207 protein-coding genes and 2 riboswitches (2 of these 209 only partly in view) are annotated in these 230686 nt (G+C 39.8%); of the genes, 94 read left to right on the top strand and 113 right to left on the bottom strand.

From position 1 onward, the window contains the following. Nucleotides 1–1392 carry the 5' portion of a TonB-dependent receptor gene (locus tag B4A24_RS11965; RefSeq protein WP_293945207.1) on the bottom strand. The gene continues 1059 nt to the left of window position 1, outside the view, so the window shows 1392 of its 2451 coding nt (coding positions 1–1392); its start codon is at nucleotides 1390–1392; its stop codon lies off the left edge, out of view. 356 nt (nucleotides 1393–1748) lie between these two features. Between B4A24_RS11965 and B4A24_RS11960 the strand changes: the two genes are divergently transcribed. From B4A24_RS11960 to B4A24_RS11940, 5 genes are all read left to right on the top strand, one after another. Further along, on the top strand, nucleotides 1749–3773 hold the full coding sequence (locus B4A24_RS11960; protein ID WP_293945206.1) for an FUSC family protein: 2025 nt from the start codon (nucleotides 1749–1751) through the stop codon (nucleotides 3771–3773). A 203-nt stretch (nucleotides 3774–3976) separates the two neighbouring features. Beyond that, a riboswitch (SAM riboswitch) is annotated at nucleotides 3977–4089 on the top strand. A gap of 10 nt (nucleotides 4090–4099) precedes the next feature. Next, nucleotides 4100–4234, top strand: coding sequence for a hypothetical protein (locus tag B4A24_RS11955; RefSeq protein ID WP_293945205.1), 135 nt, complete (start codon nucleotides 4100–4102; stop codon nucleotides 4232–4234). Nucleotides 4235–4347: 113 nt separating this feature from the next. Further along, the gene (locus B4A24_RS11950; protein WP_293945204.1) at nucleotides 4348–5658 is read left to right on the top strand and encodes an O-acetylhomoserine aminocarboxypropyltransferase/cysteine synthase family protein; all 1311 of its coding nucleotides are present in this window, start codon (nucleotides 4348–4350) and stop codon (nucleotides 5656–5658) included. 27 nt (nucleotides 5659–5685) lie between these two features. Further along, entirely contained in the window at nucleotides 5686–6729 is a 1044-nt protein-coding gene (locus B4A24_RS11945) for a homoserine O-acetyltransferase family protein (protein WP_293945203.1), read from the top strand. A 39-nt stretch (nucleotides 6730–6768) separates the two neighbouring features. After that, nucleotides 6769–7950: a homoserine dehydrogenase gene (locus B4A24_RS11940; protein ID WP_172394419.1), complete on the top strand. Its 1182-nt coding sequence runs from the start codon at nucleotides 6769–6771 to the stop codon at nucleotides 7948–7950. A 145-nt stretch (nucleotides 7951–8095) separates the two neighbouring features. Here the strand turns inward: B4A24_RS11940 and B4A24_RS11935 are convergent, their stop codons facing one another. Then, entirely contained in the window at nucleotides 8096–10438 is a 2343-nt protein-coding gene (locus B4A24_RS11935; protein ID WP_293945202.1) for a GH92 family glycosyl hydrolase, read from the bottom strand. A 481-nt stretch (nucleotides 10439–10919) separates the two neighbouring features. Next, nucleotides 10920–11654: a GntR family transcriptional regulator gene (locus tag B4A24_RS11930; protein ID WP_293945201.1), complete on the bottom strand. Its 735-nt coding sequence runs from the start codon at nucleotides 11652–11654 to the stop codon at nucleotides 10920–10922. Nucleotides 11655–11751: 97 nt separating this feature from the next. On the opposite strand from B4A24_RS11930, the gene B4A24_RS11925 reads away from it, so the two are divergent. The 3 genes from B4A24_RS11925 (at nucleotide 11752) to B4A24_RS11915 (ending at nucleotide 16218) form a co-directional block, all read left to right on the top strand. Further along, nucleotides 11752–13089: a sugar porter family MFS transporter gene (locus tag B4A24_RS11925; protein ID WP_293945200.1), complete on the top strand. Its 1338-nt coding sequence runs from the start codon at nucleotides 11752–11754 to the stop codon at nucleotides 13087–13089. A gap of 62 nt (nucleotides 13090–13151) precedes the next feature. Beyond that, nucleotides 13152–14900: a class I mannose-6-phosphate isomerase gene (locus B4A24_RS11920; protein ID WP_293945199.1), complete on the top strand. Its 1749-nt coding sequence runs from the start codon at nucleotides 13152–13154 to the stop codon at nucleotides 14898–14900. 22 nt (nucleotides 14901–14922) lie between these two features. After that, nucleotides 14923–16218, top strand: coding sequence for an amylo-alpha-1,6-glucosidase (locus tag B4A24_RS11915; protein ID WP_293945198.1), 1296 nt, complete (start codon nucleotides 14923–14925; stop codon nucleotides 16216–16218). A 169-nt stretch (nucleotides 16219–16387) separates the two neighbouring features. Here the strand turns inward: B4A24_RS11915 and B4A24_RS11910 are convergent, their stop codons facing one another. Both B4A24_RS11910 and B4A24_RS11905 read right to left on the bottom strand, forming a co-directional pair. Further along, on the bottom strand, nucleotides 16388–17020 hold the full coding sequence (locus tag B4A24_RS11910; RefSeq protein ID WP_293945197.1) for a nitroreductase family protein: 633 nt from the start codon (nucleotides 17018–17020) through the stop codon (nucleotides 16388–16390). A 244-nt stretch (nucleotides 17021–17264) separates the two neighbouring features. Next, entirely contained in the window at nucleotides 17265–18242 is a 978-nt protein-coding gene (locus tag B4A24_RS11905; RefSeq protein WP_293945196.1) for a DUF6268 family outer membrane beta-barrel protein, read from the bottom strand. 307 nt (nucleotides 18243–18549) lie between these two features. On the opposite strand from B4A24_RS11905, the gene B4A24_RS11900 reads away from it, so the two are divergent. Next, the gene (locus B4A24_RS11900; protein WP_293945195.1) at nucleotides 18550–19611 is read left to right on the top strand and encodes a sensor histidine kinase; all 1062 of its coding nucleotides are present in this window, start codon (nucleotides 18550–18552) and stop codon (nucleotides 19609–19611) included. Further along, complete coding sequence (locus B4A24_RS11895; protein WP_293945194.1) at nucleotides 19608–20321, top strand: LytR/AlgR family response regulator transcription factor; 714 nt, start codon at nucleotides 19608–19610, stop codon at nucleotides 20319–20321. The genes B4A24_RS11900 and B4A24_RS11895 overlap by 4 nt, the downstream gene beginning before the upstream one ends. Before the next feature lie 28 nt (nucleotides 20322–20349). On the opposite strand, the gene B4A24_RS11890 is transcribed toward B4A24_RS11895, so the two are convergent. Next, complete coding sequence (locus B4A24_RS11890; protein ID WP_104382394.1) at nucleotides 20350–20589, bottom strand: hypothetical protein; 240 nt, start codon at nucleotides 20587–20589, stop codon at nucleotides 20350–20352. Nucleotides 20590–20839: 250 nt separating this feature from the next. On the opposite strand from B4A24_RS11890, the gene map reads away from it, so the two are divergent. Together map and B4A24_RS11880 are read left to right on the top strand one after the other, a co-directional pair. Continuing rightward, nucleotides 20840–21604 (top strand): type I methionyl aminopeptidase, encoded by a 765-nt coding sequence (gene map / locus B4A24_RS11885; protein ID WP_293945193.1) that lies wholly within the window; start codon nucleotides 20840–20842, stop codon nucleotides 21602–21604. A 488-nt stretch (nucleotides 21605–22092) separates the two neighbouring features. Continuing rightward, on the top strand, nucleotides 22093–22944 hold the full coding sequence (locus B4A24_RS11880) for a helix-turn-helix domain-containing protein (protein ID WP_293945192.1): 852 nt from the start codon (nucleotides 22093–22095) through the stop codon (nucleotides 22942–22944). Nucleotides 22945–23018: 74 nt separating this feature from the next. Here the strand turns inward: B4A24_RS11880 and B4A24_RS11875 are convergent, their stop codons facing one another. After that, nucleotides 23019–23573 carry a cysteine hydrolase family protein gene (locus B4A24_RS11875; protein ID WP_293945191.1) on the bottom strand — a complete coding sequence of 185 codons (555 nt, stop codon included), beginning with the start codon at nucleotides 23571–23573 and terminating at the stop codon, nucleotides 23019–23021. Between the two features lie 174 nt (nucleotides 23574–23747). Here B4A24_RS11875 and B4A24_RS11870 point away from each other — a divergent pair, with 174 nt between their 5' ends. Next, nucleotides 23748–24527 carry an alpha/beta fold hydrolase gene (locus B4A24_RS11870; RefSeq protein ID WP_293945190.1) on the top strand — a complete coding sequence of 260 codons (780 nt, stop codon included), beginning with the start codon at nucleotides 23748–23750 and terminating at the stop codon, nucleotides 24525–24527. 74 nt (nucleotides 24528–24601) lie between these two features. On the opposite strand, the gene B4A24_RS11865 is transcribed toward B4A24_RS11870, so the two are convergent. From B4A24_RS11865 to B4A24_RS11845, 5 genes are all read right to left on the bottom strand, one after another. Next, nucleotides 24602–25900 (bottom strand): cryptochrome/photolyase family protein, encoded by a 1299-nt coding sequence (locus B4A24_RS11865; protein WP_293945189.1) that lies wholly within the window; start codon nucleotides 25898–25900, stop codon nucleotides 24602–24604. Between the two features lie 153 nt (nucleotides 25901–26053). Then, nucleotides 26054–27109 (bottom strand): NAD(P)-dependent alcohol dehydrogenase, encoded by a 1056-nt coding sequence (locus B4A24_RS11860; RefSeq protein WP_293945188.1) that lies wholly within the window; start codon nucleotides 27107–27109, stop codon nucleotides 26054–26056. Nucleotides 27110–27376: 267 nt separating this feature from the next. Then, the gene (locus tag B4A24_RS11855) at nucleotides 27377–27886 is read right to left on the bottom strand and encodes a hypothetical protein (RefSeq protein ID WP_293945186.1); all 510 of its coding nucleotides are present in this window, start codon (nucleotides 27884–27886) and stop codon (nucleotides 27377–27379) included. A 124-nt stretch (nucleotides 27887–28010) separates the two neighbouring features. Continuing rightward, nucleotides 28011–28304 carry a hypothetical protein gene (locus tag B4A24_RS11850; protein ID WP_293945184.1) on the bottom strand — a complete coding sequence of 98 codons (294 nt, stop codon included), beginning with the start codon at nucleotides 28302–28304 and terminating at the stop codon, nucleotides 28011–28013. 144 nt (nucleotides 28305–28448) lie between these two features. Then, nucleotides 28449–29120 (bottom strand): TetR/AcrR family transcriptional regulator, encoded by a 672-nt coding sequence (locus B4A24_RS11845; protein WP_293945182.1) that lies wholly within the window; start codon nucleotides 29118–29120, stop codon nucleotides 28449–28451. Here B4A24_RS11845 and B4A24_RS11840 point away from each other — a divergent pair. Next, nucleotides 29119–29697, top strand: a complete 579-nt coding sequence (locus B4A24_RS11840; protein WP_293945180.1) for a GNAT family N-acetyltransferase — start codon at nucleotides 29119–29121, stop codon at nucleotides 29695–29697. The two genes, B4A24_RS11845 and B4A24_RS11840, sit on opposite strands and share 2 nt — an antisense overlap. On the opposite strand, the gene B4A24_RS11835 is transcribed toward B4A24_RS11840, so the two are convergent. The 5 genes from B4A24_RS11835 to B4A24_RS11815 all read right to left on the bottom strand — a co-directional run bounded on the left by B4A24_RS11835 (nucleotide 29661) and on the right by B4A24_RS11815 (nucleotide 33608). Further along, nucleotides 29661–30224, bottom strand: a complete 564-nt coding sequence (locus B4A24_RS11835) for a DUF6624 domain-containing protein (RefSeq protein WP_293945177.1) — start codon at nucleotides 30222–30224, stop codon at nucleotides 29661–29663. The genes B4A24_RS11840 and B4A24_RS11835 overlap by 37 nt on opposite strands. An 87-nt stretch (nucleotides 30225–30311) precedes the next feature. Next, complete coding sequence (locus tag B4A24_RS11830) at nucleotides 30312–31154, bottom strand: GNAT family N-acetyltransferase (RefSeq protein ID WP_293945175.1); 843 nt, start codon at nucleotides 31152–31154, stop codon at nucleotides 30312–30314. Nucleotides 31155–31243: 89 nt separating this feature from the next. Further along, entirely contained in the window at nucleotides 31244–31915 is a 672-nt protein-coding gene (catA, locus tag B4A24_RS11825; protein WP_293945174.1) for a type A chloramphenicol O-acetyltransferase, read from the bottom strand. Between the two features lie 105 nt (nucleotides 31916–32020). After that, a complete protein-coding gene (locus tag B4A24_RS11820; protein ID WP_293945172.1) occupies nucleotides 32021–32638 on the bottom strand; it encodes a GrpB family protein in 618 nt (205 codons plus the stop codon). A gap of 175 nt (nucleotides 32639–32813) precedes the next feature. Further along, nucleotides 32814–33608, bottom strand: coding sequence for an AraC family transcriptional regulator (locus tag B4A24_RS11815; RefSeq protein ID WP_293945170.1), 795 nt, complete (start codon nucleotides 33606–33608; stop codon nucleotides 32814–32816). An 81-nt stretch (nucleotides 33609–33689) separates the two neighbouring features. On the opposite strand from B4A24_RS11815, the gene B4A24_RS11810 reads away from it, so the two are divergent. Further along, nucleotides 33690–34745 (top strand): SDR family oxidoreductase, encoded by a 1056-nt coding sequence (locus B4A24_RS11810; protein ID WP_293945168.1) that lies wholly within the window; start codon nucleotides 33690–33692, stop codon nucleotides 34743–34745. Between the two features lie 59 nt (nucleotides 34746–34804). Here B4A24_RS11810 and B4A24_RS11805 read toward each other — a convergent pair whose 3' ends face one another. The 3 genes from B4A24_RS11805 to B4A24_RS11795 form a co-directional block, all read right to left on the bottom strand. Continuing rightward, nucleotides 34805–35194, bottom strand: a complete 390-nt coding sequence (locus B4A24_RS11805; RefSeq protein WP_293945166.1) for a RidA family protein — start codon at nucleotides 35192–35194, stop codon at nucleotides 34805–34807. 93 nt (nucleotides 35195–35287) lie between these two features. Next, nucleotides 35288–36004, bottom strand: a complete 717-nt coding sequence (locus tag B4A24_RS11800; protein WP_293945164.1) for a Crp/Fnr family transcriptional regulator — start codon at nucleotides 36002–36004, stop codon at nucleotides 35288–35290. A gap of 165 nt (nucleotides 36005–36169) precedes the next feature. Then, nucleotides 36170–37192 (bottom strand): methyltransferase, encoded by a 1023-nt coding sequence (locus B4A24_RS11795; RefSeq protein ID WP_293945163.1) that lies wholly within the window; start codon nucleotides 37190–37192, stop codon nucleotides 36170–36172. 107 nt (nucleotides 37193–37299) lie between these two features. Here B4A24_RS11795 and B4A24_RS11790 point away from each other — a divergent pair, with 107 nt between their 5' ends. Together B4A24_RS11790 and B4A24_RS11785 are read left to right on the top strand one after the other, a co-directional pair. After that, a complete protein-coding gene (locus tag B4A24_RS11790; protein WP_293945161.1) occupies nucleotides 37300–43362 on the top strand; it encodes a non-ribosomal peptide synthetase in 6063 nt (2020 codons plus the stop codon). 1 nt (nucleotide 43363) lies between these two features. Further along, nucleotides 43364–44005, top strand: a complete 642-nt coding sequence (locus B4A24_RS11785) for a 4'-phosphopantetheinyl transferase family protein (RefSeq protein ID WP_409456476.1) — start codon at nucleotides 43364–43366, stop codon at nucleotides 44003–44005. Between the two features lie 113 nt (nucleotides 44006–44118). On the opposite strand, the gene B4A24_RS11780 is transcribed toward B4A24_RS11785, so the two are convergent. From B4A24_RS11780 to B4A24_RS11770, 3 genes are all read right to left on the bottom strand, one after another. Continuing rightward, a complete protein-coding gene (locus B4A24_RS11780) occupies nucleotides 44119–45249 on the bottom strand; it encodes an acyltransferase family protein (protein WP_293945158.1) in 1131 nt (376 codons plus the stop codon). A 99-nt stretch (nucleotides 45250–45348) separates the two neighbouring features. Beyond that, a complete protein-coding gene (locus tag B4A24_RS11775) occupies nucleotides 45349–46131 on the bottom strand; it encodes a hypothetical protein (protein WP_293945156.1) in 783 nt (260 codons plus the stop codon). A 253-nt stretch (nucleotides 46132–46384) separates the two neighbouring features. After that, nucleotides 46385–46591, bottom strand: a complete 207-nt coding sequence (locus B4A24_RS11770; protein ID WP_293945155.1) for a hypothetical protein — start codon at nucleotides 46589–46591, stop codon at nucleotides 46385–46387. 309 nt (nucleotides 46592–46900) lie between these two features. Here B4A24_RS11770 and B4A24_RS11765 point away from each other — a divergent pair, with 309 nt between their 5' ends. Further along, complete coding sequence (locus tag B4A24_RS11765; RefSeq protein ID WP_349681732.1) at nucleotides 46901–47125, top strand: YqaE/Pmp3 family membrane protein; 225 nt, start codon at nucleotides 46901–46903, stop codon at nucleotides 47123–47125. A gap of 65 nt (nucleotides 47126–47190) precedes the next feature. On the opposite strand, the gene B4A24_RS11760 is transcribed toward B4A24_RS11765, so the two are convergent. Both B4A24_RS11760 and B4A24_RS11755 read right to left on the bottom strand, forming a co-directional pair. Continuing rightward, nucleotides 47191–47976 (bottom strand): alpha/beta fold hydrolase, encoded by a 786-nt coding sequence (locus tag B4A24_RS11760; protein WP_293945151.1) that lies wholly within the window; start codon nucleotides 47974–47976, stop codon nucleotides 47191–47193. Between the two features lie 37 nt (nucleotides 47977–48013). Then, nucleotides 48014–48442, bottom strand: a complete 429-nt coding sequence (locus B4A24_RS11755; RefSeq protein ID WP_293945149.1) for an SRPBCC domain-containing protein — start codon at nucleotides 48440–48442, stop codon at nucleotides 48014–48016. A gap of 244 nt (nucleotides 48443–48686) precedes the next feature. Between B4A24_RS11755 and B4A24_RS11750 the strand changes: the two genes are divergently transcribed. Continuing rightward, entirely contained in the window at nucleotides 48687–49133 is a 447-nt protein-coding gene (locus B4A24_RS11750; protein WP_293945147.1) for a hypothetical protein, read from the top strand. 127 nt (nucleotides 49134–49260) lie between these two features. Here B4A24_RS11750 and B4A24_RS11745 read toward each other — a convergent pair whose 3' ends face one another. Continuing rightward, on the bottom strand, nucleotides 49261–50421 hold the full coding sequence (locus B4A24_RS11745; protein ID WP_293945145.1) for an Atu1372/SO_1960 family protein: 1161 nt from the start codon (nucleotides 50419–50421) through the stop codon (nucleotides 49261–49263). 156 nt (nucleotides 50422–50577) lie between these two features. Between B4A24_RS11745 and B4A24_RS11740 the strand changes: the two genes are divergently transcribed. Then, nucleotides 50578–56304 carry a DUF3320 domain-containing protein gene (locus tag B4A24_RS11740; protein WP_293945143.1) on the top strand — a complete coding sequence of 1909 codons (5727 nt, stop codon included), beginning with the start codon at nucleotides 50578–50580 and terminating at the stop codon, nucleotides 56302–56304. A gap of 58 nt (nucleotides 56305–56362) precedes the next feature. Here B4A24_RS11740 and B4A24_RS11735 read toward each other — a convergent pair whose 3' ends face one another. The 7 genes from B4A24_RS11735 to B4A24_RS11705 all read right to left on the bottom strand — a co-directional run bounded on the left by B4A24_RS11735 (nucleotide 56363) and on the right by B4A24_RS11705 (nucleotide 61099). Further along, nucleotides 56363–56722 (bottom strand): DUF7674 family protein, encoded by a 360-nt coding sequence (locus B4A24_RS11735; RefSeq protein WP_293945141.1) that lies wholly within the window; start codon nucleotides 56720–56722, stop codon nucleotides 56363–56365. Further along, a complete protein-coding gene (locus tag B4A24_RS11730) occupies nucleotides 56719–57282 on the bottom strand; it encodes a GNAT family N-acetyltransferase (RefSeq protein ID WP_293945139.1) in 564 nt (187 codons plus the stop codon). The genes B4A24_RS11735 and B4A24_RS11730 overlap by 4 nt, the downstream gene beginning before the upstream one ends. Continuing rightward, on the bottom strand, nucleotides 57269–57685 hold the full coding sequence (locus tag B4A24_RS11725; protein ID WP_293945138.1) for a hypothetical protein: 417 nt from the start codon (nucleotides 57683–57685) through the stop codon (nucleotides 57269–57271). Before B4A24_RS11725 ends, B4A24_RS11730 begins: the two co-directional genes overlap by 14 nt. A 162-nt stretch (nucleotides 57686–57847) precedes the next feature. Next, complete coding sequence (locus tag B4A24_RS11720; protein WP_293945136.1) at nucleotides 57848–58279, bottom strand: hypothetical protein; 432 nt, start codon at nucleotides 58277–58279, stop codon at nucleotides 57848–57850. A 59-nt stretch (nucleotides 58280–58338) separates the two neighbouring features. Further along, complete coding sequence (locus tag B4A24_RS11715; protein WP_293945134.1) at nucleotides 58339–58830, bottom strand: hypothetical protein; 492 nt, start codon at nucleotides 58828–58830, stop codon at nucleotides 58339–58341. A 272-nt stretch (nucleotides 58831–59102) separates the two neighbouring features. Then, on the bottom strand, nucleotides 59103–60314 hold the full coding sequence (locus tag B4A24_RS11710; RefSeq protein ID WP_293945132.1) for a DUF1266 domain-containing protein: 1212 nt from the start codon (nucleotides 60312–60314) through the stop codon (nucleotides 59103–59105). Between the two features lie 428 nt (nucleotides 60315–60742). Further along, a complete protein-coding gene (locus B4A24_RS11705) occupies nucleotides 60743–61099 on the bottom strand; it encodes an ArsC/Spx/MgsR family protein (RefSeq protein WP_293945130.1) in 357 nt (118 codons plus the stop codon). 228 nt (nucleotides 61100–61327) lie between these two features. Between B4A24_RS11705 and B4A24_RS11700 the strand changes: the two genes are divergently transcribed. Continuing rightward, the gene (locus tag B4A24_RS11700; protein ID WP_293945128.1) at nucleotides 61328–62236 is read left to right on the top strand and encodes a helix-turn-helix domain-containing protein; all 909 of its coding nucleotides are present in this window, start codon (nucleotides 61328–61330) and stop codon (nucleotides 62234–62236) included. An 82-nt stretch (nucleotides 62237–62318) separates the two neighbouring features. Then, the gene (locus B4A24_RS11695; protein WP_293945126.1) at nucleotides 62319–63320 is read left to right on the top strand and encodes an aldo/keto reductase; all 1002 of its coding nucleotides are present in this window, start codon (nucleotides 62319–62321) and stop codon (nucleotides 63318–63320) included. Nucleotides 63321–63447: 127 nt separating this feature from the next. Here B4A24_RS11695 and B4A24_RS11690 read toward each other — a convergent pair whose 3' ends face one another. The 10 genes from B4A24_RS11690 to B4A24_RS11645 form a co-directional block, all read right to left on the bottom strand. Then, on the bottom strand, nucleotides 63448–65172 hold the full coding sequence (locus B4A24_RS11690; protein ID WP_293945125.1) for a HAMP domain-containing sensor histidine kinase: 1725 nt from the start codon (nucleotides 65170–65172) through the stop codon (nucleotides 63448–63450). Nucleotides 65173–65224: 52 nt separating this feature from the next. Beyond that, complete coding sequence (locus tag B4A24_RS11685; protein WP_293945123.1) at nucleotides 65225–66346, bottom strand: sensor protein KdpD; 1122 nt, start codon at nucleotides 66344–66346, stop codon at nucleotides 65225–65227. Nucleotides 66347–66409: 63 nt separating this feature from the next. Beyond that, entirely contained in the window at nucleotides 66410–67498 is a 1089-nt protein-coding gene (locus B4A24_RS11680; protein ID WP_293945121.1) for a porin, read from the bottom strand. A gap of 55 nt (nucleotides 67499–67553) precedes the next feature. Next, nucleotides 67554–68120: a K(+)-transporting ATPase subunit C gene (locus B4A24_RS11675; protein ID WP_293945119.1), complete on the bottom strand. Its 567-nt coding sequence runs from the start codon at nucleotides 68118–68120 to the stop codon at nucleotides 67554–67556. A gap of 21 nt (nucleotides 68121–68141) precedes the next feature. Continuing rightward, a complete protein-coding gene (gene kdpB, locus B4A24_RS11670) occupies nucleotides 68142–70151 on the bottom strand; it encodes a potassium-transporting ATPase subunit KdpB (protein ID WP_293945117.1) in 2010 nt (669 codons plus the stop codon). A gap of 22 nt (nucleotides 70152–70173) precedes the next feature. Then, nucleotides 70174–71862: a potassium-transporting ATPase subunit KdpA gene (gene kdpA / locus B4A24_RS11665; RefSeq protein WP_293945115.1), complete on the bottom strand. Its 1689-nt coding sequence runs from the start codon at nucleotides 71860–71862 to the stop codon at nucleotides 70174–70176. A 132-nt stretch (nucleotides 71863–71994) separates the two neighbouring features. After that, nucleotides 71995–72072 (bottom strand): potassium-transporting ATPase subunit F, encoded by a 78-nt coding sequence (locus B4A24_RS23890; protein WP_172394954.1) that lies wholly within the window; start codon nucleotides 72070–72072, stop codon nucleotides 71995–71997. Between the two features lie 11 nt (nucleotides 72073–72083). Then, nucleotides 72084–72449 carry a DUF7674 family protein gene (locus B4A24_RS11655; protein ID WP_293945113.1) on the bottom strand — a complete coding sequence of 122 codons (366 nt, stop codon included), beginning with the start codon at nucleotides 72447–72449 and terminating at the stop codon, nucleotides 72084–72086. Nucleotides 72450–73118: 669 nt separating this feature from the next. Further along, nucleotides 73119–73307: a hypothetical protein gene (locus B4A24_RS11650; protein ID WP_293945111.1), complete on the bottom strand. Its 189-nt coding sequence runs from the start codon at nucleotides 73305–73307 to the stop codon at nucleotides 73119–73121. A gap of 59 nt (nucleotides 73308–73366) precedes the next feature. After that, nucleotides 73367–73597: a hypothetical protein gene (locus B4A24_RS11645; protein WP_293945110.1), complete on the bottom strand. Its 231-nt coding sequence runs from the start codon at nucleotides 73595–73597 to the stop codon at nucleotides 73367–73369. Between the two features lie 320 nt (nucleotides 73598–73917). Here B4A24_RS11645 and B4A24_RS11640 point away from each other — a divergent pair, with 320 nt between their 5' ends. Both B4A24_RS11640 and B4A24_RS11635 read left to right on the top strand, forming a co-directional pair. Beyond that, entirely contained in the window at nucleotides 73918–74649 is a 732-nt protein-coding gene (locus B4A24_RS11640; protein ID WP_293945108.1) for a 3-keto-disaccharide hydrolase, read from the top strand. 743 nt (nucleotides 74650–75392) lie between these two features. Next, nucleotides 75393–75851 carry a hypothetical protein gene (locus B4A24_RS11635; RefSeq protein ID WP_293945106.1) on the top strand — a complete coding sequence of 153 codons (459 nt, stop codon included), beginning with the start codon at nucleotides 75393–75395 and terminating at the stop codon, nucleotides 75849–75851. Between the two features lie 90 nt (nucleotides 75852–75941). On the opposite strand, the gene B4A24_RS11630 is transcribed toward B4A24_RS11635, so the two are convergent. The 3 genes from B4A24_RS11630 to B4A24_RS11620 form a co-directional block, all read right to left on the bottom strand. Next, nucleotides 75942–76412: a hypothetical protein gene (locus B4A24_RS11630; RefSeq protein ID WP_293945104.1), complete on the bottom strand. Its 471-nt coding sequence runs from the start codon at nucleotides 76410–76412 to the stop codon at nucleotides 75942–75944. Nucleotides 76413–76614: 202 nt separating this feature from the next. Further along, a complete protein-coding gene (locus tag B4A24_RS11625) occupies nucleotides 76615–76935 on the bottom strand; it encodes a DMT family transporter (RefSeq protein ID WP_293945102.1) in 321 nt (106 codons plus the stop codon). Between the two features lie 266 nt (nucleotides 76936–77201). Then, nucleotides 77202–77720 carry a DUF4269 domain-containing protein gene (locus B4A24_RS11620; RefSeq protein ID WP_293945100.1) on the bottom strand — a complete coding sequence of 173 codons (519 nt, stop codon included), beginning with the start codon at nucleotides 77718–77720 and terminating at the stop codon, nucleotides 77202–77204. Nucleotides 77721–77883: 163 nt separating this feature from the next. Here B4A24_RS11620 and B4A24_RS11615 point away from each other — a divergent pair, with 163 nt between their 5' ends. From B4A24_RS11615 to B4A24_RS11605, 3 genes are all read left to right on the top strand, one after another. After that, nucleotides 77884–78015: a hypothetical protein gene (locus tag B4A24_RS11615; RefSeq protein WP_293945099.1), complete on the top strand. Its 132-nt coding sequence runs from the start codon at nucleotides 77884–77886 to the stop codon at nucleotides 78013–78015. Between the two features lie 109 nt (nucleotides 78016–78124). After that, nucleotides 78125–81391: a TonB-dependent receptor gene (locus B4A24_RS11610; protein ID WP_293945098.1), complete on the top strand. Its 3267-nt coding sequence runs from the start codon at nucleotides 78125–78127 to the stop codon at nucleotides 81389–81391. A gap of 61 nt (nucleotides 81392–81452) precedes the next feature. Continuing rightward, nucleotides 81453–82397 (top strand): MBL fold metallo-hydrolase, encoded by a 945-nt coding sequence (locus tag B4A24_RS11605; protein ID WP_293945096.1) that lies wholly within the window; start codon nucleotides 81453–81455, stop codon nucleotides 82395–82397. A gap of 162 nt (nucleotides 82398–82559) precedes the next feature. Here B4A24_RS11605 and B4A24_RS11600 read toward each other — a convergent pair whose 3' ends face one another. Then, a complete protein-coding gene (locus B4A24_RS11600; protein WP_293945095.1) occupies nucleotides 82560–83159 on the bottom strand; it encodes a nitroreductase family protein in 600 nt (199 codons plus the stop codon). A 142-nt stretch (nucleotides 83160–83301) separates the two neighbouring features. Between B4A24_RS11600 and B4A24_RS11595 the strand changes: the two genes are divergently transcribed. Continuing rightward, nucleotides 83302–83601 (top strand): winged helix-turn-helix transcriptional regulator, encoded by a 300-nt coding sequence (locus B4A24_RS11595; protein WP_199768582.1) that lies wholly within the window; start codon nucleotides 83302–83304, stop codon nucleotides 83599–83601. A 126-nt stretch (nucleotides 83602–83727) separates the two neighbouring features. Here B4A24_RS11595 and B4A24_RS11590 read toward each other — a convergent pair whose 3' ends face one another. Next, entirely contained in the window at nucleotides 83728–84636 is a 909-nt protein-coding gene (locus B4A24_RS11590) for an NAD(P)/FAD-dependent oxidoreductase (RefSeq protein WP_293945092.1), read from the bottom strand. A 129-nt stretch (nucleotides 84637–84765) separates the two neighbouring features. Further along, nucleotides 84766–85392 carry a class I SAM-dependent methyltransferase gene (locus B4A24_RS11585; protein WP_293945090.1) on the bottom strand — a complete coding sequence of 209 codons (627 nt, stop codon included), beginning with the start codon at nucleotides 85390–85392 and terminating at the stop codon, nucleotides 84766–84768. 254 nt (nucleotides 85393–85646) lie between these two features. Between B4A24_RS11585 and B4A24_RS11580 the strand changes: the two genes are divergently transcribed. Continuing rightward, the gene (locus B4A24_RS11580; RefSeq protein WP_293945089.1) at nucleotides 85647–86309 is read left to right on the top strand and encodes a DUF1349 domain-containing protein; all 663 of its coding nucleotides are present in this window, start codon (nucleotides 85647–85649) and stop codon (nucleotides 86307–86309) included. Nucleotides 86310–86357: 48 nt separating this feature from the next. On the opposite strand, the gene B4A24_RS11575 is transcribed toward B4A24_RS11580, so the two are convergent. The 4 genes from B4A24_RS11575 to B4A24_RS11560 form a co-directional block, all read right to left on the bottom strand. After that, complete coding sequence (locus B4A24_RS11575) at nucleotides 86358–87143, bottom strand: response regulator transcription factor (protein ID WP_293945087.1); 786 nt, start codon at nucleotides 87141–87143, stop codon at nucleotides 86358–86360. A 104-nt stretch (nucleotides 87144–87247) separates the two neighbouring features. Continuing rightward, on the bottom strand, nucleotides 87248–89803 hold the full coding sequence (locus tag B4A24_RS11570) for a BamA/TamA family outer membrane protein (RefSeq protein ID WP_293945085.1): 2556 nt from the start codon (nucleotides 89801–89803) through the stop codon (nucleotides 87248–87250). Between the two features lie 45 nt (nucleotides 89804–89848). Continuing rightward, nucleotides 89849–90106: a GNAT family N-acetyltransferase gene (locus B4A24_RS11565; protein ID WP_293945083.1), complete on the bottom strand. Its 258-nt coding sequence runs from the start codon at nucleotides 90104–90106 to the stop codon at nucleotides 89849–89851. 239 nt (nucleotides 90107–90345) lie between these two features. Continuing rightward, the gene (locus B4A24_RS11560; protein ID WP_293945081.1) at nucleotides 90346–90792 is read right to left on the bottom strand and encodes a DUF1572 family protein; all 447 of its coding nucleotides are present in this window, start codon (nucleotides 90790–90792) and stop codon (nucleotides 90346–90348) included. Nucleotides 90793–91375: 583 nt separating this feature from the next. Between B4A24_RS11560 and B4A24_RS11555 the strand changes: the two genes are divergently transcribed. The 6 genes from B4A24_RS11555 to B4A24_RS11530 all read left to right on the top strand — a co-directional run bounded on the left by B4A24_RS11555 (nucleotide 91376) and on the right by B4A24_RS11530 (nucleotide 100131). After that, complete coding sequence (locus tag B4A24_RS11555) at nucleotides 91376–92677, top strand: ATP-binding protein (RefSeq protein ID WP_293945079.1); 1302 nt, start codon at nucleotides 91376–91378, stop codon at nucleotides 92675–92677. A gap of 104 nt (nucleotides 92678–92781) precedes the next feature. Next, a complete protein-coding gene (locus tag B4A24_RS11550; protein ID WP_293945077.1) occupies nucleotides 92782–93381 on the top strand; it encodes a TetR/AcrR family transcriptional regulator in 600 nt (199 codons plus the stop codon). Between the two features lie 77 nt (nucleotides 93382–93458). Then, on the top strand, nucleotides 93459–94655 hold the full coding sequence (locus B4A24_RS11545; RefSeq protein ID WP_293945075.1) for an efflux RND transporter periplasmic adaptor subunit: 1197 nt from the start codon (nucleotides 93459–93461) through the stop codon (nucleotides 94653–94655). A gap of 18 nt (nucleotides 94656–94673) precedes the next feature. Continuing rightward, nucleotides 94674–97862: an efflux RND transporter permease subunit gene (locus B4A24_RS11540; RefSeq protein ID WP_293945073.1), complete on the top strand. Its 3189-nt coding sequence runs from the start codon at nucleotides 94674–94676 to the stop codon at nucleotides 97860–97862. Between the two features lie 24 nt (nucleotides 97863–97886). Then, on the top strand, nucleotides 97887–99314 hold the full coding sequence (locus B4A24_RS11535) for an efflux transporter outer membrane subunit (RefSeq protein ID WP_293945072.1): 1428 nt from the start codon (nucleotides 97887–97889) through the stop codon (nucleotides 99312–99314). Between the two features lie 334 nt (nucleotides 99315–99648). Next, on the top strand, nucleotides 99649–100131 hold the full coding sequence (locus tag B4A24_RS11530; protein WP_293945070.1) for a DUF4822 domain-containing protein: 483 nt from the start codon (nucleotides 99649–99651) through the stop codon (nucleotides 100129–100131). A gap of 114 nt (nucleotides 100132–100245) precedes the next feature. On the opposite strand, the gene B4A24_RS11525 is transcribed toward B4A24_RS11530, so the two are convergent. Beyond that, nucleotides 100246–100374 (bottom strand): hypothetical protein, encoded by a 129-nt coding sequence (locus B4A24_RS11525; protein ID WP_293945068.1) that lies wholly within the window; start codon nucleotides 100372–100374, stop codon nucleotides 100246–100248. A gap of 396 nt (nucleotides 100375–100770) precedes the next feature. On the opposite strand from B4A24_RS11525, the gene B4A24_RS11520 reads away from it, so the two are divergent. The 7 genes from B4A24_RS11520 (at nucleotide 100771) to B4A24_RS11490 (ending at nucleotide 110368) form a co-directional block, all read left to right on the top strand. After that, on the top strand, nucleotides 100771–101877 hold the full coding sequence (locus tag B4A24_RS11520; protein ID WP_293945067.1) for a sensor histidine kinase: 1107 nt from the start codon (nucleotides 100771–100773) through the stop codon (nucleotides 101875–101877). Next, nucleotides 101874–102635 carry a LytR/AlgR family response regulator transcription factor gene (locus B4A24_RS11515; RefSeq protein WP_293945064.1) on the top strand — a complete coding sequence of 254 codons (762 nt, stop codon included), beginning with the start codon at nucleotides 101874–101876 and terminating at the stop codon, nucleotides 102633–102635. The genes B4A24_RS11520 and B4A24_RS11515 overlap by 4 nt, the downstream gene beginning before the upstream one ends. 226 nt (nucleotides 102636–102861) lie before the next feature. Continuing rightward, nucleotides 102862–103971, top strand: coding sequence for an efflux RND transporter periplasmic adaptor subunit (locus tag B4A24_RS11510; protein ID WP_293945062.1), 1110 nt, complete (start codon nucleotides 102862–102864; stop codon nucleotides 103969–103971). A gap of 37 nt (nucleotides 103972–104008) precedes the next feature. Further along, nucleotides 104009–107158 (top strand): efflux RND transporter permease subunit, encoded by a 3150-nt coding sequence (locus tag B4A24_RS11505; RefSeq protein ID WP_293945060.1) that lies wholly within the window; start codon nucleotides 104009–104011, stop codon nucleotides 107156–107158. Between the two features lies 1 nt (nucleotide 107159). Then, a complete protein-coding gene (locus tag B4A24_RS11500; protein ID WP_293945058.1) occupies nucleotides 107160–108587 on the top strand; it encodes an efflux transporter outer membrane subunit in 1428 nt (475 codons plus the stop codon). Nucleotides 108588–108961: 374 nt separating this feature from the next. Continuing rightward, on the top strand, nucleotides 108962–109828 hold the full coding sequence (locus B4A24_RS11495) for a DMT family transporter (RefSeq protein ID WP_293945056.1): 867 nt from the start codon (nucleotides 108962–108964) through the stop codon (nucleotides 109826–109828). A 174-nt stretch (nucleotides 109829–110002) separates the two neighbouring features. Further along, nucleotides 110003–110368 (top strand): VOC family protein, encoded by a 366-nt coding sequence (locus tag B4A24_RS11490; protein WP_293945055.1) that lies wholly within the window; start codon nucleotides 110003–110005, stop codon nucleotides 110366–110368. Between the two features lie 42 nt (nucleotides 110369–110410). On the opposite strand, the gene B4A24_RS11485 is transcribed toward B4A24_RS11490, so the two are convergent. The 3 genes from B4A24_RS11485 to B4A24_RS11475 all read right to left on the bottom strand — a co-directional run bounded on the left by B4A24_RS11485 (nucleotide 110411) and on the right by B4A24_RS11475 (nucleotide 114526). Beyond that, nucleotides 110411–111640, bottom strand: coding sequence for a DEAD/DEAH box helicase (locus B4A24_RS11485; RefSeq protein ID WP_293945053.1), 1230 nt, complete (start codon nucleotides 111638–111640; stop codon nucleotides 110411–110413). Nucleotides 111641–111757: 117 nt separating this feature from the next. Next, on the bottom strand, nucleotides 111758–112948 hold the full coding sequence (gene nhaA, locus B4A24_RS11480; RefSeq protein ID WP_293945051.1) for a Na+/H+ antiporter NhaA: 1191 nt from the start codon (nucleotides 112946–112948) through the stop codon (nucleotides 111758–111760). A 597-nt stretch (nucleotides 112949–113545) separates the two neighbouring features. Beyond that, the gene (locus tag B4A24_RS11475; RefSeq protein WP_293945049.1) at nucleotides 113546–114526 is read right to left on the bottom strand and encodes a hypothetical protein; all 981 of its coding nucleotides are present in this window, start codon (nucleotides 114524–114526) and stop codon (nucleotides 113546–113548) included. A gap of 254 nt (nucleotides 114527–114780) precedes the next feature. Between B4A24_RS11475 and B4A24_RS11470 the strand changes: the two genes are divergently transcribed. Continuing rightward, a complete protein-coding gene (locus B4A24_RS11470) occupies nucleotides 114781–116406 on the top strand; it encodes an ABC-F family ATP-binding cassette domain-containing protein (RefSeq protein WP_172394494.1) in 1626 nt (541 codons plus the stop codon). Between the two features lie 156 nt (nucleotides 116407–116562). Here B4A24_RS11470 and B4A24_RS11465 read toward each other — a convergent pair whose 3' ends face one another. Next, nucleotides 116563–117546 (bottom strand): endonuclease/exonuclease/phosphatase family protein, encoded by a 984-nt coding sequence (locus B4A24_RS11465; protein ID WP_293945046.1) that lies wholly within the window; start codon nucleotides 117544–117546, stop codon nucleotides 116563–116565. A 203-nt stretch (nucleotides 117547–117749) separates the two neighbouring features. On the opposite strand from B4A24_RS11465, the gene B4A24_RS11460 reads away from it, so the two are divergent. Genes B4A24_RS11460 through B4A24_RS11450 form a run of 3 tightly spaced genes read left to right on the top strand, consistent with a single transcriptional unit; the run spans nucleotide 117750 to nucleotide 121088 of the window. Further along, nucleotides 117750–118925, top strand: a complete 1176-nt coding sequence (locus tag B4A24_RS11460; RefSeq protein WP_293945044.1) for a glycosyltransferase family 4 protein — start codon at nucleotides 117750–117752, stop codon at nucleotides 118923–118925. Continuing rightward, nucleotides 118913–119914, top strand: a complete 1002-nt coding sequence (locus B4A24_RS11455; protein ID WP_293945042.1) for a lysylphosphatidylglycerol synthase transmembrane domain-containing protein — start codon at nucleotides 118913–118915, stop codon at nucleotides 119912–119914. The genes B4A24_RS11460 and B4A24_RS11455 overlap by 13 nt, the downstream gene beginning before the upstream one ends. Beyond that, on the top strand, nucleotides 119901–121088 hold the full coding sequence (locus B4A24_RS11450) for a glycosyltransferase family 4 protein (protein WP_293945040.1): 1188 nt from the start codon (nucleotides 119901–119903) through the stop codon (nucleotides 121086–121088). The genes B4A24_RS11455 and B4A24_RS11450 overlap by 14 nt, the downstream gene beginning before the upstream one ends. 22 nt (nucleotides 121089–121110) lie before the next feature. Here the strand turns inward: B4A24_RS11450 and B4A24_RS11445 are convergent, their stop codons facing one another. From B4A24_RS11445 to B4A24_RS11420, 6 genes are all read right to left on the bottom strand, one after another. Continuing rightward, nucleotides 121111–122331, bottom strand: coding sequence for a sterol desaturase family protein (locus B4A24_RS11445; RefSeq protein ID WP_293945038.1), 1221 nt, complete (start codon nucleotides 122329–122331; stop codon nucleotides 121111–121113). Between the two features lie 213 nt (nucleotides 122332–122544). Continuing rightward, nucleotides 122545–124128 carry an MDR family MFS transporter gene (locus B4A24_RS11440; protein WP_293945036.1) on the bottom strand — a complete coding sequence of 528 codons (1584 nt, stop codon included), beginning with the start codon at nucleotides 124126–124128 and terminating at the stop codon, nucleotides 122545–122547. A gap of 2 nt (nucleotides 124129–124130) precedes the next feature. Further along, nucleotides 124131–125234 (bottom strand): HlyD family secretion protein, encoded by a 1104-nt coding sequence (locus B4A24_RS11435; protein WP_293945035.1) that lies wholly within the window; start codon nucleotides 125232–125234, stop codon nucleotides 124131–124133. Nucleotides 125235–125248: 14 nt separating this feature from the next. Next, on the bottom strand, nucleotides 125249–126559 hold the full coding sequence (locus B4A24_RS11430) for a TolC family protein (protein WP_293945033.1): 1311 nt from the start codon (nucleotides 126557–126559) through the stop codon (nucleotides 125249–125251). Beyond that, nucleotides 126549–127166 carry a TetR/AcrR family transcriptional regulator gene (locus tag B4A24_RS11425; RefSeq protein ID WP_293945032.1) on the bottom strand — a complete coding sequence of 206 codons (618 nt, stop codon included), beginning with the start codon at nucleotides 127164–127166 and terminating at the stop codon, nucleotides 126549–126551. Before B4A24_RS11425 ends, B4A24_RS11430 begins: the two co-directional genes overlap by 11 nt. 251 nt (nucleotides 127167–127417) lie before the next feature. Further along, nucleotides 127418–127540: a hypothetical protein gene (locus B4A24_RS11420; protein WP_293945030.1), complete on the bottom strand. Its 123-nt coding sequence runs from the start codon at nucleotides 127538–127540 to the stop codon at nucleotides 127418–127420. 244 nt (nucleotides 127541–127784) lie between these two features. Between B4A24_RS11420 and B4A24_RS11415 the strand changes: the two genes are divergently transcribed. Continuing rightward, a complete protein-coding gene (locus tag B4A24_RS11415; RefSeq protein ID WP_293945028.1) occupies nucleotides 127785–128891 on the top strand; it encodes a hypothetical protein in 1107 nt (368 codons plus the stop codon). Nucleotides 128892–128912: 21 nt separating this feature from the next. Here the strand turns inward: B4A24_RS11415 and holA are convergent, their stop codons facing one another. Next, the gene (gene holA / locus B4A24_RS11410; protein WP_293945026.1) at nucleotides 128913–129920 is read right to left on the bottom strand and encodes a DNA polymerase III subunit delta; all 1008 of its coding nucleotides are present in this window, start codon (nucleotides 129918–129920) and stop codon (nucleotides 128913–128915) included. Nucleotides 129921–130110: 190 nt separating this feature from the next. Between holA and B4A24_RS11405 the strand changes: the two genes are divergently transcribed. From B4A24_RS11405 to B4A24_RS11365, 9 genes are all read left to right on the top strand, one after another. After that, entirely contained in the window at nucleotides 130111–130572 is a 462-nt protein-coding gene (locus B4A24_RS11405) for a type I restriction enzyme HsdR N-terminal domain-containing protein (protein WP_293945024.1), read from the top strand. Between the two features lie 167 nt (nucleotides 130573–130739). After that, the gene (gene clpP, locus B4A24_RS11400; protein WP_077435190.1) at nucleotides 130740–131441 is read left to right on the top strand and encodes an ATP-dependent Clp endopeptidase proteolytic subunit ClpP; all 702 of its coding nucleotides are present in this window, start codon (nucleotides 130740–130742) and stop codon (nucleotides 131439–131441) included. Between the two features lie 2 nt (nucleotides 131442–131443). Beyond that, nucleotides 131444–132694, top strand: a complete 1251-nt coding sequence (clpX, locus tag B4A24_RS11395) for an ATP-dependent Clp protease ATP-binding subunit ClpX (RefSeq protein ID WP_172394508.1) — start codon at nucleotides 131444–131446, stop codon at nucleotides 132692–132694. A 218-nt stretch (nucleotides 132695–132912) separates the two neighbouring features. Continuing rightward, a complete protein-coding gene (locus B4A24_RS11390; protein WP_293945020.1) occupies nucleotides 132913–133737 on the top strand; it encodes an AMP nucleosidase in 825 nt (274 codons plus the stop codon). Between the two features lie 368 nt (nucleotides 133738–134105). Then, nucleotides 134106–135002, top strand: a complete 897-nt coding sequence (locus B4A24_RS11385) for an efflux RND transporter periplasmic adaptor subunit (protein ID WP_293945019.1) — start codon at nucleotides 134106–134108, stop codon at nucleotides 135000–135002. Nucleotides 135003–135103: 101 nt separating this feature from the next. Then, the gene (locus B4A24_RS11380) at nucleotides 135104–135295 is read left to right on the top strand and encodes a hypothetical protein (RefSeq protein ID WP_293945017.1); all 192 of its coding nucleotides are present in this window, start codon (nucleotides 135104–135106) and stop codon (nucleotides 135293–135295) included. 72 nt (nucleotides 135296–135367) lie between these two features. Next, the gene (locus B4A24_RS11375; RefSeq protein WP_293945016.1) at nucleotides 135368–138520 is read left to right on the top strand and encodes an efflux RND transporter permease subunit; all 3153 of its coding nucleotides are present in this window, start codon (nucleotides 135368–135370) and stop codon (nucleotides 138518–138520) included. Then, nucleotides 138517–139983: an efflux transporter outer membrane subunit gene (locus B4A24_RS11370; RefSeq protein WP_293945015.1), complete on the top strand. Its 1467-nt coding sequence runs from the start codon at nucleotides 138517–138519 to the stop codon at nucleotides 139981–139983. The genes B4A24_RS11375 and B4A24_RS11370 overlap by 4 nt, the downstream gene beginning before the upstream one ends. 25 nt (nucleotides 139984–140008) lie before the next feature. Then, nucleotides 140009–140221, top strand: a complete 213-nt coding sequence (locus B4A24_RS11365) for a DUF6965 family protein (protein WP_172394512.1) — start codon at nucleotides 140009–140011, stop codon at nucleotides 140219–140221. A gap of 17 nt (nucleotides 140222–140238) precedes the next feature. On the opposite strand, the gene B4A24_RS11360 is transcribed toward B4A24_RS11365, so the two are convergent. From B4A24_RS11360 to dinB, 7 genes are all read right to left on the bottom strand, one after another. Beyond that, complete coding sequence (locus tag B4A24_RS11360; RefSeq protein ID WP_293945014.1) at nucleotides 140239–140610, bottom strand: response regulator; 372 nt, start codon at nucleotides 140608–140610, stop codon at nucleotides 140239–140241. 251 nt (nucleotides 140611–140861) lie between these two features. After that, nucleotides 140862–141065, bottom strand: coding sequence for a YwbE family protein (locus tag B4A24_RS11355; protein ID WP_104382499.1), 204 nt, complete (start codon nucleotides 141063–141065; stop codon nucleotides 140862–140864). Between the two features lie 243 nt (nucleotides 141066–141308). Next, nucleotides 141309–142634 carry an RIP metalloprotease RseP gene (gene rseP, locus B4A24_RS11350; protein ID WP_293945011.1) on the bottom strand — a complete coding sequence of 442 codons (1326 nt, stop codon included), beginning with the start codon at nucleotides 142632–142634 and terminating at the stop codon, nucleotides 141309–141311. A 15-nt stretch (nucleotides 142635–142649) separates the two neighbouring features. Beyond that, nucleotides 142650–143807 carry a 1-deoxy-D-xylulose-5-phosphate reductoisomerase gene (locus tag B4A24_RS11345; protein WP_293945009.1) on the bottom strand — a complete coding sequence of 386 codons (1158 nt, stop codon included), beginning with the start codon at nucleotides 143805–143807 and terminating at the stop codon, nucleotides 142650–142652. 15 nt (nucleotides 143808–143822) lie between these two features. After that, nucleotides 143823–144629 carry a beta-carotene 15,15'-monooxygenase gene (locus B4A24_RS11340; protein ID WP_293945007.1) on the bottom strand — a complete coding sequence of 269 codons (807 nt, stop codon included), beginning with the start codon at nucleotides 144627–144629 and terminating at the stop codon, nucleotides 143823–143825. A 154-nt stretch (nucleotides 144630–144783) separates the two neighbouring features. Further along, nucleotides 144784–146910 (bottom strand): S9 family peptidase, encoded by a 2127-nt coding sequence (locus tag B4A24_RS11335; RefSeq protein ID WP_293945005.1) that lies wholly within the window; start codon nucleotides 146908–146910, stop codon nucleotides 144784–144786. A 130-nt stretch (nucleotides 146911–147040) separates the two neighbouring features. Continuing rightward, nucleotides 147041–148141: a DNA polymerase IV gene (gene dinB, locus B4A24_RS11330; RefSeq protein ID WP_293945004.1), complete on the bottom strand. Its 1101-nt coding sequence runs from the start codon at nucleotides 148139–148141 to the stop codon at nucleotides 147041–147043. Between the two features lie 338 nt (nucleotides 148142–148479). Here dinB and B4A24_RS11325 point away from each other — a divergent pair, with 338 nt between their 5' ends. Further along, nucleotides 148480–148884: a hypothetical protein gene (locus B4A24_RS11325; protein ID WP_293945002.1), complete on the top strand. Its 405-nt coding sequence runs from the start codon at nucleotides 148480–148482 to the stop codon at nucleotides 148882–148884. Nucleotides 148885–148910: 26 nt separating this feature from the next. Here B4A24_RS11325 and B4A24_RS11320 read toward each other — a convergent pair whose 3' ends face one another. The 5 genes from B4A24_RS11320 to B4A24_RS11300 all read right to left on the bottom strand — a co-directional run bounded on the left by B4A24_RS11320 (nucleotide 148911) and on the right by B4A24_RS11300 (nucleotide 152133). Beyond that, a complete protein-coding gene (locus tag B4A24_RS11320; protein ID WP_293945000.1) occupies nucleotides 148911–149864 on the bottom strand; it encodes an exonuclease in 954 nt (317 codons plus the stop codon). A 4-nt stretch (nucleotides 149865–149868) separates the two neighbouring features. Further along, nucleotides 149869–150450 carry a dephospho-CoA kinase gene (gene coaE / locus B4A24_RS11315; RefSeq protein ID WP_293944998.1) on the bottom strand — a complete coding sequence of 194 codons (582 nt, stop codon included), beginning with the start codon at nucleotides 150448–150450 and terminating at the stop codon, nucleotides 149869–149871. Nucleotides 150451–150458: 8 nt separating this feature from the next. Then, nucleotides 150459–151409 carry a CdaR family protein gene (locus B4A24_RS11310; RefSeq protein ID WP_293944997.1) on the bottom strand — a complete coding sequence of 317 codons (951 nt, stop codon included), beginning with the start codon at nucleotides 151407–151409 and terminating at the stop codon, nucleotides 150459–150461. A 181-nt stretch (nucleotides 151410–151590) separates the two neighbouring features. Then, the gene (locus B4A24_RS11305; RefSeq protein WP_293944995.1) at nucleotides 151591–151890 is read right to left on the bottom strand and encodes a hypothetical protein; all 300 of its coding nucleotides are present in this window, start codon (nucleotides 151888–151890) and stop codon (nucleotides 151591–151593) included. A 117-nt stretch (nucleotides 151891–152007) separates the two neighbouring features. Next, nucleotides 152008–152133 (bottom strand): hypothetical protein, encoded by a 126-nt coding sequence (locus tag B4A24_RS11300; RefSeq protein WP_293944993.1) that lies wholly within the window; start codon nucleotides 152131–152133, stop codon nucleotides 152008–152010. Between the two features lie 427 nt (nucleotides 152134–152560). Between B4A24_RS11300 and B4A24_RS11295 the strand changes: the two genes are divergently transcribed. Continuing rightward, nucleotides 152561–153196, top strand: coding sequence for a hypothetical protein (locus B4A24_RS11295; protein WP_293944991.1), 636 nt, complete (start codon nucleotides 152561–152563; stop codon nucleotides 153194–153196). 139 nt (nucleotides 153197–153335) lie between these two features. Here B4A24_RS11295 and yajC read toward each other — a convergent pair whose 3' ends face one another. The 4 genes from yajC to B4A24_RS11275 form a co-directional block, all read right to left on the bottom strand. Continuing rightward, a complete protein-coding gene (gene yajC / locus B4A24_RS11290) occupies nucleotides 153336–153656 on the bottom strand; it encodes a preprotein translocase subunit YajC (RefSeq protein WP_120258318.1) in 321 nt (106 codons plus the stop codon). 25 nt (nucleotides 153657–153681) lie between these two features. Further along, nucleotides 153682–154143: a DUF1573 domain-containing protein gene (locus B4A24_RS11285; RefSeq protein WP_293944987.1), complete on the bottom strand. Its 462-nt coding sequence runs from the start codon at nucleotides 154141–154143 to the stop codon at nucleotides 153682–153684. 14 nt (nucleotides 154144–154157) lie between these two features. Then, nucleotides 154158–155105 carry a transcription antitermination factor NusB gene (gene nusB / locus B4A24_RS11280; RefSeq protein ID WP_172394524.1) on the bottom strand — a complete coding sequence of 316 codons (948 nt, stop codon included), beginning with the start codon at nucleotides 155103–155105 and terminating at the stop codon, nucleotides 154158–154160. Between the two features lie 61 nt (nucleotides 155106–155166). Continuing rightward, complete coding sequence (locus B4A24_RS11275; RefSeq protein WP_293944984.1) at nucleotides 155167–156246, bottom strand: Glu/Leu/Phe/Val family dehydrogenase; 1080 nt, start codon at nucleotides 156244–156246, stop codon at nucleotides 155167–155169. A 181-nt stretch (nucleotides 156247–156427) separates the two neighbouring features. Between B4A24_RS11275 and B4A24_RS11270 the strand changes: the two genes are divergently transcribed. Continuing rightward, nucleotides 156428–158209 (top strand): ABC transporter ATP-binding protein, encoded by a 1782-nt coding sequence (locus tag B4A24_RS11270; RefSeq protein ID WP_293944982.1) that lies wholly within the window; start codon nucleotides 156428–156430, stop codon nucleotides 158207–158209. 116 nt (nucleotides 158210–158325) lie between these two features. Beyond that, entirely contained in the window at nucleotides 158326–158670 is a 345-nt protein-coding gene (locus tag B4A24_RS11265) for a hypothetical protein (protein WP_293944980.1), read from the top strand. Between the two features lie 206 nt (nucleotides 158671–158876). Here the strand turns inward: B4A24_RS11265 and B4A24_RS11260 are convergent, their stop codons facing one another. The 6 genes from B4A24_RS11260 to B4A24_RS11235 all read right to left on the bottom strand — a co-directional run bounded on the left by B4A24_RS11260 (nucleotide 158877) and on the right by B4A24_RS11235 (nucleotide 166337). After that, nucleotides 158877–160112, bottom strand: a complete 1236-nt coding sequence (locus B4A24_RS11260; protein ID WP_293944979.1) for an MFS transporter — start codon at nucleotides 160110–160112, stop codon at nucleotides 158877–158879. A gap of 267 nt (nucleotides 160113–160379) precedes the next feature. Continuing rightward, a complete protein-coding gene (locus B4A24_RS11255; RefSeq protein ID WP_293944977.1) occupies nucleotides 160380–161471 on the bottom strand; it encodes a dipeptidase in 1092 nt (363 codons plus the stop codon). Between the two features lies 1 nt (nucleotide 161472). Then, on the bottom strand, nucleotides 161473–162579 hold the full coding sequence (locus B4A24_RS11250; RefSeq protein WP_293944975.1) for a D-TA family PLP-dependent enzyme: 1107 nt from the start codon (nucleotides 162577–162579) through the stop codon (nucleotides 161473–161475). 10 nt (nucleotides 162580–162589) lie between these two features. Continuing rightward, a complete protein-coding gene (locus tag B4A24_RS11245) occupies nucleotides 162590–163057 on the bottom strand; it encodes a RidA family protein (RefSeq protein WP_293944974.1) in 468 nt (155 codons plus the stop codon). Nucleotides 163058–163087: 30 nt separating this feature from the next. Then, nucleotides 163088–164416, bottom strand: coding sequence for a gluconate:H+ symporter (locus tag B4A24_RS11240; protein WP_293944972.1), 1329 nt, complete (start codon nucleotides 164414–164416; stop codon nucleotides 163088–163090). A 454-nt stretch (nucleotides 164417–164870) separates the two neighbouring features. Beyond that, nucleotides 164871–166337 (bottom strand): aminoacyl-histidine dipeptidase, encoded by a 1467-nt coding sequence (locus tag B4A24_RS11235; RefSeq protein WP_293944970.1) that lies wholly within the window; start codon nucleotides 166335–166337, stop codon nucleotides 164871–164873. 113 nt (nucleotides 166338–166450) lie between these two features. On the opposite strand from B4A24_RS11235, the gene B4A24_RS11230 reads away from it, so the two are divergent. Continuing rightward, nucleotides 166451–167950 (top strand): glycoside hydrolase family 130 protein, encoded by a 1500-nt coding sequence (locus B4A24_RS11230; RefSeq protein WP_246250643.1) that lies wholly within the window; start codon nucleotides 166451–166453, stop codon nucleotides 167948–167950. Here B4A24_RS11230 and B4A24_RS11225 read toward each other — a convergent pair. Further along, nucleotides 167922–170135 carry a glycosyltransferase family 4 protein gene (locus tag B4A24_RS11225; protein WP_293944968.1) on the bottom strand — a complete coding sequence of 738 codons (2214 nt, stop codon included), beginning with the start codon at nucleotides 170133–170135 and terminating at the stop codon, nucleotides 167922–167924. The genes B4A24_RS11230 and B4A24_RS11225 overlap by 29 nt on opposite strands. A 218-nt stretch (nucleotides 170136–170353) precedes the next feature. Between B4A24_RS11225 and B4A24_RS11220 the strand changes: the two genes are divergently transcribed. Both B4A24_RS11220 and B4A24_RS11215 read left to right on the top strand, forming a co-directional pair. Further along, complete coding sequence (locus tag B4A24_RS11220; protein ID WP_293944967.1) at nucleotides 170354–170950, top strand: sugar O-acetyltransferase; 597 nt, start codon at nucleotides 170354–170356, stop codon at nucleotides 170948–170950. Nucleotides 170951–171135: 185 nt separating this feature from the next. After that, entirely contained in the window at nucleotides 171136–172611 is a 1476-nt protein-coding gene (locus B4A24_RS11215) for a DUF3943 domain-containing protein (RefSeq protein ID WP_293944965.1), read from the top strand. Here B4A24_RS11215 and B4A24_RS11210 read toward each other — a convergent pair. The 3 genes from B4A24_RS11210 to B4A24_RS11200 all read right to left on the bottom strand — a co-directional run bounded on the left by B4A24_RS11210 (nucleotide 172585) and on the right by B4A24_RS11200 (nucleotide 178033). Beyond that, entirely contained in the window at nucleotides 172585–173004 is a 420-nt protein-coding gene (locus B4A24_RS11210) for a GNAT family N-acetyltransferase (RefSeq protein ID WP_293944963.1), read from the bottom strand. The two genes, B4A24_RS11215 and B4A24_RS11210, sit on opposite strands and share 27 nt — an antisense overlap. Further along, a complete protein-coding gene (locus B4A24_RS11205; protein WP_293944961.1) occupies nucleotides 173004–174509 on the bottom strand; it encodes an NAD(P)H-hydrate dehydratase in 1506 nt (501 codons plus the stop codon). Before B4A24_RS11205 ends, B4A24_RS11210 begins: the two co-directional genes overlap by 1 nt. A gap of 101 nt (nucleotides 174510–174610) precedes the next feature. After that, nucleotides 174611–178033 (bottom strand): glycosyltransferase, encoded by a 3423-nt coding sequence (locus tag B4A24_RS11200; RefSeq protein ID WP_293944959.1) that lies wholly within the window; start codon nucleotides 178031–178033, stop codon nucleotides 174611–174613. A 161-nt stretch (nucleotides 178034–178194) separates the two neighbouring features. Between B4A24_RS11200 and B4A24_RS11195 the strand changes: the two genes are divergently transcribed. The 4 genes from B4A24_RS11195 (at nucleotide 178195) to B4A24_RS11180 (ending at nucleotide 183144) form a co-directional block, all read left to right on the top strand. Then, entirely contained in the window at nucleotides 178195–179028 is an 834-nt protein-coding gene (locus tag B4A24_RS11195) for a DUF4846 domain-containing protein (protein ID WP_293944957.1), read from the top strand. Nucleotides 179029–179281: 253 nt separating this feature from the next. Next, nucleotides 179282–180484 carry an NO-inducible flavohemoprotein gene (gene hmpA, locus B4A24_RS11190; protein ID WP_293944956.1) on the top strand — a complete coding sequence of 401 codons (1203 nt, stop codon included), beginning with the start codon at nucleotides 179282–179284 and terminating at the stop codon, nucleotides 180482–180484. 88 nt (nucleotides 180485–180572) lie between these two features. Next, nucleotides 180573–181037, top strand: a complete 465-nt coding sequence (locus B4A24_RS11185) for an RrF2 family transcriptional regulator (RefSeq protein ID WP_293944954.1) — start codon at nucleotides 180573–180575, stop codon at nucleotides 181035–181037. 1486 nt (nucleotides 181038–182523) lie between these two features. Beyond that, nucleotides 182524–183144, top strand: coding sequence for a hypothetical protein (locus B4A24_RS11180; protein WP_293944953.1), 621 nt, complete (start codon nucleotides 182524–182526; stop codon nucleotides 183142–183144). A gap of 52 nt (nucleotides 183145–183196) precedes the next feature. Here B4A24_RS11180 and B4A24_RS11175 read toward each other — a convergent pair whose 3' ends face one another. After that, nucleotides 183197–183670, bottom strand: coding sequence for an SRPBCC family protein (locus B4A24_RS11175; RefSeq protein ID WP_293944952.1), 474 nt, complete (start codon nucleotides 183668–183670; stop codon nucleotides 183197–183199). Between the two features lie 120 nt (nucleotides 183671–183790). Here B4A24_RS11175 and B4A24_RS11170 point away from each other — a divergent pair, with 120 nt between their 5' ends. Next, nucleotides 183791–184300, top strand: a complete 510-nt coding sequence (locus B4A24_RS11170; RefSeq protein ID WP_293944951.1) for a GNAT family N-acetyltransferase — start codon at nucleotides 183791–183793, stop codon at nucleotides 184298–184300. 391 nt (nucleotides 184301–184691) lie between these two features. Here B4A24_RS11170 and B4A24_RS11165 read toward each other — a convergent pair whose 3' ends face one another. Then, nucleotides 184692–185117 (bottom strand): cold-shock protein, encoded by a 426-nt coding sequence (locus B4A24_RS11165; RefSeq protein WP_172394543.1) that lies wholly within the window; start codon nucleotides 185115–185117, stop codon nucleotides 184692–184694. A gap of 393 nt (nucleotides 185118–185510) precedes the next feature. Between B4A24_RS11165 and B4A24_RS11160 the strand changes: the two genes are divergently transcribed. Then, entirely contained in the window at nucleotides 185511–185792 is a 282-nt protein-coding gene (locus tag B4A24_RS11160) for a GNAT family N-acetyltransferase (RefSeq protein WP_172394544.1), read from the top strand. 53 nt (nucleotides 185793–185845) lie between these two features. Here B4A24_RS11160 and leuS read toward each other — a convergent pair whose 3' ends face one another. Continuing rightward, entirely contained in the window at nucleotides 185846–188629 is a 2784-nt protein-coding gene (gene leuS, locus B4A24_RS11155) for a leucine--tRNA ligase (RefSeq protein ID WP_293944949.1), read from the bottom strand. Between the two features lie 218 nt (nucleotides 188630–188847). On the opposite strand from leuS, the gene B4A24_RS11150 reads away from it, so the two are divergent. The 5 genes from B4A24_RS11150 to B4A24_RS11130 are packed head-to-tail and all read left to right on the top strand — an operon-like array spanning nucleotide 188848 to nucleotide 192545. Beyond that, on the top strand, nucleotides 188848–189726 hold the full coding sequence (locus B4A24_RS11150; RefSeq protein WP_293944948.1) for a cell division protein FtsX: 879 nt from the start codon (nucleotides 188848–188850) through the stop codon (nucleotides 189724–189726). 2 nt (nucleotides 189727–189728) lie between these two features. Further along, complete coding sequence (locus B4A24_RS11145) at nucleotides 189729–189974, top strand: DUF3098 domain-containing protein (RefSeq protein WP_172394546.1); 246 nt, start codon at nucleotides 189729–189731, stop codon at nucleotides 189972–189974. A gap of 15 nt (nucleotides 189975–189989) precedes the next feature. Further along, nucleotides 189990–190784 carry an undecaprenyl-diphosphate phosphatase gene (locus B4A24_RS11140; protein WP_293944947.1) on the top strand — a complete coding sequence of 265 codons (795 nt, stop codon included), beginning with the start codon at nucleotides 189990–189992 and terminating at the stop codon, nucleotides 190782–190784. 8 nt (nucleotides 190785–190792) lie between these two features. Further along, a complete protein-coding gene (gene truB, locus B4A24_RS11135) occupies nucleotides 190793–191515 on the top strand; it encodes a tRNA pseudouridine(55) synthase TruB (protein ID WP_172394548.1) in 723 nt (240 codons plus the stop codon). A 55-nt stretch (nucleotides 191516–191570) separates the two neighbouring features. Then, a complete protein-coding gene (locus B4A24_RS11130; protein ID WP_293944946.1) occupies nucleotides 191571–192545 on the top strand; it encodes a bifunctional riboflavin kinase/FAD synthetase in 975 nt (324 codons plus the stop codon). Between the two features lie 188 nt (nucleotides 192546–192733). On the opposite strand, the gene aroQ is transcribed toward B4A24_RS11130, so the two are convergent. Together aroQ and B4A24_RS11120 are read right to left on the bottom strand one after the other, a co-directional pair. Next, nucleotides 192734–193153 carry a type II 3-dehydroquinate dehydratase gene (gene aroQ / locus B4A24_RS11125; RefSeq protein WP_288812237.1) on the bottom strand — a complete coding sequence of 140 codons (420 nt, stop codon included), beginning with the start codon at nucleotides 193151–193153 and terminating at the stop codon, nucleotides 192734–192736. A 142-nt stretch (nucleotides 193154–193295) separates the two neighbouring features. Next, nucleotides 193296–194969 (bottom strand): gliding motility protein RemB, encoded by a 1674-nt coding sequence (locus B4A24_RS11120; RefSeq protein ID WP_293944945.1) that lies wholly within the window; start codon nucleotides 194967–194969, stop codon nucleotides 193296–193298. A gap of 194 nt (nucleotides 194970–195163) precedes the next feature. Here B4A24_RS11120 and B4A24_RS11115 point away from each other — a divergent pair, with 194 nt between their 5' ends. The 4 genes from B4A24_RS11115 to B4A24_RS11100 all read left to right on the top strand — a co-directional run bounded on the left by B4A24_RS11115 (nucleotide 195164) and on the right by B4A24_RS11100 (nucleotide 199191). After that, nucleotides 195164–196579: a glycoside hydrolase family 125 protein gene (locus B4A24_RS11115; RefSeq protein WP_293944942.1), complete on the top strand. Its 1416-nt coding sequence runs from the start codon at nucleotides 195164–195166 to the stop codon at nucleotides 196577–196579. Nucleotides 196580–196633: 54 nt separating this feature from the next. Further along, nucleotides 196634–197458, top strand: coding sequence for a glutamate racemase (gene murI, locus B4A24_RS11110; RefSeq protein ID WP_293944941.1), 825 nt, complete (start codon nucleotides 196634–196636; stop codon nucleotides 197456–197458). A gap of 69 nt (nucleotides 197459–197527) precedes the next feature. Beyond that, entirely contained in the window at nucleotides 197528–197773 is a 246-nt protein-coding gene (locus B4A24_RS11105) for a hypothetical protein (RefSeq protein ID WP_293944940.1), read from the top strand. A 164-nt stretch (nucleotides 197774–197937) separates the two neighbouring features. Beyond that, nucleotides 197938–199191: a PQQ-dependent sugar dehydrogenase gene (locus B4A24_RS11100; RefSeq protein ID WP_293944939.1), complete on the top strand. Its 1254-nt coding sequence runs from the start codon at nucleotides 197938–197940 to the stop codon at nucleotides 199189–199191. Nucleotides 199192–199822: 631 nt separating this feature from the next. On the opposite strand, the gene rlmH is transcribed toward B4A24_RS11100, so the two are convergent. Next, a complete protein-coding gene (rlmH, locus tag B4A24_RS11095) occupies nucleotides 199823–200296 on the bottom strand; it encodes a 23S rRNA (pseudouridine(1915)-N(3))-methyltransferase RlmH (RefSeq protein ID WP_293944937.1) in 474 nt (157 codons plus the stop codon). Nucleotides 200297–200435: 139 nt separating this feature from the next. Between rlmH and B4A24_RS11090 the strand changes: the two genes are divergently transcribed. Next, nucleotides 200436–201329 carry a DUF3078 domain-containing protein gene (locus tag B4A24_RS11090; RefSeq protein WP_293944935.1) on the top strand — a complete coding sequence of 298 codons (894 nt, stop codon included), beginning with the start codon at nucleotides 200436–200438 and terminating at the stop codon, nucleotides 201327–201329. Between the two features lie 119 nt (nucleotides 201330–201448). Here the strand turns inward: B4A24_RS11090 and dnaB are convergent, their stop codons facing one another. Then, a complete protein-coding gene (gene dnaB, locus B4A24_RS11085; protein WP_104382556.1) occupies nucleotides 201449–203062 on the bottom strand; it encodes a replicative DNA helicase in 1614 nt (537 codons plus the stop codon). Between the two features lie 412 nt (nucleotides 203063–203474). On the opposite strand from dnaB, the gene ubiE reads away from it, so the two are divergent. From ubiE to B4A24_RS11055, 6 genes are all read left to right on the top strand, one after another. Further along, a complete protein-coding gene (gene ubiE / locus B4A24_RS11080) occupies nucleotides 203475–204215 on the top strand; it encodes a bifunctional demethylmenaquinone methyltransferase/2-methoxy-6-polyprenyl-1,4-benzoquinol methylase UbiE (RefSeq protein ID WP_293944933.1) in 741 nt (246 codons plus the stop codon). Nucleotides 204216–204296: 81 nt separating this feature from the next. Further along, the gene (locus B4A24_RS11075) at nucleotides 204297–205058 is read left to right on the top strand and encodes an SDR family oxidoreductase (protein ID WP_293944931.1); all 762 of its coding nucleotides are present in this window, start codon (nucleotides 204297–204299) and stop codon (nucleotides 205056–205058) included. 10 nt (nucleotides 205059–205068) lie between these two features. Continuing rightward, nucleotides 205069–205518, top strand: coding sequence for a GatB/YqeY domain-containing protein (locus B4A24_RS11070; protein WP_108632252.1), 450 nt, complete (start codon nucleotides 205069–205071; stop codon nucleotides 205516–205518). Between the two features lie 91 nt (nucleotides 205519–205609). Further along, on the top strand, nucleotides 205610–206065 hold the full coding sequence (locus B4A24_RS11065; protein WP_293944927.1) for a GNAT family N-acetyltransferase: 456 nt from the start codon (nucleotides 205610–205612) through the stop codon (nucleotides 206063–206065). Between the two features lie 10 nt (nucleotides 206066–206075). Beyond that, nucleotides 206076–206450 (top strand): DUF423 domain-containing protein, encoded by a 375-nt coding sequence (locus tag B4A24_RS11060; RefSeq protein ID WP_293944925.1) that lies wholly within the window; start codon nucleotides 206076–206078, stop codon nucleotides 206448–206450. A 7-nt stretch (nucleotides 206451–206457) separates the two neighbouring features. Continuing rightward, a riboswitch (Fluoride riboswitch) is annotated at nucleotides 206458–206520 on the top strand. Between the two features lie 21 nt (nucleotides 206521–206541). Continuing rightward, a complete protein-coding gene (locus B4A24_RS11055) occupies nucleotides 206542–207801 on the top strand; it encodes a chloride channel protein (protein ID WP_293944923.1) in 1260 nt (419 codons plus the stop codon). A gap of 73 nt (nucleotides 207802–207874) precedes the next feature. Here the strand turns inward: B4A24_RS11055 and mgtE are convergent, their stop codons facing one another. From mgtE to B4A24_RS11035, 4 genes are all read right to left on the bottom strand, one after another. Then, a complete protein-coding gene (mgtE, locus tag B4A24_RS11050; protein ID WP_293944921.1) occupies nucleotides 207875–209191 on the bottom strand; it encodes a magnesium transporter in 1317 nt (438 codons plus the stop codon). 170 nt (nucleotides 209192–209361) lie between these two features. After that, nucleotides 209362–210072 carry a dipeptidase PepE gene (pepE, locus tag B4A24_RS11045; protein ID WP_293944919.1) on the bottom strand — a complete coding sequence of 237 codons (711 nt, stop codon included), beginning with the start codon at nucleotides 210070–210072 and terminating at the stop codon, nucleotides 209362–209364. Between the two features lie 89 nt (nucleotides 210073–210161). Beyond that, a complete protein-coding gene (locus tag B4A24_RS11040) occupies nucleotides 210162–210338 on the bottom strand; it encodes a ribbon-helix-helix domain-containing protein (protein WP_077435354.1) in 177 nt (58 codons plus the stop codon). 10 nt (nucleotides 210339–210348) lie between these two features. Then, entirely contained in the window at nucleotides 210349–211212 is an 864-nt protein-coding gene (locus tag B4A24_RS11035; protein WP_165306330.1) for an SPFH domain-containing protein, read from the bottom strand. 97 nt (nucleotides 211213–211309) lie between these two features. Here B4A24_RS11035 and B4A24_RS11030 point away from each other — a divergent pair, with 97 nt between their 5' ends. The 6 genes from B4A24_RS11030 (at nucleotide 211310) to B4A24_RS11005 (ending at nucleotide 217418) form a co-directional block, all read left to right on the top strand. Then, complete coding sequence (locus B4A24_RS11030; RefSeq protein WP_293944915.1) at nucleotides 211310–211792, top strand: DNA-deoxyinosine glycosylase; 483 nt, start codon at nucleotides 211310–211312, stop codon at nucleotides 211790–211792. 53 nt (nucleotides 211793–211845) lie between these two features. Beyond that, nucleotides 211846–213024, top strand: a complete 1179-nt coding sequence (locus tag B4A24_RS11025; protein WP_293944914.1) for an AIR synthase related protein — start codon at nucleotides 211846–211848, stop codon at nucleotides 213022–213024. Between the two features lie 58 nt (nucleotides 213025–213082). Beyond that, nucleotides 213083–213520, top strand: coding sequence for an ATP-dependent zinc protease (locus tag B4A24_RS11020; protein WP_293944912.1), 438 nt, complete (start codon nucleotides 213083–213085; stop codon nucleotides 213518–213520). A 59-nt stretch (nucleotides 213521–213579) separates the two neighbouring features. Next, the gene (rimK, locus tag B4A24_RS11015; RefSeq protein ID WP_293944910.1) at nucleotides 213580–214515 is read left to right on the top strand and encodes a 30S ribosomal protein S6--L-glutamate ligase; all 936 of its coding nucleotides are present in this window, start codon (nucleotides 213580–213582) and stop codon (nucleotides 214513–214515) included. Nucleotides 214516–214673: 158 nt separating this feature from the next. Then, the gene (locus tag B4A24_RS11010; protein WP_293944909.1) at nucleotides 214674–215489 is read left to right on the top strand and encodes a DUF3857 domain-containing protein; all 816 of its coding nucleotides are present in this window, start codon (nucleotides 214674–214676) and stop codon (nucleotides 215487–215489) included. A gap of 39 nt (nucleotides 215490–215528) precedes the next feature. After that, on the top strand, nucleotides 215529–217418 hold the full coding sequence (locus B4A24_RS11005) for a DUF2569 family protein (protein WP_293945654.1): 1890 nt from the start codon (nucleotides 215529–215531) through the stop codon (nucleotides 217416–217418). Nucleotides 217419–217487: 69 nt separating this feature from the next. Here B4A24_RS11005 and B4A24_RS11000 read toward each other — a convergent pair whose 3' ends face one another. The 5 genes from B4A24_RS11000 to thrS all read right to left on the bottom strand — a co-directional run bounded on the left by B4A24_RS11000 (nucleotide 217488) and on the right by thrS (nucleotide 221381). Then, nucleotides 217488–217934 carry a DUF3060 domain-containing protein gene (locus B4A24_RS11000; RefSeq protein WP_293944907.1) on the bottom strand — a complete coding sequence of 149 codons (447 nt, stop codon included), beginning with the start codon at nucleotides 217932–217934 and terminating at the stop codon, nucleotides 217488–217490. Between the two features lie 265 nt (nucleotides 217935–218199). After that, nucleotides 218200–218544, bottom strand: a complete 345-nt coding sequence (gene rplT, locus B4A24_RS10995) for a 50S ribosomal protein L20 (protein ID WP_046674462.1) — start codon at nucleotides 218542–218544, stop codon at nucleotides 218200–218202. A gap of 99 nt (nucleotides 218545–218643) precedes the next feature. Further along, complete coding sequence (rpmI, locus tag B4A24_RS10990; protein ID WP_002993964.1) at nucleotides 218644–218844, bottom strand: 50S ribosomal protein L35; 201 nt, start codon at nucleotides 218842–218844, stop codon at nucleotides 218644–218646. A 39-nt stretch (nucleotides 218845–218883) separates the two neighbouring features. Then, entirely contained in the window at nucleotides 218884–219444 is a 561-nt protein-coding gene (infC, locus tag B4A24_RS10985; RefSeq protein ID WP_077435368.1) for a translation initiation factor IF-3, read from the bottom strand. Between the two features lie 11 nt (nucleotides 219445–219455). Continuing rightward, the gene (gene thrS / locus B4A24_RS10980) at nucleotides 219456–221381 is read right to left on the bottom strand and encodes a threonine--tRNA ligase (protein ID WP_288812275.1); all 1926 of its coding nucleotides are present in this window, start codon (nucleotides 221379–221381) and stop codon (nucleotides 219456–219458) included. 344 nt (nucleotides 221382–221725) lie between these two features. Here thrS and B4A24_RS10975 point away from each other — a divergent pair, with 344 nt between their 5' ends. Further along, the gene (locus tag B4A24_RS10975; RefSeq protein WP_104382573.1) at nucleotides 221726–222349 is read left to right on the top strand and encodes a 7-carboxy-7-deazaguanine synthase QueE; all 624 of its coding nucleotides are present in this window, start codon (nucleotides 221726–221728) and stop codon (nucleotides 222347–222349) included. 99 nt (nucleotides 222350–222448) lie between these two features. Here B4A24_RS10975 and B4A24_RS10970 read toward each other — a convergent pair whose 3' ends face one another. From B4A24_RS10970 to B4A24_RS10960, 3 genes are all read right to left on the bottom strand, one after another. After that, entirely contained in the window at nucleotides 222449–223696 is a 1248-nt protein-coding gene (locus B4A24_RS10970; protein WP_293944900.1) for a hypothetical protein, read from the bottom strand. Between the two features lie 143 nt (nucleotides 223697–223839). After that, complete coding sequence (locus B4A24_RS10965; protein WP_293944898.1) at nucleotides 223840–224910, bottom strand: Gfo/Idh/MocA family protein; 1071 nt, start codon at nucleotides 224908–224910, stop codon at nucleotides 223840–223842. Between the two features lie 28 nt (nucleotides 224911–224938). Continuing rightward, entirely contained in the window at nucleotides 224939–225529 is a 591-nt protein-coding gene (locus B4A24_RS10960) for a phosphatase PAP2 family protein (RefSeq protein WP_293944896.1), read from the bottom strand. Nucleotides 225530–226004: 475 nt separating this feature from the next. Between B4A24_RS10960 and hisG the strand changes: the two genes are divergently transcribed. Further along, entirely contained in the window at nucleotides 226005–226856 is an 852-nt protein-coding gene (gene hisG / locus B4A24_RS10955; protein ID WP_172394576.1) for an ATP phosphoribosyltransferase, read from the top strand. Between the two features lie 21 nt (nucleotides 226857–226877). Then, nucleotides 226878–228170: a histidinol dehydrogenase gene (gene hisD / locus B4A24_RS10950; RefSeq protein WP_293944893.1), complete on the top strand. Its 1293-nt coding sequence runs from the start codon at nucleotides 226878–226880 to the stop codon at nucleotides 228168–228170. Nucleotides 228171–228263: 93 nt separating this feature from the next. On the opposite strand, the gene B4A24_RS10945 is transcribed toward hisD, so the two are convergent. The 3 genes in view from B4A24_RS10945 to B4A24_RS10935 are tightly spaced (at most 42 nt apart) and all read right to left on the bottom strand, a layout consistent with a single transcriptional unit that may run on beyond the window. After that, the gene (locus tag B4A24_RS10945) at nucleotides 228264–229178 is read right to left on the bottom strand and encodes a YARHG domain-containing protein (RefSeq protein ID WP_293944892.1); all 915 of its coding nucleotides are present in this window, start codon (nucleotides 229176–229178) and stop codon (nucleotides 228264–228266) included. 42 nt (nucleotides 229179–229220) lie between these two features. Continuing rightward, the gene (locus tag B4A24_RS10940) at nucleotides 229221–229889 is read right to left on the bottom strand and encodes a DUF2306 domain-containing protein (RefSeq protein ID WP_293944890.1); all 669 of its coding nucleotides are present in this window, start codon (nucleotides 229887–229889) and stop codon (nucleotides 229221–229223) included. Between the two features lie 7 nt (nucleotides 229890–229896). Further along, nucleotides 229897–230686, bottom strand: partial view of an ABC transporter permease gene (locus B4A24_RS10935; RefSeq protein WP_293944889.1) — the 3' portion only. It continues 455 nt past the right edge of the window; the window shows 790 of its 1245 coding nt (coding positions 456–1245); the start codon falls outside the window, past its right edge; its stop codon occupies nucleotides 229897–229899.

Genomic DNA, 230686 nt, shown 5'->3' with positions numbered 1-230686 from the left:
GCGGCTGTATTTTAAACCCGCTTCGAGTTTTGTCGTTTTATCAAAAGGATGGACAAAATCGGTTTTGAAAACTAAAATTTTGGTATTGGATAACATATCGTTTCGGAATACCTTTGGCGTCTTAAATTCCACCCAATTTGGATCCAGGAAACGATTTTTCACCGTGCTGTTATCGTGATTTTTGGAATACGAATAATCTGCATTGGCTGTTAGCTCAGTCCCCAAGGTATCGAATGTCTGTTTGTAATTGAGGTTATAAGCCAGGTAGTGATAGCCGAAATCCGAAAAGTTGCTCCCCTGTACCACGGAGTCCAATTTTCCTTTTTGTGAAGCAATCAGATTATCCCCTTGTCGTGTTGAATTGCCGCTGCTGACATTACCATTGACAACAAAACCCAATACCTGCTGTTCGCCGAGGTTAAAATCAGCAGCGAATTTAAAATTATGCGCACGGTAACGAAATTTGGAGTAAGAATCTGAATTGAAATAAGTGGTCCCCGTTGAATCATTGACAGAGCGATCGATCGTTAAATCATTAAATCCTAAACTGTTATTATAATTATAGGACGCGAAAATATTCGCCCAATTATTTCGATGATTGACTAAGAAACCGCCGTCACCTTTCGTATATTTCCCCTGTCCCAGATTCAGATTTAGGCTAACATTGCTACCAAATTGCGTATTTTTTTTTGTTTTGATATTGATAATACCTGCATTACCGGCGGCATCGTATTTCGCCGGTGGATTGGTCAGTACCTCAATCGAAGCAATTGAATTTGAAGCCGTATTTTCCAGCAATCGGCTAACTTCATCTGCCGAAAGATAAGTAGGCTTACCATCAATCATAATAATTACGTTACTTTTTCCGCGGAGATTGATTTTTTTATTATCCAAAGTAACCCCTGGAACTTTTTGCAGGAGTTCCAATGCATTATTCCCCGTCGCCAAGATACTGTTCTCCACATTCAGCACAATTTTATCAATTTGACTTTCAATTAAAGGTTTCTTACCAACAACCTGAGCCTCGCTCAGCACTTTCGATACGGCCTCTAAACGAATGGTATCCAAAGACAATATATCACCCTTCTTTAGGGTTATTTCACTGGAACTGTAAGTCGTATACCCCACCGCCGAAACCTGCATCGTATATTTACCTTCGGGCACCCCAAAAAATTCAACTCCTCCATTCTCCTTAGACACGGCTCCTTTCAGCGGGATACCACCGGGATTACGGAGCAGTGAAATACTCGCCGCAGCAAGCGGTCCACCATCTCGGCCAACCACAACCGCATTTAACTTCCCGCCATTCGATTGTGCAGAAACAGTTCCCAAAAAGGAAAATAGCATGATAATAATAGCGAATAGCAGCAGTTTATTTTTATTTAGCTTCATAACATAATTTCTTTATTCCATCAACTGGATAGTCATTGTTTATTTAGATGACAACAAACATCGTGTATTCATTACACCTTGACCAGTGGAAATAGACGGATACCCTAAAACCGTCGGCGGATGGCTAAATAAGCTCGGTAAATTGCTTTTTAGGTTTTCTCGACCACATCATACTATTCATCCCAAAAAAGTATCGGTACATTTCTTTCAGACGCGCCGGAAAACAATACTGCACATGTCAACTGTTTCGAAATAAAAATTCAAAAAATCAACAATATTCAAAATAAATAAAATGAATACACAAAATATTAAGCATAATATTTGTATTTTTGCATCGAAAATTAGTAAACTGATTGATGGGCATTGTATCATTAAAGAAAAGATTTTACCGTATTTATAGCCAAGTTACGCGATTTATCCAAGGTGAACACTTTGGTGATGCATTACGTAATGTCTCCATCAGTATTCTTCCAAGCCTGACCATTTATTTATTGGGCACTCCCGCAGGCACCGCTATTGGTATTGGTGTCGGCTCCTTGTTGACTACACTGACTGATCCTCCAGGCAACCGAAAGGATAAACTATCCTCCGCCCTGGTCTGCATTCCCACTTTCTTTTTTGCGTCATTTCTTACAGCATACTTCTTCCCTTACCATTGGCCTTTGGTTATTCTGCTGAGTGTAGCGGGATTTACCTTTACTTTATATGGTTTGTTCGGACCACGTTATGCTGCTATCGGCAACATGGCATTGATCTTAATGAGTTTTGTCATCGGCTTGGCACCAAAACATCCGCTGGAAGTGAGCTTGCAAATTACGACCGGCGCGGCGATCTATTATGCATTTAGCCTACTACAGGCCTATATAAGGCCGTATCGCTCCCTAAAACATGCGATGGCCAATGGCTTTCAGGGCTTATCTCAATTTTTACTGATCCGCGCGCAATCCTATGATCCCGCTATTCCACTGGATGTTACCTATAGTCGTGTGGGAAAAATCCACGGCCAGATCAGTGAGCAGCAAGAGCAGATACGTTCCTTGCTATTCCGTGAGAAAAAAATCATCGGCCATCAATGGCCTAAGAGTAATTATTGGCTGAGTCAGGTTTATGGTCTAATTGATCTACACGAGCTTATTATTGCGCTTGATCATGACTATGATGCCATTCGGAAGAATCTTGCCGATACTGGAAGCCTTCCTCTGATCCGCCGTGCAATAAAATTACTGGCACTGGAAATCGACAGCTTTTCACAACCGCATAAAAGGTTCCGCTATGCACAACAATTGTATTATAATACGATTAAACTGAATGAGTTATTGAACGAGCTCAAAAATATTCAGCAGCAGCAAGTCGGATCAGCCGGCCCGATCCTATCGGCTATCATCAACAACATGGAATCTATTCTTGAAGCACTCCGCCGAATCCAGGTTGCATTTTATCAGAATCAGGAAATTCAGGACAAAATCGGTACCGAGGAATATCAACAATTTATCAATCGTCCCCTGGGCAGTCTAGGGGAGATCAAAGATAAGCTTCACCTAAAAAATCCATTGTTTCGTTTTGCACTCCGCATGGCTATACTTTTTGGTATTGGTGCGTTGATCGGGATTCTGTTTCTGGATTTCAAATATACCTATTGGATCTTATTGACGATTGCCATCGTGGCAAGGCCAGCATTTTCGATGACCAAGACCCGCAATATCGAACGTATTGCCGGGACATTTTCAGGTATTTTGATTGGCATCTCCTGTTTGGCTTGCTTCGAAAGTCTCCCCTTATTACTTACTTTATCGGCAACGGGTCTCTTCGGATTCTTTTTATTCAACCGATCCAACTATATGATCAGTGTAGTTTTTATCACACTGGGTGTTGTCATTGCACTAAATTTATTCGAAGGTAATATTAATCTTATTCTCGGTAGCCGTATGGCTTTTACCCTCGTTGGCGCACTGCTCACCATCGCAGGATATTTCCTGATTCCCGTGCGCCAAAGCTCAAGCATGGTCCACCTGGCCAAGGAGGTTGCACGCTACAACCAGCATTATTTTCAGATGATCAACAAGCGCCTATCCGACAACCTGCAGAGCTCCTTTGATATCAGGTTAGCACGAAAAAAAGCACAAACGGCAATGGCTCTATTTTCTGATTCCATTAACCAAATGAAGAAGGAACCTGAGCATAAGTGGATTGATTGGTCCCATATTCACCACTTTCAGGCACTCTCCTACCGCATCAACTCGCACCTGGTCGGGCTTTCGATTTCCATCAGCAAAAATCCTAAAGTCCTGCACAACGACATTTATAACCGAATAGATGAGCTAAAACCGCTTTTGACAGATTTGGATCAAATCGCGGAACATATTGCGCTCGCTAAAAGGTAGTAGAAAATCCTGCTTTAAAACAGCAAATAAACCTATGATTTCAGCTCAGCATCTATTTTCGTAGGCTGTGGCGAACATGTATTTACAAAATAGTTTTAATTAAAAAAAATGATTTTCTTTTGCATTAATAGAAAAGAAGTTTATATTTGCAATGTCTTCAAATGAAGATTTCTAATCAACACCTTCCTTAATCAGCAGGTCTTGATTTATAAAGAAGTGGCGAGAGACTGGCTCTATGACCCACTGGCAACCTTCAATTTGGTTGAAAAGGTGCCAAATCCTGTCCAAAGCAATATCGTTTTGGAGCATATAAATGAAATAAGACAATGATTATTACATTACAGAAAACCATCAACAATTTAGGTTTGTTTCAGACAAACCAGCCAACAGGTAAAGATGCGACACATAGCAATGCCATGTCTATGCGAATGCGCATGCATACGCACCTTCCAACTTGTTAAGAATCATTTTCCTTTTTCCCGGATCACGATATTAACAGACCTTTTCAACAGGTGTGTATGCTTTCTTTTTTTCTTGTGAATACTTTTTTTGAACCCTTAAAATCTGATATATTATGTCTTCCAACAAAAATTTAAAATTCGAAACCTTACAAGTTCACGCCGGCCAAGTGGCAGATCCTACTACTGGATCCAGGGCTGTACCTATATATCAAACTTCTTCATTTGTCTTTGAAAATGCCGAGCATGGAGCCAACTTATTTGCGCTGAAACAATTTGGCAATATCTATACGCGGATCATGAATCCCACGACGGATGTTTTCGAACAACGTATCGCTGCATTAGAAGGCGGGGTTGCGGCATTAGCTGTTGCATCCGGACAGGCAGCACAATTTATTGCTTTAAACAATATCCTTGAAAACGGCGATAACTTTGTGGCAGGCTCTAATCTATATGGCGGTACCTTCAATCAGTTTAAAGTTGCTTTTAAACGATTGGGTATCGAAGCCCGTTTTGCCACAGATGCCGAAGCCGATAAAATTGAAGCACTTATTGACGACAAAACCAAAGCAATTTATGTGGAGACGATCGGCAATCCGAGTTTTAATATTCCTGATTTTGAAAAAATAGCGGCTGTTGCTAAGAAATACGATTTACCGTTAATTGTCGACAATACTTTTGGTGCCGGTGGTTACCTGTTCAAACCCCTGGAATATGGTGCCCATGTGGTCGTTGAATCCGCAACAAAATGGATTGGCGGTCATGGAACAAGTATCGGCGGTGTGATCGTTGATGGTGGAAACTATAACTGGGGTAATGGAAAATATCCACAATTTTCCGAACCATCCGAAAGTTATCACGGACTGGTCTTCTCCGAAGTATTTGGTGAAAAGGGACCTTTTGGCAATATCCAATTTGCTATCCGCGCCCGTGTTGAAGGTCTACGTGATTTTGGTCCGGCCCTGTCGCCATTCAACTCCTTTTTACTACTACAAGGACTTGAAACATTGTCCTTGCGTGTGCAACGTCATGTGGATAATACCTTAGAGGTCGCCAAATGGCTCGAGGCTCACCCACAGGTAGAAAAGGTAAATTATCCGGGATTAAAAAGTTCACCAAGTTTTGCAAATGCGCAAAAATATCTTAAAAATGGTTATGGTGCAGTCCTCTCCTTCCAATTAAAGGGGGATGCTGCTCAAAAAGCAAATGCTTTTATTGACAGCCTGGAGCTCATCAGCCATTTGGCCAACGTAGGTGATACCAAATCATTGATCATCCATCCATCAGCGACTACGCATCAACAGTTAAGTGATGCGGATCAGGCAAATGCGGGTGTATTTCCGGGATTGTTGCGCCTTTCAGTGGGGATAGAACATATTGATGACATTAAAGCTGACCTGCAACAAGCATTCGAAAAGATCAAATAATCAGATACAGTCCTAAATTTAAACGTAATGAGCAGGCATATATATCAGCACCACGAGCCCTTTGTATTTGAAAACGGCAGGGAGCTTGTCAATTTACAGATCAGCTATGAAGTATTTGGAAAACTGAACGCAGACCGTAGCAATGTGGTCTGGGTCTGTCATGCCTTGACGGCGAATGCGAATGTGTTGGACTGGTGGCCGGGTCTTTTTGGAACAGATGAGCTGTTTAATCCCAATGACTACTATATCGTATGTGCAAATGTAATTGGATCAGCCTATGGGAGTAGCAATCCCTTATCTATCAATCCGGCAACGGGCCAGCCTTATTATCTTTCTTTTCCCGAATTTACGGTAAAAGATCTTGTCAATGCCCATCAGTTGCTCGCAGCGCATCTGGATATCAACCAAATTGAAGTTTTAATCGGCGGATCACTGGGTGGCCAACAAGCATTGGAATGGGCCGCTTCCAAAACGATCGCCATCAACCAACTCATTGTTGTGGGAACAAATGCAGTACATTCTCCCTGGGGTATTGCTTTTAATGAAAGTCAACGTTTGGCCATCACAGCAGACCGGACTTTCTATGCTAATCATCCTGATGGCGGCGCGAAAGGGCTAAAAGTCGCGCGTTCGATTGCATTGTTGTCCTATCGCAATTACACCACTTATGATCATACGCAACGGGATAATGATGGAAATAAAGTAAATGATTATAAAGCTGCTTCTTATCAAAATTATCAAGGCGAAAAACTGGTTAAACGGTACAATGCATACAGCTACTTCTACTTGACAAAGGCGATGGATAGCCACAATTTAGCACGGGGAAGGGCTTCCTTAGAGGCAGCATTGGCAGGTATTAACTGCTCAACCTTGGTACTAGGGATCAATACGGATATGTTATTCCCTGCAGATGAACAGAAATTTATTGCCCAACATATTCCAAATGCTAGTTACCAGGAGATCGAATCCACCTATGGTCACGATGGATTTTTGATCGAGACAAAAAAACTAACAGCAATTATCCATAATTTTTTAGAAAATAAGAAGGAGTATATCAACGAATTAGTATAAGAGAAATAAACAATAATATAAGAGCATACAAGAAGAGATATGAGTAATAAATTAACGATAGGGATGTTCGGTTTTGGCGTTGTAGGTCAAGGTCTCTACGACATTATAAAAACTAAAAATCTAAATCTGGAAATCAAAAAATTTGTCATTAAAAATGCGGATAAAAAACGTTCACTACCAGCCGATCTATTTTCGACTGATCCAGAGGCAATCTTGAGCGATCCGGAAATCAATACTGTTGTTGAATTGATTGATGACGCCGAAGCAGCTTACAAGCTGACTGTACGCGCATTGAGATCAGGCAAAAATGTAGTATCTGCGAATAAAAAAATGATTGCTAACCACCTTGAGGAGCTGGTGGATATTCAACATGAATATGGCAGTAGCCTGCTTTATGAGGGAGCGGTCTGTGGAAGCATACCTATTATCCGAAATTTAGAAGAATATTACGACAATGAGCTTCTACATTCGGTCAGCGGTATTTTTAACGGCTCTTCCAACTATATTCTTTCCAAAGTTTTCAATGAAAATCAACTTTATACAGACGCGTTAAAAAAAGCACAGGAACTCGGCTTCGCAGAAACAGATCCTACACTTGACGTCGGCGGATACGATCCTAAATTTAAAGTCTGTATCGTCGCTTCACATGCCTATGGCATCTATGTTAAACCAGATGATGTATTCAACATCGGTATCGACAAATTAGGCCAACAGGATATTCGTTTTGCAAAAGAAAAGAACTTTAAAATCAAATTGATCCCTACGGCCAAAGAGATCGATGGCAATAAAGTCGTGCTTTATGTATTACCTCGTTTGGTAGGCAAAGAAAGTATGCTGTATAACGTAGAAAATGAAAATAACGGTGTGCTGGTTAAAGCTGCATTTGCAGACGAACAATTCTTTTACGGTAAAGGTGCCGGCGGTCATCCGACGGGTTCTGCGGTCCTGTCCGATATTGCAGCGCTACGTTATGGCTACCGCTATGAATATAAAAAGCATTTAGAATCCAGCGCCTTAAATTATAGTCAGGATTACCTGATCAAGGTTTATTTGAGATACACCGATGATCAACTGATCGAAAAGCTGAATTTCAACGAGATTACTGAAAGATATTACGCAGCAGATTTCAAATATGTAATCGGCCACATTAATCTTCAACAAATTGCTGCCCATAAGGCCGATTTGGACCAAGAGGGCAATTTCATTGCAGAGATCGCGTAGGCAATCAACAAACCAACCTACCTACGGGGTGTCCGATTATTTTGGACACCCCTATTTTTTATTTTATATACGTTCCAAAGGCTTTTTGAAATGTGCTATCCGATGCAGGATTTCCATTTACCCATCAGCACTCTTCTTTTACCACTTAGTTTCCACGCGCACTACTTTTTAAGTTCAGCGTCATGACACCACCTTTAACCAGTTGTTCAAAGGGAAGCTGCCATCCGGTCCAGGCTTTATTATTCAGGCGGACCTGATCAACATAGTAACTATCCGGGGCCTCTTTTTCAACCTGAATCGTGAATTTATTTTTTCGTAATGCCTTGGGAAGCTGTATGGTAATTTTATCAAATAAAGGCGCCCCAATCTGAAATGCCGGATTTTCTGTCGTTAAACTTCTTACGTCGAATAATCCAATCCCCGATAAAACATACCAAGCCCCCAATTGTCCCTGATCTTCATCCTGTCCGTAGCCGTAACCGTGAACAGGCTCCGTGCCATAAAATTCATTTGAAATCGCCCGCACCCATTTTTGGCTTAGGTCAGGTCTCCCTGAAAAATAAAACAACCAGGAGATATGCAAGTTGGGCTGATTTCCGTGATTATAGAGACTCTCAATACCGGCAAAGGCATCAATTTGGGTTCCACCTCCAAAGACATTCCGCTGGGATACCGTAAATATGCTGTCCAAACGTTGGTTGAATAAGTCTTTTCCGACCAGTTTGACCAGATCTTGGGGAACGTGCGGTACATAAAAAGTATATTGCCAAGCATTTCCCTCCTGAAATCCACGCCAGGGTTGATAGGGATTAAAGTTCGGAATAAAGTCTCCCTTACTGTCCTTTGGCCGTATAAATTTAGTTGAAGGATCATATAATCCTTTCCATGCGTCTGAAAGCTTTAGAAACTTCTTATAATCTGCATCACGACCAAGTGACTTGGCGTATTGCGCAGCAGCAGCTGCCGAAAAGGCATATTCCAAGGTATGAGAAGCGCCAAAAGGTGATCCTTGGGTTAATAATTCAGGACTACCGGTATTGTCCTCGATATAAGGTGAATAACCTTTTTCAACAAACACCCCCACATCAAGCTTCCCTGCTCCCGGAATCCGTCCACGTGATTCAAGTTCATTTTTCCGAACAGCTTCATAGGCAAAATTTGTATCGTAATTCCGTATTCCGACATTATATGCTGCAGCAATTGCCAAGCCCGTAAAATTGGTACCCACACCGGAAACATACTTACTATTGGCGATACCGTCACCGAGCCAGCCCGCATCGCGGTACACCAGCAGCTGACTTTGTATCCAATCGTTGTAATAATCAGGATAGGCGATGGACCAGAGTTGTGTCAGGTTCCAAAATGCTCCCCAGATCGCATCTGTATTATAGTGCTGATGAACCGGCTTCCCTTGCGCATTTAATGCAATCTGGCCTACAGAGCCATCATTTTTTGGATAAGCCCCATTAATATCACTGGCAAGTCCCCGTCCAAGTAAAGCATGATATAATCCGGTATAAAATTTAACCCGGTCCTCTTCTTTACCACCTTCCACCAATATCCTTCCCATTTCATTGTTCCAGGTATTCAGTGCTTCGGATTTCGCCTTATCAAATGTCAGCCCCTTTGCCTCCTGCTCCAAATTTAACCGTGCGTTATCTACCGAAGTATAGGACAAACCGGTTTTGATGGTGATAGATTCATCCGATCCTGTATCGAATCGCAAAAACAGTCCCGCTCCTTGCCCCCGTATGTTTTTCTTCTCCTCAAAAATCGCGTTGTCCTTAAATGTTCCATAAGATTTTGGCCGCTTGCTGACTTCAGCAAAGAAATACATCTTCACAGTAGCGCCTTGTTGATATTTTTGGACATATACCGGGTTTGTCACCACGTATCCCCATACACATTGATTATCGTAATTTACTTCGGCATCGACCACTGGTCCGCTCTCGCCCATCACATGTCCAATATCAAATATAATATTGGCCGCATCGGTTTTTGGAAAGGTATAACGATGGAAACCTACCCTTTTTGTCGCCGTTAGCTCGGCGAGGATTCCGTAATCTTTCAGTTTCACCCGATAGTAACCTGATGTGGCAAATTCATCTTTTTTGTCAAATGATGAGCGATAACCACCTTGCGGCTGATCCAACTTGCCAGGAATAGTCCTGATCTCACCAACAGATGGAGCAAAGACAATTCCACCAATTTGGAACTCGTGAAAATTGGTAAAGCCTTCGATACTACTGTGTCTATCATCATAGCCTACCGCCTCCCAACCAGACTTATTACCATAACTTCCATTCGTGCTTGGAGCTAACTTGGCCATGCCAAAGGGTACTGCTGCTGGTGTATAAAAAAAATATCGGCTATGGACGGATCCAATATTAGGTTTTACCAATGTAGTTAAATCAAACTTCTGCTGCCCAAGCGCAGACATCACAGTGGATAGCATGCAAAGGAAATAAAATATAAGACGCTTTATCATCGTAGTCAATTAGGTTTAAAAACAAATTTACAAAAATAAAACTATGTATAAACATTAAAACAAAAAGATAAATAAAAAAACAAGCAACAGAATAGGTCATAGTACTCCATGGGTAGTAAAAATTTAAATATGGATTTAATTACACCACATTATAAGTCAGATAGGATAGGTATTTTTTTATTTAATCTTGTATATACATAATAAATAACATTCATAGTAGATGGTCAAGCTTCATCACAATCAAAATGGCGATAACTTGACCTGGTTTGGTTGTCGAATAACCGAGCCCCCCTAGATGATTTAGAACAAAATTGTACGAATGGTACGAGAAGAACGATATACCGAGTGGATCCAGAAAATTCAAAGTTACAGTACGAGTGGAGAGATCACATTATTCAATAAATAGAGTCGGAAGATACGACAACAATCAACTATTTATTAGGTCATCAAGTAAACAGGCTATACTTGATGACTCGACATTTTAATAATCTCTTCGGCTTTCCACGGTATAGGTAAAGCTTTCAGCACGATAAAATCCTAAATTATATTCGATTGGTTTTCCAGACTGGTCGAAAACAAATCTTTTACGTGATAATATGGGATCCCCAGTATTAATTTCTAGTTTGTCTGCGATAAATTTATTAGCTGCAACGGCGTCTATCTCTTCTTGGGAAAGATCGGCCACTACATGATAATCAGCCTCCAGTATCTCATACAACGGGCGTTTAAAATCTTCATCTCCTGTCAAGCCAATGCGAGGATGAAAATAAGATATAAAATAGACGAAGGGATCATCTTTCTTGCCCCGTAATCGTTCCAACTTTAATAGCTTTTGATCCTCATCGACAGCGAAAAATTTGGTAATTGCTTTATCTGGCACGACCCAGCTCACATGAAGCTCAAAATTCTTGACTTCGATACCACGGTTTTTCATCTCTTGTGAAAAACTTAGCCAATTTTTGGATTTCGAACTGAATTTGGCGCTTGCAACCTTTGTGCCGATGCCTTTCTTCCGGATCAATAGCTCCTCATAAACCAGCTTGTTAATTGCCAGACGCAAAGTAGAACGGGAAATAGCCAGACGTTTGGCAAGCTCTATTTCATTGGGCAACATTTTCCCCTCAATATATTCCGGTTGTTTTATCAATTCTCGCAATAGATTTTCTGCCTGTATATGCAAGGGAATCGGACTTTTGTGATCTATTTTTAAATTCATTACATGAAATTACTTAGGCTAAAATAAGATTTTTTGCATAATTAAAAAAATAGATATATGTTTGTATGTATATACATAATAAAGAAATAAACCCATTATGTCCAAGAATTTTATCCTCATTTTATGCATCGTTTCTCTGGGAGGGCTGCTTTTTGGCTTCGATATGGCAGTTATTGCTGGAGCTTTGCCGCTGGTGAAACAATTTTTCGGATTGTCGCCCTTTCAGGAAGGTGCTTTTGTTAGTTCAGCACTGATCGGATGCATTATAGGTGTATTCTTCACAGGATCTTTTACGGATAAATATGGTCGTAAACCAGCCTTTATCGTGGCTTCTTTGCTTTTTTTATTGTCTGCAATCGGATGCGGATTCAGTCCCAACTATACACTTTTAATTCTGAGCAGAGGCATTGGTGGATTAGGTGTTGGGATAGCTTCTATTGTTGTACCACTTTATCTTGCCGAAATATCTCCCAGTAAATTCAGAGGTAGATCGGTCACCTGTTATCAATTAGCCATTACCTTTGGTATCCTTATCGCTTATATTAGTAATTATTTTATTCTTCAACGGCATTCATTACCGCAAGCGGAACTATGGCGCGGTATGTTTTTAGTCGGCGCGATCCCTGCCATCTTACTCAGTTTAGGTGTTTATATTATACCTGAGAGTCCACGCTGGCTTGCCAAAAACGGGCGAAACGAAGAGGTAGCAATAATTCGTATCAAGCTTGGTTTAACTGATCTATACGATTCGCCAAGTCCATCCAAGAGAAATATCAGCGAGCTGTTTTCTCCAATCTACTGTAGAGCCTTTCTGTTAGGCCTATTCTTACCCCTTTTTTCTCAACTGAGCGGAATCAACGCCATCGTCTATTACGGTCCGAGCATACTGCTGGAATCAGGTATTTCCTTAACGAATTCGTACCATGCACAATTATTTTTTGGTGCGGCAAATGTATTATTTACCTGCTTTGCCATCTGGAAAGTAGATAATTGGGGAAGAAGACCCTTATATATTTTAGGAACATTGGGGGCCACCATTAGTCTGATTGTAACGGGATATCTCTTCAGTCAGGAACAACCAAACAATGTTGCTTTGATTGTTTCCATCCTGCTCTTCCTTTTTTTCTTTGCTTTTTCTATCGGTCCGTTAAAATTTGTGGTCGCGGCGGAAATATTCCCAAATGCCATACGGGCAAGAGCAATGGGAATAAGTATAATGGTGATGTGGATTTCCGATGCGATCGTCGGTCAGCTGACTCCTATTTTGCTCGCATCTTGGGGAGCAAGTTATACCTTTTGGTTATTTGCTTTTTTCTGTGCGATAGCTTTTATCGTTGTGCTGGGATATTTACCGGAGACCAAGGGCAAACCTTTGGAAGAAATCGAAAAATATTGGATTGAAAAATCAAAGAAAAAGCAGAATAACAACGCATAACTTCGTTCAATATCCTCTATTATTTTAGTCATCTTTTTTACATACGCAATAAATAAAATCTTATGTATTCCAATACTCAAACAACATCTTTTCAATACGACATCTTACCTACATTTCCAGTTCAGGGCAAATTGTCAAACTCTTATGATGAGTTGGCCGATCACCTGATCCAAAATCATATACACTGCATAGATGGGTTTGTTGGCATAAATTGGGAGACACCAATAAAGCATATCCAGCAGGAATTTGCAAAGCGGGGATTAACGGTACGATTTGTTTCCATGGAAACAGCATTGCTCCCTGAAGCAGTGATCGAGGAGAAAGCGGCTCCTTATCTTGGAGGAGATGATCCATTATTCGGAAAAAAAACGCCACTCGAACTCATCGCATACTACGATACCGGCAAGTTGGCTGCACTTCAGAAAATGCTAAGCCAAACAACCGACAATGAATACCTTATTTTTTATGGCCCGGGTGCAGCCCTTCTGGAAGCTACTAGCCAAGTGATGTACATTGATCTGCCCAAAAATATACTTACCCAACGGATGCGTGCGGGACTGGCCGGGAATCTGGCCTGTGGAAAACAAACAAACCAAAAAGAGCTTTATAAACGATACTACTTTGTCGATTGGGAGCTTCTAAACCGACATAAGCGGATGATATCATCACGCGTGGAGATTCTCGCCGATCAACAATCCGCTGAAAATCTCCCTTGGATCTTAGGAAATGATTTAAAAGCGACCTTGCATGTGATGTCCAAAAATTACTTTCGGGTGAGGCCAACATTCGAACCTGGAGTCTGGGGGGGGCAATGGATGAAAGAACATTTAACCGGTATTGATCAACAGGCTAAAAATTATGCTTGGTCTTTTGAGATGATTGTTCCCGAAAACGGCATTTTACTTGAGAGTAACGGGCTAGTGCTAGAAATTTCATTTGATCAACTGATGTTTCAGGAAAGTTCAAATGTCCTGGGCGCTGCGCGGCCACGTTTTGATGTTGAGTTTCCAATCCGGTTTAACTTTCTAGACACTTTTGATGGCGGCAATCTTTCCATTCAGTGCCACCCTAGTCCAAGTTATGCCAAAGCCGAATTTGGAGAAAATTTCACACAGGACGAATCCTATTACATTGTTGACAGAAAGGGAGATGCGCAGGTTTACCTGGGATTTCAAGAGGATATCGATGCGGACAACTTTCGTACCGTTCTTGAACAGAGCTTCCATACGGGCGAACCGATCGCCATTGACAGGTACGTGCAAAAATTTGAATCGCAAAAACATCAGTTATATTTAATTCCGCATGGTACCGTGCACTCTTCGGGCACAAATAATCTAGTATTGGAAATCAGTGCCACCCCTTACAATTATACGTTCAAAATGTACGACTGGGTGCGTCCTGATCTGGACGGTAAGCCGCGTCCATTAAATATTGACAGAGCTTTCGCCAATCTTAATTTTAACCGAAAAGGCGACGTCGTCAAAGACACACTTCTATCCCAGCCTCAGGTTTATTCACTCGATGACCAGGCATCAAAAGTTCATCTACCAACACATGAAGATCATTTCTATGATGTTTACAGGTATGAATTCGGAGATGAGGTACATATTGAAACAAAAGGTCAATGCCATATTATGATGCTTGTTGAGGGGGAAGCGGTAGAACTGACAACTGCCAATGGGATGAAAAAAATCTTTCATTACGCCGAAACGTTCGCTGTTCCTGCCGCGGCACAATCCTATTCGCTCCGCAACTTAGGAATTGGCCAGGCCAAAGTAATACAATCTTTTGTCAAAGACCATAAATGTTAATTTAGTATAAAAAAACAGCATCATGAGAAATTTATATTTCGCGTTATCTACTTCATTGCTGCTATTATCCTGCAATGGAGGTAGCAATAAATCCACAGCAAGCAACACACAGCAAGACGTAGCACAGGATAGTAGCTTCCAGCTCGTCAAAGATATGGCCGGCAAGGTTATCAAAGCTGGATTTAATGCTGGCGACGGGTATAATGAGGTATGGATCAGAGATTATAATACCTTTATTACTTTAGCAACCAAAGAGCATCCCCACGAACAGATTAAAGATCAATTGGCGCTATTTTTTCAATTACAGGAAGCCGATGGCAATATAGCAGACGGTTTTGTCAAAAAATCAAGTTTAAAGAATGGTGTGTCCGACTATTATACGATCACTAATCCGCTTGCCCCGGACTATGCTGCACATAAAAACACAGTTGAAACCGATCAGGAAACGTCCTTGATCCAGGCGGTCCATAAATATGTTGTAGCGACCAAGGATACCGCCTTCCTCGCACAAAAAATAGGCGAAACGACTGTGAAAGACCGGATGGAACAGGCCATGCAGTTTTTAATGGACAAACGTTATAATAGCACTTATGGTCTATTGTGGGGGGCCACAACCGTCGATTGGGGTGATGTGCAGCCCGAGCATGACTGGGGGGTCCATTTGGATAAAAACTCTCATATTGCCCTAGATATTTATGATAACGCTATGTTTTTAATTGCTTTGGATAATTATATGGATCTTTTCCCTGACAAAAAGGAAAAATGGAGTAAAGTGAGAACGATGATTGCCAGCAATACGATGAAACATCTTTGGGACGATAAAAATCAAAAATTTATTCCGCACATCTACATCAACGGTTCGCCATTTCCAAAAGATTTTGATGAAAACCAGATCTATTATCACGGTGGAACAGCCATTGCCATTGAGGCAAACCTACTTAGCAAAGAGCAGATCAAAACTTCCTTAGATAAGATGATCAAAAATGTAAAGAATGCGGGTGCGGCCACCATTGGATTAACCGTATATCCAACTTATCCTGCGGGTTTCTTCAAAAACAAAGGAATGTATCCTTATGGTTACCAAAATGGTGGCGATTGGACCTGGTTTGGGGGAAGAATGATTCAACAATTGGCTAAAAATGGTTTCCAGCAGGAAGCACATGAACAGATCAAACCCATGTTGGCACGCGTTATTAAAAATAAAGGGTTCTACGAATGGTATACCAAGGACAATAAACCCGAAGGCTCTGGAACTTTCAGAGGTGAGGCGGGTGTACTTTATGATGCGATCACTTTATTGGAAAATGCAGCTAAATAAATCAGCGCAAACCTTCTGAAGGGTATAAAAAAATGAATTTGTTGTCAGGGAAGTAAGCCGCCCAAATAAGACATTATACAAAAGAAAAGGGGGAATATATTGTTCCTTTTCTTTTGTACTTATGGTTACAGTTCCAGCTACCTTTGTGTCTAATACCTAAAAGCTATTCCTATCGTTCAATCAAAAACTCGGCTTTCGGCAATCTAAATTTTTTCAATTTTAACAACCAATCCTCTTCACCCAAGCGGTAGCCTAATGGTAGCAGAACGACACTTTTTAACCCCAATTTATCTAATCCCAATAACTTATCCAGCTCCTCGTTAGAAAATCCTTCCATTGGTGTGGCATCCACTTTCAATTCCGCAGCTTGAGCGATTGCCATCCCAAAAGAAATGTAAGCCTGTTTAGCAGCATGTGCCGCTTGTTGTTCATCAGTAAGCGCAGCAAACATACTTTTTAATTTATTTTTGTAATCGTCAGTTGTATGCAATGGTAAACCTCTATGGTTATTCATCTGGTCAAACGTTGCATCAATACGTTCATCCGTGTATTTATCCCATGCCGCAAAAACCAAAAGATGCGAACTTTCTGCAATAATTTGTTGTCCCCAAGCTACAGGTACAATTTGCTCTTTCAATTGTTGATCTGTAATCGACACGACACGAAAAGGTTGCAAACCCGAAGAACTCGGCGCCATACGTGCTGCTTCGATAATTTTTTCTACATCTTTCTGATCAACCTTCTTTGTTGAATCATATTTTTTGGTCGCATAACGCCATTCGAGTGTTTCTAATAATGCCATTTTCTTTTCTTTATTGTTAGTTGTTCAAATACTCTATTACAATTACAGGTACAGTATGACCATAAATTTGATAAAAAAAAATTAAACCTGGAAAATAGTATACGCACTATTAACCTATTTTAGGTTCTATTTATAAGATAAATATAGCAAAATATAAATGTTTAAACACAAAAAAAACCATAGCAAATGAATAAACTCTTTATGCGATCCCTACCAAACACGCTTGCCGATGATGAGCCTTGTACTAATGTCTTTTTTTCGCAAAGGGATTAAAAGAAAGTCCGGCATTGACATAAAACGATGGGTCCGCAGAAGCTTCCCATACATAATTATTTTGCCTTTCACTTTTTTCAAATATCCGTGACCTCGGAATGGTCTTCATACCAGATTTGAGCGTTGCAATAAACGATCTTCCCAAATTATGTTCGTAGGTCAATCCCGAGTTGATCTCCATCTGGCTAAAGGTATAGACCTTGTCTGATCCCCAAAAATCATTGAGGTAGAATGTCGTCGTGCTGAGATCTGCCCCCAGAGAAAGGCGACCATTTCGCAACATTGCTTTTCGGACGTAGGCGCCCTTGGGTAATAGCACATCTATCATCCACCCATCGCGATATTGCTGCTTATAGGTGAAGGTCGGAACAACAGGAATAATTGCCGCAGGATCAATAAACCCGAGTAAGCCGATTGCCATTTGTACATCTCGAGTTGCTTTTAATACCCATGTTCCTGTCAATATCCCACGCATCCGTTCAATCCCCTTATCGCTTCCATCCGTCATGAAACTAGCGGAATAAATAACCATTTTTCCAAATAATTTTGAGAAGTAAGAAAAATTAAGTGATTCATAATGGTAATGGAAATCCTGTGTACGCATTTTTTGCGGCTGCGTGCTTAAATCTGATTCTTGTACATTGAATGAAGTATACTGATAACCAAGGCTAGTACCTAACGTCCAGCTACGCCGGTTTAAAAAATTGACATTCAAGCTCCCGCCAGCCTGATGGAGTGACTCTACCTTACCTCGCGTAATGACGCCCCCTTTAACATTGGATGAATATTTGTAACCGCCATTATATTCATAACTTAGATTTAGCACCCGCGCTGCAGGAAATTTGTCGGCTACAATGGCCTGTACTTTTTGCGGAATACTATCTTTGGTCTGTGCGGAACTGCTGCATACAAGAGCAAAGCTCCCAAGCAACACCAGGTTCTTTTTCATGTGGATATTCGTTTTTTTTTATCTATTCTTTTTCAATTAAAGGAAACCCGAAAAACTGCTCTTTCGGAAATTAGAACGGAGCAGCCGACGTGTTACAAGAATAGATCAATCGGAAACGCTCATTTTATTTTTTATACAAAAAGGTCAATATTTTATACGAAAGGTAGGCAGCTTTAAAAGAGCTTTTATCCATTCTACCTACCGATTTCACTTTGGTATAAAAAAAAGCAGTGTTCATATAAAACAAAATCATTTTGAAACAAAAAAAGTTACATTTGCGAAATCAGGGTCAATAAACCAGATCAATATGCTAGACTGCAACAACCGTATTGTTTTACGCTACCTAACGGAAAAGAAATTCAGATTTTTACGACATGGTCTGTTCTTAATTGGTTTGCTTATTCTTTTTGCCAATGCCAATACAAATGCACAATTTTTAGGAAATTATAAGACCTACTTCTCCCTGGCGCTTTGGACGGTTTTCGTCGCAATGTTCTATATCAATATGTACGTATTGATACCGCAGTTTTTTTTCAGGGGAAAATATGAAATCTACACGATATTGCTCATTTTGCTGGTGACAGCGAGCCTGCTTGTTGTCATGCAGATCGCAATCTATATCTTTAGCATCCATATTCCGGCAATTGAAAGGCAACGAACCAATACCATGAGTTTTGTGAGCGGTCTTTTTATCTGTGTTCCCATCATTTTGACCACCACTACGTTTAAACTTTTTAAACGTTGGATCGAAGACAATAAACGCATTTCAGATTTAAAAAACTTGGCGCTTACAACGGAGTTAAATGCATTAAAGAACCAGATTCAGCCACATTTCTTGTTTAACATGCTCAATAATGTGAAGGCTCTGATTCGGAAAAACCCGAGTATGGCCACCGAGGTTATTATCAAACTATCCGATTTTCTGCGGTACCAACTGTATGAAAATGATGCAGATAAAACACTCTTAAAATCCGAAATAAACTTTATTTTCAATTTTCTAAAACTTGAGGAAATACGCCGGGATAATTTGAAAACCTCACTTTCCTGTGCCACGGAACTCGAAAAACAAAGTATTTTTCTGCCGCCACATCTTTTTACCGCTTTTATCGAGAATGCGATTAAACATAGTGTCAATATACACAATGAAAATACCTTTATTGCCATTCACTTTACACAGACCGATGGGCAACTTTGTTTTGAATGTGAAAATTCGAGCGATCCAAATTTTTCGACTACTAATCCTAAATACGGTGGATTGGGATTAGTCAATGCCAAAAGACGACTTGATTTGCTATATGGCAATAATTACGAACTTAACATATCAAAAAAAGACCTGTTGTATCAGGTAAAATTAAAAATTCCATTATGAATTGTATCATTGTAGATGATGAACCCTTAGCAAGGGAAGAAATGCGAAATCTGGTCGAAGAAATTTCATCCATAGAAATCCTCGGCGAGTTTTCCAATGCCTTAGCTGCCAAGGAATATCTCGCAACTAGATCTGTTGACCTTGTTTTTCTGGACATCGAGATGCCCACTGTCAACGGACTGGATTTTGCACAGGCCTTACCGAAAGATGTCCTGGTGATACTGACGACGGCCTATGCCCAATATGCGTTGCGGGGGTTTGAGCTGGATGCACTTGATTACCTACTTAAACCAATTAAAAAAGATCGCCTGGTCAAGGCTATTGATAAAGCGTTTAGCTATAAAAAGCTGCTCAATTTAAAAGAAAATCAAAACACCTTTGAAGATGCGAATGAAGATGCTGTATTTATCAAATCGGATCGAAAATACTATAAAATCTTATTTGGCGATATTCGATTTATTGAAGCACTCAAAGATTATGTGGTCATCTATACCCGTACCAACAAACTGATTACAGCAATGAATCTAAAAACCATTCACCAAAAACTACCGGCCCATATATTCGTTCGGGTCAGCAAATCTTATTTGATCAATTTGTCCTTTATTGATTCTTTTGACAACCATACGATATACATCGACAAGTTCGAAATCCCGATTGGCGACATCTATCGTGAGCTATTTTTTAAGCAGTATACAGGCGGGCTATTGTAAGATCATCTGTACGGCGATCTGAATAGTGCTAAGCAAGGACAAAGCGGTCCAAAAAATCAACTTTTATACCATGTCTATGCAACAAAGCTGTCAATAGATCTACGGAACAGTCCTCTGTTTCTACCCGAAAGATGGCGTCTTCATCATCCAGATCCAAGGTAGCCGACTGTATCTGCGGTAGATGGAGCTTTAGCAGCTGCATCAGGAAGGTCTTCTTCTCCTTTGTTCTCACCGAGCTTTTAAAAATCAATATCTGCTTCGCTTTCATGTTATAAATTTAAAATTGCACCCAAAATTCGATCGCTTCTCAGTTTATATTCATCCGAGATTTATCACAAATCTATCATTTAAAACTATCGCCAGTTGAGATTTTATACGAAAGCAGGCCTTTCTTATACCAAAACTCCCGTAATTCGTCTTGCAATCATTAGCCCTGCTTTTCTTTATGGGATTATCTAATTTTTTTTAAGACCTTTGTCTATCTTTAATTCAATAAGCAAAAACACAAAAAAAGCGCAATGTCTATTACCAACGAGAACGAATTGACCGGAATGCAAAAAGCGAGTGCGGCAGTCGCCAAAACGCTTAAAGCGATGTGCGATTATGCCAAGGTAGGCATGTCAACCAAAGAATTAGATGAATATGGCGCAAAGATATTAACTTCATATGGTGCCAAATCAGCGCCAGCGTTGACCTATAATTTCCCGGGCTGGACTTGTATCAGTGTAGACAACGAATTCTGTCATGGTGTTCCTGCTGCGGACCGTTTATTACAGGAAGGAGATCTTATTAATATTGATGTATCGGCTGAGCTGGATGGTTTTTGGGCTGATAACGGGGCTTCTTTTGTAATCGGTCAGGATATTCATAACCACCAAAAATTGGTGGACGCTTCGAAGGAAATACTTCAAAAAACCATAAAAAATATACGTGGTGGTGTCAAAATTGCGGACATCGGTCAGCTGATGGAAACCGAAGCAAAAAAGAGGGGGTATAAAGTGATCAAAAATCTAGGAGGGCATGGCATCGGACGAAGCTTACACGAAGATCCCGACGAGTTGCTCAATTATAAAAATAGATTTGACCAAAGGCGGTTTAAGAAAAATTCAATTGTTGCTATCGAAACCTTTATTTCCACCTCTTCCACTTATGCTACTGAATTAAATGATGGCTGGACGATGGTTGGTGACAAAGGCGGTTACATGGCACAACATGAACACACCATTATGATTACAGATGGCGCTCCAGTGATTTTAACGGCGGAGAATGGTATTTTCAATTAGGGCTATTAACTATCATCGGCATTCCGTTTTATCTAATTTTGCATGTAAGGTATTGCCTACGCTTACTTAAATAGAACAATTGATAGATATAAATGTATCATTGTCACATTTAGAATATATAAAAATATAAGGGGCCTCTCTTACGAGAAAACCCCCAAATAATATATTTTATGGACAACTAGATTATTCCGATAGGTATTAAATAATTCCTTCCTTCTATAAAAAGGATACGATATGGACGTTCAAAGTAATCAAGCGGGATGAACATCTGTATTTAAGTTTCTCAATTGGACTGTAAACAAAGGTAAATGTATTCTCCCACTTAAAAAGTGACAAAAATCACATTTCGCCAAAATTCCTTCCGATTTTAAAATGTTTTTATCCGAACTAATAAACTATGTCTGTCGGTCGGTATGCAATATGCTTTGTGAAAACGTTCTATTTTTGGTTTTAAGATGTTTACTTTTGATTTATAAAGTGTAAGGCTATTGAAAACAATAAAGTTCCATAAAGGCGAATGTGGCGTCGAGTTTCTAATAAATGTACTCACCCAAAAAGAGACAGACTATACGCACGGCGAGACGTATCACAAAGACTTTTTTGAAATTCTATTTTTTAAAAAAGCGAAAGGGCGTTTGCGATTGAGTCAGGAAATAATCGACTTAACGGACAACAATATTATCTTTATTTCAGCCTTTCAGAAACATACTTGGGAGCTGGATCCTCTACATCTGGAATTCACGACATTGATCTTTCAGGAAGATTTTCTCAATGAATTTTTTGCTGATAAACTTTTTACCTATAGACTGTTGTATTTTTATCAATTAAACCATACGGCTAAAATAGAGGCTGACGATGTGCATATGGCTAAATTTTGTGAGCTGCTCACGGAGATCAAATCGGAACTTATTCAGACACAAGCAGACAGCGCACATATTATTCGCTCTTTACTTTATTATCTGTTACAGACCTTGAATCGAAAGTACGCCAGGTTAAACGGGCTTTCTTCCCAAAAAGCAGAGAATAATTTTGCGTATCAATTTAAGAAGCTACTTGAACAACATATTCAACAGAAACAACGCATTCATGAGTATACAGCCCTGATGGGTATCAGTCGCATAACACTGAATCATGCGGTTAAAGCACAATTTAACACAACGGCAGCGCACCTGCTCAAACAACGCTTGCTAGTTGAAGTGCAGGAACTATTAATACATTCAAACAAATCTATTAACGAAATTGCCTTTGAACTCAATTTTTCGGAACCTAACCACCTGATGCGCTTTTTTAAGGCCCAGACGGGCAAGACGATCAGTACATTTATAGAGGAACTGAGATAAATTCTCAGTTCCCGTTGGCCTGAATTACTGTTTACAGCTGGCTGAATTGCTATATACTATCAGTCCTAAATTTCCTAGTTTTGCGCTAAATAAGTTTCTGTCGTCTGAATCTCAGCGTAGAAGAATGCCAATGCAGCAAGAAAGGCCAGTTGTACGTCATCAGCTTTTACGGTAGCACCATTCATTTCAAGATCACGCGTTGCACAGGCATCGCCTATTACGGTACATTGAAAACCAAAATCAGCTGCAGCCCGAGTCGTTGCATCGATACACATATGCGTCATCATACCGACAACGACAAGTTCTGTAATGTGATTTGCTTTCAGGTAATCAAAAAGTTCGGTTTCCCGAAAACTGTTTGGAAAATGTTTCTGAATTACTTTTTCTTGTGATTGCGGTCGGACATTTGGGTGGATCTCGGAAGCGGCTGTCCCAGCAATAAAAAATGGTATTTTCGCGGGGTCTGGAGAGATATGCTGGATATAGATAACCGGTGCTTTTTTGTCCCGAAAATGACTGATTATTTTTCGTGCATTTAAACTTGCGGCAATGGGGTTTACAAGTTCCATTCCGCCATTTTCAAAATATTCATTTTGAATGTCTATGACAATTAATGCTGTAGTATTCATGCGTTATATATGATTATGTTTTCGTTACTACAAAATTAGCTTGTCAAGAATGGAAACTGCTACCAAATAAATCGTCGACACTACCATTTTGATAAGGCGAGATGTTTTAGCTATCTTAGCCGTAGGAATCACCTTTTGAGGGTGACATTGATTCGATTAAAAGAAAGAGATATCGTGAAACAGATACTACACAGCAAAATATACGGAGCAGAAAACGGCGGAACACCACTTGTGGTTATGCATGGCCTTTTTGGTATGGCGGACAACTGGGGATCGTTTGGCAGGAGTTTTGGAGAAAAAAGACAGATACATTTACTTGACCTACGTAATCACGGTCGAAGTTTTCACAGTAATGGGATGTCGATTGAGGATATGGTCGAGGATTTAAGCGTCTATATTGCTTCAATTGACTCGAAGAAAGTCCTCTTATTAGGCCACTCTCTTGGTGGCAAGATTGCCATGCAATTTGCTATTAATCATCCCGAACAGGTTGAAAAGCTGATTATTGCCGATATTGCTCCTAAAGCATACCCGCCACATCACGAAGATATCTTCAACGCACTTTGTGCAGTTGATATGAATCATATGGACAATAGGAAAGATGTACAGACAAAACTCGAAACTTATCTTGATGATCCGGGGGTCATTCAATTTTTACTAAAAAACGTGTATATTAAAGAAGACCGTAAATTAGGTTGGCGCTTCAACCTGGATGTTCTACAGCAAAAATATGCGGATTTTATCACAATAAGTGTAAAAGCTGGCATTTATGCTGGACCTACGCTATTTCTAGCGGGCGAAAAATCGCGCTACATTCTTCCGGAAGATAAAGTTAAAATCAAGGAGCAATTTCCAGATGTCAGTTTTGAAACGGTACCAAATGCCGGACACTGGGTACAAGCAGAAAACCCACAGGTATTCGACAAATTTGTTGCCGATTTTTTGGAGCAATAAAAATCTAATCCTAAGTAGCTCAATCCTAGTTAACCAATCAGCGGTCACTGGGGTTGGGTTATCACGAGGATCGCTTATCCCAATGCTGCCGCATAGGTCTTTAGTGCACGTTCTCTAGCAAAAGAATGCGCTACCATCTGCTCTGGATATGCTGCACTCTCCAGTTCGGGAATCCATTGTCTACTATATTCTTGCTTTTTATCGAATTTTTCGGCTTGAATAATTGGGTTGAATACCCTAAAATACGGCGCCGCATCACAACCGCAACCCGCTGCCCATTGCCAATTACCGTTATTCGCAGACAAATCATAATCATTAAGTTTTTGTGCAAAATAAGCTTCCCCCCATCGCCAATCAATCAACAAATGTTTACATAAAAAACTAGCCGCTACCATGCGTACACGATTATGCATATAACCAGTACTATTTAATTGCCGCATTCCCGCATCGACCAAAGGATAGCCCGTTTCGCCCTTACACCAACGTTCAAATTCCGCTTCATTATTGCGCCACTGAATACCATCATATTTCTTTTTAAATGATTCGCTGACAACATTTGGAAAATGATATAAGATTTGCATAAAAAATTCACGCCAGATGAGCTCCGACAGCCATACCTCATTATGCTGTCTCGCAAAGGCGACACACTGACGAATACTAATCGTACCAAAGCGTAGGGCAATACCAAGATTCGTAGTACCAGCTATGGCAGGATAATCACGATATTTATCGTAGTTATTAATAATATCTGCCCTTAATTGTGGCTGATGGAAAGTCAAATCTGTCTTTTTAAACCCAATTTTTTCAAGCGAAATTATTGGCGTATAAGCCTGCTGGACAAAAAGCCCCCCTTTATAATCTATGGGCTGAGAATCTTTGGTCGTTAATTTTTCCCGCCACTTTTTCGCATAAGGTGTATAAACGGTATAAGGTGTACCATCATTTTTCAACAGCTCATTTTTATCAAAAATAACCTGATCTTTCACTGCTTTAAACGGAATCCCTGCTAGTTTAAAAAATTCAAAGATCTCTCGGTCTCTTTGGATTGCTTTAGGTTCGTAATCTCTATTACAATAGATTTCATGAATCCTGTATTTCTCACGTAGCTCCTTATAGATTGTCAAAGGGCTTCCATAGAACGTGTTCAATGCCGCTCCAAAACCCTTTAATTTGTTGTTTATCGCCAGCAGTGCCTGATGGATATAATCTACACGTCGATCTGATTCATCTTCAAATTGCTGTAAAATATCTTCATCAAATATAAAAACCGGCAGCACAGGGAGTCCTGTTGCCAAAGCCCGAGTTAATCCTGCATTGTCTTCCAAACGAAGATCCCTACGGAACCAAAACACAACCACTTTACTTTCTTCCATAAAAATAGCGGTAACTCCATCAGATACCTACGTGTCTAATCAATTTAATTAAATAACACAAAAAAACAATTTTAAAAATTAAATTAATCGGACAAAGCCAAACCTACAGTAGCTAGCAGCGTTTTCCTTCGGTTCAGCTTTGCCTTAATTTTATTAGTTTTTTAAGCTTTCCATATCGATCACAAAACGATATTTTACATCACTCTTTAGCAACCTATCATACGCTTGGTTAATATCCTGCATACGTATAAGTTCTATATCTGAAGTGATGTTATGCTTTCCACAGAAATCCAACATTGCTTGGGTTTCGGCAATCCCACCGATCATTGATCCTGCGAAACTCTTGCGGGCAGGGATTAAGCTAAATGGGGCTACTGGAAGGGGATGTTCCGGAGCTCCCACAAGCGTAAGTGACCCATCGCGTTTCAATAAGCTCAAGTAGGCGTTGATATCGTGTTGCGCAGAGACACAATCCAAAATAAAATGCAAAGTGCCGGCATTGTTTTTCATCTGTTCCTGATCTGTTGACAAAATGACTTCGTCAGCACCCAAACGTTTGGCGTCTTCCACTTTACTCTCAGAAGTTGTTATCACAACGACATGTGCCCCCATCGCTTTCGCAATTTTCACCCCCATGTGTCCCAAACCACCAATGCCCACAATACCTACCTTCTGTCCGGGACCAACGTTCCAATGCCTTAATGGTGAATAAGTTGTAATGCCGGCACAAAGCAAAGGTGCAGTTGCCGCCAGGTCCAAATTTTCAGGAATACGTAAAACAAAGTCCTGATCCACTACAACCCGTTCTGAGTATCCGCCAAAAGTCTGTTTGTTCAGATGTTTATCATGACCATTGTATGTTTGGATATTTCCATTCTCACAATATTGTTCCAGTCCTTCTTTGCAGCTCTCACATTCACGGCAACTGTCCACCATACAACCCACACCGGCAAGATCTCCTACTTTAAATTTAGTTACACTAGATCCCACTTTAGTAATTCGTCCTACGATCTCATGACCAGGAACATTTGGATAAACTGTCCCGCCCCACTCGTTACGTGCAGTATGCAAATCGGAGTGACAAACGCCACAATAGAGAATATCAATCTCCACATCTGTCGCTGTTACTTCACGGCGTTGAACTTCCAGCTGTTTTAAATCGGCTGTCGGCGCTTCAGTTCCGAAAGCTTTTATTGAAAATGTACTCATATTAAAATAAATGATCGATGTTAATTGTTATCTATTTCTAAACTATCTACGTTAGCCACAACTTGGAAAACTAATAACGTACTTCACAAGTTAAGAATAACCCTTAATAAAAAGAAAAGTTTGGTTTGAAACATCATCATTGAAAAAATAATTTATGGGCAATATCTATCTAAAAGTAATACCCATTTGAATACCAGCTTTCGTCCTTTGCATGAGAGATCTTTCGATACACTGAAGCATACAATTATTTATAGGTACCATGCAAAATTATTCCCGCTTCCATATCATCATATAGGATCTCTTTCCGAAAGGTTCCAAATAAGATTGCTTGTCAATTCTAAAACCGCAATTCTCAAAAAAAGTAACCAGAGGATCACTTTGAAGCAATTCTATCCAGCATGCGTTGTAAAAGGTCGTTACAGATAAACATTTTTTCCACAGGCATTCCCGTATTACTTGGTTATCATATTGATCCCGTATGTAAAAGTTGGCATAATTGATTGCTTTCAACCCCTTTAATACTTGGGGACTGGGAGATTGCTTGATCATCGCATACCCCACCGGTTCAGCATCCGCAAAAACGGTGATCAGTTGTGTACTCAGATTATTTAATTCGTCCGCAGCACGTTGATTATTCAATTGTGTGTCGACATAATTTCTAAGTTCCTTTGAGTCTACCTGATTACTATACATCCGTTGGATATGTTCTTGTCTCAATAAGAATAATATTTTCAATCCTTCTTCTGATGCAATGGTAAATTTAGTTTGTAAATTCATATTATATTATTTAAATACAAATTTATAGACTCCTGGGTAGGTTTACCGATTCAGATCATGAACGATAGATCAGTACAGTTAGTTTTTGAGCACATCTCTACGTTTTTCGATGGATGCGAGAAATCTATTTTAGTATCTTAACGGTGATTTGATTTAACTCATCAATCAAAATCCCCTTATCTTTCAGTTCATTAAAATTGCGCGCCAATCGAACTTCTTTATTTATATTTTCCAATGCAAGCGCCAATTCATCCAAACGTTCAATTTCCTGGTGTACCAGTAAATAACAATCAAAGTCTGAATCCAATAAAGCGGTAGACTCAGGTCGAATATTCTCATCCGTTTCTACCAATACAAGCACGTATTTTTGGGTAGTTAATTTATTGCTTACCTTCCCTATTTTTGCATTTAATATCATGTTATAGCGTATTTTTCATTAGTCACTCCTATTGTTGTATCAAAAACCAATTCAACCTACATAGACATATTTTGTATTTTTGTCGAAATAAATTGTTAAAAAAAGAGCAAATGTGCTCTATTCTTAAGATAGATTCAAAACCAGCTATCTCAACCCTTTTACGCAAATGTTAGTTAACCAAGCAAGCCTTGCTTCGAAGTCGGGAAAGCGATCAAAGAGCAATACCTCCTGTTCAAAACAACGAGAGGTCGTCACTAACATTTCTGCGAGAAAGAGAATATCTTTTTCTTCTAAAAACTTAATTTCCCCTTTGGCAATAGCTATTTCGATCATTTCGCGAATTAATTTGATTTCATCATCCAACATATGGCGTGTTTTGGACACCATTAATGCAGGATCTGATTTCATATCATCAAAAGCCAAATGAAAACGTTTGGTAATCAAATTGATCTGGCGTAATTTCGCTCTTAAAAAACTAACTAAATTTTCCTCTAGGGAAGCTGTCGGACTATAGCTTTTCTTAGCGACGTTAAACACTTGCAAACATAAACATTCGGCTATCGCGTCAAAAACATCCATTTTGTTCGTAAAATAGTAATATAACGTACTGCGGCCCTTACCGCAAGCTTTAGATATATCCTGCATTGAAACTCGTGTAAAACCATATGTCTCAAAAACCTTCATTGACGAAAGGATAATTTCTTCCCTAATATTTTCTTGTTGCATTGTCATCACTCGACAAACGTACAAAAAATGTCGAAAAATTCCATCATCATTCAACAATTGAACATATTTTTTTACTATTTTTACTTCCATGATATCGGACATATTCCCCATTTTATCAACTGAACGTCTTTCTTTACGTCAGATTCAACATTCGGATGCTCCAGCATTGTTCTCCTATTTCTCAAAAGATGAGGTAACACTATATTTTGATTTACCAACTTTTCAGCACGTAGATGAGGCCTATAAGCTCGTAAAAACCTGGCAGGAAAACTTTCAGCAAAAAAAGGCAATTCGTTGGGCGATCTGTTTAAAAGACAATCCGAATCAGCTGATTGGCTCTTGTGGTTTTCATAACTTTTCCTCTGAGCACTTTCGTGCAGAGATCGGTTATGAACTTCATCCTGCCTTCTGGCAGCAGGGCATAATGACAGAGGCCGTTTCCGCGATGATTTCATTCGGATTTGAAGGCTATAAACTCAACCGGATAGAGGCATTTATTGACCCTGATAACTTGGCCTCTCGTAAGTTGCTTGAAAAAATGAATCTTGTTTCCGAAGGAATTCTTCGGGACTACTTCTTTGAAAAGGGGCGTTTTGTGGATGGCGAAATTTTTGCATTACTTAAAAAAAATTATATCCAGCCTACTTTCTTTCGCCAGATTGTATAGTCGGGATCTTGTTGATCTAAAATCACAAGTTGATCTAGATTATAGAGCGTATCGAGTTGCTTTTTGCTGAGTTTGGGAAGATCCATCAGCAATCGCAAGTTATTAAGGTTATCTTTGTCCTCGACCGGATAGATTCCCCCGTCCGAAGTTAACTGTGTTCCAAAACGCTGTGGCTTGCTCTTAAAACACTCTATTCTATCGTATAAATAGGCTATATGAGCCAAATTAATATCCTCTTTGTTCATGTTCATCAATTGGTAACAGTTTTGCATGAACATCGGTTCCGATACCGCATGCTGTACAATCAACCAAGCAGCTTCACTGGCTTCTTCGCCGACTTTTGAAATACTAGGATACCCTATCTCATCCATTATTTCCCTTAATCGCTTCGCATTAGCGCGGTGGACGGCTTCCATTTTCGGATGATAGCCCTTCCCAGGTACATGGCTCTTGGCTAATTCTTCCCTTAATAGCCTATCGTCATTCGTTAATTGAATCAATTCCTTTGCAAGCTTTTCGTGTACCATAAATACATGTTATCTCTTATTTGCGTAATCGTCATACATTTTTGGTTAGGTCCAAGAAACTTCGACCATATCGTATAAGTATTGGGTTTATAACACCTTGGTCATTTCAAGTTGATTGATTCCATTTGCCAGGCCTTGCTTCTCCAAGAATAACTTCAGATCATTCCCTTCTGCGTCGACGTTATTGAACTGTATTATTTCTGTAGTCATCTCTTTTTTAAGAGCCTGAAAAAGCAACGTTCCCACGCCTTGTCTTCGAAATTCAGGAGCCACGGCGATATGATATATTCTTTTGTTCACAAGATTAAAAAGGACATAACCAACGAGCTTACTATCAATATACGCGCCCAAGGCTTTCGGCTGCAAAGTATCCATACTTTGCAAAGCACTTTGCCAGCTTGGTAAAATATCCCAAAATCTTTGTAATACTGTCCAGGGAACATCAGACAAAGAGCGGATTGACACAACATTTTCCACTTTCTCAGATTGAATGACGCCAGTGAAACACAACAATTTTCTATTGATCGAAAAGCCGCTCTTTTCGTAAGCACGAATAGCAGATTGGTTACTTTCTATAGCCTCCAAAACAATCCGTTTTACCTGATGTTGGTTCAGGAAAGGGACTACATAGTCATACATTTTCCCTACCAGCCCAAGTCCACGAAATCCAGGTAACACACCTGTTCCACCGTTATAAACAACACGCTGATGATCTAATTCACGCACACCGTGCAACATAAAGGCAACGAGTTTACCTGCTATGAATGTACCAACGGACCATGCTAGGTCGATATCTTCCGCTCTGATCTTCTGCCTTAATTGTTCCATATCAAGCTGAAATGGAACACTATAATCGACAAAAGCTCGATTAATTGTCTGCAAAAGCTCCGGGAGATCCGATTGAGTTAATTGTCGAATTCTTGTTGACATATTATTTAATATTAGTAGAGACGAAGTAGTCCTGAACGTATCAAAAATCGCTTTACAGGAAGGTTTTATCGATTACCCCGCCCCCCTGTTCATACTTGATATTTAATGATGGTTTCAATGTTTTTACAGTACTCTTCCAATGTAGCGATCAATTGTGCCACATGAATTCCATCACAGACGGCATGATGTACTTGGATAGCGATAGGCATCAAGATTTCATCGGCCTGTTTTTGATATTTCCCGATGGTAAAAGAAGGAGCAAAATAATCTGTAAAGTCAGCAATATGGAGGTTAAAACTATCAAAATTTATCCACGGAAGTGCTGAAATATTAAAATGATTCTCCGGCGGTTGTTCCGGAAAAAAATGCAAATTGTCAGCATACCTTTCCTCAACACCGTTATAGTTAGCCATAAATTTCTTAAAATCCTCTTCATATAAAGCCGTTAGCGCAGAAAAAGTTTCTGTTTCCGAATGCAATACGGTATATATGGGGTTTACACAATCCCAAACAATGAGTTCGCCCTCCTTCATTGCCATTTTAAACGCTTCATGCTTGTTTACCGCACGTGTGATGAGATAAATCATGACAGGATAAAATTTATAGCCATTTTCCTTTATGAAAGGAAGCACTTTGGCGATATTAATTTTTGTTGTCAGGCTAAAGCTGCATTTCATCTGACTACGATACACAGAAAAGTGTTCCTTTCGCTTCCAATCCGCTAAATTAATCTTCCTATATGCTGCTGTTATTTTCTCCATTGCGTTTACTGATCTTTTTGTCTGAATTTATTAACTGTACCGCAAAATCACCAATTTTTATTCAGATTTTCTTTCCAATCAAAAGGTAACAATTCTTTTTAAGATTTAAACATCCAATTTTTCACTTCTATCCCTCCCCTTATACCATTTCAATGCGGTTTTTTCATGTACTTTCAAAAATCGATCTTTCGCTTCGTTGTAATCATTTCCATCAACCCATTCGCGTTCGATTAACTTTTGTTTAAGTGTCTGATAGCTTTCTTTGACCGTTGGATGCGCTATTAGATAATCACGAAACGCAATATGTCTTATCCAATCGGGCGTTCCTTTTACAAAAACATGTAAATGAGCGACTCGGAGATTGTGATCATGCAAAATCGCCGGCACCTCTTCCCCTATCTTTACAATATCCGGAACTGCAATTTTATATGTGGGTTTATTAAGCAATATAAAAAAACGACGTTCCGGCCAATCTTGATTATATTTTTCATAATAAACAACATTTGGCAATTTTAAGAGGCTGGGTAAGCGATCTAAATCGGCCTCGTTCGCCACCCCTAGCTGAATATCAATGATCGGCTTTGCCGAAAGTCCTTCCACAGAAGTACTACCAATATGGTCAATTTGTGGATCAAGTGGCTTAAGCGCGGATTGTAACGCTAGTTTAATTGACTTGAATTGTGTTTTCCATTTTGGATCATAGGGTTGAAAAGGTAATTTCATTTCAATAATTGTTTAAAATCCGATAAATATTTTTGAGATGTAGACCTAACCAATCCAGTCTCCCAAGCCGAAAATTCATTGTCGATACTGTACATTTATCTCCTACATGCTAATTAACGTCAACCTTCGGCCAAAATAAAACATAATTTTTAGCATTTTAGTTCCTTGCCCTTCACTATCCAGTACCTTTCTGTAAAATCTTGCTGAGATGACTAACATCTGTCAATCCAAACTCATCGGCTATTTCTTTTAAAATCATTCGTCCAGCGGAAATACGCTGCCGAATAAGCGTGTCGCGATAACGTTGGATATAGCTTCTTATGGTTATACCGGCTTTACGTTTGAAGTAGGTGCCTAAATAATCAGGAGTAATATTGAAATGAGGAGCCATTACCTGAGACCGCAATAAATCTGGGGTGTATATATTTTTGTGAATATAACAAAATATAGCTTGCAGATCGCGGCTTCTACCAGCATTTGCTTGTAATTCGGGCATATTTCTCATCAGAACCGTAGAAATGCTAAGCAACTGATACCATATTAGATCTTGGTTCGCAAAAGTATCGTATTTTAGTGACGCAATTACCTGAAACAGCAGACGAACCGTTAGTAGATCAGCAGATAGTAAGGAAAATCCATGCTGGTGGGTTTCTCTGCTTTTTCTTAAATACTCTAAATGACGGGTTAATTCACCTGAATCCGTTGCATTACGGTAAATATATGCATCTGTAAATTTTAAATAAATAAAATGCGTCTCCTGCTCGATTTCAAAATAATGATACTCTTCTGGCCCGATAAAAAAAACAGCACCACTTTGATAAGGAACAGGATGGCCATTGATGACATGCATTCCCATTCCATTCGCAATAAAAATAAATTCGTAGTGATTATGATTATGCTCTGGATGTGTCCAATCGGAGGACTTAAACTCCGACACAAGGATAGGCTCAAATTGTCTATAGCGTTTCATTCAAGAAATTTACAAAATTATAGCCGATTTTTACATCTCTTCAGTCTTTATTAGCGCTAAGTTTGTTAAAAAGAAATTTATATGGAAACAACACAAAATACTGCATTGATCGTAGGTGCAAATGGTGTCATTAGCACAAACCTTATTGAATATCTTAGCAATCTCGGGAACTGGGATATTATTGGTCTATCTCGTCGTGGTGGGACCGATCACGACCGTGTTCGTTATATTGCTGTAGATTTACTTGACTTAACAGACTGTATCAACAAATTAAGCGCACTAACAACCGTCACTCATATCTTTTACGCGGCTTATCAAGACCGGGAAAGTTGGGCTGCATTGGTCGAACCCAATCTAAAGATGTTAGTCAATGTGTTAACGGCAGTTGAGCCAGTGGCTGAATCTCTGCAGCACGTTAGTCTAATGCAAGGTTATAAAGTTTATGGTGCCCATCTCGGCCCTTTTAAAACCCCGGCTAAGGAATCCGATGCCGGCCATATGCCGCCTGAATTCAATAGTAGCCAACTTCAGTATCTTCAACAGCGGCAAATCGGGAAACAATGGACCTGGTCAGCCATCCGTCCGTCAGTTGTGGGCGGGACAGCTCCGGGCAACCCGATGAACCTTGCATTGTTGATTGCCGTATATGCTACAATCTCCAAAGCGTTAAATATTCCGCTCCGTTTCCCGGGTAAACCAGGTGCATATGGGAAGCTATTGGAAATGACCGACGCTACCTTATTAGCAAAGGCTACTGTATGGGCCGCTACGGAACCACTAGCAGCCAATCAAGCCTTCAATATTAATAATGGGGACTTATTCCGTTGGGAAGACCTCTGGCCCAAAATTGCTAAATATTTCGATATGGAAGTCGACTCCCCCATTCCCTTACCACTTCAAACAATGATGTCCGATAAAGCAGAGCTATGGGAAAACATAAGAACTCAGAAGAGCTTAAAATATAATTATAATGAAGTATCGGCCTGGGCGTTCGGCGACTTTGTTTTTTCCTGGGATTATGACTTTTTCGCAGACGGTACTAAAGCTCGAAGATTAGGATTCCATGAGTACGTTGATACCGAGCAGATGTTTTTTCGTTTATTTGACGAGATGAGGAATAACCAAATCATCCCTTAAGCACAATTTTTCTTCATGGTGGCGATAATAACCACCATGAAGAAAAAAAAATCTGCGTGCTATTTGACCACAGTAGCTTCCAATTCGACCTTCAAGGTCTCAAACAACCCCACGACTTCCAATGCCGTTAATGCTTGTTCGATTTGGTGTTTAGAAACCCATTCCTGTAATATTGGAAAATGCGGCCACAGCTGTTGCATAGAAGTAGTATACAAGTTTAGACGCACGATTCCATTACATTGATAGCCCGCAGTCCCGATGACCGTTTCCAGATTGGCGATAGCCTGCCTCAATTGCGATTCCATCCCTTTGTCACTGGAGGTTCCATCTGCATCTATTGCCGCCTGTCCTGAACAATACAACGTTCCTTCCACATGTTTTACTTCGACAGCCTGAACGTAACTACGTTGTTGTTGCCATACCCATGGATTAATTGATCTTTTATTCATTTTTACAAAATTTTTGATAGACAACAAAATTGTGAAATGGCGGTTGCAAATACCCTTGATAAAACGCACTATTATCGAGTGACAAAAGTCACATCACTGCGGTAACCGACTTAGTGCCTCCCGAGATACCCCCAAATAAGCTGCAAGTAATGATTTTGGGACACGTTGTACTAATGCGGGGTATTTTTTCAGGAGCTGTTCGTAGCGTTCTTTAATTCCCACTGTCATTGTTGAAATGATGCGTTGCTGTGCAGAAATAAAACCCTGGTAAGCTTTCTCTAGGAAAAAATGTTCCAATTTTGGAACCGCAGCACACATTTTTTTATAATCAATCAAGCGAAGACACAACACTTCAGTATCTTCGATACACTCGAGTGACATCGTAGCTTTAGATTCTGTATAATATGCTGCAAAGTCAGTCTCCCACCAATCTTCCTGTGCAAAACCGACAATATGCTCCTTGCCGGCGTCATTGGTATATACGAGTTTTAACAGCCCTTTGAGCACAAAAAAGTTGCATGGTACCGGCTCCCCTTCCTGGATCAGAAATTGATGTTTTTTATATCTTTTTAAGCTAAAAAAAGAAGAAATCATTTCAAACTCAGTATCGCTGAGGGGTACAACACGTTCAATATGATCTCTTAATTGTTTTGTCATGGTATAAAATTTATTTGCTAAAAATACAATTTTCCACTGAAGCTGCCGTTGGTTTCGCTCAAAAGCTGCTTTTAATGAAAATTGTGTATGATTCGGAGTCCCATCTGATTTATTTCCATGACCGGAGAAAGCCTGGTGTCCTTTCCAATCCATGGCAAAAAATCTTTATAACCTTGGCCAAGTTCCCCAGAGATCTGATTTCCCAAATGCTATGAATGTAATACACAAGAAATACATTTTCTATAGCCAAAATCAATTTTAAAGAATAAGCGGCATTTCTGCCGCTTTAATATATCGATGACTGTGCGAAAGCAGTTTCTATTTCCTGCATTCAATTATGCTTGAAATTTCTGTTTCTGTTTTAATTAACCTGATAAATTTGAGCCCCGCTCTTTCGATAATTGTCCTAAATTCACTCAGCGTCCGTTCTTGTCCGGTAGTCATCGCTAGAATATTAATATCCAAAAGTTTTCCTGCATGAGGACGATTTCTAGAATCATCTGGAATAACAGAGTCTATGATTAATAATTTTGCACCCAGGGGCATCGCCTTTTGGATATTTTTTAGGATAATAACAGCTTCGTCGTCATTCCAGTCATGGATGACCCATTTTGTCATATATAAATCTGCTCCGGGTGGAACCTCATCAAAAAAGCTACCTCCTATGACCGCACATCTGTTCTTTAATTGCTCTGGGATCATTTTTCCCGTTTGATCAATTACATACTGCTCATCGAAAATAATTCCTGTACTTTTGGGTGTTGCGTCTAATACAGCAAACATAAGGGCTCCATTCCCACCACCGATATCAACCAATTTTTTGTATGGATTAAAATCGTAGACATCAATAATAGTTTTAAGGACAGCACCTGACATTCCCGCCATTGCTTTTGCAAGATTGGCTCCACGTGCTGGATTATCTTTATAGTATTCCCAGACTGGTTTTCCATGCGCATGTTCGAATGGCACCTTTCCTGTTTTCACACCATATGTTAACGCGCCGAAAGCAGGATAATGTTCACCCATATTTGCCAATGCCCAAGGTTTTACCGAACCGGGAACATCAGTAAGTAAAGTTGCTCCAAAATCATTCAGCTCAAAGGTGCCGTCTTCCCTCTCTGTGAAAATTCCAACACTAGTAACGGCTCTTAATAGGCGACTTAATGATTTTTCATCTGACTGTGTTTCCGCAGTGAGTTCAGCTAGTGTTTTGGGGCCCTTTAGTAGTATATCCGCTATACTTAGTTGTGCTACGGCGTGTATACAACAGGCTACCCAGTACCCACTGATCAATTCATACATTTTAAAGGTCAGTTGTGGTTGTTCAAGTAATCTTTCCATAAAAAAATAATATAATTAAATTCAACAATATATGAATTTAATTATTTTTTTATTATAATTTTATGTTATAACAAAAATAAACGCCATAATAAATAAAAGTAAACAAAATGTTAACACAGAAATCTTCAGTTTTATCTTTATTTGAAACTTCAGCAAGTCTCAACCCAAAAAAGACTGCTCTTATTTCCGAAGGAAACAAAATTTCGTTCTCAGAGCTAGAAGCCCAATCGAACCAGATAGCAAACTATTTAAAGCTCCGGCGGATATCCACAAATGTCCCCATCTGCTTTTGCCTCAACCAATCCATTGAAAAGGTGACTGTTATGCTTTCGATATGGAAATCAGGTGGCGCTTATGTTTCGCTCGACCCGTTATATCCCGAAACAAGGCTTACGCATATTTTAGAAGAAACAAATAGTCCGGTGCTCTTTACAACAAAAGAATTTTCTGAAAAATTTAAATTTTATAAAGGAGAAATTATTTTTATTGACCAACAGAGAAGTGAATTCGAAAAAATAGAGCCAGAAAAAATCGATCGTTCCATTGAAAAAGGGATTGCCTACCTAGCCTATACGTCCGGAAGTACGGGTCAACCAAAAGCTGTCATGGCGGAACATATCGGCCTGGAAAATTTTATTAGATCATTCGGTGATTTTCTAAAGGTCGAGGAAGAAGATGTCGCCCTCAATATTTCCTCTTCAAATTTTGACGGGATTGTTTTGGATTTATGGGTCCCCCTTTCATTGGGAATTACAGTATATCTTTATCCCGATAACAGAATTGTTGGTGAACCACTTTTAGAATTCATCTGCAAGAATAAAATAACTATCCTACCTTATTTGCCAGTTTCCATATTGGCAACTCTGCCGCAAGATAGACCTATAGGAAACCTAAGAAAAATCTGTACGGGCGGCGAAGCTCCGATTGTAAACGTCATCGCATATTGGAAACAGAAAGTTGAACTAATTAACATTTATGGCCCTACAGAAACAACTGTTGTTGTCTGCGGATTTAAATTTGATGATGAACATCCTATAAATACCATCGGGAAACCTCTTCCTAATGTTGATTTTTATATTTTAAATGAACAGATGGAAACCGTTCAGCCCAATGAAATTGGAGAACTATACATTGGTGGTATACAGGTTTCCAGGGGATACTATAATCAACCCAAGCTAACATCAGAAAGATTTTTACATTATGTTACCTCAAAAGGAGAATCTGTAAAGATCTATAAAACGGGAGATCTCGTCCGCGGATCAGCGGACGGTACGATTGAATTTATTGGAAGGGCTGACCAGCAGGTCAAAATAAGGGGCTTTAGAGTCGAACCTACAGAGATCGAGGAGAATATCCGTCAATCCGGACTTTCAGAAAACAGTGTAGTGATTATTAGAGAAGAACTAGGGGAAAAACAGTTGATATGTTATTATAAAAATTCCCCGAACAAGAATACGTTGGCTCACGATCTAAGGAGCTATCTCTTCGAGAGGTTACCTTCTTACATGATTCCATCCAAATTTTTGGAGGTAGATGCATTTCCGCTCACCGCAAATGGAAAAATTGACAAATCTCTTTTAAAAGAACTGGAACTGACTGAAGAAAAGAGAAATTCTTTCGTTGCTCCCATCAGCGAATTTCAGCAGCAAATCGCTTCAGCCTGGAGCGAAATTTTAAAAACGAAATCCGTTGGCATTCATGACAATTTTTTCCAATTCGGTGGTAACTCCATTTTTGCATATAGATTGACAACAAAAGTTCGTCAAAAATATGGTATCCACCTTGATGCCGCGGACCTCTTTTTACATCCAACCATTTACGGGCTAGAAGAATATATTAGCAACAAAAAAGATAATAAAAAAGAGCTAGTCTTGTACAACGATGTCTTTGATAGGTTATCCATTCAGCAGCAGAGTCTCCATTTCTTGGACAAGTTGCACGGAAGTGTTGCTTATCATGTAGGAGCAGTTTATCCTTTAAATGAAAAGGTCTCGTTCCAGGTTTTAGAAAAAGCCTTTAGACAATTGATCAGAAAACATAGCATTTTAAGAACGGTTATGAACGAAAAAGATTCAACGCACCTGCTGTCTCTAATGACCGAAAAGAATTGGCTACTTGAGAGGTTACATCATCCTGATGATGTAAAAAAGATCGTTAGAATACCCTTCGATTTAGAAAGGGATTACATGATTCGTGCCTCTGTAATTTATAAAGATAATAGGCCTGTATCATTATTTTTGATGATTCACCATATCGTTACTGACGGATGGTCAATGCCTCTTATTCTCGAGGAACTGAATGACCTCTATCAGAAAATCATCGATGATCAAGATTTTGAGGCGATAACAAATTATGAATATAGAAATTACGTACACTGGCAATCCAGACAAAATTTTGCGGAGGGAATCGAATTTTGGAAAAATTACCTAGATGGAGTCCCCGTCCTTCAGCTTGCGCATGATTTTAAAAAGCGATCAGTTGATACAGATGAAGGAAAGCAATACCACTTTGAACTGGGCGAAAATCTAATTGATAAGTTACAAAACTTGTCGCGGGAAAATAATACGACCTTATACACTACACTATTGTCCGCTTTTGGTCTCCTGATGCAATATTACAGTGGCCAATCAGATATTTGTATCGGGAGCCCAACTGCAAACCGTTTCTATCCTTTTGACAGAACAATAGGATATTTTGCCAACATGCTTCCCATACGCATGAAAATTGAGAATAACCCCAAATTTTCAGAACTGTTAAAACTCAATCAGACAATGATTTCCGAAATCTTCAAGCATCAGTCGGTTCCGCTGGAAACCATTGTCAATCATGTCATCAAGGACCGTTTCGCCGGACATAATCCCTTATTCCAACATGTTTTTGTACTTCAGACCCTACCTGAAGAAACAGAAAATATCACACCTGTCAATCCCAAAGGCATTCAGTGGGTTTTTAACGGAAAGTCTAAGTTTGATCTACAGTTTGAAGCTATCCCCACAGAAAAAGGGATAATTGTTAATATCGACTATAATAACGCTCTATTCAAAGAAAAGACAATCGAGGAAATGGCGACGGCATTTATATTTATCCTCGAATCAATCGCCATAGACCCAAATCAGAAAATTGGAGAAATCAAGCTGGGATCATTATTATCTGATTTGGAAATAAGATCAACACAGCTCACCGAAAAGCCAAAAAAATTAATAGCACTCTTTGAGGAACAGGTAAAAAAAACACCTACAAAAAATGCACTTATTATTTCTGGTCAAGCCATTTCTTATCATGATCTCGACCAAAAGTCGAGTCATGTTGCCAATCAACTTATTGCTTTCGGTGTTCGACCGAATGACTTTGTCGCATGTTTCCAGGAACAGTCTATCGAAAGAATCATTTCCTTGTTAGCCATCATCAAAGCCGGCGGAGCATATGTCCCATTGGATACGAGCTATCCCCTAGAAAGGCTCGGATTAATTCTTGCGGATGTAAAACCAAAGGCGGTCATTGCCTCAGAAAACTATTCGAAAAATATTACTGAATTACAATACGATGTTTTCAGCATTGAGCAGTTGTTAGCTACCCCTTTCGAATTGATAAACCGAAGCTATTGCAATACCCATAATGACGAGGATCTCGTCTATGTAATACACACATCCGGAACCACTGGTATTCCTAAAGGAGTCATGATAGCGCATCAGTCCTTAGGAAATTTTATTACAGAATATGGCAACCTTCTGGCGCTGGAAAAAGAAGACAGCACATTGCAGTTTTCAGCATATAATTTCGACGGCTCTATGATTGATCTTTGGATCCCCTTAACAAAGGGTGCAACGGTCTATTTATATCCAAACAATAAACTTCTTGGTACACATCTTGCCGAGTTTATTTCACTACATTCGATTACTGCGCTCCCTTTCATTTCACCATCTGTACTCTCTACCATACCACAGGACTTCAAGCTACCGTTATTAAAGACTATTGGTACCGGTGCGGAGACCTGTCCACCGAATGTCAGTCAATATTGGAAACAGCAGGTGAAATTATTCAATATGTATGGGCCGACGGAAGCTACCGTAGCTGTAAATCAGTTTAGGTTTGATGATATTCATCCACAGAATACCATCGGTCGACCGATCAAAAATATGCATTTCTATGTCTTGGATCAATATTTAAGGCCTGTTCCCGCAAACGTTGTCGGTGAGCTTTACATTTCTGGAATTCAATTATCACGCGGATACCTGAATAATCCTGAACTGACCACCGAGAAATTTATCCAAAACTCAATTGTTGAAGAAAAGTCCGGCCTTTACATGAAAATGTATAAAACAGGGGATTTAGTTAAATTATTAGAAGACGGGATGATCGAATTTGTAGGTAGATCTGATCATCAGGTTAAGATCAGAGGTTACCGGATTGAATTGTCAGAAATAGAGAAAGTGCTCTGTCAGACGAAAGGGGTAATAAACGCGGCCGTCCATGTTCATCAGTCTTCAGAAGATGTGAAATTGTTACGTGCTTTTGTGACAGGATCAACCCAAACTGCTGATCTTAGAAATGAACTAAGCAAAAAACTTCCAGCGTATATGATACCAAATGAGATTTACCACATTGAAAACTTACCCTTGAAAACAAATGGTAAAATTGACTGGCAGGTGCTTTCCTCAATAGCTAAAGATAGGATTAAAGAAACAAAAGATCTGGATGAAGATAGCCTAAATCAGTATGAGAAAACAATAAAGAAAATCTGGAACGAGGTTCTTGAATCCAAAATAACAAGTCTGGAGGATGACTTTTTCCATCTTGGGGGCCATTCGCTCTTACTTACCAAACTTTATAATAAATTGTATGCGGAATATCCAAATAAGCTCACTTTAGGTGAACTCTATTTAAACAGTACGATCAGAAAGCTAGCGGATTTAATAGAAGAAAGGGACGCAAATCCACACATTCATGAATACGGTTTAGGAGAAGATCCGTTGAGCAGTGAGATAAAAAAAGATGCAACAGTACCTTCTGATTTCTTTGTGTTTAATACCGTAGAGAAAGGAGATTTTGAAAACCCTGATGCTATTCTGCTGACCGGTGTAACGGGTTTCGTTGGAATCAATATTTTAGTTGAGCTGCTCAAGTCAACCACTGCCGACATATATTTATTAATTCGTGCTGAAGATAAAAAACAGGCCAAAATTCGTCTGTTAAAAACCATGACTGACCAGCATATTTCACTAGATAGTTACAACGAAGCGCGCATCAATTATTTATGTGGAGATCTCGCAAAACCGTTTTTAGGACTGGATGCCGACAGTTATGACCACTTAACCAAAATCATTGATGTAGTATACCACGCTGGTAGTTCCGTAAATTTTATACAACCATATTCTTATATGCGGGCAGCAAATGTTGACGCATTACATAAATTAATCAGATTTGTGACAACCTACAAATTAAAACAGTTGTCCTTGCTATCGACCGTAGGCGCTTTTAGCTGGGAACATTATTTTACCAAACCACCTCTTCTGAAGGAAGATACCGACATAAAAAGTGCTTTTAAATATCTGAGCCGCGACATGGGCTACATCCAGAGTAAATGGGTCATGGAGCAGGTTGCACAAGAAGCAATCAAACAAGGTGTTCCTATCATTATTTTCCGGCTTGGCTATGTTTTTTGCCATAGTAAGACAGGTGCAACAGCGAGTTATCAATGGTGGTCCCTCTTGGTCAAAACATGTATTCAGTTAAAAACATATCCAACGCTGGTCAATCAAAAGGAAGAGCTGATTATGGTCGATTTTGTGAGTAAGGCAATTGCACATATTTCCAAAAATCCAGCATCAATCGGTGAGGTTTTTCATTTAAGTCCGGAACCGAAAGACAACATGACAGTAACGGAATTTTTTGAAATGCTTAGGCATGAATTTAAATTTGATTTACAGCCAGCCCCTTATCAGGATTGGTTGGCGCTCTGGGAATCTGATGAAAACAGTCCCCTGTACCCGCTCCTCAATTTATTCAAATTCAAGGCTTATGATAATAAGTCGCTTATTGAGATCCACCAGAATACACCTGATTTTGATATAAGCAACACCAAGCGCTTTATAAAAAATAGCGCTATAGAGATCACCAAAATTAATCGCAACAGCGTAGAGGCATTCTGTAACTATTTAGGTGTGCTATAAAATGAGCATAAAAATATTTTACACCCAATTCAACTCAGAAAACAAGACAGCCATTCTAACGCAATGGCTGTCATTTCTACCCATTAAATTTCGAGATATCATATCACGGTATAAGATGGAAGAAGATAAAACAAGAAAATTACTAGGTAAATTATTGTTGATCGAGGGTATGCGACATTTCGGAATACCAAATATATCTCTTGATGAGGTGAAATATAACCCTTTTGGAAAACCTTATTTATATGACCGCATCGACTTTAACATAAGTCACTCAGGCAATTATGTTTTCTGCGCTATAGCAGAAAGATTGAAGGTTGGTATCGATATTGAAGAGTTAAAGCCAATTAATTTCTCAGAAGTGCATCAAATCATGAATACAACGGAATGGCTACAAATTAGGACTGCAGCTGATCCATTGCGAGAATTTTATCGGATGTGGACATTAAAAGAAGCGGCTTTAAAAGCTGAAGGAACAGGTTTCCTCACTGATCCGGACAAAGTTTGCGTAAAAAAAAATATGATCTTCATTGGAAATAACAACTGGTTTTGTCATGAACTATTTTTTGACACGGATTACTCAGGCCACCTAGTAACTTCAGAAATGCAGCATGATTATAAAATGATTAAACTTGATTTCACATGATTTATTCAGTCGTTTTGATCCGTTTAATCTAATAATAACTCTCTCGTATGCAGAAAATGCCTTGTATGAATTTAACTTATCCAATACGGAAATCTGGTTTTTATGTATTTTAATTACTTCGATTTTAAAAATCGTTGGGTCAAATATTTTCGTACAGGGATGTCGTATAGTTTCAAACAGCTATAAGCAAGTGCAATACTGCCGACAAATACCGCTGCAGCACCGGGTAAAGATTCTTCAAAGCTGAGATTTCCGTTTTTGACCCAGGCGTAGTACAAATAGATAAAGGGATAGTGCACCATATATAGAGGATATGAGATGTCTCCCAAGAATTTACACAGTCCTTTTGTGAAATCTCCTCCTTTTCCGGATGCCCCCAAAACAACGAGCAGAGGAAAGATCAGTACACAACATAGGGTATCATAGAGTCCATTCATCCAAAGGTTCTCAGCACCACCCATACGCGGAATGGACAAAAGCGAAACAAGAACAAATCCACAGATCCAAAATGCCCACTTAATCCGAAAAGGCTTAAATACGCGTGACAAAAATAGCCCCGCCGTGAAGGAAAATAAGAGCCGCAGAAACCCCGCCGTAAATTCCGTTGTGGTCAGTGAAAACCCCGCACAGATATCTCCCAAAGGTCCCCAGATCGCAAATACCGCCAATCCGCATCCTGCAGTTGCAACAAGTCCTCCAAGCACTGTTGTCGAAAATTTACGGATGATTAAAACATAAAGGATATTACCGATATATTCAAAAAATAAAGACCAGCTCGGACCGTTCAACGGAAACATCTCGCCTAAGCCTCTTACTTCATGCCCAGGAAGAGCAGGAATTAACAACGCATTTAATACTGTTGCAATAAATAGGGCTGAAACAGTCACTTTTGACACATCCCAAACCGAACAACCCTGAAAATAGAACATAACTGCACCAACGATTGCACCAATAATAACCATGGGATGAAGTCGTATCATCCGACGCTTGATAAACTCCATTGTCGTCATTGTTTCCCAACGGTCATCATAAGCATAACCGACAACAAATCCAGAAAGCATAAAGAAAAAATCAACCGCTAAATATCCGTGATTAATACGTTGATCCAAGTGACTGGTTGCAAAAGCTTCGAAGATATGAAAACATACGACTGTAATGGCTGCAACTCCACGTAAGCCATCCAAAACAGTATAATGCGGTTTGGTATCAGCATACGCAGAGATAGAAACGGTTTTATCGAGCATAAAAATAAAATGAGTTTGCTTGATTTTCTAAAACAAGGAAGTAAATATAAATAAATTTCAAAAACAGTTTTAACTTACGCCGTTCAAACCAATCTTTTCTTATTTAACAACAGGGATATATTCTCGCAAGTAAACCCGCTCTTTTCTCATTTCCTGAATATATTCTTTACTAAAGATTTCCAAAAGAATATCGGAAACATCTGTTGTAGCTGGACGCTCAACTTCAGGTTCACCAAAAGAGAAAATCAATTCCTCTTTTCTATCCTTTTTTGTTAAGAAATAGTAAAAATACGAGCTTTCCCAGGCTTTTACTCCAAAACCAACTTCCTCCGAAATTTTTAGTTGAGTATAGGTTTTTTGTAGAAAATCCTGAAGATTTTGAAAGTCAGCTTTATTTTTCGACGTTTTGCTCGCATATAAATAAGCGAATTTGCCATCGTTATTTTCAACCATAGTTACCGCTGGGAAAACAACGCCATTCAACATGGCCAGCGTATCCTTTTCTTCATTATAGGATACCGTTGTATATCGATAACCATAATATTTCTTCGGTTTTACATTCCTTGTCCCCCAACCTGAGGTAGATTCCAGGTAAAATGCTGTCGGCAAACTTCCTTCGCTATCAAAGATCGCTATGGTGTCTTTCTTAAATATAGCGGTCTCGAAAACTTTTTTTAATTCCTGCTTATCCATGTTTTTCACATCGGACGTCAACATAGATTCCGTCTTTTTTATTTTCGGAGCATAGAACTTCGATACTTCAAACGATTTGTCCAATTTGTCCAAGAATAAAACATCCGAATCTTGAAATTGACAAGAATATAACAGTGTCGATAAAAATAATAAGGAAAGAATCCATTTATGTGAATTAAATAGCTTCATTAGTAAATTGCTCAAAAATTATTCCGTTTTTTATCTTAAACAACCAGTAAAAGACGCTCAAATATACTGAGTATGAAGCTATGTTAACGCTATTATTTACAATTCCGTAGAATCTATCTCACACTTCGTAGTCGAGGTGGTAGTACATTCTTAATAAATTATGAATAACAGTAGTAATTAAAGGTAAAATTTAATTCAGTTATAAAAATTTCATTAGGGAAATAGAAACACGTCGCGGTTAGCTCCCTCTTGACTATAAGTTACCCGATAAAAGTTGATCTACATAATCCCTAATCTCTTCTGGTAACATAAGATAAACAGGCGTTTTTAGATTCTCTCTATTTGCTTCTCCCTCAGTAAAAATATTTCTAAATCCTTCATTGAGCCATTTTCCATCATCCTCTAAATAAGCCTTGTATCTATTGTCCAAAATCCCAATAATGTCGTTGCTCTGTTTCATGTGTTCCATCATTTATTCTATTGTAAACTGCATATAAATATTCGACAGGGAAACATCAACATTGGTGCCACTCCTCGTTTAGATTTCTAAAAGAAGATTGGAAATGGAAAATTTTAAGATTTCTTAACATTTGCGTTTATTTTACAAGATTTAAGTAAAAAAAACGGCTGCGTTATTTTTATATTCATGCGCATAAAAAACAAATACCAGTAATTTTTGCCACTGATATTTGCATTCTTTCATAATATTGACGATTTTTGCTTATAGGCAACCAAATCATGTTAAGCAAATTAACAAGCTTATATTAACATGAATGTGGCTCTTTACAAACCAATTGATATGATACTTATCGCTGTACTCCTTCCTTGGTTATCCTTTTTTTTAAGAGGTAAAATATTCAGTGGAATTATTTGTTTAATTCTCCAACTTACAATTCTAGGTTGGTTGCCTGCAGCGATTTGGGCCGTTGCTTCGCGCGTTGACGGAAAAAATAAACAACGCATACGAAGTTTAGAACGTAATATTCGCCATTAAGCATAACAATACGCCTTAACGAAATCACATTGATCCGGTGATTTTATCCTTAAAGCAATAAGATGTTATTTGGCTTCCAGGAATTTTCTAACCTGAAAAATGGTAAAATCAATTAATCCTTCATCAATTTCTCCGTCAAAATCCTTCATCATGTAGTTCCCATGATTAGCTGGTAAAATCATGAGACGCGCATTCGGGATTTGTTTTTGCATTTCGGCTAAATGCACTCCGTTAACGACATCTTGATCTCCTCCCATAAGAAATACGGGGCAACGTATATCTTCTAAAATTCCAGCTTCAAAATCTTGGAAATTTATCATTCGTTGGCTATCTTTTTCATACATATTTTTAAAATCTTCGGGATCAGGATTTAATTTTAGAAAGTTTTCTTTTAAGTAAGGCGGCATCACCTCGATCGTTGAAGTAGCCATGCTGTCGAAAAAGCCATCTAACAATCCCGCCCTTTTTGTATTACCGGAAGCCGCAATCAATTTGTCTACCCGACCCGGAAAAAGGGAGGCGAGCTTCAAAATTGTGGTTGCGCCATTACTGAAGCCAAAAAAAGAGGCTTTGTCGATTGCAAGGTGATCCAGGACCTTTACAATGTCCTTTGCGTCTTGCTCAAATGTTGCTGGTACTTTTCTATGTTCCGATCTACCGTGATTTTGCATATCCAGTACAATTAATTGATACTGTTCCTGCAATCTTTTCACAGTTTCTTCAAAATCACAAAAGCCAGAAGATCCACCACCATGGATAAGCACCAGAGGCTTTCCGGATCCATATATTTCATAATATAACTTAATTCCATTAGCTGGAGAATAGCCAAATTTACTGTTCGATATGCTCATTGTTCGATGTCATTAGTTTGTTTATTATGGTGCTAAACTATCTGCTTTCCATAAATTTTTTAAAATTACCCAAAACGGAATCGGTGAAATTTTGCTGAAGATCCAATGCTGTTATCGTGTCAGGTTCAAATATTTCCCTTATAATTGTATTGTTATCGATAGCCTGAAATTCGACAATGCAGCTTCTGCCATCACTTGTGCTTTCGATATATTCCAATGGAATAATACGATTATATACACCACGATAATCAAAACCTTCGTGATCATCCCGACGTTCCATCCGAAAATTAAATTGCCCTCCTTCCCTAAAATCGTTCATAACAATCGGACAATGCCAATCATCAAATGGAATGTTCCATTGTTTGATGAACGCTGCCCCGATCCAATGTTCCCAGACGTCCTTGATCGGTCTTTCTACTAAAACGACTGAAACAAGGGTGTTCCTAATTGAGTTTGCGCCTTCCATATTTTAAATTAATAATTTTCGTCTATTTATCCCTAACTATTTATATTTCAAGTTCCCGCTGGGTCTAATTTATAATGATCATCACATAGCAACTACAAGACAATATTAATAAACGGTATACTAAATCAACTTGCCCTATGACAATAATTGTGAGCGGCTTTCTTTTTTTGATAAAGAGTTTAATTTGACAAGTATGGTATATTTATTGTACAGCAGAATCAGAATATATAACACACCGATTCAAATGAAAAAAATAGCGATGCTAGCACTAAGTGTGATCCTATTTGCAGGATGTAACAATGCACAACAATCAAAGTCTACTGGTAAAACAGAAGATCAGGCCAAAGAAGAAACACCATCAATTGGCGGAGATAAAGATGAACATGGCTGTCTTGTAGGTGCTGGTCAAACCTGGAGCGAGCTTAAACAGGGGTGTATCCAGGTCTTCAATATTGGAACGCGCTTGAATCCTGTTGATACCAAAGAAGGTGACGCAGTCATCAGCGCATTTGCTGTTGCAAATGATGATAGATCAAAAATGGAACTGTTTTTGCCAGATGACAATAAAACAACCATTATTTTGGATAAAACCAAAGACAACCTGTACGAAAAAGATATTTATAAATATGATGCAAAAAAATCAGATTTATATGTCAATGGTACGGTCAAATATAAAGGTGACGTTGAATAACGTCCCTGAAACTTTATAGGACGTAAAGGTAATGCCAATGTTTATCACATTGGCATTTTTTATTTATCTTCTAAAGAGCAATTGCTCCCATTAATTAATGATAAAAATGCGTACATATAGCGTCTGCTTAATCAATCTCAAAGACTGCCTGTATCTCAACAGACGAATTTAAGGGTAATGACGCCGCGCCAAAAGTTGCACGGGCGTGTTTTCCATTATCACCAAAGATAGTGACCGCAAGATTCGATGCTACATTCATTAGATCGGCATGTTTACTATAGTGGTCTTCTGTATTAAAAATTCCTGTTAACTGCACACAGCGTTTCACTCGATTCATATCTCCGTCTACTGCATCATTAAGGACAGAAAGTACATTCAGCATCGTAATTTCAGTTGCCTTTTTAACTTCTTGTTCATTTACTTCTACACCTAATTTTCCAGGTTTAAATATTTTACCGTCCTTAAGTGCAACCTGATTGATAAATACCAAATTTCCAGAACGGACATAGGGTTGATAATTACCCGCAGGCTGGGGAACTTTTGGTAATACAATATGTTTCTCTTCCAGGCGCTGATTGACAGACTGTTTGTCGTCCAAATCTGTTATTTTATCGTTTTCGCTGCGCTCCCCATTGTCTCGTATCCCTACCAAGCTTGCGGCAACTTTCGCAAAGCTGATTCCCTGCAGCTCGGCCAGATAGCGTTCACTCTTGCTAGGTCTTTCGGTATTTGTTAATGAAGCAAGACTTGTTGTTCCCAGGACCGTATTTCCCTGTGGAATAGATTGATCTATTTTGTCGCTTCCCTGAATACCCATAGGCACCAGAATCATCCCATGTACAGCCAGCGTATTCCAGAATGATTGCAGCGCCAGCTCCTTCCCTGCACCACTACCCGCAGACATAAACACTGTTGCAGGCATTCCTTGCAAAGCATGTTTGGACCATAGATCCACTGTTTTTGCCAGGAATTCGCTCATAGCCGTACTGATATTACCAAAATAAACAGGCGATCCAAAAGCGATACCATCATAATTAGGCAGTTCTTCCACTGTTGCGACAGCAAGGCCACTAAGCTTTGGATTGGACGATTTCTTAACAAGTTTAACGACAGCGCGCGACTTACCACTGCGCTCAACACCTTTTGCAACTTCTTTTGCCAGTTCATACGTTCCACCATGATCCGAATGGATAAGTATTAAGACCTGTGTTTTGTGGTCCTGAGCCATTGTAAAATTCGTCATTAACATTAAAATCACTCCCATAAAGGAGGTATATATTTTTCTCATTTTGAATCACATATTAAATCCAGCACAAAACTAAAAATCTGACTTTTATATATTCTGCCATAAATTACACTCAAAACGACATGTAGAAATAGCGCATAAAGCAATTGGGAGTATATAAATTTTCAATATCTTTAAACTAATATATATTTTTTTAAAATGATCGAAACTAATGCTTGCTTTCAAGTTGCGATAGAGAAGGCTCCCCATTTTAATTATAGCTTCTGTTTCCATAATTTGTCCCTTGTCGAAAGAGTTGACATCACTGCAATTCAAAAGGACCTTGAACAGATTAAAATTGAATTTACTTCTGAAATCGGATTGTTTTCCCCATATACAATCCATATAGATAGGTTTTTGGAAGGAAAATCGGTGACACTGAAAAATTTAGATTTCGACTACAATATTCTGTTTATCAAAAATTTAACAGAGAATGACATGGATTCCATTGCCTGTACAATCTCTTCCAATAATGAAATCCTCCATGAACAAAAATTCACGGTAAAGATATTACCGATGGACTATTTTGGTGGATTAAGTAAATACCCTGAGTTATTGGCTTCCTATGTTTTGCCCAATCATGCCATAATCTATGAAATTAAAGCGGAGGCAGTCAAAATTCTTGAGAAAAATAGATTAAGACCAGCGTTTGAGGGCTACCAATCCAATAACAAAGAGCGGATCTTACAGGAAGTAATGGCTATATATCAGGCGATTTTAAATATCAATATTACCTACAGTGCCATGCCGCAAAGCTTTGAAGCTGAAGGTCAGCGGATTCGTCTGGTCGATCAGATCTGGGAAACCAGATTTGGAAACTGTATTGATATCTCACTATTATTTGCAGCCTGTCTGGAAGCAATCGATCTGAATCCGATTCTTATTGTTACACGTGGTCATGCATTTATTGGAGTATGGCTCAGCGACCAGCGGTTAGAGGCGATAGTCAACTATGATCAGGCAGCTATCTCAAAACGAATCGCTCCTGGAATTGACGATATCGCTTTAATTGAGTCTACTCATCTTTGCAGGGGAAACGCCTATACTATGCGGGAAGCAATGAACATTGCAGAAACACAGCTATTGCATGCAAAAAATTTCATCCTATCCCTTGATATCAAGCATGCTCGTTCACATGGCATTCTACCCCTACCTTTTACAGGGAGAGAAGAGCTGAACAAAGCAGGTATTAAGAGCTCATCGAACCTATCTAACCAACAGGCTATCGATCATTTTAATCTAGATGACAACAATCTGGATCTAGCACTTAGTGACACCAAAGACCTAACTAAACAAAAAATCTGGGAAAGAAAGCTACTTGACCTCTCACTCAGAAATAATCTATTAAATCTTCGTTTCACGAAAAGCATGCTGCAAATCGTAGATCTGAAAATAGACCATTTGGAAGATCATCTATCAAACGGAAAATCACTGTCCATTCATCCAAATAACAATCAACAACTCTCGCGCCGTTATAATCTATATTCAGAGCCTATGCATTTCTCCGAGCCATTGTTTAAGCTCGCAGAAGATGAATTTCGGTACAATCGCCTACTAACACATTACCATCAGGATGATCTGGATATCATTTTAACACACTTGTTTCGTAACGCGAAACTGGCCGAAGAAGAAAATGGGAAAAGCACATTATACCTGGGGGTTGGTCTATTGAAATGGTTTGAGCCCAAAAGCAAGCTGCAGGCTAGACTTGCTCCCATTCTATTGATTCCGGTTGAGTTATCCCGTCGATCCGTTAACACCAAGTTTACGCTCCGAAGTCGCGAAGAAGATGCTATGATCAATATTACACTATTGGAATATCTCAAGCAGGAATTCAAGCTTAATCTCAGTGCTTTGGAGACACTACCAATGGATGAGTCTGGAGTAGATGTCCAAAAAGTACTTTCCATTTTAAGAAAGTCCATATTAAATCTGGAAGGGTGGGACATCCTGGAGCAGGTTGTTTTAGGAAACTTTTCTTTTAACAAACTGATTCTATGGCAAGATCTGTCCAAATATGCCGAAGAAATTGAAAAAAGTACGATTGTAAAGAGTTTGATTGATGGAAAGCTTTCAGAAATGCTGGATATCACAGACGATTCGGAAAACCTCGAGCTGATGCCATCTGCACAGTTAACGTTACCGATACCAACCGACAATTCACAATTGGATGCTGTTCGTCACTCGAATGCAAATAAAAGCTTTGTCTTACACGGCCCTCCCGGTACGGGTAAATCCCAGACCATTACCAATATTATTGCAAACGCCTTGGCAAATGACAAAAAAGTGCTTTTTGTAGCTGCTAAAAAGGCGGCGCTGGACGTGGTGCATCGCCGTTTGGAAAAAATTGGCTTGGGTTCTTTTTGTTTGGAGTTGCATTCAAATAAATCCAAAAAATCAGATGTGCTTCGTCAACTGGAACAGAGCCTGGAGACACCAAAATATCAAAGTCATATTGATTTTCAGGAAGAAGCTCAACGTATTGATCAGCGCAAAGCGGTATTAAGTCGCTACGTAGACGCCCTACATCAGTCCTTCCCGATCGGCTGGAGTCTATATGATTCTGTCTCCTACTTAGACAGCAATCATATTGCTATCAACACAACATGGTTGCTGTCTTTACAACTGGAGCTTATTGATAAAAAGACTTGGAATGATTGGCAGGATTGGGCAATTCCTTTCGGCGAATTAACACGCAAATTACCTACGATTGAGAAACATCCGTTACGTTTGATCTTGCTGAAAGATCAAAACTTTGCCCATAAAAATCAAATTGAAAAATCTATCGAAGATTATAATCTGGCATCAATTAATGCGACAAAAGCCCAAACGGATTTACATTTGACGCTTTCGGACAATTGGATCGCAAACAAAGCTTCGCTATACGCACTCCTCGAAAAAACAGCTCATTTTCAAGCACATCAGACCATAGTGAATGTATGCTTTGATCCACGTCAAAAGAATTTACTTGATCACTGGATTGAACTGCAGACCCAAAAGCAGGCGCTAGAGCAGCTCCTTATTACAGATTTTGGCAACCGAATACTCACAATAGACTGTAACGCTATTGAATCCAGCTGGAATCAGTCAAAGCATTCCTGGTTTCTGCCTAGATGGCTGAAACAACGCAAAGTAAAGAATTTCTTAAATGGTTTTGCTACAAGCAAAATCGGTTCTGAACAACAAGTCGATCAATTCTTTAAACAGAAGAATTCCTTTGATCTCCTTTCAAAGAATTTACGCGAGCCGCAATTTAATCCCATAAACGAAGCAACGAGCTATTATCTTGTTGGTAATGCGTTTAACCTAGACTCCCTATCAAAGAACCGACATGAGCTGGGAGAATTAAATAATTTGGCACAAGATCTCAAGTTTGAAAACTTTCAATCCTGGCTCAACTACATCCTCACAAATATAGATGCAAAGCTGCGAATTCCAGCTACTATCCTAACACTACAGCAGTATGCGGATAAACACCAGGCAATTTCGACATTTTTAGTATATGTTCCGGAAGTTGAAGAATTAAACCAAATAAAACAGCATTTAGATCATCTTGATGACTGGATCCGATACAATTATTATAAAGATCAGGGAATAAAACTTGGATTATCCTGGTTGATTGACCTGCTTGAATCAAACAAGATCGATAAAAATGAGTTAAGCAAAGAAATGGAAAGTGTGCTACATCTCAATTACTTCATCAATGCGCTGGATCAGTCTACTGTTCTAAATGGTTTTGATGCAACTCTATATGAGGCACAGATCTCACAATACAAGGCACTACATCAAGAATTTACACGACTGATGCGGGATCAATTAGTTTTGGATTTAAGCAATAAAATTCCGAATCTATCTCAGGAAGCAGTTCATAGTTCGGAAATAGGCATTTTACAGCGAGCCATCCGCAGTAGGGGGCGTGGCGTCAGTATCCGCCGTTTATTTGATCAGATTTCGACATTACTTCCACGGTTAAAACCCTGCATGCTGATGAGCCCGATTTCGGTTGCCCAATATTTCGATGTCAATACCGATCATTTTGATCTGGTTATTTTTGATGAGGCTTCACAATTGCCAACATCCGAGGCCATAAGTGCTCTTGCACGAGCAAAGCAGGCCATCATTGTCGGGGATCCCAAACAAATGCCACCAACCAGCTTCTTTGCCAGCAACAAAGTGGATGAAGATAATCTGGAATTAGAAGATCTAGAAAGTATCCTTGATGATACCCTTGCCTTGTCCATTCCATCTAAATACCTGTTACGGCATTACCGCAGTAAACATGAAAGTCTAATTTCTTTTAGTAACACTAACTTTTATGAAAACAAATTGCTGACCTTTCCTTCTCATGACGATCAGGATAGGAAGGTCAGTTTTCAATTGATCAACGGTCATTACGACAAAGGGAAAACACGAACAAATCCGAAAGAAGCGGAGGCTGTTATCCAATACATAAAACACCATTTGGAACATCATCCCCATCGTTCATTGGGTGTCGTTACATTTAGTCAGACGCAACAGAATCTAATAGAAGATTTGTTACAGATTTTATTTTCCGAGCAACCTGCTTTGGAGGAAACCGCACTACAGGGCGAGGAACCAATTTTCATTAAAAACCTGGAAAATGTTCAAGGCGACGAACGTGATTTTATTCTTTTTTCAGTTGGTTATGGTCCAGATGAAGAAGGAAAAGTTTCCATGAATTTCGGTCCATTGAATCGTGATGGTGGCTGGCGTAGGCTAAATGTCGCAGTAACCCGCGCCCGATATGAAATGCGCGTTTTCTCTTCATTGAAGGGAGAACAAATCGATTTAAGTCGTACCAATTCTGCTGGTGTGCAAGGGTTGAAAGCCTTTTTGAACTTTGCAGAAAGGGGTCTATTGCAAACAACGGAAACTGTTGCTCTAGACCAAGAAAAAAATACACTTATCCAATCTATTGCCAGGCATTTAGATAGAAATGGTATAAAAGTAAAAACGAATATCGGAACTTCGGACTACCGTGTTGATATTGGTATTATTGACCCGATGCATACGCAACAGTATATTTTGGGAATTTTGGTCGATGGAAAAAACTATTTCAACACAAAAACGACAAATGACAGAGAGCTGCTTATTCCCGATGTCCTGCAATCTTTGGGATGGCATATCTACCGCATCTGGACTTTGGACTGGCTAAAGAACAAAGAAAAAATACTGACTGATATAAAGGCTGAAATTCAACGCTCCATAAACGATGCTACAATGAAAGAGCCTGTCATCATTGACGCTTCGCAACCGCAGTCTAAGGCCAATATTTCAGTGATATCTGACGATGCGATTGTTTCAAGTAAAATGAAACCCTATATAAGTGCTCATGTCAATGCAATGGCAACAGCTAGTGCAGAATCAATTTATGATGAGGCACATCGAGCAGTATTAAGCAATCAGATCCTAGAAATCGTCCGTACAGAATCTCCAATTGGTCAAAATCATCTGTTTCGCAAAGTAATACGTTTATGGAATACACCAAGATCCTCAACAAAACTTACCCAGTACCTCAGTGAGCTTATAAAAAAGCTGCCAGATGTAAGGGAGGAGGTTGCACATCAAAGCTTTTATTGGGATCAGAAACAATCGACCGAAGAGCTGACTTACTATCGGAACAACAGCATAGAGAAACGTGCCATAGAAGATATAGCTCCGCAAGAAATAGAAGTTGCCCTGATCGAGGTCATGGACAACAACCTGAGTTTGTTGAGAGAAGATCTTGTCCGCGCCACAGCCCGAATCTTTGCGTTTTCCAAAACTGGAACTCAGATTGATATTATGATCAATAATTCAATCGACAAACTTCTGCAACAAGGCTATTGGAAATCAATAAGTGGTCGAATCGTTTTGACGGATTAGTTCCACCGGAGTCAAAGGGAATCTCCATCTTATTTGAGTCGGACTATATAGATCAGGCCTAGTTACCTGATCTATATAGCTGATTGATGTAAGCAGTATAGATTCCGATGGGAATCTTCCCAGCCACCATTCCCCGTCGTGATAAAGGACAAGCTGCCAATATACTGTCCAATGAAAAAACAAATATATTCTCCACTGCATTCTTGAGCCTCCACTCTCCTTTTTCATGTATGTATTCCATGAGGTGCAAGGCCTTTCCCAATTCCTTTTCCTGTCCCTCTTCGATCATTTTTTTGATATATACTGTAAAAATCCGGATTATTGTGATAGGATTTCCAGTATTTTCAGGGCGTAAAATTTCTCTTTGCGCCAATGGTATTACTGAAATAATTATTTCTTGAGCTTGTTTTATATTCATAATTTATTCACTTTAGGTGCCGAATCCGGCTCAAACATCATTGCCGTACAATAGCAGTTTTTAAAGCATGTATTTTTTAAATTCTGATAATTGACACATTGCTCACATTTTTTCCAAAATGATGGGTCCTGTGTTATTTCAGAAAAAGTCACTGGTTGTAGTCCTAGTTTTGAGTTAATCCGCATTGTCGCCAATGTCGTTGTAATGCCAAATATCTTGGCCAGCGGATACTTCGCCCGTGTCAACCAAAATATATTATCCTTCATCTGCGTCGCCACCCCAAGTCTTCGCCAGCCTGGAGCTACAATCAAACCGCAATGAGAGACAAAGTTACCATTCGCATAAACCTCCAGATAGATGTAACCGACCCATTGCCCTTCTTTAGTCAAGGCGATGATAGCATTTCCTTCGGCTATTTTTTGACAGATAGAGTCAGAACTTCGTCTCCCTATCCCAGTTCCCCTTGCCCGTGCGGAGGCATCCATTTCCTCCGAAATCTGAGCTGCATATGTGCAGTCGGCCATACTAGCCTGCCGTATTATTACATCAGTTATTTTCATAGGGACGATATTCAGCATGCTTGTTTTTTTCTTTATCGTAAATACCTTCGGGCAAAACAAGCCGTTGTAGTGAAAGTGGCAAGCGGGCTTCAAGGTAATTCCATTCAATCGAGTTGCATGCTTTTTTTAATTTGGAGAAGGTGTTTGGAAGTAATCCGTTTATCACAAACTGGAGTTCGGAGGTTCCCCGATCATGCACATAAGCCATGACTTGCATAATCCATTCAAAACGATGCCAATCCTTGGCATAAATGACATCTTCTGCAAACTGTGAGATCAATTTTACAATATTTTTGTAGTCTCCTTTAAGTTCGGATTTTCTTAATCTTAGATTCAACTCAGGAATTACAGCAGCAATAAAATCCACTGTCTGTCCTTCATCCATTTTTTTTCTTACTTCCATTGCATCGTTTTTTATGTATAATGTTATCCATTGTTAAACGGGATGAATCAAACAATATTCCATAACAATAAAAAAATAAGTAAGAATCTGATATACAGAAAGATAATTTTATTCTAAAAAATATAAAAAAGAAATGGCCTTATCATTTTGATAGGGCCGTTCTCAATTTGGAATAATCTCTACTTCATAGGAGCCCGTATAATGATTCCCAACCATCTTATTTTCATTAATCGTAATAAAGTATTTCCCACTATCAATAAAACGGTAAGTTAGTTCTTTTCCAAATGGGCCATCTGCTGTTCCATTTGGAGAAAACAACTGGCTAATTCGAATATTGGCTGTATCCGATGGAGTTTTGATTTTTATCCGAACAGAATCTGCTCGATGAACGAAAATAAAAATAGTATCTGTCTGTCCGGACTTTATTTCCATATGCTTTACCAAACGGCCATCGTTAAAAGAAACTGCTTTTTCTGCTGATTTCGGATCAGTTGAGTTATTTCGCATATTTCTATCCTGGTCTGACGGGGACTGACACGCTGCCTGTACGATGAGTGCTGCCGAGATCAAAATCGTTGATGATATTTTATTCATGACTTTTTACCCGATATAACAATTCTCAACACATGCTTGTTTTCATGATCTGATCCTTCTTACATTGTCCAGAGACTCCATTTCGATTTTACCGCAGCAGGGTTTACTTGCTCTATTTTCTTATAAAATTTATAGAAATCTTTATTCCATAGGGTATAGTTATAGGCAAACTTAAATACTATCTTGTGATTCCCAGCTTTCTGAATAATGACTTGCCAGACCCTGTCATTGGTGATTGTTATCGCAGTCTTGCTCAGTTCGATTATATCCGTCAGCGGGAAAACCGCCTTTCTCTGCTGTTTATTATCGATAGCATAAAAGTTTATGTCATCAAAATAGAAATCTTCATCGCTGACAAGATTATCTTCCAAGCCAAACAGGAAAGGGCGGGACGAAATCTTTCTGATCTTTTCGCCCACTAAATCAGCTGAAGCTTCATAACTGATCTGATTATTTTCAGGTTTAAATCCAGCAGTATACTTCCTGAAAATTAGGCTAAATAGTACAATAAATAGTACTAAACCTGCCAACAATATAAGGTATAAATACATTCTTCTCTTTGTTAAACGATATTTGTGTTTCTCTCCAGACATCAAAAAAACGTCTAAATATATAATACGGTAATTAATTAGCAGCGCAAAATTATCAAATTTAATTCAATATGCAGATTTCCATGGCCAACGGGTAAATAAAAGGGATCAAAGTTTCAGATTGGGGGTGATATCGAGATGGAGTCATAAAAAATCACTCGATGACAAGCATTGAGCGATTTTTTATAATAAACAACAGTATGATAAGCCATCCGTTTCTCGATATAAAAAGACTAGCTTCCAAAGCTGATATAATACAGCGGTACATCACCCGTATAATTTCCTACACGATCAAGCCCTTCAAAGAATATGTGATCCCCCAGTTCCTTCCCTATCAATTGTTTCTCCATTTGATACAATAGATCCAGTGCGGTAAAATTCTTCCCATTGGATGTGCGAAGGCGGGCACAGATTTCCACTTGGTAGTATCCACTGTCTTCATTGTCCCCATCAAAAGCCTCGTCTTCGTCATCCAATAATGTTTCGTTCGAATTCAAGTCTTCCATTCCCTTAATCCAACACATATAGCATAACTCCATTTCTGGAACATCAACCACAACTTCAGTGGCGTCCCACTGCGCCCGTTCAGCTAAAATATCATGCTGATATTTTACGACACTAGCATCAAACTCGTCGATACTATGGTAGGATTTGGCTTGAAATGTCCAAACAATAGTTGACATTACACGTTCCGGCAGGATTTGGCTGTTCCAAACAACATTCTTCCATGGGCTGCCGACTTTCCCCCGCAAATAGCCAATGTATCTTTTCAAATAAGACTTTCCTATGTTGTTGTTCAGTCCAATTTGTTGTTCTCCTTCTAGAAATTTATCGGAGAATGAACTCCAATCTTCAAAATGCAACCGTGCGTAAAAGGACAGACTTTTCAACATCTCCATGGCTGCTGGTTTGGACAGGTAGCCCACATCCGTAGCCGCAGTCACTATATGACTAACGACTGCAACGGCAAGTGCATCCACCCCAGGTTTGCCGATGTCCCAACTTACACTGTCGATTTGATCTTCCCGTCCCTCCAGAACTGTACCCTTAGTCTTTATTCCAAGCAAATTAAAATATGCTGCTAGAATTTGAAAACAACTTTCCCTGTCTTCGATCGCAAAATCCCTTTTCAGTAACTTTACGAATTCATTTCTGTACTCCGCCTGTCTGGGATAATTTCCAAACTGATAGAGATGGACTGGATAGCTGCCGTCATCACTGGCGCTACCGAATACCGTAAACCAGTCACCAAAGACGATAACCCGGAATGCTGCCCCTAACGCCGTACCAAATTGCTCATCGTATGAAATATCATTCAGCAACTCTTTACTATTAACTTCCTCCGTCGAGGTTTTATCCATTTCTCTCTCCTGCGCAAGTTCCTCTTGTGCTTCTCTTACTCCCTCCTTTGCTGCACTCAATAATTCTCTAAAAAATTTAAACATGATCTTAAATTTGTTTTTGGCTAATGATGCCAGTTTACATTTATTAGCTCATCCAAAATACACTGGTGCTGAAATCATTTTCATCCAGTCAGCAGTTTACTTAACATTTCATTTTGCCGTCGTAAAGCTGAAAATAAATATTTACATATTATTTTGAAATCCATATTAGCTCGAAAGCCTACGATATTTGTAGCTGGAGATTCTATATTTGAGGCAAGATAATGGGAATAAATATATTATAAGATAAGCTTCATTTGGTTAAAAGCATATCAATGCTGCAGTCTTTATAAAATGACTATGATTACAATGAAACGGAATCTACAGATATAGGCTGATGCCTTCAGGCTATCTTAAAAAAGATCAGCTTTAAGATAAAAATATATGCTACAATAGGCCTTTAAGGCCAACTAACATGACAACTATCGCCATTAGGAGGAACGCAATGTAAAGAGCTCTATTACCCGCTCAAGCGGCCGTCCGATAACAGCTTTGCCATCCTTAATAATGATTGGCCGTTCAATCAATATGGGATTTTGCAGCATCACATCAATCCACTGCTCGTCTGTCAAATGAAGATGTTGAAATTTTTCAAGGAATAAGGCCTCATTCTTTCGAATAAGTGCTAATGGTCGAAGTTCAAGCTTTGACAGGATTTCAATCAGTTCTGCTTTACTCGGTACCTCGTCAAGATACTCCTGCACGTGCAGATCTAGCGCATGCTGTTTCAAAAAATCCAGGGCTGCACAGCTCTTGCTACATTGTTTATAATGGTATATTTTAATCATAATTGCTCGTTAATATCTTTTTAGATTCAAAAAAAGGCCTTCATAGTTGATCCAAAAATAGGAATAAGTTGGTGAAATTCGAAAAATTTCGCCAACTCAGCATCGACATTATTGTACAAATACACGATCCAGATATCGAACAGATAGACTTCAACATAAGCATAACATAGTAAAAAATTGAACTGTAAATGACCATGAATTATAAAACGAATTTTATAATTTAGTACTATGAACTCAGCAGAAAGCGTAACAGACTTTTATAAAAGACAACCGGGCTTTGCTAAGCTAGACTTACCGCTCAATAATACGGGTTTTGGTCACTTCAACGTATTTAGCAGAGAATCCTGTACAGTAGTCTCCCCTTATAACCGTCGTGATTTTTATAAAACCTCGCTGATTATAGGTCGGGGCAAATTATATTATGCTGATAAATGGATACAGATCGACCGCCCGGCCATGTTATTTGCTAATCCGGTCGTACCCTATGCCTGGGAACCGGAGTCTTCCGCCCAAGCAGGATGGTATTGTGTCTTTACGGAAGAGTTTATTCAACATAGTGAACGCATAGAGAGTTTAAAGGATTCTCCTCTTTTCAAAATCGGGAGCAATCCTATTTACTTTCCGAATGCAGAACAACTGGATGAAATTTCAACAATTTTCAAAAAAATGATGTTGGAGATGCGATCAGACTATGCGCATAAAGACGATATCTTGCGCAGCTATCTGCATTTATTGATCCATGAGACAATGAAATCGAGTCCTGCTCAAGAATTTGGCTCATATACAAACGCTTCCACGCGGGTATCCAGTCTTTTTTTGGAACTTCTGGAACGTCAATTTCCGGTAAATATAAGTAATACTGGTCTACAGTTGAAAAGTCCGGGGGACTATGCCCACGCACTTTCGGTACATATTAATCATCTAAATCGATCTGTTAAAGAAACAACCGGCAAAACGACAAGTGCACATATCGCTAGCCGTATTGCTCAGGAAGCCCGTGCACTGCTTTTACACACAAATTGGAATATCGCGGATATCGCCTATAGTCTAGGCTTTGAATACCCCTCTTACTTTACAAATTTTTTCAAAAAGCATACTGGAATGTCGCCAAACCAACTGCGGACAGCCACTGTTTGAATACTATAATTATCTGTTTGATTGTTTTAAGCAAGGCACGAGATACCTTCACTACTTTTGTATTAAACAAAATATAATCGTCATGAAATATAGAAATCTTGGAACAACGAACGAACAGTTATCTGCTATTGGATTAGGCTGTATGGGAATGAGTTTTGCCTATGGACCTACAGACGAAAAAGAGAGTATTGCTACACTTGAAAGAGCTTTGGATCTCGGCATAAATTTCTGGGACACCGCAGATATGTATGGTAATGGTGCTAATGAAGAATTAATTTCAAAAGTGCTTGTACCCAATCGTGATAAAGTATTTATTGCGACCAAATTTGGTTTTCGCTTCAAGGATGACAAAGCAGGACCAAGTGGCACAGCAAACACTTATTTTGACGGGTCACCGGCATGGATAAAAATAGCCGTAGAGAACAGCCTCCGACGCCTTCGTATCGATACTATAGACTTATATTATGCGCATCGGGTAGACCCTAATGTCCCTATCGAAGATACAGTTGGCGCGATGGCGGAATTGGTCAAAGAAGGTAAAGTAAGATATTTGGGACTCAGTGAGGCATCCCCAGCTTCAATCATTAAAGCTAATGCTATACATCCCATTGCTGCTTTGCAAAGTGAGTATTCACTGCTTACACGTGATGTAGAAAAAGAAATACTGCAAACTGTCCGTAATTTGGGTATCAGCTTAATTCCTTATTCGCCACTGGCCAGAGGTTTATTTTCTAATACCTTAAATTTAGATAGTCTGTCGGCAGATGACTTTAGAAGAACACTCCCCCGCAATCAGGGCGAACATGCGGAAAACAATGCGCGATTAGTCGCTGAGTTTGCCCGCTTGGCCCAGGACAAACAATGTTCACCGGTACAACTGGCATTGGCTTGGGTACTAGCTCAGGGAAATGATATCATTCCTATTCCGGGCACAAAAAAAAGAAAGTATCTGGAAGAAAATGCAGGAGCCATAGACGTGCAATTGTCCGATTCGGATTTAAATGCCATCGAAGAGATACTGCACAAATACCCAAATGTAGGCGCCCGTTATAGTGATGGTGCAATGGCACTCGTCAACAACTAATATCGAATCGTTACCAAATACGGAGTACCGCAGGCAGTTTTCACGAATTCCTGTGGTACTCAGTATTTGCTTTGTCGAAATATCCCTGCCCACTGTTTTTAAAACTGTCTTATTCCGTCATTTTCATTTAGCTCGCGTTTAGTGAAAAATAAAACGAACTTCCGGCACCGTATTCACTGTTTACCCCTATTATACCGCCCTGAGCTTCAATAAATTCTTTACTAATACTCAATCCCAGTCCAGTACCCCCTTTTTTGGACCCCGGGACACGGAAATAACGTTCGAAGATCTTGTCAAGGTACTTCGGTTCAATACCTTGTCCATGATCCGTGACCGAAAATTGGATCGCCGATTCCTTTTTTTCAACCCGGATCTGAATACTGGCGTCTTCGTAGGAATAGCGTACCGCATTGGAAAGAAAATTTGTCAATACCCAAGCGGTTTTTTCACTGTCCGCTAAAACCGTATTTATGGATGGATCCATTTCCAATACAAACTTTATCCGCTTTTGATCCGCCGCAAACTGATTTGCCATCACCGCGTAATCGATGATCGGTTGTACATCAGTCTCATGTAAGCTGATCTGAATAGCACCACTCTCTACCTGAGTCATATTCAGCAGTTCTCCGGTGATCTTAAGCAAGCGATCCGAATCATCTTTTATCCCATTTAACAATCCAATTTGCTCGGGATTGAGGTGACCAATCTGTTCATTTCCCAATAGTTGGATGCCCATTTGAATCGCTGCGATAGGTGTTTTAAATTCGTGTGAAACCGTGCCAATAAAGTTTGTTTTTGCCAGATCAAGCTCTTTGAATGTGGTTATATTTTTCAAGATCACAACCTGTCCGATAAACGTCGGATTAGACTCCCCAGTAGGCAATATATTGATATCAATAATATCTTTTTCAAAATAGCTTTCCCTTTCATTTGCATAAATCTTAATAGGGCGCTTTTCCCGTTGATCCGGTGCAAGAGCAAGATCTTTAAAAATATCCTTTATCAGATCATTTTCATTGGAAACTATCCCTGCAGATCGTCCAATCAGCTGCTCCTTTTTCAGGGTTGTAATGTGAATCGCTTCTTCGTTGGCGAAAATAATCTGTCCATATTCGTCAAGTCCAATGACAGGATCATGCATATTATCAACCAGGGCCTCAATACGCTTTTTCTCTTTTAAGATTTTATCCAGCTTACTTTCTGAATACTCTTCAAGTTTCTCTGCCATCGTATTGAAAGACTTAGCCAATTCCGAAAACTCTCCTGTATTTTGCAAATGCAAACGTTCTTTATAATTCTGACCAGCAATCTGTCGAATACTTCCGGTTAGTTTGGCAATTGGATCCGCAATATTCGATGGCAAATTGACGAGTAATATAAAAGCAATAATAAAACAAAGTGCCCCAGCAAAGGAAATGACCAAGATAGCCTGTTCGGCGGTACGATCAGCTACTAGGCTTTTATCTGCAATTGCTGTCATATTTTGCTGCATTAGCAGCGTGATTTCCCTCCTTATCGCCGAAATGCCCCCCCCATCCTGGGGATTACTTTTTAGCAATTTAAAATGCTTGGCAATGACGTCAGTGGTCTGTTGTTCTCCAGGTTCGGTTACATTCTTCCGTTGTTGGTTAAGATTGTTTTCAAAACTAGAAAAAGCAGCGTGTTTTGTGGGCATATCCTCAAGTGCCAGCAACATATTCTTCGCGTAACGCAGTGTATTATAATTTGCGGTCAATATATTTCCGGTATCTTTCTTTAGCCTATACACATACCAACCGCTTAATGCGGCAAGCAGGAAGATCATAAGAAACAGGGAGCCTACCCCAAAAGTAAGTTTCGTTTTTATTTTCATTTGTTTTTGTCAGTTAACTTATCCCCTAACATACGTGCAATATATCACTGTTTTACGACAATATAATAAGGTCAATATCTTTCTTTGACAATTGCGCCAATAACCTACGGAAAGTATCAGTTGACAATAAAATTCTGAACAGAGACAACCTTGGTTTGCCGATACATACGGTAGTAATATGACGCTGCTCACATAAGGCTAATATTTCATTCGCGACATTGCGTGCTTCGATCTTAACTATTTCTCCGCCCAGTTCTGTCGCCAATTTAAAATTATTGATCAAATGTCGCTGCTTGTTCAGGGCAATCCTATCCCCACGTTCTGCGGGCATCTGAACGTATAATACCAACCAGCTACTGTTATAATAACCAGCCAGACGGGCAGTCTTTCGGATGACATTTTTGGCCTTCACCTCATTAGAGCTGATACACGCAAGAAAACGTTCTTTGCGTGTCCAACGCTGCGGTTGAACTTCAATTTCTACTTTGCGCTGTACCTGTGAAGCCACTTCCTTTAAAGCCATTTCCCGTAACTGGAGAATATGCTCACTTTTAAAGAAATTCTGTAACGCCGCCTGAATTTTTGATGACTCGTAGATCTTACCATCTTTTAAACGGGTGATAAGCTCTTCCGCAGTAAGGTCTATATTGACAACTTCATCAGCCGAATCCACCACGCTATCAGGTACGCGTTCTTTCACTTCCACCCCTGTAATTGCCTTTACTTCCTCATTGAGGCTTTCAATATGTTGAATATTGAGCGCACTAATCACATTTACACCCGCATCAAGAATCTCCAGAACATCCTGCCAACGTTTCGTATTTTTACTTCCTTCAATATTTGTATGTGCCAGTTCGTCAATGATTACTACTTCGGGGTGAATGTTCAGCACGGCGTTTACATCCAATTCCTCCAATTGTTTTCCCTTGTAGAAAAGGTTACGCCTTGCAATGAAAGGAATCCCTTCAAGCAGCTCGTGTGTCTCTTTGCGATTATGTGTTTCGATGTAACCAATCCTTACATCAACTCCGCTATGCAGTAGGTTATGTGCATCTTGCAACATACGATAGGTTTTCCCGACACCGGCACTCATACCAATATAGAGCTTGAATCTACCCCTTCTTGATTTCTTGATCAGATCCAGAAAATGTTCCGCGCTTTTTCTTTCTTCCATTTTACCTATCATTTCGCTCACCTTGCTGTTGAATCAACGTACAACAGCAAGGTTTGTTTTTAATTAGAAACTAACAGTTAGCGCCATCACGGCAGTTGTGCTATTTTTTACCAGATTATTTTTTCGGTCGAGGAAAATAGCTTCCTTATTCGATAGATTGCGTAATTCCGTCCGCCAAAGTACATTCGGGAGGATTGCATAATCAGCATTGATTGAATAGCCAAATGTCTGGAAACCATTTTTGGCTTCGGTTGAAATAATGACTCCCTTCTTGTCCTGATAATATTCGCCTCTAACGGTAAGACTAAATTTATCAGAGCTTGTATAACGTGCAATCAACACCGGCGTATACCACACATTATAGCTACTGCTTCCTTTTTCTTTTTGTTCGGCGCCTATGTCAAAACCAGCTGCAACGCCAAACTCTCTATTTAACTGGTAAATGACATATAGATTATGGAAATAGCGCATCTGTCTGACGCTATCGGCTTTATCACTGCCGATAAAAGACCCGCTGTTGATCGTTAAGTTATCGGTTGGCTTATAGACAAGCTGATGTCCAAAGGCAGGCAAACTATTGCCATCAACCCGCTGTATACGTTGCCAACCATTGAGTACAAGCCCACCAAGGAATAATTTTCCCGACGCGGATGTGTATGATACTTTTGCACCAGTTTCAAAATATGGCGAGTTATCAGCGAAAAGGCTCCTGGTCAATGTCCAATTGTCTTTTCCGATGGCACTTTCGAACCCCAAATGAGAGGAAAAAATACCAGCATCGATCCATAAATTGTGTCTCTTTGAAATACGTACACCGGCATTAGCCTCATAGATGTTTTTCAATACTCCTGGCTCAGCAGCGTAGTTGGCATTCATGTAAGTACCTGTCGCCAAAGCAACAGTCGCACGTGTATTTTCAGTGCCGTAAGTTGCTTTTAGCAATGCCATATTAATATTCACTTCATTATTTCTGTTGTGACTGTAAACAAAAGCAGGACGTGTGTTGGCAATGGGATTGTTGAAATCCCGCATATAATAGGCTTCAACATATCCACTAATGGAAACTGTCTTATTCTGAATTGTATCTTCCTGTGCAAATATGGTTATCGTTGACCCTAGCATGAAGCAGGCCAACAAGGCTAATTTTTTCATCTATTTTAATTATTTGATCGTCATTTATTGTGTTCGTATCGTCAGGCCTCGACATTTATTTTTCAGTCATCTGATCCAAGGCAATATTCAGTTCAAGTACATTTATTTTTTCAGGTCCAAACATACCCGCAATTGGTTTTTGCACATGTGCATCCACTAGTGACTGTAAACTATTTGCATCTATCGCTCTTGCTTTGGCAATACGTGCAACTTGTATTTTGGCTGCTGCCACGGATATATCGGGATCCAGTCCACTACCGCTTGCTGTGACAAGATCTACAGGCACCTGCCCTCTTGACACTCCTGGATTATTCCTTAAAAATGTATCAATACGGGCTTTTACTTCTATCAGATATTCCGGATTGGAAGAACCTTTGTTGCTCCCTCCCGATCCGGCAGCATTGTACGCTACAGCTGATGGCCGCGACCAGAAATAGGCTTCATCAGTAAAAGACTGACCGATATTTTTATAATATTTCTGATCATGATAGCTTATAACCGCTCCCTTTCCGTGATTGGGTGCCAGTTGTGCGATCGCCCAGACAACAGCTGGATAGATGACTGCAAGCAGCACCAAAAGCACCACTGTGATCTTGATAGCGGGATAGATATGTGTTTTCATGTTAATTTTATAAATGATATTTTAGATAAATAGGGCGATCAATAGATCGATCGCTTTAATTCCGATAAAAGGTACGAGAATGCCCCCCACACCAAATACAAGTAAATTTCTGCGCAACAGCGCACTTGCACCAATAGGTTTATAGGCGACGCCTTTCAATGCCAATGGAATCAATAATGGGATAATGATCGCATTGAAAATCACTGCCGAGAGAATAGCGCTCTGAGGGCTATTCAAATGCATAATATTTAATCCTTGTAGTGCGGGAATTGCCGTGATAAACAACGCTGGGATAATGGCAAAGTACTTGGCGACATCGTTGGCAATACTGAAAGTGGTCAGCGTACCACGGGTCATCAATAATTGTTTTCCGATTTCCACTACTTCAATCAATTTCGTAGGGTCATTGTCCAGGTCTACCATGTTCCCCGCTTCTTTGGCGGCCTGGGTACCACTATTCATTGCTACACCTACATCTGCCTGTGCAAGAGCTGGCGCATCATTGGTACCATCCCCCATCATGGCAACCAATCGTCCATCTGCCTGCTCCTTCTTGATATAATTCATTTTATCTTCAGGTTTGGCTTCGGCAATAAAGTCATCCACACCTGCTTTGTCAGCGATATATTTTGCAGTCAGCGGGTTATCGCCAGTTACCATCACGGTCTTAATCCCCATTTTGCGCAGTCTTTCAAAACGCTCCTGAATACCGGGTTTAATCACATCCTGTAATTCGATCACACCAAGCACATCTTCATTCTCGGCCACGACCAATGGTGTCCCCCCATTTTGCGAGATGGTCTTCACCCGTTCGTCTGTCTCAATGGGAAACGAATTCCCCGCTTTGGTCACGATATTACGTATCGCATCTGTCGCTCCCTTGCGGATACGTGTACCGTCAAAGTCTATCCCAGAGCTGCGTGTTTCGGCAGTGAACTTGATAAATACAGGTTCCTGAATGCCGTAACTTGCAGGTTTTACTGCCGCCAATTCGACAATGGATTTTCCTTCTGGAGTTTCGTCAGACATGGAACTTAAAACGGCGGCACGCACCAAACTGTTCATTTCAACCGTATCTGCAGGATAAAAATTGGTCGCCTTCCGGTTTCCTATCGTAATCGTTCCCGTTTTGTCAAGGAGCAATACATCAATATCGCCTGCCGTTTCGACGGCCTTACCGCTTTTTGTGATGACATTCGCACGCAATGCCCTATCCATTCCAGCGATACCAATAGCAGACAATAGGCCTCCTATAGTCGTTGGTATCAAACACACAAAAAGTGATATAAAAGAAGCGATCGTGATACCTACATTGGCATAGTCAGCAAAGGGCTTTAGGGTAACAGTCACGATAATAAAAACAAGTGTGAACCCTGCTAAAAGTATCGTCAACGCAATTTCATTCGGCGTTTTCTGGCGACTGGCACCTTCAACCAAAGCGATCATCTTATCCAGGAAGCTTTCGCCCGGTTCAGTCGTAACCTGCACGACAATTCTGTCGGATAATACCTTCGTACCTCCGGTAACAGAACTTTTGTCGCCACCGGCTTCACGGATGACAGGGGCAGATTCCCCGGTGATGGCACTTTCGTCTATCGTCGCCAATCCTTCTATAATTTCGCCATCAAGTGGTATGATATCTCCTGCCCGACACACAAAGACATCATTCTTTTTTAACGCTGCAGAGGAAACTATCCGACCATCCTGTAGTTTAGCTGGTGTTTCCTCACGGGTTTTGCGAAGACTATCCGCCTGTGCTTTTCCGCGGGCTTCGGCTATCGCTTCCGCAAAATTCCCAAAAAGCAAGGTGAGGAATAGAATGACAAAGACAGTGAAATTGTACCCAAGGGAGCCCTGCGAGGTTTCCCCGGTCATTATCCAAACACAAACTGCGGCCATAATCAGCGTTCCGATTTCAACCGTGAACATCACTGGATTGCGGAACATTACCTTCGGATTTAGTTTCACAAAAGATTGTTTTAACGCTTGTTGTACAAGTTCTTTCTGAAACAATGTTTGTTGATTGCTCATTTCTAAAATTTTATTATTTTAATTATTGCATGGAGAAATATTCAGCGATTGGCCCTAACGCCAATGCTGGGAAGAAGGATAGTGCTGCTATGATGACAATCACCGCAAATACCATCATTCCGAATGTACTCGTGTCCGTCTTCAGTGTACCTTCGCCCTCTGGAATAAATTTCTTCTCAGCCAAAAGTCCTGCGATCGCCACGGGGCCGATAATGGGTATAAATCGTCCGAGCAACAACACGATACCTGTGGAAATATTCCACCATAGGGTATTATCTCCCAACCCTTCGAAGCCACTTCCATTATTTGCCGCCGAAGAGGTATATTCATACAATATTTCGCTAAAACCGTGGAATCCAGGATTGTTTAATGTAGACGCTCCCTGTGTCGGAAACGCGGTCGCCAGTGCTGTACCAACGAGGATAAGGAAAGGGTGCGCCAGTGCCACAATCATAGCTATTTTCATCTCCCGGGCTTCGACCTTTTTACCCATAAATTCTGGGGTACGGCCGACCATTAATCCGCTAATGAATACCGCCAATATGATGAAAATAAAGAAATTGAGTATTCCCGCCCCAACACCACCATAAAATGCATTGACCATCATCGCAATAAGTTCGTTCATACCGGACAATGGCATGTAACTGTCATGCATGGAATTCACTGAGCCTGTCGAAATCATAGTCGTTACTATGCTCCAGAAGCCAGATGCTACAGCGCCGATGCGGACTTCTTTACCCTCCATCGCACCGAGGGAAGTATCTATCCCCATCTGTGTTAAAGCCGGATTTCCCGCTGCTTCCATCCTGATATTTGGAATTGTCAGGATCAAGAAACCTATTGTCATTACCGCGAACATCATCCATGCGAACTTGCGTTTGCGGATAAAGAAACCAAATGCAAAAATCATGGCCATAGGAATAAGAAACTGAGCGACCATTTCTACCATGTTGGTCAAATAATTTGGGTTTTCCAATGGATGTGCGCTATTTGCGCCAAAAAATCCACCACCGTTTGTGCCAAGGTGTTTAATAGGAACAAATGCCGCGACAGGCCCCCTGCTCACCTGCACGGTGTCACCCTGCATATTGATCATGGTATCCTTCCCCTCCATCGTCATTGGCATCCCCTGAAAGACAAAGATTGCTGCGATCAGCAGACAAATGGGAAGTAGTATCCGCGTGCATGACTTGAGGAAAAACTCATAGAAGTTACCCAATTTCGTTGCGGTTTTATCGCTAAATGCCTTAAAAATGACTACCGCTGCTGCCATTCCAATACCGGCCGTAACAAACTGAAGAAACATCAACCAAATCTGACCGAAGTAACTCACTCCGGTTTCACCCGAATAATGCTGGAGATTACAGTTGACCAGAAAAGATATTGACGTATTGAAAGCAAGGTCAGCTGACATGCTTGGATTACCATCGGGATTCAAGGGTAAATGCCCCATATTCATCAATACGACCATACTCAATAGAAACCAAACAAAATTTATAGTCAAAAGAGCGACCAAATGTTGCTTCCAGGTCATCTGTACAGTCGGATCTATACCACTAATTCTATAAAACAAACGTTCCAAGGGTTGAAAAACAGGATCAAGTCCTGTTTTCTCGCCCGCATATACTTTGGCGATGTACCTGCCAAGTGGAATTCCCAACAGCAATGTGATCATAAACATTGCAACGATTCCAAAAATTTCTGTATTCATTTCAGTTGTGTAATTGTTGTTTGAAAGATTTTACTGTCTACCTTATTCACTATTTTCTTTTACCCACCAGGATCTGTCGCGCTGCGAGAAGAACTATGGATAAAACTGAATTTTGAGGTATTTTTAGTACTGCTAAAATTTTTCGGGTTTGAGGAGTACATAACAGATATATCCAAAAACCATGAGTGCTACTATAAATAAAGCTGTCATTTGTCTTACTATTAATAAATTGCCTGTTGTTGCCTTTTTTGGATTTCCAAAAAAGAAAGTGGAAGACGGTTTTCAATCGTTATCCATTCTTCTACCGTATAGATCCGTTTTATTCCCGTCAAAGAGCGTACAAATAAATTTTCCATCATGTATTGGACGTAACGGTTACCCCGGCTATATAGTGCTCCCAAAAAGTGGATATGCCGGCACAACGTATCAATATCACGAGCGGCACTTAACGTACGAAGGTGGTTGACCACGGCCTGTAGCGCTCCAGCAAAATTGTGTTTCCGAATCAGAAGATTAATTTCCGAACGGATCTCCCTGTAGTGGAGTATCATATACAAACCGATCCGGTATTGATTTAATTTTTTCATCTTATGCTTTTTCAAAATTTAACTGATATACAGTTGATAGATCATCGTTAGGATCAAAATGATCATCACAAACTTTGCGATGCGATCCATAGATAATTTTCTTGGAGCTATATGCTTTTTATTTTCATTTAAATCTTTCATGGCTGACGTTGACTTAAGTGCTGTTCTATTCTGCGTTTTCCTAAATTTTCTCGAAGAAATCCACCATTTTAAAGAATAACCAAAAACAAAGCAGGCCAGTTAGTATCAGTACGAGTGTTATCATTATTGTGGGGATTATTAGTAAAGATTCGTAAACTATATCCTATCGTTTTTGGGGATATTATATCTATCCCCGGCTTGTATTTGAACTTCACGTTCGGCGGACTTTTTGACGATTCTATTATTTTTCTGATCATTTCCATTTATGATTTGTCCCTATAGGCCAAACAGCATTCCACAGTTGTAACAAAGAACATAAACAACTATAAAACAGTAAATTAAAAATAAAATACTAAAAATTCAACTGATGAAACCTTATCAAAATGATAGGGTTATTTTATCAAAATGAGAACTGATTTATGATAGGAACTATCGAAAATATCGGATTCATATAATGCTAACAGCAGATTAATTGGTGAACAATAACGCGTTTTTCTCAGGCGAGAATTGGCTGCAACCTACAGTAAATTAAATTACTGTACTATCTTCTAAGTTGTCAACGGAAATTGGTTTATCTAAAGAAAAATTTATATTGATTCCATAAGGATCACAAATGTTGAATAGGCCTACAGCAAACCGTAATACCCATTCCTCCTCCTCGTCGTAAAGAATAATTTCGGGAAGATCCACCGGAAATTCTTCAATCTCTTTATCCAAATATTCCTTTTCCTAGTCGGTTATTTTGAAATCATAAGGTTATTCGGTCAATGTTTTTTTCAAAAAGGATATCCGGTTTCAAGATAGTTTTCCATATTATCAAGGATAACTTCCGCACGCCCTGTTATGTTAACACTTAGATCTTCCGTTTTTGTCAATATATAAAGTGGCATTTCTCCTTCAAAAAAACGGTTGTTCACAGCAATCCGGACAGACCAAACAAATGTTTCTTCAGGACCTTCAGTACATTCTAATGTCCCAAAATTCACTTTCAAAGTTTTATTAACCATGCTCTTAAATTTAAAAACAAATAGTATTCGTGAACAAAAAAAATAAAAAACATGAATAATATGTAAATTGGACTATAAAGATAGATCTTGGAATTAAACTTACATAAAAAAGAATACAGGAGAATAAATACGACGAGCCCAAATTCTTTGAAGAATATGGCAAAATGTATCGGTTGCAGAAGAGCTTATCAGGAGCTGGTGACTGGATTTGTGTAACAAATTCGCATAAATGTCTTTATTTATAAAAGAAAGTAAACATTAAAAATTATTTTAGTGCATCAAATTCCTAAGAACACTTCATATACGACAAACTTTAAACAATGATAAACTTAAACCTATTCAAAAAAATCGTTATAGCTGTCTTTATCGGCAGCCTATTCTATTCATGTAAAAATGATATGAGTGCCCCAAACACACTAAGTGAGAAGGAGCAAGAAGAGGGCTGGCAGCTACTATTTGATGGCACAACATTGAACAATTGGCATACGTACAACAATGAAAAAAAAGTGCCGACCGCTTGGGTGGTAAGAAATGGGACAATCTACTGTGACCCAAACAACCAAAGTCAAAAATATGACCTTGTATCCAATAGTGATTATAAAAATTACGAATTCAAATTCGAATGGAAACTTGAAAAGGAAGGCAATAGCGGTATTTTTGTCAATGTACAGGAGCGGCCTGACATCAATGCAACTTATCATTCAGGGCCAGAATATCAGCTACTTGCTGACTCGCACCCCGACTTTGACAAACCGTTGAAACGCGCAGGTTGTCTATACACGTTTTTACCTCAACAAAATTTTGTCAATACCAAAGCAAAGGATGATTGGAACCAATCGAGCATCGTACAGAAAGATGGTAAAATCACGTTCTATCTAAATGGTACAGCTACAGCAGAAATGGATTTCAATTCACAAAAATGGCAGGATCTGGTAAAACACAGCACCTTTAAAGATTTTCCTGAATTCGGTAAACATACAAGTGGTAAGCTTGCCCTTCAGGACTGGTCGAGGGGTGTATCCTTTAGGAACCTCAAAATAAAACAGCTATAACAGCTACATATATAGCTTCAAAAGCCCTTCGTTTTTGTATATATAAATGAAGGACTTTTTTATGGCTAGTATTCGTATTATCGTCTTTGACCATTGGTTGTAGAATCATGTAGATTATGTATTTAGCGTCACTCTGTAAAAAATATAGATTAGGCCATATGCTCATCAAAAGCTACCGCATCCCGATATAGCATAGACAATAAAGGGATATAACCGGATTATTATATTGAACAAACTGTACAAAATTCAGAATGGGTTGACTACATAATGAAGCTACTGGAAAATTCAAAATAATTGTTAGTTTTTCAAAAAAGATCCAAACAATTCGACTCTTTTTTTATTATTTAATATATATAAAACACAAATCAGCGATATCAACCTCATTTGCACTCATTTATAACAACACTCACCATCCATAAGATATTTCAGAATTAAAGTTCAAAACAATACACAAAAACGGAATAAAATACTTTTATCTGGATAAGGGCAAATTGAATCTATATGGCAAGGGTGCCGTAGGATACGAACAATATCATAATCGTCAAAAAGAGAGCTCTGACAATTTTGGTGCACTGTCCTACCAAGCCTCACCAATCGGTATTCGTTATGGTAATAAAATTGGCCTATACGGTGAATTTGGATTCGGATATTTGGGGATAGCCAATGTTGGTATATCTTTCAAATTATAATATTTCATACCTATAAATTGGTATAGTTTTTCAAACATTTAAATAAAAATTACTATGATCAAATCTATTATAACATTGCTATCTGTTGCATTTATAAGCAGCAGTTGTTCAACAATCCAACAAAAAGAAAAAATAGATTCAACTAAAAACAGGATATCGGTAAAACTTCAAAACTCGAATGCTCTTGCAATTAAAAATCCATGCGGTAAAATTAAGTTATATGCAGTCGCGGCGAACATTGCCGATGTTCCAGCAACAGTAATCGCCGAAAAAAGATTTAAGCAGAATGAATTACCATTTGAAATCAAACTATATCTTCCAAAAAATCATTACAAATTAATCAAACCGACCATTAACGAAACGGATCCTATAAAATATTACGTTGCTTTAGAATGGGATTCAAATGCTGACGGTACAGTTGGCAAAGGGGATGTAGCGATTGACTTTAACAAGAAATTTCCGACCGTATCCGTTGGAGATAATAATGAAGTATTTGTCATACAGACAGATTAATCCTGTTGACAGCTTCCCTGTGACACTAGTCACAATTCTATTATGGGAGGTTTAATGCGGAATAAATACCGCTATTACAAATCAGCGCAGTTAACGCAAATCAATACGTGCATCAATCCAAAAATAAGCCTGGTTTTTGCGGAATAGATCATCAGGTATTTGATGGTTATAAATTAGCTCTTCTAATGAGTTAAAATTGTAACGCAGCATGTCATCGTTCTTGAATTGTATAGGACGTAAAATTGCATCCTCATCATCAATAAAAATATCTGATTCGAATAGATTAATTTGATTTGAAGCAACCCAGGCCATAGCGGTAAATCTATCCATTTTTATTAAGGCCTTCGCTGCTTCTTGATAATGTTTCATTTCCCAGGGGAGATCTTCGGGATAGTGAGAGGCAACATAATCTTGATACACTTTTATATCTCCTATACGCAAACATTCGTTGCGAAGTAATAACCTTGTTGTATCACGTGCAAAGCTAATATAGTCTGGATGCATAAACAATCCGTATCGTTTACTATACATTGCTATCTTATCTACCAATTCCTGCCTCATAATTTACCTACGCAACAAAAATCATCCCAACATCCTCTTTAGCAACACGTTTTGATCCATATTATTGATTTTTTTGCAAAAAAATGTGATTTATCTAAAGTCAATGAGGACAAACAAGGTCTAATATTTCATATCAATAGAAAGGATTTCTAATAGCATTCCTTTTTAAAAACAAAGCGGTATCAGAATCCGCTGACAGCTATTAAAATATTTTTAAACCGAGAATACCCGCCACAATTAGCGTCGCAGACAAGAGCATGAAGACATTTGCCGAGTCGCCAAAGAAGAATACTCTCACTACCAAATTATCAACAGCACCTAATCCGGTCCACCACACCGCATAGGCGGTACCAATCGGAATTGCCTTCTGTGCATAAAACAGTAATCCCCTACTGATTGTCATGGAGACGACAGCCAATATAATCCAGCCAAATTTATTCCCTTCTGGCTGTTGCGCCGTCTTCAATCCCAAAGGCCAGCCAATTTCAAAAATACCAGCAATAATTAATGAAATCCAATTCATTTTCAATTATTTAAATGATCTACCACAAAAGTAATCACTTGATTGACTGCATTTTTGATGTATATCAAAATCGTTGTTTAGCGCCGTATGTGACTCAGAGTTTCTTGGGTGATTCCAAATAGGATGCAATATGACCGAGATTGACTCGATTTAGCAAATTCGGTTGTAACTTGATGAGTGAATGATAACGCCCTATGGCAGATTCAGTATGTAAAGAAAGAAGGATTCCTGACTAATTTTTAAACGATGGCTAATTCTTTTCGATACTATGTATTCCTTATCTGGTATTTTAAAAGCTCCACATAGGGGGCCCCCTCAAGCTTCAATAACGGGCAAAATGCAGGCTCTGTCTTTACTCCTTTTGTTTTTAACATCCGTACTTTAGCAGCAAAATCTTCCCCTTTGACCTCGATAATTTCATACTCTTTGATCATGTGTAAATAGCCGTTTTGCTCCTCTGTTTCTTTATCCGTAGCATATGGTTCAAAAACTTGCCCTTCAATGGAAAAACCGCATACAGCGATATTTTTAGCTATTCTCTCCAGCAGAAAGTTTTGAAACTGTGAAAAATCATGCCGCAGTTTCATCTCCAATTGATCAAAATTTTGGGTATATAAAATAATATCCACATCACTCGTTTCAATATTTATATTAATCGGTATCGTGCCAACGACTATAGGGTTATATACCTTGAGTATATTGTACTTGTGATTTAGTCTATGGATATTCCTCTGTTTAATATTTCCGGTTTCCAAATATGTAATATTTCTGAAGTCTATATCCATGAGCGAAATGTTCGGGTTGTCAAATGTGCGATTTAATCTCTTCTTCTGCTTAAATAGATCTGAATATACAAAACTCTCAAAAAAAGCGAAGAATATGATAAAAAAGCCGAGCTTGATGTAGCTTTGCCTAAACCATATAATAGGCCTTAAAAAGTAGTCTATTTTGAAAAAGGAAAACAAAAGTCTCGGAATATGCAGGAATCTCAATCCCGATGAGAATCTACCACTGGAAACCATTACAACTATTCTAAATGCAGCCCTTAACCTCTATCGGGACGGAAAGATTTCCTGTTAGCATTGCTCAGCGCATTTAAATAATATTTACTTAACCTAAAATCAACAATCCACTACTACCTTTACCGCGGTTTGAAAATCACCTAGTCATTTAAACAGCTACTAAACAAATGAGAAAACATTTGATTACCAGTATTTTGCTAAGCACAATTGGTACATCGATTACCTACGCGCAAAATGAAACTACCTCTGCTCTCAATGGAACCGTCAGAGAAGGGAACACGCCTATTAATGGTGCAACAATCGAAGCTATCCATTTACCATCTGGGACAAAATACACGACTTCATCACGAAACGATGGCCGCTATAACCTTCCTAATATGCGTATTGGTGGCCCTTATCAAATCACTGTAACTTATTTAGGTCATACACCAAATGTCAAGCAAGTAGAAAAACTGGCATTGGGACAAAGTTCAACACTTGATATTCAGATGATCTCCAATGATCGGCTTTTGGAAGAAGTCGTTGTCGTCGGTACACGACAGGGAAAAGTCTTCAATTCAGGACGAACAGGGGCTTCACAGAATATCTCACGCATGGCAATACAGAATCTGCCTACGCTAAACCGTAGTTTTACGGATTTTGTCAAGTTGACTCCTCAATTTTCAATGCAGTACGGTAATCCATCATTTGCAGGGAGAAGTAACCTGGCAAACAACTTCACGATTGATGGTGCATTATTTAACAATGCTTTTGGATTACAGGGAACTATCGGAAGCCAGACAAACTCCCAACCGATCAACATGGATGCCTTTGAAGAAATCTCCGTCAATATTGCACCCTATGATGTAAGACAAAACGGTTTCACAGGAGCTGCAATCAATGCTGTCACGCGAAGCGGTACAAACGAGATACAAGGTTCATTAAATTACTATTTCAGAAATCAGGCCCTGGTTAATAAATACAATTCAGCAGGTCTGAAAGCTCCCGTCAATAATTTTAACCTCAAAGGATATGGCTTTACGGTCGGCGGTCCAATTATTAAAAATAAGCTATTCTTTTTTGCAAGTGGGGAAATTGAGCGAAGGGTCGATCCGGGCACAAACTTTATCGCTTCACGCGGAGGCAATACCGGGCCGAACGTTTCAACAGTCTCAGCCGAAAAACTAGATGATCTAGCGAAATACCTCAAATCCATCGGATATAATCCCGGTTCCTATCAAGATTATCCATTAGATACACGAAGTGATAAATTTTCGGTCAAATTAGATTATAACATCGATGCTAAAAATACACTGAGTGCCAAGTATTTTTACTTTCGTTCCTACCGCGATATTTTACCATCAAATAGCGGGGCTCCGAAAAATAATAGGCAACCCTCGAATATAAGTTTACCGTTCAGTTCGGCAGGCTACGGGATCAACAATAATATGGACAATGTGAATCTGGAATTGCGAACACGTATTAACAGCAAATATTCCAACTCCTTGACCGTCGGATATAATATGATGGATGATTATAGAGAATCCAAAGGTGGACAACCTTTTCCCTTGGTCGACATTATGAATCCTGACGGTAGTAGTATGACCGCTTTTGGCTATGAACCTTTTACAGCATTTAATAGCTTGAAAACGAAAGTTTTCCAGGCTACCAATAACTTTAATATTTACGCTGGTAAACATGAAATCACTTTAGGGGCGAATTTTGAAAATTACAAAACAACAAATGGTTTTGCGCCAAATTATTATGGTGCTTATACTTTTGCCAGTCTTGATGATTTCTATAATTCTGCTGAAAACCATGTCTCAAATGCCACCAAATACCAGGTACAGTATTCCGTATTGGCAGATGGATCTTTCCCTTATGCTCAGATTTCAGCCAATATGTTTGGTTTATATACCCAGGATGCTTTTGCTGTAAACGATCATTTTAAACTCACTGCTGGGTTAAGAGCTGATTTCACACACATATCATCTCCTAGTAATCTGAAGAATGAAAATGTCAGCAAATTGATCTTTGATCAAGGAGAAAAAATTGATGTCTCAAAATACCCTAAAGGTACAATTCTATGGTCGCCGCGAATTGGATTTAACTGGAATGTCAATGGAACCAATCAGACTCAAGTGCGCGGTGGTTCAGGAATTTTTACTGGTCGCCCACCATTGGTATGGATCTCCAACCAGGCGGGCAACAATGGCGTTATGTTCGGATCTGAAACAATAGACAAGCCGACCAATCGTCCTTTCACACCGGATGTGGATGCCTACCGCAATGTGAACCATCAGGCAGCAGCCAATAATTCAAGTTATAACCTTGCCGTAACAGCTAATAATTTCAAATTTATGCAGCTATGGCGTACAAATCTTGCGGTAGACCAAAAATTGCCGGGAGGAGTCATAGGTACATTTGAGGCGATGTATTCCAAGGATATTAATTCTGTTTATTTCCGGAATGTCAATCTAAAAACAACAGATGGTACCGCTTTGACTGGTGCAGATAACCGCATGCGTTATACTACACCACGGATATATGGTGCTGCGAAGCCCACTCCCGAAAATCCGAATATTTCGGATGCGATCGTAATGTCCAATACTTCAAAAGGATACAGTTATACCCTGACAGGAACATTATCCAAAGAATTTAAAGGTGGTTTTTTTGCTAATATCGGCTATACCTATACCGATTCGAGATCTGTTAACGACGGTGGTTCAATCGCACAATCGATGTGGAGGGATCGATATGTATCCGGAAACCCGAACAATGCAGACCTCTCCTATTCAACTTACTTAGTAAAAAACAGGTTTATTGCCAATTTCTCTTATCGTAAAGAGTACATTGACCATTTGGGAACAACGTTTTCATTGTTCTATCAATTGCAGGACGGCCCCCGGTATTCTTATACTTACGGTGGTGATCTAAACAACGATGGCCTGTCAGGTAACGATCTGATTTATATCCCAACCAGTAAGGCTGAAATTGCATTAGTAGGCGACAGTGAAAAGGATCTACGTACACCTGATCAACTTTGGTCGCAATTGAATGGCTACATCAACCAGGACAACTACCTAAATTCACACCGGGGTCAATACGCAAAGCGTAACGCACTTGTAGGAAAAATGATCGGAACTTTAGATATTCGCATTGCTCAGGATGTATTCTTAAATGCTGGTGGAAAGAAACATCAATTGCAAATTACATTCGACGTTTTCAATTTTGGAAATATGATCAATAAAAGTTGGGGGGTAGCGCAATTCGCTAATAAAGCAAATGGTATCTTGAATTACAAAGGGCTTAATGCTCAAGGTCAGCCAACTTTCTCTTTCCCTTATTTGGATGCGACGAACCAGATTCCTTTGACCAGTACATTCTCAAATAGTGTCGATGAAACATCGCGATGGAGAATTCAACTTGGCGTCCGTTATCGCTTCAATCAATAAGTAAAAAAATAATGTAAATTTGACCCATCCTTGTTCAGGATGGGTTTTTACTTTAATTAACATGAAAAAAATAATAGTTTCTATACTTGCGTTCTTTGTTTATACATCCTCCCAAGCACAGCATTTCGATCTGATTCCATTGGGTATATACGGTGGTGAACAAGAAGACAATCTGTCTGCTTATCTGGTTGGGGCTCCAAAAGACAGTGCATTTCTTTGCCTTGATGCCGGTACTATAAATACAGGTATCCGAAAAGCGATTCAGTTAAAAAGCCTCTACGGAACAGAAGAAACAATTCTGCACAATCAAATCAAAGGATATTTTATTTCACATGGTCATTTAGATCATTTATCTGGCTTGATCATCAATTCTCCGGCTGACAGCAAAAAGAATATTTTTGCTATAGCTCCAGTTCTTCAAATTTTACAAAATCATTATTTTATCAATGATACCTGGATTAATTTTGCTGATCAGGGCCAAAAGCCCATTCTTGGAAAGTATCATTACAGTGAAATGCAGGAAGGAATAGAACTTCCTGCCCACAACACACCGTTCTTCCTTACTGCATACGAATTAAGCCATGTAAATCCTTATAAAAGCAGTGCCGTACTCGTTCGCCATAATGATCATTATCTGCTGTATCTCGGGGATACTGGTGCTGACCGCGTTGAAAAAACTAACCAGCTTGAAAAACTTTGGAAAAATATAGCTCCATTGATTAAAAAAGGTCAATTGAATACCATATTGATCGAGGTCTCTTTTCCGAATAATCAAGCCGAAAATTTGCTATTTGGTCACCTAACACCAAATCTCTTACTCGAGGAATTAAACAAGCTGAAAGAAAAAACGGGACGGAATGATCTCAAAGGATTAAACATTGTGGTCACCCATCGAAAACCAACACGGGATAATCCTGAAATTATAAAAACTGAGCTCCTAAACAATAACCTCCTAAAAGTAAATTATATTTTCCCTGAGCAAGGCAAAAGGATTAGTTTACCCTAAACCTTCAGATGCACTAGTACAACAACATAGAATTAGGCCAGCGGGAAAGAGCCCGGTAGAATACCGAGCTCTTCTGCAAAAATCTATTTCCATTAATCCGCTTTAATCCATTCAACTTTTGGGACTACTGTACTATTTAGACATCCCTATTACGATCACAAGTTATATTGCCTGGATAATATCCGCCATATTCAAACGCGACTTGGCTGTTATGCTAGGTTGATTTAAGTCCTCCGCATTTCGATAACCAATAGCGACAGCAAATAAAGTATGATACTGTTCAAGCCCTAAAACATGATCATAACGGTCATTTTCAATACCTTCCATCGGAGTAGCATCAATATGATTCGCAGCACATGCAGCGAGAAAAAATCCCAGAGAAAGATATACTTGTTGTTTCATCCAAGATTGCACATGCTGCTCTCCCTGTGATTTCAAAAAACGATGGTAATAATTTATCGAACCTTCAGGTAGTGTGCCGTTGATCTGCTCTTCAAATCGTTCCACATCATTAAGTGCACTAAAGACCACAAGATGACTGGCCTCGTTAATTTTTTCCGCATTCCAATAAGATGCTTTAGCTAGTTTCGTTTTAGTCTCCCCATCTGAAATAAAGAAAAACTTCCATGGCTGGCTATTGATGGAAGAAGGACTCAATCGAAGTATTTCTTTTAGTTCAGCGATCTTTTCCGCTGAGATTCTTTCCGTCGAATTATACTTCTTTGTTGTATAACGCTCTTTTGCTGTTTCTAAAAATGCCATAACATACAATTTTAAATTAACTATATTTTTTATAGTTGCAAACTTAAATATAGTATGATATATTTGCAATAACGGTCAAATTTGATAGTAACAGATGTATTTGATAGACAACAAACAATACCCATGCAGTACAAGCCTGACAATGAAATACATAGGCGGCAAGTGGAAGGCAGTCATCCTTATCCATTTAATTGAGAAAAAACGTTACAATGAACTGAGAAAAGAATGTGCATTGATTACAGAGCGTACGTTGAGCCTACAGCTGAAGGAATTAGAAGCTGACGGTTTGGTTAAGCGCACGGTGCATACCGATAAAGCCCCCTTAAAGGTAGATTATGAACTTACAGAATTTGGAAAGACACTCATCCCTCTATTGGAATCTATTGCACTTTGGGGCAGAGAGACTGCAACTAGAACAGCAGGGATTCAACAGGTAAAATAATAGGCCGATTTTAACTAAGTAACATAGGCTGACAAAAGCGTTTTTAATCAGGAAGCTTCCATCTCGGTTTGCTTCCCGATTAAACCTGAAATACATTGGTTCTAGCTGCCATCTGCCGAAATCAGATCAGAAGCTCTCTTCGACCAATTCTTTATTGACCATCGCTCCGGCGAGATTACCTGCGGCAACTGCATTGGAAACAGACCGCATCATGCTGGCATTATCGCCACAAGCAAAAACTCCCTTAACTGAAGTTTTTTGAAAATTGTCGACGACAATATGCCCCTGTTCTGTTAGGTCACAGCCTAATTCAACCGGAATATCTGAATGCTGCTTAAAAGGAAGTGCTGCATACAATGCAGCAAATGTCCTTGTGCTATTATCCTCAAAAACTACTTTTTCCAGCCATCCATTCTTATGTTGTACTTTGATAATCTTTTCTTCAATAACAGCTATACCATGCTCTTCCAATTTCTTTACCTGCTCAGATTCAAAATTAGCCTTCCCCGAGGTCAATATTGTCAGATTTGATGTGAGATTATTAACCAGTGAGGCCAAATGCAAAGCTCTATCTCCATTGGCCATAATTGCTGTTTTCTTTCCGCTAATTTCATAACCGTGGCAGTAGGGACAATGAATAACAGAAATCCCCCAGCAAGCTGAAAAACCTTGAATGCTGGGCATGACATCCTCTATTCCTGTAGCAAAAATTATTTTTTTCGCGCTAAAAGCTTCGCCATCTGCTGTGTTTATTTCAAAACCATCATTGGTTTTCTTTCCACTTGCAGCGAGTCCTTGCTGAAAACGTACTGTTGGATAATTTAATACTTGCTCCTTAGCTTTCTGAGCAATTACCAATGGTTTTTCTCCATCATGGGTAATGAAATTATGTGAATGCGGTGTTTGCCTATTACAGGGCAAACCACTATCAATAATCAATACCCGTCGTAATGAACGCCCCAATGCCATTGCTGCAGAAAGACCGGCATAACTTCCACCAACAATAATTACATCAAAAGTTTTATCTTCTTTCATTTTTATATAGTTTATTTTAAACGCTGTTATTTATTTTTGGATTCGATTTTTTTTTTTCATCAGCGTATATTCTGAATTCCCCCAGGATGCTTTAAGCCCTTCGTCCCGATAAGTGAATCGAAGAAACCATCAGCGTCTCTTGTTGTTATTTTGTTTTTTCTCCTTTTTACAGATAATCAAATAAAAGGGATAATTCTCCTCCACTTCCTGGATCTCAATCAATCCATATTTTTCAAATGCTGTGCGAATAGATTGCAAATCATAAAAGAATATTTTAACGCCTCCAAACAATTCAAAACGATCTGGACCTATAGCTGTCCCCTGTCCATAAATAACTGCCTGTTTTGACACTGTTGTAAAGATCATGTAACCATTATCGCACAACTGTGCATAACAATCATGTATAAATTTAGCCCGTTCGTCAGCCCCCAGCAGGTGGATTAACGCATAACAAAAGATTCCTCCATATGTTTCGCTATCGAAAGGCATATCAACGACCGAACCATGATAAATAATTGTTTGGGCTCCGAAATGTTTTCGGGCCAGTTCGATTGCCGTATTGGATAGCTCAATGCCTGTAATACCGATTCCATTGTCTAGAAATACATGTCCATTCCGGCCATAACCGAAACCCGGAATTAGGATTTCTTTTATGCTCTTCGCTAAAAAGAAATCTTTTGCTATTTGCGCTGAACGGGCAGGGCTTCCGCCCCACATCTCTCCTTTTTCCTTAAAACTACGTTCCCAAAACTCCATATTTATAGCGTTTTATAGTGATATACTGTATTGAATTCCGCTTACGATGATCCTGCAATTACAGTAAAGATAAACGAAGATAAGTTTTTTTATTATTGCAACTATGTAGCAATAATATTAATGCAATTAAATTGCAAATAAATTACATTTAAAGAGTCTTCTGCCAATAATGGTTATTTATCAGTATTGAAAAATGCAGTATTGCAAGGATATCTTTGTCTCTCGATTAGAATACATCCTTTGCTAAAGAAAATATGAAAAAAATAAAGACATTTTTTGCGGCGTCATTGCTTCCCTTTTTTACCATGCAGGTGACAGCACAGAAATTAGACAAGATGACCTGGTTTAACGAACCTTCGGAGTGGACAGTCAGTAACAACGCGCTGTCCATGTTTGTTACTCCCAAAAGCGACTATTGGCGCGTATCACATTATGGATTTACAGTGGATGACGCGCCTTTTTTCTACACCGAACGCGGCGGTGAATTTGAAGTAAAAGTCAAGATTTCGGCTAAATATAAAACTCGCTTTGATCAAGCGGGTCTTATGCTACGGATAGATCATGAAAATTATATAAAAGCAGGAATAGAATTTGTCGATGGAAAGTATAACCTGAGTACGGTAGTCACCCATCGGACCAGTGACTGGAGTATTATACCAGTAGACAAAGAAATTCCTTTTATATGGATAAAAGCTATTCGGAGACTAGATGCTGTTGAATTCTTTTATTCTTTTGATGATAAGGAATATGTGATGATGAGAAATGCTTGGCTACAAGATAACAAGCCCGTATTGGTTGGTGTGATGGGGGCATCACCAGATGGGGAAGGCTTCCAGGCTAATTTTGAACACTTTAGCATCAAACATCTTCCCGACCAGCGTCGAACAAAATGGCTAAAAGAAAATAGTGCTAATTGAGCAGTATGGTCAAGTCTGTCGAAAGAGTTGCTTTTGACAGACTTGTTATCATGATGAAGTATCTTCTTGCTTATACATTTTATCGTATATACTGATCGCTTCGTGCAAATTGCGAACCCGTAGTTTTTGTAGAATGTTTTGTCGATGCCGGTTAACAGTATTGACACTCAGACCTAACTTTTCAGCAATGTCCTTACTGATCATCCCTCCTCTTACGCAATGCAAAATCTCCCGCTCCCTAGCACTCATGACATCCTTTACATCTTGTTTATTCAGTAAATAGACGTCACCACTTACCTGATTAAAGATATAATTCTTATTCCCTTGTTGATCTTCCGTTTCGGGCAATAGCGTATAACAGCACAATGCCAACTGGGGAAATTCTTTAGCGGAAGTATCCAGATAGATGATCTGATGCGACATCAGCATATTCTTCTCATCTTTTCCTTTCACACGGAGTACACTATTTGCCTGGTATTGAAAACGTTCCTTCAGATCTACCTTCTTGACCATATCAAGAAATTGCAGTTCAAGCCTATGTTTTACAGCCAGATCTTCTGGATGTATGCGCGCCAAGAGAAAGTCCTCCCATATACTATTTATTTCCAATTTTCTATTGGGCGAAGACAGGTATAAACGTTCGGCAATCGCACCCATAAAGGTAAAACTCCAATTTGCCGTCAGATCGCTCAGTACCACAATGCCATTGTGAATGTCAGCATAGGTTTTCGCATACTGTTTATAGTATTTTAAAACCGATAAGTCTACGCTCGTATTTCGTAAACCTTGACCAACAAGGTTTTTATTTAATGTCTTTTTTAAATCCGATTCCATCATTCAATATTTTGCAAGTTTATGGACAGCTTTGGAGAACCATTTTTAATGTATGCGCCATGTGACCGAACTTTTCGCGACTTTATAACATAAACATTTACGCTTTAAAAAGAAAGACCGATCCGGATATAAGGCAAAGTTGCTTCCTTACTAAAGCCAAGTACTCCTTGAATAGTAAGAAGCTCTCCAGGCATAAAATAAATTCCACCACCATAGCCCATATGCCATGTATTTGAACTTTCGGCTGGCATCCAAACGCGTCCAATATCGTAAAATCCAATTGCACCAACAGTCCCGGGAACAAGATAAGATGAATAACTAAATAGTTTTAAGCGCATCTCAAAATTATTATATACCGCTGTTTTTCCTGTAAATCGCCGTGAATTAAATCCACGCAAGCTCATCTCACCACCAATCTGTGTGTGTTGATAAAAATAAGGATCTCCCCACACAGCATCTACCCCTGTTCTATTTGCAAATGTGATGTAATCGTTAGCGACAGTTTTATAAAAGCTCATCACGTGCTGTAGCTTTGTATATTTCCGGGTTTCGCCGCCAATTTCGGCATTCCAGCCCAATCTTGTATGGATATGTAAACCTGATTTTGGATTTGCGGCATTATCACGCGTATCGTAATCTATCCCCCCTGTAATACCCGCAAAAAAATTACTTCCATAGATAGGTTCAGCGGGAAATTCATCTTTAAATTCCTCAAAGTATTTTCCTACATTATTAGCCTCTTTACTGTTGTAATATTCAGACGATGAACCATAAAATAATTTCAGTTTAGGATTTAGATATTTTTCTAGAAAAATATCACCACTTACGATATCAAATCTATTTCGATAGTAAGAAATACTTCTTGAATCTGATTTTTCAAACAAGGTATTGTTCCCATAACCAAAAAAATTACTCAGATTTCTGGGGCCAAGTGAAGAAAGATGAATAGAAAGATCCTGATCTGCAATTAATTTCTTAAAGTGACCTTTATAATCAAACATAAATGATTCACGCCCTGTTAAATAATTGGCCATAAATTGCTGTCGATAAGCATAAGGCTTCTTCCGAAACCCCTGATTTTCGATCAGATATCCCAATCCGAAAATCAGTCCACGATCAATACCATAATCCAGATTGACTACGACTCCTTTACGATCGTATACAAAATTATCGTACTCAAATTGGTGAACAACAGTATCTGCACTTAATTTTAATCGTACATTTTTTTCAACCTGAATACCAGAACCCGGTTGATCTTTTGAGTCATAAATATATACTTTATGACCATTGCTAAATTTATCAGAGGTACGATATATGTCATCACCATTTCCCCCTATCAAACGAACTTTGACAGAAGATCGGCCAGCTCCATGTAGTTTAAATTCATCGGATCCGGCTATCCCGAAGACCCGGACTTCTTCCGTCTGTCCGGGTAAAAAAGTACGTTTCAGAAGTCTTCGCCCTTCCGATCCATCTTTTTTCTTGTTGTGTATATCAACGGTGACAGAACCGTCTTTATTATAATCAACATCAACAAACTCAGATTTGGCAGATAAAGGCAAATCGACCACACGGGCAAGAAATCGATAATACGTTAGCCCACTCTGCATAAGTTCATCCCTTCTTGACCGAATATTTGTTTCCAGCTCCTTCGCACTTAATTTTAAGATGGTATCCGGCATGGCCAACATAGCCTGATGGATCAGCGAATCCGTAAGCGTATTCTGAACAAATTTTATTTCGTCTATCCACTCATCCTCTGTCAGGTGGGTAAGAAAAAAGTGATCAAAATGGCGGGCATTAAAATTCCAATGTGCCACATTACGTATATGGGGACTATAGGCCTGCAAATGGGCTTTTAACCATTGATAGGAAAGTAAAGTAGGAAACAAACCTGATGTTTTATAATACACCTTATCCCGATCTCGTGGCACAGGTGTATAAATCTTCTTACCCTTTTCTTTTTCAGGATCCCAGCGCCAATTATCCTCATGACGATCCCAGTCCCCCAATGCAAAATCAAGTAATCTTGAACGTAAAGTTAGTTTTTGATCAATTTGCGTATCATTATCTTCTAGCACTTTCCGAATGACTTTTGCACTATTGTCAGTTTTTTCGTCTTCAAAGGGCGTACGAGCCTCAAACATATAAGGCCTATTTTTAAAGACCTCCTGGTATTCACCGAATCCGGGATCATCACCAACGAAAACAAGTTCGGGAGATGAATGTGGAATACCCAAAGCCGTATTAAACGGAGGAACAGTTAATGCACCGAATGGGTGATGTATTGAAATCTGATCCTGAACGATATCTTTGGCAAATGTTTTTCGAAGGCTTTCAGGAAGACTACGTTCTGGATATTTCTGAATGGATCTTAATACCCATTCCCGCCCTGAGGGATCGGCCATCCGAAGCGATTGGGTTTGCATGCCCCCGCCCAGTTTGACTATATGAAGCCCTCCCTTCTCCGTTTTAAGATCCATCATACGCATTTTTACAGGCGTATTATATAATTTACGATAGCTGTCTCCCAACCAGAACCGATGAACCGCACCTACTCGGTCATACTCAGGAGCAATGATAGTTGTTATGCTGTCAACTTGTTGAGCATATGAGCTCAAGGCACAGCAGCACGTAATCAATGTTAGGATTCTTCTCATATTGCTTAAGTCGGTCGTCAGGAAAATATGGCTAAAGTTCACATTTTAAAGCATGGAATCAAAAACTTTCTGTTCCTTTTTTAGTTTAAACCCCATATGCTCATAAAATTTATGACTTTCTGTCCGAAGGACGCTACATCTTACAAGCAAACGAAAATACCCTATATTTTTTGCCCATTGAGCAGCTTCCTGTATCAATAACTTACCCATGCCTTTGCCCTGTACAGCATGATTAACGACCAGCCCTGTTATTTCTACAAGCCCCCAGTCACGATACTCATCGTCCGTTGTAGTTGCATCCACCCAACAACCTCGTCGTCAATCGTACCAACAAGTATATGATATTCACTGTGACATAATAATATTTTCAACAGATTCTTCACCTTTTCGGCCTCAATGGAATACCCCAACTGTTGGGTTAAATTCGCGATTTCTTTATAGTCAGCTATTCTAGCTCGCCTTGTCTCCTTTCCAATATTTTTTTAAAAGTTAAATGTATTCACGAGAGAAACCCAATCATCATACAAATAACAGCATCGTAATTATTCATCCAATAAACGACGATGATAATTGATCTGCCCCAAATGGTAGGTTAAATGTGTCGTTAAATGCACCAACAAATATTCCGTTGTTGTCTTCTTCTCAAACACTAATATGGGATACATCGCCGCAAGGTCAAGCTGATTAAGCTTATCCAAAGCGAGATCAACGACACTGATGGTATCATCTATCTTATTCAGAAGAAGCCCTCTTGGTATATCTTTCAATGAAAACTCAGCCTCCCTATTTCGAATATAGCCTGTTTTTCCAATCTCCGCTCCAATATACGTCTGTAGATTTCCAATTAAATGCAAGCATAAATTTCCGGCTGAATTTGCGATACCACGATCAATAATCCAGATATTCTCTTCCCGACTGTAGGATGCAATTTCAATTTTTAGTCTATTTAGATCTCGATAAAAAAGATCTTTCAATGTTTCTACAAGCATAATCTACTTTTTAATATACTGCCACTATCATTTTCATAATCAAAACTAATGTTTTCGGAATAATAATTGTTTCCTTATGTAAAGAAGCAAATAAAAAAACAGCTTATCCGGCCCTAATTTGGAGAAAATGGATCGAACCCCGTTAAAAGTTACATCCATTAAATATTCATAAGATATCGTATTTTTACTTGTACCAATAAAGTAATCAATGCGTATGTTTCCAAAATTTCCAAGAACGACTTGGATCATCTTCTTGATACTAACAGTAACGATCACCCTGCTATTTTCGAAATGTGAAAGCCCTTCGGATGGCAATGATGCCCTTGGTTTCCCCTTCCCCTTTTATACCTATTTAGGCGGAAAACGTGATCCAGAGCCACCCAGCAGAACGTACTTCAATAGCATATATCTTCTGCTTAACCTAAGCATCTATTTCGGAATCGCTTATCTGTTAACGTATTCAATAAAAAAACAGAAAATAATAGATGAAAGAAAATAATGCGATTATTACGAATTAAACATCATATAATTGGGCAACGAAGTTCTTGCCTCTTAAATTTACAATGTTAGGATTGCTCTCATTATGAAAAAAAACACGAAGATTACCAACCTGAGTATTGAATCTGCGGGGCTACCCAAAGACCCGAAACTCGTCATTGCCGAATATATATGGAACGGCTTTGACGCTAAAGCTACTGAAATCGATATTGCAATTGACAGCAACGGACTCGGTTATATAAATAGTATTAGCATCAGCGACAACGGTGAAGGAATAGTTTTTAACACACTGCCTTATTCATTTGGTAATTTTCTCGATTCGGTAAAGAAAAATAGCATTAAGCGAAGCTCTTATACCAGAGGAAAAAAAGGAAAAGGTCGGTTTTCTTTTTCATTATTTGCGACCAGAGCCATCTGGAATACGATTGTAAAGGAAGAAGAAAATTTAAAAGCATACCGCATACAGATTGATAGAGATAGTAAAGAGCAATATGATGTTAGCGAAAGTATCCCGGTGGAAAATCAGCCCCCAGGAACCCGTGTGCGCTTAGAGGGAGTTTTCGCATTAAATTCATCTTATTTTGAATCAAACGAATTTATGGATTTCATGGCACAGGAATTTGGCTGGTTTCTATACCTTAATCGAGATCTAGGCTATACCGTACGAATCAATGGTACGATGTTACTCTATGATCATCTGATCCAAGAAGCAGATCTGTTGTCATGGACTTTATATAGTCCTGATGGAAATTTATCCTATAGCTTTCACATCAATTACATTCGCTGGAGTCAACAGATTGGAGACCGCTATTACTATTATTTGCGCAATAGCGAAAAAAGGGAAATTGCCAAAGTACTCAGTAGCTTTAACAATAATGCCATAGATTTCCATCACTCGGTTTATGTAACATCCGACTTTTTTGACGCCTTCGAACAAGAAGATATCAGCATTTCAACAGACATCAATCTCTTCACTGGAAAAGAAAAACAAGTTATTTATCGGAATTTGCTGGCTGAATTACGCGATTTTCTTGACCGCAAACAGAAAAAATATGTTCGTGAAAATGCTGTAGCGACCAAACTAAGTGAATTGGAGAAAAAAGGATTTCTACCCACATATGACCAAAATGACAAAGACAAAAGAAGAAAAGAGGTATTGCTTGCGTTGGTTCAGGAAATCTATATCATAGATCCACGAATTTTCTTCGGTGTTAAAACAGATCTGATCCGTACCTATTTAGGTTTCCTAGATCTCCTGCTGCAAACCGAGAAAAGCGCTGATGTTCTCCATATAGTAGAGAAAGCAATTTCATTGACCGATAAAGAAAGAAGCCGAATCAAGCAGCTCCTAGCGATGGTTAATAATACCGGTAATAATGCGGTCTAACCTATTTTAATGCTGATTTTTTATTTAATGACTTTTAAATGTCATTAAATAAAATAAAAAGTTAGAATTTTGTTTAACACTGTTAAATCATTTATGCATTAAGCATGGGTAGTAAAGAACGTATACAACGCCTCAAAGATGAGAATAGAACAAATATTCTCGATGCCGCTCTTCAAATTGTCAAAGAAGAAGGATGGCAGGCGTTGAGTATGCGCAAAATTGCGGATATCATCGAATATACTGCCCCCATGATTTATGAGTATTTTGCAAACAAAGATGCAATTTTAAACGAACTTGCCAACCAAGGTTATCTCTTACTTGCCAAAAAAGTCAGAAAAGCCAAATCAACTCAAACCGACTTAGAGAAACAATTGGAAGCTATGTGGTTCAGTTATTGGGATTTTGCGTTTGAAGAGCGCGAATTATACCAACTTATGTTTGGTGTTGGTACAGCTTGCTGTGGGTTTGAAAAAACCTATAAGTGTGCTGAATCTCATGGCAGATTCATCAGTGACGTAATTCGTGAGATCATGAAGGATAAAAATCCGTCAGAAGACTTGATCTGTAGAAAATATTTCACGTATTGGTCTATTATACATGGACTCATATCCATCAATTTAGTTAATCAAGGCAACGGAGATAATACCAACCAGGAGGTACTAAAAGATGCGATCTACGGAATCACCCGTTCGCTTACTGACTAATTTTTTTGCACCAAAAAATACAACGTTAAAAAATCTAACACCGTTAAATATACCAAAACTTCAATTTTTAATATCACATGAAAACAAATGTATCACCAAGTCTTAAGAAGATTTACATTCCTGCACTTAACAGTGTTAAACGAATTAATATCGTAAAGACTGCATATGTGCTTAGTGCAATCTTGTTATACAGCTGTTCGACAGGAACAAGCAAACCTAATGATCCACCACCAGTTAGCCTCCCTGTCGTCAGCATTGAAAATGGCAACGAGATCGTCTATCAGGAATATCCGGCAACAATCGAAGCTTCTGCCAATATTGAAATCAGACCCCAGGTTGAGGGAATTTTGGAACAGATCTATGTCGATGAGGGTGCGAAGGTCAGTAAAGGTCAGGCGCTTTTTAAAATTAATGACCGCCCATACCAAGAGCAATTGAATCAAGCTAAGGCCAACTTATTAGCGGCGAAAGCTGCATTGGAAAATGCAGAACTGGAAGTTGAAAAGAAAACAAAGTTGGTAAACACCAAAGTCCTGACTGATTTTCAGTTAAAAACAGCGATCAGTGCACGCAATGCTGCTAAGGCGAATGTGCAATTGGCAATATCTGCAGTAGAAACCGCAAAAATCAATGTGGGCTATACCTTGATCCGCGCTTCGGCCGATGGATATATAGGAAGGCTGCAACGTAAACAAGGAAGTTTAGTGGGCCCAACTGATACACAACCTTTGACAGCACTTTCAAATGTCAGAGATCTCCACGTCTATTTTTCATTGGGAGAAAATGATTTTATTGCCTTCAAAAACAACACGGAAGGTAATAATCTGCAGCAAAAATTAAACAACCTTCCCCCGATCAGTTTGGTGCTTTCTGATCAGACCATTTATGATCAAAAAGGAAAAATAGATATGGTGGATGGTCAGTTTGACAAAAACACAGGAGCTATTACATTACGTGCAACTTTCAGTAATCCCGAGGGCGTTTTACGCAATGGCAATACAGGCCGCGTCAGGTTACAAAAGAAATACGATCACACTTTATTGGTGCCACAGCTTGCAACACTTGAAATGCAAGACAAAATCTTTGTTTATACTGTCGGTAAAGAAAATAAAGTTGTACAGCAGCCTATTACTGTCATCGGAAAAAGTGGTTCAAACTATCTTGTAAGTAAAGGAATCAACGCCGGAGACCGCATTGTTTATAAGGGTATTGATTTACTGCAAGACGGCCAAAAAATCACACCACAACCTTTATCAAAAGACAGCATCAATTAATATTATAACGACAAACTTATGCTTAAGAAATTTATAGAAAGGCCTGTACTTGCCACCGTAATTTCCATATTACTTGTGATATTGGGAGTAATCGGCATCCTAAAGCTGCCCTTACAGCAGTTTCCAGATATCGCCCCGCCTGCAGTACAGGTCACCGCATTATATCCAGGCGCAAATGCCGAAACAGTACTTCGTGCTGTTGCTCCTTCGCTGGAAGAATCTATCAATGGGGTCGAAAACATGAGCTATATGAGCTCTACCGCCAGTAATGACGGGTCATTGATGATTACTGTATATTTTAAACTTGGTACGGATCCTGATCAGGCTGCTGTCAATGTACAGAACCGGGTGGCACAAGCCACGAGCCAGCTCCCGGCTGAAGTTGTTCAGGCCGGGATTACAACCGCCAAACAGCAAAATAGCTTGATTATGGTATTAGATCTATATACCGAGGACGAGGGTAAATATGATCAAACCTTTATTACCAACTATGCACAGATCAACATTATTCCAGAGCTTAAACGTATCCCCGGAGTGGGCCAAGCACTGGCTTTTGGGGGTAGTAAAGATTATTCAATGCGCGTATGGCTTAATCCAAACCAAATGGCCGCATACAAATTAACTCCGGAGGAAGTGATGGCCGCTATTCAAGATAAAAACGTCGAAGCCGCTCCTGGAAAATTTGGTGAAAGCAGCCGCGAAGCCTTTGAATTTGTTATCAAATATAAAGGCAAGCTTAACCAAGCCAGCGATTACGAGAATATCATTATCCGATCAAATACGGATGGTTCGGTCTTAAAACTTAAAGATGTAGCCCGGGTTGAATTAGGGTCATACACTTATGCGAGTCATACGCGTATCAATGGTAAAGCCGGACTCAATATTGGTGTCATGCAATTAGCTGGGTCCAATGCGAATGAAATTCAGATTGCCATCCAGGAATTTATGGAGAAAGCTTCTTTAAGCTTTCCAAAGGGTGTAAAGTATCTCGTTTTATATAATACCAAAGATGCGCTCGATCAATCTATTGATCAAGTGAAACATACCTTGATCGAAGCATTTATACTGGTCTTTTTGGTTGTTTTTCTATTCCTTCAGGATTTTAGGTCAACCCTGATACCCGCTATTGCCGTACCTGTGGCGATCGTTGGAACATTTTTCTTTATGCAGCTTTTTGGTTTCTCCATCAATCTGCTGACATTATTTGCACTCGTACTGGCGATTGGTATTGTCGTGGATGACGCAATCGTGGTGGTTGAGGCGGTGCACGCCAAAATGGAGCATAATAATCTCCCGCCCAAATTAGCGACCACTTCTGCCATGAGTGAGATTACTGGAGCTATCATCTCCATTACCCTGGTCATGTCCGCGGTGTTTCTTCCTATTGGGTTTATGGAAGGTTCGACGGGCGTGTTCTATCGGCAATTTGCCTTTACACTGGCTATAGCCATTGTAATTTCGGCCATCAATGCCTTGACTTTAAGTCCGGCTCTCTGTGCTCTATTTTTAAAGCCTACGCACCATGGCCACGACGGGGCTAAGAAACTTAATTTCAAAGAACGTTTCTTTACAGGATTCAACGTTGGTTTTGACCGTCTCACAAAGAATTATTTGGGCAGTTTACGTTTTCTGATCCGTTACAAATGGGTAGCTTTCGCAGGATTGGGCATCACCTTGTTGTTGACAATTTTTATGATTCGTCGCACCCCGACCGGATTTATCCCTTCCGAAGATCAGGGTTTTATCGCCGTATCATTATCCATGCCTGCAGGTGCCTCTTTGGACCGTACTTCGGGTGCATTGGCTGAAGCTGAAAAACAGCTTCAACATGCTGACTTTACCAAGACACTAAACATTTTGGCTGGTTTTAATATCTTAACACAATCAACCAGTCCATCAGCCGGTGTTGCTTTTATTTTGTTGAAACCTCATGAAGAACGCGGCAGCATCAAAGATATCAACGCGATCATGGCCGATGTTAACCAACGTCTAGCAAATATCAAAGGTGCAAACTTCTTCGTATTTACCTTTCCAACAGTTCCAGGATTTAGTAACGTAGATGGGCTTGATATGGTTCTGCAGGATAGAACAGGAGGACAACTGAATAAATTCAGTACAATAGGGCAAGGTTTCATTGGTGAACTTATGAAACGTCCCGAAATTATGATGGCCTTTACAACATTCAAGGCCGATTATCCACAGTATGAATTGCAGGTTGACGATATCAAAGCCGAGCAACTCGGTGTAAGTACCAAAAGTATCTTGCAAACCATGCAGGCCTATTTCGGTAGTGCACAGGCATCAGATTTTAACCGGTTCGGAAAGTACTACCGTGTTATGGTCCAAGCAGATGCGAAAGACCGCAGCGAACCTACTTCCATGGACGGAATCTTTGTAAAAAACAGATTAGGTGACATGGTACCGATCAACACATTGGTTAAATTGCAACGTGTATATGGTCCAGAAACCGCTTCGCGTTACAACCTATTTAATTCGATCGGAATCAATGCGATCCCAAAACCTGGCTATAGTTCAGGGGATGCGATCCGTGCGGTGGAAGAAGTTGCTAAACAACATTTACCTACCGGTTTTACCTATGAATTTTCGGGGATGACCAAAGAAGAAATTGTTTCGGGAGGTCAGTCGACCCTTATTTTTATCCTCTGTTTGATCTTTGTTTACTTCCTGCTCGCAGCACAATATGAAAGTTATATTATCCCATTGGCCGTTATACTTTCTATTCCAACAGGTATCTTTGGTGTATTTGCAGCAATTAGTCTTACCGGTACGGCCAATAATATTTACGTTCAGGTAGCTCTGGTCATGTTGATTGGTTTGTTGGCAAAGAATGCTATTTTAATTGTCGAGTTTGCTATTCAGGGTCGGAAACAGGGGCTCTCGATACCTAGCGCGGCGCTTAAAGCAGCACGCTTACGTCTGCGTCCTATTATCATGACTTCCCTAGCCTTTATTGTAGGTATGATTCCTATGATGACCGCAGTAGGCCCCTCTGCACAGGGTAACCACTCAATCAGTATTGCAGCAGCAGGTGGAATGCTCAGTGGGGTTGTATTAGGACTATTTATTATTCCTATCCTCTTTATTGTTTTCCAATTTATACAGGAGAAAGTAAGCGGCACGCCAAGCGAAAAACAGCGGGAGAATGAATCCATTTCTTTGGAAATTCCTGTACACACAAATAATTAGTGAACAATGACAACATCGAAATATATGAATAGAAAAGCAAAGCTACTGACTATTTTCATCTTATCTTTTGCAGCGTGGTCTTGTAAAACAGATAAATTGGTCAGCAATAAAAACCTTGCGCCAAATCTGCCCGAGCAATATCGTGATCAGGGAGAAGCGTCACAAGAAAACAATATTGGTTCTATTCCCTGGCGCGACTTTTTTAAAGATCGGGTTTTACAAAGCTTGATCGACAGTGCGATCCAACATAACCTGGATATGCAATTGGCTCTTAAAAATATCGAGGCATCTCAATTGAGCTTAAGGCAGGCAAAGGCAAATTATCTTCCTTCGGCACAGTTGCAGATCAGAGGAAACAGCACCAACCCCTCCAATAACAGTATGAACGGATTGAGTTTGGGCCAATTTCTAAAACAGCACCATGTTGAAGACTATACGGCTTCAGTGGGTGTGTCCTGGGAGGCTGACCTATGGGGAAAAATCAAAAACCAGAACGCCGCTGCTTTAGCATCGTACTTACAGACGGAGGAAGCAAAAAAAGTCATACAAACACAATTGATTGCCCAGGTAGCACAAGGCTATTATCAACTTTTGATGCTCTACCAATTGCGGGATATCGCACAGCAAAATTTACAGTTGAGCGACACGACACTCCGCATCGTTAAGCAACAATACGAAGTTGGCGATATTACATTGCTCGCCTTAGAACAAGTTGATGCGCAGCGTTTATCTGCGGCCGCACTTATCCCTGATTTCGAGCAGCAGATCCGCCTTCAGGAGAATGCGATCCAAATCCTCAGTGGTAAACTCCCTGCGGAAATCAAAACACAGGAGCAATTGGTCAATGTTCGTTTTCCCGAAGATTTGGCGACAGGAGTACCGGCAGACTTATTAAGCCACCGTCCGGATGTGAAACAGGCTGAACTTGCTGTCACAGCTTCTCAGGCCTATCAAAAATCCGCCAAAGCGAGAATGTATCCTTCCTTGGTCATCAGTGCTGAGGCTGGAGTCAATGCATTCAAAGCCAGTAACTGGTTTAATTTGCCAGGCTCGCTATTTGGTGCTATTACAGGAAGTATTACACAGCCTATTTTTCAGCGCAGAGAATTGAAAACACAATATGAACTTGCTCGTATAGAACAAGAAAAAAATGTTATGATTTTCAAACAAAAGGTGATTGCCGCGGTTGGAGAAGTTTCCGATGCTTTGGTCTCGATCCAAAAACTAAAAGAAAAACAACAGATTACTTTGGATCGAACCAATCGTTTAAAAGAGGCTACAAAACATGCCAACCTACTGTTTGAGACGGGTATGGCGACTTACCTGGAAGTAATCACCGCGCAAAGCAATATATTGCAGAGTGAACTAGAGCTTGCGCAAGTCAAAAAAGCCGAACTTTCAGCTGTAGTAGATCTCTATCGTTCCTTAGGTGGCGGTTGGAGCAATAACTAACTTTCTGAAGTGCAATTTTTCTAATTTTATATCACATATCTGGGAGACAGGGGACCGCGAGGGTCTCCTGTCTTATTTTATAGCACCATCTTTGACCTATTACCTTTTCCGCTAAGTTTAGACTTTCCTACTCCTACTCCTACTCCTACTCCTACTCCTACTTGATCTCTCCCTATTGAGGTCTTGCTATTGAGGTCTTGCTATCTTCGCCTATTCTTTTACAACTTCATGGATAACGATTACCACAGTTATAAATCCTTCAAACCTTGGAATAAAAGGGACAAATGCAACCGCAGTCATGCAATTATTTTTGTGGGACAATAAATTTAATAACATGAGAAACTTAAAAATGATTGCAATGCTATGTTATATAGCTATTTGCACTTTATTACTTGGAAGCTGCAGTAAGGATGATGAGGTGACACCAGAGCCTCAGCTGACACCCAGTGAGTTATTGGCAAGTACAGCCTGGGAAACTACCAATGCCAAAAATAACGAAGGTGAAAATGTGGTCCTGACAGATGCCAACGTTTCAAATTTTGTAGGTTTTGCCTATTTTAAATCTGATGGCACCTTTACCATGTTCAATCTTGATGACTCTCCCAAAATGCATGGCGACTGGTCGGTTTCAGCGGATGGAAAGACACGGACCATCGTTGCTAAAAACGCTGCTGGAGAAACGCTTTTCACACGTGTGGTTGATATTACTGTATTGACAAAAGAGGAATTTACGTACCGGATTTATCCAAACAATGACAATAAGGCCGTTTATTTCGATATTATACACACACCAACGACACACACAGAACCAAAATAACCGGTCGTATTATTGACTTAGAGACAATATTACCTCTTAATCAAAAGGATTGGCAACGTTTCAATATTGTCAATCCTTTTTTATCATGTCCGTTTATCAACTTTTTGGACTATTTCAATCCATAAACTCATTAAATTCTTCAATATTATGGTAACCAAATACCTTCATTTCGGAATGATCAGCTACAAATGCACGAATTTTATCCATCGAAGCCAGTCGTTGACGGTTATCTTCCACTCTCATTTCGGCTAAGCTATTTACAGGATGTGTTTCGTTCTCTTTGATTAAAAGGCAGTGTCCACATACAATGTGATTCACGGATGAAACAATCCGAACGCAATTTAAATGATAAAATTCAACCATACTAAAAATTAATTTATAAGAGTCAAATTAAGAAAATAATGGCCTAAATCCATTATTTTGATTGTAAAGTGAAATTGAATTCCCTATATTATCAACTGCAGACATGGATCAAATAAAACTGAAGAGTAAATCCAAAGGTTTGTATCTATACGATTGAGTTGTGGTAAATTGGTATTTCAGCTTGCTCTTTGTACACTTCAGAATAAATTTGTAATCCAATTCTTAAACGAATTGCGAAATTTGTGGTGATTTAATGGTAATATATACGTAAAACGAATGCAGGAGAAGACGATCTATAAAAATGAGAAAAATTTAATCAGTACAAACAAAAAAAGACTGCTCTTCACCTTACTGTCTTTTTTCCTCATCTATCTTGTTGCTTATATTATAGATCCGTTTTCCAGCAGCTGGAATGGCTATTTTCAACGAAATATTTTTGAAATACTGGGCGAATGGACATTTACAATTATTTATAGTTTCCTAATTTCAGAATTTAGCATTATTGTACACAATCGATTGGACAGTGTATTAACTTGGAAGGACAATCCAACTGAAAGACTCCTTATTGAAACCGTCATCAATCTCATCGCCGTTCTCCTCATCAATTTATTACTGGTTTACATTATCTCCCGTTATTATTTTGAACTACAGAACGTTACTATAGCAACATCCTTGGAGGAAAAAAGAGGTGCGATACAAAATATCTCCATCAGTGTGATGATCGCATTAATGATTATGGGGATAAATATTGGAATTCATCTGATCAACAACTGGAAAAACGAATCTATACGGGCAGCCAAACTTGGCCAAGTTATTTTAGAGGCCGAGCTTCAATCCCTAAAATTGCAAATTGATCCTCATTTTGTCTTCAATAATCTGAGTGTATTGTCGGAAATAATTTTGGAAGATCAACAGCTAGGGTATGAATATGCTGAAAATTTCTCCAAGATCTACCGCTACCTATTGGTGAATTCAAAAAAAGATGTTATTTCGCTCGAAGAAGAACTCAATTTCCTTGATTCCTATATTTTCTTGATAAAGAATAGATTTGGGGATGGTGTCCATTTTGAAATTAACGTAGATCCTGCCAAGTCCAATTATCAATTACCACCACTCACCCTACAACTCTTGGTTGAGAATGCATTAAAACATAATCAGACCAACAAAAAACGTTCGTTAAAAATCAAGGTATACACCAATGCACAGAATCAACTCGTTGTCGAGAATATTCTGATACCCATAGAAAATGTATCGGAATCATCTGGAATAGGTATTTCCAACATCATTAAAAGATATGATCTATTGTCAAATCTACAACCGGAGATATTGAACAACGGAAAAACATTTAAAGTTAATTTACCACTTATAGAACAAAACTCATGAGCATAACCAACGTCTTAATTATCGAAGATGAAAAATTGAATGCTGATCGTCTCAAACGACTGTTGCGAGAAATAAAACCATCAATACAGATACTCGAGGTCTTGGATAATATTGCAGATAGTGTAAGCTGGTTTCAATGTAATGGGTCTCCGGATCTCGTCATGATGGATATCCGCCTTTCCGATGGTTTGAGTTTCGAAATCCTGGAGAGCATAAAAATTGACTGTCCCCTTATCTTTACGACTGCATTTGATGAATATGCCGTTAGAGCGTTTAAGTTCAACAGCATAGATTATCTCCTAAAACCTGTAGAAAAAAAAGAACTTGAAAATGCACTCATCAAATTGGACAATCTTAAATTTCAGCAAGTAAGTCAAGCACCAATTCAGGGATTATTGGATTTTATCTATCCCAAAGATTTCAGAACCCGTTTTCTTCTACCCTACAAGGACGGTTACAAATCTATCCTTGTTGAAGAAGTCCAATATTTTTACTCAGAATTTAAGTTAACTCATGCCAAGTTGAAATGTGGAACAGTGGAAATTGTACCACAAACCCTAGAAGAGCTGGAGCAACAACTAAATTCCAAAGTCTTTTTCCGTGCAAATCGACAGTTCATCGTGCATATCGATGCAATAAAGAGGTTACATAATCATTTTAATGGTAAACTTAAAGTGGAAATAAAACATAGCGAAGATGTGGAAATCCTCGTCAGTAGGGAGAAAGCACAGCTTCTAAAAAACTGGCTGGACTTTTAATACATGTCTTATTTCATTTAAATTTATAATGACGATCGGCGAGCTCAAACCTCGTATCTGGAATTCTGTTCCTAAGAAAAACAACAAAAAAAACCGTTTTGATTAAATAACATCAAAATTCAGTGCATTACATCTACGTTTCAGTAAGCAATTGTTACGTCTCGGTAGATTTCCTTGCAACATCCCTTAAAAGAATTCTTTCTTTTGCTGTATATAAAATGATAAAATGGCACTAAGAACGATGACTTTAAAACCTATCCTTACATTTATTACAGCAGCTACGCTATTATCGTCCTGTGGAGGCAACCAAGAACAACCGCAAGAACAGGCAGTTACTGTTGACTTTATCGAATTATCACCCGCGCATGCGGAAACAGAAAAAAAATATCCTGGTACATTGGATGGCACCGTCAATGTCGACGTAAAAGCCCAGGTAACTGGTTATCTGGAGCAGATTTACGTAAAAGAGGGCGATTATGTCACAAAAGGCCAAGCTCTTTTCAAAATTAAAGGAGATGTGTACAATGAACAAGTAAACAATAGCAGAGCAGCCTATCAGGCAGCATTGTCTGCAGAACAAAATGCGAAACTAGAAATTGAAAAAATCAAACCGTTGGTAGAAGGCAAGGTGTATACCGAACTTCAGCTTAAAACAGCCGAAGCGAATTACGCTGCTGCAAAAGCTCAGGTTGCACAAGCACAAGCGGCCTTAGGTTCCTCGCAAATCAATGCGCGATTTACCCTGATCAATGCTCCAGTTAGCGGCTATATTGGTAGAATTCCAAATCGAATTGGAAATTTAATTACTCCTGCAGATGCGACACCATTGACAACATTATCAGAAATTAATACGGTAAATGTTTATTTTTCATTGAGTGAGGCGGATTTTATAACCTTTATGAAAGATCAACAGAGCAAATCCAGTAATCAGGAGGCAACATTGATCCTCGCTGATGGAACCGTATATAATCATCGTGGGAAAGTAGAAATGGCCAGTGGTAACATTGATCGAACAACGGGCAGTATAACACTCAAGGCAGGCTTTGCCAACCCTGATAAAATTCTTCGTTCTGGAGGTTCTGCCAAAGTCATCTTAAAAAAAGCGCATGACAATGTATTATTAGTTCCTATGGCCGCTGTTAAAGACATCCAGGACCGCTATTTTGTGTATGTCATCGGAGACAAAAACAAAATTGCCATGAAGCAGATCGAAATTGCGGGCAATACAGCCGATGCGTATCTGCTCAAATCAGGTCTGACAGCAGGTGAAAAAATCGTAATGAATAGAATTGATATGCTTAATGACGGAATGCAAGTACAACCAACAAAAAAGTAAAAACTTGCAGTACACGATATCTAAAATTTAAAATAAAATGCTGAAGAAATTTATTGACAGACCAGTTTTGGCAACTGTTATATCTATCATATTTGTTATTCTGGGAATCATCGGCCTATTAAGGCTACCACAGACGCGGTTCCCTGATATCGCTCCACCAACCGTCCAAGTCACAGGAAGTTATCCGGGGGGAAATAGCGAGACCGTATTGCGTTCCGTTGTTACGCCGCTGGAGGAACAGATCAATGGTGTCGAGGACATGGAATATATTACCTCAACAGCGAGTAACGATGGTACATTTTCTGTACGTATTGTTTTTAAGGCTGGCGTAAATCCAGATCAGGCAGCTGTAAACGTACAGAATAGGGTCCAACAAGCTACACCAATCTTGCCACAGGAAGTGGTACGTATGGGATTGACAACTTCCAAACAGCAGAATAGCATGATCATGATTTTCAACATCTATACCGTAGATAACAAAAAATATGATGAACTATTCCTACAGAACTATGTCAACATCAACTTGATCCCACAGATCAAGCGTGTTCCAGGGGTGGGCCAAGCCATGGTATTTGGTTCCAAAGATTACTCCATGCGCGTTTGGTTGAACCCTCAAAAAATGGCCAGTTATGGTCTTATACCCCAGGAAGTCATTGCTGCTATCTCCAAACAAAGCCTGGAATCTGCACCTGGAAAATTAGGTGAAGAATCCAAAGCACCTCTGGAATATGTCATTCGATATAAAGGGAAAAAGAACCTTCCTGAGCAGTATGAAAACATTATTGTTAAAAATAATGACGTTCAGATCGTCCGTCTGAAAGATGTAGCCAGAATAGAATTTGGTTCGATCAGCTATAGCGGTAATTCGCAAAACAATGGTTTGAACACGGTTACAATTGGTATTTTCCAGACTTCTGGCTCCAATGCCAATGAAATCGAAATAGGGATCGATAAACAGATTGAAATAGCACAACGCTCTTTTCCTCCTGGAATCAAGATATTTAAACTGATTAGTACCAAGGAACGTTTGGACGAAAGTACCGCTCAAGTGCGTTCTACACTAATTGAAGCATTTATTCTGGTCTTTCTAGTAGTTTTCTTATTCTTGCAGGACATACGATCGACGATCATTCCCGCAATCGCGGTACCAGTAGCCATTGTAGGAACATTCTTTTTCTTACTGGTTTTTGGGTTTACCATCAATATATTGACCCTTTTCGCCTTGGTATTGGCCATCGGTATTGTGGTCGATGACGCTATTGTCGTTGTCGAAGCTGTCCATGGTAAGATGGAAACTTCGGCCATGACCGGCAATGAGGCCACGCATAGTGCCATGAGCGAAATAACAGGTGCCGTAATCTCAATCACCTTGGTCATGTGTGCCGTATTTATTCCGATTGGTTTTATGACCGGTTCGTCGGGAATGTTTTACAAACAATTTGCCTATACCCTCGTTATTGCTATCGTCATTTCAGCAATCAATGCGCTAACATTGACACCTGCGCTTTGTGCCTTGTTATTGAAAAATACACATGCCGAAAATCACGCGGGGCAAACGCAGAAAACAGGATTCTCACAACGTTTTTTCAAAGCATTTAACGCTGGTTTTGAAAACATGACAAATAGATATGTTGGTTCACTGCGATTCCTTGTCAAAAGAAAATGGGTAGCGGCTTTATTAATTATCACCACGATAGCTGCTGCAGGATACCTAATGACAAGTACTTCAAAGAGCTTCGTACCCATGGAAGATGACAACTTTGTCGTGTACAGTTTGGAGATGCCTCCAGGCACCGGTCTCGACCGGACGACAAAAGCCGTGGAAAAAATAGAGAAGTTACTAGCTGATATCCCTTCTATTGAAAGCCATACCAGTATCACTGGTTTCAATATGATTGGAAACAACTCCAGCGCGGCCTATGCAACTGGTTTCATCCGTCTAAAGGATAAGAAGAAACGTGGTGAAATGAATGATATTGATCAGATTCATCAGGTAATTTCTGAAAAGCTAACCACCGTTAAAGAAGGAAATGCAATGGCCTTCCGCTCCCCTCCCGTTGACGGTTACGGGATGATGAATGGAGCCGAACTCGTACTGCAGGATAGGGCCGGAAAATCTCCAGTAGAGCTAAAAGCAATGTCCGATTCTGTCATTTCCAAGATCATGCAACAGCCAGGCGTACAATTTGCTTATACCATGTTTAGAGCAGATTATCCACAAATGGAACTGGAAGTTGATGAAGATAAAGCAGCTCAACTAGGAGTAGATGTCAGTGAAATGCTTTCGTCCGTTCAGACTTATTTTGCCGGTGATCAGTCCTTGAATTTCAATCGTTTTGGTAAATTCTATCGGATCGCTGTAAAAGCAGACGGAATTTTTAGAACAGATAAGGACGCTTTCAATGAAATATTTGTCAAGAATAATAAAGGGGAAATGCTTCCGGTAAATACCTTGGTGACACTACGCAAAGTCTATGGACCAGAATCCGTAACACGTTACAACTTGTACAACTCACTCACCATAAATGTGGTCAGCAATCCAGGCATCAGTAATGGTGCAATTATGGAAACACTGGAGAAAAACGTATTGAACAAATTACCTGGAGACTATAGTTACGAATGGACTGGACTTAGCCTAGAAGAAAAATCTTCTGGTAACCAAACCATGATTATTCTGACGTTGAGCTTGTTGTTCGTTTACTTTTTACTTTCAGCACAATACGAAAGTTATCTGTTACCGTTGGCCGTTCTATTATCAATTCCAACGGGGATCATAGGTTCGTTCTTAGGTACACGTGCTATCGGTCTTGACAACAATATTTACGTGCAAGTGGGACTAATTATGTTGATCGGTCTTCTGGCCAAAAACGCTATTTTAATTGTTGAATTTGCATTGCAGCGTAGACGGGCGGGTTCTTCGCTCATTGACTCAGCGCTAGAAGGTGCCAAAGCACGTCTTCGACCGATCTTGATGACTTCACTAGCCTTTATAGCGGGTATGATCCCATTGATGTTTGCTACAGGTGGGACAGCAACAGGTAATCACTCCATTAGCACCGGAGCAGCGATGGGTATGCTAAGTGGCGTCGTCCTTGGTGTAATCGTTATACCGTTATTGTACCTGGCGTTTCAATATTTACAAGAAAAGGTTTCAAGTAAAAAACTGGCGGATAAAACAAAGGATTAAAATGAAAAAATTTCATCACTATATTATTACTTTAGCAGGTACTTCCCTACTATTTGCTTCATGCAGTGTAGGCAAAAAATATACACGCCCGGATATGGATCTTCCGGAGAATTTCAGAAATAACGAAGTTGTCCTGACTTCAGATACCTTGGCTTTATCCTGGCGGGAGTTCGTAAAAGATCCTAATCTGACCGCACTTATAGCGAAAGCACTGGTTAAAAACACAGATGTAAATGTAGCACTGCTTGGTATGCAACAATTGGAGCTCGCTTATAAACAAACAAAAAAGGGATTATTACCAACACTCGATCTAAATTTGGGCGCGAATAGAACTTGGTTGTCCACCAATTCCCTCAATGGTTCTCTCAGCGATCAATTTATTGGAACACCCTATATGGATGATTACAGCGCTACGCTCAGATTATCTTGGGAAGCCGATATCTGGGGAAAGGCTAAAATGCAGAAAGAAGAAGCTTTAGCAAATTTCTTTGGGCAAAAGGAGAATTTATCCGCGTTAAAGACCCGTATTATTGTTCAGGTTATACAATCATATTACAATTTGATCGCATTGGATGAACAGCTCAAGATTGCACAAAAAAACGTTCAACTTAGCGACAGCACGTTGAATATGATACGCTTGCAATATAATTCTTCCCTTGTGAGTTCGTTAGCTGTCGAGCAAGCAGCAGCTCAAAAGAAAACTGCAGAATTGCTAATTCCCTTAGCAGAGCAGAATATTGCTATAGAAGAAAATGCCTTGAGCATTCTCTGTGGCGGTTTTCCAGATAAGGTGCAACGTTCTGAGGGTCTTGATGCATCGTTCGTCAACGAAACGGTAGCGACAGGTGTTCCTGCCGAACTGCTTAGCCGGAGGCCGGATGTAAAAGCTGCTGAATATGCAATCGTTGCTGCCAACAGTAAAATGGGATTAGCGAAAGCTGCAATGTATCCTTCAATAAGTTTGACCCCTTCGATCGGAACAAACTCCTTTCAGTTCAATCGCTGGTTTGATCTACCGGGTTCCATTGTGAAAACAATAGCAGGAAATATTACCCAGCCGATCTTTCAAAAAGGTGCTTTAAAGACCAATTATGAGATTGCGATAATCGAGCGGGAGAAATTAGCCGTTCAGTTTAAACAATCTGTTATGGGCGCGGTTTCCGAAGTATCAGATGCACTGGCAAAAATTAAGCACAGCGAAAAAAGATTACAACTTATTGAGGCTAAATCCAAATCATTGGCCAAAGCTACCTCAGACGCAGCGCTCTTATATAAAAGTGGCATGGCAAATTATCTGGAAGTCATTACTGCGCAAAACAATGCATTACAAAATGACCTCGAGCATATTACTATTAAACGGGAAAAACTAAATGCAGTGGTGGATCTTTACCGCGCATTGGGTGGGGTAAACGACGCCGAACAACAGTAACTCACCGCAACAAAAAGTTCGTTCACTCAGTTTCTAAGCATACCGCGTGTTCATCATAGTTGAATCAAAGGGCTAATTTTTATTAGCCCTTTTCTTATCGTTTGTACCGTTTTATTAAATACAATCACCTGAATGGCATGTAAATATTTTTCGCTCCGTTGAATTTAATTCTTAAAATTTATTACCTTCGGATAAGCAATAGATGTTATGAACAGAACAAGCTGTCTTCCTCCTCCAATCATTTAATATTTGGTAAAATATTAATAAAGCATGGCACCGAATAATCGGGTGATTCCCCATGTTTTAAATTCTCAATCAAATTTTATAACAATAGGATCTCTCCTTTTGATGATAGATCTGGAAGATAACATTTTATGAAACATTCATATTTCATACTTCACCTTGCTGTCGTATGTTTAGGTATATCGGGTGTATTGGGGAAAATCATCAGCCTCAACGAAGGTATGCTTACCTGGTATCGCGTATTTCTCTCGGCCATTTTTCTGTTTTTAATTTCAAAATGGCTTAAAATTCCACATAAAATCAACATAGGTAAAAAACTAGCTATTGCAAAAAATGGACTATTGATTACCGCTTCCTGGCTACTTTTTTATGCGAGTATTAAATATTCCAATATTTCCATTGGTGTCGTTTGTTACTGCATGGCCAGTTTCTTTACCGCAATCTTTGCCCCCATCATTAATAAAACAAGGTTTAAACGCTCAGAATTCTTCCTAAGTGGCCTCACACTGTGTGGCATTGCCTTGATATTCCATTTCGATACAGCGCATCAACTAGGTATTATTTTGGGAATTATTTCGCCCGCTTTTGCTTCGCTATATGCGATTTATAACGAGCGTTTGGTCAAGCGGTACAATAGTATTGTAATTAATTATTACCAGATGATTGGTGGAACAGTTGGTCTTGGCCTATTACTTCCCTGTTATCTTTATTATTATCCGATGTCCTCTTTTATCCCCAGTACACAGGATTTGATTTACCTCGTTATATTATCTCTTTGTTGTACCGTTGCAGTATACGTTGCTTTCACTGAAATCTTAAAGAGAATTTCTGCATTTACGCTCAATTTAAGTCTCAACCTAGAGCCTGTATACGCAATCCTAATTGCGTTTTTATTCCTCAATGAAACGAAAGAACTCAGTCGATCATTCTACCTAGGGCTTGCATTGGTTATGCTCTCGGTGCTCATTCAGGCAAGCATCAGTAGCAAGAAGGAATAATTGGAATATCAACAATAGGCAAGATAATGTGATGATTTAGTTTGGTAATATCAAATTCAAAAGATAAGTCTTAAATTTTGTTGGGACAAAGTCTTATATTTACATCAGGTGTTCATTAGCGTTCAGACATTCAAACCCATCCTTCAAGAAAATTAACATCAATTAGACAATATCATGAGTAATTCTTCTTCAGACAACAAACTCATCCATGAGCAAATTCAATACCTTGAATTTCTATCAAGCGATCTTGAAAGAGCGAAAAGATTCTATTCAGCAAGTTTTGACTGGACCTTTACAGATTACGGCCCTGCGTATACAGCCTTTAATGGCAAATATGTAGATGGCGGTTTTACGGTTGGAACACCAATAAACGGTAGTATTTTGGTCGTCCTCTACTCGGCTGATTTGGTCTCCACACGTACTAAAGTCATTCAGGCAGGAGGCAGTATTGTTAAAGATATTTTCAGCTTCCCTGGTGGAAAAAGATTTCAATTCAAAGACCCTGACGGCTATGAGCTAGCTGTGTGGGGGGCAGAATAGGGTGACTTAAACAAGGAAAAACAGAAAAGGGCTTAATTTTCATTAGGCCCTTTTTTGCTTTTGGTAATTTTTATTTTTGTTCTTATTGAAGCGTCTTCGATTTTGCGGATTACCGCTTTTCTTTGCTGGATTATATTCAGGCCCCGCGTCAAAGCCTTCTGGTAATGCTATTTGTTCGACCGGATAACCAATTAGATTTTCAATCTGGGAAAAACGTTGCTGATCTTTGTCATTCACAAAAGTAATCGCCGTACCTGTTGTTGCCGCTCTTGCCGTACGACCGATACGGTGCACATAATCCTCGGGGTCCGGCGGAACATCATAATTGACGACCAAACTGATACCTACGATGTCGATACCACGTGAAATTACATCTGTTCCCACGAGTACCCGCACCTGACGTGATCTAAACCGGCTCATGATATCCTCACGTTTGGCCTGCTCAAGGTCAGAATGAAAACCCTCTGCATCTATACCCTGCTTTTGCAGTTCCTGCGCCAATAATTTGACCGTAGTTTTTTGTGAGGCAAAAATGATAACTGATACATAATTCGCGTCCTGTAAGATAATTTTCAATAGATCCATCTTTTGCTTATCGTACAGCAGATATGCACGCTGGTCTATACCCTCTGAGGGTTTTGAAATAGCGATATTGACCTCAACTGGCTTATAAAGAATCTTCCGCGCAAAATTTCGGATTTTGAGGGGCATCGTTGCAGAAAAAAGCAGCATCTGCTTTTTCTTTGGTAAATAACTGACAATGCGCAATATATCATCCTGAAACCCCATGTCCAGCATACTGTCTGCTTCATCCAATACAAAATGTGTCAGATGAGTCAAATCGACTTTCATCGAGGTAAGATGACTAATCAATCGACCAGGGGTGGCAACAATGATATTAACCCCTTCCCGAATAGCTCGCTTCTGTTGTTCGTACCCCATCCCATCACCACCTCCATAGATCGAGATGGAAGTTGCCCCAGTATAGTAGGACATTCCCATAATCTGTTGATCGATTTGAAGCGCTAACTCCCTCGTCGGGACAAGGATAATCGCGCGTATGGATTCTTTAGCATCTCGAGCGACAGCATCTAAAATTGGCAACATATAGGCCGCCGTTTTACCTGTACCTGTCTGTGCACAGGCAATCATATCGCTTCCTTCCTTAATGATGGGAATTGTCTGTTCTTGAATAGGCGTAGCCTCCTCAAACATCATGCTTTCTAAGCCCTCTTCCAGTTCCGGAACAAAACCAAATTCAGTAAATCTCAAATTTTATTATTTTATTAAATATGTGCTAAGTTACTAAAACTAATCTATATATCAGGTCAGCATTTCCTTCGCCCGAGCCTACACACAAAATAAAGATCCTGATGACGTCTTAAAACCTCAACTTTTACTTATATTCCTTTTGGAATTATCAGCCAATCGCAACATCGTATATCCCAATATACCGGCGCATAGCGAGGCAATGAGAACCGCAAATTTTGCTTCCCCGATCAAGGCTGCGTTATCAAATGATAAGATAGAAATGAAAATAGACATCGTGAAACCGATCCCGCCCAATAAGCCAACGCCGAAAATTTGCATCCAACTCGCACCCTCAGGAAGCTGCGCGATTTTCAGTTTTTTCGCGATAAAACAAATTAAAAATATTCCAATGGATTTCCCAGCAATCAGTCCTGCGATAATACCAAGTCCCAATTTTGATGTTAGACCACCCACCATTTCTGCATGAATAGGAATTAATGTATTTGCAAACGCAAACAAAGGGATAATAATAAAATTCACGGGTTTAGTCAGCAAATGCTCTAGCTTTTCCAGTGGAGATTCCTTTTCATCAGGAGTAGTCGGTAAAGTCATCGCAACCAATACACCAGCAATAGTCGCGTGTATACCGGAATGATGGATAAAATACCAAATAAATACACCTGGTATAAGATAAGCCCACAGTGCTTTTACACCAAGTTTATTGAGGACAATCAGAAAGACGAATATGCCCAAGGCAATAAATAGATAAGTTGCGTGAATTCCACCGCTGTAAAACAAAGCAATCACCAAGATCGCAAGCAAGTCATCTACGATAGCTAAAGCAGCCAAAAAGATCTTGAGGCTAGCCGGAACCTTATTGCCCAAAAGTGTGATTACCGCAAGTGCAAAAGCAATATCTGTTGCCATGGGAATTCCCCATCCGTGTGCAGTATCCGCAGCATTTTGATTAATCGCAGCATAGATTAACGCGGGCAATAATGCTCCACCCACTGCGGCCAAAATCGGAAGAACAGCTTTACTTACTGAAGATAATTCGCCCTCGACTATTTCTCTTTTAATCTCCAATCCTACTAATAAGAAGAAAATAGCCATCAATCCGTCATTGAGCCACAAAAGCCAAGAATATTTTAGCTGGATAGTTTCGGTTTCAAATCCTACTTCTTGAAGAAGAAAATCCATGACAGCCCCGTAAAGAGACGTATTTGCTACGATCAGTGCCAAGATGACGCAGGAAAAAAGAATAATCCCACCAGCAAAGCTAGATTTTAAAAATTCTCTAAAGACAGTTAAATTAATAAGTTTTGACATGACATTAATATCTTTAAGCGCTCAAAAGGTTCACAATATACAACTTTACGACCATTAATCCGACAACCGAACGTCATTACATAAATCTTATTCTATTATCATACAAAAAAAACTCATTTTTCACAGCAGAACCCCAAAAGACTAGTTTGAACAATGATCTTTCCTATTTATCTGAACAATTTAATTTCATATACTGCGTCAAAACCATCCATCTTAATAAAAATCAACTCATTATATCACAACCGCTATAAAACACCTGTTAAAATTGTCATTTTTGTAAAATTAATTTGTCTTTGTAGCAAAAAATAGTTAGCTTGCTACTATAGTTAATAAACCGTTTATTATGTGCAAGAAGTGGATTTTCATGGTGCTTCTTTTCGTAGCAAATTTTACATATGCGCAGACGACAGAGGATACAACCCAACATCAACAACAATCAGGTTCCCATTATATTATTTTAGGGATCATCGCAATTATTGTCATCGTTTATATATTGTACAAGAGGCAAAAGAGGAAATTTAATGAATAAGGGAGATCACTTGATCTCCCTTATTGTTTCTCCTCAACTAAACAAATTTCTTTTTGCCCACATCATCCTTAGTCTTTAATTGGCTCATTTGTCTGTGCCAAACGTTGCGATCCCGTATTAGCTGGACAGGCGATATCATCTGTTGCATCATAAACCAGCTTTTTACCTTTCAATTTCACGATAAGTCCCTCCGGCACATACACCTGTACTTTGGTCATGGAGTAACTGCTGGGGAAATATCTGACGTAATAACCATCAGGATGAAGTGTCCAGATACCACTTGGCACATCCGTACGCGGTTCGGCCATACCCGCCATAATTGCATACTTTTCGAATTCAGCATAAGAATAATTGCCTGAAGAAACCAGCTGTCTGATATTATTCTCCGCTTCAAATACGATTTGCATAGCTGGAGGCATCTGATCTTTCGCTTTTTGTACAACATCGAAAGGTAATATACCAAGTGCTCCCCCTTCCAACTTCAATAGCTGCTCTGCTGTTAATAACTTCAATGCGGTTTCTTTGACCTCGCCGGAATAATCGATAAATTTAGTCTTGGCTATAATTGTCCACAATAACATCTGTACAGATGATTGTTCCACTTCGGGATGCTTTTCTGCACTTTTCAAGATGGCGATAACAACCTCTCGCTTTTTGCCTAGGGTGGGCGCATACATATAGCCATCTCCTTTGGATGGTGCATAAGTCCCTGCTTTTAAACAATAACTTTTGTTTGTTATTTCAAAATGACCGGCCTCGAGCAGATAACCATCGTGACCATTTTTCGGCAATTCTGCCAACGGCTTATATACAGCAGTATTTTGAAAATCGGGCATCTCCTCTCCTGTCCGATCCACATCTTCAAAGCTTGTGCTTATTGCTTCAGGTTCTTTCAATAGCTTGTCTAATCCTAACATTTTGCTTCCTTTGGAAGCTACAGCCTTGCTCGCCTTGTCAAGCAGTCCACCAAATTGAGCGTGAGCACTTTGCAAATTGAGCAAAAGGGCAAAAATTGGCAATAAGGCATACGTAATGTGATTTCTTTTCATAATTGATTTTATTTCAACAGCAAAGCAACAAAAAAGAAGCCAATTATTGCGATATTTCGCGTTTCATAATTTGTTAATCTGCGGCAAATCTAGGAAGTGTATGACAACCTCCATTGTAATCATATCCATCTCCCTTTAGGTCAATAGCCGGAACCCTTATCCATTTTTTTGAAAATCAAAAATTTCAGTGATTTTATTGGGAACGATCTTTGGAAATAGTTAAAAAATACAAGTTTAAAACGTATCTTTGCAGCATGATTAATGTGTCAAATCTATCCCTTCGTTATGGTAAACGTGTACTATTCGAAGATGTCAATCTAAAATTCACACCCGGCAACTGTTATGGTATTATTGGTGCCAACGGAGCTGGTAAATCTACTTTCTTAAAAATTATTTCTGGCGAAGTTGATCCCTCTACAGGTTCGGTTGCATTTACTCCAGGCGAACGCATGTCGGTATTGAGTCAAGATCACTATGCTTTCGATGAATATACCGTACTAGAAACTGTCATGATGGGCAATCAGGAGCTTTACAAAATCATGAAAGAAAAAGACGCCATTTACATGAAAGAGGATTTCTCTGATGCAGATGGCGAACGTGCCGGTGAACTTGAAAGCCTTTTTGCAGAAATGGATGGCTGGAATGCCGAGTCCAATGCAGCCACACTATTGAGTAGCTTGGGCATTAAAGAAGAATTGCATTACAAGTTGGTATCAGAAATTGACGGTAACCAAAAGGTACGGGTCTTATTGGCGCAAGCTTTATTTGGTAATCCGGATATCTTGATTCTTGATGAGCCTACCAATGATTTAGATATCAATACAATTGCATGGCTAGAAGACTTTTTAGCCACCTACGAGGCTATCGTGTTAGTTGTTTCCCACGACCGTCACTTCTTGGACGCTGTATGTACGCATACCGTAGATATCGACTTTGGTAAAATGACCATCTATACGGGTAACTACTCATTCTGGTACGAATCTTCCCAATTGGCTTTAAAACAACGGTCTGATCAAAATAAAAAGATGGAAGACAAGGTGAAGGAACTACAGGAATTTATCCGTCGTTTCTCCGCCAACGCATCCAAATCAAAACAAGCTACTTCCCGTAAGAAAGCCCTGGATAAGATCAATATCGATGAGATCAAACCATCCAACCGTAAATATCCTGCAATCATGTTCAATACGATGAACCGTGAGCCTGGGGATCAAACATTACAGGTAGAAGGTTTGAGTAAAACTGTCAATGGTGAAGTATTCTTTAAGGATATCACATTTATGATTAATAAAGGTGATAAGATTGCGGTATTGGGACCAAATTCATTGATCACAACGGCGTTTTATGATATCATCACAGGTAGGGACAAGGATTTCGGTGGTGAATTCAAATGGGGCGTTACCATCACTCCTGCCGATATGCCAATTGAAAACGCAGCCTTTTTTGAAGGCAAAAACGAAAATTTAGTTGATTGGTTAAGAGACTATACAACCAACCCTGAAGCAGACGAACAATTCATACGGGGATTTTTGGGCAAGATGTTGTTTTCCGGCGAGGAAGTAATGAAAAAGGTTTCTGTCCTCTCAGGAGGCGAAAAAATGCGTTGTATGTTTTCAAGAATGATGCTACAGGGAGCCAACTTTTTGATTTTTGATGAACCAACCAACCACTTGGACCTGGAATCAATTACTGCATTGAATAACGGGATGTCAGACTTTAAAGGGTCTATGCTGTTCACCTCACGTGACCACGAGCTAACTGAAACTGTTGCAAACAGAATCATTGAATTAACACCGAAAGGGATCATCGATAAATTAATGACATATGATGAATATATCAACAGCGATGTTGTAAAAGCGCAGCGCGAAGAGATGTATAAATAAGATAATTTATCCCAATTTTATAAAGGCTCCATAATTTATTTTATGGGGCTTTTTTATTAACAGGCTTTCCGCTAAATTGACAGGCTCTCCACTACAAAAAAAGCACTGAAAGGGGTTCAGTGCTAATCGCGATTGATATGAAAGAATGGAGAAAGTCTAATGGTCAGAAGGAGTTGTCAATCGCCATCCCAGCTGCAGCGACACCGCACAGTGGTCAGAAAGATCTAGCCCTTCCCTATTTTGAAAAAGCTTCTTTTGAACCTGATAGTTCTTAGCTTCAAATATAATACGGTCATTGTTACGGTAATAAATCTTATCAATTCCCTCACAGTCATCCGTTAAGTCCAACGCTGCCCGGGCAGCAAAGTCTTCTTCACATAACGGGATTTTCCCTTTATTTTTCAGACTCACCCATGCATCCACCAGGGCTAACTCATCCTGAAAAGAAACAATATTATCCAATACATACGTATAATGGGCATTAAAATCGCCCATTACGAGCAAAGGCTGTCCCGCGGAGTGCTTTTGAATATAATCTTTCAATTGATTCAAATTCTTCTGACGAGCTATCGCTGCATTAGGATCATCTTGTGCCGTTGCATGGACATTGTACACATCAATAAAGACTTCTTTTGCCAATTGGATCCGGGCGTATGAAAAACCTTTCGGAGTCAGACAGTCCGATCCATTGCAATCTTCCCAGCTCACTCGCTCAAAGTCCTGAATAGGATATTTTGACAGTGTGCTCAATCCGTCACCGAATGGTACACCACCCATATTTTCGGTCCGGTAGGCATGCCTATTCTTACTGTACAAAAACTTATTGTAGTTAAAATCCTCCTGCACATTGACAATATCGAAGGCATTGATCCGCTCGCCGATCGATGCTATGCTCGAAGCTCTTTCGGTTACAGCACTGGAAATGAGTTCCGGAAGCCCCGCAATATTATAAGTTAATAAATTGAGCTGCCCCGCCTGCGCATTTGGCATATCGACATAAACGAAATTCATTGGCCTCACTTCCTTAGGCTTCAATTTAAAGCCCAACATGATGCCCGCCGAAGCGCAAATAGCTAAAATCAGAACCTTTCGGAGACCTTTAAGTCTAACTTTTCTTTCGAACAATAAATCTAATAACATGGACTGAATACTTTGTTCATTCCAAAAATACCATTGCAAGATTAGGTCAACTATATTCTAAAATTAATTTTACTTATAAAAATCATTGACAAATTATTAATAATTAACAATTTACAAATACTTTAATGATAAAAAATTAATATCTAAATAGCTTTTGAGTTACGCTTTTCAAATATTTTTATGAAACCCCTAATAAGAATAAAATGAGAAAGGTAGCCTTTTTTACAGAAATACTTGTGGAAGATTTCGATGGTGCATCGCGCACGATGTTTCAGTTGATAAACCGTATTGACAAACAAAATTTCAAGTACTTCTTTATTTATGGCGGCGGTCCCACACAATTCCGGGACTTTCGTTCTTACAAAGTACCCACATTTAAAATACCCGTCAATGATGACTATTGCCTAGCCATTCCGCAACTCATCAAAAAAAAGCTTGAACTGGCTTTGGACGAATTTGCTCCGGACATCATTCATATCGCGACTCCCTCTCTCCTCGGATTTTTTGCCTTGAACTATGCCAAACGTAGAAATATCCCTGTATTAACAATATACCACACCCATTTCATCTCTTACATTGCCTATTATTTTAAGAATATCCTACCGCTGGTCAAACCCACAGAACAATGGATGAAAAAAGCAATGAATAATTTTTACAACAAATGTGACATTGTCTACGTCCCCACCAAATCCATCTTAACTGAACTGCAACAGATTGGACTTCAACAGGGCGGCTTAAAGCTCTGGCAAAGAGGCATTGACACACAGCTATTTAATCCAAAAAAAAAGAATGCAAATTATATCCACCAACTGACTAAAAATGAAAAACCAACGGTACTATTCGTAAGTCGAATTGTCTGGGAAAAAAACATCAAAACCTTAATTGAAATCTACCAGCACATATACGCGCAAAAACTGGGCTACAATTTCATTGTCGTCGGTGAAGGAACAGCAAAGGCGACGGCAATGCAGGAAATGCCCAATGCTATTTTTCTAGGAAAAAAGACGCATCAGGAACTTGCAATATTGTATGCATCTGCAGATGTATTTGTTTTCCCTTCAGTTTCAGAAACCTATGGTAACGTTGTTGTCGAAGCTTTGGCTTCGGGCCTTCCTTGTGTAATCGCCGATGGTGGCGGTTCGGCCTCCCTCATTGAGCAGGGTGTAAATGGATTTAAATGTCAGCCCGAAAATGCTGCTGGATACGTATATTATTTGAAGAAGATTCTGTCGGACACAACACTAAAAAGAAAACTGGTTGCCGCCGGACTTTCTTATGTAGGCCAATTGGATTGGACAGGCTTATCTCAACAATACTTTTATGACATTCAATTACTTGCCGATAAAACGCAAGATGCAGATCTCGCATGGGCAAATTAACAACACCTCACCGGATCATTAAAGCTGTATTTTTGCTTGTGATCGTGCTATCCCTGGCAATTTTCTTATTCCACAGTGATCTGTCCGCTTTGAAACGAGAGCTTTCAACGATTGGTTACCGCTTTACCCTCCTATTATTGATCACTTTAGTCGCCTATCTTTTCGGGACTTTCGCCTGGTGGATTTGCCTGGGATCTTCGAAAAAAAACATCAATCTTGCAGAGCTTTTTGCGGTACGTCAAATTGGTGAAACTGTCGGACTCTTTAATCCTACAAGCGTTATCGGCGGGGATCTACTGAAAGCCGAATTACTGACACGCTATGATATTCCATTACAGCAGGGACTCAGCTCCGTGGCCATCTCCCGTATTACAGCCATACTTTCGCAATTAAGCTTATTCTTGCTGACAATGATCTGGCTGATATGCTCGCCACTAAAAAATGAAGTTATGCGGTATACGGGGTATACCATCTATGTCGTCTGTGCGACTTTATTATTGGTTGTCCTTTTGATATTCTATTGGTTAATCTCTACCAAAACAGCGCCTAAACATATACCTGCCGACACTTCATTTTTAGGGAAAGCAAAGAATCAGATCCAGAAATTGTGTTGGAATACGAAAGACTTTTACCAACAGCAAAATAACGTGTTTTGGTATTCCTATCTTCTGTTTGCGCTACATTGGTTTGTAGGGAGTCTCGAATTCTACCTGATTCTAAAATTTTTGGCCGTCGAGGTCAACGTAATTCATGGATTAATCCTTGACATGAGCGTCATCCTATTGAAGAGCGCTGGTGCATTTGTTCCTGGTCAACTAGGAGTTGAAGAAATCTCAAATAAGTTATTACTTAGCATGATCGGAATTTCAGGCGGGAGCATCTGGCTGACTGTTTCCCTCTTAAGGCGTGGCCGTCAGGTATTTTGGACAGCCATTGGCGCGATATTTTATTTATGTATTAAACGCAAAAAACTACATGTTACCATCTGAAATGGAAATCTTATTTGTTAGCCACAAATATCCACCTGCAGTTGGCGGAATGGAAAAACAGAGCTTTGAGCTCATCAATAATGCAGCACTTTATCTAAAAGTACATACATTGATTTATGATAATAAGGAATCTATCTTGCGGTTTTTCATTCATCTAAACAAACGCATCTTATCCAAAATCAAGAATAACCCCGGCATTAAACTTATTCATTTTAATGACGGATTAATTGCTGCTTTGGCCTCTTTTCACAAAGGTTACGATCACCTGAAAAAAGTTGTCACCCTTCATGGGCTTGATGTGGTATTTCCACTTCCTTATTTCCAACGAAGGATAATCCCCCGCTTCAATACATTTGACCAGGTGATAGCGGTCAGTCAGGCGACTGCCGAAGCCGGACAGTCTCGGGGTATCGACGCCTCAAAAATCACAGTCATCCCGAATGGCGTAGATCCAGCAACGCCGGAGTCTGCCTTCATCGCTGATAAAGGTATTACCGGAACCGAAAATCATCAACCAAATGGGAATACACTCTCCCTGCCCTATTTTATCACCTTAGGAAGGCCTGTGAAACGCAAAGGGTTCTCGTGGTTGATGCAGCATGTCATTCCCGCTATCCAGGGTAATTTCAAACTCATTATGGTAGGGCCATTTGACCAGGGCCCAACCTGGAAGGAGCGTTTACTAAACATGCTGCCAACAAACCTCTACCACCTATCAACCTTATTCCTCGGGCATCCGACGGATCAACACCATATGCGCACATTATTGAAAGCACATCCCGAAAAAATCCAGCACTTAGGGAAAATTCCGAGCCACCAATTAAACCAACTTCTTGCACAAGCGCATGCATTTCTGATGCCCAATATCCCGGTACCAGGAGATATGGAGGGGTTTGGACTCGTCTGCCTTGAAGCATCTTCGGCCGGCACCCTTGTTGTAGCCGCCGAATTGGAGGGCATTACAAGCGCCATTACACATAATCACAATGGACTTTTGCTCAGGAGTCAGGATACTAATGCTTGGGTCAGACAACTACAATCCATTTTGGATAATCCAGATCATTATATGAAGCTCGGACAGCAATTTAGAAGCAATACAGACATAAATTTCAGCTGGGATATCATGGCCAGGAGTTATTGTCAAAACTTTATAGCGCTATGCCAAAAACCTTGACCATATAGCACCTCTACCCAATTCACAAATGAAGAATTCGCTGATAATGATGTTTTATCCCCTGATAAAAAATTAGCAGAATCATGGTCATGGTGAAGAAAATCAGTAGTGCTGTGAGGGAAAAAAAAGTACATGTTATAAACAGCAGCAGTAAAAATAGCCGCAGCAGCTCAAGCGGAAAAACCCACTTTTCGTGCTCCAGTAGCCCACCGATACAGATTACACTGCACAGAATGAAAAGGCCTCCTACCAGCAATTGTACACTATGTTGGTAATTCCCGTAAAGCAAAAAGAAAAACAGCAGCACCATTGTTAGCATAGACTGGAAAAAGATATATCGGCTTAGGTTTCTTCCGTGGACCCGGGACTTTGTGCCGGCAAATATTTTTTGCTCCAATTCTTCCCTAATTTCAGGCTGTATATCATCGGGACGGCCAAATATCGTCCGCATTTTGTTTTTTATTCCTACCGCACGCTTGAAGGATACCCCTATCTCAAATAGATAGTGAAAATGTTGCCAAAGGAATGTATACCGATGAATAGGTTTGGTGAGCCCATAAACACAGGGTTCATCGCGTTTTTCGGCAATAAAAGTTCCAAACATCTTATCCCAAATAATTAAAATATCACCATAATTCTTATCTAAATAAATTTCGTTGCTACTATGATGGACACGGTGATGCGATGGCGTAACAAGAATTTTTTCAAGCATTCCCAGATTACCCACGGTCTGTGTATGCGAGAAAAATGGATACACCCCATGTACCAATAAGATTGCGGTCATCATAAAAGGTGGAAAGCCCAAGAGCGGTATAAAAGCCCAGAACACAGAACGGAAGACGGCTTGAAATATCGTGATCCTTGCAGCAACGGTAAAATTATAGTCTTCACTCTGATGATGTACCACATGCGCCGCCCATAATAAGTTAATCTCATGGCTATAACGATGATACCAATACCACAAAAAATCCGTAAACAGAAAAAGTAAGATCCATGTCCACAAATTAGCTTCGATATGGAAAATCGCAAAATTCTGATAGATCCATACGAAAAAAAAGTAGAATAGACTAACTGAAAACATATCGCACATACGTTCAACAATGCCGACGTTAAGATTAGAAATTGATTCATCAAATGTATAATACCGCTTTTGTTTCTTCAGGCTATACCAATACTCCAACAGCATCAACACTAAAAACAAAGGGATGATAAAAGCTAAAAAATTAAGTCTTTCCGTATACATGTAGCACATATTTTGAGTTAACAACTTCTTCTTACCGACTACCTTATAGGTATAAATTTCAAAAAATCTTTTATTATTTAACAATCAATTTTGAATCAGGTTTTCATTTATGCCTTTCGGGATACGAAAAAGCCCCCAAAAAATAAAAATCTTTTGAGGGCCAATAAAACGATAAAAATTCTGAATTAACTATTCCCAATTAAGGTGTCACTTCTAATGCACACTTGACATATCCACCTGCGTTTTCCCTTGCTTGATCATCAATACAAAAGGTACACAAAGTAAAAATATAATCCCCAAATAAAGGAATACATCCATATAAGACAATACGGTTGCTTGCTTCATGACGTTCACATCCAATATCTGATGCGCTTTGGCCAGCGCCTCATTTGGAGCAAAACCTTTCGCCTGAAAACTCATTTGCAACTGTTGCACACGTTGTTGCACCTCAAACTTACTCGGATCCAGATTTGCAACTAGGTCCACACGATGTTTTTGGGAATCACGGGAGATAAATGTCGTGATCAACGCAATACCGAATGAGCCACCCAACTGACGCATCATACCCGTGAATGCAGCACCCTCACCAATGGATCTACCATGAAGAGTAGAGAGCGACAACGTCATGACAGGAACAAATAGTAAACCCAAGCCTACACCACGAAGGATAAGTGGCCAAAACATGTGTTCAGATCCCGTATCATTGGTCATTAGACCATACATCCAAAAACAAAAGCCAAAAAAGATACTTAAACCGACTGCGACCATATATTTCTGCGGCACACCATTCTGAATCATTTTACCGATAAAAGGCATCATAATCCCAGTCATGATCGAACTTGGCAACAATAACAAACCTGCATCCGTTGCTGTCCATCCCAATATGGATTGTGTATAGATAGGAATAATAAAGGTAGATCCAAATAAACCAAAACCGAGGATAAAACTCATCACCACCCCTACTTGCAAGTTTTTATCTCGCAACACCCTCAAATTAACAATCGGTTTGTCATAGACCAACTCTCGCCAGATAAAGAACAACAATCCGAATACAGATAAAATCGACAGGCCTAAAATTAATGGATCATCAAACCAGTCATCCTGCTGACCATGTTCCAGTACAAACTGAAGTGAACCAATAAACATAATCAAAAATAACATACCGAACCAATCCACTTCACTTGCCGACTGTTTTTGACTATATTTAGGACTTCGTACAAAGGACAATGTCAATAAAGTAGCAATAATTCCCAAAGGCACATTGATGTAAAAAATATATGGCCAAGAGAAATTGTCTATGATATAGCCACCCAACGGTGGGCCCAAAGTAGGTCCAATGATAACTCCCATACCGTAAATAGCCTGTGCCATACTACGTTTCTCTTTTGGATAGCTTTCTGTGATAATGGTCTGAGCGGTCACCAATAGCGCTCCCCCGCCCATCCCTTGAAGAAAGCGAAATGCAACAAGCTCCCAGATATTGGTCGCGTTACCACATAAAAATGAAGATACTGTAAATATGATAATTGACACGGCAAAGTAATTTCGCCTTCCAAACTGTTGGGATAGCCAACTTGTCATTGGAATAACAATTACGTTAGCAATGGCATAAGCTGTGATCACCCAAGCCACATCTGTCAATGTTGCTCCCAACGAACCTTTCATATCGTTAAGAGCCACATTCACAATTGTCGTATCCACGATTTCCAGCAAAGCACAGAGCACCGCTGTAATCGTGATGACTACACGTCGAAAACCATATTCAACCAGACTATCTTGTTGATTTAAATTTTCCATAGTTATTGAACATGCACATCTACATCAGCATTCATGCCGGGTCTGAGCAAAGCGACATTTTCAGCTTTATTATCTTTTGTCAATTTGATTTTTACCGGAAGGCGTTGTACCGTTTTCACAAAGTTACCCGTTGCATTATCTGGAGGCAATAAAGAGAAACGTGAACCAGTCGCCGGAGAAAATGAATTGACTTCACCTTCAAATTCGATATTTGGATAAGCATCCACTTTAATACCTACTTTTTGACCTGGTTTCATTTTTTGCAATTGTGTCTCTTTAAAATTAGCGACCACCCAAGTTTCAATGTTATCGACAATGTAAAATAAAGACTGCCCTGCGTTGATCATCTGACCTGGCTGCACTTTAATATTAGATACCTGACCATCTACTGAAGCCAGCACAGCAGTATATGAAAGATTCAATTTGGCTGCTTCCAATTGTGCTTTTGCTCTTTTGATATTTGCTTCCGCCACAGATGTTTGCTTTGAAGCAACTGTCGTTTTACTCACGATTGCATTCCGTTGTGAAGCACTTGCATTGCGTTGTTGTTGTAAAATTTCAACTTGTTTGTCCGCTTCCAACTTAGCTGTCAAAGCCTGCTCATATTGCTGCTTTGTGATAGACTGATTGTTATATAAATTTTGGTAACGGATATAATCGTTATTCGCTTGTTTTGCGCGGATACGTGCTGCCTCAATGCTTCCTAAATTTGATTGAATCGTTGCATCCGAGATCGCTACATTAGCAGAAGATGCCGAAACATCCGCCTTTGATACATCAAAGCTACTTTCCGCAGCAGCCAATGCCGCTTCTGCTTCGTCCACACGGACCTGATAATCTTGGCTCTCTATCATAAACAAAGTATCCCCTTTTTTCACCAAATCATTGTCCTTGACATAAACCTTTGAAATGAATCCCCCTACGCGCGGGATGATCGGGCTCATGTTCTTCTCCACCTGTGCATCGTCAGTCGTTTCATGCGCCTGACCATGTAAATATTTATAACCTCCGTAAGCCCCACCGAAGATAACCAGAGCGGCCAGAATAATGGTGAATTTTTTATTTGTACCTTTTTTTTCAGGTGCCTTTTCTACTGTATTTTCCATGTCTAGATTAATTGCTATTTAATGTTTAACGACCCATTTGCCAACAGCAGGTCATAGTATTTTTCAATTGTATTTGCTTTGCTGATTGCCAGGTTGATCTTGCTCTGAAGTTGTTGTACATCAGCAGTCAACAAATCATCTGTATCGGCAATCCCATTATCATACTTGTCTTTGGTAATACGATAATTTTCAACAGCCTGATCTACCGCCTGGTGGTACACCACATCCTGCTTCTGGGCCAGCATATAATTCTCATTGGCCTGTTGCACCTGAACTTTTACACGGTCATTGAGCAACTCTAGGTTTTCATCGATTTCCTTGATCCGGTTCTTAACCACGTTGACCTCCCGTTTATTTTTATATAAAGAACCGATATCATATGATATCCCGACACCTACTGATGCCGCGTTGGTCACTGTGACTACCTTTTGTAGGCCAAAAGCATTATATCCTGCCGAAGCAAAAACACTTGGCAATGTGGATGACTTGGTCACTTTCAATTCGTCCTCAGCAACCTTACGTTGGGAGGCCAATGATTTTAGATCCGATCGCTCCGTTTTTGCCGCTTCATAGGAAGCCTTCAGTCCTAGATCTATTCCGGTGACCTCAGCCAGATTAATCTGATCCAATTGTGTATCTTCTGCAATCTTGAGCAAATTCGCCAATTGATAATTCAGCACTTTGATGTTTTTTTGCGCTTCCTGAAGAGATACTTGATAATTAGACAATTGCAATTCCGCCTTAAGCAGATCGTTTCTTGCAATCAGCCCATTGTCCAACATGGCTTTAAAATCTGAAACACGTTGTTCCGACTGCTTAATATTTTCAGCAATCAACAAATTGGTCTGCTGTGCTTTATACAGATTCAAATAAAGTGCTATAGCACGTAGCGCCAATTGCTCTTTGCTCGCCACAGCATTCCATTCTTCTGCTTGCAAAGCATCTTTTGCTATGGCAATTCCCCCTTTAATTTTGCCACCTGTATAAATCGGCATGCTGACAGATGCCTGTCCCAGCCACAGCTGGTTTGCAGCGATATCCGGAGCCGAGCCACCTTCACCCAGTGCCAACTTTAGATTCACATTTGGTGTAGTCATTGCCATGTATTGCCCGCTCAATTTTGCATCGGGAAGCTGTTTCGATTTGGCACTTTCGACCTCGAGCTGTCTTCCCAGTATTTTGGTATCGGCGGTTTTCGCTTCCACACTTTGGTTTGCAGCCATGTGAATTATTTCTTCCAAAGTCAGGTGTTTGTTGTCTTGCGCCAGCAAACCCAAAGGACTCAAAAGCAATAAAGCACTTAAATTGGCCAACTTATTTTTCATATGTCAATAAAGCTTTAATTGTTTTCTGTATAAATTGTGTTAATGTTGTTTCGATATACCTTGCATATTCCGTATCACTTGCAATACGCAACTGTTCCTGTAAAAAACTGTAGTTCATCTGAAAATTCATAAAAGTTCCCATCATCATCGAGTGAATCAGAATCGGGTCGTTCCCCCCCTTAAATACACCCTGTGCCACCCCCTCATTAATAACTGACGAGATGACTTCCAGATTGTGCAACTTGAGCTTTCTAAAAGCCGCTGATATCAGCATACGCTGCTTTAAGGAACTTTCAATTGTTATAATATGATATAATTTTCGATGCGAATTCATCGATTTAATAGATCTATCCACCATGGCATCAATCTTGTCCAAAGCGTTTTCTATAAGAGCGAGTTCATCCACATTGATCATAAAATCTGGAACACGCCATTCAAAAAAGGTATCCAGTAGCTTGTCTTTTGACCCAAAATAATAGTTGATCATGGCGACATTGACATTCGCTTCGTATGCGATGTCGCGCACGGAAGTTCCATCAAATCCTTTTGTTGCAAAAAGTCGCTCAGCTGCAAGGAGGATATCTATTTGTTTCTCGTTAAAATCCATTAAAAACCCCTAACTTTTTTACCGATAATTATGCCTGCTATCCACCGGAAAAAATTATCTTCTGTTAAATGCGGGACAAAGTTAAACAAACGTTTAATTTAAACAAATGTTTAATTATTAAATTTATGTAAAAAATACCGCAGGAAATGCTACACAAAAACAGCTAAATGATCACAATAAAATGATTTACAACAAGATATCCCTTTATCACAAAAATCATTTAAAGGATCTTTAAATGGTTTTGCACCGTTTTAGCGCAAAAAATCTGATGGCCTGGCCACATAGCGTTCTACGTTCAATAATTTTGCGAATAATGCTTTCGATTGTGCCATATCTTGTACCGGATAGAGCACTGTTTTAATTCCCTTATTCATTGATTATATATTTTTGCCTACTCTTCTGGATTTCAGTAACTCCCGTTTTATGGTTGCTGCCCACTAGCTACTTGCTACGCAGTCCATCACGAAATTATAACCTAGACCGGCGATCCATAAATAGCAAGACTACATTACATGTAGCTATTTAACTACAAAACATTTTTTTGTTTTTTTTTCAGATTAATGTAAATTCGAGTAATTTCTATTCTCAAGAGTTTTCATAAGCATATAGCAGATTGAAATGCCAATTACATATAGCAACGCCAGTATTAAAAAAAACAGCATTCGATTGAAAATTTATCTTTTTATGCTATTCATGGGCCTATCGCTGCTTTTAGTAGCCCAGCCTCGGCATATACGGCTAATAGGCGCTGTTTCACCCGACAATTTCGCCAAGTACTTTAATACAGACACAGTACAGTTAAGCCAGCTAAACACGAGCAAAACACCTGCAGGAGTTTTTGTTGCTTACGAAAAAGCAGATACGCTTAATTTCAAGCATGAATTTTATAAGAGCTTTGACGGCCCAGGTTACACCAAAGTCGGATTGGCATTTTATGCTAGAAAAGGAAATGATTATCAGTTGTCCTTCAAGAATGATAACGCTTTCTTTTGTGCGTCGTGCAATAATATGAGTTATTATAACGTAAATGCCAGCCGCGATACCGTAACCATCTCGATTTCGTGGGGGCCGAACGCTTTTGGTCAAAGTGAGGGTTATTATTTTGTTTATCGGCCGGCGACAAAACGCTGGCAATTAGCTGAACGAGATAATTCCGGATCGGATGATGAAGGTAAAAGCAGCAGCGAATATATGTCCTATTCAAAAAACGTCAAGGTGTATCTAGACGACTATAATGCGGAGTCCCTATCCTATGATTCCACCGTGATCAGCAATCAGAGGATTAGCCTTAACTACAAACCGGGCGATTACAGTGCACTACTTCGTTCGTTAAAAGAAATACCTAAAAACAGCCTTTTTTTGCTACCTAGAGTTTTTAACGAGCATAGAGCAAAGTATTTTATGGAAAACAGCCTGGACGAGGAGCAGCCTGACAATGCAAATCCTATTCATGGTAAAAATGTACAGGCGGTCAATGACATCGGTTATTTTTTGGAACAAATCGGTCAGCTGGATGTGGCACAGGTCTTCTTGGACAAGGTGATAGTCTATTTTCCTGAACGTGAAGTAGCTTACCTAAACCGTGGTGACGTGTTTTTCAAAAGAGGACAAGGCTATGTTAAAAAAGCGGCTAACGATTATCGCACCTACATTAGACTGATGAATAAACGCGGTTTACAGGCAAAAATTCCACAAAGAATCCTGGAATTTTTGGACACGCATTAGCGTTTCGGAACTTCCAGGTATCTAATTTAAAATTCGATAGACCATTTCTTTGAGGATCTCTTCACTATCGAAATTGCTGGGCACATTAACCCCCTTTGACTTCAGATCAGTCTCTTTGAGTACATTCAGCACATCAAAAGTTTTCCGGCGATTGTAATTTCGGGCTGCCAGCTCATATTCCTTTAAGAAAAAAGGATGCACCCCCAGTTCTTTTGCGGCCGCAGATTTATCAATGAGGTAATGGTATTTCAGGATTTTAGTAAAGTAGGTAGCCACCTGCCCTACCACCATCACCAAGGGATTGTTCTTTGGGTTTGCCACAAAATAATCCACGATCTGATAAGCTTTCAACGCATTACGTTTTGCCAATGCTGTATTGAGTTCAAACACATTGAAATCTTTCGAAATTCCAATATTGCGTTCGACATCATCCACAGTGATCTCCTGATTCTTAGGAACATTCAGCATCAGTTTGTCCAATTCATTGGATACTTTGGCTAGGTCATTGCCGAGGTAATCCGCAATCAGTGCTGCTGCCTGCGGATGTATGCGCCAGCCAGCATCTTTAAGGTATCCACCAATCCATGGGGCTACTTTATCATCATATAATTTAGCCGCATCAACAACTAATCCGGCTTTTTCAAACACCTTGTATATTTTCTTCCGTTTGTCAAATTTGCCATGCTTATAGCAAAAAACCAGAATGGTTGTCGGTGTCAGGTGTTCCAGGTACTTCATCAACAGTTCCTCCGTATCTGATTTCCATTTTAGTTCCTGAGCTTCCTTTACAATAATCACCTGATGATCGCTCAACATCGGATAGCGTTTGGCGGCATTGACTACGGTAGAAATATCGATATCCTTTCCGTAAAAAACAGATTGATCAAAGCCTTTTTGTGCATCATTTAACACCGTCGACTCCAGCGCATCTGCGATGGTATCGATAAAATAACTTTCCTCTCCCTGTAGCAGATAGACCGGTTTAAAAGATCTATTCTTTATATCGGATAAGATCGGATTTATATTCATAGAGGCGAAATTACGATTTTACTATCAATTCTACAGCAGCATAGCAATGAGAATTCGTCCCGCTATCCGATCTATATTAGTTAAAAGACCTAACCAATTGATTGAAAGAAGTAACGATAAGAGCGAAAAAAACCATTGCGGAGAATCCTATGAATTCCCTTTTTTTGCTGAAATTTTAGTATATTTGTGTATGTTTTCACCGACACCGCTCAATTTGCCACCGTTCAAAGCTAAAATATCCAGAAAGAACAACGCGGTCTATATTTTTGATGAACTGCGAAAAAAAGAACTGGTATTGACGCCAGAGGAATGGGTACGGCAGCATTGGATAAATTATTTGGCTTTGATCAAAAATTATCCAAAGTCACTGATGAATATCGAGGGTGGGTTAAAGCTAAACAATCTTCAGCGACGGAGTGATTTATTAATTTATAATAGTAAAGGGCATAAAGTTGTGTTGGCCGAATTCAAAGCACCGCACATTAACATCACACAGAAAGTATTCGAACAGATTGCTAATTATAATTCCGTGCATCGTATTCCATACTTACTGGTGAGCAACGGTATAAATCACTATTATTGCAAAGTTGACTTTGACAACGAATCATATCAATTTATAGAAGAGCTTCCGGATTATAGTGAAATCGGCTAAGAACTTCTAAGTGAATGGATAAAGCATAAGCCCTATTATAAGTCACTTTCTTTGCTGAAAGCGGCTGTACCGAAAAAATGTAAAGTAGATGTAAAACATCTTTTCAATTTATTTGATTTTTAAAATATAGTTTTATATTAGTCCTACAGATAGAAAAAAATAAAAAGATGAATATAGATAAAAACGAATTCAGAAAATATGCCGTAAAGCATCACCGCATTGGAAGTCAACATGTTGACAGTTTTATTGCCCGCACAGAGACCAGCATCCCGACAAACCTTACACCATACATCGTTGAAGAGCGTCAATTGAACGTTGCGCAGATGGATGTGTTTTCACGTTTGATGATGGATCGTATTATATTTTTGGGAAGCGGTATCGATGACCAGGTTGCAAATATTATTCAGGCACAATTGTTGTTTTTACAGTCCACTGACGCACAACGTGACATCCAAATCTACATCAATTCACCAGGTGGAAGTGTTTATGCAGGTTTAGGTATCTACGATACGATGCAGTATATAACACCAGATGTAGCTACAATCTGTACAGGAATTGCGGCATCTATGGGCGCTGTCCTCTTAGTAGCAGGAGCAAAAGGCAAACGTGCTGCTTTACGTCACTCACGCGTGATGATCCATCAACCATCCGGCGGCGCTCAAGGGGTTGCAGCAGATATGGAGATCAACTTGCGTGAAATGATGAAATTAAAAGAAGAATTATATACCATTATTTCAGAACACTCCGGACAAACCTACGAGTGGGTAGAAAAATCTTCTGATCGTGATTACTGGATGCGAGCCAACGAGGCCAAAGAATTTGGTATGATTGATGAGATTTTACTTCCTAAGAAGGAGATTATTAAATAACGATGGCGAAGAATAACGATAGAGACATTCATTGTTCGTTTTGTGGAATAAGCAAAAATGAAGCTCAGATGCTCATTGCTGGAAATGGAGCACACATCTGTGATAGATGTATCCAACAAGCAGGAGAAATCTTGGCAGAAGAATTAAAACAACGGAAAAGCAAGACTTTACAGACTGCATTAAAATTAATACGTCCCCAAGAGATCAAAACGCACTTGGATCAGTATGTAATCGGTCAAGATGATGCAAAGAAAGTAATTTCGGTGGCCGTTTATAATCACTATAAACGTCTAAATCAAAAAGTGGATAAAGACGAAATTGAAATCGAAAAATCCAATCTGATTATCGTTGGTGAGACGGGTACCGGTAAAACATTGTTGGCGAAGACTGTTGCCAAAATATTGAACGTTCCTTTCTGTATTGTTGATGCCACAGTACTAACCGAGGCAGGATATGTAGGGGAAGATGTGGAAAGTATTTTGACACGCTTGCTTCAGGCGGCCGATTACGATGTTGCTTCAGCAGAACGTGGTATCATCTATATCGATGAGATTGATAAAATTGCGCGTAAAAGCGATAACCCTTCCATCACACGTGATGTGTCGGGTGAAGGTGTGCAACAGGCGCTATTAAAGATCTTGGAAGGCACGGTTGTGAATGTTCCACCTCAGGGCGGCCGTAAGCATCCGGACCAAAAAATGATTGCGGTCAATACCAGCAATATCCTATTTATCTGTGGCGGTGCATTCGATGGTATCCAAAAGAAAATTGCAAACCGTTTGCGCACTCAGACTGTAGGTTATAAGATGAATGAAGATGAAGAGGAAATTGACTTGAACAATCTATACAAGTATATTACACCTCAAGATCTTAAAAACTTTGGATTAATTCCAGAATTAATTGGGCGCCTTCCGGTGTTGACTTATTTAAATCCATTGGATAAGGAAACCTTGTTGAGTATTTTAACAGAGCCAAGGAATGCGTTGGTAAAACAATACAAAAAATTATTTGAGTATGAAGGTGTCGAACTGAAATTTGATGCCGACGTATATACTTTTATTGTAGATAAAGCTGATGAATTTAAACTTGGAGCCAGAGGGCTACGCAGTATCTGCGAAGCAATCATGCTGGACGCCATGTTTGAAATGCCATCAACCAAAGAGCAAACGGGACAGAAAAGCTTGGAAATCACCTTGGATTATGCGAAGAAAAAATTCGAAAAATCCGATCTGAAAAAGCTTAAAGTCGCTTAAAAAAAATCCCGTTCGCTGAACGGGATTTTTTTTTACCTATTGAACCTTCTCACTGAGCTGTTATCACACTTACACAGCAATATTCGATCATCAAAAACGCTTAAATAAGGTAAAATAGGATAAAAAAGAATTTAAAATCTTATATTACATTAATAACATAGCCATAACGGAATGTTGATAGACAGGTAAGAAATTCGTGAAATTAAAATGAAATGACTATGACAAAGAAAAGCACAAAAAATACAGTAAATAGCCCGATAACGCCAGGTTTAAAAACAAAAGAAGAGATCGTAAACAATTGGCTTCCGCGTTATACCGGAAGACCCCTAGAAGAATTTGGGGAGTACATCCTCCTGACAAACTTTTCAAAATATATCCAACTATTTTCGGAAATGCATGACAATGCCCCTATCTACGGTGAGGACAAGCCCATGCAATCCGTTACTGCTGGAGGCATTACCATCATCAATTTTGGAATGGGTAGCCCGATGGCCGCAACCATTATGGATCTGCTATCCGCCATTGCACCTAAGGCGGTTCTATTTTTGGGCAAGACAGGTGGTATTAAAAAGAAAATTCCTGTAGGCGAACTGATCCTGCCTATCGCGGCGATCCGTGGCGAAGGGACATCGAATGATTACTTTCCACCAGAGGTACCCTCACTACCAGCCTTTGCCATGCAGAAAGCGATCTCCACAACAATTCGTGACCACCAACGGGATTATTGGACCGGGACGGTATATACGACCAACAGGAGAGTATGGGAACATGACAAAGCTTTTAAAAAGTACCTGAAGTCTATCCGTGCCATGTGTGTCGATATGGAAACAGCGACAATATTCAGTGTCGGTTTTGCCAACAAGATTCCAACAGGCGCTTTGCTGTTGGTTTCTGACCAACCTATGGTTCCGGAAGGAGTAAAAACATCCGTTAGTGATGTTACGGTTACAGCCAAGTATGTTGAGGAACATATCAGCATAGGGATTGACGCTTTGAAACAGCTTATCAATAACGGGCTGACGGTAAAACACCTTAAATTCTAGAGGTTTAGACAAAGCCTGGTACTGAAAAAGCCCCTTAAAAAGCTTGAAGTTGTTGTAATAAGTTGATGAGCTCGTTTATTTTATCGAGCTCATTCTATTTGATCTGTGTTTTACTTCCCCATCTTTATTCCACTCAATAACGGTTTGATATCCCCCCAGATCCTGCCTGCCCTGACTCATTGATACCTCCTGAAAAACAACGACTTAAAGCTAAAATAATATATACTTGATTATTAATTGAACTGTTATTAACTATAAATTGAAACGTTAACAAATGTTAATTTGCACAATAATTAAACTATTTGGCGTTATATGTTGTAATAGTATTATTACAAATAGCACATATATCATAAATTTAATCAAGCATTGTGAAGAAAAAAACATTATCTATTTTCAGCGTCTCCTTATTGATTTGTTCAGTCTTAGCCACCCAGGTAAGTTGTTCTTCAAGTTCCTCCAAAGAAAATAATGTCAATGAAAAACCCGTAGCCTTACCAGTGTATACTGTTGTAAAATCAGATGCGACCACGATCAAAGATTATTTGGGTACCATCGAAGGAAAAGTCAATGTAGAAGTCAGGCCGCAGGTTGAGGGCTTATTGCAAGAAATCTATGTCGATGAAGGATCTTTTGTACAAAAAGGACAAAAGCTATTTAAAGTAGATCCTTCTACTTATCAAGAAAACCTTAACAATATGGTTGCTACGGAACAGGTTGCGCGGGCCAAACTAAAAAATGCGCAGTTGGAGGTAGACCGTTTGAAGCCATTGGTTCAAAATGACGTCATTTCAGATGTAAAACTGGCCTCGGCCAAATCTGACTATCAAGTCGCCAAAGCAACCTTAGATCAGGCCATAGCTGCTGTACGATCCGCACAGATCAGCAAAGACTTTACCATCATTACCGCTCCTGTAAGTGGGTATATCGGAAGGATACCAAAACGTGTGGGCAATTTAGTATCCAAAGGTGATAAGGAGCCCCTCACCTACCTTTCCGATATCCAAGAGGTCTATGTATATTTTTCGATGAACGAATCTGATTTCCTATATTTTTCAAAAGCACAGGCAAAAAAAGACAGTGTTGAGGGCAAGAAGTACAACCACAACCAAAAACTGGTTTTCCCCCAAGTCACATTAGTTCTCGCAGATGGCGAAGAATATGCAAAGAAAGGAACTGTCGATGCCGTCAATGGACAAATCAACCGAACCACCGGCGCGATTTCTTTACGTGCAACTTTTCAGAACCAAGACAANNTACATTTTTAAAAAAAAAAAAAAATTTTTTCGTTAAAGGAAGAGGGGTAACAAAAAAAATTGCCGAAGTAAAAAAGAATGTTCTCCAGATCCCACAGATTGCCATCAACGAATTGCAGGATAAAACGTTTGTCTACATATTAGACAAAAACAATAAAACGCAACGGCGGAATATCCAACTTTCGGGCAAAAGTAAGGGCAATTACATTGTGGCATCAGGTCTAAAGGAAAACGACCGTATCATTACCAGCGGATTTGACAAACTAACCGATGGTTCGATGGTAGCCCCTATTCCACAAAAATAATTAACGCACTCTTCACGTATTTATGGCAGCCTATTTTCAGGTTTGCCCTTGGTATGTCTAAAATTCTTATGTATGTTAAAAACCTTTATAAATAGACCTGTTTTAGCGACGGTCATTTCTATCATTTTAGTCATATTGGGTTTGGTGGGGTTGAAATTACTTCCTGTATCCCGCTTTCCTGAAATCGCACCGCCGAGTGTCCTGGTATCACTGAGTTATCCGGGTGCCAACGCGGAGACGGTAGCAAAAAGTGTTTTACTGCCCATTGAAGAGGCCATCAACGGTGTTGAAGACATGACGTACATTAAATCTTCTGCCTCCAATTCTGGTTCGGGAAGTGTATCCGTCTATTTCAAAACTGGAACAAATCCAGACATTGCCTCAGTGAATGTGCAAACCCGCATTTCAAAAGCCATTAGCGCTATTCCTGCCGAAGTAAATGAGGCCGGGATTACCGTTATGCCACGTCAGACGGGGGTTATCATGACCATTAATCTCTATTCAGATCATCAAGATAAGGCCTACGACGAGACTTTCTTGCAGGCCTACGCACAGATCAATCTCATGCGGCCCTTATTGCGTGTCGACGGGGTAGCGCAAGTATCCCGTCTCGGTGCAAGGGATTATGCGATGCGGCTTTGGCTAAATCCTGAAAAATTAGCACTCTATAATTTGGTTCCCCAAGATATTATGAACTCCATCAAAGATCAAAACTTTGAAATCGCTCCGGGTAAATTTGGGGAAACTTCTGACGAAGCATTTGAAACCGTGATTCGACACAAAGGGCGCTTTACAACCCCCGAAGAATTCCAGCATATTGTCATCAAGACAAACAATGATGGGTCGGTCCTCTACCTAAAGGACGTTGCGCGGGTAGAATTTGGCGCAACAAATCTCAGTAGCGACAATAAAGTTAATGGTCATCCCGGGCTGACCCTCAATCTGACACAAACCAGTGGTTCTAACGCCCACGATATAGATATTGCCGTCCGAAAGGTACTCGAAGAGCAAGCTAAGACATTCCCTAAGGGATTACATTATGAAGTGACTTACTCCGTGCGTGACCAGATTGATGAATCCATCAATCAGGTTGAACACACCCTTTTCGAAGCATTTATTCTGGTATTTATCATTGTTTTCATCTTCCTACAAGATTTTCGGTCTACCTTGATTCCAGCGATTGCAATACCCGTTTCTTTGGTAGGTACTTTCTTTTTCCTACAGCTGTTTGGCTTCTCGCTCAATGTATTGACGATGTTTGCCTTGGTGCTTGCCATTGGTATTGTTGTGGATGATGCTATTGTTGTTGTGGAGGCGATACATGAGAAAATGCACAGCACAGGATTAAAACCTAAAGCAGCAACATTATCGACAATGTCAGAAATTACCGGTGCGATACTGTCCATTACCATGGTCATGGCAGCCGTATTTTTGCCTGTTGGCTTTATGGAGGGACCTGCTGGTATCTTTTACCGACAATTTGCTTATACACTGGCAACTGCGATTTTAATATCGGCATTAAATGCATTGACATTGAGTCCTGCCTTATGTGCACTCCTACTCAAAGCCCCAAAACATCAGAACGAAGAAAAACATAAATCCAAAATTAATCAATTCAAAGATCGTTTCTTTAAAGCATTCAACACTTCTTTTGATCATCTGACTGCCCGGTATGTATCCATCGTGCAGTGGTTGATTAATCACAAAAAAGTAGCCTGGATAGGTTTGATATTGATTACCGCAATCGGAGTCGTTTTGATGGTCAAAACGCCAAAGAGTTTTATCCCAACAGAAGATGATGGATTTATCACTTACAACATCGCGCTGCCTCCAGGAGCCTCGCTAAGCCGGACGACAGAAGTCCTCCATCGTGCCGACAGCATACTGAAAAAAAGAAAAGATATTGAAGGAATGACAACGGTATCTGGATTCAACGCCTTGGATGGTAGTTCAAGCCCTGCATTTGCTGCAGGTTACATTACACTTAAGCCGCATGCTAAGCGCGAGCATATTAAAAATATCAATGCTTTTATGGACACCATCAGGAATGATTTGGCTCAAATTAATGAGGCTACGTTCACAGTCTTCCCAAGACCGACCGTACAGGGATTTGGTGATTTTGCGGGCATTGAGATGGTTTTACAAGATCGCATGGGCGGTGACGTAAGGGACTTTAATACCATTGCGGATACTTTCATTAGCCAGTTGAATACCCGTCCGGAAATCCGGAGCGCTTACACCAGCTTTAAATCCAATTTCCCACAATACGAGGTGAACATTGACGCTGTAAAAGCGAAATCACTTGGCGTTGAGATCAAAGATCTCATGTCCACGATCCGCTCCTATTTTGCACGGGTACAAGCCAGTGACTTTAATCGTTTCGGTCGTCAATATCGTGTCTACGTGCAGTCGGATTTTGACTTCCGTAAAGACCCCGAGTCTTTCAATTCAATTTTCGTACGGAACAACAAAGGTGAGATGGTACCCATCAACACCATATTGACATTAGAAAAAACGGTTGGGCCCGAAACCATCACCCGGTATAATCTATACAATGCTATTTCAGTCAATATAACACCGGCTGAAGGATACAGCACCGATGACGCCATGCAAGCGATCCAAAAGCTAGCTGACCAGGAGCTCCCCGGCAACTATGGCTTTGAATGGACGGGAATGAGTTATGAGGAGAGTCAATCAGGCTCACAGACCATCCTGATCTTTGCACTAAGTATCTTGTTTGTTTACTTTCTGCTCGCTGCACAGTATGAAAGCTATATTTTGCCTTGGGCGGTTTTGTTGTCAATACCTGTGGGTTTGATCGGTGTTTTTTCAGTGATCAATCTTGTCGGCTTGCAGAATAACATCTATGTACAGGTGGGCTTGATCATGCTGATCGGCCTATTGGCTAAAAATGCAATCCTCATTGTCGAGTTTGCCATCCAAGAGCGCAAAAATGGGAAAACCATTGTCGAAGCGGCAGTCAGCGGCTCAAAATTAAGGTTAAGACCGATTTTAATGACCAGTCTCGCATTTGTTGCAGGTCTCGTTCCATTGATGTGGACAGTTGGCCCCTCGGCTATCGGTAATCACTCGATTAGCTTTAGCGCCGCGGGCGGCATGCTGCTAGGCGTTGCGTTTGGCATTTTTATTATTCCGGTACTCTTTGTTGTCTTCAAAGGTTTGGATGAGAAATTACAGGATAAATTAGCTAAAGAAGAAGAATGAAGAACATAAGAAAATACATTTCAGCACTATGTGTAGCTGCGGGCCTATTGATATTAATGAATGCCTGTAAAGTTGGCAAAGACTATGTTCAGCCCAAGCTAAAACTTCCCAACACCTTCCGTGGTGATACACTGGATTATTTTGGTGATACGTCAAGCATGGGTCTTATTCATTGGAAATCGTTTTTCCATGATCCCACCCTCAAACTGCTAATCGACTCTGCTTTAGCCAATAACTTCGAGATGAAAACTGCATTGCTCAATCTTCAAATCTCCACGAGGGTCTTGGCACAGAATAAATCGAACTATTTACCAAGTGTCAATGCAACCATTGCCAATGGCAGCCGTACTTGGCGATCCAAAGATTTTGGAAGCGGGCCATTGACAAAATACTATGAGCGTAAGGGCGAAAAAGCAAGGGAAAATATGTTTGTTTACCAATCTCAATTTGGATCAGATATCAGTTTTAGCTGGGAGATAGACATCTGGAAAAAGATCAGCAGCAAACAAGAACAACTCCTTGCTGAATATTTGGATACACAGGAAGCGAAAAATGCAATTCAAACCAATATCATCACTGCTGTTGCCAAAGGTTACTTCAATCTTTTGATGTTAGATGCCAAGATTGAAGTGGCCAAACGCAATGTCCAATTGAATGACAGTACATTACGCATGATCAAACTTCAATACAATGCCGGTGAGATTACAGCGCTGGCCATACAACAAACCGAATCGCAACGCTTGCTTGCCGCCTCGCTCGTACCAGAATTGGAAAAGCAGATTGTAATTCAAGAGAATGCACTTCAGACGTTAACTGGAAGACTTCCGGATAGCATCAGGCGCGGGACTTCATATGAACACCTTTTTGCTGAAAGCAAAGACATCTCACTCGGTTCACCCATCGAAATTGTAAGAAATCGTCCAGATATACGTTCGGCCGAGTTTCAATTGATGGCCGCTAATGCGAACGCCAATATTCAGCAGGCTATGCGTTATCCTTCGCTCAACATCGGTGGAGTATTGGGGGTAAACGCTATGCTTCCCAGAAATTGGTTCAATATCCCCGGCGCTTTATTAGGTGGCATCACTGGCAATCTGACCACACCCATTTTCAAAAACAAAACACTAAAAACAGAATATGAAGTTGCTAGACTGGAACGAGATAAGGCCGAAATCCTGCTTCAACAGAAAGTGGTTGAAGCCGTTGCTGAAGTCTCCAATGCTGTAGTAACCGTCGACAAACAGCGTGAACAGCTGGAACTGGCAAGGCAAAGAGTGGATAATGCGCACCTCGCGGTGAAGAATGCAAATCTACTCTTCAAAAGTGGTTATGCAACTTACCTCGAGGTGATCACCGCTCAGAGCAATGCCCTGGATAGCGATTTAGACCTTGTCGAATTACGCCAGCAGCATTTGGATGGCTTCGTGGACCTCTACCGTTCTCTAGGTGGCGGTTGGAGATAATGATTTAAAAAGCTATTTTTGTCTTATGACACCAGAAGAATTACAAGAATATTTTCGCTCTCGGGAGCTACCCAAATCGCTGGAAATACAACAAGATATGCAAGTTTTTGATGTAGAACGATTTATCAGCACGAGTTTTATTCATGTTGGACTATGGAAAAAAGATCTGAGCAAATGCCCCGCATGGGTCAGGCTCCTAAAGTTTAAAGAAGCTTTGGAAAATAACGAAAAAGCCTAACAAATTGTTAGGCTTTTTTATGCATTTAACTGTTGCAGCAATTCAGCCATCTCCTCCTTCGAAAAGATCTGCTCGGCGCCTCCCGCCAACATTTCAATACGTTCGATTTCATCACTACTCGAGGTCAGGCCAAATATACGAATGGAAGGAAATTTATCCCTGACTATTTTTGCGGTTTCGATACCGTTTAAGATCGGCATGTGCAAATCCAGTATACACACCTCTGGTAGTGCTTTTTTATGTTCAATCAGATAGTCGATGAGATCTCTGCCGTTGGAAGCGCAATACACTAATTCCAAAGAATGGGATTGGGCCATAGCCTTCATCATCACATGATGGATCATCGCATCATCTGCGTAGACAATCTTACATTTACTTTTGGTATCCATTCGAAAAAGATGTCATGCTACTAATTAATACAATAAAATTCTATAAATACGTAATAAAATAAAAAAACTGGAAATAAGTTAGCAAGAATTATGTTAATATGCAAACCTTATTTAAAAAAATACATTGTAATTCGCTTATAACAGAGTTCAGATCGAATAAAAAAGAATATCAATAGGTAGAAATTGTCTTTGGGACATTATATTCAGATCCTTGCACTTGTTGACAGATTTGATTTAACGATATAATATCGTTAAAAGTCATCCTCAATAATTTCGGCCACTCGCCCCACCTGGCCATCAGTCAGTCTTACTTTAATACCTCTGGAATGATAAGATGAAGATGTCAATAAATCTTTTACAATACCTTCTGTAAGATTTCCACTACGTTGGTCTTTTTTTAAAATAATATTGACCAACATTCCGGGCTTTACGTCTGCTCTATTTCTTCCGTCCATGTTCAAATGTAAGAAATAAAAAAGGAGTTTTCCAAAAGAAAACTCCCCTATTTTTTGTTGAATTATTGATTCTCCTCTCTACTCTATGAGCGTTGAGGCCATCGAGACGATGGATTTGATCCATGTTTTTTGTTTTCAACAATTCGCCTACACGATTCGATATCAAGTTGTCGCGCGTACAATGATCGTATCAATATTCATCTTGTACTAGCGAATATGCAAGACAATATTGTACCACTTAGGTTATTTGAACAACTTAAAAATATCATTTCCAAATATAAATACCATGAGCCCCAAAAGGATAAAGAATCCCACCATTTGTGCCTTTTCAAGAAATTTTTCGCTCAAAGGTTTGCCTTGGATCATCTCAATCAATAAGAACAAGACGTGACCGCCATCCAGTGCCGGAATAGGCAATAAATTCATAAATGCAAGTGCCATTGAAAGCATCCCGACCAAAGACCAAAAACGAATCCAATCCACTTCGGTACCAAACAAGGTAGCAATACCAATAGGACCAGATAGTGCTTTATCCGCCCGTACCTCACCTTTGAAAATTTTCCCGAAACCCTTGGCATTATCCGTAATTACCGTAAATGCTTTCTTAGCACCGATCGGAAAAGCCTCCATGAGGGTATAATGTGTTGTAAACGATTTAATTGAATAATCATGATTGATACCAATACCTAACATAGCATCCGCTGGTACAGTACCTTGCAAAGGAACCTCAGCTCCAGCACGATTTACTTTAATGACAACAGCTTTATTGACATTTGCTTTAATTAATCCCCTAAACTGATCAAAGAAAGGTACCTGAATATCGTTTACGGCAACAATGCTATCCCCTTTTGCAAAGCCCATTTTGTTGGCCACTGATCCAGGGGCCACTTGCGCCACGCTTGTTGTTTTCACACGTGGTTCAATAAACTTTTCTCCTTTTTTATCTGACAAAGTATTCAGTAAGTCTGCTGGTACCTTAATTTCTTTTGTTGCACCATCACGTTCTATCGTAAGGGCTACACCGCCCATTATCACTTTCGAACTGATTAACTCGGAGTAGTTTTCCACGCGATGTCCGTCGATAGCAATAACTTTATCACCTGCCTTAAGACCAATGGATTCACCAATAGATCCCGGGACAATACCGTTCACGAGCTGATCCATCCTGATATCTGTATTGCCCATTTTAAAGGTCAACATCCAAAAAACCAGGATACCCACGATAATATTAACAATAATACCGCCCAGCATCACGATCAAGCGTTGCCATGCGGGTTTCGAACGAAACTCCCAAGGTTGAGGTTCGCCTTTCAACTGTTCCGTATCCATTGACTCGTCGATCATGCCGGCAATCTTCACATAGCCACCCAAAGGTAACCAGCCAATACCGTACTCACAGCCTTTATAATTGAACTTAAACAATTTCACTCCCCAGGCATCAAAGAATAAATAGAATTTCTCCACTTTAATTCCAAATGCACGTGCTGCTAAAAAATGTCCTAACTCATGTAGAACAATTAAAATTGACAAGCCTAAAATCACTTGTCCGACCATAATTAAAACGCCCATGTATGCTTTCTATATTTAATCTTTGATTATTTCTTTTGTTATCGACCGTGCTAAGCGATCAGTCTCCAAGTAGTCTTCTAATGTCGGATTGGCTATAAATCCTACCTTCTCCAGTGTACGCTCGATGACATCGCTCATTTCCAGGAATCCGATCTTATCGGCTAAAAAAGCGCCTACAACTACCTCATTTGCAGCGTTCAATATACAAGACTTATTTCCGCCAGCACGAAGCGTTTCATAAGCCAGCGCCAAGTTCCGAAATGTTTCCCGATCCGCTTTTTCAAAATGTAGCGTTGGATAGTCCATAAAATTGAACCGCTCAAAATTATTTTCGAATCGGGCAGGATAAGTCAAGGCATATTGAATAGGCAATTTCATATCCGGAACCCCCATTTGTGCTTTCATGGAGCCATCCTTAAATTGGACCAGGGAATGTACAATCGACTCTGGATGTACAATGACATCAACCTGATCGATCGAAAGATCAAAAAGCCATTTCGCCTCGATCACCTCAAGACCTTTGTTCATCAAAGAAGCGGAATCTATAGTGATTTTGGCCCCCATAGACCAATTGGGATGTTTTAACGCTTGCACTTTCGTTACATGCAGCAACTCTTCTCTTTTTTTTCCGCGGAAAGGCCCCCCAGATGCTGTCACATAAATTTTCTCAATGGGGTTTTGGTCTTCACCGACCAAACATTGGAAGATGGCCGAATGTTCAGAATCTACAGGTAACATGCTTACACCGTATTCTTTGACCAGAGTCATAATCAACTCGCCGGCCACCACAAGGGTTTCTTTATTGGCCAAAGCAATATCTTTTCTGGATCGGATGGCTACGACTGTAGGTTTTAAACCTGCAGACCCCACAATAGCATTTAACACAATGCTGATCTCGGTATATTGCACCACTTCAATCAATCCCTCCTCACCGTATAAGACAGTCGTCTCCTGAGATGCCAAGGCCTCTTTAACCTTTTTATATTCGATCGGATCGGTCACGACGACCGATTTTGGTTTAAACTCTAACGCCTGTTTGATCAACAGCTCGCCGTTGCTGCCGCAAGTCAAAACAACTGCTTCAAACTTATCCGGAAAGGCTCTAATAACATCCAAGGCTTGTGTGCCGACACTACCCGTTGCCCCTAAAATGGCAATTCCTTTTTTACTCAAAACCTTCTCTCTTTATTAAAATATATTATTCAAAATCTTTGGATCCTCCCCACCGTGGTAGTCCGACATCATCTCCCGGTAAGCAACCGAAACAACAATACAGGCCAAAGGTACCACCAAGAATGAACTCACAAGGTTCAAAATAATAAAAATTATGTAATATTCTAAAAAATTAAAATACATCTGCAATAATTGAAAAAAAGCAAATACCGCCAAGATCAATAATAATTTGAATACATTCCCCTTGGTCAGCGCAAAACTAAACCGTAGTGACTTAAATGTTCCCGCATGTTTATCAATGATAAAGAAGGGATAAAATGCCACACGAATAATCAATATAAAAGTCAATACTGCTGCGATGAAAACCACAAAAACAGTAAACTTACCCATGAGTTCAGCACGATTTTCTCCATTTTCAAATATATACAGAAACGGAAGCGATACGGCTCCCAATAGTAATAATAGTGCAATAGAAAGTACCATAATACTTAACATCGCACCAAAAAAATAGATAAGCTCCTTGCTGCTAGGGATACAATGGATCAATTTTTTATCCTGATTGCCATCGATTAGATTGAGAATGTATTTGAATAAGGTGAGATTCAGCCCAAAATACATCACCATGAAAAAGAAGGCCATAAAACCACTCAATACCACATTGAAATCACTGATCGTGGTGGCCAAAAAATTGGATAAACCAGAGGTTATAAACAGTAAAAAACAAAGGCCGGCAACAGAAAAATAATGCTTTTTAAGTAGCTCCAACGATTTATTAAAAACTTCATTTACGGCAAAAGTACTTTCCTTTAGGAATTGAATCATTTTTTCTTTAAATAAACTTTTACAAAGATGCCATTATTTTTAATTTTCAACAATTTAGCCTGCTATAAAATTGATATTTTTTATATTTTTTTCAATAAAAAAATCCCTTATCCTAGCAAAAGATAAGGGATTTTGAAGAGAACCGTAGCATTTACTACTTAAACTCTTTTGGAAGAGGTTTCTCTAATAGATATTGATAGTAGAAACGTGCACGCTCATTAAAGTCATATTTACTTTTTGAACGGTCAAATCCGTGGCGGCTGCCCGGATAGATCATCAATTCAAATGGCACGCTTCGATTCGTTAATTTATCCACCAGCTGCGTGGTATTCTGCAAATGCACATTGTCATCCATATCACCATGCATGATACGTAATACACCTTTGTAATTGTTGGTATAGGTCAATACTGACCCGGCTTTATACCCTTCAGGATTATCCTGCGGCGTATCCATCCAACGTTCGGTATAATGCGTATCGTAGAGTTCCCAAGAGGTCACAGGCGCACCGGCAATACCAAAGTCAAATACATCAGCTGCTTTGGTCATCGCTAGACAAGTCATGTAACCGCCATAACTATGACCTGTAATCAATACTTTGTTTTTAGCAACCCAAGACTGCGATTTCAGCCATTTTACGATAGTGGAATAATCGATTATTTCCCAATGCCCTAGGTTACGGTGCATATAAGCAACCCCTTGTTTACCAAAGTGACCAGACGCCCGGTGATCCGCTGAAACCTGGATAACACCCTCATTCGCCCAATACTGATTGCCGGTACCTTTCCAGGTATCCTTTACTGTACCCGCATCAGGACCTCCATAAATACTAAAAACAACAGGGTACGTTTTGGATTTGTCGAAATCGGTTGGATAGGTAATCGTCAGCGGCAGATCAAAAAGACCATCATCTGATTTGATATGCAAATACTCCGTTTTCCCATAAATATATGAATCAAAGTCCGCAGCTTTGCTATTCGCCAATTGGCGCAGCACTTTACCTTGATTATCCACTAACGCAAAACGGTCCGGTGTACTTACATTGGAATATCGGGTGATAAAATACTTGCCATCAGGCGATACGTTGACATCATGTGAATATTCACCAAAGGTCAAACGCTTCAGATTTTTACCCGAATAATCTACACGATATAGATCAAAACGTGCGGAATTTTCCTTACGCGCTGTAAAATAAATTACTTTATTTTTCTCGTCTATCCTTTTGATCTCAGTCACCTGCCAATCGCCTGATGTAATCGGATTCACCAATGTCCCATCCAACTTATACAGGTAATAATGTGCCCAACCGGTTTTATCCGATTTTAAAATATAATATTTATTGTCAGCAAGGTACGTAATGCGCTCATCATGATCCAAATTGATCCACGAAGGTTGGTGTTCATCGTAAATCTCCTTTTTTACCCCTGTATTCGGATCGACCTGATAGAATTTCAGGTTATTCTGATCCCTGTTCATCCATTGGATCATTACATTTTTACTATCAAATGCCCAATAAGGCTGGCCGAAATACTGATCATCCTTTTCATTAAAATCCGCCCAGGTTACCTTACCGCCGTTCAATTGTACAATCCCCACTTTAACCTCAGGATTAGGGTCTCCCGCCTTCGGATAACGTGTTTCTTCGAGATAACCATGTTGCCCTTTGGATGAATAAATTGGAAACATCGGCACCTTGGTATCATCAAAACGCATAAAAGCGATCATTTTGCTATCTGGCGACCACCAAAAGGCTTTATAATTTGTCGAGCGGCCCAAAATCTCCTCATAGTAAACCCACGAAGACCAGCCATTATAAATCACATCGGTACCGTCGTTCGTATACTGAAATTCTTTTCCGGTATTCACCTCAACACTATATAAGTTACTTTTACGTGTAAAGGCCACATATTGACCGTCTGGAGATAAAGTAGGATTTTGTTCAGCAACCTCAGGTGAATTAGTCAGTTTTTTCGCTGCACCGGAGCCATTTTTGATAAAAATATCATTTTGCTCAACATAGACAACTGTCCCTTCCTTGGCAGGAATCGTATAGATACTTCTCTTCCCCGATTTGACGTTGACCTGATAGAGTTGACTATCGTTGACGTCATTTTCAAGATAAGCGGTTCCATCCGCCCAGCCCGGATATTGATTTGTGCGCACGGTTAAAGACTGCTTCTGTCCCCAGGATTGCGCAAAATCCAATTTCTTCTGCGCAAAGGTCAGATCATGCACAAAAAACACAATAGATGCACCTAAGAGCACTCTTGATACTGTATTCATTAATTCTTGGATATGTTTATTAATTATTTCAGCTAAGATAAAGAATTGTGGTAAATAACCACGATTTTACCTGTAACAAGCTTATTCAAGCCAACACATCGTTGACAGCCCCAAATAGTAGTCAATTTTATTACGAACCATACTGCTCAAAGAGAGCAAGCTGAATACCTTCTTTTGGAAAATCCGCCTCATCCACGAAATTAGAAACGGAAACTCCCAGTAACCGCACTTTATTAGCTAAGATAATCTTACTTAAGAGGCTATGGGCTGTTGCATAGATTTTTTCTTCCGAATCAAAACTGGTATCCAATGTAACGCTTCTTGTTAGCTGAACAAAATCTGCATACTTTAGTTTCAATGTCAGCGTCCTGCCCAAGATTTCCTTTTTTCCAAGGCGCTCCCAAAGCTGTTTGCTCAGTCTTTGAAGAATAGCGTTCAATTCTTCAAAGGTTTCGATGTCCACCTCAAACGTATCCTCTATACCAACCGATTTACTACTTCGATTTGGAGTCACAGGCCGGTCGTCTATGCCCCGGACTATACGGTAAAAAAAATGCCCGGTCTTACCAAACCAACGCACCAAATCATCCTCACGCTGTTTTTTAAGATCCATACCTGTAAATAAACCCAACTCGTGCATTTTCTTGGCAGTCACTTTTCCCACGCCAAAGAATTTTTCCACAGGTAGGGACTCCATAAATTTCAGCACCTTGGAAGGGCCTATAAATGTCAGACCATTGGGCTTATCCATATCGGAGGCAATCTTGGCGACAAATTTATTAACTGAAACTCCCGCAGACACGGTCAGGTTAAGTTCTTCCTTGATTGCACTTTTAATCGCTTTGGCGATGTCGATAGCTGAACCGATTCCCTGTTTGTCTATCGTAACGTCCAAAAAGGCCTCATCGAGTGACAAAGGCTCAATTAAATCCGTATACCGCTGAAAGATCTCCCTAATTTGATAGGAAACTTGTTTATACACATCAAATCGTGGGCGGGTAAATATAATCTGCGGACAAAGCTGAAGCGCTTTTCGGGAACTCATCGCTGACTTTACGCCAAATTTACGCGCTTCATAACTAGCTGTCGCCACCACCCCGCGCCCGTCCGGTGAGCCACCCACAGCGATAGCTTTGCCCCGATATTCCGGAAAATCCCGCTGCTCCACGGATGCATAAAAAGCATCCATATCCAGGTGGATAATTTTACGATATGATTGGGACGAATCCATTGTTCAAATTTACAAAAATTAGCAAGAATCACTAAAATCCGCAATGAAATACTAACATCATTAGTTCGTTAAACCGATTATCAGGCAGTTAATATTTTAAGCCTATACGCTTAACTTTTTCCACCTTATTTTTTCTTTGACTATAATTGGCCGAATTCTTGTGTATGATGAATTTATAAAGGCTGTGACAGAGCTCCAATATCAGTTGACAACAGTCTTGAACCTCCATATGGCTACTTATTTTCCAGAAAAATTAAAAAGCAATACGGATATTTTGAGCAAACGCAAACTTGAATACGTAAAAAGAAACAATATAACAAACACTAGTGTAAAGAATCATGGAAAATTTACCGGAACAAAAACGGACTAAATCAGGCTTTAAGAAATTTCTATTTGTCCTATTACTCTTTTTGTTAGTAGGCTTTGGGTCTTATGTTTATTGGAAATACTATTATGTCTTTGGTGAAGGCGTAAAATCAGGCTATTTAAATTTTGCTGTTAAAAAAGGTAATATATTTAAGACGTACGAGGGTAAACTCATCCAAGAAGGATTTGGTCGCGCCAAAACCGGTGGAATTGCCAGCAATCAATTTGAATTTTCTATTGAGGATGATTCGATATTTCGCCAACTGGAACTGAATAGCGGTAAATATTTTGACCTTCGTTACAAAGAGTACCATGGGGCACTGCCCTGGCGGGGCAATACAGTTTATGTAGTCGACAAAATCATTAACATGAAATAAATAAAGGAGGGGTATCCCCTCCTTTATTATTCGGAAAGCACATCTCGCACCGTTAACTGTTCTCCAAAATAACTTTTAAGTATTGTACCGTCGCCATGCAATGTCCAGACTTCCCGCGGCGCTACCATTTTTATATAATGAAGGATATCATTCCAGTCTACATGGTCTGATATATACAATTCGATATCATTCTGAGCTTGTAGCCGTTTCCATCCAGAAGCAAAGGCTCGCAATACTTTTGTCGCTCTAAAATAACTGTTGAAGGTCATGGGCGGTACCAGGTAAACCTTATTCTGCTCCCCCTGTTTCATTTCCCTGCGGTTGTAAGGCTCATAACTCATTTTTTTAAGTCCATGTTCATCATACAACCGATGGTAAGGTAATATTCCGCTGTGTACCAGCACCCTTCTTTCTGGGCAATACCTATTAATCAGATCGGTCACCCGTTGTGCTTTACCCAGTACATAGGTTCCCAACAGGATATTGCTCGCATGTCCCTCCAGTTTCTTGATCTCAGCAATAGGATCGGGATGGATGATCTCGGGGTTTGCGAATGTACTCTCGGTGATCAACACATCGGCCTGCCGCACTTCGATGGCTTCACAGGTCTCATCAGGCTGCAATTTATAGTCGCCCGTATATAAATAACGTATACCTTTATATTCCATTAAGATCTGCGCCGAACCCAATATATGGCCAGCTGGTAAAAAAGTGATTTCGACCATACCTATTTTAAAGGAGCTATTAAATAATTTTATCTGATAGGAATCCTTACGGTTTTGCTTATAGCGGTAATTCATAAACAACGCAGTCCCATTGGTACAATAGACATAATCGTGCCCCGAGCTGGCGTGGTCACCGTGGGCATGAGATACCACATTATGTGCTACGGGACCACCCGCATCGATAAAAAAGTCGCCATAACGGCAATAATACCCTTCCGGTTTTCTGACCAAAAAGTCAGACAATATGATAGACATATATTTATTTTAGAAATTTTTGATGCAATGTCCATACTTGCGGTAGTAGTGGAGTGATTCCATCGTTAACGATGACGAAGTCCGCGAGCTGCAATTTTTCCTCGTCAGACAATTGTTTGCTGATACGTTCCCGTACCTGTTGTTCGGTGACGCCATCCCGCTTAATGACGCGCTGTATACGAACATCCATTGGGGCTTTAACCAATATGGTATAATCCAGTTCTTTGTAGGAACCACTTTCGAAAAGTAGCGCAGCTTCTTTTAGCGAATATCGTGATGTTTGCCGCTCGGCCCAATCTTTAGCTTCCTGAATGACAATCGGGTGTACAATACCGTTTAATAATTCCAGTTTTTCCTTGTCCGAAAAAACGATAGCTGCCAGGAATGTCCTGTCCAATTTACCATCCTTGTAAGTAGCCTCGCCAAACAGCTCGATTAACTGTTTTTTGATCCGTGTATCGGAATTCATCAACCTTTTGGCTTCTTCATCCGCGTTATAGACAGGCACCCCCAAGGCTTCAAAAAGCTTAGCAAGAAATGTTTTTCCGGAACCGATTCCTCCTGTTATTCCTATTTTCAAACCCATTTTATCCCCTATTTTCGTACAAAGAAGTCCACATTTTGCGGCACAACACTGATAATCTTACAATAATCCGGCACCTTAGTCAACAGGATCGGCAAATATTGTACTTCGTTTTTTTCCCAGTCTGCCAAGTCTACCACAGCCTCAAAATCGCGGGATGTATAATTATTATAATCTTTAACCGACATCAGTACAGTAATCACCACTTTACTTGGGCTGGGTCTAACGGAGCTATAACGTTGTCCATTTTCAACCTTCACAGGTAGTTCAATAACTTTCTCAGTCAACTCGCCTACTGGCATCAATACTTCCACAGAAGTAGGATATACGTTGATGTTTCCTTTTTGGTTACGGGCAAGATTGGCCACAGTGCGTACATCAGTCTCCACCTCTTTTCCGCGAACAGTATCTGTTTCCCAATATTCTATCGTGGAAACATCCTCATATGGCCCTGTAATAGTCACATATGCAGGTGTCACCTTGGTATCTGCGATAAAACCATAACCCTTTTTGAACAAGATATTGGACAATGGTTTTACAGGAACCTTGCGCTGTGTTTGTTTTGAGAAATCGAAAAACAAGGTATCCGGGCTCACAGAAACGACACGTTGTTCATGCGGAAATTGACGGTTAATAAATCCCAATTGATTGGAAAAGACAATCCAATCTTTTGTTTTCAGTGAACTGAGATCGACCTGCACTTTTGGTGTCTCTAAGGCGGCCTTAGAAAACAGGAACTGCCAGCCCGTCATCTCGAGCTTTACTTTGACGGTATCGGATTGTTGTGGATGAAAAGCACGTTTTTCCGGCAAATTGACATATTCTATCGCAGCCTTAACAGATACCGTATATTGATTGGAAATTGAAAACAGTAACCAAGCGAGCAACGAAATTCCAACACAGCGCACAAAGATATTGATCTTGCGTCGTTGGGTCTTATTTAGTCGAACTGCGTTTGCCATGCTACAAACTTAATCAATTTGCGTAAAAATAAGTTCAAAAGGAATTAAAAATCCGTATTGCGCTACCTATAATAGCAGCCATAGCTGTTCAAAATTTATAGACCATTTGACACTGTAGGACAAAATCAATCGGATTTAATAGAAACAAATGAGATCGTCATGCGATAAACTAATTTAACGATTATTCAGATTCGCTCAGGTACTGGTGCAAGACAAGATGCTCCTTCCCGCTGATCTTTAGTAAGGTACCTTCCTTCATCAGCTGTATTTCGTCACTGATGTCCATGACGTCACAATAAGAATGATCAGCAATCAGTATCCCTTTATATTGTCTCATATAAGAAAAATGCTCCTTAAACAATTCGACATATAATGGGCTTAACCCTACAAAAGGCTCATCAAGCAGTGAATAACTCGCTTTGGAATATAAGATCAAAAGATCTTCAATTAACCGAGCAAGCCCAAGAGAGAGGCTGCTCATATCGCTCAACGAAATCCACCGCCTCCCACAACAAGCAAATTGTAACCAATAAATTGAACAAGATAACGAAACTAAAGAATTGAAAAGAGAGCTTTATCATTAATTATCATCGGTTGTCTAATGCATCCAATAATACAACGATCGGCCAAGTATTTCCCCAAAAAGCATCCCCACTAACAACAAAACAACAAGGATCACCAATACCGTCAGTCCCTTTTCCCGAGTATCAATATTTATCTTCATAATTGATTTATGTTAAGTCTTTAAGTTACAAAAAATTATTTTAAATAGTAACAGATCAATTCCGCTTCGATTGACAATTCAACACATTTTTTAAAAAATATTGACCATAAGTGATGTGAATCTGAAAAATGCAGCTACGTCTGCAGCACAGGAATGAGTGCCTTTTTACCGAGCTGGGCTAGATTCGGGGATCTTCTTCACAGTGTGCGGAACAAAACTATAATTAATTCATACCAATTCCTATATTAACAGGGATATTACAGGGGGTTAACAGGGGTATAACAGGGGTATAATTAGGATAAACCCCTGTTATACCCTTGTTAATACTATGTAAAATTAGTGTTACATCCTTTTTATTTGAGAATTTGGTATTAACTTGGTAATAAGTTGTGTACCAACGATTATAAACCAATGGAAAGAAACGACTATGGCGATTTTACAAAACGGCCCCAATGGCCCTATTACCGGAAAATTCGGTTCTGTCAGTGCTTATATATTGAATGGCCAAAATATTGTACGCGGCCCTAAAAGAAAACGTACATCCCCGCCCAGTGAAGCAGAACTCCTCAACAGAAAAAAGCAAAAAGTTGCCGGGCGATTTGCCGGAGACAATCGAGCAATATTTGATTTTGGTTATCAGTCCCTCACAGAAAAAGGCAGCCGGGTCGGCGCATTCCAATTGGCTCAACGTCATATTTTCAAAGAAGCCCTCGAATTAGATTCGGAAAATAGCCCTTTCGTCAACCCTGAAAAGCTACTTGTATTTGCGGGACAGCTAGCCCCGTTGACCAATTGTCAAATTAGCCTTTATGGCGATGTGATCGATCTTACATGGACGCCCAATGTGCTATATGAAGATAACATATACAAAATCAATATCGCACTGATCGGTTTGTATGGAGAGTCTCATTTGAGAACTTCAATCGCCGAAGTAAAGCAGGGGGCCTGCTCATTACAATTTAATGGAATAAGCCGGAAAAACTGTGATTACCATGTTTATGCAGGTGTATGGGATACGTTGCACGATAGTTTTTCAAATTCCATCTATTGTGGAGTAATATAACATAAACAAACTAAGCCGCCAACAAAAGATGTAAACTAGCCCCGACACAACAACAGCATCGCACAGTGCCACCTTCAAAAAGGATGAAATAAAAAAGCCAGTCCCTTTTGGAGACTGGCTTTCAATTTTAAGAAAAACCTTATGAAGCGCTCTTCTCTGTTGCGTTTGCAGCTTTTGAAGCATCCAAAGCAATTGCAGACTTGTCAAAACGAATTCTTACGCCTGAACCAACGTCTACTAAAAAAGTAGTATCAGATACCTCTACGATACGCCCGTGGATACCTGCTGTCGTAACGACTTTAGAGTTGACGCCCAATTCTTCAATATATTTCTTATGATCTTTTTGCTTCTTCATCTGCGGTCTGATCATGAAGAAATAAAATACCACAATGATCAAAACCATTGGTAAAAAACTCATCATGCTACTCCCTCCCGCTGCTTGTAATAATACTGTATTCATCTGTTATATATCGTTTAATAATGTGTTATTTTGCTAATACTTCACCCTTTAGCTGGACGGTCGTCATACTATTGGAAGCATTCGATTGGATCGTGATGATCTTTTGCTGCTTACCAACCTGCCCTTCACTATTGAAAGTAACCTGGATATCCGATGTTCCTCCCGGTAAAATAGGGCTTTTTGAAAACTCTGGCTGCGTACAGCCACAAGATGCAGTCACTTTGGATAAGATAACCGGCGCATCACCTGTGTTCTTCAATACAAAAGTGTGCTTCACCTGTGCACCTTCTTTGACCTGCCCAAAATCAAAGGCCGATTCTGCAAACTCTACTTTACCCAGTTGCGCCGCTGCTTTAGAAAGACTATCTGTCGCTACGGTTTCAGTCCCTGTTTTAGCAACCTCAACTTTTCCGTTTTGGGAATTTCCACAAGAAAAGAAAAATACCGATGCCAAAGCTAAAACTGAATATTTACTAAAGTTTTTCATTTGTTTATTGCTCTTTAATCCCTTAAACCACGACCTGCCTTTTGGATTCTTCCTTGTTGGTTCAGATCGCTTAATATTTTATCTAAGATACCATTAATAAATGTATTACTTTTTAATGTACTGAATACCTTAGAGATTTCAATATACTCATTTATTGTCACTTTCACAGGAATCGAGGGAAAATTAACCAATTCGCATATTGCCAATCGCATCAATAAAGTATCCATCAAAGCAATACGGTCTGATTCCCAGTTTTTTGTTTTATCAGAAATTAGCTTCTGATATTCATTTGTATTACGGATTGTTTTGCCCAACAACGCGATCACATAATCACTATCGTCATTCCAGTTTTGGGTTATTTCAGCAAGTTTATTTTTACGCGGATCTTCTGAACTGAAATTCTTAAAAGTCTTTGCGATCAATGCCTGCAATACTTCCTTGTCTACTGGCCAGTTGATAAATTTCTCCTCAAAAACCTGCTCAATAACAGGTGATTTCAGAATGATCTTTTTAAAGATATGTTTAATGATATCCTTTTCCGTACCAATCGAACGATCTTCTTGCTGTAAATATTCCAAATATGCTTCAGAATCCTTCAATTGCAAAAATACTGTACGCACGATTTCCGGATCAAAGCTCCATGAAATTTTATATTTTTTGACTCCCTCAGCATATTGCGGATTTTGTCTTAATGACTCAATAAAAGTATTTGTACTTAACTTGGTCGTTAAAGACAAGTCTTTTTCAGTCGGCAAAAATTTGTTGGCTCTGCCTTCTGCGTCTATCAATACATAATCGGATACCTCATCCAATAGATTCAGTGTCCAGATATACATCTCGTAGACCTCATCCACATTTTTTAATAGTGCTTTTTCAAATGTTTTGATGTCTTTGTCTTCTGTAAGACTGTACGCATAAAGCGTTTGCACTACTTTTACCCTCAGGTGTCTCCTGTTTAACATAGTAATTTTAAAGAACGATTTTTTTATAAACTAATAAATAAGAACGATTTTGGAAAGAAGACTATCTTTTGATTTTTTTAATATCTTGGATACGTTTCTCCGCTATGCGATTGGCCGCTTCAAAAGTAGAGATATTCTCTTCTTTTGATTTTTTCAATACGTCTCTAGTCGCATTATATATATTTTTGATCACAAATTCCGTGTGATCTACCCCATAATTCTGAATTTCTGAATAACAACTAATCAATGCCCCTGCATTGATCAAATAGTCTGGTGCATATAATATACCTCTTTCATGAAGGATGGTACTTGTCGTTACTTCATCTTTCAATTGGTTATTTGCCGAGCCTGCGATAATTTTACATTGCATTTTTTGCGCCGATTCGGGGTTTACCGCACCGCCCAATGCACAAGGTGAATAGACATCAAACTCATGATCGAATACTTCATTGTATGGGATCGGCTCAGCTTTGTATTTCGCAGCCACCTTAAGCATTTTCTCTTCTGTGATGTCGCTCACATATACACGTGCATTTTCCTCACGTAACATAGCGATCAATCGCTCTCCGACACTACCTACTCCGTGTACAATAACTTTTTTACCTGCTACACTCTCCGATCCATACAGCTCCTTCAAACAGGCTTTAATACCGAAATAGACACCTTGGGCTGCAAAAATTGATGTATCTCCAACCCCACTGCCGTGAATCGCTTTGGGCAAACCAGCAACATGTTCTGTCTCTGTATAAATATATTCTAAATCGCGTTGTGTAGTACCTACGTCCAACGAAGCAATAAAGTTACCATTCAATCCTTCAATAAACTGGCCCAAACGACGCAATAAAACCTCAGATTTGTCCAAACGGCTATTACCGATAATAACGGCACTTCCGCCACCCAAATTTAATCCAGTAATGGCAGATTTATAGGTAATGGCCTTGGATAAACGTAAAGCATCATCAATAGCTTCTTCTGTCGTTTCGTATGGTAACATACGAACCCCTCCTATTGCCGGCCCCAATGTGGTGTCGTGGATCGCAACAATAGCTTTTAAGCCCACTAATTCATCATTACAGAAAAATAAGTTTTGATGACCAGACTGGCTCATCAATTCAAAAATAGAATTTTGAGATGTTGACATAAAATGTACTACTCTAATTTGTTTTAATTTTTTAAGGTACTTGTTGCAAAAGTAGGAAAATTATTCGTTGTGCATAATATCTTTTTTTATCCAAGACTTAACATTTGATTTCCGAATGACAGTAATTTCATCGAAATATAAAGGCATTTTGCTGAATTAGTTCTATTTTTGTATCCATAATATGAAGGATCTCGCCTACTTAAATAAGTACTTTTATAAATACCGTTGGAAACTCGTTCCAGGGGTTATTTTTGTTATCGTTTCCAATTACTTTGGGGTACTCCCAGCTAAAGTCATTCGCGAAGCCTTTGACCTTGTACAGGAAAACATTTATCTCTACCGCCTTTTCGACGGGTTTGACAGACAAGAGCTGATTTACAAGGTATTTGGCACGAGCTTATTGTTCTTCGGTTTTGTCGTATTACTGCTTTCACTGTTGCGCGGAATTTTCCTATTCTTTATGCGCCAGACAATTATTCTGACTTCCCGCTATATCGAGTATGACCTTAAAAATGAAATTTACAACCATTATCAGGAATTGAATTTCGGTTTTTTTCGGAAAAACAATACGGGCGACCTGATGAGCCGTGCAACGGAGGATGTCAACCAGGTGCGAAATTATCTTGGACCTGCGATTATGTATGCCATTAATACGATAGTCCTGTCTATTATGGTTATTTATGCCATGTATAGTGTCAATGGAAGACTAGCGACCTACGCATTGGCTCCTATCCCGGTCTTATCAATTATCATCCTTTTTGTCAATAAAATTATCAATAAACGCAGCTTAAAAATACAAAAGCAGCTTGCAAACCTCTCTTCCTTTGTCCAGGAAACCTTTGCTGGTATCCGTGTCATCAAGACATATACCCGGGAGCAGAACAAAATGGAAGCATTTGAAAAGGAAAGTACCATTTACCGCAACACCGCATTGGATCTGGTGAAGGTACAAGCCGTCTTCTTTCCGCTTATTTTGTTGCTGATTGGTCTGAGTACCGTTATTACGATCTATATCGGTGGAATTGAAGTTGCCAAAGGAACAGTTACTGCCGGAAATATTGCCGAATTTATTATCTATGTCAATCAATTGACTTTTCCGGCCATGTCTTTAGCATGGGTGACTTCGCTGGTACAACGTGCAGCCGCATCACAAAAACGGATCAATGAGTTTTTAGAAACTCAATCGCCGATCATCAATGGTCAAATAGACAAAGAAATCGCCGGAGAGATCAAGGTGGAAAATATATCGTTCACTTACCCAGAAACAGGTATACAGGCCATTAAAAATATATCTTTCCAGGTGCCTATCGGCAAGACACTGGCAATTATTGGAAAAACTGGTTCGGGGAAATCTACCTTGGCCAATCTGCTGCTGCGTATGTATGATATCGACAGCGGTAATATCCAATACGATGGTGTTGCCTTAAAGGAGCTTAACTTCAAAAATCTTCGCCAACAAATTGGCTTCGTTCCACAGGATGTATTCTTATTTTCAGATACGATTGCCAATAACATCGGTTTCGGACTGGATCACTTCACGCAGCAGCAGATCGAGCAGGCCGCGAAAGACGCTGCTGTGTACGACAATATTATCGCTTTTGATGAAGGGTTTGAAACGGCTGTTGGCGAGCGTGGCATCACACTTTCGGGCGGTCAAAAACAACGTGTATCCATCGCCAGGGCATTAGTAAAAGAACCAAATGTATTGATCTTTGATGACTGTCTATCAGCTGTAGATACCAAAACAGAAGAAACAATCTTACGCTCGTTGAGCCGTATCATGAAAGGCAAAACCTGTATCTTTATTGCCCATCGGATTTCGACCATAAAAAACGCGGACCACATCCTTGTCATGGATCAAGGTGAAATTGTCGAACAGGGTACACACCTTGAATTAATGGAGAAAAGAGGCGAATATTTTGAACTCCATGAAAAACAATTGCTGGAAAGCGTGGAAGGATAATGACAATAAACAGGGTATAAAATTAAATATCCCTGAATTCAGCTAAAGAAAACAGGGATTATCTCTTCTAAATTTGCCTTATACATTTATATCACACATTTTATCGTATAAGTATCATGGAGAGAAACCAAGTGCAGGGCACATCATCAAACGACGGCAAGACTGTTGCTATCATTTCTTATTTAACATTAATTGGTCTAATTGCGGCCATCATTATGAACAATAAGGAAAAGACCGCGTTAGGTCAGTTCCACATCAGACAGAGTGTAGGTATTATGGTCACAGGATTAGCACTGGGCTTATTGCGCTTCATCCCCGGCATAGGTGGAATAATGATGAATATTGTTGGAATAATCTTGCTTATCGCTCTTATATTGGGTTTAATTGCGGCTTTCTCGGGCGAAAAAAAAGCACTTCCTTTTATTGGTGAAAAATATCAGCAATGGTTTAATATGATTTAATCCGTTACCTATAAAAAATAATGTTGCAAAAAAATAAAGAGGATGCTAATGGTAAAATTAAGAGCTTTTAGCGTCCTCTTTCGTGTTTGGGTGGACCCATTCTAATTATCTTCTTGGCAAGCACCTTAAGGCCGTATCCAAAAATAGGTTAAGCTAAGCAGATCCCCTCTACTTTCCATAAAGCTTTTACTTTTGCTATCTCGGGATTATACTAACAGCTGTTCCGGCTTTTCCTCTTTGAAAAAAATAGCGAACAGGAGCAGACAGAAAAATGAAATCCCTGCCGGTATAAACCATAGGTACTCCCAAAATTGGTCCGCATAGCCTGCCTTGAGATAATCTGACACCGCGCCAGCCACCCAAAATCCAATCAGCATTCCCACGCCATACATGGCAATCGTAATCAGGCCCTGGGCCGAGGCCTTATACTTTTCTCCTGCAATACGATCGGTATAAATCTGCCCGACGACAAACATAAAATCATAGCAAATTCCATGCAGGACAATACCTAAAATAAGCAGAAACGCTTTTTCCTGTCCATTTCCAAAAGCAAAGAACAGATACCGCAATGCCCATGCGGCAATGCCCAATAAAATCATTTTCTTATAGCCTAAACGTCTAAAGAAAAATGGAATCAACAGCAAACAGATTGCTTCTGAAAACTGTCCCAATGCCATTTTTGCGGTTGGGTTTGCCATACCGACATTGACCAAAAAAGGGTTGGCATTTTGATAATAGAACGAAATGGGTATACAGATCACAATCGCGGTAACAAAAAATATTAGGAAACTCTTTTGTTTTAACAGCCCCAGGGCATCTAAGCCAATGGCTTTTCCAAAATCAAATTTTTCGCCTTTCACCTGTATCTGTGGTGGAGTCTTTGGAAGAAACAAGCTAAACAACGCTAAAAGGACAGAACACACAGCACCCATAATAAAGGTATTGTGCAAAGCGCCCTGAGTAATTGCTTCAGGACTATCCCAGCGGAATAAATAGCTAATCACGAGCCCCGAACAAATCCACCCGACCGTCCCCCAAACACGTACCCCGGGAAAATATCTTTTGGCGTCCCCTATATGCCGGAAAGCAATACCATTGGAAAGGGACAGCGACGACATATAAGCCATGAAGTAAACAAAAACATAGGGGTAAAAATGACCGGCATCAGGTGCTTGAGACATCCCATAAAGCAATGCAGCGCCTATGAGATGTAAAACCGAGAGTACCCGCTCCGCATTAAAATAGCGGTCTGCCACAAAACCAACAAAGAAAGGTGCGAAAACCGCACCCAGGGACTGGGTAGAAAATATATTGGCAACTTCCATTCCGGAGGCATTCAGGGATTTTATTAGGTAGGTACCCAATGTAACAAACCAAGCTCCTTTAATAAAATACTCCAAAAACATCATCAGGGACAATTGGAGGCGTAAAGTAAGTGTCATAACGGTTTAGAATTGTTTCTGTTTACGAATATATCATTTATTTAGCACACCTATCTATCAGGGAAGCATACCTCCGTGTAACGATCTGCTTACCATATTCCCTTTGACCTGTACTCATGATGTCATCCTGAAGCTCCTGAGCGGAGGGCCACATGCATTCGAGGTAATCCTGTTGTCAGCGATCATTATGTCCACCAGATTAAACAAGAGGATAGCCACATGAGGCTAAACTTACGTATAATAATAACACGGTCCGCGGAGCTGTTATTACTCCGGCAAGGCATTCCGCATAAAATTCAACCAGTTTTGGTTGGCAATTTTTGCAAGATCAGCATTGCTGTAGCCACGTTGCTTCAATAGTCCGAAAACCTTTTGGATATCAGCGATGGTCTCCAGGTCATAAGGACATTGTTCACGACCAAAGGCGCCATCCAGATCACTCCCCACCCCCACATGATTTATATTTCCCGCCAATTGACAGATATGGTCAATGTTATCGGCCATAATTTCCATAGAACAATTGCTGGATTTGGGATCAGAAATACCCCGCACCCAGTTGGGCACCATCATCCAAGCATCCAGGGCAATGCCAATAACAGCACCCTTCTGCACTAAGGCTTTGATCATCTCGTCGCTAAACTGCCGATTGTGATCAACAAATTTGCGGCAGTTGTTGTGACTGGCCCAGATTGGTCCATGATATCGCCCTATCGCATCCCAAAACGCATCATCATTGAGGTGTGTAGCATCAAGGACCATACCCAACCGCTCCATTTCGTGCAGTAACTGGAGGCCTTGCGCGTTAAGCCTGCCGGAAGAATCGGTCCCGTTGGCATATCTCCCCGGGCCGTAATGTGCCGGACCAATTGCACGCAAACCGTAATTATAAGCCTTTTCCACATAGCTAATATCCACCAAAGAATCAGCTCCTTCCAAGCTCAGTAGATAACCAATCGGCTTAGGAGTCTGATCCGTTCCGTCAGACCACAACGCTATATGCTGATCCAAATCAGACTTTGTCTTGATCATTTTCAGGTGCCCATCTGCCTCCATGGCTTTATACCAAGCCAATTGCCCTTGTGTCTGCGCCCAAGCCTGCTCTGCTGAGTACCAGCCCGGCAATGTGCTATCGGGGCGCACAAAACGTGCAATCTGTGTTGCGACGACTATACCGATGTTCCCTTTGCGTAGTTCGTCAAAAGTAACCGTCGCTTTTGCGCGGTCGGGCTTATCGTTCATCCCCTGCTCCCGCCGATTTAGTTCCTGAATGGGCAGCCGGAGATCCCGATTCCATTCCATGGCGTTCATGCTCAAATCGAGGTGTGCATCAACCACAAAAGGCATTTCAAATTCGTACATATCAATAATTTATCTTTTTACTTCGAGCAAGTACCTTCCAAACCTGTTCAGCAGTGCCCTTCTCTACGACCTGTAACTCGTCATAACAAGCGACTGTAGGACAGATGTGCCGTGGCACACAATATAGCTCATCGCCAATCTTAAAATCGGCACTGTTCCGCACTTCCACGACAAGATGCTCCTCACTCTGCATTTTGATCTCTCCGATCCGCTGGTCAAAAAATTTGACCCGTGGCTGTGGAGACTCGCTTGCAACAGATTTGTAGCCAAGATCTAAGCACAAATACCTGTGATTTACGATGGAAACAACACGTGTGAGCAATACAGCGGCTACCAGAAATTCCTGTTCGGCATAATTTTCGGCGTAACCAAAATCCCAAAACACAAAGGTGCCCGGGCTACATTCCACATCATGTCGTCCTGCATGGAACGGAAAACTTGGCGATCCCCCGATCACCTTTGTTAAGGGCGTAGAAGTAGAACCTTGTGCCATCAGGTAGGCCATATCGAGCGCACTGTAAGCCTGCTGACTTTGTTGTTGGCGTATTGTGTAGTCTTTATCATGAATATGTCCATCATAGCCGTGCACACCCACCAAATGAATACCATCCAACAACTGAATAGCCAACACAAGACGTTCCATTTGCGCAATAGAAGCCCCCGTACGCCCCATACCAATGTTTACATCGATATATATTGCGATAGATTTGCCTCTTTCTAGCCCTCGTATTGACAGCTGATTTGCAGAATCAGCATTGTCTACCAGGCAGGCGTAGTGTGTATTGGGAAATGCATCGATCAAGCGCAACAAACGATCAATCTTTGGCCCCACCGGCTGATAGGCCAACAAAACATCCTTTGCTCCTACCGTACCAAGCAGTTCGGCCTCAGCAATGGTGGCACATTTGAATTTGTTAATCCCCTTTTCCAGCAACAGTTGGCAGACTTCTTTACATTTGTTAGTTTTGATATGGGGCCGTAAACGATTTACGTCCCCTTGCACAAACTTCAGTGCGCGATCAATATTCCGAACAATACGATCAGGATACACCAGCAGTGCCGGTGAATCTACCTGATCAACATTTTGTACCCGATACCAAGTTTCCATGCCCCACTGATTAATGCAATTCGAATAGTGCTTCGATCTCAACAGGAATATTATCCGGTAAAGAGCCGAAACCTACAGCGCTACGTGTACCGATTCCATTTTCCTCACCCCAGACCGCAGCAAACAACTCACTGCAACCATTGATCACGCCAGGATGATATAGAAAATCGGGTGTACAGTTGACCATCCCCAATACCTTAATGACCCGCTTAATTTTATTTAATGAGCCCAAATTGGTTTTGATCGTCGATAGCATCGTCAAACCTACCTGTCTGGCCGCAAGTTTTCCATCCTCAGGGCTGATATCACTACCAATCCTTCCTATAATGAGTGAAGCATCATCCTGTACCGGCCCATGGCCAGAAAGATAAAGATACTTGCCATCAATCACATATGGTTTATATACACCTTTAGGTGCCGGTGCTGGCGGTAATGTCAAACCTAATTTTTCAAATTGTTCGTCTGCGTTGTACATCATCAATGATTTTAAAGTTTAAAAATATAAGAGCTAATATAAAATTATTTGCAATAGCAAAACAGCTACAATCCCGACAATGGAAACGATCGCTTCCATGACCGACCAGGAAAATAACGTATTCTTAACACTCAGGCCAAAATATTCCTTGAATAGCCAAAAGCCAGCGTCGTTGACGTGGGAAAACATGAGACTTCCTGCCCCAATTGCCAGCACCATTAGATTGGGATCTACCTTACCTGCTGTTACGATAGGTAACAGAACACCTGCTGCCGTCAGCGCAGCAACTGTCGCGGACCCGACGCAGCCTCTAATGACCGCAGTAATTAACCAAGCTAACAATAAAGGCGAAATAGGAAGTTGCTGTAGGGTATTGGCAAGCAATAGGCTCACACCACTATCTTCCATTACTTGTTTGAACACACCCGATCCGGCAATAATCAGCAGGATCATCGCGATATCGCGGACTGCGGATTCATAGATTGACATCACATTCACCATGGAACGACCAAGTCTCAATCCCAACAAATAGGTCGCCACAACAATAGCAATGACCATCACAACTGTTGGGCTACCTATAAATTTCAACCAACGTTGTACTGTCCCACCCTCTGTAGGGTATAGATAGGGTATGAGTGTAAATAAGATAATCAACAGAACGGGAAGTAGTGCCACCACCATACTTATACCAACAGTAGGCCGTTTATAGTCTAGCTGCTCAGCAGTTTTCTCCAGCCGAAATATGGATTCCTGACTGGGGAGCATGTTTTTCAGCCGACGGCCAAAGATTGGTCCACCTAATATAATCGCTGGAATAGCAATCAAAAGACCATAAATCAGTGTCAGTCCCATGTCTGCATGAAATAATGCCACTAATGCAACAGGAGAAGGATGAGGCGGAATAAACCCGTGTGTTACCGACAATGCGGCCAACATAGGTAAACCGATATACACAGCAGGCAACTTATAACGATAGGAGATCGAAAAAATTAAGGGTACCAATAGGACAAAACCAATACCATAGAACAAAGGAATCCCCACCACAAAACCTGTCAACATCAAGCCCCATTGCAAGTATTTCTCACCCATTAGACGGACCATCTGTACAGCAATGATTTCCGCAGCGCCACTTTCAGCAACAATCTTCCCCAACATTGCGCCAAGCACAATAATCAGTGTCAGGCTGCCCATCACCCCCGCAATCCCTTTTTCAACAGTACCAACCAGTTGGTCGGGCGCAATCCCCAAACACAAACCACTGAGAATAGAAACCAATAAAAAGGAAAGAAACGCATTTATCTTAAAATAAGTAATGCATAGGATAAGCAAACAAATGCTGATTACAATGAGGATTATGGTCATTATATCATTATTAGGTCCGAGCCCTCAAAAGAGAGGCGTAATAAATTTGGTCTAGTAAATCATTTTTTCATTCTGAAAGTACAATTATTTTCCAATTTATGCAAGTAAAATTGAAATATAATACACATATCGCTGCTTCGCAAAGCAAAATTAGTGCAGCTATTGAACCTAACTTTCGCATCGAAGATTCAGCTCGTATGGAATCACTCCGTTTAAAAAAGAGGTATCCAAAGATTATACTTGAAAACTAATCTGAGTACAAGAAGGAGCAGCCGTTTTAAAGGCTACAAGGATAAAGGAACAACAAAGATTGGGCATATTTTAAGAAAAGGGTTGTCTAAATATGAGGTGTCTCCCCATTTGGTCGAAGACCTATGGAATTCACTTCATATTTAGACAACCCTTCGTTTATTACCCTGTGACTTAAGCTACTATGCAGCAAGGGATAACAAGCTTATTTGCGCGGAATTTCCTTTAAGATTTCGAGGACGAAATTCCAGTATTTCTGAACAGAAGATATAGAAGCACGTTCTGCTGGCGAGTGCGCCCCCAATATCGTTGGTCCAAAGGAAATCATGTCCATACCTGGATAGTTGGTCCCCAATATACCGCATTCCAGACCGGCATGACAGGCTACAACTTCCGGAGCTTCGCCATGTTGTTTCGTATAAATGGATTTAAGTACTTCTAAAATTTCAGAATTTGGATTGGGCGCCCATCCCGGATAATTACCAGAGAACTCCACTTCAAAACCACCTAATTCAAAGGCTGCCTGCAAAGAATACGCTAGGTCAAACTTGGACGTTTCGACCGAAGATCTGGTTAAACATTTAATCGCAATCTGCCCGTCCCCTACTTCAACTTTAGCGATATTGTTGGAAGTTTCAACCAGATCCTCAAAATCAGCACTCACACGGTAAACACCGTTCAAAGCCGCGTAAATAGAATGGATCAAATTCTCCTGCACTTGAACAGGAATAACTTCCGCATGGGCAACATCACTCGGTTCAACTACGATCTCCATAGCGGGTTCAGTGGTGGCAAACTCAAATTTGATGGCCTGAGCCAATTGTGTGAGTTCCTCGACGAAAACTGCCGATTTATCTTTATCAACGATTACGTTGGCAACACTTTCCCGCGGGATCGCATTGCGAAGGCTTCCTCCCAATAAGGAGGCGATACGTAATCCATAGCGTTCATTTGCCTTAAATAACAACCGGTTCATCAACTTATTGGCATTGGCATAGCCCTTATGAATATCCATGCCTGAATGTCCTCCATGCAAGCCTTTTACGGTAAGCTCAAACGATACGGTATCTGAAGGACAGGCCTCGGTGATATAAGATTGTGTTGCAGTAACATCAATACCCCCCGCACAACCGATGTCAATCTCTTGATCATTTTCAGTATCCAGATTCAATAAGATCTCGCCTGACAGAACGCTACCTTTTAATCCCAATGCTCCAGTCATTCCAGTTTCCTCATCGATGGTAAACAACGCTTCAATAGCCGGATGAACGATTTCTGCTGATTCCAAAATAGACATGATTGTCGCAACGCCCAGTCCATTATCTGCACCCAACGTAGTTCCTACAGCTTTTACCCAATCCCCATCGACATACATTTTAATGCCTTCGTTATCGAAATCAAAAACAGTATCATTATTCTTCTGGTGAACCATATCCAAGTGCGATTGCAATACGATGGTTTTGCGGTCTTCCATTCCCAAACTAGCGGGCTTCTTGATCAACACATTGCCAATTTCATCCACACTGGTCGCTAAACCCAATGATTCCCCAAAATCTACCATAAATGCAATGACACGTTCCTCTTTTTTTGAAGCCCTAGGAACAGCATTCAATGCAGCGAAATTTCTCCAAATTGCTTTTGGTTCTAATTTATCTAAACTATTTTCAGTCATATCTAAAAATTTGTACCCGTCAAAGTTAATCCATTTTTATAATATATCCTGCCATTATCCGAAGCTTGTAAAAACAAAATCCCGTCGCTGATCGTTCTTATAGGAGTGTATACATGAAAAACATAGCAATGCATAAACCTGTAAAAGTAGAGCGAAAAGACATTTATTTTAAACCGGACAAGAAAAGGGTGTTGGCAAGATTCTTCTTTCTTGGAGACGACCGAACAATCAAAGTACTCAAGCGTATCCTGGCGCTGAGTGAATCCGAACGCAAAGAGGTTTTTGGTCAGGTTCTCCGTAGCTACACAAAAAGACATCGCAGTATTGTGAATATTTTTGAACGTAATTTTGAACGTGTGAGCCATTTATTGGAGAAAGTCCCTTTTCCAAAAGACAGGCTCAGTCAATTAGACAAGCTATTGATTGGCTCTTATTTTACCATGGAATATTCCATTGAGTCGGCAGCACTCTTCAATCCCTCCATTGTCGAACATCCGGATCAGACTGAGCTTTTTAAGGGCGAGAAACGTGTGATACTCAGCTTCAGAGCCACTGGTGAAGGTCATGTTTCCTCGATTGTATTTCGGGCCGGAACACTTGACGTAAACAATAATATTCATATAGATTATATCGGCAATTTGTTGGATAAGCCTATTCAGGTCAAAAATCATCGTTATCATAAGGAATCATTTTTAAAAAAGATGAATGAGCTACATGCTGAGCCTACCGAAGTCAAAATGAAGCTTGAGCAAAAATTAACCGCAACCTTTACTTATGAAGAACTCAAGCGTTATATTGACGAAGTCAGACAGGACAGCGAAGAAAATTTGGAGAACATCACCTTTTTGCAACAAGCACTGTGGTTAGCCTCGTCCCATTATGAAATGACATTTTCCCTGGATACCTCCATTTCCGAACGCGTGATCTTCCCAATAGCGGATACAGAAAAAAGAGGTATCGAAGATGCCCGCTTTGTCCAATTTAAGGATGAAAAAGGAGAAACTATCTATTATGCGACCTATACAGCTTATGATGGTTTTAGTATACTACCCAAGCTCTTGACTACAAAAGACTTTTACCATTTTAAAGTAAAACCGATCTACGGAGAGATCGCCAACAAGGGCGCTGCACTCTTCCCCCGAAAGATCAACGGAAGGTATGCGATGCTTTGCCGCATTGACGGTGAAAATAATTATATTGCTTATTCCAATAACATCAATATATGGCAAGAAACGGCCATACGGATCCAACAGCCTGAATACGCCTATGAATATGTGCAGATAGGCAATTGTGGTTCGCCAATAGAGACAAAATATGGCTGGTTGATTTTGACACATGCTGTCGGCCCGATGCGCGAGTATGTCCTTGGTGCAGCACTGCTGGATCTGGATAATCCCCATGTGGAGATAGGACGCTTACACAGCCCCCTGATGACCCCCAACGACGAGGAACGTGAGGGCTATGTACCCAATGTCATTTACTCATGTGGTGCCTTAGTCCATAACGACACGCTCATTTTGCCGTATGCCATGTCAGATTATGCGTCGACCTATGCCACCATTAATCTAGAAGAACTATTGCTTGCTATTTTGAACCCTGAGCGTTATCAATAAAAGCGCGGTAAACCACGATATAAGCGAGATAAAAACAAAGGGTACTTTCGGCGCCCTGGTTTCTATTGATCCCATAAGATTCCAGGCCGTCGCAACAGCCTTTTGTTTCCTCGTCATATAACCCCAACTTTAAGTCGTTTTCGCCCAAAAACCAACGAAAGGATGCAATCATACGGGCGAAATAAACCTTTTTATTTGTCAGGCGAAAAGCTTCACGATACATAAACACCATTGCTGTGACGTCGAGCGGCTGCTGACCAAATTTACTGACCTGCTTTCCCTTTTTAGCCCATTCCTGGTTTCCGACCAGCGAGAGTGCACCATTTTGAATCGTCATACTTTCCAAGAATGTCATGGTCAATAATCCCAGTTGCTTTACGGACTCGTCATTGAGAAAGGGATAGGCGGTGAGCAAAGCATAAGGCAAAATTGCGTTGTCATAGGCTAACACCGGCTCAAACCATTGCCAATCGTCACCCGCACTTGCTTCATATTCTTTCATTAACTTACCAATTAGCTGGCGCATCAACTCAACCATAACTTCATCATTGGATTGATGATGCAAATATTCGGCAATACCAAGTATTGTATAAGCGATGGCCCGATTGGACCGCAATTGGCTAAAATGTGGTACAGATCGAAAAAACAACTCGTGTCCCATCTGGTAATAACTCGTCAATTTTGTTTCCCTAAGGAGTACACCCAACGCCCACATTGTCCTACCAAATGAATCCTCTGATCCAACTTCATCGAGAAAATGATGTTGGAAACTCATAAAGTTGTGAAACAATCCATCCTCACGCTGATGATAATAGATGTAACTCAGGTAGGTAGAAATCCGACGATCAAGCTTTTTGTCTGCAAAATCACGCTCCGCCAACAACGTTACCAGCAACGCACGTGCATTGTCGTCCAAACAATACCCCTCCTTGTAGTTAGGTAATGAGTACGTCGCATGCTGCAAAATACCGACCTGATTGGTCAAGCGGTCAATATGTTTCCAGCTGAATTTGGGCATTTCATCCTTTGAAAAAGTCACGCTTTCTTTAAAACCGTCAAGTGAAGGAATTACTTTGTCCAAAAGCCGGGTATAGCGAAGCCCAATATTTTTCCAGGTTATTTCTTTACCAAAGGCCCGGGCATTGTCACGCAAGGTGGTACGGTATTCTTGATTCCTAAACAACGCCGCCAAGGTTGCTGCCATTACAGTCGGATTTTTGAATTCGACCAAAACTCCCCGACCTTCAGCCAATAGCTCCTTTGCATGCCAGTAAGGGGTGGATACGACAGCTGCGCCCGCTCCAATTGCGTATGATAAAGTGCCACTTGTGATTTGTGCTTCGTTAACGTATGGTGTCACATATACATCACAGGCTGATAAATAGGTAACAAGATCGGACTGACTTACAAAAGAGTTGACAAATTGTACATGCTCATCTAAATGATAGGAATCAACTAAACTCTTCAGATACTCACGGTATTCCTCTCCAGAATGCGCGAGCACATTAGGATGTGTCTTGCCAACAATCAAATAAACAAGATCAGGTTCGCCCTTGACAACTTCGGCAAGCGACTCGATCACTGTTTCTATTCCTTTATTTCTGCCTATAAAACCGAAAGTAAGTAAAACCTTTTTACCTGAAAGCCCTTTTTGTGCTTTGGCTTCTTCCTGAGTAAGGTGAAATTCAGGTACACCATGATGGATGAGCCTAACTTTCGTGGTGTTTACCCGATAAACAGATTTTAGCAGGGTAATCGCATAATTACTCATCACGACTACAATAGAGGCACGTTTGACTATTTCAATTAAGATCGCTTTTTCATCGACATTTGGCTTTTCTAAAATGGTATGGAAGTTTACCAATAAAGGAATATGAAGCGCATTAATGAGTGAAAGGATGTACATACCGCTATTTCCTCCGAAAATACCATATTCATGCTCCAAAATAACGCAATCATAACCGTTGTTATTAATATAGTTGGCGGCTTCGATGTAAGAAAGCTGATGGTGCTGATCAATGGTGAAAACGACTTCATGGGGATAATTGTAAGGTCGGTCTGCAACTGCAATGACATGTTGCGTTAGATCCTGATTATGTAGTGCCACTGCGTGTAACAGATCCGAAGTGAACGTAGCGATACCACATTCTTTGGGCAGGTAGGTACTGATATAAGCGATTTTCATTATATAAAATTATTTTGAATAAAAGCCATTCGTGATAGCAAAAGAATTCTGTATGTCCATTATCTAAATGCTTCTCATCAGCAAATTGTTTGTAAATACTGAATTAATTATCTTAAATCAATAGCTTCCGCCAATATATGGTGACCCTTATTTTATCTATCTATGCGGAGCCTAAAAAACTTCCTGTATATTTGCTCCAGATCAAAAACAGTGACTGAATGAAATCACCTAAGGAGAAAATGATTGCCGGCATCCCATATATTGATTCCGATGGACAACTATTTAAGGAAAGACAATATGCGAAGGAGGAGCTCAAGCGTTTCAATGATTCCGAACCAAAACAGATTAAATTCAGAAAACAGATCATTCAAAAACTATTTAAATCAACCGGTACGCGATTCTTTCTGGAACCCCCATTCCGCTGCGATTATGGTTATAACATTTCAATAGGTGAAAACTTTTACTGCAATTATAACTGCACCATATTAGATGGAGCGCCGGTTACAATAGGTGAAAATGTATTATTCGGGCCTAACGTAAGTCTTTTTACCGCAGGTCATCCGATTTATTTTGAAACAAGAAATCAGGGCTGGGAATTTTCAGCACCTATTGTAATTGAAGATAATGTATGGATAGGAGGTCAGGTCGTAATTAACCCCGGTGTCCACATCGGCAGAAATTCGGTCATTGGATCTGGCTCGGTCGTCACCAAAGATGTCCCAGCGGATGTAGTTGCCGCAGGAAATCCATGTCGTATCATCCGTTCGATCACTGCGGAAGATCACCTGGACTACACGCTGATCCCGACGGTATAAATAAGCCTTCCCCGTATCAAAATAACGTCATAATACGAATAAAGATCCAAAACATGCTTAAGCTATTATTTTAAAAAGAAGTAGTTTTGTCCAATTGGATCAGCATGAGATTGTATATGACAGGACGTTTATTTTTTATAATTTCACTCTTTTTTTGTTTGGTCTGCTGTTTACCCAAGCACACAATGGCGCAAAGTGAATTGGTTATATTTCAGGACAGCAGCATTAAGCTAGCCCCACGATCTGCTCAGCGGATTTTGGGTTCTGAAAAGTTAACTGCAATGCATTCTTTTCAGCGAGACAGCAGCCTAGTTTATACGAATCTTAAAAAAAATTCCTCAAAAAATTTTCAGCTAGGTATCCAAACAGACACCGTATTCCACAACCCGAAAAGATTATGGACACGGGCAGGCATTGAGTGGTTCTCCTTCCAGGCTTTACCCGCCTCATTCAATTACTTCGTACGAAAGGATCCCTACTCGCACATCAGCTTAAATAATTGGATCAAGCATCTCAACCCGAAGGCCTGGGCTTGGGATGACAATGCCTTTGCGACGAATCAGATCGCCCACCCCTACCATGGACAGCTTTATTTTAATGCATTTCGTTCCAATAACTTCACATTTTGGGAGTCTTCTGTCGCTACGGTAGCAGGGAGTTTTCTTTGGGAAACAGCAGGTGAAACGCAGGCACCATCAATAAATGACCTTGTTAACACCTCTTTTGGTGGTATTATATTGGGTGAAATGACGCATCGTTTATCGCAAAACGTTCTATCCAGACCGACCCACTCAGTGGCCGAACGGCAAAGTAAAGAATTTCTGGCATTTTTGATCAATCCTATCAATGGCCTAAACCGCTTATTAGATGGGCGCTGGGGAAGGGTTGTTAAAGGACAAGTAATTGACAGTTCGCATGTACAGGCGGAATTTGATTTAGGTGTCAAGCGCTTCGATGCTAAAGAGGGAAATATTATAGAAAAGGGAAAAAATGACATATATGCCCGGTTAAAACTTCTTTATACAAATGGTGAAGTAGACCAAAAAAAACCTTTTGACGATTTTTATGTTAATCTTGAAGTTGGCTCAGATGACAGTTCTTTTGTCAATTCACTTAACGTCTACGCGTCATTATATGGTAAACGTATTTTCAAGAAATTACCCGGAAGGCATCTGGGGATTGTCTCCGCCAACTATGATTTCATCCATAACGAGGCTTTTTTCTATGGAGGACAAAGTGTGAATTATAATGTCATTTCCAATTTTACCTTTGGGAAGCACAACAAGCTAACAACAACAATCGGTGGCGGCCCCGTGGTATTGGCGGCTGTGCCGGATCCCTACCTCCGCTTTGGTGACAGCCGGAATTACAACTACGGTCCAGGCGCTGACCTGCGCGGATCTATAGATATCAGCGTTTGGAAGAGATTAAAATTGGGATTGAACTATCATGGCGGATACTTTGTTACCCTCAGCGGAAATGATTCGCATTATTTTCTGCACACAGCTGCCGGCAACGCCAGTTTGAGACTACTCAAAAATTTCTCGTTAAATGCCAGTTCGGGCTACTTTCGACTCGAAGGAAATTTTAAAGACTATCCCGATATTGATAAGGATTACCCCTTTGTGCGGTTATCACTGGGATATAATGTCCTCTTCTAAATTATAGGTAAATCTTCCTATTCTATCAAATTCTTCGACCAGAACAAATCCATTATGAGTCCAGAAATAGTGGTCTTGTAAGCTTGTTCGAATAAAAAGGCAATGGCCGTCGAAGGTTTTGACAAATTGCCGCGCATGACGGAGTAGTGCGCAGCCTATCCCTTGCATTCTAAAATCGGGATGGACAGCAAAATATAGAATCTCGTAATCATCGTCTGAACGCCGCAACGTCAATATACCAACAACATCGTTTTCATGATAAGCCGCAAAATGAGATGCTTCAAAATCCTCGTCCAGCATAACCTCTGCCAACTGTCCTTTCGAACTAAAAACTTCCTTTCGAAGTTTCCAAGTACGAGCCGCAAATACTTGCTCAATATACCATTTCGTCATCAGGATACCTCCAGCTCTAAAAATGCCGCAGGAAGATAATCCACAATATCAGAGGGCAATAAAGAATAAACGCCGATCGCCTGCACGGCAATATCCGCAGCCCGACCATGCAAATAGACTCCCATCAGCAAGGCTTCTTGCGAAGGATAGCCCTGCCCTAGCAAAGCTGTCAATATTCCCGTCAAAATATCCCCGCTGCCCCCCGTAGCCATTCCTACATTGCCCGTACTGTTGAAATAGATTGCTCCATCGGGTGTAACCATAGCGCTGTTGGCACCTTTTATCAAAACGTACAAGTTGTATTCCGACGCAAAGGCTTTCACCTTCTCCATCTTTTCAAAATCGTTCTGCCAAGTTCCCAATAGCCTGCTTAGCTCTTTGGAATGCGGGGTTAATATACTCCCTTTTGGGACAAATTGCCATAATTTGGGTTCCTGCGCCAATATATTCAGCGCATCAGCATCTAATACCAAAGGAGTATCAATCCCGCGCAAGATAAATACCTTGAAAGCATCAATTGTAACTTGCGCTGTCCCCATACCGATCCCGATACCGATAGACTGAAAGCTGCGATTATCTGGAAATCGGCTAATCAAATCTTCCTCGGGATCGCTCAGTACCATCGCTTCTGGCACAGCTGTCTGAATACTTGTATAACCGCAGGCGGGAATATAAGTGGTAGCCAAACCGCAGCCTGCACGTAAAGCTGCCTTTAGTGCCAATTGCACAGCCCCCATCTTTCCCCGGCTCCCACCAATAATCAGACTATGCCCAAAGGTTCCTTTATGGTCAAATTTTTTTCGTTTACGATAGAAGGTCTTTAAAAAAGTGAAATCAACGTAGTGAAAGGCTGCATCAACCTGATCTATGGAGGATTTGCTCAGTCCAATATCCAAAACCTTGAATGCTTTAGCCCACCCGCTATTCTCGGGCATTAATAATCCTAATTTAGGAGACTGGAATGTATACAGCATATCCGCTTCGATCACTGGCGCATCCGGTGCTGTGGTCGCATCAGTTAATAAACCTGACGGCATATCAACGGCATAAATAGGCCCTGCACAATGGTTAATGCTTGTAATAAGGTTGCGCCAATTATCATCCAATGGGTGCTTCAGCCCATAGCCAAATAAGCAGTCCAGCACAATTACCCCGGCAGGGATATGAATCGTGCTTGCAGGCGTGATTTTCTGAATAACATGGGTAGGCAAGCGGTTTTGGTTAGCTAAATTAGCGACTGAATAATCCATTGCATCGATCAAGTATACACTGACTTGAGCCTGTTGTTGATCCAAAAGCCTGGCCAGCACCAGTCCATCACCACCGTTATTACCTTTACCGCAAAAAATATAAAAAGTATGTTGCGCCAACTGAGGGTATAGCTGCTTTATTTCCCTAAAAACAGTAGTTGCTGCCCGTTCCATCAGCTCGAGGCTGCTGATCCCCTGGTCTTTCATGGTCTGTTGATCTACCCAACCCATTTGGGCGGCCGAAAGTATCTTCATGTTTGCTTTATTTCCATTGAGGCATCTGTTTTCGAATTATTCTGCAAACAGATGCCTTTTCTAATTTACTTAGAAAATAGCGTACAAGCAAGGTCGGGACACTATTCGCTCACAGTCAGTTCCTTCACTCCACCAGTACGTTTCAATGTGCCCCAGGTATTTAATTCACCTTTAATGGCTTTTCTAACCGACTTCAACAGCACAAAATACATCAATTGACGCCAGAAAAAACGTTGTGGAAACAGGTAAATCAAATTTTTAATTTTCTCACCTTCCATCCGAAAAGCGATGCCAGCAAAGAAAATATCCACAAATACAAAGAGAAAGTAATAAAACATGACCTGACCAAAACCGTTGTGCAGAGAGAATAATCCCGCGATACCGGTCCAGCTGATACCATTCACTTCACTCAAAGAAAACAGACCACCAACAAGGGAAAATAACATAAATAAATCTGCCAGCGGTGCGAACAAAGGCAGGATGATCTGAAAAACCAAAATATTAGGCATACCTACCATTCCGAAATAGCCGTATTTGGGATTTAGTAATGTGTTCTTATTTTTCCAGAAGCTTTGCAGTACACCGAAACTCCAGCGAAAGCGTTGTTTGAAAAGCATTTTTACGGAATCTGGTGCTTCAGTAAACGCAATAGCCTCTGCAGAGTTGCGTACCGTGTAACCTGCTTTCAGTATACGCATGGTCAAATCACAGTCTTCTGCCAATGTATCTGTTGTAAAGCCACCAACTTCTACAATAACGGAGCGCCGGAAAGCACCAATTGCACCAGGAACGACAGCAATCATATTGAGCAGGTCAAAAGCTCGTCGATCCATATTTTGGGAAGTGATGTATTCAATAGATTGCCACTGCGTCAGCATATTGTGCACATTTCCCACTTTCACGCTGCCAGCAACGGCGGCAATCTGATCACTATTAAAATACTTCATCAGCATCCGCAGTGCGTCGGTCTTTAGCTGTGTATCTGCATCTATACAGAGTACAAATGCGGCTTTAGATTGTTGAATACCATAGTTCAATGCCGATGCTTTTCCGCCATTAGATTTCGTAAACAACCTTACTTTTGGATGATCACCGTATACCTTGCTCACAATTTCGAAGGTTTTATCATTTGATCCATCATCAACAAAAATTAACTCATAAACCGGATAATCGAGATGAAGCAGGCTTTTGATCGTCGCCAAAACGGTTACTTCTTCGTTATAAGCAGGTATAATAATACTGACCTTGTCCTGTGGGTCAGCAATTAATTTGGATTGCTCCTTCTTATTTTTCTTTTTTTGCCGTATTGCCAAATAGGCAATCATCACTGTCCGAAGGATTGCCAATACAATGGCTATTGAAAAAATCAAGTTAAGGAAGATATTACCGTAGAACAACGTTCCAAGAAACAGGCGATTGAATGAGCCACTGAAACCCGAATCCGAAGCATTTTGCACAGGTGGCATCAGCTCGTCCCGCTTCTTGCCCATTAAGTCCCCTATTGTCGCAAATTTATACCCATTTTCCTTAAAATAATGGATAATATGGGGCAATGCCGCTATGGTCGCTTCTCTGTTGCCTCCAGCATCATGTAGCAAGATAATATTACCATTATTCCGTTGTTTTATAACCTCCGTATAAATTTCATCCGCAGTACGTCCTGGGACCCAGTCATTCGGATCAATGTATTCACCGACATTAATGTAGTTTTCCTTTCGGCTCTGGGCGACGGGAAGAATCTCGGCTACAGTTTGCGGTTCAGCATCTGCATTAAACGGTGCTCGGAAAAGAATTGTACTATGCCCAGTGATACATTCTATGATCTTTCTCGTTGCATTTAGCTCAAATTTCACCCTGTTGGGACCAATCGTCGACATATCTGGATGGAAAAAAGTATGGTTACCAAGTTCATGCCCTTGCTGGTATTCTTTTCGGACCAGATCCATATTCTTTTCGGCCATCACCCCAACGAGAAAAAACGCGGCCGGGACATGCTCTCTTTTTAAAATATCCAACACCTCGGGTGTATATGTTGGATCTGGACCATCATCAAAAGTCAGCACAACAGTTTTATCCCTTTCACCGAAGCGCTTGATGACATAATTGCTCGGAATTTGGACATACCGCTGATTTTGAATTAAGCCGGTAATGGAATCATATACAAATTTGACCAAGCCGGGTTCAGGACTATTAACCAAATCAAGAATCTCGCCATCACCAATATATTGTATCCCACCGACATTAATTTTACTGATCTTCTTAAAATTAAAAGGCTCTTTTGCCAAATCATCGTGATCCAATGACTTGGAGATAAAAGACCATAAACGGGCATCCTCACTTCCCAATCGCCAGAGCGCTATACCCGCCAACCCCCAATCGTCAGCTTTACGAATCAGGTTGAAGTAGGTCGCTGCATCGGTGAAATAGACATCGTGCCGCATACCTGTTCCATCTTGATAACTAAAATTGAGGTTAGCAGACGCTGGGTCAAAGTGAATATTTGCGTTGTAATTATGAGCCAGAATAACAGCATTATCATAGGTCAGGGTCTGGCCTACTTCCCCAACAGGCCAGTCATACCCATAACAGGCCAATGCCAAAATCACCTTGTCAGCATCCACTTTACTGCATAATATATCCAGATTCTCTTCTACCCAAGCCTGATGGGAAATTACGCCGGCATTACTTTCAACCGAATGCTGATCATAGGCCATCAAAATGATATAATCATTATATTTTTGTAACGAAGTGGGATCATAATCATCATTTTCCGCCGAGATATCTTGTGAAACAAGTAAGCCTTCGCTATGGAAAACATGATAAATTCGCGCCATAAAATCATTTAAGAGTTTACGGTCATCCAATTGAAGGTTTTCAAAGTCAATATTGATTCCTGAAAAACCTTCACGTTTTATTTTGATCAGGATATCGTCTATAAAACGTTGCTGCCTTACCGGATCTGCTAATATTGTCCGCACCGTCTGCCCATCAAAATCATTGCCACTGAAATTGGAAATCTGGGCAATAGCTTTGCGTTTATATTGATGAATGACATTCAAGGCAGCGGTATCTGCTTTATCCACAATTGTATCTTGGCCGGGCACTGTAAAAAAAGATTCCATTGCAACCATATCCAAGTGGCCAATGTTACGCCTTAAGTCGGACAGGGATTGCTGACGAACCTCATTGGACCAAGAACTGACATAAAACCCCATGTTAATCCTATTTTTATTGCCCAAGTGCTTTAGGTGTTTAAGCTCTCGATCCCGTTTGATCTTTTGAAGTTCTGACTTGACAACAGCAAATTCTTTGAACTGTCTGGATTTTTTAAGCTTAGCAGTAGACCTTGCTGTCAATGGCGCATTTGTATTGATGGTTGGAAATGGAGGTACCTGAATCTTGCCCAGGGTATAGATAACGCATACAATGGCTATGATTATTGAAATGATCATAGCCCTGCTCATCCATGAGAAAGCGTACCAACGCTTTTTGCTAGAAGTCTGAAAAATCTGTTTTTCTGACATAAATTATTGCAATTAACTTTGGCTAAGCTACATCAGAAAATGATCCAAAAAGCTCCTAGACAGCTTAAAAAATCCTTAATTTTCAACGATTGATCAACCTGAACGCTCTATTGAATTTTATTATATTAGCAGAACGGACGACATTGACTAAAAAACGCTATATGACAACAACATATTTATTACTATCCGCACTAACCCTACAAACATTCATTGGCTGTGGGCAGCCAAATTCAGCTGTCTCACAAGCAAAATCAAAGGGCCAGACGACAACTGAACATGCCGAGCAAACACCGTTAATTAATCCGGGCGGGATGACCGTCAAAACAAGAATTTCGTTGCCTAAAGGTTTTGAAAGACGCAGTTTTACAGCAAACGACTTCGGGAGTTTTCTAGAAAATCTTCCGCTCTACCCCATCGATCACGAGGTTCGTTATTATAACGGAAAAATTAAGCCCAGAAACAATATCTACAATAGCGTTATCAAACTGGATATTGGTAAACGTGACCTACATCAATGCGCCGATGCCGTAATGCGCTTACGTGCCGACTACCTCTATCAGCAAAAAAGATATCAAGACATTCGATTTAACTTCCTTTCGGATGGAAAACCACGCACCTATACAAATTATACCAAAGGAGACTATTCCTATGCAAAATACTGGAAATACATGGAGTATATCTTTGCATATGCCAACACAGCTTCTTTACATGATGAATTACCTGAGGTGAAAACAACAAAAGCGGTTAAAATCGGAGACACCTTCATACAGAAAGGCTCACCCATTGGGCATGCCGTTATTGTCGTTGACCTTGCAATAAATAAGGAAGGAAAAAAAATTGTGCTGCTTGCTCAAAGTTATATGCCAGCACAGGAAATACAACTCTTGAACAATTGGAATAACCCACAACTGAGTCCTTGGTATGATATTGACGACGATGTCATCAAAACGCCGGAATGGACATTTTATGCTAAAAACCTTAAAACCTGGGAATAGTTATTCCCCAAAAACCCATCGCCCCATTTACCAGATAGCAAGCGATGGAAACCTCCAGAACTTGGCTTGGTATGTCACTAAATTTAATAAAAGATATTTTTATCTTTTATTAAATTTTCTTATTTTTGTTTCCGATAGTCATTTGCAAATGTACCCTATCAAGGAATAATAACAACCTCTGCAAGAGGAAAATTACATTTTCATTCCTTTTTTTCAAGAAATAAAAGATAAAAAGGTACTTAAATATTCTATTATGATCACCGAAACACAGAAAGATTTAATCAAAGGTACTATACCAGTCTTGAGGGAGCATGGTGTTGCGCTTACCAGTCATTTTTACAAACGTATGTTTACCCACAACCCTGAGCTCAAGCACATCTTCAATATGGGTAATCAACAAAATTCAAAACAGCAAACGGCATTGGCCACTGCTGTATTAGCCTATGCTGAACACATTGACGATCCCAGCGTATTACTGCCTACTGTCAAACACATCGGACAGAAGCACAGTAGCCTCCATATCCGTCCCGAGCATTATCAGATCGTGGGTAAGCATCTGCTGGCTTCTATCCAGGAGGTGCTGGGCACGGCAGCTACAGAAGAACTTATTGAAGCATGGAAAGTGGCCTACTTTCAATTAGCAGACCTGATGATCGGCATCGAAAAGAAAATGTATGATCAAATGGCTCAAAATGAGGGCGGATGGACAGGCTGGAAGCCTTTTAACATTATTAAAATCGTTTCAGAGACTGCAGAAATCCAATCGATTTACTTAGCACCGAGCGATGGCGATAAAGTTCCCACACATACCGCCGGCCAGTATGTGAGCGTACGTGTATACTTACCCGAACTTCATCTTTATCAACCGCGACAATATAGTTTGTCCGATGCCAGCAATGGTAAATACCTTCGCATCTCTGTTAAAAAAGAAACTCCTGCAGGAAAACCCGAAGGAATGGTCAGCAACTACCTACATCAGTACTTTCAGGTAGGAAAGCAGCTGGAATTGACAGCTCCTACCGGTTCCTTTAACCTGGTCGAAAATGAACATCCGCATGTGTTTATCAGTGGCGGGGTCGGACAGACACCCTTAATGGCTATGATAGAACAGCTTGTCAATGCAAACGGGCGAAATCCGGTGACATGGATTCATGGTTGTAAAAATAACGATCTACATGCATTTAAAGACAGGCTTCTGGCGCTTGAGGCTCAATACGAACACATCAAGTGTTTTTCCTTCTACGATGAAACCCAAGGGGATAAAAAGGGCAATTTCTCGGGCTGGGTAGATCTTGCGAAAATAGATTCCGATCACCTGCCACTAAAAGCTAATTATTACTTATGTGGTCCTTCAGGTTTCATAGCGAAGCATTTTCAGTATTTAACTGGCCGGGGTATCGGAACCGAGAATATTCATTTTGAAGAATTTGGTCCCGCTTCCCTGCAGCTCAGCTAAAAGAATGGGATCGCCATCCGTAAATTTTCCCTGAATTGCGGATGGCTATTCTTGATTTTGTACCTTTGTGGAAAAGCAAGAATAGATTATGGGTATTTTTTCCAAAACATGCGAATATGGTCTTCGGGCAGTTTTTTTTATCGCGCAGCGTTCGCAAGAAAACAGACGTGTCGGTATCAAAGAAATTGCCGAAAATATCCGTTCCCCTGAAGCCTTCCTTGGTAAAATCTTGCAGAATTTAAGCCGCTCAGGCATTATTCGCTCCATGAAAGGCCCTGGTGGCGGATTTTATCTAGATACTTCAGATATGTCAACCCCGTTGTCCGATGTAGTCAAAGCAATTGATGGAGAGAATCTCTTTGTAGGTTGTGGGATGGGCCTGGAGTTCTGTTCAGAACAGTATCCCTGTCCGTTACATCATGAATTTAAAAGCATTCGCAATAACCTCTCCGAGATGCTTCAAAAAACAACAGTTGGTCAATTCAACGACGACCTCATTAAAGGAAAAATTCTGCTGACAAAATCCAAAATCGCCCCCAATAAAGATCGCTAGAACTGAGCGCAAAAGCTGAGCAAATAGCTCCACAATAGTATACTTTTCACCCTATTATAGAACGTTCCAAGCGATTTCAAGTACTTGAAAAACACTTCTTACAAGGCCTCTTCGGACGCTACTATTTAGTAAATAATATCTTTATATAAAAAACATAATAATATTGAAATAAAGCATATTAAACAAAAATAATAAACTTAAAATAGTCATTTAACTTTTTATCAGACCAGCACCTCTGGCAATAGAATCATTTGATTTGATCCCTAAAATGAGCTCTTTGAGAATGACCTCTATCTCATACCTATGCTGAAAAGCCATTGCCAGTAAAAAGCTGTAAACGAAACTATAACCAATGATGCCTGCTTCTGTGAACACAAATTTTGGCAGATAAATAAAAAAAGAACCGTTCAAAACCAGCGTTTCTTATGGGTTAAAATAGCCCGTATCGTGTAGACTCAAGGTCAAGACAACGTGTTTTCAATTTTTCCCAGCCTAAACTTTTAATTCCATAATAAAATATTATTATCATTTAATATAGAGATCTTTATAAATTTTATATAAACAAAAAAATAATACAAAACAAACGATAAAATCTATTCATTTCTATAGAAAAAAGATATGGATAAAATTTTATCCATATCTTTTTTCTATAAAAATATTCTGGGATCAAACCAGAAGAGCACCGATGCGCAAACGTAAAAATACCGCTCGTCCACCAAGGAAAGCCATCGGCACCATTTCACTTTGCCCGGCTTTCTCTACACACGTAAATGTGTACGATGCAGATCAGCAAATTACAGACATGGACCGTACCTGGATTGGAAACCCACACCCTGATTTTTCCTCAAACTTGAATCACACTGCTTTATTTGATTTGCGAAAGGCCATCTACAATGCTCCAAGACTGCATGTCTCCTCCCCCGAGCCTACCTTTTGATTTCAGGCTATTTTTAAACGCTACAAACACTTTAATTTGCAAAAGGAATCAGATACACCGGTCTATACAAAAGATAGCTTAAAACCTTTGCACTCCTCCATGAAATCCAAAAATATTTCTCCAAAGCAAGTCGTGCGGCTGACCAGCTCCTACTGTCTATCATTCCATGCTAAATTTTACACCCGCAGTTAACATCATTTTTTTGAATACTAGCGAGCAAGCCCTTTCTTGTCCTTCCAGGCATTGCAGTCCATAACTTGCGGGATATCTCCCAGTTGCTTTTGGACGCGACAGCGATTGAATACTGCTCCGACAATAAAGCTAGCTCATAGCTATCGTATAAAAGTATATAACTCAACAAAAATTAAATATAAAAAACTAAAAAATAGATATTTAATAATACTTATATAAACAATAATAAAATATAAAAAAGATGAATTAGAATCGTAAATTACCCGCTAGACAACCGATCATGTCAAAATTTTTAGATTTAGAAATAAGCATATAAGCCCGCTTCTTACTATCTTTATACCAACATTAATTCATTACATGTATAATTACTCATCTGACATTATTCTATTTCTACAAACCGAGATAAGAAAAATCAAGAAAGTTCGCAATGCTGGTATGGGACTCTTTATAGGAATATTTTTCTTTATTTATGGCTTCTTTCTTTATGTCTTTTTTGACAAGTGGGTGAATGCGGAGGACAAGCTGACTTTTTTCTATAAATCCCTCCCACTACTTAGTACCTTGTTCGTTTATTTCGGCGTACTATTCGGTGGATTAAGCTGGGCCGTTTATGCCAAAAATCAGAAATTTATTATCACCTTAAGAGCTCTCAATAGCCGTGACCTTGCTGTTTACCAACAATACACAAGCAGACTTGTCCGCATTTATGCAACTATTGCGCCTTATCTTTTTCGTGAACATGAACTTATATTCTTCACTTTTTTTGGAAGTAAAAAAATCCCAATCAGTCAGATCCACCGCATCGAGACTAAGATTATACAGAACTCTCGCGGTCCAAACAGCTTCCGCATCTATTTTTACAATGAATTCTCCAAGATCCATCAGGTGACAATGAACCAGAGAGGTGCCTTTGATTTTTTACAGGAACAGCTTCTATTGGAAAACCCACATCTGAGCATTACCTCAAGAAACCGATAAGCACCATATAACCAAGGCATAAATAAATAAACAACCATCTTCTACGCTATCCTCAGCAATAATGGATATAATCTCCTGATTCCGCGACCACTTTGATGATACGGTTGCGCTCTTCAAGAAATCGTTTCATATATACAGTAAGGAAAGACCATTCAGCAAACCTCCCCAGAAGCCCTAAAGGCGCCCTAAAATGAAACACATCCCGCATCAGGACAGTACCATCCACCTGCTCTTCAAAAAGATGCTGATGATCCATCGACTGAAATGCCCCCTGTATCATCTTATCCTCAAAAAAATAGGGCTTTTCCATTTTCGTGATCCGCACCGTCAGGGTTTGATATACGCCCAGATGTTTTGCCCGCCACTGAACCGTCTGTCCCGCTTCGATCAGCCCACTGGTAACACCTGCTATCGCTTTCTCTTTTGTTTTCTTCGTCGAATACATATGCAGGTCTATGCTGCGGGCCAGATCAAAAACGATCGTTAAAGGCGCATTTATGATGGTATCTAATATAAGTGTTGGCATGCAATCTTCTTAACGGTAAATTCGGAACGAATTTCGTAAAAATCACGATTTTTTTAGGAAAACACCCAACAATTTTCTAATTTACCCCTACACTTACAACCCACTGTCAATATTAAAGTTATGATCACTTTACTTCCATTTGAAGAAACTGACTTTGACCGCTTCAAATCCTGGATAAAATCTCCAGAGGAACTCCTGCAGTTTGCAGGCCCTTATTTTACCTTTCCAGTGACTGATGAACAATTAAAAAAATATATCGCTGACCTCAAACGACGTCCATATAAAATTATCAGTACAGAAACAAACAATGTTATCGGACATTGCGAATTGAATTTCGAAAGAGATACCCCCAGACTTTCCCGCATCTTGATTGCTGACCATACCGAGCGAAACAAAGGATTTGGAAGAAAAACAATACATGCTATGCTAAGGATTCTTTTCATTGACAATACCTACGATAAAGCAGACCTGAATGTGTATGCATGGAACAGTAATGCAATAACGTGTTATGAAGGAGTGGGATTTGAAATCAACGAAGGCATCACTACAGAAACTTCCATCGGCGACAAAATCTGGAAAGGTTTAAACATGCAGATTACAAAATCCAGCTGGATAGCCAAAATGCAATGAAGAAGAAACTTTTTTAAGAAAGGCTTCATTGCTTTCATTATAATTACAGCTTTGGCCGGCTAATACGCTTGGCAAATCGAGCCGCATTGGGTGAAATACGAACAGTTACGATTACCAATAAAAAATCTTCCTGAGGACCTCGAAGGGAAAGGGTTAGCTGTTCATTAAAAAGATTTGTTAGCGCTCCATGGCTCACTGAAGGCTCACCTACAGGTATTAAAGCAGGTGTGAGTCGAGGGCACTTAATGAATAGGTAAATATCAGTAGGGTTGTCCACTCAGAGGGGAACAAAAAACAAGCCCTCGCTTGGCTTCCACATAGTTTCTGGCTATTAGAAGTGCTTGAGGGCTTTATAATTCAACGCTTTTAGCACAAGCGGAATCTTCGTTTACTAGTACTCAATCAAAACCTCAGTAACCTGGGCACCTTGTTTAGCACTTTTGAATTTAAACTTCACTTTTTGGTTCAGGTTCAATTTCTGCCCGACAAGACGGTCATTGAAATAAATAGATTGTTGGGTCTCATTATCCCTAATGAATCCGTAATTGGATTCTGCATTGTAATGGACGACTTTTCCGAAAGAATACTCATCCTGATGATTTGAGCTCATGCTTGGGCTCTCCCCTTCTTTCAATTTTATTGCAGGTCTGTCTGAGATATTCCCGTGTTCATCAACATAAGCAAACAATTCTTCCAAAGATTTTCCTTTGTCGTTGTTTGTTTTATTGAATTCTTTTTTCTCAATTTTGTGTTGTTTTTTGAGTAGTTTCTTTTTTTCTCGTTCTTTTTTGTTAAATGTAATTTGGCTTTTGCTCATTCAATATGGATTAAAAATAAAATGTTCCCGAGGAGGTTTCGGACCTTTAGAGCTTCGTTGAAAGATAAAAATGCGAGGTGTTCTAAGGAGATAATTGCAAAGGTACAAAAAAAATAGGAGAAATCAGATAGGTGCTTTTGCAATTATCTTTGGGTTGCCGGGCAAATAGCAAGCTATTTACCGAAGATATGAAGACTATCGGTTTTGATTGAATACGATAACACTGCTCGATAACGTGGATGAATCCTATACCCCATAGAATTTTCTTATCACTGAAGGTCAAAAAGCGTACGCATACTACTATAGTATAGCTATAGTTTGACTTACGGAGTAAAAATCGAAAACTTTGATAAAACAAAAATATCTTTTGGACGTTATTTTGAAAAAAACACTATGGAAGTAAAAAATATCGAAAGAGAAGACAAAGGCAATTTCATTGCTGAGGTGGAAAATAACGAGGCTGGAATTTTGGAATACACATGGCAAAGTGAGCGTGAGTTCTCCATCGACCATACCGAAGTCTATGACGAATATCAAGGCATGAGCGTGGGTAAAAAACTCGTCCTTGAAGCTGTGGATTACGCACGGAAAAACGATGCCAAGATTATCCCAAACTGTCCATACGCAAAATCAATTTTTGAAAAAACGATTGCCTTCCAGGATGTATTGGCATAAAAAAGCCATCTTATCCTTGGGATAAAATGGCTTTTATTTGATAACGGAAAGAACTAAGCTACGATATTGATTATTTTCCCTTTGACAAAAATAATCTTCTTAATTGGTTTTCCATCCAGATGTCTTTGTACATCAGCATGCGCCCTGATCGTATCTTCAACAGTTTGTTGATCTAAGTCCAATGCAAGTGAAAGATTGAACTTCATTTTACCATTGAAAGATACCGGATAGGCAAATTCAGACTCAACGAGATATTCCGGTTTAAACACAGGATAAGTTGCTTGCGAAAGTGTACCTGGCGCATTGCCTAACAAGTTCCACAATTCCTCGGTGATATGGGGTGCGTAGGATTGAAGAACGATGATAAGTTGCTCCAATACCTGGCGTTTATTGCATTTTAGATCAGTCAATTCGTTGACACAGATCATAAAGGCAGAAACTGAGGTATTGAAAGAGAAACGTTCAATATCATCCTCCACTTTCTTGATAATCTTGTGCAGCGCTTTAAACTCAGCTTTTGAAGGCTCTGCATCAGATACATTAAAATTACCTTCCGCATCATGAAACAGGCGCCATACTTTCTTTAGAAATTTGTAAACACCTTCAATACCATTGGTATTCCAAGGTTTAGCCTGTTCCAATGGTCCCAAAAACATTTCATAAAGGCGTAAGGTATCGGCACCGTAAGTTTCGATGATATCATCTGGATTAACGACATTGAATTTTGATTTGGACATTTTCTCCACCTCACTGCCGCATATGTATTTACCATTTTCCAACACAAACTCTGCATTCCCAAAATCAGGCCTAAAATTTTTGAATTTTTCCAAATCCAATACATCGTTCGATACAATATTGACATCCACGTGCATAGGGATTGTATTGTAATCATTTCTCAGTCCGTAGGATACAAATTGATTAGTTCCTCTACCCTCTTCATCCAATACACGGTAGACAAAATTTGAACGACCTTGAATCATCCCCTGATTGATCAGTTTTCGGAACGGTTCTTCCTCATTGTGATAGCCAAGATCCTTTAAAAATTTATTCCAAAAACGGGAATACAACAAGTGTCCGGTCGCATGCTCTGAACCACCAATGTATAAATCAACTGCTTTCCAGTAATCAACAGCTTCCTTAGAAGCAAAGTTACCCTCGTTCTTTGGATCCATGTATCTGAACCAATACCATGAAGAACCTGCCCATCCCGGCATCGTACTTAACTCGTACTCGTACTGATCTTCATATTTCCAATCTTTTGCACGTCCTAAAGGAGGTTCACCTGATTCTGTTGGCAAGTATTTATCTACTTCCGGTAATAATAAAGGTAGCTCCTCCTCCTTAATGAGATAGGGTAAGCCATTTTTAAAGTAAACAGGTACCGGTTCGCCCCAATATCGTTGACGACCGAAAATGGCATCACGCATACGGAAGTTGATCTTTGCCTTACCTAATTTTAATTCTTCCAACTTAGCGATCAAAGCAGGCACAGCCTCTTGATAAGTCATGCCATTGATAAAATCGGAATTGATATATTTCCCATCCTTGTTCGGATCAGCCTCTTCCTCGATATGCTGTGTATTCGAAATCGGGATAATTTCTAAATTAAAATGTTTAGCAAAAACATAATCACGCTGATCACCACTTGGAACAGCCATTACTGCCCCGGTGCCATATCCAGCCAACACATAATCAGCAATCCAGATCTGTACATCCCGACCCGAAATAGGGTGTTTCGCGTAGGCACCTGTAAAAGCACCGGATACTGTTTTGGTATCGGCCATACGATCTAATTCGGATTTTTTTGCCGTTTTCTCGATATATGCCTCAACTTCAGCTTTTTGTTCTGCTGTGGTTAATGCGGCGACCAATTCATGTTCAGGAGCCAAAACAACAAATGAAACGCCGAAAATGGTATCTACACGTGTTGTAAAAACTTCTATCGCGGTATCCAGCTGCGGAACGGGGAATTTTACCGAAGCGCCAACAGATTTACCAATCCAGTTACGTTGCATTTCAACCAAAGGTTCGGGCCAGTCAATGGTGTCCAAACCTTTTAATAGGCGATCAGCGTACGCCGTAATACGCATGGACCATTGCATCATCTTCTTTTGCTCAACCGGGTAGCCGCCACGTTCAGATACGCCATTGATGACCTCATCGTTCGCGAGTACTGTACCTAATGCGGCACACCAATTCACCGTACTTTCACGCAAATATGCAATCCGGTATTTTAACAACTCGCGTTGTTGTGTTTCTTCATCAAATGATTTCCATTCCTGTGAAGTGAACTCCAATACATCATCGTCAGAAACCCCCTGAATAGCCGCCGAACCATTTGTGGAAAATTTTGCGATCAATGTATCAATTGGTTCCGCTTTATCCGTTTCCTTATTATACCAGGAATTGAATAATTTCATAAAAATCCACTGCGTCCATTTATAGTAAGCCGGATCGGAGGTTCGTACCTCTCTACTCCAATCATAAGAGAAACCGATATTGTCCATCTGCTCGCGGTAACGACTGATATTCACTTCGGTTGTAACTGCAGGATGTTGTCCAGTTTGAATCGCATATTGCTCTGCCGGAAGTCCAAAGGAATCATAACCCATTGGATGGAGAACATTGAAGCCTTTTAAACGTTTATATCGTGAAAAGATATCCGAAGCAATGTATCCGAGTGGATGACCAACATGTAGTCCTGCCCCAGATGGATAAGGAAACATATCCAACACATAGTATTTTGGCTTTTGATGCGTATCTGATGTTTTATAAGTTTGATGATCCGCCCAAAACTTTTGCCATTTTTTCTCTAATGATTTGTGATTATACTCCATTTTTGTTCGTAAGGAATTTTTATGACTTGCGAAATTACGATTTTAATACTGAAATGTGATAAAAGTTTTGTAGTTTGAACAATAAATTATAGTATTGAAAAGTTATTTAAACATAGGTAGAATACAAAATTCGAAATGATTTTTATCAAAGTAATTACAAGATAAATTCGAAATCTTCCGCTCAATTAGTTACTTTCGCAAATAAATTTTTGCTTATTATGTCAGAATACGAATTAAGCACACAAAAAAGAAAAACAAAGTCTGTATATGTTTCCACAGTGATCAGCATTGCACTGGTATTGTTGGTGACCGGTATGTTAGGCTTATTATTGGTGCACGCTAAAAACCTTTCAAAGTACGTTAAAGAAAACATTGTCCTAAATGTCATTGTAAACGATGGCACTAGTGAGGGTGACGTACTCTCCTTACAAAAAGATCTTGAAAAAGATCCTTATGTACTTCGTTCGGTATATATCAGCAAAGAAATCGCTGCGAAAAACCTGAAAGAAGATCTCGGTGAAGATTTTGTGCAGTATCTTGGGCATAATCCATTATTGCCTTCACTGGATGTCTATATGAAGGAAAATTACGCCAATACAGACAGTATCAAAACATTCATTGAAAAAATCTCTAAAAATAATAGAATAAAAGAGGTGGTTTATCAGGAATCGTTGATTGATATGGTCAATAAAAACGTTCGTATCATTGGAATGATTGTTTTAGCCTTTGCTGTTATATTATTGATCATTGCTGTTGCCTTAATCAACAATACCATACGCTTGGCCATTTATTCCCAACGTTTCTTAATCAAAAGTATGCAATTAATAGGTGCGACCAAGAACTTTATTCGTAAGCCTTTTATCACTTACGGTATTATCCATGGTCTCCTTGGTTCATTAATCGCGATTTTATTATTGATATTGACGCTTAAATTTGCGCAGCAACAGATACCTGAATTGATATTTTTACGCAATTGGTTTGAATTTGCGGTTATCTTTTTAGGGGTTATCTTCATCGGAATTTTAATATCAGGACTTAGTACCTACTTTGCTGTTACTAAATATTTAAAAGCGCAATCTAACGATTTATATAGATAAAAATGGCTCAAATAAAGAAATCTACTGAATCTGTAAACAAAGGTTCTTTCGTATTTTCCAAAATAAATTATCAGCTTTTCATAGCTAGTCTGGTTATAGTAGTCATTGGCTTCGCGCTTATGTCAGGTGAAACCGATATTTATAGTTTTACCAAAATCACATTAGCTCCTATTGTTGTAGTTCTTGGATTTGCATTGGGATTTGTAGCGATCTTGTATCGTCCCAAAACAACCAAAACTGAAGAATAATCTTATTAAAAAATAATGTCTATTATTGAAGCTATTATCCTCGCTATTATCGAAGGACTAACGGAGTTTTTGCCTGTCTCCTCCACAGGTCATATGATTATTGCAACCGCTCTGATGGGTATTCAGCCCTCTGCGTTTGTTAAATTATTTACAATTGTCATTCAATTGGGAACCATCTTATCGGTACTCGTTTTATATTATAAAAGGTTTTTCAAATCGCTTTCATTTTATTACAAACTGGTGATTGCAGCTATTCCAGCTTCGGTGCTGGGATTACTTTTCAACGATTACATTGATTCACTTTTGGAAAGCCCATTGGTCGTTGCAATCATGTTGGTGATTGGTGGTGTTGTGTTACTATTTGTGGACAAATGGTTTAATAAACCTACTGTTGAGGATTCCGACGAAATTTCCTATAAACAGGCTTTTATGATCGGTGTATACCAATGTCTTGCATTGATTCCGGGCACATCTCGATCTGCAAGTACCATTATCGGAGGTATGGCCGAAAAATTAACGCGCAAAGCTGCAGCGGAGTTTTCATTTTTCCTCGCTTTGCCGATGATGTTTGGTGCATCAGCCGTTAAACTTTTGAAGTTTTTCAAAGAGGGGAATACATTTACGGGTGAAGAACTGAACCTGCTGATTGTTGGTAACCTAATTGGTTTTGTCGTAGCGATTGTTGCGATCAAGTCTTTTATTGGTTTTTTAACCAAACATGGGTTTAAGGCCTTTGGATGGTACAGGATAGTGATTGGCGTTATTATACTGGTATTACTCCTTTCTGGTCATAGTTTACAAATTATCTAAAATTTTTCATGGAAAACAGAGAGGTTAGTGAAAACTCAGCAAGGTTTAATTTTGCTGAAGGCGAAATGTTGTTGATTGATAAACCTTTGACATGGACGAGTTTCGACGTTGTTGGTAAAGTCAGGAATTCCCTGAAACCATTAAAGTTAAAAGTTGGCCATGCGGGCACCCTAGATCCCTTGGCCACAGGATTATTGATTGTTTGCACTGGGAAGTTGACTAAAAAGATCGACAGCTATCAGGCTGAAGATAAAGAATATACAGGTACAATTACACTGGGAGGCACAACCCCTTCCTACGACTTGGAAACCGAAATTGACGAGACATTCCCGATCGCACATATTAATGAACAAATGATTTTGGATGCCGCAAAATCATTTGTGGGTGATATCCAACAATTTCCTCCGGCACACTCTGCCATAAAGATCAATGGGGAACGTGTTTATGAAAAAGCACGCCGCGGTGAAGATGTCGAAATAAAATCCCGGCAGGTGCGAATCAATAGTTTTGAAATTGAGAAGATTGAACTTCCCAATGTATATTTTCGCATTTCCTGTTCAAAAGGTACATATATCCGTTCATTGGCGTACGACTTTGGAAAAGTATTACAAAGTGGATCACATTTAAGTTCATTAAGGCGTACCAAAAGTGGTGATTATCGTGTCGAAAACGCATGGAACCTCGAACAGCTTATCGCTGAAATAAAACGTCATAAAGAAATCATTAAATAATCCTATCGGCACTTTTTATTGATTCTTTATCTTATTTTTGCAAAAAATCCTATAAATGAAAATCTACAGAAGTTTAGAAGATTTCTCCCCCGTTGAAAATGCAGTCGTTACCATTGGTACTTTTGACGGTGTTCATATCGGCCACCAAAAAATATTAGTCCACTTAAAGGAGGCTGCACAAAAGATCAACGGCGAAACCATATTGCTTACTTTTTTCCCTCATCCCCGGTTAATTATTAATCCCGATGATGATAGCTTACGGCTAATAAATGATATTGAAGAGAAAGTGAGCCAATTAAGCAAAGTTGGTATTGACCATTTGATCATTATCCCCTTCTCCCGTGATTTTTCCAATCAGACTCCTGAAGAATATATTAGCAATGTACTTGTAGGAAAACTGGGAACAAAGAAAATCGTGATCGGATATGACCACCATTTTGGAAAAGACCGCAAAGGTTCCTTAGGCGACCTGGAACAATTTGCTTCGATATTCGATTACAGTGTAGACGAAATCCCAGAGCAGGATATCAATGATATTGCAGTCTCTTCCACCCGTGTCCGTGAAGCACTCATCAAAGGTGATATTAAAACTGCCAATCTCTATTTAGGCTATCCCTTTGAATTGACAGGGACAGTTATCCGGGGCGATCAAATCGGACGGACTATTGGATTTCCAACAGCCAATCTACAGGTACATGAGCCCCATAAACTCATTCCTGCCTACGGTATCTATGCAGTTGAGGTCTATATATACAATCACATCCAGAACATCACGACAGGCGAATATAAAGAAGAGAATCCCGTTTCCATTGCTAAGGGCATGGGATACATTGGCACAAGGCCTACGGTTGATGGCATGAATCGTGCGATTGAAATCAGCCTGTTTGATTTTGATCGGGATATTTACGGTAAGACGCTCCGCGTCAAATTCTTACATTTTATCCGACACGACGAACGTTTTGATTCGCTCGAGGAAATGAAGGCACAGATCAAAGCAGACGAGATAGCGATAAGGAGCCTTATCTGCTAATACCTTCGCTTTGATTTTACAATAACGAGAAAAGGCGGGAGTTCCCGCCTTTTCTCGTTATTGCTTCTTATTTTTCTCTAATAATACTTTTATTTCGACGATTATCTTCATCCATAGCATCCAAGATACCTCTAAATCCCTAAGCGTAAGTCAAATAGAGCTAATTATCACTCCTGTAAAGCTTGCTTTTAGACTAACAGCGCTTCGATTCCAAGTCGGTAACTATCCAATCCAAAGCCGCAAATCACTCCCCTGCAATTTTTAGCCAAAAAGGAATGATGACGAAATTCCTCCCGTTGATGGACATTGCTGATATGAACTTCAATGACCGGAGTCTGAATAGCAGCGATAGCATCACCAATAGCAATGGAGGTGTGTGTATATGCGCCTGCATTCATAACAATGCCATCGTACTCAAAGCCAACCTCATGAATCTTATCAATTAATATTCCTTCGGAATTGCTCTGGAAATATTCTAATTGAACAGTTGAAAAACGTTTTTTCAACTCCTCAAAATAACTCAGGAAATCCTGATTTCCATAAATTGACTTTTCCCTAACACCCAATAGATTTAAATTTGGGCCATTTAATACAAGGATTTTTTTCATTGATATTTAGTATTTTATACATGTTAGTTGCCCGATCCGGCATGCTTGCTACTTTTGGTGGCATCAGCGTAGACCAAATGCAAAAAATGAATAATCATGATGTTTTCTTAAGCTCAATAGTTGCTTCAACTTTAAAAACTTCCTATAAATCATTATAAATTGCTCTAAAGCTCGAACGAAGTCCAAAGGTAACCACGCCCGATTTATTTACGACAGGCGTTTCGTATTGTGCTTTAGCATAACGTTGCATATAACCTAATTCTAACCGAAGATTATATTTAGGGTTGAGCACATATGCTGCTTTCGCATCCGCATAATAGATATTATTCTTTATCCCTTGGGCAATATGATTGCCGTACAAATTGGGGATGGTATTATACGATTGAAAGATATTTCCGCCCATATTGCTTCCGTCCGGTAGATCCAATCCATTTTGCGTATACATTCCTTGCAAAGAAAAATCCCATCTATCCCAGGCGTAGTTGACAAGACCAACCAATTCCCTGAAATTAGCACCTTTTGGATGCGCCAGCGGTTCGGCATTGTTACTATAATTGGAATAAGATTTAAAGTGTGCATACGTATAAGGACGAGCGGTATTATACTCGGCCAGGAAATTTAGGTTTTTGACTCCAAACATATCATAACCCCTTACCCCTAGCTGTGCGCCCCATTTATTGTGTGCATAGCCATTTCCTGCAAAAAACTCCTTAGCTGTAAATTCGCCCAATAGAAACTGACCATAAACAGTCAAGTTATAAGGCAACTTATATTTTGACGTCAAGCCTAGGAACATCTTATCGGGCGATGTACGGTTATTACTCTCAACAGGACGGATAAAGATAATTGGACTCAAATAACTAAAGTCAAATCCTCGCTTCCCGCCTTCATCCTGTGCTGCCCAAACGACAGACTGGAAGAAACCAACGGACAATTTATTGGTCACATTCCAATCTAAATATTGAAACGCGCCCCATTTTTTCCCATCTCCCAGGCGTCTGTTATTTTGCCCTTCCATAGGGTACATTCCACTGATATCTTGTCTTGGATGTGTTGGATCATTCATATACGCCCAGATGGAAGTATATTGTACATTACCGATCGTACCCGTTAGCTTCAGATGTGCATAATTAGACGAAAAGTCAGAGAGCAACATCGAGCGATATCCGTCTCCAATGAAGTTCTTGTCGTAGGCTATGGTCGCTTGGATATACTTGTGTGCATCATAAGTCATGCTTGCTGTCGCATACATCCAATCCATCTTATTCTTAGACTGAAATTTGGTATTTCCCTGGCCAGGAATTACTTTATTGGCAACAATATAGTCATCCAGGTATTTTGGAAAAACAGCCTGGCTCTCAAAGGCCGATGAGTTAAATGTGAATTTATTTCCTATATTTAACCCCACCTGAAAGCCCCTTCCGTTCATCCAAGTCCGACGCTTATCGCCCTGCATATCTTTCCCGATATACATATCTGGCAAAAAATCAGCATAGAAGGTATAATCATCTTTCTCCACTTGAACCAAATGTTCGTTAAAGATTTTACGCATGAACCAATTCGATGAGGCAACCGGTTTATTGGATTGAATCGAGTCAAATTTGGCCAGCAATAAAGAATCCTTGATTACGAATGGTTTGGCTGTTGTGTGCATTCTTGTCTCAGTAGAATAAACGACATCGTTCATTTTCTGATAGAAATGATACGAATAAGGTTGGCTTTTAATTTGTCCAAACCCTGCGAACGAGACACCTACCCCGATGCCTCCCAGCACAATTCGAAGTAAATTACTTTTTTTTGATATATTAAGCCCCATAAAATTATTTCAGATGATTTCTTCTAGCAAAATGTATTCCTAACTGCAAATTAACCGAATAAAAATGACTTTATTAACATTCTAAGTCAATTTTATAATGCTAAATCGTATTTGCTGTTCGTTATATTCAAAAATATTTATATCTTGCATCTTAGTAAATAACCTTGTATAACAAAAAATCAGCCCTAATAAGCATGAAACGCAGAACATTTATCCAAAACGCAACCTTATTAACAGCAGGTGCATTTGCGAGCAAATTTTCCTTTGCTCAGGAACATTCTTTTCCTACTGTGCGTACCCCTAAAGAGAAACGACTTTTTTCGAGCAAAGTAATTGAGGATGCTATCGCAGAATTTCAAAAAAACACAAAAAATAAAGAGTTAGCCTGGTTATTTAACAATTGTTTTCCAAATACATTGGACACGACAGTATTTCCATACGTCCAAAATGGAAGAAATTATACCTATGTGATCACCGGGGATATAGATGCCATGTGGTTACGTGATAGTAGTGCACAGGTATGGCCTTATCTTCCCTTTATGAAAAAGGACAAAAAATTACAGGATCTGATCGTTGGTTTAATCCAAAAGCAGAGCAAATGCATTAACATCGATCCTTACGCAAATGCTTTTTATAATGACCCCACCAAAAAGGGAGAATGGTTTAGTGACCATACCAACATGAAACCTGGCATCCATGAACGGAAATGGGAAATCGACTCCTTATGCTACCCGATTCGATTAGCTTATCATTACTGGAAAGAAACAAAAGATAGCAGTCCATTTAATGAAGAGTGGTTGGAGGCACAGCATAAAATCTATCAAACTTTTGTTGAACAGCAACGTAAGGATAATTTGGGCCCTTATAAGTTCGAACGTACGACTTCGAGAGGTTCAGACACCTTGCAGGTCGATGGTTACGGATATCCTGTTAATCCTGTGGGTTTGATCTGCTCAAGCTTTAGGCCGTCGGATGATTCCACAATTTTTTCTTTTTTAATCCCTTCCAATTTATTTGCAGTCGTTAGTTTGAGACAAGCGGCCGAAATTCTTAAAAAGGTCAAAAACGAACAAGAGCTTTCCGCAAAAATGGAATCATTGGCGAATGAGGTTGAAACTGCCATAAACAAATATGGAATTATTAACCATCCAACGTTGGGGAAAATATATGCTTTTGAAGTTGACGGTTATTCAAGCCACTTGATGATGGATGATGCCAATATCCCGAGTTTATTAGCCCTACCTTATTTAGGGGCTATTGACATCAATGATGAAGTTTATCAACGTACGCGCAATTTTGTATTATCCGATAAGAACCCATTTTTCTTTAAAGGTACCGCAGCCGAAGGCATTGGTGGCCCGCACATTGGTCGTGATATGATTTGGCCGATGTCAATTATCATGCGTGCACAGACTTCGACAAACGATGAAGAAATCCGCAACTGTATCAAAACATTAGTAAGCACACATGGGGGCACAGGATTTATGCATGAATCCTTCCATAAAAATGATCCTAAAAAATTCACCAGACATTGGTTTGCCTGGACCAATACATTATTTGGCGAATTAATTTGGAAAATATACAAAGAGAAACCATCTTTGCTTCAATAAAACTGAATCTTATGACGCAATGTTATAGGTGGATGTAACTTATAGCATTGCGTTATGAATAATACAATAACTTCTGGTCCTATTGGAATTTTTGATTCAGGCTATGGCGGCCTTTCGGTATTTAAGGAAATTCAGCAACTTCTCCCTCAATATGATTACATTTATTTAGGCGACAATGCACGCGTCCCTTATGGTACACGTTCATTTGAGACGGTGTATAACTATACCAAACAATGCGTTTTTAAACTATTTGATCTAGGCTGTAATCTCGTTATTTTGGCCTGCAATACTGCTTCGGCCAAAGCATTGAGAACGATCCAGCAAAACGATCTTCCGCCAGGAAAGAAAGTTCTTGGTGTCATCAGGCCAACGACAGAAATCATTCATCGTTATACGAAGACAAATAAAATCGGTATTCTAGCCACGACAGGAACAGTAAAATCTGAATCGTATAAAATAGAGATCCAGAAATTCAATCCTGAAATTGAAGTATTTCAACATGACTGTCCTTTTTGGGTTCCTTTGGTTGAGAATAATGAGATCAATACAGAAGGTGCGCAATATTTTGTCCAAAAGGATATCCATGAGCTATTACAGCAAAGCGATCAAATTGACACCATTGTTTTGGCATGTACACATTATCCGCTTTTATTGCCTATCATCGAAAAATATGTCCCCAAAAATGTCAATATTATTTCTCAAGGGCCGATCGTTGCGAACAGTCTGCAGGAATATCTCCACAGGCATACTGAAATAGAAGCATGCTGTTCCAAAAATAGTCAATTAGCTTTTTATACCACGGATGACCCTAGGGACTTTGAAAACAAAGCAAAAATATTCTTTGGAAAACCTGTTGATGCAAGCCATATCAGTGTTTAATATAAAAAGCGAAGAATTATTAAAACTTTTGTCTTTTACTTTTCGTTATTCTAGGTAAAGGAGCGTCTAATGAAAAAGAATTTTATAACCATCACATACAATCAAGAGTCACAACATTGTGAGTCAAAAGAGTTTTCGACTTTTCAAGAAAGTGCGGATTATTTCAAGACTTTTGAGACTTCCGCTCAACCAAACTATGTCCCTGTATGTATTTATAATTTAAACACTAGTACAACATTAGAGGTGAGTGATTATTTTGTCAATAAAGATCATGAGCTGCAACAGATACTGACGCAATGTTTGGATAAGTTTTAGGCACCCCTACATTCACATTGCACAGGATGAAAGAAGATGCTATCTGTCCTATTTTTTAGATCTTTGGTAAAATGTCGATAAATTTATTACACGATATCCGATAGCATCTCATTTATTTTTAATATCTTCAAACGAACAATCGGACCATAAACAAGTCATTAACAATGAAAACCAAACTGACAATAAGCCTTTTAACAATATCGTTAGGCTTGACTGCCTGTAATTCCAATCATGCAAATTCAGGTTCCAGCCAAGATAGTACAACGAACTCAGCGACAGATACAACGAGCTACCCTCCGGTAGAAACTCAAAAAGCAAATACAGATTACAAACCCGCTTTTGCTGGACAGACTAGGATCGCCGGAGTAAAAACAGCTACAGCGTTCGAAGGCAAAGTCATAGCCGAAGGATTAAAGTCACCTTGGGGCATTGTGGCTCTACCAGATGGTAAGTTACTCATTACAGAAAAAGAAGGTGATATGCGTATAGTAAGTACCGATGGAAAATTAAGCGAACAAATCAAAGGTCTTCCTGCTGTTAATAGCAGTGGCCAGGGCGGATTACTTGGATTGAGGCTAGATCCGGATTTTGCTGCAAACCGGATGGTATATTGGGTTTTTTCAGACAATACGCCAGCAGGAACACTAACGGCAGTCGCCAAGGGTAAGCTTTCAGCTGATGAGAAATCAATCGAAGGAGCAAAAGTGATCTATCAAGCAACTCCAGCCCATAAGGGCAATTTACATTATGGCGGACGCATAGTTTTTGATAAAGAAGGAAATATTATTTTCAGTACCGGTGAACGATCGGATTTGGTTACGAGACCTCTGGCACAGGATCTAAATGCTGCCTTGGGCAAGATTTTGCGTATTACCAAAGATGGACAGCCTGCATCGGGAAATCCATTTATAGGAAAAGCAAATGCACGACCAGAAATCTATAGTTACGGACACCGAAATCCGCAGGGACTTGCTTTTCATCCCGAAACCGGGGATTTATGGGAAACTGAATTTGGCCCTCGTGGTGGAGATGAGCTTAATAAAATCCAGGCTGGCAGCAATTATGGTTGGCCAACCATTACCTATGGGATAGAATATAAAGGAGGTAAGGTTGGTGCAGGTATACAGCAAAAAGAAGGATTGGAGCAGCCGGTTTATTACTGGGATCCAGTCCTCTCGCCTAGTGGAATTACGTTTTATACAGGTCAAAACATCCCTGAGTGGAAAAATAACTTATTTATATGCGGCCTAAGTAGTACGCATATTGCCCGAATTATTCTGAAAGATAATAAAGTCGTTGGCGAAGAGCGCTTACTTGGTAGTGAAGGGCAACGGTTTAGAGACATTACACAAGGAACAGACGGTGCTCTATATGCCATCACTGATCTTGGTAAATTATATAAAATAGATAAAAAGTAAGTTTGATAAAGATAATTAGCCCCAATATGGGGCTAATTATTATAACATTGACGCTGCATAGACATCCCGTTAACCAAAACTCCCTCCTGCTCCACCTATTTTATTCCTCAATTATCAATTCAGAATCAAATTACAGGATTAATTTGGCACATACTACAGTTTGGCGTGATTATTGACAACATATAACCGAAACAATAAAATATCATATGGTAAAAAAAGAAAAAATGAAAAAATTATTAGAAATTAACCCCTTATCGTTCTATGTGACTAACTGGGGATTTGTAAACAACACCGAACCAAAAAGAACGCGCAAGACCTCCCAGGCTTCTCCGAAAAATTAAGCGTTCTTCCTCTAAACATTTCAATCAAATTCATTAAATCATCTACTGATATCCTCCATACGGATATTAAGTAAGAGATTTATTCTTTTACTTATACCATCAGTAGAGGATATCAAATTATGCAAAATAAATTGCCAATAAAATCACGATAATAATGCAGGCTATCATGATGTATTTATTCATTTGGCTATTTTTTTCTCCTTCATCACTTTTATAGTGATAATCACGTTTATTCGGTAAATTCATAAGTCTGTTTTTATTAATGATGAAGTTACGGACTTTTTTCCATATTATTCGTGATGATAAGGTTCACCTTTCATAATGGAAAATGCTCGGTAAAGTTGTTCAGTAAAGAATAAACGGATCATTTGATGCGAAAAAGTCATTTTTGACAAAGACATTTTTGAATTGGCTCGATCATAGACTTTTTGATCAAAACCATAAGGACCACCAATGATAAACACCATATGCTGTACACTGTTGATCATCATTTTTTCCAAATAAGCCGAAAATTCCAAGGAACGGAATTCTTTGCCGAATTCGTCCAATAAAATAACCATATCCTGTGGTTGTAATTGTTTTAAAATCAGTCCAGCCTCCTTGTCTTTCTGCTGCTCCTCTGAAAGGTTTTTGCTATTTTTAATATCCGGTATTACTAGAAGATTAAAGTTTACGTAGTACTTTAGTCTTTTAATGTATTTGTCGATTCCTTCGATCAAGTAATTATCATCTGTCTTTCCAATACAAAGTAATGTTATTTTCATAGTATCTATCAAGTTATCAAAGTTCCGATTTTATTTAAAATATACGCAAACAAAAAGCTACAAAACAATAAAGAAAGTTATTCGTTTAGTTATAAAACATTTATTTTCTCAACAAATGCACGAAAACCAACTTTTAAGTATGAAAAAAATTAAGTCAATCTTTCTTATTGCTTTAAGTTTAATTAGCTATCGAAGTTTCAGCCAGGAAACCCCTACTGACACCAGTAAAATATGGACCATCAAAGGTGAAAACACCTTTTTGATTAACCAGAGTTCATTCTCCAATTGGGCTGCAGGTGGTGTCAATTCATTTTCCGGAAATCTCACCCTAAATTATGATTTCAATTATAAAAAAGATAAATGGTCTTGGGATAATAAAGTTTTAGCAGCCTACGGACTAACTTTCCAAAAAGAATCGGATTGGCGTAAAAATGATGACAGATTGGTATTGAACAGCTTATTGGGCCATCAAGCCTCGCAATATTGGTTATATACTTTTTTCCTTAATTTTAATACGCAGTTTGCCGATGGATTTGATTACACCAAAACTCCCAAACAGCCAATATCACGGTTTTTAGCGCCTGCATACTTAAGCTTTGGACCTGGTTTTGCCTACAAAAAGTCTGATAACTTAAGGTTTAATCTATCCCCAGCGGCGCTAAGATTTGTTTTTGTCAATAATACAGCTCTTTCTGAAAGATACGGACTGGATCAGGGTAAAAAAGTAAGAACTGAATTCGGCGCATCTTTTGATGCCTATTATAAAGTAAACTTAATGGAGAATGTTTCCTTTGAAAATATTCTAAAGCTTTATTCAAATTATCTCGACAAACCGCAGAATGTTGACATAGATTATACCGCAAATCTGTTTATGAAGGTCAATAAATTTATAACGGTAAATGCTGGTGTGCAACTGGTATATGACGACAACACTACCCTTCCGATCATTAAAGATGGTGTAGAGGTCGGTAAAAGAAACTCAGCTTTACAGGTTAGACAAATCGTTGGTGCTGGAGTAACCTACAAATTCTAGCAGCCGATAGTAATCCTATTCGAAAACAATTACCCTAGTTAAGTAAACACATCAATAAAAAAGCCGAAATAACACTATTTCGGCTTTCTCATTTATGGATACTGATGTAAAATTACTTATTAAAATGGTGCATCGTCAGGCATATCGTTCATCCGTGAAGGCATCGTAATACCACCACTAAATCCAGCCCCGCCAAAGTCATCGCCAAAATTCGGGGAAGGGTTCAGGGCTGACGCTGAAAATGTAGCTGGTGCATCACCGAAACCATCGCCACCACCCATTCCAGAAAATTCATCCTCGAGGTCGACGAATTTAACGAATTTACCAACGAAACGAAGTGGCACGATTCCTGTTTCACCGTTACGGTGCTTGGCAATGATAACTTCACCAACACCGGCGGTAGGGCGTCCCTCTTCATCTTCTGTCAGACCGTAATATTCCGGTCTGTATAAGAAAAGTACCATATCGGCATCCTGCTCGATAGATCCCGACTCGCGTAAATCGGATAACATCGGTCGTTTACTATTTCCTGGTCTAGATTCCACTGCACGGCTCAATTGTGATAAAGCCAAAACAGGGATATTCAATTCTTTCGCGACCGACTTCAATGCCCGGGAAATACTACCGATTTCTTGCTCCCGGTTACCTCCGCCTTTACCTTCTGCTTTACCGTGCATCAATTGCAAATAATCGACAATCACCATTTGAATATCATATTGTGCTTTTAGACGACGGCATTTTGCCCTAAATTCAAATACATTCAGCGCAGGCGTATCATCAATAATGATCGGAGCATCTGTCAGTCGCCCGATACGAGAGTGCAATTGCTGCCATTCGTGATCTGCCAGGTTACCTTTTTTCAATTTTTCCTGTTCAATTTCAGTTTCTCCAGCAATAAGACGATTAACCAACTGAACCGATGACATCTCCAGCGAGAATACCGCTACAGCTTTACCGTGTTCCACCGCCGCATTTCGCGCGACAGACAATACAAACGCCGTTTTACCCATGGCTGGACGTGCAGCGATAATCACCAGATCCGAAGGTTGCCAGCCAGAAGTCATACGATCAAGCGCGGTTAGCCCTGATGGCACACCGGTCAGACCGTCCGTGCGATCACGTAACATCTCAAGATTTGAGATGGCTTCACGCATAATATCGTCCATCTTCCGGGAATCTCTTCTCAAGTTATTTTGTGCAATATCAAACAAGCTCTTTTCGGCATGATCCAAGAGGTCGAAAATATCGGAGGTCTCGTCATAAGAGCTATTGATAATTTCAGTCGAAACTTTGATCAGTTCCCTTTGAATATATTTCTGAGAAATAATCCGTGCATGGTATTCAATATTAGCCGCTGAAACAACCCGGTCAGTCAGTTGAGTAATGTAATAAGCTCCGCCTACCATTTCCAGCGCACCCATTCTCCGCAACTCGGATGTAACCGTCAAAATATCAATCGGTGAGGTCTTTTGGAATAAACCAAATATCGCTTCAAAAATTTTCTGATGCGATTCCTTATAGAAAGACTCAGGTTTTAAAATATCAATAATCTCGCTCAGTGCATTTTTTTCAAGCATCAATGCGCCCAAAACAGCTTCTTCAAGATCTACCGCCTGTGGTGGTAGCTTACCTAAGCCGCTTACCATGTTGTTTAATTTGGTACGGCGCTCACCATAATTACCTCTTTTGTTATTATCCGTATTATTCGCCTCAAAATTGCTCTCGTTCATCATGATATTATATCAGAAATATAGCTTCCCAGCTCTTAAATTTAAGATGGGATAACAAATGTATAAAAAATAAAATTCACCACGATGATGAATTACAAACAGTAGATTTAGTTGTTCAGCCATCAACTGTCAAAACGCTTTGAAGGACACAGTTTTACCGCCTCACTTATTAACACAGCCTGTGGAAAACATGTTGAAAATAAAAAACAAGCACTTAAAATCAATACATTAAAAAGTGTTGATAACTTAAGCCACTGTGAATAACCAAAATTCCACAAATTCAAAATGGCAGCATTTATTTCTTATCAGGGGCGAGGCTAATCACTATGATTAAGCCAGAAAAATCTCAGCTTTAAATCAAAAAACAAATCCTATTTTACGCCTTAAAAATATTCTTATATTGTATATTTGTAAAATGACGCACGATTCTTCTACATTAAAGCCCTATAAAGATGCCAATGATGGCAAGAAAAAACAGGTGGCGGATATGTTCGACAATATTTCCCATTCCTACGACTTCTTGAACCACTTCATGTCTTTAGGGATTGATATTATATGGCGAAAAAAAGCCATTAATGCCCTAAAATCGATCAAGCCTCAGCTGATGCTTGATGTAGCAACCGGAACGGGTGATTTTGCATTGGAATCTATAAAAATATTGAATCCAAAAAAGATAATTGGTGTTGATATTTCACAAGGGATGCTTGATGTCGCCAAAAAGAAAATAGCAAACAAAGGGCTTGAAAGTCAGTTCGAAGTACAATTAGGGGATTCGGAAAGACTTCAATTTGATGACAATACGTTTGATGCTGTTACCGTGGCGTTTGGGGTCCGTAACTTCGAGAACTTAGAGAAAGGATTATCTGATATCTACCGTGTATTGAAACCTGGCGGTAAAGCTGTTATTTTGGAGTTCTCGAATCCAAAAAAATTCCCAATAAAACAACTCTATAATTTTTATTTCAAATATGTAACCCCAACCATTGGAAAATTCTTTTCAAAAGATGCCAGTGCTTACGAATATTTACCGGAATCTGTTGCTCAGTTTCCCGATGGACAGAAATTTGTTGCTATAAATAAAAAGGCTGGCTTTGACCAAACGATTGTAAAACCCCAGACGTTTGGTATCTGTACGATTTATATCGCTACAAAATAAGTCAATAAACGATTCTACAGCTACATTTTAGCATAAAAAGACGGTCAATATCGAGTTTTAATATTTCAACTAGTAACATATATGAGAAAGACAGTTTTCATCACAGGAGCAAGTTCAGGTATTGGCCAGGCCTGTGCTGAAGTATTGGCAAAGGAAGGCTACAATCTTTTACTTTGTGCCCGCAGACTAAATCGTTTGGATGAATTGAAGGAAAAACTGAGTTCAGCCTACCCCGATATCAACATTCATACCTTTGAGTTAGACGTCAGAGATTCAGAGCAGGTCCAGAATCAAATAGATGGTTTGCCACAGGAATGGAAAAAAATCCATGTGTTGATTAATAATGCCGGACTTAGTCAAGGTCTGGATCCTATTCAGGACGGCGATATCGGTGACTGGGACAGAATGATCGATACCAACGTCAAGGGCTTGCTTTATGTGAGCAAAGCAGTTATCCCACTCATGGATACTGAAAATGGGGCACATATCGTCAATTTAGGATCTATAGCCGGAAAAGAGGTTTATCCCAATGGTAATGTATACTGTGCGACAAAACATGCCGTCGACGCGTTAACAAAAGCAATGCGTATCGACTTGCTTTCCAAAGGCATAAAAGTTAGTTCCATTGATCCCGGAATGGTCGAGACAGAGTTCTCCGAAGTTCGTTTTCATGGCGACAAGGAACGGGCAAAAAACGTCTATGTAGGCGTACAGCCCCTCACCGGAACCGACATCGCTGAAACAATACTTTTTGTCATCACTAGACCGGCGCATGTGAACATCAACGATCTATTAATAATGCCCACAGCTCAGGCTACGGGCACGATTGTCAATCGAAAATAATTAAAACATCATGTCATTAGAAACACAAATAAATCAAGACATTAAAGCGGCAATGATCGCAAAAGACACCGCAACATTGCGTGGATTACGTGCCATCAAAGCGGCTATTCTTCTTGCTAAAACTGAAAAAGGTCATGCAGAAGAGCTAAATCAGGAAGCTGAAATCAAAGTTTTACAAAAACTGGTAAAACAACGCCGTGAGTCTGCCGAAATCTATAAGAATCAAAACCGTGAAGATCTTTATCAAATTGAGGTAGAAGAAGAAAAAGTGATCGAAGCCTACCTTCCTAAACAAATGAGCAAAGAGGAAGTAGAGTCCGTTATCAAAGCAATCATTGCAGAGACCGGCGCTTCATCCATTAAGGAAATGGGAAAAGTAATGGGTGCTGCCAATCAAAAATTAGCTGGTCAAGCCGACGGGAAGACAATCTCTGAGGTCGTAAAAAGCCTATTGGCGTAATCACCCCATTAACATAACATCAATCGAGTTACCGACCAATTGCTCCTGCGGTAGGGTCGGTAACTCGATTTGTCCCTCTTCATTAACCATCATGGATTATAATTGGAAACTTAAGAATTTTGACGAACTGACGAACCGGGAACTGTACCGCCTTTTAAAATTGCGTACGGAGGTTTTTGTGCTGGAACAAGCGTGTTTATATCCGGAACTGGATGATAAAGATTATGTCTGCCGACATCTTTGGGCGGAAAAGGATGGAGAAATTGTCGCATATACCCGTTTGGTTCCGGCTGGAATTTCATACCCGCAAGCTTCCATAGGGCGTGTAATTGTTGTGAAAGAGGCGCGAGGAACAGGCTTAAGCCAGCTGCTGATGCATAAATCTATCGCGGCTACGCTAGAAGCGTTCGGACCGCAAGAGATTCAAATCGGCGCCCAATTTCACTTAAAGTCATTCTATGAGAAATTTGGGTTTGAACAAAATTCTGAACCTTATCCTGACTATGGGATTCTCCACATAGACATGACTAAATCAGTTCTTAAATAAAATTATATTTATGAATAACATTGTAATCATTACCGCCGCGTTATTGGGCGCTTTGGCCATTATATTAGGTGCATTTGGAGCCCATGCATTCAAAAAAATTCTATCGGCTGAAAAGCTGGATTCGTTCGAGGTAGGCGTTCGATATCAAATGTATGCAGCCATCACGCTATTGGTTCTTGGACTAAACCTATCCTTTGATTATCAGTCCGAGCGGGTAGCTTATTACCTAATTACCGCAGGCACATTCTTGTTTTCAGGAAGTATTTATTGTCTTTCCTTTGCGGAGTATTGGAAAAAAAATCTAAAGTTTCTTGGCCCTATCACTCCTTTAGGGGGATTACTCATGATAATGGGCTGGATTGCAATTATCATTCGTTTTTTATAACTTTGCATAACATAGTGGCAATGATGTCTGCCTTGAACCACCTTTATAAGCTGATGACGTCTACTTTTAGTATAAAAACAACAGATTTTATATGAGTAGACTTATGGCTATCAAAACTTCAAATCAAACAACGCAAAACAAGTTTTATTTTCTTTCCAAATGGCTGATTACCTGTTGTATGGTAGGCTTTATAGTTGGGTCAATCTGCGCATTCTTCCTTTTTTCGCTGAATTGGGTCACCGCATATAGGGAAAATAACTCCTGGATCATCTACGGATTACCTCTTGCGGGGCTGATCATTGCCTTATCCTATCAGCGTTGGGGTAATCCCTCCAGTAAAGGAAACAACCTCCTGATTGAAGAATACCTTTATCCACAGCGCCGGATACCGCTCATCATGGCACCACTTGTCCTATTCGGAACTTTGCTCACCCATCTGTTTGGGGGATCAGCCGGACGTGAGGGAACAGCTGTCCAGATTGGCGGGGCAATATCCGACCAGCTCAACCGTTGGTTTAATTTCGACAAAACCGAACGTCGTATCCTGATATCTATCGGTATTACAGCAGGTTTTGCCGCCGTCTTTGGCACCCCACTTGCCGGTACGATCTTTGGCCTTGAAGTTCTGCTCATTGGCAAAAAAAGATATTTTGGGCTACTCCCCTCCATGCTCACGGCCTATATCGCAAACCTTAGTTGCCAGTTGTGGAATATTCCACATACACATTATCCTATACATGATAGTATACCCACATTATCTTTAAGCAATTTTGGCCTTAGCCTGATTGCCGGAATTTTATTCGGCGCGGCAGCCTGGTTGTTTACCTTGACGGGAGAATTCTTTAGTGCCCAATTTAAAAAGATCAAATCCCCTCAACTCAGACCGGTGATCGGTGGTATCATCATTGTAATTACGGTGGCACTGCTAAAAAGCACAAAATATGTAGGCCTGGGTATTCCAATGATCCAGGAGGCTTTTAACAATCCTTCGGATTATTATGATTTCCTCATCAAACTTGTGCTAACCACATTTACGCTTTCCGCCGGTTTTAAAGGCGGGGAAGTGACCCCGTTATTTTTTATTGGAGCTACGCTTGGCAGTGCGCTGAGCACCGTTATCCCGCTCCCTTTAGGACTGCTGGCCGCCATGGGCTTTGTAGCCGTATTCTCCGGCGCCACAAATACGCCACTGGCCTGTATCGTTATGGGCTATGAGCTTTTTGGTTTTCAACCTGTCGTTTTTATAGCAATTGCTTGCATAGCCGCATTTATATTTTCTGGAAAAAAAGGAATTTATGTCGCTCAAAAAGGGGGAATTAAAGAAAAATTGTACCGAAGATTGAATCTGTAACTCAGTCCATAAAAAAAGCATAAAATCAGTCCCTGATTTTATGCTTTTCATCGCTATTTTTTTTCAAACAGGCCTACAATAATTTGCCCTGCAAAAAGAACGCTGCAACGGTAAAATATATAATCAAGCCGGAGACATCAACCAAAGTGGCCACAAAAGGTGCCGATGCCGTGGCTGGATCCAAACCGAATCGACGTAGAATAAAAGGAATAAATGAACCCGACAAAGTTCCCCATAACACGATAAACACCAACGAAACCGCCACAGTAAGACCTATTGCAATCCAATAAGGGCCATAATCATACAGACCGAGAAAATGCCATGCCAATATCCGCAGGAAGCCAATGGTACCTAAAATTCCGCCCAAAATTAATCCAGAGGACACCTCTCTTTTCATCACATACCACCAGTCTTTGAGTTTCAACTCGCCTAAGGCCATTGCGCGAATAATAAGTGAAGCCGCTTGTGAACCCGAATTTCCCCCGCTTGAGATAATCAAGGGTACAAATAACGCCAATACAACCGCCTTTTCCAACTCCCCTTCAAAGAAACCCATGGCAGAAGCCGTAAGCATCTCACTGAAAAATAATATAATAAGCCAACCGGCCCGTTTTTGTACCAACTGAAGTAATGGTGTCTTGGTATAAGCCAGATCCAGCTCTTCCATCCCCCCAAATCGTTGAATATCTTCTGTGTCACGGTCTTCGATCCGGTCCAGCACATCATCAAATGTCACTATGCCGACCAATACGCCGGCCTCGGTAACAATAGGTAAGGCACTACGGTCGTATTTCTGAAAAATTTCGAATGCTTCCTCCATGGGTGTTGAAGCTTTAATTGACGCAAAATTGTAGTCAATTAAATCCGAAATTTTTGTGGATCCATCAGACAGTAGTAATTGGCCAATCTTCAAATCATCAATTAAGACATTTTTTTCGTCAACAACATAGATGAAATTCAGCGTCTCGGCTTTTCTTCCAAAGACTTTAATGTGACGAAAAACATCATCCACCGTATAATAAGGGCGTACCTGCACGTACATTGGTGTCATTAATCGGGCGATACTATCCTCTTTATATCCGATCAGCTCCAACGCCATTTGCTTTTCGCGCTCATTCAAGAGATTAATCAAATATTTGATCAGATCATCCGGTAATTCGGAAAGCAATTCGTTTCGCGTATCCGGCTTCAGGTTATTCAGCAATTCGGACAATTCCTGTTCGGTCATTGATTTGATCAATGTATATTGGACATCTACTTCCAAAAAAGAAAAGATTTCCAATCTATCCTCTAGCGGATAGTCCATAAAATGATGATGTTGCTCACCTTTATTTAGGCGCGATATTTCTTCCGCAATATCGGCCGGGTGCAATGCTGAATTTTGTTCCATTGGAAGAATATTTTAATGGATTTAGCGCAAAAGTAGTTTATTTTGTATGATATCCAATCATGTACAAAAGTATTTTTTAAGAAGGAAAGACGCTATTATTTCTAAAATAGGCTGCTGACCGCTTTCATTTTATTGTTAAGCCACAAAAACAATGCAGATTTTACAAAATCTTAAAAATTAATTAATCCGGGAGCAAGCTCCACAGCCTCTCTATTCGGTCGGAATACGCGGGCTGTCAACGTTCCCTCTAATTTTATTTCTCCTTGACTTACTTTTAACCAACTACCTTCCCGTAGCCCGATTACGGGTTGTGAATTAAATTGATGAAATTCCTGAATACGGGTTTCCCGTGTTTCTCCTTTATGGGTCGAATTCATGTCCGGATCCAAAAAATGTGGATTAATATTAAAAGGGAGAAATCCCAACGCATCAAAACTAGGCGGATAAACAATAGGCATATCGTTTGTTGTACCAATGGTCAATCCGGTTAAATTAGATCCGGCGGAAGTACCTACATAAGGAGTTCCTTTGCTTACCTGTACGCGCAATTGATGTACAAGATCCAAATCATACAATGTCTTCAACAGCAAGAAGGTATTACCGCCACCGACAAAGATTGCTTTTGCTTCCTGAATGGCCTTTTTCTTGTTCTGAAACTCATGCAATCCGGTAACTTTTATATTTTTATCATCGAGAGCTTCCTGAACTTTGGCTGTATACGCATCAAAAGATATTCCGGATGGTCTGGCAAAGGGAATAAACAGCAACTCATCGGAAGCGATAAATTTCACAAAATCTTCTTTAATGTAATCGAGAAATCCGCTGCCATGAATGGTACTTGTGCTTACGACCAATAAATTGTAGATTGGATTGATCACCATATCTTATTTCTTAAAATTATATAACAAAAAAATGTACCTTTTACTTCGTTTGGAACGAAGCCAAAGGTACATTTTTACTTTCTGATTCTTTATTTTTTATCAGCAGACTTTTTCTCCGCACTCAATCGTTTATTTTCTTGCAGCGCTCTATGTAAAAGATATTCGATCTGCCCGTTAACACTCCTAAACTCATCTGCTGCCCATTTCTCCAATGCTTTGTACATTTGATCGTCAAGCCGCAACATAAAGTTCTTTTTATCTGCCATTTCATTCAGTTTATTGGTACAAAGTACCGGTATTTACAATTGGTGTCGCGGCTTTTTCTCCACAAAGTACCACCATTAGATTGCTCACCATCGCCGCTTTTTTCTCGTTGTCCAATTCTACAATATCTTTTTCGGACAATTTCTTTAGTGCCATCTCAACCATGCCTACAGCGCCATCCACGATCTTTGAACGCGCGGCAACAATGGCGGCAGCTTGTTGTCTTTGTAGCATCGCGCCGGCAATTTCGGATGCATAAGCCAGATGGCTAATTCTCGCTTCTTTAATAATCACCCCTGCAGGTGCAAGACGATCGGCAAGTTCCTGCTCAAGGATATGATTCACCGTATCGCCACCTTCACGCAAAGTGATCTCCGCTCCCTCATCCTCCAGGTTATCATAAGGAAAACTTCCCGCAAGATGCCGTACTGCTGCTTCGCTCTGCGTACGTACATAGGACGTATAGTTACTGACATCATAAGCAGCTTTATAGGTATCTCCTACCTGCCATACGATAACAGCGCCTATCTCAATCGGATTTCCCATCTTATCGTTTACCTTTAATGTCTGCCCTTGCAGATTGTCCGAACGTAAACTGATCTTGATTGTAGAATACAGCGGATTGACAAAAAACAAACCGTTCTCTTTTACAGTGCCTACATATCGACCAAAGAAATTCAAAACACGTGAATGATTTGGATTAATAATCATTAATCCCTTCAGGATAAAAAATGTTCCGATCATCAGGATGACACCAAGTACAACATACAGCGAACTTTCCTCGACGTTGGCAAATGAAAATATGGCAGCTATAAAAGAAGCTACTGCAATTAACAAGGCTAAATAGCCCGACATAGGTTTAATCAATTTTTCCATAATTTGTTAATATATATTTGATATCATTTTAATATCATAAATATAGCAAAAAATAATTCTTATTTAAAAGCCAAAATTTTTATTATTATTTTTGAATATGCTCAAAAGATCCTTTTTACCACTTGTGAATGCCAATACCAAAACGCTTATCCTCGGATCTTTGCCGGGTGACAGATCATTGGAGCAAAATGAATATTATGCACATCCACAAAATCGTTTCTGGAAAGTGATTAGACATTTATATAACAATCCCGATACGACTAGTTATGTTGACAAAGTGAACCTACTACTTGACAATGGTATTGGTTTATGGGATGTATGTGCCGAAGCATCCCGTCCGGGCAGTATGGATTTAGCCATCAAAGATGAAAGTCCCAATCCAATCATCGCCCTCCTGGAGGCAAATCCGGGGATCAAACTCGTAGTCTTTAACGGGCAAAAAGCGTATAAATTATATGCAAAGTATTTTGAGGAAAAAGAGAACATACGCTACCTATGCCTCCCCAGTACAAGTCCTGCAAATGCAAAAACCAACCTCGAACAACTCGTCACGCATTGGCGTACGATTATAAGTGATTAAATTACATAAATAAGGTTCGTTAATTCAGCGCTATTGCTTATTTTTGCGCTAAGATGTCAGATTTAAAATACAATCAACGAGGTGTATCCGCTGGAAAAGAGGATGTGCACAATGCGATAAAAAATATCGACAAGGGTCTGTTTCCCAAAGCATTCTGTAAAATCATTCCCGATATTTTGGGGGGAGATCAGGATTGGTGCAATATAATGCATGCTGATGGTGCCGGCACCAAGTCTTCTCTAGCCTATGTCTATTGGAAAGAAACTGGAGATATTTCGGTTTGGAAAGGTATTGCACAAGATGCAATCATTATGAATATAGACGATTTACTCTGTGTTGGGGCGATCGATAATATTCTACTGTCCTCTACAATCGGAAGAAACAAAAATCTTATTCCTGGAGAAGTTATTGCAGAAATCATCAATGGCACAGAAGAAATATTGGCTGAACTTCGTGATTTGGGTATCGGTATTTATTCTACCGGGGGTGAAACTGCCGACGTTGGTGATCTGGTACGCACAATTATAGTCGATAGTACGGTTACATGCCGGATGAAACGGGAAGATGTGATTTCAAATCACCGGATTAAAGGTGGTAATGTAATCGTCGGCTTGGCGTCCAATGGAAAAGCAAGTTACGAAAAAGCTTATAATGGCGGCATGGGCTCCAATGGCTTAACCTCAGCACGTCATGACGTCTTTAACAAAAAAGTAGCGGAAAAATATCCGGAGGCTTACGATCCGGCTGTCCCTTACGAACTTGTTTTTGCGGGGAGTCAGGATTTAACCAATGGCATCACAGTGGAAACAGGCGAAACAGTTACCGCGGGTAAACTCGTCCTTTCACCCACACGTACCTACGCTCCTGTCATCAAAAATATTTTAGATAAGTACCGTTCTCAGATTGACGGAATGGTGCATTGTTCAGGTGGAGCGCAGACTAAAGTGTTGCACTTTGTGGACAATGTACACGTCATTAAAGACAATCTTTTCCCAATTCCGCCACTCTTTGAATTGATACAGAAAGAATCCAATACAGACTGGAAGGAGATGTACAAGGTATTCAATATGGGACACCGGATGGAATTGTATGTGCCTGAAGCTATTGCTGCCGATATCATTGCCATTTCGGAATCATTCGGAATTCCGGCACAAATTATCGGTCGCGTAGAAGATGCCACTTCTAAAAAAGTAACGATTACATCTCCTTTTGGAGAATTTATTTACGAATAAAATAAGTATGCACCAATCTAAGCGATAAAGATTGGTGCATTTATTCCTTTTGGTATCAATGAAAGAAAAACTTCTCATGGGCTGGAAAGAGACCCTGGATTTACCTGAATTAGGAATATTTGGCATAGAAGCAAAAGTCGATACCGGCGCTGCTTCCTCGGTTTTGCATTGTAACTCCTATAAAATCGTCAATGAAGATGGTCAGGACTGGATTCATTGCGAACTCATTACCAATTTCGAAACGGAAGAAACCAAAGTTTTAAAATTAAAGCTTTATAAAACAAAACTGGTCAAGAGTTCGTTTGGCCAGGAGGAAAAGCGGTATTATATCCGAACTACGGCAAAACTATACGACCAGGTTTTCAGTATCAAGATTTCATTTCGAAATCGGTCCAAAATGACTTACCCGATGCTTTTAGGAAAGAATTTTCTCTATCGAAGATTTTTGGTCGACGTTTCCAAAGAAAATCTCTCCTTGAAGTCCCCGTCAAAATAAAAACAAATAGCAAAGCTATTTTGTTATCTTAGCACAAAAATATATTCAATATACAAACCGTGAAAATTGCCGTATTATCGACAGTAAAGAGTTTATACTCAACTCGTCGTCTCGTAGAAGCTGCCCAACAAAGAGGACACGAATGTGTTGTCATAGACCACAGTAAGTGTTACGTTGGCATTCAACAAGGTAAACCCAGTATTCATTACAAAGGACAGGATCTCAGTGGTATTGACGCTATTATTCCCCGAATAGGCGCTTCGGTCACCTTTTATGGTTCGGCTATTGTCAGACAATTTGAGGTGATGGATGTAATTTCCGCAAATCCGAGTCAAGCCATCACCAGATCCAGGGATAAATTGAGATGCTTACAAATTTTGTCCGGTGCCGGCATTGGCCTTCCAATTACGGGCTTTGCACGTACGGCCTCTGATGTTGACGATCTGATCAGTATGGTAGGCGGGGCTCCTTTGGTGATTAAACTATTGGAAGGTACACAGGGGATTGGTGTTGTTTTAGCAGAAACCAAGAAAGCGGCATCATCTGTTATAGAGGCTTTCTACGGCCTCGGAAACAACATTTTGATCCAAGAGTTTATCAAAGAGTCGAAAGGTTCTGACATCCGAGCTTTTGTGGTTGACGGCAAAGTTGTCGGGGCAATGAAACGTACGGCTAAAGAAGGCGAATTTCGGTCAAACATACACCGGGGCGGAACAGCTCAGATAATACGCCTAAGCAAAGCAGAAAGAGAAACCGCTATTGCCGCTGCCGCTCAATTGGGACTTACCGTATGTGGTGTGGATATGATTCCCTCGGACCGGGGTCCGTTAGTTCTTGAGGTAAATTCTTCCCCCGGGTTGGAGGGTATAGAAAAAGCCACCAAAAAGGACATTGCTTCTGAAATCATTCAGTACATCGAAAGACAATATGAATTGAAACAGGCGCAAATGCCAAAAGTGGTAAAGAAAAAGAAAAAGAGAGAGAGCAAATTATAAAATTACCGAATTAAAAATAAAGAGGGTTGTCAATAGCTATTGACAACCCTCTTTATTTTAAAGACGCTAGATTCAATGAAATAAAGATTTCCAATACGTCCTAAATTCAGCTACCGTTGAGTCCAAATTTTACTTATCTTAGGTTAAATTATGAATTAATGAAAAGATTTAGCCATCTTCTATTCGCTTTCGTACTCGTACTAGCTTCATTTTCCGGGTCATTTAGCCAAACACTCATTCAAAAAACAGCCTCGCCAACTTGGCTCCGACCCATTACGAAAAAGGCCATAAAGCCAAATCTGGATGATATCAGTGATGGATATTACTATGAGTTAATCGAAAATCAAATAAACTTAGCTGCCCAAACAAAATATTATAGGGACATAAAAGTATTGTTTGATCACAGTGGAATCGAAAACCTCGGACAGGTTCAGGTAACCTTTGATCCACATTTCCAAAGACTTCAATTACATGAGTTGAAGATCATTCGCAACGGGAAAGATATTGACTTACTGCCACAGGCAAAATTCAACCTCCTTGCATCCGAAACGGAGCTTTCGAGGTCTATCTACAACGGAAGTCAGATGGCCCATTATGTCCTGGAAGATTTACGTAAAGACGATAAGATCGTATTTGCCTATTCCATAATAGGTGCAAATCCTGTATTTGAACATAAATTTTTCGATACCTATTACTTACAGGGATATGAACCTACTGGTTTGGTCCATCTCAATTATATTGTACCTAACGGTCGTAAACTTCAATTCAAAAGTTTCAATGGTGCACCTGAAGTACAGCAACAATCCATGGGAAGTACCACAAATTTTTTCTGGGAGCTTACTGAGGACAAAACAGTTCAATTCGAAAATTATTGTCCGGCCTGGTACAGCCCTTTAAAATATATCCAATGCTCAGAGTTTAATACCTGGCAGGACGTTGATCAATGGAACCGCAGGATCAATCCCATACCATAGCTAGTTCCTTCAAGTACACTTCAAACTTTCGTCAATCAACTGTGGAAAGAGTCAAATGGGCAGCCCTATAACTACTTAAAAAAGGCCTGTGACTTTGTACAAAACGAAATACGTTATATGGGTATTGAGATGGGAGAATATTCACACCGGGCGAATGTTCCGGAAAAAGTATTTTCGCAGCGCTATGGCGATTGTAAAGATAAATCGATGTTGCTCGCAACAATACTCAAAAATAAGAACATCGACGTAGGACTGGTATTAGCCAATACGTATAAGGACCGAGGGCTGCAGGAAGAACTCCCCTCACCTTATGCTTTCAACCACATGGTTGTTGAAGTTAATATCGGAGGACGTTACCAATATATTGATCCGACCATAACCAATCAAGGCGGAGATATCAAAAACAGATATTTCCCCGCTTATGGAAAAGTGCTCTCGACCATGGGCAATGGAAAGCTTGCCGATGTACCACAACATATTGTAGGAAATATTAAAGTCAAGGAAACGTTGACGCTGGAAGGCAAATTCGAAGCGACCCTTGATGTCAAAACAGTCTATTTCGGAAATGAAGCGGACAATATGCGTACTTATTTTCAAGGTAGTGCCAAAAACGATATACAGAAGCAATACCTGGAGTATTATGCGAAAATCTATCCCAAAATCAATAAAATCGGCCATATACAATTCAAAGATGATATTGAGAACAATCGTGTGGAGATCACCGAAAAATACAAAATTAAAAACATCGGAAAAGCAGAAAACGGATCTTCCAAAAAGTATATTTCCTTGTTGGGCACAAATATAAACGACAAGCTACCCGAAATTATGGAGGATCGTATTGCCCCACTAAGCCTGCCGTTCCCTATGGATATCGAATATGAGATCGACGTCGTTAACAAAGGAAAAAATACATTTGGCAGTCATAAAGACAATAGCTATTTTGATCGTAACGCCTATGTATTCGGAAAGACATTGGAAATAAAGCCAGATAGTATCAAGATTGCTTATACCTTAGGTTTTCACGAACCTTTCGTTGAACAAAAAGACCTTCAACAGTATTATACAGATTTTGCCGATCGTGAGAATATCTTTTTCAATGGTTTTTATTTGGACGCCGACGGATATGTAACAGATGGAATAACTAATCTGGGCACACCGACATCAGCGAACGAGATTAATTGGTTTACCCTGATCTTATTCATTGTCCTGATACCAGCTGTCATCTGGTATATTGTTAAAAAGTACAATAAGAGCAAACCATTTATCATCAAACCCTATGACGAAATTTATCACGATCAGATCGGCGGATGGATGATCGTACTGCTTATTGTACTATTTATAAATATATTGACCCTATCCGGTATGTTTTTCTTCCAACAGTCCTTTTTTAATTTAAATACTTGGCAAGCGGCAGATCAGTTAGAAAGTGTTTCACCCATTTTATACAAAATTCTGCTGCTAACGGAAATAATCGGTAATGTATTGATACTGGCTGGTTTGATTTATAGCTGTATCTTACTGATCAAGAAAAGGGACATTTTCGCACAGACCTTCTTTGTGGTTGCACTATTTATGGCCATATTTTGTACTATTGATGGAATTGCATCTTATTTTATGTTCAAAAGTTATTTAGATAAAACAGACGATCTGTTCACACACTACAAAGATACTCTAAAAGCGATTTTCTTTTTCTGCATTTGGGGAACTTATGTATATAACTCTGAACGTATCAAAGGCACCTGTCTTCGGACATATCAGAACGATGACAGTATTCAAAGGGCTGCGACAACTCATCCCTTTGATCAAGATTTTCTAAACCCCTATCCGATACAACAAGAACAAGATACAGAAATTACATCCGCGGATTATAAAACACAAAAAAAAGAATTAGATGACAAGCAGTCTGAAGGCAATCAAAATAAAAACTAGATATTATTTTTCAATAAAAAAGGGTTTTGCATGATATCATGCAAAACCCTTTTTTATTGAAATTTTTGATTATTTTATCTTCATAACCATATTGTCGGCACCCTCAGTAGAGACCTTTGCTTGGCCAGATTTGTTTTTAGTCGATTTGTAGTGAACGTGATTTTTGACACCTTCAATTTGAACGGTTTCAAGAGACCCAATATTAACCATATTGTCTGCGCCCTCTATCGTAACAGTCGACACGTCATTTCCCGTTACGGTATTGCCTTTGCCTTCAATAATAACTTTACTAACATTACCACGTATCACCACCTTATTATCGGCACCTTCAATTTGGATTGTCTCTCCTCCCTTGGCCTCTATTGTCCGGCTGTTGCCTACACCCTCAATTGATATAACTTTTCCCTGTAGATCCGACACAGTTTTTATAGGAGCTTTGTAACCTGGCCCTTTAGCCATAACCATACCTCCAAATAACAGAAGTGAAAATCCAAATGCGATCGTTCTTATTTTCATAATTGTATGTTTATAAACCACTATACAAAAATCAAACCTAATATTGAGTGAGAATGGTTATTACATATAGCTTGATAATTTCAGTTGTTCAAAGGAGGCTATAAAGCCTCCGACAAATAAAATACGATGAGCAGCCCCTCGCTATGCGTTCAAATATCGTCCAAAAAAGACTACAGTGATCTAACAGGAACCCAAGTGACAATAAAAAAAGGAGCCTTTTGGGCTCCTTTAATATCTCTAACAAATTGACAGCGGATTAAAAACTCTATTTTACTGCGTCTACAACTGCTTTGAAAGCTTCTGGGTTATTTAAAGCTAAGTCAGCCAAAACCTTACGGTTCAAACCAATGTTTTTAGCGTTTAATTTACCGATCAATTGGGAATAAGAAATTCCGTGTTGACGAGCTCCAGCGTTGATACGTTGAATCCATAAAGCTCTAAACTCGCGTTTTTTGGTTTTACGATCGCGGTAAGCGTATTGTAAACCTTTTTCTACTGTATTTTTAGCAATAGTATAAACTTTGCTACGTGATCCAAAGTAACCTTTTGCAAGGCCTAGGATTTTTTTGCGTCTTCTTCTTGAAGCTACTGCGTTAACCGAACGTGGCATATTTTTAAAATTAGTTTGGTAAAAGGTGCCATGTATTTCAATGAACTTACGACCCTGTACCCGGTTAAAAAATTATTATTAAATAAAATCGAATAAAACTTATTTACCGATAGCAAGCATACGTTTAACGTTGCCCATATCGCCATCAGATACATAACTTGTTTGTGTTAAGTTACGTTTACGTTTTGTGCTCTTTTTTGTCAAGATGTGGCTTTTGAAAGCGTTTTTTCTTGCAATTTTACCTGTTCCAGTCAATTTGAAACGTTTCTTTGCGCTGGAATTGGTTTTAACTTTTGGCATAATACTTATAAATTTTATATCAATCTGTTAGAATTCTTATTATTTTTTAGGAGCCTTTGGAGCTACTGTTAAAAACATACGTTTCCCTTCTAATTTTGGTAAAAGTTCTACTTTACCGTAATCTTCTAGTGCCTGAGCGAAGCGTAACAACAAGATCTCACCTTGATCTTTGTGTACGATAGCACGACCTTTGAAGTGTACGTACGCACGTACTTTCTCACCACTTTCAAGAAACTTAATCGCATGTTTCAATTTGAAATCAAAATCATGTTCACCAGAGTTAGGTCCGAAACGAATTTCTTTGATAACAGTCTGTTTTGCATTAGCTTTGATTTCCTTTTGTTTCTTCTTCTGTTCGTAAACAAACTTACTGTAGTCGATAATCTTACAAACCGGCGGTACAGCATTTGGCGAAATCTCCACTAAATCAAGTTCCAACTCATCAGCCAACTCTAACGCTTTGCGTGTAGGGTAAACTCCTTGTTCCACATTATCTCCTACCAAACGTACCTCAGGTACCTTGATTAACTCATTAATGCGGTGATCTGGTTCTTTCTTTCTCATTGGTGGTCTTGGACCACCGGGTCTTTTTAATGCCAAATGTTTAAAAATTAAACGGTTATTTCCTTAATTAATATATCTCTAAATTCGTCAGCAGTCATAGTTCCTAATTCTACTGAGCCATGTTTACGTACAGAAACTGTGCCATTTTCCACCTCTTTTTCCCCTACAATTAACATATAAGGAAGCTTTTTCACTTCGGCGTCTCTGATTTTTCTGCCCACCTTCTCGTCACGTAAGTCTATCAGTCCGCGAATATCGGAATTATTTAGCGAATTCAAAACATTTTGCGCATATTCTTCGTATTTTTCTGACACTGGCAAGACGATAAATTGCTCAGGCGCAAGCCATAACGGGAATTGTCCCGCGCAGTGTTCGATCAATACGGCTACAAAACGCTCCAAAGATCCAAATGGTGCACGGTGAATCATTACTGGGCGATGCTTCATATTATCACTACCAGTATACTCTAACTCAAAACGTTCCGGTAAGTTATAGTCTACCTGAATGGTACCTAACTGCCATTTACGTCCCAGCGCATCCTTCACCATGAAATCCAATTTCGGACCATAAAAAGCCGCTTCACCATATTCCACGACAGTTGGCAAACCTTTTTCTTCAGCAGCTTCAATAATCGCCGATTCCGCTAAAGCCCAGTTCTCATCAGTACCGATATATTTAGTACGGTTTTCAGGATCACGCAATGATACCTGTGCAGTATAGTCATTAAATCCTAAAGCACCAAATACATAAAGAACTAAATCGATTACTTTTTTAAACTCATCTTTTACCTGATCCGGACGACAGAACAAGTGTGCATCATCCTGTGTAAAGCCACGTACACGTGTTAGCCCATGCAGTTCACCCGATTGCTCGTAGCGATACACGGTACCAAATTCGGCAAAACGAACCGGTAAATCTTTATACGAACGCGGCTTTACCTTATAGATCTCACAGTGATGCGGACAGTTCATCGGCTTCAACAAAAACTCTTCACCTTCAATAGGTGTTTTGATGGGTTGAAATGAATCTGCACCGTATTTCTCATAGTGACCAGACGTCACATACAGTTGTTTATGTCCAATATGTGGCGTTACGACAGGTTCATACCCCGAGTTCAACTGTGCTTTTTGTAAGAAATCAATTAGTTTTTGGCGTAAAGCCGCACCTTTTGGTAACCATAAAGGCAATCCAGCACCCACCTTTTCAGAAAATGCAAAAAGTTCCAATTCTTTCCCTAATTTACGGTGGTCACGTTTTTTTGCTTCTTCAATAAACTTCAAATATTCTGTAAGCTCCGATGCTTTCGGAAAAGTTACACCATAAATACGTGTTAATTGTTTCCGGGATTCATCACCCCGCCAATATGCACCGGCGACATTAGTCAGTTTTATGGCTTTGATAAATCCGGTATTCGGAATATGTGGTCCACGGCATAAATCTGTAAAATCACCTTGGGTATAAAAAGTAATCTTTCCATCTTCCAGATCCTTGATCAGATCCAGCTTATACTCATCCCCTTTTTCGGTAAAATAGGCTAAAGCGTCCGATTTAGAAACGGCTTTACGTTCAAAGGTTTCTTTGCGTTTAGCGAGTTCTAACATTTTGTCCTCGATAGCCTTAAAGTCATCCGAAGAAAATTCGCGATCACCAAAATCAACATCGTAGTAAAAACCTGTTTCAATGGCTGGTCCAATACCGAATTTAATTCCCGGATACAATGTTTCCAGTGCCTCAGCAAGCAAGTGAGCCGAAGAATGCCAAAAAGTAGATTTTCCTTTTGTGTCATTCCAGGTCAACAACTTCACGCTAGCATCTTCTTCAATAGCACGGGCAGAATCCCATACTTCACCATTCACCTCAGCAGCAAGAACATTTCTCGCTAACCCTTCAGAAATTGACAAAGCAATTTCTGCTGCAGTGATTCCTTTTTGATATTCTCTAACGGAACCATCAGGTAGTGTAATTTTAATCATTTACAACTATGATCTTTATATTGTTAAAAAATAAAAAACACAAAACAACATGTACAATTATGTTATTACACTTATGTTTTCAATAAATAAATTGTGAAACAAATTTAGCAAAATTTCTGGTAATAAACAGTTTTTTTATGATCTCTTATCCCTTTTTCAGCAATCCTTCATATGGGTAAGACCGGATTCAAACAAGAAAACAAAAAGCATCGCTTTCACAAAAAATCCCAAAATTACTGTTCAATTTTCAATCCCGTAAAAATGACATGAATTCCACTGAAAACAACAGTTTAAATTGAGCATATCATTAATATTTACTACTTTTGCAGACTCAAATTTTAACTATGTCGAATCAAGTACCAGAAGACGGAACACGATTACCTTTGATGGAAGAGTTCTACACCATCCAGGGGGAAGGTTACCACACCGGGACTGCTGCTTATTTCATCAGATTGGGTGGTTGTGATGTGGGTTGCCATTGGTGCGATGTAAAAGAAAGCTGGGATGCGTCTATCCATCCGCTGACAGCGGCAGATTCAATTATTGAAAATGCCAAGAAATATCCCGCTAAAACAGTCGTTATTACAGGTGGAGAGCCACTGATCTATAATTTGGATTACCTTACCAAGGGTCTGCATGCTGCCGGAATAAAAACTTTTATCGAAACATCCGGAGCATATCCTCTAAGTGGAGAATGGGACTGGATCTGCTTGTCTCCAAAAAAATTCAAAGCACCAAGAAAAGACGTGCTTGATGCTGCCGGGGAACTCAAAGTGATCGTTTTCAATAAAAGTGATTTTGCCTGGGGTGAAGAATATGCACAATTGGTCGGTCCGAATTGCAAATTATACCTTCAGCCGGAATGGTCCAAATCCAAAGAAATGACCCCGTCCATTATTGACTATGTCAAAGAAAATCCGAAATGGGATATCTCCCTACAGACGCACAAATTCCTGAATATACCTTAAAAGGACATAAAAATAGTGACAAGAAAAAGCATTCAATGTCAATAGATTGAATGCTTTTTTTGTCATAACCGACAGCTGTTTATTTCAACAAAATCTAAATCATTTCACATATTCTTTTATAAATGCATCGAATTCAAGCGTTTTTGTCTCCTCTCCTTCCTTATCCCGCACCAGAACTTTACCAGCACTGTCTACATCCAAAAATAATAGGTTAGGTTGAACAATAATTTTTCCATGCTCATCCAATAATCCTATTTTTCCTTCTTCTGAAAACATCAAATAATTACTCAAAAACTTACTTATGTTTTCCTTCTTATCCAGTAAAACCTTCCCTTCTTGAGTAACGAGTCCAAAACTTCCATCTTTCTGAAAAATAGCCAATCTTTCCGTTGCCGGAGTGAGCCAGTCGAACCCTGTTTTGTTTACTTTATTCCCCTTTTTATCCAGTAGCCAGAAGTAATTATCCTTATCTGAAACGATGGCAGTCTGATCATTAAAATAAGCCAAGGAAAAAAGTGAACAGGACAGCACTTCCTGCCCCGTTGTGCTCTTTATCCCATAATATTCATCATTTGTTTCCTTATCTTTCACCATGACCCACTTAAGCGATCTATCCAAAGGAAAAGTATCCTCAAATAAACTCACATCGTCGCCACCCTCCGAAGGACCATCACCTGAAATATCAACAACTTTAATATCCTGAGGCAATCGGAAATCTTTTACGCCCGACACGTTAGACACTTTAGTTGTCTCGAAACCTAAATCAGCATTTGCACCCAAAGACAATTTTAGCACAGCCCCCGGAAGATCATTGACAAATGAAAAAGCAGTCATATAATAAGTTGGTACCACTTCGGAATACCAAACGATTGCTTCCGCCGAATCCGCTTGATTTTTGATAAATAATTTTGCTTTTTTACAGGTCACTCCAGCTACATTTTCAATCTCACCTAGGTCTTGCATCCACACATAGGGACCCTCGGATTCTTTCAATTTATTGCTCACAATTTTATAGGACGGGTGATAAGATTCCGCCGTGACAATATCGTCTCCTGCTGAAAAAGAGTATGTTTTTGCCAATTTTCTATTCAAAATAGCATGTTCCTTTTGATTAATCACTGCAGAAGAATAATCGGCATCGGCTAAGATCTCAACATTCTTATAAGCCATCTTTCCCTTTAGAAAAGGCTCATAAAACTCTTTCGCAAATTCAGGAATCTCATTTTCAAATTTTTCAGGAGAAATCTCCCCTTTAAACACCAACTCCATCTGCCATTGCTTATCCTGCCCATGTACTACAGGGATAGACAAACCGAACAACAACGCTACTTTGAATAAATTCTGCATAAGAATGATAAATATGTAGCTAAATAACAAAAGATAGACCAAAAAGCCTATCCTTCCTTTATATTTTTTATTTATTTGTTTTTTATTCCGCTATTTTTTGCAAAAGAAGTAGATATACTTACACATTCTAGCGCAAGTAAGAATCACAAAATCACAGTTTGCTTTGTTTTTACAGCTTCATCACAAGCGAGCGCTATGCGTAAACTATTGATGGCATCTTCCATGGAAGAAGACAGGTCAAGATCCGCTAAGATTGCCTGCTGAAAGAAACACTGCTCCCTGTTACACAATTCCTGATGATCGGGTTCATCAGACAAGTTTATCCATTCATCTTCTTTAATAAATTCATTACGCTCATCTAAATCAGCATAATGTACCCGTAAACTTTCTGTTTGCGTATGCGCCGCAACCGAATCCGATTTCCCTTCATCACTTGCTTTGTCAGCAACAATGGATACCGAACCCCGCGGACCGAAAACGTCCTTCACAAAAAAGGCATTTTGGCTCACCATAGGTCCCCACCCTGCTTCATACCAACCAATAGAGCCATCCTCAAAATGCAACTGAAGCTGTCCATAATTATAGTTCCAATCCGGGATATCATCTGTGAGCCGGGCACCAATTGCCGAAACTCGCACCGGCTTAGCTCCCACCATTTGGCACATCACATCAATATAATGCACTCCACAATCAACGATTGGACTCAGACTTGCCATTAGATTACGATGAACGTTCCACATGTATCCATGGCTTTGTTGATTGAGGTTCATGCGCATAACCAAAGGTTTTCCCATGGTCTTTGTGATCTCTATAAACTTAATCCACGAAGGGTGGTAACGCAGAATATATCCCACCACCAGTTTTTTACCATATTTTATGGCAGCATTCACGACTTCTTCGGCTGAGGTTACATCCTCCGCCAAGGGCTTCTCAATGAAAACATGAGCGCCTGATTCGAAGGCCTTAATCGCGTAGTCCTTATGGGTATCCGGATAGGTCGCAATACAGACAGCATCAGGTTTTGTTTGTTCCAACGCGAACTCATAAGACTCAAAAAGTGGATATTCGGAACCTAATTCCACATTAAGTTTACTTTTGCTATCACCTCTAGCAACCAGACCAACGATCTCAAATCCTTCTAGATCATGATAAGCCTTGGCATGAGAAGCACCCATATTACCACAGCCCACCACCAATATTCTAATAACTTGCATCAATTATTCGTTTAAACAAATTTCTATTTTATTTTCTTAATCCATCCAATGCAAAAGCAGAGCCTGCTCCCAACACCGCACCAGCCAGTACATCTGTAGGATAATGCACACCCAAATACATTCTGGAATAGCCAACACTAGAAGCCCAGAGTAATGAAGGAGCAACAACATACCATTTTGAATAGGCACGGGATAATGCGGAAGCTGTCGCAAATGCTGATGAGGTGTGCCCGGAAGGGAAAGAATAGCCGCTGGCTGTGCGAACGGATATAAAGTTTGGATATTTTTTAAATGGCCGGCTCCGTTTGATCAAATGTTTTATTCCCACATTGACTAATGCCGTTACAGCGGTACTACTCGCTACGTAAAGTGCATTTTGACGCATTGCTTTGTCATTATTAAAAGCTCCTGCAACTAATAGGCCTACGGGTACTGCTACCTGTACATAGTTATTGATATCAGAAAGCACCTTAAAAGTTTGTGTCTGAGGTTCACTTCTTGTTTCTGCAATAGATTCCAAAATACGGATATCCAACGTAGAAGCTGGCTTCTCCTGAGCTACTGAAGCACCAGACAGATAGTTTATCCAGCTTATTAAAATAAAAGCTATTCTTTTCATCTAGCATAAATTATTTTTCCATATTATATTTCAGTTCTTTTTTAGCCAATTACATTATTTTCAGCAATATGACCACTGAGGTTGTCTCTAAACTGCTTCGTGTCTTATTCAACAACTTTTTGTTGATGAGCAATGTCAACTTTAAATGACTTTATCCGTTAAAAATAAGGAAATTTCTAAGAGTTGTTAGTCTATATTTCAAACTTTATAACAAACAGCGGGAAATTTTAGAATCTGAAACCGCCAAAGATCGAATTTTTAAACTTTTTAAAATGATATTTTGTATTTCCCATTAATTTACTATACATTTGTCTCCAGTTATTAATACAAACATGGTCTATACCTACGTACATCATTTTTATTTGCATCATCGCCAGTGTGGCGATATGTTGATTTAATGTGTTCTTACGTAGAATACCTTCCCTCTTGTTTGATTTCTTATTATTAATAATTTACTGCTAACATTTATAAAGCGTTGAAAAATCTTAAAATTGCTATCCAAAAATCGGGTAGGTTAAACGAAAAATCTGTTCAATTACTGAAAAACTGTGGTTTAGATTTCGAAAACTACAAAAGCTCCTTAATTACTACTGTAGGCAATTTCCCCTTGGAAATACTATTTCTTAGAGATGATGATATCCCAGGCTATGTTGAGCAGGGTATCGCCGATCTAGGCATTGTCGGCGAAAATATCATTGACGAAACAGAATCAAAAGTAGAATATATTAAACGGCTTGGCTTCGGAAAATGCACATTAAAACTAGCGATACCGAAAGATAGTCTTATTCAAGACATCAAAGACCTCAACGGCAAAGCAATCGCAACCTCTTACCCTAATATTCTTAAAAATTTTCTTGATGATTATAAAATCAATGCAGATATACGATTAATATCTGGATCTGTAGAAATTTCACCTGGTCTTGGACTTAGTGACGCAATATGTGATATTGTTTCTACAGGTGGAACATTGAAAAGCAATGGTCTCAAACCTTTTGCGGATGTCAAAAATTCTGAAGCGATATTAGTTGGACGAAAAGGCCTTGAAGGAAATGAAATCCTTGCAGAATTAGTACAGCGTATCGAATCTGTTCTATTGGCTAAAGAAACCAAATACGTCGTATTGAATGTAGAGAAGAAAAATCTTCCGGCAATCACTTCGTTATTACATGGTGTAAAAAGTCCCACGGTGGTCCCACTAGCTGAGGAAGGCTGGGTGGCGGTACACACGGTCATTACTGAGGACGATTTTTGGGATAAAATCAACAAATTAAAAACAGAAGGTGCACAGGGTATCGTTGTGATGCCAATCGAAAAAATCATTCTTTAACCCTCATCGATTCTTACGACCATGTTAAAAAAATATGATTACCAATCGCTAGAAAAAGAAGAACTACTCCAATTAATTGACCGGAATACAGACCCGAACAATGCAATCCAGGATGTGGTCCAAGATATTATTCAGCAGGTACGCATACAAGGTGACACTGTCTTACGCGAATATGCTGCAAAGTTTGATAAAGTGCAACTTGAAAAGCTCTTTTTAGATGAGGATGATATCGACGATTTATCGGCTACTATACACCGTGACCAACAGCGCGCTTTAGAAATTGCCTTCCAAAATATCCACAGATTCCACAGCACGCAACTTAAAAGGGAACGTACGGTCGAGACAATGCCCGGTGTGAAATGCTGGCGGGAAATACGACCGATAGAAAAGGTAGGACTCTATATACCTGGAGGTTCTGCCGTTTTACCGAGCACCCTATTAATGTTGGGAATTCCGGCTCGAATCGCAGGATGTAAAGAGATCGTAGTTTGTTCTCCGCCACAATCCAATGGAAAAATTAATGGGTTTGTCGCTTATTGTCTAAAATTGCTAAACATTAAGCGTATTTATCTTGTCGGCGGCGCGCAGGCCGTTGCAGCCATGGCATTCGGCACCCAATCTATTCCCAAAGTTGACAAAATATTTGGGCCGGGAAACCAATTTGTCACGAAAGCAAAATCGATCATACAAGGATTAACAAATGTTAGTATCGACATGCCTGCCGGCCCATCTGAAGTGCTTGTTATTGCCGATGAATCTGCAAACCCCGCGTTTGTGGCTGCTGACCTTCTCGCGCAGGCAGAACACGGTGTAGACAGTCAGGCTGTGTTAGTTGCTACTTCGACCGCAATTGTAGATGCTGTTAATATGCAACTTGACAAACAATTAGCTGTACTACCACGCAAGGAACTTGCTTCAAAAGCAATCGAAAACTCTTATGCAGTCACGGTAGGCAACCTTCAGGAAGCTATACAGTTTTCGAATGAATACGCTCCTGAGCACCTTATTTTAGAAACGGATCAATGGGCATCCTTGACACGCTATATCAGCAATGCTGGTTCGGTATTCTTAGGCCACCTCACACCAGAAAGTGCGGGTGATTATGCATCCGGAACAAATCATACCTTACCAACCTCTGGCTATGCCAGGTCCTATTCCGGTGTTTCCGTGGATTCTTTTGTAAAGAAAATAACATTTCAGCACATCAATGAGACCGGACTTCAACAAATCGGATCTACGGTCGAAATACTTGCCGAGCTCGAAGGACTACAAGCGCATAAAAATGCCATTTCCATCCGCAACGAACCCGTATAATCTAGTGGAACTGAAAAAATAAAAAAAAGCGGCCGCACATTGTACGACCGCTTTTTTTATGCTTCTGAATCAGGCATAAAATCCAAAGGGAAATTACCTTCCGAATGTGTCATAATTATCTGTCGCATACTTCTCGAATCTCGTGAGAAGAGCAATATTGTCTTTTTCCAACGGACTCAGATCCGAACTTACATCTTTCGAAACCGGCACATACCAATCTACTGGATCGAAGAACTGACGGATAGCGGGTTTAGTAAAGGCATAGCCATGCCGTGCGAAAATCGTATTTCGGATAATCTCCAGATCTAATTTCTTCAGGTTTTTCAAATCTTTTTCTACCAACTTTTGTTTGGAAGCATTTATACTGAATACGGCTGGGGAAGCAGATCGATAATATTCCATCACATAGGTATAAGTCGAATCACCGTCTTGATCTGTCGCTTCCTTCTTTTTCGCATTGATCCAATCGACCAAAGTTCCATATTCTTCATCTTGATTATTAAGCATCAGATTGGGATTATAGGCAAACTGTTTCTTTAATAATTTGAAATGCCTTCTTTTAATTTTCACACTCTGGTCGTAGGCTACCCAGCTCCCGATCAGCGTATCATTCCTCAGTTTTATTTCAAAACGCCCGTCTGATTTTTTATCCCCTGGCTCATCTAATAGCAACTGTATTACATGCGCATCGCCTTCAAGTTTTCCCGTCAACGAACGCAAATTTCCTTTGACTACATTTTGTCCGAAAACACTCCCTTTATCTGTTATTTTTTTGATGGTCAGATTTATTTTTGGATTATAATCTGTATTTGGCAGCTCCTCACCTTCCTCAAGTAAATTTTCATCAATTACAAAATTTCCCACCCAGTTGCCATAAAGCTCCTGGTGCGCTTCACGCTCGAGAACAACGGAATCTTTTGCTTTGGGCTCAACGGCATTCTTATTTGTTCGATCCTTACAACCGATCAGGGCGGAAAGCGCCAACAATAAATAAATATTCCTTTTCATTTTGTTATAATTTGTTTTATTAAATAAATGAATTCATGCCATTTATAAGTCGGATAGATCGTAATTGTTTCGTAATTTATGATTTTTTCGATAAATAATAAACTCTACAAGTAATAAATTAGGAACCCAGCCCAACCAGGCGATAATCTGATAAAGATCCATCGGATTGGGATGGACGAGATAAACCAGAATTACCTTCCAAAAGCGCAATGTAATCGCTGAACAGGTCAGTGCAAAACTGCGCAGCATAAAATCATGGTGGAGATTAATTTTTTTCTGAATTGCTAGACGCACTGCTTGCCATGTAAAATAGAACCAGCCCAGGGCAAGCAGCTCAAAGGAGATGATGGCAAATAAACCACCATTGGCAACAAAACCAATTAAGGCACCGGAAGGTGCTGCGAAGCCCAAAATACTGAGCACATACACATAACCAATTGTCCGGTGCAATCGCGGATACTTTGTCAGTAAACCTGAATTAAATTGGGTAAAACCAGCTGGTAAGGCAAGAACAGCGGTGCATACATGGGTATAAAAAACATACTTGTACCACCAAAGCTCCTCAACTTCTGTTTGTTTGATCATTAGAAAATTAGCATCCAAAGCAAAACTGTGGTATCGCCAGGTGATTTCTACCATCAACGTACAGCTGTAAGCAAAAATCAAAAGCCAAAATCCATTCAATATCGAAATTTGAGCTTTTTTTTCCATGACGAGTTTATTTACTTCGAATTGCTTCGACTGGATCCAACCGGGAAGCCATTAAAGCCGGAACGATCCCTGATATTAGGCCAATAAAGGTCGAAAGAGAAACCGTAAGGATGACCATCTTTAAGCTGACGACAATGGCCACACCGGTAGCCAATTGAACGATAAAAGCCAGAAAATAGACAACGACAAGACCAATCCCACCCCCTAGTAAACAAAGCACGATAGACTCTATAAGAAATTGCGATAAAATAAAGAAGTTTTTAGCTCCCAGTGCTTTTTGGATTCCAATGATATGTGTACGTTCTTTGACACTCACAAACATGATGTTAGCAATCCCGAATCCGCCAACTAAAATTGAAAAAATACCAATGGAAAAGCCAGCAAGATTGATGATGCCAAAAAGCTGATCCAATGCACCTGTGATCATCGTTGTCTGGTTAATAGAAAAGTTTTCTTCACGCTGTGGGGAAATGCGACGGATCGAACGCATCAATGTTTTTGCTTCACTTTCTGCCTCCCCCAAGGTATAATTCGACTTGATCACCATGGCTATACTCGGCGAGAAATTATCATAATTCACAAGGTTACGAGCCAATTCAAAAGGAATAAAAGCCGTATCATCAGGCGACGTATTGATTAAGACACCATTACCTTCTTTTTTTAACACGCCAATAACCTGTATCTTTCTACCCAACATGCTGATATACTTCCCAACAGGTTCCTCATTTGGAAAAAGCCCTTCTGCGATGTTGGCCCCTAATACCGTCACAAGAGCCCCACTTCTGGATTCACTTTCC

The organism is Sphingobacterium sp. UBA7249, assembly GCF_002472835.1.
GTDB classification, from domain to species: domain Bacteria; phylum Bacteroidota; class Bacteroidia; order Sphingobacteriales; family Sphingobacteriaceae; genus Sphingobacterium; species Sphingobacterium prati.
The sequence above is the reverse complement of the archived record's forward strand: the minus strand, read 5'-3'. Positions and strand labels throughout refer to the sequence as shown.

What these genes read in the sequence shown, in the direction of transcription:
- B4A24_RS11610 (WP_293945098.1), top strand. Translation starts at nt 78,125, where the DNA reads ATGAGAAAACATTTGATTACCAGTATTTTGCTAAGCACAATTGGTACA.
- B4A24_RS11375 (WP_293945016.1), top strand. Translation starts at nt 135,368, where the DNA reads ATGTTAAAAACCTTTATAAATAGACCTGTTTTAGCGACGGTCATTTCT.
- rpmI (WP_002993964.1), bottom strand. Translation starts at nt 218,844, where the DNA reads ATGCCAAAAGTTAAAACCAATTCCAGCGCAAAGAAACGTTTCAAATTG.
- B4A24_RS11115 (WP_293944942.1), top strand. Translation starts at nt 195,164, where the DNA reads ATGAAACGCAGAACATTTATCCAAAACGCAACCTTATTAACAGCAGGT.
- B4A24_RS11580 (WP_293945089.1), top strand. Translation starts at nt 85,647, where the DNA reads ATGAAAAAAATAAAGACATTTTTTGCGGCGTCATTGCTTCCCTTTTTT.
- B4A24_RS11075 (WP_293944931.1), top strand. Translation starts at nt 204,297, where the DNA reads ATGAGAAAGACAGTTTTCATCACAGGAGCAAGTTCAGGTATTGGCCAG.
- B4A24_RS11775 (WP_293945156.1), bottom strand. Translation starts at nt 46,131, where the DNA reads ATGAAGCTATTTAATTCACATAAATGGATTCTTTCCTTATTATTTTTA.
- B4A24_RS11365 (WP_172394512.1), top strand. Translation starts at nt 140,009, where the DNA reads ATGACACCAGAAGAATTACAAGAATATTTTCGCTCTCGGGAGCTACCC.
- nhaA (WP_293945051.1), bottom strand. Translation starts at nt 112,948, where the DNA reads ATGTCAAAACTTATTAATTTAACTGTCTTTAGAGAATTTTTAAAATCT.
- B4A24_RS11685 (WP_293945123.1), bottom strand. Translation starts at nt 66,346, where the DNA reads ATGGAAGAAAGAAAAAGCGCGGAACATTTTCTGGATCTGATCAAGAAA.
- B4A24_RS11525 (WP_293945068.1), bottom strand. Translation starts at nt 100,374, where the DNA reads ATGAGAGTGGAAGATAACCGTCAACGACTGGCTTCGATGGATAAAATT.
- B4A24_RS11915 (WP_293945198.1), top strand. Translation starts at nt 14,923, where the DNA reads ATGAGAAATTTATATTTCGCGTTATCTACTTCATTGCTGCTATTATCC.
- B4A24_RS11640 (WP_293945108.1), top strand. Translation starts at nt 73,918, where the DNA reads ATGATAAACTTAAACCTATTCAAAAAAATCGTTATAGCTGTCTTTATC.
- catA (WP_293945174.1), bottom strand. Translation starts at nt 31,915, where the DNA reads ATGGAGAAAATAACAGCAGCATATAGGAAGATTAATTTAGCGGATTGG.
- B4A24_RS11030 (WP_293944915.1), top strand. Translation starts at nt 211,310, where the DNA reads ATGCTCAAAAGATCCTTTTTACCACTTGTGAATGCCAATACCAAAACG.
- B4A24_RS11070 (WP_108632252.1), top strand. Translation starts at nt 205,069, where the DNA reads ATGTCATTAGAAACACAAATAAATCAAGACATTAAAGCGGCAATGATC.
- B4A24_RS11260 (WP_293944979.1), bottom strand. Translation starts at nt 160,112, where the DNA reads ATGACACTTACTTTACGCCTCCAATTGTCCCTGATGATGTTTTTGGAG.
- B4A24_RS11875 (WP_293945191.1), bottom strand. Translation starts at nt 23,573, where the DNA reads ATGAATACTACAGCATTAATTGTCATAGACATTCAAAATGAATATTTT.
- hmpA (WP_293944956.1), top strand. Translation starts at nt 179,282, where the DNA reads ATGATCACCGAAACACAGAAAGATTTAATCAAAGGTACTATACCAGTC.
- B4A24_RS11920 (WP_293945199.1), top strand. Translation starts at nt 13,152, where the DNA reads ATGTATTCCAATACTCAAACAACATCTTTTCAATACGACATCTTACCT.
- B4A24_RS11785 (WP_409456476.1), top strand. Translation starts at nt 43,364, where the DNA reads ATGAGCATAAAAATATTTTACACCCAATTCAACTCAGAAAACAAGACA.
- rlmH (WP_293944937.1), bottom strand. Translation starts at nt 200,296, where the DNA reads ATGAAAATAACATTACTTTGTATTGGAAAGACAGATGATAATTACTTG.
- B4A24_RS11815 (WP_293945170.1), bottom strand. Translation starts at nt 33,608, where the DNA reads ATGAAACGCTATAGACAATTTGAGCCTATCCTTGTGTCGGAGTTTAAG.
- B4A24_RS11150 (WP_293944948.1), top strand. Translation starts at nt 188,848, where the DNA reads ATGTCAGAATACGAATTAAGCACACAAAAAAGAAAAACAAAGTCTGTA.
- coaE (WP_293944998.1), bottom strand. Translation starts at nt 150,450, where the DNA reads ATGGGTTTGAAAATAGGAATAACAGGAGGAATCGGTTCCGGAAAAACA.
- B4A24_RS11065 (WP_293944927.1), top strand. Translation starts at nt 205,610, where the DNA reads ATGGATTATAATTGGAAACTTAAGAATTTTGACGAACTGACGAACCGG.
- B4A24_RS11930 (WP_293945201.1), bottom strand. Translation starts at nt 11,654, where the DNA reads ATGAATTTAAAAATAGATCACAAAAGTCCGATTCCCTTGCATATACAG.
- B4A24_RS11270 (WP_293944982.1), top strand. Translation starts at nt 156,428, where the DNA reads ATGAAGGATCTCGCCTACTTAAATAAGTACTTTTATAAATACCGTTGG.
- B4A24_RS11035 (WP_165306330.1), bottom strand. Translation starts at nt 211,212, where the DNA reads ATGGAAAAATTGATTAAACCTATGTCGGGCTATTTAGCCTTGTTAATT.
- B4A24_RS11170 (WP_293944951.1), top strand. Translation starts at nt 183,791, where the DNA reads ATGATCACTTTACTTCCATTTGAAGAAACTGACTTTGACCGCTTCAAA.
- B4A24_RS11625 (WP_293945102.1), bottom strand. Translation starts at nt 76,935, where the DNA reads ATGAATTGGATTTCATTAATTATTGCTGGTATTTTTGAAATTGGCTGG.
- B4A24_RS11025 (WP_293944914.1), top strand. Translation starts at nt 211,846, where the DNA reads ATGTCAGATTTAAAATACAATCAACGAGGTGTATCCGCTGGAAAAGAG.
- B4A24_RS11390 (WP_293945020.1), top strand. Translation starts at nt 132,913, where the DNA reads ATGACAAAGAAAAGCACAAAAAATACAGTAAATAGCCCGATAACGCCA.
- B4A24_RS11450 (WP_293945040.1), top strand. Translation starts at nt 119,901, where the DNA reads ATGTTACCATCTGAAATGGAAATCTTATTTGTTAGCCACAAATATCCA.
- B4A24_RS11430 (WP_293945033.1), bottom strand. Translation starts at nt 126,559, where the DNA reads ATGAAAAATAAGTTGGCCAATTTAAGTGCTTTATTGCTTTTGAGTCCT.
- B4A24_RS11655 (WP_293945113.1), bottom strand. Translation starts at nt 72,449, where the DNA reads ATGAAAAAATTAAATCAATACCGGATCGGTTTGTATATGATACTCCAC.
- B4A24_RS11720 (WP_293945136.1), bottom strand. Translation starts at nt 58,279, where the DNA reads ATGAATAAAATATCATCAACGATTTTGATCTCGGCAGCACTCATCGTA.
- B4A24_RS11060 (WP_293944925.1), top strand. Translation starts at nt 206,076, where the DNA reads ATGAATAACATTGTAATCATTACCGCCGCGTTATTGGGCGCTTTGGCC.
- B4A24_RS11510 (WP_293945062.1), top strand. Translation starts at nt 102,862, where the DNA reads ATGGCACTAAGAACGATGACTTTAAAACCTATCCTTACATTTATTACA.
- B4A24_RS11830 (WP_293945175.1), bottom strand. Translation starts at nt 31,154, where the DNA reads ATGTCAACAAGAATTCGACAATTAACTCAATCGGATCTCCCGGAGCTT.
- B4A24_RS11340 (WP_293945007.1), bottom strand. Translation starts at nt 144,629, where the DNA reads ATGATTCAATTCCTAAAGGAAAGTACTTTTGCCGTAAATGAAGTTTTT.
- B4A24_RS11225 (WP_293944968.1), bottom strand. Translation starts at nt 170,135, where the DNA reads ATGAAAATCGCTTATATCAGTACCTACCTGCCCAAAGAATGTGGTATC.
- pepE (WP_293944919.1), bottom strand. Translation starts at nt 210,072, where the DNA reads ATGGTGATCAATCCAATCTACAATTTATTGGTCGTAAGCACAAGTACC.
- B4A24_RS11810 (WP_293945168.1), top strand. Translation starts at nt 33,690, where the DNA reads ATGGAAACAACACAAAATACTGCATTGATCGTAGGTGCAAATGGTGTC.
- kdpA (WP_293945115.1), bottom strand. Translation starts at nt 71,862, where the DNA reads ATGAATACAGAAATTTTTGGAATCGTTGCAATGTTTATGATCACATTG.
- B4A24_RS11240 (WP_293944972.1), bottom strand. Translation starts at nt 164,416, where the DNA reads ATGACCATAATCCTCATTGTAATCAGCATTTGTTTGCTTATCCTATGC.
- B4A24_RS11495 (WP_293945056.1), top strand. Translation starts at nt 108,962, where the DNA reads ATGAAACATTCATATTTCATACTTCACCTTGCTGTCGTATGTTTAGGT.
- B4A24_RS11750 (WP_293945147.1), top strand. Translation starts at nt 48,687, where the DNA reads ATGAAAAAAATAGCGATGCTAGCACTAAGTGTGATCCTATTTGCAGGA.
- B4A24_RS11055 (WP_293944923.1), top strand. Translation starts at nt 206,542, where the DNA reads ATGAGTAGACTTATGGCTATCAAAACTTCAAATCAAACAACGCAAAAC.
- B4A24_RS11630 (WP_293945104.1), bottom strand. Translation starts at nt 76,412, where the DNA reads ATGAGGCAGGAATTGGTAGATAAGATAGCAATGTATAGTAAACGATAC.
- B4A24_RS11590 (WP_293945092.1), bottom strand. Translation starts at nt 84,636, where the DNA reads ATGAAAGAAGATAAAACTTTTGATGTAATTATTGTTGGTGGAAGTTAT.
- thrS (WP_288812275.1), bottom strand. Translation starts at nt 221,381, where the DNA reads ATGATTAAAATTACACTACCTGATGGTTCCGTTAGAGAATATCAAAAA.
- B4A24_RS11850 (WP_293945184.1), bottom strand. Translation starts at nt 28,304, where the DNA reads ATGATATTAAATGCAAAAATAGGGAAGGTAAGCAATAAATTAACTACC.
- B4A24_RS11195 (WP_293944957.1), top strand. Translation starts at nt 178,195, where the DNA reads ATGACAACAACATATTTATTACTATCCGCACTAACCCTACAAACATTC.
- B4A24_RS11505 (WP_293945060.1), top strand. Translation starts at nt 104,009, where the DNA reads ATGCTGAAGAAATTTATTGACAGACCAGTTTTGGCAACTGTTATATCT.
- leuS (WP_293944949.1), bottom strand. Translation starts at nt 188,629, where the DNA reads ATGGAGTATAATCACAAATCATTAGAGAAAAAATGGCAAAAGTTTTGG.
- B4A24_RS11700 (WP_293945128.1), top strand. Translation starts at nt 61,328, where the DNA reads ATGAACTCAGCAGAAAGCGTAACAGACTTTTATAAAAGACAACCGGGC.
- B4A24_RS11760 (WP_293945151.1), bottom strand. Translation starts at nt 47,976, where the DNA reads ATGAGCATATCGAACAGTAAATTTGGCTATTCTCCAGCTAATGGAATT.
- rplT (WP_046674462.1), bottom strand. Translation starts at nt 218,544, where the DNA reads ATGCCACGTTCGGTTAACGCAGTAGCTTCAAGAAGAAGACGCAAAAAA.
- B4A24_RS11440 (WP_293945036.1), bottom strand. Translation starts at nt 124,128, where the DNA reads ATGGAAAATTTAAATCAACAAGATAGTCTGGTTGAATATGGTTTTCGA.
- B4A24_RS11635 (WP_293945106.1), top strand. Translation starts at nt 75,393, where the DNA reads ATGATCAAATCTATTATAACATTGCTATCTGTTGCATTTATAAGCAGC.
- B4A24_RS11325 (WP_293945002.1), top strand. Translation starts at nt 148,480, where the DNA reads ATGGAAAATTTACCGGAACAAAAACGGACTAAATCAGGCTTTAAGAAA.
- B4A24_RS11725 (WP_293945138.1), bottom strand. Translation starts at nt 57,685, where the DNA reads ATGGAAGTAAGAAAAAAAATGGATGAAGGACAGACAGTGGATTTTATT.
- clpP (WP_077435190.1), top strand. Translation starts at nt 130,740, where the DNA reads ATGAATATAGATAAAAACGAATTCAGAAAATATGCCGTAAAGCATCAC.
- B4A24_RS11890 (WP_104382394.1), bottom strand. Translation starts at nt 20,589, where the DNA reads ATGAAAGCGAAGCAGATATTGATTTTTAAAAGCTCGGTGAGAACAAAG.
- B4A24_RS11705 (WP_293945130.1), bottom strand. Translation starts at nt 61,099, where the DNA reads ATGATTAAAATATACCATTATAAACAATGTAGCAAGAGCTGTGCAGCC.
- B4A24_RS11680 (WP_293945121.1), bottom strand. Translation starts at nt 67,498, where the DNA reads ATGAAAAAATTAGCCTTGTTGGCCTGCTTCATGCTAGGGTCAACGATA.
- B4A24_RS11840 (WP_293945180.1), top strand. Translation starts at nt 29,119, where the DNA reads ATGATATCGGACATATTCCCCATTTTATCAACTGAACGTCTTTCTTTA.
- B4A24_RS11455 (WP_293945042.1), top strand. Translation starts at nt 118,913, where the DNA reads ATGGGCAAATTAACAACACCTCACCGGATCATTAAAGCTGTATTTTTG.
- B4A24_RS11820 (WP_293945172.1), bottom strand. Translation starts at nt 32,638, where the DNA reads ATGAAATTACCTTTTCAACCCTATGATCCAAAATGGAAAACACAATTC.
- B4A24_RS11520 (WP_293945067.1), top strand. Translation starts at nt 100,771, where the DNA reads ATGCAGGAGAAGACGATCTATAAAAATGAGAAAAATTTAATCAGTACA.
- B4A24_RS11360 (WP_293945014.1), bottom strand. Translation starts at nt 140,610, where the DNA reads ATGGATACCAAAAGTAAATGTAAGATTGTCTACGCAGATGATGCGATG.
- map (WP_293945193.1), top strand. Translation starts at nt 20,840, where the DNA reads ATGTCTATTACCAACGAGAACGAATTGACCGGAATGCAAAAAGCGAGT.
- yajC (WP_120258318.1), bottom strand. Translation starts at nt 153,656, where the DNA reads ATGAATACAGTATTATTACAAGCAGCGGGAGGGAGTAGCATGATGAGT.
- B4A24_RS11490 (WP_293945055.1), top strand. Translation starts at nt 110,003, where the DNA reads ATGAGTAATTCTTCTTCAGACAACAAACTCATCCATGAGCAAATTCAA.
- B4A24_RS11500 (WP_293945058.1), top strand. Translation starts at nt 107,160, where the DNA reads ATGAAAAAATTTCATCACTATATTATTACTTTAGCAGGTACTTCCCTA.
- B4A24_RS11335 (WP_293945005.1), bottom strand. Translation starts at nt 146,910, where the DNA reads ATGAATACAGTATCAAGAGTGCTCTTAGGTGCATCTATTGTGTTTTTT.
- B4A24_RS11540 (WP_293945073.1), top strand. Translation starts at nt 94,674, where the DNA reads ATGCTTAAGAAATTTATAGAAAGGCCTGTACTTGCCACCGTAATTTCC.
- B4A24_RS11415 (WP_293945028.1), top strand. Translation starts at nt 127,785, where the DNA reads ATGCCAATTACATATAGCAACGCCAGTATTAAAAAAAACAGCATTCGA.
- B4A24_RS11405 (WP_293945024.1), top strand. Translation starts at nt 130,111, where the DNA reads ATGTTTTCACCGACACCGCTCAATTTGCCACCGTTCAAAGCTAAAATA.
- truB (WP_172394548.1), top strand. Translation starts at nt 190,793, where the DNA reads ATGGAAAACAGAGAGGTTAGTGAAAACTCAGCAAGGTTTAATTTTGCT.
- B4A24_RS11140 (WP_293944947.1), top strand. Translation starts at nt 189,990, where the DNA reads ATGTCTATTATTGAAGCTATTATCCTCGCTATTATCGAAGGACTAACG.
- mgtE (WP_293944921.1), bottom strand. Translation starts at nt 209,191, where the DNA reads ATGGAACAAAATTCAGCATTGCACCCGGCCGATATTGCGGAAGAAATA.
- B4A24_RS11860 (WP_293945188.1), bottom strand. Translation starts at nt 27,109, where the DNA reads ATGAGTACATTTTCAATAAAAGCTTTCGGAACTGAAGCGCCGACAGCC.
- B4A24_RS11100 (WP_293944939.1), top strand. Translation starts at nt 197,938, where the DNA reads ATGAAAACCAAACTGACAATAAGCCTTTTAACAATATCGTTAGGCTTG.
- B4A24_RS11715 (WP_293945134.1), bottom strand. Translation starts at nt 58,830, where the DNA reads ATGTATTTATACCTTATATTGTTGGCAGGTTTAGTACTATTTATTGTA.
- B4A24_RS11845 (WP_293945182.1), bottom strand. Translation starts at nt 29,120, where the DNA reads ATGGAAGTAAAAATAGTAAAAAAATATGTTCAATTGTTGAATGATGAT.
- B4A24_RS11465 (WP_293945046.1), bottom strand. Translation starts at nt 117,546, where the DNA reads ATGTTATTAGATTTATTGTTCGAAAGAAAAGTTAGACTTAAAGGTCTC.
- B4A24_RS11545 (WP_293945075.1), top strand. Translation starts at nt 93,459, where the DNA reads ATGAAAACAAATGTATCACCAAGTCTTAAGAAGATTTACATTCCTGCA.
- aroQ (WP_288812237.1), bottom strand. Translation starts at nt 193,153, where the DNA reads ATGAAAAAAATCCTTGTATTAAATGGCCCAAATTTAAATCTATTGGGT.
- B4A24_RS11780 (WP_293945158.1), bottom strand. Translation starts at nt 45,249, where the DNA reads ATGCTCGATAAAACCGTTTCTATCTCTGCGTATGCTGATACCAAACCG.
- B4A24_RS11425 (WP_293945032.1), bottom strand. Translation starts at nt 127,166, where the DNA reads ATGGATTTTAACGAGAAACAAATAGATATCCTCCTTGCAGCTGAGCGA.
- B4A24_RS11550 (WP_293945077.1), top strand. Translation starts at nt 92,782, where the DNA reads ATGGGTAGTAAAGAACGTATACAACGCCTCAAAGATGAGAATAGAACA.
- B4A24_RS10975 (WP_104382573.1), top strand. Translation starts at nt 221,726, where the DNA reads ATGTCGAATCAAGTACCAGAAGACGGAACACGATTACCTTTGATGGAA.
- B4A24_RS11355 (WP_104382499.1), bottom strand. Translation starts at nt 141,065, where the DNA reads ATGGACGGAAGAAATAGAGCAGACGTAAAGCCCGGAATGTTGGTCAAT.
- B4A24_RS11645 (WP_293945110.1), bottom strand. Translation starts at nt 73,597, where the DNA reads ATGGTTAATAAAACTTTGAAAGTGAATTTTGGGACATTAGAATGTACT.
- B4A24_RS11960 (WP_293945206.1), top strand. Translation starts at nt 1,749, where the DNA reads ATGGGCATTGTATCATTAAAGAAAAGATTTTACCGTATTTATAGCCAA.
- B4A24_RS11790 (WP_293945161.1), top strand. Translation starts at nt 37,300, where the DNA reads ATGTTAACACAGAAATCTTCAGTTTTATCTTTATTTGAAACTTCAGCA.
- B4A24_RS11945 (WP_293945203.1), top strand. Translation starts at nt 5,686, where the DNA reads ATGAGCAGGCATATATATCAGCACCACGAGCCCTTTGTATTTGAAAAC.
- kdpB (WP_293945117.1), bottom strand. Translation starts at nt 70,151, where the DNA reads ATGAGCAATCAACAAACATTGTTTCAGAAAGAACTTGTACAACAAGCG.
- B4A24_RS11560 (WP_293945081.1), bottom strand. Translation starts at nt 90,792, where the DNA reads ATGCTTGTAGAAACATTGAAAGATCTTTTTTATCGAGATCTAAATAGA.
- B4A24_RS10940 (WP_293944890.1), bottom strand. Translation starts at nt 229,889, where the DNA reads ATGGAAAAAAAAGCTCAAATTTCGATATTGAATGGATTTTGGCTTTTG.
- B4A24_RS11245 (WP_293944974.1), bottom strand. Translation starts at nt 163,057, where the DNA reads ATGATGTACAACGCAGACGAACAATTTGAAAAATTAGGTTTGACATTA.
- B4A24_RS11205 (WP_293944961.1), bottom strand. Translation starts at nt 174,509, where the DNA reads ATGAAGATACTTTCGGCCGCCCAAATGGGTTGGGTAGATCAACAGACC.
- B4A24_RS11570 (WP_293945085.1), bottom strand. Translation starts at nt 89,803, where the DNA reads ATGAGAAGAATCCTAACATTGATTACGTGCTGCTGTGCCTTGAGCTCA.
- B4A24_RS11595 (WP_199768582.1), top strand. Translation starts at nt 83,302, where the DNA reads ATGAAATACATAGGCGGCAAGTGGAAGGCAGTCATCCTTATCCATTTA.
- B4A24_RS10970 (WP_293944900.1), bottom strand. Translation starts at nt 223,696, where the DNA reads ATGCAGAATTTATTCAAAGTAGCGTTGTTGTTCGGTTTGTCTATCCCT.
- B4A24_RS10945 (WP_293944892.1), bottom strand. Translation starts at nt 229,178, where the DNA reads ATGAAAAGGAATATTTATTTATTGTTGGCGCTTTCCGCCCTGATCGGT.
- B4A24_RS11020 (WP_293944912.1), top strand. Translation starts at nt 213,083, where the DNA reads ATGAAAGAAAAACTTCTCATGGGCTGGAAAGAGACCCTGGATTTACCT.
- B4A24_RS11310 (WP_293944997.1), bottom strand. Translation starts at nt 151,409, where the DNA reads ATGGCAAACGCAGTTCGACTAAATAAGACCCAACGACGCAAGATCAAT.
- B4A24_RS11805 (WP_293945166.1), bottom strand. Translation starts at nt 35,194, where the DNA reads ATGAATAAAAGATCAATTAATCCATGGGTATGGCAACAACAACGTAGT.
- B4A24_RS11445 (WP_293945038.1), bottom strand. Translation starts at nt 122,331, where the DNA reads ATGTATACGGAAAGACTTAATTTTTTAGCTTTTATCATCCCTTTGTTT.
- B4A24_RS11795 (WP_293945163.1), bottom strand. Translation starts at nt 37,192, where the DNA reads ATGGAAAGATTACTTGAACAACCACAACTGACCTTTAAAATGTATGAA.
- B4A24_RS11210 (WP_293944963.1), bottom strand. Translation starts at nt 173,004, where the DNA reads ATGACGAAATGGTATATTGAGCAAGTATTTGCGGCTCGTACTTGGAAA.
- B4A24_RS11040 (WP_077435354.1), bottom strand. Translation starts at nt 210,338, where the DNA reads ATGGCAGATAAAAAGAACTTTATGTTGCGGCTTGACGATCAAATGTAC.
- B4A24_RS11535 (WP_293945072.1), top strand. Translation starts at nt 97,887, where the DNA reads ATGAATAGAAAAGCAAAGCTACTGACTATTTTCATCTTATCTTTTGCA.
- B4A24_RS11950 (WP_293945204.1), top strand. Translation starts at nt 4,348, where the DNA reads ATGTCTTCCAACAAAAATTTAAAATTCGAAACCTTACAAGTTCACGCC.
- B4A24_RS11275 (WP_293944984.1), bottom strand. Translation starts at nt 156,246, where the DNA reads ATGTCAACATCTCAAAATTCTATTTTTGAATTGATGAGCCAGTCTGGT.
- B4A24_RS11530 (WP_293945070.1), top strand. Translation starts at nt 99,649, where the DNA reads ATGAGAAACTTAAAAATGATTGCAATGCTATGTTATATAGCTATTTGC.
- B4A24_RS11835 (WP_293945177.1), bottom strand. Translation starts at nt 30,224, where the DNA reads ATGGTACACGAAAAGCTTGCAAAGGAATTGATTCAATTAACGAATGAC.
- B4A24_RS11435 (WP_293945035.1), bottom strand. Translation starts at nt 125,234, where the DNA reads ATGGAAAATACAGTAGAAAAGGCACCTGAAAAAAAAGGTACAAATAAA.
- B4A24_RS23890 (WP_172394954.1), bottom strand. Translation starts at nt 72,072, where the DNA reads ATGACAGCTTTATTTATAGTAGCACTCATGGTTTTTGGATATATCTGT.
- B4A24_RS11090 (WP_293944935.1), top strand. Translation starts at nt 200,436, where the DNA reads ATGAAAAAAATTAAGTCAATCTTTCTTATTGCTTTAAGTTTAATTAGC.
- B4A24_RS11605 (WP_293945096.1), top strand. Translation starts at nt 81,453, where the DNA reads ATGAAAAAAATAATAGTTTCTATACTTGCGTTCTTTGTTTATACATCC.
- B4A24_RS11770 (WP_293945155.1), bottom strand. Translation starts at nt 46,591, where the DNA reads ATGAAACAGAGCAACGACATTATTGGGATTTTGGACAATAGATACAAG.
- B4A24_RS10965 (WP_293944898.1), bottom strand. Translation starts at nt 224,910, where the DNA reads ATGCAAGTTATTAGAATATTGGTGGTGGGCTGTGGTAATATGGGTGCT.
- B4A24_RS11010 (WP_293944909.1), top strand. Translation starts at nt 214,674, where the DNA reads ATGAAAAGATTTAGCCATCTTCTATTCGCTTTCGTACTCGTACTAGCT.
- B4A24_RS11740 (WP_293945143.1), top strand. Translation starts at nt 50,578, where the DNA reads ATGATCGAAACTAATGCTTGCTTTCAAGTTGCGATAGAGAAGGCTCCC.
- B4A24_RS11305 (WP_293944995.1), bottom strand. Translation starts at nt 151,890, where the DNA reads ATGAGCAGCCTCTCTCTTGGGCTTGCTCGGTTAATTGAAGATCTTTTG.
- B4A24_RS11600 (WP_293945095.1), bottom strand. Translation starts at nt 83,159, where the DNA reads ATGGCATTTTTAGAAACAGCAAAAGAGCGTTATACAACAAAGAAGTAT.
- B4A24_RS11710 (WP_293945132.1), bottom strand. Translation starts at nt 60,314, where the DNA reads ATGTTTAAATTTTTTAGAGAATTATTGAGTGCAGCAAAGGAGGGAGTA.
- rseP (WP_293945011.1), bottom strand. Translation starts at nt 142,634, where the DNA reads ATGGGCGTTTTAATTATGGTCGGACAAGTGATTTTAGGCTTGTCAATT.
- B4A24_RS11910 (WP_293945197.1), bottom strand. Translation starts at nt 17,020, where the DNA reads ATGGCATTATTAGAAACACTCGAATGGCGTTATGCGACCAAAAAATAT.
- B4A24_RS11695 (WP_293945126.1), top strand. Translation starts at nt 62,319, where the DNA reads ATGAAATATAGAAATCTTGGAACAACGAACGAACAGTTATCTGCTATT.
- B4A24_RS11800 (WP_293945164.1), bottom strand. Translation starts at nt 36,004, where the DNA reads ATGGATTGGAAAGGACACCAGGCTTTCTCCGGTCATGGAAATAAATCA.
- B4A24_RS11620 (WP_293945100.1), bottom strand. Translation starts at nt 77,720, where the DNA reads ATGGATATAGACTTCAGAAATATTACATATTTGGAAACCGGAAATATT.
- B4A24_RS11255 (WP_293944977.1), bottom strand. Translation starts at nt 161,471, where the DNA reads ATGTACGAATTTGAAATGCCTTTTGTGGTTGATGCACACCTCGATTTG.
- B4A24_RS11935 (WP_293945202.1), bottom strand. Translation starts at nt 10,438, where the DNA reads ATGATAAAGCGTCTTATATTTTATTTCCTTTGCATGCTATCCACTGTG.
- B4A24_RS11575 (WP_293945087.1), bottom strand. Translation starts at nt 87,143, where the DNA reads ATGGAATCGGATTTAAAAAAGACATTAAATAAAAACCTTGTTGGTCAA.
- B4A24_RS11215 (WP_293944965.1), top strand. Translation starts at nt 171,136, where the DNA reads ATGGCGCAAAGTGAATTGGTTATATTTCAGGACAGCAGCATTAAGCTA.
- B4A24_RS11420 (WP_293945030.1), bottom strand. Translation starts at nt 127,540, where the DNA reads ATGAATAAGGGAATTAAAACAGTGCTCTATCCGGTACAAGATATGGCA.
- B4A24_RS11955 (WP_293945205.1), top strand. Translation starts at nt 4,100, where the DNA reads ATGATTATTACATTACAGAAAACCATCAACAATTTAGGTTTGTTTCAG.
- ubiE (WP_293944933.1), top strand. Translation starts at nt 203,475, where the DNA reads ATGACGCACGATTCTTCTACATTAAAGCCCTATAAAGATGCCAATGAT.
- dinB (WP_293945004.1), bottom strand. Translation starts at nt 148,141, where the DNA reads ATGGATTCGTCCCAATCATATCGTAAAATTATCCACCTGGATATGGAT.
- B4A24_RS11895 (WP_293945194.1), top strand. Translation starts at nt 19,608, where the DNA reads ATGAATTGTATCATTGTAGATGATGAACCCTTAGCAAGGGAAGAAATG.
- B4A24_RS11220 (WP_293944967.1), top strand. Translation starts at nt 170,354, where the DNA reads ATGAAATCACCTAAGGAGAAAATGATTGCCGGCATCCCATATATTGAT.
- B4A24_RS11180 (WP_293944953.1), top strand. Translation starts at nt 182,524, where the DNA reads ATGTATAATTACTCATCTGACATTATTCTATTTCTACAAACCGAGATA.
- murI (WP_293944941.1), top strand. Translation starts at nt 196,634, where the DNA reads ATGAATAATACAATAACTTCTGGTCCTATTGGAATTTTTGATTCAGGC.
- B4A24_RS11105 (WP_293944940.1), top strand. Translation starts at nt 197,528, where the DNA reads ATGAAAAAGAATTTTATAACCATCACATACAATCAAGAGTCACAACAT.
- holA (WP_293945026.1), bottom strand. Translation starts at nt 129,920, where the DNA reads ATGAATATAAATCCGATCTTATCCGATATAAAGAATAGATCTTTTAAA.
- B4A24_RS11235 (WP_293944970.1), bottom strand. Translation starts at nt 166,337, where the DNA reads ATGACTGAAAATAGTTTAGATAAATTAGAACCAAAAGCAATTTGGAGA.
- B4A24_RS11470 (WP_172394494.1), top strand. Translation starts at nt 114,781, where the DNA reads ATGATTAATGTGTCAAATCTATCCCTTCGTTATGGTAAACGTGTACTA.
- B4A24_RS11675 (WP_293945119.1), bottom strand. Translation starts at nt 68,120, where the DNA reads ATGAAAACACATATCTATCCCGCTATCAAGATCACAGTGGTGCTTTTG.
- B4A24_RS11925 (WP_293945200.1), top strand. Translation starts at nt 11,752, where the DNA reads ATGTCCAAGAATTTTATCCTCATTTTATGCATCGTTTCTCTGGGAGGG.
- B4A24_RS11250 (WP_293944975.1), bottom strand. Translation starts at nt 162,579, where the DNA reads ATGGAAACTTGGTATCGGGTACAAAATGTTGATCAGGTAGATTCACCG.
- B4A24_RS11295 (WP_293944991.1), top strand. Translation starts at nt 152,561, where the DNA reads ATGGCGATTTTACAAAACGGCCCCAATGGCCCTATTACCGGAAAATTC.
- B4A24_RS11230 (WP_246250643.1), top strand. Translation starts at nt 166,451, where the DNA reads ATGAAAAACATAGCAATGCATAAACCTGTAAAAGTAGAGCGAAAAGAC.
- B4A24_RS11265 (WP_293944980.1), top strand. Translation starts at nt 158,326, where the DNA reads ATGGAGAGAAACCAAGTGCAGGGCACATCATCAAACGACGGCAAGACT.
- B4A24_RS11130 (WP_293944946.1), top strand. Translation starts at nt 191,571, where the DNA reads ATGAAAATCTACAGAAGTTTAGAAGATTTCTCCCCCGTTGAAAATGCA.
- B4A24_RS11320 (WP_293945000.1), bottom strand. Translation starts at nt 149,864, where the DNA reads ATGTCTATCATATTGTCTGACTTTTTGGTCAGAAAACCGGAAGGGTAT.
- B4A24_RS11160 (WP_172394544.1), top strand. Translation starts at nt 185,511, where the DNA reads ATGGAAGTAAAAAATATCGAAAGAGAAGACAAAGGCAATTTCATTGCT.
- B4A24_RS11855 (WP_293945186.1), bottom strand. Translation starts at nt 27,886, where the DNA reads ATGAATTTACAAACTAAATTTACCATTGCATCAGAAGAAGGATTGAAA.
- B4A24_RS11200 (WP_293944959.1), bottom strand. Translation starts at nt 178,033, where the DNA reads ATGTCAGAAAAACAGATTTTTCAGACTTCTAGCAAAAAGCGTTGGTAC.
- B4A24_RS11905 (WP_293945196.1), bottom strand. Translation starts at nt 18,242, where the DNA reads ATGAAAAAGAACCTGGTGTTGCTTGGGAGCTTTGCTCTTGTATGCAGC.
- B4A24_RS11730 (WP_293945139.1), bottom strand. Translation starts at nt 57,282, where the DNA reads ATGAAAATAACTGATGTAATAATACGGCAGGCTAGTATGGCCGACTGC.
- B4A24_RS11300 (WP_293944993.1), bottom strand. Translation starts at nt 152,133, where the DNA reads ATGAAGATAAATATTGATACTCGGGAAAAGGGACTGACGGTATTGGTG.
- B4A24_RS10960 (WP_293944896.1), bottom strand. Translation starts at nt 225,529, where the DNA reads ATGAAAAGAATAGCTTTTATTTTAATAAGCTGGATAAACTATCTGTCT.
- B4A24_RS11145 (WP_172394546.1), top strand. Translation starts at nt 189,729, where the DNA reads ATGGCTCAAATAAAGAAATCTACTGAATCTGTAAACAAAGGTTCTTTC.
- B4A24_RS11765 (WP_349681732.1), top strand. Translation starts at nt 46,901, where the DNA reads ATGAATGTGGCTCTTTACAAACCAATTGATATGATACTTATCGCTGTA.
- B4A24_RS11585 (WP_293945090.1), bottom strand. Translation starts at nt 85,392, where the DNA reads ATGGAGTTTTGGGAACGTAGTTTTAAGGAAAAAGGAGAGATGTGGGGC.
- B4A24_RS11285 (WP_293944987.1), bottom strand. Translation starts at nt 154,143, where the DNA reads ATGAAAAACTTTAGTAAATATTCAGTTTTAGCTTTGGCATCGGTATTT.
- B4A24_RS11900 (WP_293945195.1), top strand. Translation starts at nt 18,550, where the DNA reads ATGCTAGACTGCAACAACCGTATTGTTTTACGCTACCTAACGGAAAAG.
- hisD (WP_293944893.1), top strand. Translation starts at nt 226,878, where the DNA reads ATGTTAAAAAAATATGATTACCAATCGCTAGAAAAAGAAGAACTACTC.
- B4A24_RS11460 (WP_293945044.1), top strand. Translation starts at nt 117,750, where the DNA reads ATGAGAAAGGTAGCCTTTTTTACAGAAATACTTGTGGAAGATTTCGAT.
- B4A24_RS11940 (WP_172394419.1), top strand. Translation starts at nt 6,769, where the DNA reads ATGAGTAATAAATTAACGATAGGGATGTTCGGTTTTGGCGTTGTAGGT.
- B4A24_RS11185 (WP_293944954.1), top strand. Translation starts at nt 180,573, where the DNA reads ATGGGTATTTTTTCCAAAACATGCGAATATGGTCTTCGGGCAGTTTTT.
- B4A24_RS11370 (WP_293945015.1), top strand. Translation starts at nt 138,517, where the DNA reads ATGAAGAACATAAGAAAATACATTTCAGCACTATGTGTAGCTGCGGGC.
- B4A24_RS11735 (WP_293945141.1), bottom strand. Translation starts at nt 56,722, where the DNA reads ATGAATATAAAACAAGCTCAAGAAATAATTATTTCAGTAATACCATTG.
- B4A24_RS11690 (WP_293945125.1), bottom strand. Translation starts at nt 65,172, where the DNA reads ATGAAAATAAAAACGAAACTTACTTTTGGGGTAGGCTCCCTGTTTCTT.
- B4A24_RS11865 (WP_293945189.1), bottom strand. Translation starts at nt 25,900, where the DNA reads ATGGAAGAAAGTAAAGTGGTTGTGTTTTGGTTCCGTAGGGATCTTCGT.
- dnaB (WP_104382556.1), bottom strand. Translation starts at nt 203,062, where the DNA reads ATGATGAACGAGAGCAATTTTGAGGCGAATAATACGGATAATAACAAA.
- B4A24_RS11120 (WP_293944945.1), bottom strand. Translation starts at nt 194,969, where the DNA reads ATGGGGCTTAATATATCAAAAAAAAGTAATTTACTTCGAATTGTGCTG.
- B4A24_RS11515 (WP_293945064.1), top strand. Translation starts at nt 101,874, where the DNA reads ATGAGCATAACCAACGTCTTAATTATCGAAGATGAAAAATTGAATGCT.
- B4A24_RS11000 (WP_293944907.1), bottom strand. Translation starts at nt 217,934, where the DNA reads ATGAAAATAAGAACGATCGCATTTGGATTTTCACTTCTGTTATTTGGA.
- B4A24_RS11475 (WP_293945049.1), bottom strand. Translation starts at nt 114,526, where the DNA reads ATGAAAAGAAATCACATTACGTATGCCTTATTGCCAATTTTTGCCCTT.
- B4A24_RS11165 (WP_172394543.1), bottom strand. Translation starts at nt 185,117, where the DNA reads ATGAGCAAAAGCCAAATTACATTTAACAAAAAAGAACGAGAAAAAAAG.
- B4A24_RS11175 (WP_293944952.1), bottom strand. Translation starts at nt 183,670, where the DNA reads ATGCCAACACTTATATTAGATACCATCATAAATGCGCCTTTAACGATC.
- B4A24_RS11745 (WP_293945145.1), bottom strand. Translation starts at nt 50,421, where the DNA reads ATGAGAAAAATATATACCTCCTTTATGGGAGTGATTTTAATGTTAATG.
- nusB (WP_172394524.1), bottom strand. Translation starts at nt 155,105, where the DNA reads ATGTTAAACAGGAGACACCTGAGGGTAAAAGTAGTGCAAACGCTTTAT.
- B4A24_RS11555 (WP_293945079.1), top strand. Translation starts at nt 91,376, where the DNA reads ATGAAAAAAAACACGAAGATTACCAACCTGAGTATTGAATCTGCGGGG.
- B4A24_RS11755 (WP_293945149.1), bottom strand. Translation starts at nt 48,442, where the DNA reads ATGGAAGGCGCAAACTCAATTAGGAACACCCTTGTTTCAGTCGTTTTA.
- clpX (WP_172394508.1), top strand. Translation starts at nt 131,444, where the DNA reads ATGGCGAAGAATAACGATAGAGACATTCATTGTTCGTTTTGTGGAATA.